Here is a 230686-nt window from a genome sequence, read left to right on the forward strand (position 1 = left end):
GAAAACTGTCGCCGTGGCGGCCGATGCGGACCGCTCCAATCGGCCCCTTGAACGGCAACCCCGACAAGCGCAGCGCGGCGGAGGCGCCGACCATGGCTGGAATATCGGGATCGATCAACGGATCGACGGACAGCACGGTCGCAATGACCTGGACCTCGTGGCGGAACTGATCGGGAAACAGTGGTCTTACCGGCCGGTCGATCAGGCGCGAGGTCAGGATTTCCTTTTCGGTCGGGCGACCCTCGCGCTTGAAGAAACCACCGGGGATACGACCGCCTGCGTAGAAGCGCTCCCGGTACTCGACGGTGAGCGGGAAGAAGTCGAGTCCATCTTTCGCGCGCTTGCTGCCGACCGCGGTTACCAGCACCACCGTATCGCCCATGCGGACTATGACCGCGCCGGACGCCTGCTTGGCGATCTCGCCGGTTTCGAGGGTGAGTTCATGCGCCCCGAAGGCGCAGCGCTTCACGACCGGTAATTTAGCCGGTGCATTCGTCATCAGATTCATTATGTTTTCCTTTCATCAACAAGGATATGCCGACCACCGCAGAGGCGGCCCAATGGGTGCCGCGCGGACTCAGCGACCGGCGTTTCGGCGCATGTTGTGCTGTTTCGCCTCGGCCAGTTCCTCGGTGCACTCCAGGCAAAAAGGCGCGGCGGGATCGGCCATCAAACGGCCATGCCCGATTTCGAGTTCACATCGGCAGCAAATGCCGTAGCGCCCCGATTCGTAGCGATCCAGCGCCGCCTTGATCCGATCCAACTGGATCATCAGGCGACTGCTGCCCGCCTTGGCCATGTGCTGCTGGGAGATGGCGTCGATCCTGCTGACGCGGCCTTGCGTGGTCTGATCGAGGGCGACGGGTTGGCCCGCGTCTTCCAAACCGGCGAGGGTGATGCGAATGTCCCGCTGCTCCTCTACGAGCATGCTGAAGAATTCGTCCAGACTTTGAACGTGTACGGACATGGTGACTCCTCATCTTGGTAGGCGGTATGCCGGGAGCGGCATCCGGAAGCGGGCATTGCGCCCGCGGCCAAGAAGTGAGCGTTAGATTGGAGTGGTCATGAGAGAGCCTCGTCTTGACCCTCTGAACCGCACCCCATTGTGCGGAAACCACATCACCTAGTAGAGCTTGAGGCCATCCTCAAGATCGACGAGACAGGCGGAGGGGTGTTGTATCGTGAATTTCACTAAATCATAGCATGTCAAGTCCCCCGTCAAACGACGGGGGATTACCTCGGGCCTTCTGGGCGCTGATAGCCGCCACGAACCCCATCCTTGGACAGCACCCACTGCCACAGTTGCAGGTCGCGGGCGCGGAATGCACCGGCGCAGGACAACAGGTAGTAGCGCCACATCCGATGGAACCGTTGCCCCAGTTCGTCCTCGAAATGAGGCCATGCCTGCTCGAAGTTGGCATGCCACGCCATCAATGTGTTGTCGTAGTCGGCGCCGAAGTTGTGCAGATCCTCGACGACGAAGAGCTCGTCGCAAGCATCACCGATCTGGCCAATCGACGGCAACTCGCCGTTCGGGAAAATGTAGCGATCGATCCACGGGTCGGTAGTGGACTTGCGCCGGTTCTTGCCGATGGTGTGAAGCAGGAACAGGCCGTCATCGGCCAGGCAGCGATGAGCTACTTCCATGTAGCTGCGATGGTTCTTGCGACCCACATGCTCGAACATGCCGACGCTGGCGATGCGATCGAAGCGCTCGTTGATGGAGCGGTAGTCCTGCAGCCGGAACTCCAGTGGCAGGTCGGCATAACGCTCCGTCGCCCATGCGGTCTGCTCCTTCGAAACCGTCACCCCCACGCACTCAACGCCGTAGTGCTCGGCGGCGTACGCCATGAAGCTGCCCCAGCCACAACCGATGTCGAGCACCCGCATGCCGGGCTCCAGGCGCAACTTGTGGCAGATCATGTCGAGCTTGGCTTCCTGCGCCTCCGCCAGGTTCTTCGCATCGGCCCAGTAGCCGCAGGTGTAGGTCATGCGCGGGTCCAGCATTGCCGTGTAGAAATCATTCCCGAGGTCGTAATGGGCCTCGCCGACTTCCCAGGCCTGTCGCGATGTCTGCCGATTCAGCAGCTTGGCCCGTAGCGAATGAAACATGAGCCGCAACGGTTTGACGTGGCGATCGAGCCGCGCACGCAGGATGCGATCGAACAGTTCGTCCAGCCGATCGCACTCCCATGCGCCGTTCATGTAACTTTCCCCAAGGCCGAGATTGCCCTGTGCAAATACGCGCTCCGGGACGCCATCGACCAGCAACCGGATATCCCATGGGCGATCACCGCCCAGTCGAACATCAGCGATCTCCAGCAGTTCGTCCATCATTCGATGGAGGTGGTTTCGATTGATTGTTTCAGTGGATTTATGCTTGGTTGATGCTTCGGTCATTTGACTTACTGCCGGTGGTTGGCGTCAACGGAGAAGGAGCACCGGGACGCGGCAGGTGCGCAGCATCGTGGTGGTGGTGCTGCCGACAATCAGCTGGCGGATACGCGAGTGGCCATAGGCCCCCATGACCAGCAGATCCACATGCTCGTCACGGATGTAATGGCCGATCACCTCTTCCGCTTCGCCCGGTCGCACCGCGCCGGCCGCAGACAATCCGGCCGCGGCCAGCGTGTCCAGCGCCCAGCGCAATGCGGCTTCGTTTGTGGCATTGGTCGCTCCGACGGTGAGCACACGGATATCGAGTCCACTGAACAACGGGCTGGCCGCCACCATTTCCACGCCCTTGCGGGTCGTGGCGCTCCCATCGAACGCGATCAGCACGCGTTCGATTTCCGTGTAGCTGCGCGACGCCACCAGCAATGGGCGATGGACTGCACGTACCACGCGTTCCAGTTGGCTGCCCAGGTGTCCCTTGGCGAAATCCGCATGCTCGCCACGCTTGCCAAGGACAAACAGGCGTGCATCGCCTTCCAACTCGATGAGGGTGTCCACCAAGGACCCATGCCGCATCCGCGTCTCCGCCTCGATGCCATGGAAAGCGGCCGCAATCCCCTTGGCCTGTTGCAGCACTAGGCGGCCTCGTTCTTGGCCCAGCTTGCTGCGGGTCTCGTCCAGCAAGGCGAGCCCTTCCAGCAACCTGGGCTGGGCATCCGCTCCGAGGTTCCCACTGAAGTCCGCGGTACTGGCCGCTTCCGGATGGCGGTCAAGCACATGAAGGTATTCCAGCGGGGCTTCCAGTCTGTGCGCTGCCCAAGCGGCGTAATGCGCCACGCTCTCGCTGTAAGCGGATGCGTCGGTGGCGGCCAATACACTGCCGCTGTGATCTATATGGGAGTGTCCAATCTTGTCTGTCATGGTTGCTTCCTCAGTGGCCCATCAGCCGCTCGACGGCGTCGGGCTTGTCGTGGACGCCCAAGCGATCCACCAGCGTCGCACTGGCTTCGTTCATTCCTAGGATTTCGACCTCAGTACCTTCACGCCTGAACTTCACCACAACCGTGTCCAGTGCGCCCACCGCGCTGAGATCCCAGAAGTGGGCACGGCCCACGTCAATTTGAACGCGCTCCAAAGCCTCGCGGAAATCGAAGCTAGCAATGAACTGGTCAGCCGAGGCAAAGAAAACCTGCCCGGTCACGGTGTAGCACCGCAGACGCCCACCTTCTTCAGAAGTGGAGCCGATATGAAGCACCTGGCCTACCTTGCGAGCAAAGAACAGCCCCGAGAGCAGTACGCCGATCAAAACGCCCTTTGCCAGATCATGGGTGGACACCGTCACGATAACTGTGGCGATCATCACCACACTAGAAGTCTTGGGATTTGCCTTAAGTGCCGCCAGTGAACCCCAGTTGAAAGTGCCAATGGAGACCATGATCATTACAGCGACCAGCGCCGCCATGGGAATCAGCTTTACCCAAGGGCCTGCAAATACCACCATCAACAATAGGAATACGCCCGCGGCCAGTGATGAGAGGCGACCACGACCGCCGGACTTAACGTTGATGACAGACTGGCCAATCATGGCGCAACCGGCCATGCCGCCAACAAAGCCGGATGCGATGTTGGCTATGCCCTGACCGACCGCTTCGCGGTTTTTGTTGCTCGGCGTATCGGTCAGATCATCGACGATCTTTGCAGTCATCATCGATTCCAGCAGGCCCACGACCGCCAATGTGGCGGAAACCGGGAAAATGATCTTCAGTGTCTCTAGATTCAAGGGAACATCAGGCAACAAGAACACCGGCAAGCTGTCGGGTAGTTCGCCCATGTCCCCCACGGTGCGGATATCAAGCTTGAGCAGGAGCGCGACTATCGTCAGGACCACGATGGCCACCAGCGGCGAGGGAATGACCTTGGTCACGCGTGGCAACAGATAGATGATGGCCAACCCTGCGGCGACCATCGCATAAACGGTCCAAGGGACGTTGGTTAGCTCGGGGAGCTGCGCCAGGAAAATCAGGATCGCCAGCGCATTGACAAAACCGGTGATGACCGAGCGCGAGACGAAACGCATCAACGCCCCGAGCCTAAACGTGCCAGCCAAGATCTGCAGCATCCCGGTTAGGAGCGTCGCTGCCAACAAATACTGCAGTCCGTGCTCCTTCACCAAGCCAACCATCAGCAGCGCCATGGCCCCGGTAGCTGCCGAGATCATTCCCGGACGACCGCCGGTAAAGGCGATAACCACTGCAATGCAGAATGAGGCGTAGAGGCCCACCTGGGGATCAAGCCCGGCAATAATTGAGAACGCAATGGCCTCAGGAATTAGAGCGAGCGCAACAACTATGCCGGCAAGCAAGTCGCCACGAATATTGCCGAGCCAGTCCTGGCGCAGTCGAGTAAGCGTAGTCAAAACAGAATATCCCTAGTCCCGACTGGTCGTCGGGCCAACAGTGTGATTTACGAAATAACAACCCTAAGCCCGCTTGCGGGCTTGATCCGATGACAGGATTTAGGGCGGCGTAATCACTATGGGCACTGGCTCGGGAGTAGAGTTGGGTCCGCTGTTGTTTGCGGCCGCTGGCTGGAGAGCCTAGCACAATCTGCATAGTTGCGTCGAATGATGGACGATTGGCCGGCCACCTTTGAAACGTGCGTGTTCTGGGCCAGGTGACTATCCTCGATCAGTACATTGATGCCGCCACCCGCGAGAACACTGTGCGCAGCTACGCTTCGGCGTTACGGCACTTTGAGGTCGAGTGGCAAGGACACCTTCCGGCCACCCCAGACAGTGTGGCGCGGTACTTGGCCACCTACGCGCAGACCCTGGCCACCAGCACGCTGCGGCATCGCCTGGCGGCGATCGCTTTTTGGCATCGGGATCACGGATTTGTGGATCCCACCCGCTCGCCACTGGTGCGCAAGGTACTTAAAGGGATTCAGACCCTCCACCCGACCCGGGTCAAGCAGGCTGCGCCACTGCAGATCCGGCGGCTGGTCGAGCTCGATGACTGGCTGGCCGCAGCGATTGCTGCGGCCCATGCCCGGGGCGACGGGGCGGCGGCGCTTCGCCATCAGCGGGATCGCGCGTTGGTGCTGCTCGGATTCTGGCGTGGCTTCCGTGGCGATGAACTGCTGCGTCTGGAAGTGGCCCATCTCACGCTGGTGCCGGGACAGGGGATGACCTGCTTCCTGCCGCGCAGCAAGGGCGATCGCCAAGCGGCCGGCGTTACCCATAAGGTGCCGGCGTTGTCGCGGCTGTGTCCGGTAGAGGCGACCCAAGTGTGGCTGCAGGCGGCAAACGTGCAAGACGGGCCGGTGTTTCGGGCAATCAACCAGTGGGGCCACGTAAGTGCCGAAGGGCTCCATCCCAACAGTTTGGTGCGCCTGCTGCGCTAGTTGCTGGCCAGTGCCGGCTTTGCCGATGCGGGGCTCCACAGCAGCCATTCGCTGCGCCGCGGCTTTGCTAGTTGGGCCAACGATCAGGGCTGGGACATGAAGGCGTTGATGGAGTACGTGGGCTGGCGCGATGTTCAGTCGGCCATGCGTTACCTGGACGGGCGTGACCCGTTCGCCCGGGATCGCATTGAAGCGAGCCTGCCCAGCCCAACCGCGCCAGCTCCGGCGATGGCGCTGCCGGCGCCCGAGGTCAAATCTGCCCTGCAGCTGCTCCTACGCATGGTGCTGACCCCGTTTGCCCGCGCCGGCCGCGGCGCGGCCAAGGCCCGGGGCAGAATCGAAGAGATCTGCTTGGCCCCGTTCCAAGCGGTGCGGCTGAACACCGCCAGCAGCGAGTACCGGTTGACTGTTCCCACCGATCCCGACCGGGATCTGGATGAAATCCTGGCCACGTTGCTCGATGACATGCACCGCATGGCCGATACGCACCAGTGTTTCCTGGAAGCGTCTCTCAGTACAGACGACGGCCGCCACTGGGATTGACCCCCCTCATAACCTCCGGATCCAATGGCTACCCTTCACGAGACCGCCTACCCGCGACTGAAGCCTGATCCTACCGCCAAGGAACTGGAGGAGATCTACACCCCGAGCGCCGCTGAGATTGCATTTGCCAAGCAGCTGACCACCCAGCCGGGTCCGCAGCTGGCGGTACTGATCCATCTAAAGCTCTTCCAACGCTTAGGCTACTTCACGCTGTTGGCGGAGGTACCTGAGCGGATCCGGCAGCACATCGCCAAGGCCGCCCGTCTCGGGCGTGTGCTGGCCTCTGACCAGCTCGATCGCTATGACAGCTCTGGCAGCAAACGCCGGCACATGCCGCAGCTTCGGCAGTTCATTGGGGTACGCCCGTTGGACAAATCTGGGTTGTCTTGGCTGGACACAGTGGCCACCGCCGCAGCCCAGACCAAGCACACCATCCCGGACATCGTGAACGTCCTGCTCGAAGAGCTGGTGCACCATCGCTACGAGCTACCAGTCTTCCGGACCCTTGAGATGGCCGCTATCGGGGCGCGCGAACGGGTCAACCTGGGCTACTACCGCAGTATCAGCCACGCACTGACGCCTGCCACGCGCACGCTGATTGATGAGCTACTGCGCGCACCGGAAGGATCCAAATTTACCGGCTGGCATTCGCTCAAGCGCGAGCCTGGCCGGCCGACCAACAAAGAGGTCCGGTTCTATCTGCAGCACATCCGTATGCTGCAGCAGTTGGCGGAGCAACTGCCTCCAATCGATGTACCGGTCCCCAAGCTCAAGCAATTCCGTGCAATGGCCCGGGCGTATGACGCCAGCGAGTTGGCCGAATTGGGTGAGGACAAGCGCTATGCGCTGGCCACCATCTTCATCCGCGCCCAGCATGCCAAGACATTAGACGATGCGGCAGAGTTGTTCATCAAGCAGGTGCGCGGGCTGGAGAACACCGCGCAGCAGAAGCTGCTGGCCTATCAGCTCGAACATGCCAAACGCGCCGACTTCCTCATCGGCCAGCTCAAGGAGATCCTGCAGGCCTACCAGCTCGACGGCAGCGATAGCCAGCGCGTGGACGCGATCGACAATAGTCTGGAAGCGGAAGTGTCCACCTTGCTGGCCGAATGCGAAGAACATATGGCCTACGCAGGGAAAAACTACCTGCCTTTCATGCTGCAACCTTACGGCGCGGTCAGGCCGCTGCTGTTCAATGGGCTGGAGCTCATGAACTTGCGGGCGACCAGCCACGATGCCGGCATGGAGCCCTTGATCGCAGCCGTGCTCTCGCTGCGTAACCAACGCCGTGAGCTGATCGAGGTCGCTTTCCTCGGTTTGGACCCGGAAAAGGACTTCGACTGGATGTCCAAGCTCTGGCGTCAGCACGTGTTCGGCAAACGGGCCAGCGCGGCAGGAGCTGGCTGGATGCACCGTAAGTACTTCGAGCTGGCCGTGCTGGTGCAGGTCAAGGACGAACTGAAGTCCGGCGATCTCTTCATTCCCAGCAGCGAGCGCTTTGACGATTACCGCGAGCAGCTGGTCGATGAGGCCACCTTGGCCCAGGAACTGGAAGCCTATGGCCAGGTGTCAGGCCTGCCCACCGACGCCGAGTCTTTCGTGGCGGGGTTGCGCGCACAATTGACGGCTTTGGCCGATGAGGTCGACGCGCGTTTCCCGGAGAACGTTCATGCGGACATCCTGGATGGGCGCCTGGTGCTGCGGAAGGGGCAACGGGCCGAAGTCTCCAGCGCGATTACCACCGTGGATCGCCTCATCGCCGAACGACTCCCAGAGTCCAGCATCGTAGATGTCCTGATCGATGCCAGCCAATGGCTGGACCTGCACCGTTTTTTCCGCCCGATCGCCGGGACCGAGAGCCAAGTCGAAGATCTGCCCCGACGCGTGATCACCACGCTATTTTGCTATGGCTGCAACCTGGGGCCGACGCAGACGGCGCGGTCGATCAAGGGCTTCAGCCGGCGCCAGGTCGCTTGGCTCAACCTGAAATACGTGACCGAGGATGTGCTTGAGAAGGCCATCGTAGAGGTCATCAATACCTACAACAAATTTGACCTGCCTGGCTATTGGGGCAGCGGTAAGAGCGCGTCAGCAGATGGCACCAAGTGGAGCGTCTACGAAGACAACCTGCTGTCGGAGTACCACATCCGGTACGGCGGCTATGGCGGCATCGGCTACTACCATGTGTCCGACAAATACGTGGCGCTGTTCAGCCACTTCATTCCCTGTGGCGTGCACGAGGGCATCTACATCCTGGACGGCCTGTTGGCCAACACTTCCGACATCCAGCCTGAGATCGTCCATGGCGACACGCAGGCCCAAAGCTATCCGGTCTTCGGCTTGGCCCACATGCTGGGCATCCAGCTGATGCCCAGAATCCGAAACATCAAGGACCTGACATTCTTCCGGCCCGAACCGGGCAGGGCCTATAAAAACATCCAGGCACTGTTCGGGGACAGCATCGACTGGCAACTGATCGCCACCCATCTTCACGACATGCTGCGGGTGGTGATCTCAATCCGATTGGGCAAGATCACCGCGTCCTCGATCCTGCGCCGGCTGGGCACCTACAGCCGGAAGAACAAGCTGTACTTCGCATTCCGGGAACTTGGCAAGGCCGTCCGAACGCTGTTCTTGCTTCGCTACATTGATGACAACGAGATCCGCAAAACGATCAATGCCGCGACCAACAAGAGCGAGGAATACAACGGCTTCGTGAAGTGGGTCTTCTTTGGCAGCCAAGGGATCATCGCTGAGAACGTCCAACACGAGCAGCGCAAGATCATCAAGTACAGCCAGCTGGTGGCCAACATGATCATCCTCCACAACGTGGAGGGTATGAGCCGGACGTTGGCTGAGATGCGGAAGGAGGGGATCGAACTGACGCCCGAGATCCTGGCCGGTCTGTCGCCTTATCGGACCAGCCACATCAATCGCTTCGGCGATTACCACCTGGATCTTGAAAGGGAAGTGGCGCCGCTGAGCTACACAGCCAAGGTGCTTGAACAGACCCCATAGATGGGGAGAACCTGCCCGAGAGACGAGCAATCAACCTTGAAATTCAGTCGCTTAGGCAGCTTTTGGCCCTGTACGTAATGATTCCCTGCCGACCATCTACCGGCGCGGCCAGGCCCTTGGAGAGGCAGCACATCACGGTGTCCACATGCTGGGTGATCGCTTTTACGTCGCACCCCAGGTAGGTGGCGGCATTGAACACGCGTGCGCCGTCCAGATGGATGGGAACGCCGTGTTGCCGGGCGATGGCGGAGGTGGCCTCCATGGTTGCCAGCGGGATGACGCGGCCGTTGCCGTGCGCGTTCTCCAGGCAGATGAGTCCGGTGCGGGGGATGTGGATGTCCTCCCCCACCCGGATGCGGGCCGCGATCTCGCGGGGCTCCAACAGGCCCCGGTTGCTGGCGATGGTACGCAGCTGGACGCCACTGATCACCGCCGCAGCACCGTTTTCGTGCCAGACCAGATGCGAGTCGTCGCCCGCGATGACTTCGTCGCCACGGCGGCAATGGGTGAACACCGCGAGCTGGTTGCCGAATACTCCCGTCGGAACGAACAGGGCGTCGTCCTTGCCCAGCATGTCGGCGGCGAGGCGCTCAAGCTGGGTGACGGTGGGGTCGTCCTGGTAGACGTCATCCCCCACTTCCGCGGTGGCCATGGCCTGGCGCATCGCGGGGGTGGGTTGGGTGACGGTGTCGCTGCGCAGATCAATCCACTGCATTTCCGAACTCGCTGAACGGGGTGGCAAGCCCGCGAGTCAGGGTGACGCGGGGATCTTGATGGACTTTATGTTAACGAATTCCTTGAGGCCTTCCGGGCCGTTCTCGCGGCCAATACAGTGAGCCGAGGTGGCTTCGCGTCTACTGGGTGTAATACAGGCACCCTGCCACGGCGGACGGTCCATGATCGGCGCCGATCCGCGAGGTTATCAATGCCTTCACCTCGATGCCATCCCCTTCGGCTTCCGGCGTTGACTCCACAATGCGCATCCCTGCAGGACCGCCCTGCCCCGTCTCCGGTTCAATGCCCATGGACTTGGCAAGGTCTGCGCCGATGGCTGGGTCATCGAAGGTGGCGACTACGGAACTGCGCGACAGTATCAAGCGCCTGGTCGGATGGCCGAAAATGAGCACGGGTTCGCTGAGCTGCATTTCCGCCAGGACACCGGCAATGTTGCCCAGCGCCATGCCGTATTCCCCCGCTTCGCGGGCGACCGGTTGCCAGCCTGCCGAGGGCTCGCGGCTGGATGCGACGTCGCGTAGCTCATAGGCCAATGTGCGGAACGCTGGGCGGTCGGCCTTGCAGGTCGCGAGGGCTATGGCGCGGTCGATTTGTTCCTGATTGGGGGCGGGGTTCCGGGCTGGTTCTGCCGCTGACGCCATGGGTGCCAAGGCTAGTGCCATTCCAATGAGACCGAGGGACTTACACCATTCGCTTGCGATCAATTTGTACTGCTCTCTTTCTTTATGAACGCCCTTGCGTGACGTCTCCTGGGGCAGCCACGCATAGCGTGGCACTACGCTTCTTCGTGGACCGGTCAATGCGCGCGGTGCACGCGATTGTAAGCGCTTCTGGCACCGTGCCGAATGCGTTACTTCAAGTGAGGGCAAGACTCACCCCGCATCCCGCCCGCGCTCGCTGCGGGGTAGCGCTACCGCCACCCCGCGCTCGAGCGGTCAACTGTCAAGCGGCAGCCGGAATCTTGATCGACTTGACGTTGACGAACTCCTTCAACCCTTCCGGGCCATGCTCGCGGCCGTAGCCGGACGCCTTCACCCCACCGAAGGGGAGCGCCGGGGAGGCAACGTCAAAGGTGTTGATGAAAATCATCCCGGTATCGAAGTACTTGGTGGCCAGCTCGCGGGCGCGCTTCACGTCGCGACTGAAAATGCCGCCGCCCAGGCCATAGCGGCTGTCATTGGCAATGCGCAGCGCATCTTCATCGTCCTTGGCGCGGATGATGGCCGCCGCAGGGCCGAACAGCTCATCGTCATAGGCCACCTGCCCCGGTGCCACGTCGGCCAGTACGGTGGCCGGATAGAACCACCCGGTGCGGTCTGGCACTTCACCGCCCACCAGCAGGCGGGCGCCTTGCGAGACACTCTTTGTGACCTGCTCGTGCAGCTTGTCGCGCTGCGCCTCGGAGACCAGCGGACCCAGCTGCGTGTCGGCGGCGTTCGGGTCGCCCATCTTGATCGCCTCGAACTTGCTGGCGTAGGCACTGACGAAGGCATCGTAGTTCTTCTGCGTCACGATGAAGCGCTTGGCATTGACGCAAGTCTGCCCGTTGTTGAACAGGCGTCCTTTGACGCAGGTGTCGACCGCCAGCTCAAGGTCGGCATCGTCAAGGACGAGGTAGGCGTCGTTGGAGCCCAGCTCCAGCACGGTCTTCTTGAGTGCTGCGCCCGCCTTGGCTGCCACGGTGCGTCCAGCAGCCTCGCTGCCGGTCAAGGTCACAGCGCGAACCAGATCGTTCTCGACGATGGCGTTTGATTGGTCATGGCTGATCAACAGTACGCCGAACAGGCCCTTGGGGAGGCCGGCACTTTCGTAGATATCACGGAGCAGCAGTCCGCTGCCGGTGCAGCTTTCGGCGTGCTTGAGCAGGACGCCATTGCCGGCCATCAGGCTGGCGATGGAGTAACGGATGGCCTGGTAGGCCGGGAAATTCCAGGGCTGGATGCCGTACACCACACCGATTGGCGAATGGGTCACGATGCCGGTGGCGCCTTCGACATCGCGCTCTTCGTCCGCCAACGCTTCCGGGCCCTGCTTGGCGGTGTAGTCACAGATGGCGGCACATAGTTCCACTTCCGTGCGGCTGTCTTCAATGAGCTTGCCCACCTCGCGGGTCATGAGCTGGGCGAATTCTTCCTTGCGATCGCGAAGTGCTTTGGCGATGGCGGCTACCACTCCCGCGCGGTCTTCCAGAGAGCGCAGGCGCCATTCCAGATAGGCGGTGTGGCTGGATTGGACTACGGCGGCAGCTTCGTCGTCTGACATGTACCAATAGGTGGCAATCACCTCTTCGGTCAGTGGATTGATCGTGGTGAGCTGCTTCTGGGTCATGGAGAGCCTGCACTTCATGGGGGAAGAAAGGGACGGAAGAGCGTTGCACCGTCACGGTTTCCATGTAGTGAAGTCTTGAGCGGCGTGCATCACGTGGGATTCACTGCATCAGCCACCAGCCCGCCTGCCGGCACGGGGTCTCGCCGTACGCTGGCACTGGCTAGTGGGTTGTCTAGAGCAACTTGATGGATTCCACGTAGATCACATCTTCAGAACAGCCAAAGCCTTCGATCTTTCTATCCTTGATGTCGAACCACATCATTTCGTCGATTCGGGGCCGGAACTGAAGTGAGCCGGTGATGACAACCCGCTTCGTATCCCAGCGCCTGCTGTTCTTCAATACGCTGGCAGGAAGTGCCAAGTCATAGCACTTGCCATCATCCGATGTGACGTAGCCCAGGCCATGTCCGCCGGAATGGATTTCAATCACGCCCTTGACCTCCATCAACGCTTCCGTTGGGGCATCGGCTTGCTTTACAGCGGCGCTCTGGCAACCTGCGGCTGCACTGGCCATCAATGTTGCCATCAGCAACTTTCGGAAGAGCATGGAACCCCCTTTACGGCTGTAGAACCGCAGCTACGGTTTCAGCTGTCAATTTGCTTGATCATGCTCTGTTCCACCATCGGCTCAGTCCGGCAAAGGTAAGGTAGAGCAGCCAGGCAATTGGAAGTGGTACCACCAGCATCAACAGTGCATCCGCCCAGTCCGGACCTAACGCCAACATGTGTTTCACCGGGTCATCCAGCAGGGTTTCGAGCAGCACTACCGTGGCGAACAAGGAAAACATGTTGCACATGAGGAACAGCATGGTGCGGTAGAAGACACGCCAGCCTCTGCCGGGATCGTCGATGCAAGCCTCAGGCGACCTGACTCTGCTGTTTTCCACGCACACCATGCATCCGAGCAGGCCAGCTCCGAGCTGGAGGATTGCTACGCAGCCCAGAGGGGAGATTGTTGGCATGCTTTATCCAGATATGGGTGGGCGAGTTAATGCAGTCTCCAGAAAGCACGGCGGGAGAGCTTCCCGCCGTGCCAGAAGCCTCACATCAAGTGCGGGCGCTCGGTGCCAAACAGCAGCTTCTTGGCCCCGTCCCGCCACGCCTGCGGGCACGATTCGCCTCGCACCACGGCGGCCACGGTGTAGGCGTAGCCACGATTGGCAGGGCTGACGCGGCCCAATGCGTTCTCTGCCTGCTGCACGCTGGCATTGGCGCGCACGGCGTCGACAAACGCCACCACCCTGGCGGCCTCGTTGGGATCGGTGGCCAGCACCTTCTCGCGCCAGGCCGCTTCATTGCCGCCATGCCGCAGTGCCAGTGCCCACATGCTCCACACCGAATCCGGATCGATACCCTGCGCTTCCGGCAGCGCCATCGCCTGCTTCACCCAGTCGACCTGGGCGCCGTCAGAGGCTGCCACCAGGCGCACGATGCGCGGCAGCAGGTTGGCATTGGCCTCGGCCAAGCTCAGTGCGCGCTGGTACTCGCCCTGATCGAGCTGGTAGTAGGCCTCGTATGGCGTGCCGTCGGCTTCATTGCTTTCCAGGGCCAGCATGTTGGCCAGGACAGCCGACTCCCGCGCCAGCTTTGCAAGCGCACCATTGCTGGCGCCCAGCATGCGCCTCACCCGTGCCAGCTCCAGAGCAGTGAACTCCGCCGTCTGCGGCACCGATGCTGCCTGCGTCCAGACCTCGTTGGCGCCCGCCCAGTCGGTGCGTTGGGCAAGCACATAGCCCGAGGCAAGCGTGAACCACGGGTTCTCTGGCCAGCGGCGATGCCCGGCCAGGAAGGCCTCGTCCTGCTCGGGGCTGTCGTCCATGCACCGAATGGCCAGATAGGCAAAGGACGCAGAGGCAGGATCGCCAGAGGCCAGCTGCTTATGCCGTTCGCATGCAGCGCTGGAGCCTTGGCTGAGGCTGACCTGCTGCTCCATGCGCAGGGTCGCAACGTCTTCGGGGTGGCGCTTGAGTCGCTCTTCGATGATGGCCTGCAGGGTTTGCGGGTTCTCCGAGACCATGGCCAGCCACGTAGTCAGATGGCGCGACTCCGGCGCATCCCAGCGCGCATGCGCCAGAATCATCGCCTGGCGCTCGCCTTCATCGCTCACCATGCCTACCTGCCGCTGTGGCGAGGCGTCGCCCACCGCCGTCACCACCGAACGCTTGCCGCCGCTCGAATGCTTCTGGGTCTGGATGGATTCTGGCGGCTCTTTCAGCACGACGTCGGCACTGGTGGCCGCCCAGCGCTGCGCGCCCAGCGGGCGCTCGGGGTTTGCAGTTGCGCCGCCATACACGGCCGACCACTGGACCATCGGCGTCGCCCCGGCCACGTTGTAGGTGAAGTGCGAACGGCCGGTCATGCGCTCACTGTCGAAGGATTCGATCAGCTGCCCGTCTGCGGTCTGGGTGACCACCCTGTGCGCGATGCCGGGCTCCACGTCCATGCTGGTGCTCTGCAGCGGCTCCAGCGCGACGCTCTTGCCGTCGATGGTGACCTGCACCGGAATGGCCAGGCCGTTGTACAGCGACACGGTGGCGGTACCGGTCAGCATGCCGAACACCAGCACGCCCACGACGATCGCCGCCGCTGCGGTGGCGCGGGCGGCGCCGGCGGCCCAGCCATCTGCGGTCTGGAACCTGTCCCACCAGCCCAGCTTGGTCTGCAGCTTGCGCTCCTGGCCGGGGAGCAGCAGCGGGTAGCCCTTGGGGGGCTGGGACGGGGCCGGTGCAGCGGGCGCCAGCTCGGTGGAATCCAGGCGCTCCACCACGGCGTCTTCGTTGGCCAGCAGGGCTTCCAGCGTCGCCGCGCGCAGCTGTGACAGCGCGCCGCAGGTGTGGTTGACCCAGTCGCCTGCATTGCGGACCCAGTTGTCCATGTTGCCCTGCACCGGCGCGCTCAGGCCCAGCTTGCCCAGCGCCTCCACCAGCGGCTTGCCGCCGTGGGCGATCACGGTCTCATCGATCACGCAACTGCCGGCGGTGTCGTAGATGTAGACAAGGGCCTGCTGCACGCGCCCGGCGGCCACGATCAGGCGGCGCAGTTCGTTTTCGGAGACGCGCTTGTCGGCGGTCACGACTTGCAGCACGTTGACGAACAGCCCGTACCCGTCGCGCAGGTCGGCCTCGGTGTGCTCACAGAAGTGCAGCAGGGCCACCTGCCCTTCCAGCAGCGCCTCCCACCCTGCCCCGCTGCGGCTCGCGGCCAGCCGGTGCAGGGTGCGGCATTCCTGGTCGTGCTGGGTGACGGCTTGTCGCAGTGGCGCGATCTCCGCATCCAGCGTGATGATGACCGGGCCGAGGCGCGAGGTGTCCAGCACCTGGTCACGCCAATGCACGCGGTTGCCCGATGCGCGCAGATGCCCCGCGCGGGCGGCCTCCATCGTGGCGCGCTCATCCTCCAGCAGCTGCAGCTGCTGCAGTGCCTTGCCATGCGCCGGCGCGTAGAGAGTGGCGATGCGGTCGCGCAGCTGGTCGTTGTTCAGCGGCTCGGCGGGGCCGAGGAACAGCTCGGCCGGCGTGGCCACGCCACGCACGAAGGAGCGCCGCAGGTAGGTGCCCTGGTAGCGTTGCTGCAGGGCGCGGATATCGAATTCGGCATCGAGCCGGCGCAGCGATTCTTCGCCATCGGCGAATGCCGGCGGGGTTTCGCGCAGCAGGCCGTTGGAGAGCTGGTGCTTGAGCGCGTCGGCGTCGCGGAACAGCAGCATGGCCGGACGTTCGTCGATGACCGCTTCCACGTAGCGCCGCTTCAGGTTGTTCTCGCGGTCGACGTTGGCCGGGTGAGTGGACCACATTTCTGGCGCGCGTACCATTGCCTGGCGGAACACGCGGTGCTGCTCGCGCTCACGCTCGGGAAGCTGCGGCGGTTCGGCATACAGGGGGTCGGGCGACACCCGGCGCAGGTTGGCCAGCATGCGTGTCTGCACGGCGAACAGGTCGGCCACGGCATGGCCGGCGGCGAACTCGCGCGAGGCGAAGCTGAGCGTGCGGCCCCAGGCATCGTCGGCAGCGCCCAAGCGGTGCAAGGCATGCACCAGGGCATCGCTGCCGGCCAGCGAAGCGGCCACCAGGTCGGCCTGGTATTCCATCTCGCGCGACAGGGCGCGCTCGGACAGCGCGACCACGCTGAAGGCGGTATCCACCAGCGAACGGATGGCCCAGACGATCAGCGACAAGGTCCAGCCGATCCACGCGATGCGGAAGTCCAGGCGCGAAACCGTCGCCAGAATCGTGTCGAGCGCGTCGCGTCGGGCCACCAGCTGGCTGGCGATCTGGTGGGCCACGTAGACCCACCGCCCCACCGCCATCGTGCGCTGGGCGAAGTGGCCGAATTCGTGGGCCAGCACGGCCTTGAATTCGCCCAGGTTCAGCGCGTTCACCAGCGGCAGGCCGATGTCCAGGTTCTTGCGCGAGGGCAGCAGCAGGTTGACCAGTGAGAGGTCGTAGAACACGCCGGCGTTGACCCGCGGCGACAGGTACACCCGCTTCGGGCGCGGCGCGCCGGCCTCATCGGCCAGGCGGTGCAGGAAGGCGAACAGCTCGGGCTGGTCGGCCGGCTTGAGCTCCATGTCCTTGGAGGTCTGACCGCGCTTCAGGAAGACCAGCCCCTTGGCCATGAACGCGACCAGGAATACGGAGAACCCGCCGACGACGACGTTTGCAAACGTGTTGCCGCCCTCCCCGGCCAGCAGGGTGCGGAACACGCGGTAGGCGGTCCAGCCGAACCAACCCATCAGGGCGAAGTAGGCAATGGCGAACGCAAGCAGGCCGGCCACGGCCAACCATGCATGGCGGCGATAGGCGGAGCTGGGTGCGGTGAGTTGCGCAGGCACGGCCGAAGGCCCCGCCGGATAGAGCGAATCCATTATGTACATCCCCCTGTTGTCCTGCTCCGTGCTGACCCCCGGACATTACACGGAGTTTACCCGGCGTCATGCCCGGTCCCGGGGCGATTGTGCACGTTGTTGAGGCGTCGCGCATCTGCCGGCAGCCCGCCGATAGGCGCCGGAACATTCGATGGTTGGGTTGCATCCCAATCAACTGCCGGGGTGGTGATTACCCCTTTATGGCATGACCTCAAACGCAGGCGGCGCGTTTCGATTTGAGGTAACGCGTCACCGTGCCGATTGCCATTATCGGCGGCGGTGCTCCTCCGCGTCCTGCGGCCGCACCACTTGTGCATCCATGCACGTCGTCGTTCGGGAAGCGACCCTACCCTGCCGTTTGCCCGTCGCGTCGGTGTCAGTCGGCAGGCGTCGCGGCCATTGCGGCTCGGATGTCATCCGTGATCCTGCAATCGCTGCCCTGGCGTCGCGCGGGCCCTGTAAGCGGTTCGATCACAGCGCCTTCGGTCTCTCTAGAACCGCGTTCGCAATGAAGCGCCAGGAACAGCGTTCGCCCGTTGCGATCTACCCATTGCTGGCCAAGGTACTCCCCGTCTGCCCGCTCGAAGGTGGGACCGATCAGCTCCGTCAGCGATCCTTGATTGGGGAGGCTTCGCAGCGCGTGGCTGTCGTTCATGGAGGCGTTGAGCCAGCTGGCGATGACCGAACCATCCATGCGATGCAGGGCTGCAACCCTGCCCGGCGCGTCATCGGCGAGGTAGCGCGACGTCCACAGACGATCCTCTCCCCAAGGGGTGATCGCGGTGTAGCGAGCCGGCAGCCGTTCGATTCCATCTGCATCCATGAAACCGTAGTAGCCATCGCGCAGGAATACGACGCCACCAGGCAGCAACGCCTCTGCATATCTGATGGTCTCGCCCACGAAGCGCTGTCGCTCTACGTCATACAGGCGAACCCCCTCCTCGTCGCTGCGCACGAGGAGCAACGCGCCATCGGCGCTGACCTGGTCGATCCAGGTGCCCTTTGGCAGCAGGTGCTGGCCGAGGCTGGCGTCGAGCCACAGCCGTGGCTGTGATTCATCGGCCAGCGTGCCGAAGAAACCGGTGGCCTCTGCGCTCAGGCGACTCAGCGGCGGCGTTTGAACCAGCAGCTTTCCTCTGCAGTCCACCAGGGTTTCCTGCCCGTCTTCCGCAATCGCCTGCCTCAGCTCGGGACGCCCGTCCACCTCTTTCCACGCGTACGCCGAGAATGGCCCGAGCACCTTGCCACCCGCATCAACCAGCTTGTCACCGGCGTCGCCCATGGTCGTGCGCCAGATACCTGGGCAGACCTCCTCGCCTTTGGTCGCGCCTGCGATTGCCAAGAAGCGCCCATCCGGGTACATGAGGCCGCCCACGGCGTCGGCTTCGCTTGCGAAGATGCCCTCGGCATCTTCACGGATGACACGATATTCCGTCGCCCAGCGTGGCCAGCTACCAAGGTCCTCAGAGGCGAGGCTGCGCGACCGCGGCGATGAGTAGCCCACCAGGTAGATAAGCGTGCGATCACCGGTCAGTTGCCCGCGCGCATCCAGTCTGCGCCACGCTCTGCCCTGCAGCCCAAGCCAACCGCCGTTGTCGAGCGGCAGAAGGTTGTCGATGCGCTCGGTCCACAGGGTGTTGCCTGTTTCATCGCGCAATGCGCAGGGTGTGCCCGGCTCGAGGTCGCAGACGAGATATTGCGCGAGGCCCGGGAACGGGCCCGCTGCCCGGAGTTCACCCATGGCGAGCTGCATGCGCAGCTGCCCGCGCGCATCGAAGATGCGTTCGCCGGCCTCCCGTGAGCGCCAGCTGTAACGTTGGGGGTGCGGCGTGATGGCCCACTCGCCGCTGCCGGGCTGCCAGTCGACGAAGGTGCTTCCATCAGCCCGCAACAGGCCGGTGCCCGCCTTGGACCAGGTGCTGAACAGTGGAGTTGGGTCCGGGTCGGCCGGGTGGCGCTCAAACGGCGCGTCGGATCGGAGCTCGACATACGGGCCCCGCAAGGAAACCCGGCCCTTGTCATCGAACCACACACTACTGCTTGTGTCGTAATCCACGGCGAGCCATCGGTCAGGCGCGATCTGTTGTGGTCGGCCAGGCCACGCCTGAATCAGCCGGCCTTGATCGTTGGCCACCACGGCGCTGTCGAATCCGCTGGCCTGCAGGATAAATGCCTGGGGTTCTTCCGCCCATGCCGGCGCGATACCGAGGGCGAGTGCCAGGAGCGCCGCCCGGGCGATGGGCGGGTGACATCTGGCGGTTCCGGCGCTGCTGGCGCCGAGCCGCTGCAGGGCGTCCTTGTCGTGCTTCGTCATCCGGTGATCTTGAGCGTCTGGTGGGCGGCCTATGGTAGCCGGCAACCTGTACTCCCCGATGGCTGACAGCTGTCACTTGTTCCGTTTCGGCGCAAAGAGAGAATTACCCCATTCCCGCACGGCGCTGTACGGCCGGCACCCACCACACGCCAAGGACGTTCCATGAACATGCTGCAGCTCTTCGTTTCGCACACCCCCCTCTGGGTCTGGGCGCTTCTGGTCTTCCTGATCACGCGCGGTGTGGCGGCCATGAAGCCGGGTGAAGTCTCGTTGGGGAGGCTGGCCGTCGTGCCTGCGCTGTTCACCGCGTGGGGCCTGTGGTCGATCAGTGCCCGCTACGGCGCTTCCTGGCAGGCGTGGGCGCTCTGGCTGGTCGGTATCGCGGTGGGGGCAGGCATCGGCTGGATGCTGCTGCGTCGTTCGACGCTCACTCCCAACCGTGCAACCGGGAAGCTGTGGCGCGGCGCGGACTACAGCCTGCTGCCACTGTTGCTGGTGACGTTCGCGGTGAAGTACGGGTTTGAATCCGCGCTTGCGATGTCGCCTACCCTTGCTGGGGATATTGGTTTCCGCGCTGCCTATCTGCTGCTGTCGGGCGGATTCACCGGCATCTTCATCGGCAAGTACCTGCGCTACCTGGCCGCGTGGCGCCGTGCGACGCCGGGCAATGATCTGCAGGTGTCAGGCTGAGGCGCATGGTTGGATCCGGTTGTGCCTGCCGCACTGCTGCATGCCGGCTGGGCTCCTGTATGCCGGCCAATCGCCGTTATCGGCGGTCGTTTGGGAAGCGACCCTACCCCATCCGAAACTGATGCGGTTGGGCAGCGCCCCGATAGGCCATGGCTACAAATGCAACGCCCGTGGCCAAGGATATGGCCAGTGGCAACCATGAGATGGCGTCGTCGCCTGCGCCCTCGCTGACTAAGATACACAGAGCCGGCAACATGGCGATTGCGAGCGCAATGGCCGGGCCAGCAAGGCGAAACCTCAGTGTGAGCCACAGTGCAGGAAACCCGTACAGCAGTAGCAGTGGCGCCATGACGACGTAACCTAGAAATGAGACAGGCAGAGCATCAGCGACAATCGTAAACGCCTGCGCGAGCGAGCTGGATTCGAACAGGGCGATGTACAGCGAAACCACCAGGCTTCCTGCGGGCACCCCACCCAGGGCGGCGACGAACAGATTCCGATAGGGGCGGCTGGGTGGATGGGTAAAGATGTTCATTGTTCCATCGCCCGCGCGGGCTGGTCGCCGCTGTGGTTGGCAGGACGCTCAGGATAGCCCATCCCCTACCCGCCCTTGGGGTGTTCCCCAGTGCCCGAAGAAACCCTATAGTTCGGTTCCCCAAAGGACGTGGTGGAATGAAATGCCTTTCATCGGAATCGGACTCCATGTGCTCGCCGCCATATTCTTTGCGGTGCATGCCATCCGCTCCGGGCAGAGCCTGTACTGGCTGATCCTTCTCTTCTCGTTCCCGCTGCTGGGGAGCGTTGTCTACTTCCTCGCAATCTACTTCCCTGAGATCCGCCATTCGCGCGGGGCGCGCCGCACCCTTCGCGCGGCAAATCAGCTGATCAACCCTGGGCAGGAACTGCGCAACGCGCGGGCCGAGCTGGAGCACACGCCCACCCTGCAGAACCGGGTGCGCCTGGCGACGGTGCTGCTGGAATCCGGCCATGTCCAGGAAGCGCGCCCGCTTTTTGAGAAGGCGGCCAGCTCGCCGCTGGGTGATGAGCCGCATATCCTGCTTGGGCTTGCGCAGGCCCGCCTTGAGTCGGGGGATGCTGCGCTTGCGGTGGAGGCGCTGGAGGGCATGTTTACACGCCATCCTGACACCCGCCGGAAGCCGCAGCCGACGCTGTTGTATGCGGAAGCGTTGGCGGCGGGCAATGCGCCGGGGACGCGTGCGGCATTCGAGCGCGCGGTTGAGTGTGGCAACGAGGCGGCTGCGCGGTGCCGGTTTGGGGAGTGGTTGCTGGCGCAACAGGATGCCGATGACCAACAGCGGGCCCGGGCGTTGTTTGCCAGCATTGTTGAGGATTCGAAGCGCTGGTCGCGGTTTGCGCGGGACCATAATGCGCGTTGGCTTGAGCGGGCAAAGTCGGTGGTCAAGGGTGGGCAGGTTGTAGGTTGATTCTTCGGCAGCCGTGCGCCTCATCGATGCTGGTCATGCGTTGCCGTGCCGATCACCGTTATCGGCGGTTGCTTGGGAACCAACCCTACCGGGCCGTGTTCCACTCGAGTTCGAAGGCCAGTTCCAGTCGTTCGCCTGCTTCCATCCTGTTTGGTGCCAGGGTGAAGCCGTCTGGCGGGCCGGTTTGGGGTTCTACGCAGGTGGCGTGTGGGGCAGCATCGTAGACCACCCAGTGGTTGGTGTTGGCTCGCAGCCGTAGGCGCTGTCCGGCGCACAGCAGGGTTATGTCTTTCTGGTTGATGAAGCAGTCGTCCCATGGACCGGCTGATGCGCTCACCAGTGGCAATTTGGCTATGCCCTCCTCGTCGCGCGGATACATGACTTCGGGCGCGAACAGCAACTCATCCGGCTTGCGGAACCACGGGTGCCAGCCGAGCACGGCCGGCATCGGCTGGGTGCCGGCCTGCACGGCGAGGCGTAGCACCAGGCCGTGCGGCGTTAGTTGGATGTGCTGCGTTGCCTTGCCACCGAAGGGCCAGTAGCCGTCCTCAGGGAGCTTCAATGACAGCGTGGCGCTGTCCGTATCGAGGCTGTCGATCTTCCAGGGAAGCGCGAAGCCCACGCCGTGGATGGCGTGTTCGCCGAAGTTCGTTGGCAATGCGTACGTCTTGCCATCGAAACTGAAACGTCCGTGCCGGATGCGCCCGGCCCACGGCACCATCGGGTAGCAGCCCCACGCGATGGTGGCCGCCCCACCCGCTTGTTCGTCCACCAGCCACTCCGCCCCGTCGTAGCGGATCTGGGCGATCCGTCCGCCCGCCTCGGGGGCAAGCGCGACCTCCAGCCTGCCCGCCCGCAACCAGTACAGGCGGCCAGCAGGCAGTGGCGCCTGCGCGTCGTCGATGGGCAACGCGCTGTCAGTTGCCATAGGGATCGATGGTCCGAATGCTGCCGTCCGCTTCGATGTGCAGCGGCGTGCACTTGACCGACCGCAGGTGGGTCACTCCGCCCGACAACAGGGAGTCGTGATAGAACAGATACCACTGCCCCTCGAACGCGCAGATGGAGTGGTGCGTGGTCCAGCCCACCACGGGCTTGAGGATGACGCCCGCATAGGTGAACGGCCCATACGGGCTGTCGCCGATGGCGTAGCACAGCAGGTGCGTGTTGCCGGTGGAGTACGAGAGGTAGTGCCGGCCGTTGTACTTGTGCAGCCAAGGCCCCTCGAAGAACCGGCGCTCATGGTCGTCGGCGCGCAGCGGCTGCCCGTGCTCGTCCAGGATGACCACCTCGCGGGTGGGCTCCGCCAACCGGGTCATGCCCGCCTCCAGCCGGCCGACGCGCGGCCCAAGCGCGGGTGCGGCTCCGGTGGGCTCCTCGTGTGCGGCGTCGTAGCGGTTCTCACGATACTTCTGCAGCTGACCGCCCCAGATGCCGCCGAAGTAGAGGTAATGCGCGCCGTCGTCGTCCTCGAAGACGGCCGGGTCGATCGAGTAGGTGCCCGCCATCGGCTCGGGGTCGGCGGTGAACGGACCCTCGGGGCGATCGGCTACGGCGACGCCGATGCGGAATATGCCCTGCGCGTCCTTGGCCGGGAAATACAGGTAGTAGCGGCCGTCGCGGTGGGCCGCGTCCGGTGCCCACATCTGCTTTGCCGCCCAGGGCACGTCACGCACATGCAACGCCATGCCGCAGTCGGTGGCCTCGCCGTCGGGGCGGTCCATGCGCAGTACGTGATAGTCCTCCATGCCAAAGTGCCCGCCCTCATCGTCGAACGGCGTGCCGGCGTCGATGTCGTGGGAGGGATAGATGTACAGCTTCCCCTCAAACACGTGGGCCGACGGATCTGCGGTGAAGATGTGGCTCACCAGCGGCTGGGAGATGGCGTGTGCGGCGAGGTGGCCAAGGTCATTTCCTTGCCGACGCTGCAGCAGGTCCTGCTCGATGCGATTTTCCATGCGTTTGTCGATCTTGTAGAGGAAGAGCATCGCCACCGCCACCAGGAACGGCAGGGAGCAGTAGACGCTCACGGTCAGGCGGATGCCGTTGACCACGCCCTCGGGCTGTTGGTCTGCGCCGGCTTGGTAGCCGTAGTACGCGAGAATGCCGGCGACCAGCGCACCCCCCACGCTGAGCCCGATCTTCAGCCCACAGAGCATCGCGGAGAAGATGATGGCGGTGGCGCGCCGGTTGTTCTTCCATTCGGAGTAGTCGGCGACGTCGGCGATCATCGCCCACAGCAAGGGGATGGTGATGCCGTAGAAGAAGCCGTGCAGCATGAAGGAAACGAATGCCACCGCCACGGCGGTGGGCGGGAAGAAGTAGAACACCAGCAGGAACACGGTGGAGACCAGCAGCGCGCCGCCAAACACATCGCGCTTGCCGAAGCGGTCGGCCAGCCGGCGTGACACGCCGATGCCGAGGATCATGCAGATGATGCCGCAGGCGTTGAACAGGCTGAAGGCCGATGTTGCAGGGTCCTCCGGCCACGCGAAGCCGGAAAGCCCCATCCCGTTGAGCGTGGCGTTCAGCCCCCCGATGAAGCGATTGAAGCCGGTACTGTCGAGGAAGCCGGCCAAGGCGGCCTCGCTCATGTAGTACTGAAAGTAGTAGATGTAGGTGCCGCCCTTCAGGGCCAGGTTGATGAAGACCAGGATCGTCAGGGCCAGCATCACCTTCCACGGCCGGTTGCGCACCAGGTCGGAAAGATCCTGCAGCACCCCACCGGTCTGCTCCTTGGCCGGCACGATGCGCTCGCGCGTGGTGGCGAAGGTGATCAGGAAGAACACCGTGCCCACTACGGCGAACACCGTCATCACCCGCTCGAAGCCCAGCACGCGGTCGCCGTCGCCCAGGATCAGCACCAGCGGCAACAGCAGGACCTGGATGATGAACTGCGCGATCATCACCGCCACGAAGCGGTAGGCCGAAAGGCTGTTTCGCTGGGCCATGCTGCCGGTAAGCACGCCGCTGAGCGCGGAGTACGGCAGGTTGTTGGCCGCGTACACCAGCATCAGCAGGCCGTAGGTGGTCAGGGCGTAGACGATCTTGCCGTGGTCGCCCAGGTCCGGGGTGCTGAAGGCAAGCAGCGACAGCACGCCGAACGGAATCGCCGTCCACAGGATCCACGGCCGGAACTTGCCCCAGCGGGTGGCGGTGCGGTCGGCGGCAATGCCGATCAGCGGGGTGAACACGAAGGCGCCCAGCAGGCCGACCACGAAGATGATCGTCGCTGCGGTGGCCGGCGGCAGCCGGTACACATCGGTGTAGAAGAACGCCAGGTAGGTGATCAACGTCTGGAAGATCAGGTTCGCGGCCAGGTCGCCCAGGCTGTAGCCCAGCTTCTCGCGGACCGACAAGGTGTGTTCCGTGCCTTCCATCCGGCGGGAATCAGTCACGGGCAGCCTCCACGGTGAACCCGGCGGTTGCGCGGACGTCCGCGCTGGAGCTCCCTACCCTGACCTCATACGCGCCCGACGGCACGGTATACGCCGCCTTCGCTTCGTCGTACTGGCGCAGCGCCTGCTTCGCATCCAGATCGAAGGCCACGGTGCGCCGCTCGCCCGGTGCCAGGTGTACACGCTGGAAACCGTGCAGTGCCTGCAGTGCATCGCCCGGCGCCGCGTCCAGCCGGCGCACGTACAGCTGCACCACTTCGTCGCCTGCGCGTTTGCCGGTGTTGGCCACGTCCACCGTTGCCTTGAGGCGCCCGTCTGCGGCGATGCGCGGCGCATCGAGGCGGAGCTTGCCATAGTCGAATGTGGTGTACGACAGCCCATGCCCGAACGGATACAACGGCTTGTCCCGGAAGTAGCGGTAGGTGCGGCCTTCCATCGTGTAATCGTCGAATGCCGGCATTGTCTGATCCGCTTTGTAGAACGTGACCGGCAACCGCCCGCCGGGATTAGTGTCGCCGAACAGCGCCTCGCCCACGGCGGTGCCGCCGCGCTGGCCGGGGTACCAGCTCATGAGAATCGCAGGCAGCGTGTCCTCGGCCCACTCCACCGCCAGCGCCGAGCCGCCGGTGAGCACCATCACCACCGGCTTGCCGGTGGCGTGCAGCGCCTCCAGCAGGGCACGCTGCGGGGCCGGCAGGCGCAGGTCGGTGCGGTCGCCGCCGGCGAAGCCGGGATAATTGACCTTCATTTCCTCGCCTTCGACATCGCCGGTGAGCCCGCCGACGAACACCACCACATCCGCGCTGCGGGCGGCGTCGAGGGCCTCCTCGAACGGCGGCTTGGCACCGGGCATGCGCCAGCCCAGCCGCACGCCTGCGTCGCGCTCGGCATCGTAGTACTCGAGCTTGATGTCGTAGGCCCGGCCTGCCTGCAGGTCCAGCTCTACGCCATCGCCGTGCAGGCGGTCGGCGTTGGCCCACTGGTCCAGCACGCGCTTGCCGTCCACGTAAAGGCGGAAGCCATCATCTGCGGCGGCTTCGATGCGGTAGCGGCCCGATACCGGCGGCAGCAACTGGCCACTCCAGCGGATGCTGAACCCATCGGCCGGAATGCCCTGCCCCGGTGCCGCCTCGCCACGGGCCAGCAGGTTGTCGGTGGGGGAGCCCCGGTCCCAGCGGAACCCGATCTGGGCATCGGTGCGCACCAGCGCCGGCGTGCCGGATAGATCGGCCGTGCGGAAGTATTCGCCGCGCAGGCCGCGTTCCGGGGAATCGGCCGAAGGACGCAGGTAGGTCGGTTCGATCAGCGGCGTCGCACTGGGGTCGTCGCGCCCTTCCACCAAGTCCACACCGCGCGCATAACGCACCTCCACACCCTTGGCCGCGTCGCGGATGCCCTGCAGGATGGTGACCGGTGCGGCCGGCGTGCCGAAGTAGTTGCCGAGTAGCGCCATGGTGTCGTCGGCGGTCGGGCCGACCACGGCAATGCGCTTGAGCGTGCGTGGCAGCGGCAGCACGCCATCGTTCTTCAGCAGCACCAGCGATTCCTGCGCGGCCTTCTGGGCCAGCGCGTCATGCGCCGGCGCCTGGTTCACCGACGCCGGTATCCGCGCCCACTTCACGCGCTCGGGCGGGTCGAACATGCCCAGCCGCATGCGGGCGGTAAACAGGCGGGTGACCGCATCGTCGATCTCCGCTTCGCTGATCAGCCCCTGCTTCACGGCGGCCGGCAGCGTGGCGTATTCCTGGCCGCACTCCAGTTCGGTGCCGTTCTTGACCGCCAGGGCGGCGGCGGCTTCGCGGGTGGGCACGATTTTGTGATGCTTCCAGATATCGACGATGGCCCAGCAGTCGGACACGACGTAGCCCTTGAAGCCCCAGTCACGTCGCAGCACGTCGCGCAGCAGGAAGTGGCTGGCGCTGGCGGACTCGCCATATACCCGGTTGTAGGCGCCCATGACCGCGTCCACCTGGCCCTCCTTCACCAGCGCCTCGAAGGCCGGCAGGTAGGTGTCATACAGGTCGCGCTTGCTGGGCCGTGCATCGAAGTGGTGGCGGTCGGCCTCCGGGCCGCTGTGCACGGCCAGGTGTTTGGCGGTGGCGTCCAGCTTGCGGTACATCGGGTCATCGCCCTGCAGGCCGTGCACGAAGGCCACGCCCATGCGCGCGGTGAGGTACGGGTCCTCGCCGTAGGTTTCCTGGCCCCGGCCCCAACGCGGGTCACGGAAGATGTTGATGTTGGGCGACCAGAAGGTGAGTCCCTGATAGCGCTCGTGCGAGCCCTCGCGCAGGAACTGGTGGTGCTTGGCACGCGCCTCGTCGCTGATGGTGGTGGCCACCTGCCCCATCAACGGCACGTCGAAGGTGGCGGCCAGGCCAATGGCCTGCGGGAACACGGTGGCCTGCCCTGCCCGCGCGACGCCGTGCAGGCCCTCGTTCCACCAGTCGTAGGCCGGAACGCCCAGCCGCTCGATGGCGGGCGCGGCGTTCTGCATCTGCGCGGCCTTCTCCTCCAGCGTCATCTGCGCGACCAGCGCCGCCGCCCGCGTTTCGAAGCTGGCCGAGGTGTCCAGCCACGGCTGCGGTTCGGCGGCGTTGCCGACGGTGGCCAGGGTGATCGCGGCGCACAGCGCCAGCGTGCGGAACATCGGGCTGGAGAGCCGGGGCCTGCGCGTCATCAGTTGCTCCTCAAGGCACGCTCATCGCGCGCGAATGGTCCCAGCAGAGCGCCGACAAAGCCGCCTGCACGATCCGTACTCAATACCGTTCCGTCCACGTCATCGGCGAGGGTCTGCCAGCCTTGCCCGTCGCCGCTGTCGAACGCGAACGCATACTTGCCCTCGTCGCCGGTGATTTTCAGGCGCAAGGACTCGGATGCGTCCAGCTCCTTGGTGGCCAGCACCTTGGTCACTCCGCTGCCGTCGCGCCCTTCGAGGAACACTGCCACACGATTCTTCCCCGCGCTGCGTACGCCAACGAAGTACCAATAGGCCTCGTTCTGGAACGCCGCCAACCCTGCCGCCACGCCCGACGCCGGGCGCGTCATCTGCGTGCTGGCCTCGAAACGCAGGTGCTGCTGGCGCCGGCCGAGGAAGGCGGGATTGCGCAGCGTGTCCAGGTGCTCCGGCAGCGGATGCACCGCCAGGGAGCCCGGACGCGCGCGCAGATCCGCCCATGCCTGTTTCGGAACGCGCACACGCAGCCATTCGTTGCCGAGCGCCAGTGCATCGAAGTTGTCGCGTACGACGAAGTTGCCGGTGGACGGCGCCTGCGCCGCGTCGCCTTGCATCCACGCAGGCGCCTTGGCCCTATACGGAATGGGTTGGCCGGCTGGCAGGATCACCGGCCAGCCATCGCGCCATTGCACCGGCAGCAGGTAGGTTTCCCGCCCGGTGTTGTAGTGGCGCGTGTCGTAGTTGCGGCTGGCCAGGAATACCGCCCACCAGGAACCGTCCGGGCCTTCCACCAGGTCGGCGTGGCCGGCATTGGTGACCGGCAACGGCCTGTCATTGGGCAGGTCGCGCTGGGTGAGAATCGGATTTCCCGCATAGGGGATATACGGCCCCCATACGTCGCGGCTACGCAGGACCACCTGGGAGTGTTGCGGCCCGGTGCCGCCCTCGGCATCGGAAAGGTAATACCAGCCACCGCGCTGGTAGAGGTGCGGCCCCTCGATCCAGATCGGGTTCTTGGCCGGCTCCACGCCGCCATCGATCAGTACCTTGCGCGGACCTACCGGCTTGAACGCGGCCAGATCGATCTGCTGCATCCAGATCGCACGGTGCCCTTCGTAGCGTGGTGCCCCCGGCGGCACATCGTTGTTGAGCAGGTAGACGCGGCCATCGGTGTCGAAGAACAGCGACGGATCGATGCCGTCGATGCTGGGCAGCCAGTGCGGGTCCGACCACGGTCCCGCCGGATCACGCGCGGTGGCGATGAAGTTGCCGCCGCTGTCGACCGCCGTGGTGACCACATAGAACATGCCGTCGTGGAACGAGATGGCGGGTGCGAAGATGCCGCGTGACACGCTCAGGCCATCGAAATTCAACTGCGACGGGCGGTCAATCACGTTGCCGATCTGCTTCCAGTGCACCAGGTCCACGCTCTCGAACACCGGGATGCCCGGGAAGTAGGTGAAGCTGGAGTTGACCAGGTAGAACTTGCCGTTGGCGGCGACGATGCTCGGGTCTGCATGGAACCCGGCCAATACGGGGTTGCGGTAGTGCCCTGCAGGCAGCGCAGTGTCAAAGGCCGCATCGTTTCCGGCGTATTCGAACCAGTCGAAGTAAACCGGTGGCGCGGGTGTGGCCGCCTGCACCGGCCATGCGGCGGAAAACAGAAGTAACGTGGCAAGCAGCAGTCGCATCACGGGGCCCCTGCTTCGGTGAGGGAGAGTTCGAACGGTCCGGCAGGTGCCCCACTGCTGTCGCGCAGGGTGCAGACCGGGCCGTCGGCCCAGCAGTAGCGGACACGTGCGGCCGTTGCGGCCCGCAGGCTGTTCAGCACTACCGCGTGGCCCTCCAGGGTGGCGTCGGCGTAGGCGCAGTGCTTCGCCTCGGCATCGCACAGCTCAAAGCCGATAGGACCGTTCGCACCCGTGGCGACCAGTGCTTCCGTGACGCCGTCGAACGCGATTCGCACCTCGACCGACGTGCGGGATACGCGACCTGGGGTCGGGCCGGAGGCTGCGACTGCCTGTTCGCCATACACCACCTGCCGCGCCACGCGCGCCAGACGCCGGCCGAGTTCCTGTTTGTTCGGCGGATGGATGTCGTAGGCATCGCCGATGTCGATGGCCAGCGCCAGACCGGTATGCGGGTCTTCCGCCGCGACGCGACGCTGCGCCTCGCGCACGTGTGCCCAACCACTTTCCGCCGGCGCCACGGGTGGCTGGCCGTAGCCAGCCAGCTGCACGACCAGCAGCGGCATCTGCGTGCCAAACCGGCTGCGCCAGTCGTCGCGCAGGCTGCGCAGCTTCGCCGCGTACGCCGGACCGTCCCCGGTGTTGGATTCGCCCTGGTACCAGAGCATGCCGCGCAGGCCATAGTTTCCGAGCCGCGCGATCATGCCGTTGTACAGCGTCGACAGGCCCGTGGCCGACTGCCACGGTGCCAGCGGCGGCGCCTGGTCACCGGGTGCTGGCCGGTACTGCCAGTGGGCGTCCAGAACGATCCGCGTGCCATCGTCCAATTGCACCGCGTGTGCGCTTGCGGGGCCGGCCAGTCCGCCGTCGCCCCAGGTGTCCAGCACGTTGACGACCACGGTGTTGGTGCCGGCCTTCAGCAGTCCGGGCGGCAGCCGGTACGACCGCGCATCGCCCGGCGCGTTCTGGCTGCCCACGGCCACGCCATTGACCCAGGTCACGTCGGTTTCATCGGCGGGCCCCAGCTCGAGTCGCGCCCCCTGCCCGGCCTGTGCAGCGGTCAGCGTCACCTGCGTGCGGTACCAGACCATGCCGTTGTACGCGGACAGCGCCGGGATGCCCCAGTGCTCCCACGCCCCCAGCTGGGCCGGTGCGACGCTCCATCCCGTGGGGGCTGCGCCGGGCTGCCAGGGTTCATCGCCGGCGGTGGCCCCCTCGCGCTGCATCCACCACTGCTCCCAGTGCGTCCCCCATTGCGCGTTCGCCGCCGCAGGATCGCTGGAATAAAGCGCCAACACGTCCAGTGCCTCGTCCATGCCGCCCTGCGCACGCAGGCCATCGGCGCTGGTCCATGCCTCGATCCGCGAGCCGCCCCATGCCGACTGGATGAGCCCCATCGGCACGTTGACGGTCTTCTGCAGCTCGCGCGCGAAGTAGTAGCAGGCGGCGGAGAAGTCGCGCACGGTGTCCGGTGACGCAGGGTTCCATGACACGGAGCTGGAGAAGCCGTTCTGCGGCGCGACGGCTGCGGCCTTCGGCACGGTGAACAGGCGGATGTCCGGATGCGTAGCCGATGCGATTTCACTGTCTGCGTCGAGCGCGCGGCGTACCGGCAACTCCATGTTCGATTGGCCGGAACACAGCCACACGTCGCCCACCTGCACGTCCTGTACGGTCTGGGTGGACTGCCCTGCCCGCACGTTAAGGACGTAGGGGCCACCTGCCGCGATGGGTTGCAGGGTCGTGCGCCAGCGGCCGTCTGCATCCGCCTCGGTGCTGACGGCTTGGCGTGCGAAGGCTACGGAGACTGTAGCGCCGGGCTCGGCACGGCCCCAGATCGCGATCGGTTGGTCGCGCTGCAGGACGGCGTGGTCCTGGAACAGCGGGTGCAACAGGGGCGTCACGGATTGTTGGGCCAGTGACGGCGAGACCCAGCCCAGTAGAACCGCTGCCAATAGCCAGCCTGACCTGCTCATCGCCCGTCTCCTGGTGCGGAAGGGAATTGCAGTGCTTCGTAGTACGACAAGGGATGCGCGGGTGCGGCTTCGCCCGGCGGTAACGGCCGGCCGCTGATGGACTGGAAGTACGCGACGCTGGCGTCGCGCCACCATTGCGCTTCGCGGAGTTGGATGTTGAGGAAGGCCGCGATCTGTTCGTGGCGTTGGGCGTCCACAGTGTGCGGCAGCGGGGCAGAGCCCCGCTCTACGGCGGTGGGTGCCACGGGCGCGGCGGGATTGCGCAGCGGGGCAGAGCCCCGCTCTACCGCGGGGGGAGCCGTTGGGGCCAGGGTTGCCCAGGTGGCTTGCATGGCTTGTACATCGCGCACGCCCTGCGAATACCGACCTATCAGTTCGTCCCATAACGGACGCCCTGAGGCCATGCGGTGATCCCATGGCACGTGGTGGAACCAGAGCAGCAGCGGCTCTGGCACTTTGGACAGGTCGCCGTACACTGCAGCTACTTCGGGAGCGTATTGGGCCACGGCGTTGCTGCCCTGCGCCGTTCGGTCGAAGCCGATGCCGTTGCGGTCGGCGCGGTGGTAGTACACGGAGGTCCAGTCCGCGCGGGGGCCGCCGTCGACCCAAGGGCCTGGCCCGTAGTGGTGCCCGCGTGCCATCAAGTGATGCAGTCCCAGCGGGGTCATGTAATTCACGGCCGCCTCGCGCGAGGCCATCATCATGCCGACGATGGGCTGCACGACCTTCGGGTCCGGCGAGAACGTCATCGCCGCCCAGTCCGCCGCGATGTCGCGGGCGGACTGCGATGGATTCCAGGCGAGGCGCCCGAAGGCGTACCAGTTGGCCTGGTCGAAATGCGAGCCACTCCAGGTGCGGTCGGTGCCGATGTTGGCGACGCCGGCCATGCCGGTCAGCGACTGCGCCACGGTGGCGCCGTGTGGGCGCTGCGTATTGGCCTTCAGTACTTCCTCGTACAGCGGCCCCAGGTAGACCAGGTGCGAGGCGAAGCCGAGATACTCCTTGGTGATCTGCACTTCCATCATCAGCGGCGTGCGCGGCATGGCTCCGAACAACGGATGGAACGGCTCACGGGGCTGGAAGTCGATGGGCCCGTTCTTCACCTGCAGCACCACGTTGGAGCGGAATTCGCCATCCAGGCCGACGAATTCGGTGTACGCCTGCGTGGCGCGGTCGGCGGGTACGTCGTGCGCGTAGACGAACGCGCGCCACATCACCACGCCGCCGTGCGGTGCCAGCGCGTCGGCCAGCAGGTTGGCGCCGTCGGCATGGGTGCGGCCGTAGTCCTGTGGGCCGGGCTGGCCTTCCGAATTGGCCTTGACCAGGAAGCCGCCGAAATCCGGAATGCGCGCGTAGATCTCATCGGCCTTGTCGCGCCACCAGCGCTGAACGTTCGGGTCGAGTGGATCGGCGGTCTTCAGTCCACCCAGTTCGATGGGGGCGCTGAAGCGTGCGCTCAGGTACACGCGGATGCCGAAGGGCCGGAATATATCCGCCAGTGCCGCCGCCTTGTCCAGGTACGCCGGCGCCAAGCTCTGCGCGCTGGCATTCACGTTGTTCAGCACGGTGCCGTTGATACCCAGCGAGGCGCTGGCGCGGGCGTAGTCCGTGTAGCGTGGGTCGCGCCATTCCGGCAGCGTCTGCCAATCCCACAGTGAGCGCCCGGCATAGCCGCGCTCGACATAGCCGTCCAGGTTGTCCCAGTGATCGAGCACGCGCAGGCGCAGCGTTGGCGATTCGCGCACGGCAAGGCCGTTCAGTGAGGCGCCCGTCTGCAGCAGGCGCAGCAGATGGAACACGCCGTACAGCACGCCGATGTCGTGGCGCGCGGCCACCAGCAGTACGTCGCGCCCCTTTATCCGCGTCGCCTTGAGCAGGTAGCCCTCGTCACCGAGCGATTCGATCTCCTCACGGAACGGTGCGATCAACGCTGACGACTGCGGGGTGCCCAGGACCACGGCGTGATTGCCGGCCGGCGTGGCGTGCAGCCCGGGGGCGCGTCCCAACAGCCCGGTCAGGCCACGCGAAAGCTCTTCGCGTGCAACGTGCTGCATGGGCGTCTTGTCTGGGGCGACCACCCCGCCCAGTGGCGTGAGGTACTGCGCCGCGAGTGCGGGTTCGAGCGGGACGTAGCGCATCCACAGAGCATACCCATCCTCCGCGCGCACGCTGGGGGTACAGGCCATCAACGCCAGCGCGGCGGCCAACATCCAATGACACCGCTCGACACGCGGACGCATCCGCAGCGTCGGCCGCAAACCTTGTAAGCTCGGGCGGTGCGCTGGATGCAGCAGCGTCACGACGAAGAACGGGAGCGCGTATTGAACAAACCGAAGAAATCGGTCCGCCGCAAAACCAGTGGCGTGACGATCGACGAGGTGGCGGCGCTGGCTGGCGTATCGCCGATGACCGTGTCGCGGGCGATCAACCAGGGCAAGGTGCGCGATGACACCCGCGAGCGCGTGATGCGCGCGGTGAAGGCGCTGGGCTATACGCCCAACCTGGCCGCGAGCACGCTGGCCGCCGCGCAGCACACGCGCATTGCACTGATCTACACCAATCCCAGCGGCGCGTACCTGCGCGAGCTGCTGGTCGGCCTGCTGCGTGGCGCGTCCAATGCGGCCATCCAGCTGGTCATCCACTACTGGGACAACCTGGATGCCGCCGCCGAGCGCAAGGCCGCACGTGCGTTGAACGGTCGCGTGGACGGCGTCATTCTGCCGCCGCCACTGTGCGAATCGCCGGTGGCCGTGACCGAGCTGGTCAAGGCCGGCATCCCGGTGGTTGCCATCGCGTCGGGTCACCTGCGCGACGACGTCTCCTGCGTGCGCATCGACGACTTCCATGCCGGCAAGGAGATGACTGAACATCTGATCCAGCAGGGCCATACCCGCATCGGCTTCATCCGCGGGCGCAACGACCTCAGTGCGAGCGCGCGCCGCTACGATGGCTTTGTCACCGCCCTGCACGACGCCGGCCTGGAGGTCGAACCCGGCCTGGTCCAGCAGGGCGACTACACCTACCGCTCGGGGCTGGCGGCGGCCGAGCTGCTGCTCGCTCACCCCCGGCCGCCCACCGCGATCTTCGCCAGCAACGACGACATGGCCGCCGCGGCGATCTCGGTCGCCCACCGACGCGGCCTCGACGTTCCCCGCGACCTGTCGGTGGTGGGCTTCGATGACACCTCCGCCGCTACCACCGTGTGGCCCGAGCTCACCACGCTGCATCAACCCATCGCCGAGATGGCCGACGCGGCCATCGATATCCTGCTGCGTACCATCCGCCATAGAGGCGACGACACGCGCGTCCTGACGGACCACGTGTTGCCGCATGGGCTGGTGATGCGCGACTCGGTCGCGCACCCGCCCAGGCGGTGATGGCGCAGCAGGCAGCGTCACTTGCCGGGGCACGCGACGGTGGCTTCCGCTTCGTTCAAGGCGCCCAGCGCGACGCGTGACACCGAAACCGTCATCGCGCCTGCGCTACCCAGCGACCAGGGGCGGTCCAGCTTGCCGACATCGGCGCCTGCCGCTGCCAGGCACTTCAACGGCACGCCCACGCGCTTCCACTGCCCCACCGGCAGCTTGGCCAGTGCAGGCCCCACCGGAACCCGGGCGGTGCAGCCGGCACCACAACCCACCGCAAGCCACGCCTCGCCCTTGGGCGCAGCGTCCACCCGCAGCGTGGTCAGCAGCATCAGGTCGCCATTGCTCTCGCGCTGCAGGTCCAGCGGCACGTGCGACTGCACCGCGACGGTGGCCTCGCCCTTGCCCGACCACGCCAGGCGGCGCGCGTCTTCCTGCACCAGGTGGTCCACGCCGGTGACCTTCAGCAGGTCGCCGTTGAGCGCCTCCGGCACTTTGGTGACGGTCACGCCCTGCCCCGTGGCGTCTTCCAGGCGCAGGGCCATGCCGGAACCGGCATCGCCGCGGGCGAAGAACACACCGGCGGCGCCTTCGTTGCCGGTCACGCCCGAGACTTCCGGCAGTGCGGCCAGGTCGCCGTTGTCGGCGTAGGTCAGGCCGAAGCCGAACGCGAACTGCGGGTCGTAGTCTTTCTGACCCACGTTGTTGGCGTACTGCACCGCCGTGCGCGGCCAGCTGAAGCTCAGTTTCCCCTTGAAGTCGTGCTGCACGCTGCCGTCGGGGGTGCGCAGCAGCACGTCAGCAATACCACCACCTTCCGAACCCGGCAGCCACGCGGCCACGAACGCATCGGCGGCGTTGATCTCGCGGTTCACCCACAGCGGCCGGCCGCTCAGGAACACGGCAACCACGGGAATGCCATCGGCCTTCAGCCGCTTGATCAAGGCAAGATCGGACTCGTCGCCCGGCTTGTATGCCAACGTCGCCAGGTCGCCCTGGAATTCGGCATACGGGTTCTCGCCGAACACCACCACGGCCACATCCGGCTTGGTCGTGTACTTGCCGTCCACGGCCAGCACTGCTTCACCGCCTGCCGCCTTGGCCTGCTGCGCGAAGCCTTCGAAGATGGTGTCCGCGTTCGGGAAGTCCTTGCGGGTGGTGCCGGTGCCCTGCCAGTTCAGCGTCCAGCCGCCGGCCTGCTTGCCGACATCGTTGGCCCCGTCACCGGCCACCAGGATGCGTTGCTTCGGCGCCAGCGGCAGCACGCCGCCCTGGTTCTTCAGCAGCACCAGCGATTCGCGCACGGCCTGGCGGGCAACGGCCCGGTGCTCCGGTGCGCCGATGAGCGCGAACTGGCCACCGACCGCGCGCGACGACGGCTTGCCCGCCTCGAACAGGTTCAGGCGCATCTTGACCCGCAGGATCCGGCGCACCGCATCGTCCAGGCGTTCCTGGGAGATGGTGCCGGCCTTCGCGGCGGCCAGCGTGGTTTCGTAGAAGCCCTTCCAGCTGTCCGAGGCCATGGCCATGTCCAGGCCGGCGTTGATGGTGGCCGGGCAGTCGGTGGTGGTGCAGCCCTTGACCTGGCCGTGGCCGTTCCAGTCGCCCACCACGAAGCCGCCGAAGTTCATGCGGCCCTTCAACGCGTCGGTCAGGTACGCCTTGTGGCCGTGCATCTTCTCGCCGTTGACGCTGTTGAACGAGGCCATGACGGTCTGCGCGCCCGCCGCGATCGCAGTCGGATAGCCGGCCGCATGGATGCGCACCAGCTCGGCTTCGCTGATCCGCGTATCGCCCTGGTCCTTGCCATCATGGGTGCCGCCATCGCCCAGGAAGTGCTTCACCGAGGCGATCACATGGCGGCCGTCGAGGAAGGTGGGCGAGCCGACTTTGCCCTGCAGGCCCTCCACCACCGCGCCGGCGTAGCTGGCCACCACCTCGGGCGATTCGGAATAGCCCTCGTAGGTGCGCCCCCAGCGGTCATCCTGCGGTACCGCCACTGTGGGCGCGAACGCCCACTCCATGCCGGTGGCGCGGGTTTCCAGCGCGGTGATCTCCCCGATCCGCCGCACCAGGTCCGGGTTGCGCGCCGCGCCCAGCCCGATGTTGTGCGGGAACAGCGTGGCGCCGACGATGTTGCTCTGCCCGTGCACCGCGTCGATGCCGAACAGCACGGGGATTGCCTTGCCACCCTGCGAAGTGTCCATGGACGCTTCGTAGAATGCATCGGCCAGCGCCAGCCATTTCGCCGGCGCGGCATCATAGTGGCCACCGGGGTCGGAATTGCCGCCGGCAAGGATGGAGCCCAGCCGATACTTGCGCACGTCGTCCGGCGTGATGCTGGCGATGTCGCCCTGCACCAGCTGGCCGACCTTTTCCTCCACCGTCATGGTGGCCATCAGGTCGGTGATGCGCTTTTCCAGCACCGGGTCGTCGGGCAACGGCCAGGTCACCTGGGGCCAGGGGTTGGCGTCGGCCTTGGACTCGGCTGGGGTCGGGGCGGCCGGCGTGTCGTCGCCCTTGCAGGCGGCGAGCGCAAGCAGCAGCGTGGCCAGCAGGAACCCGGTGCGGCGCGTGGCGTGGTAGTTCGTCATGGTGCTCATCCTTGGCGGTGGGCTCAGCGCAGCAGGTACTGGTTGAGCAGGTTTTCGTAACGCTCCTGCTTGCCGCTGATCTGCTTCGGCTCGCCGCCCTTCGCGCCGAGTGCGGCCAGCTCGCTCAGGCTCAGTGCGCCCTGTTCGAAGTCCCTGCCCGCGCCGCTGTCGAAGCTGGCGTAACGCTCCTTGCGCCACTGTTCCCAGGGCGATTCGTTGAGCAGGCCGTGGGCCACTTCCAGGCCGCGCGCAAAGGCGTCCATGCCACCGATATGGGCAATGAACAGGTCTTCCAGGTCGGTGGATTCGCGGCGCACCTTGGCGTCGAAGTTCAGGCCGCCTTCCAGGCCGCCCTGGCGCAGCACCACCAGCATGGCGCCCACGGTGTCGTACAGGTCGGTCGGGAACTGGTCGGTATCCCAGCCGTTCTCGCCATTGCCGCGGTTGGCGTCGATGCTGCCCAGCAGGCCGTGGTCCGAGGCGACCTGCAGGTCGTGCTCGAAGGTGTGGCCCGCGAGCGTGGCGTGGTTCGCCTCGATGTTGAGCTTGAAGTCCTTGTGCAGGCCATGCTCTTTCAGGAAGCCGGCCACCGTGGCGCTGTCGAAGTCGTACTGGTGCTTCATCGGCTCCATCGGCTTGGGCTCGATCAGGAAGTTGCCCTTCAGGCCGATGCTGCGGCCGTAGTCGCGCGCCATGGTGAGGAAGCGGGCGAAGTGGTCGACCTCGCGCTTCATCTGGGTGTTCACCAGCGAGGCGTAGCCTTCGCGGCCGCCCCAGAACACGTAATGTTCGCCGCCCAGTTCCACCGTGGCTTCCAGTGCGGCCTTCACCTGCACGGCGGCACGCGCCACCACGGCGAAATCGGGATTGGTGGACGCACCGTTCATGTAGCGCGGGTGCGAGAACAGGTTGGCGGTGCCCCACAACAGCTTCATGCCGGTGGCGTCCTGCCGTTCCTTGGCCAGGCCGACCATGTGCTTGAGGTTCTTTTCGTACACGCCGACATCGTCGGCATCCGGCGAAAGGTCGATGTCGTGGAAGCACCAGTACGGCACGCCCAGCTTGGTGAAGAACTCGAACGCGGCGTCCACCTTGGCTTCGGCCGTGGCTATCGGCGAACCGGCTTCCCACGGGAAGTGGCGGGTGCCCGGGCCGAACGGGTCGTGCCCGGCGTTGCAGAAGGTGTGCCAGTAACAGACCGCGAAGCGCATGTGCTCCTGCATGGTCTTGCCGCCGATGACCTTGTTCGCGTCATAGACCTTGAACGCGAGCGGGTTGTCCGAGCCCCGTCCTTCGAAGGGGATGCGGCCGATGCCGGGGAAGAATTCCTTGGCGCCGATGAAGGGCTGTGTGCTCATGGTGCAGGGTCCTTTCGTTGTGCGGGGTGTTGCGTAGCGGGAAATCAGCCGCGCTGCAGCGGCGTGATGGCGTCGAGAAAGCGCAGGTAGCGGGCGTAGGCTTCGGCATAGGCCGCAGTGCGCGTCGGTTCTGGGCGCGCCGCCAGCTGCGGATCGAGCGCCACGTGGCGGTTGGCGATGTCGGCGATGCTGTCGGCATCACCGCGTGCATGGCCCAGCGCCCACAGTGCCTGCAGGGCCGCACCGAATGCCGCGCCTTCGGACTGGGTGGGCACGTCCACCGGCAGCCCGAACACATCGGCGACCAGTTGGCGCCATGCGGCGCTGTTGCTGCCGCCGCCGGTGAGCACGATGCGGTCGAACTGCATGCCGGCGCGCACGAAGGCGTCGTAGCCGTACTTCAGGCTGTAGGTGGCCCCTTCCATGGCCGCGCGGTACAAGTGCGCCGGTGTCATGTTGGTGGTGTCCAACCCGGCGAGGACGCCTTTCCCGTGCGGCAGGTCCGGCGTGCGCTCGCCGTTGAGGAACGGCAGCATCACCAGGCCGTCCGCACCGGGCGGCGTGGTGCGCAGGTGCCCATCGCCGAAGCGGGTGCTGAAGTCGAAGGCGTCGGCCACCTGTTCGGTCACCACGGTGCAGTTCATGGTGCAGATCAACGGCAGCCAGCCGCCGGTGGACGAGCAGAACGCGGCCCATGCGCCGTCCGGGTCCACCACGGGCGTATCGGAATAGGCGAACAGCGTGCCCGAGGTGCCCAGGCTCATCGCCAGGCGCCCCGGTGCCACGCAGCCGGTGCCGATGGCCGCCATCATGTTGTCGCCGCCACCGACGGCCACCTTGACGCTCGCCGGCAGGCCGAACGCCTTCGCTGCGGCAGGGGCGATGTCGAACAAGGCGTCGGGCGCTGCGATGGGCGGCAGGCAGGCGGCAAGGTCGCGGTCCGGGTCGGTGGCGCGCAGCAGCTCGGGCGACCAGGTGCGGGTGCGCACGTCCAGCCAGCCGGTGCCGGAGGCATCCCCGTACTCGCAGAAACGTTCGCCGGTCAGCACGAAGTTGAGGTAGTCGTGCGGCAGCAGGATGGTGGCAAGCCGTGCATACGCGTCCGGCCGGTGCGTTTTCGTCCACGGCAGCTTGGAGGCGGTGTAGCCGCTCAGGATCGGGTTGCCGCCCAGTGCGATGGTCTGCGCCGTGCCACCTGCCGCGTCCATGATCTGCACGCATTCGGCCGAGGTGCTGGTGTCGCACCACAGCTTGGCCGGTGCCAGAACCTCCCCTGCCGCATCCACGGGCACGAAGCCGTGCTGCTGGCCCGAGACGGCCAGCGACGCGATCCGTGATCGCACGTTGGCCGGAATCGCCGCAAAGCAGGCGTGCAGCGCGGCCACCCAATCCGCCGGGCGTTGCTCGCGGCTGCCATCGGCACCGCTGTCCAGTTCGAGCGGCGCGCTGGTGCTGGCCACCACGCTGCGCTTGGCCGGGTCGTAGACCAGCACTTTCAGGCTCTGCGTACCTGCATCGATTCCGGCAACCAGCTCCATCCCTTGCACCCCGTAGTTTCTGAAAGGTAGCGCTACCAATTTCATGCGACAAAGCGGTTTCCCGCTAAGCGACGGCCATGCCCCGTTGCCACACTTCCGGTGCAGCCTTGCAGTAGCGCGCGATGAAGTCCGCCTGCGACGGCATGGTCGCCACCGCCTGCTGCACCGGCTGCTGGATCCGCGCCAGCAGCGTGCGCAGGTCGGCATCGCTGATGGCGCGTGCCAACGGGTGCGGCGGCCCCGGCTGGATGCCCTGCCCCATCAGCACGCTGGTCCAGGAATCCACCCGGAACAGCTCGCCCGGGTCCTGCCAGGCATGGGCGCGTTCGCGCCAGGCGCGCAGACGCACCGCCAGCGATTCGGGCAGTTCCATCTCGCGGCAGGCCTTCCACATCGGCTCGTCGCGCTGGGTGGCGTGGTAATGCAGGATGATGAAGTCGCGCACGTGCTCCATTTCCTGGCGGCTGACATCGTTGTACAGGTCCACCAGCGTCGGGCTGATGCCATCGAACGGGAACAGCTGGATCAGGCGCACCACGGCGCTGATCGTGAGGTGGATGCTGGTCGATTCCAGCGGCTCGATGAAGCCACTGGCCAGCCCCAGCGCCACCACGTTCTTGTTCCAGGCCTTCAACCGGCGCCCGCTGCGGAACGGCACCAGCCAGGGATCGCGCAGCGGCTCGCCTTCGACGTCGCGCAGCAGCTTGGCCTGCGCCTCGTCGTCGGACATGTGCCGGCTGGAGAACACCAGCCCGCAGCCGACCCGGTGCTGCAGGGCGATATGCCAACGCCAGCCCGCCTCGTGCGCGATGGCGCGGGTGTACGGCACCGGTGGCTTGACCGATTCGGTCTGCACGGCAACCGCGCGGTCACTGGGCAGCCATTCGTTCCAGCCTTCGTAGCCGGTGTTCAGGGTCTGCTCGGTCAACAGGCCGCGGAAGCCGGTGCAGTCGATGAACAGGTCGCCCTCGAGCACCTGGCCGTCTTCCAGCACCAGCGCCGCAACGGAGCCGTCGTGGGCATGCTGCCGTACTTCGCGGATCTTGCCTTCCACCCGGCGCAGGCCCTGCGCCTCCGCGCGGCGGCGCAGGAATTTCGCGTAGAGACTGGCGTCGAAGTGGTAGGCGTAGTTGACCTGCGGCTGGGTGTGCAGCGAGAACTGGTCGCCGCGTGAGGCCACGCTTTCCAGGCAGAAGTCGCCCAGGTCCGAGGGCATGCCACGGCGCAGGCTGTCCAGCCAGAAATGATGGAACGGCGTGGCCCAGGTGTTCTGCCCGATGGTGCCGAAGGGATGGATGAAGCGCTCGCCCGGGCGACGCCAGTTCTCGAACGAGATCGAGAGCTTGAACGTGCCGGCCACGGCCTGCATGAACTCCTGCTCATCGATCTGCAGGTAGCGGTGAAAGGTGCGGATGGGCGGCACGGTGGACTCGCCCACGCCGACGGTGCCGATCTGTTCGGACTCTACCAGGGTGATGTCCAGCTGGTCGCGGAACTGGTGCGACAACGCGCAGCCAGCCAGCCAGCCTGCGGTGCCACCGCCGGCGATGACCACTTTGCGGATGCGCCCTTCTGTCGTGTTCGCAGCGTTCAATGCGATGCTCCCATCAGCGGTTGAGTCGACTGAGCAGCTGCGCGCGCGTGCGGCGCGCCTGCGTCTCGTCGAACGGTGCAAGCTCACCCCGGGCGGCGTCGGGCAGGTGCTGCCCTGCGCGCTCGCCGGGACCGAACACGTAGTACTCGAAGATCTTTGCCCAGGCCTGCTTCTCGCGCGCAGGCAGGTCGCGCAGCGCCCACATCGCATGCTGCAGTGCCGGCAGCGGTGAGGACAGGAAGCTGGGCACACTGCGCCACCAGTAGTTCACCAGCACGTTGAACGGTTCCAGGCTGCGTACGTGGTGCCACCACATGCTGGGAATGAAAATGGCGTCGCCGGGCTCCAGCACGGCGGTCTGTGCGCTGGCCAGCGCGTCACGGAAGCGCGGATGGCGGTCGAAATCCGGCTGATCGAAATCCACCACGCTGACCACCTGACCGCCCGGGGTGGGTTCCAGCGGGCCCGGGTAGAGGTTGTCGATCTGCTCCGGCGGAAACAGGGTGAACTTCCGCCGGCCCACGGCGCAGCACGCCAGGTTGTCCGGCGTGTCGTAATGGCAGGAGGCGGTGACGCGGTTGCCGATCCAGATGCTGGCCGAGGCATCGATGCCCTGCCCCGCCAGCCCGGCGTCGTTGGCCTGGGCGAAGCCGGGCAACGCACGCTCGATCAGCAGCGAGGCGACATAGTAGGTGGGCGGCCGGGCGGCCTCGAGGGTGTCGCCAATCTCGTCCAGCACCTGGCTCAGCAGCCCGCGCCGCACTTCAAAGTTCAACTGGGTGAAGTCATCGTTGTAGAACGGACGCCCGGCGATCTCCGGGCCGCCGAAGGAATACTGCACCGGCACGCCGGCGTCGAATCCGCGCAGGTAACCCAGCGCCTCCTGCGTGGAGCGCAGGCTGGCCTGCACCAGCGCCCAGTCCCGTGCAATGCCACGCAGCACCACCGGCTCACCGGCGGCGACCAGCGCCTCCAGCGGCAGCGCATCGGGCTGCAGGCCTTCGAGTGTGCGCATGGCAACGCCGTCGAGCATCGCTCAGTTCCTGCCCGCGGCCATGGCGGCATCCTGCGTGCGCAGCCGACGCTGTTTCTCGGCGATCAGCCGCCGCATGTTGTGCAGCGAGGCCAGCATCAGGTACGCGCCTTCCAGGTAGCCGGCGCGGTTGAGTTCGGCCAGCGCCGTACCGTCCAGCTGGGCCAGGCGGTCGCGGTCGATGGCGTGCAGGCCGTTGACGTTGACCCGATTCTGCGGGTCGAGCTGCACGTCGAGCGTGACCGGTTGAATCAGTCCTTTCGTGTCGAGCATGGCAAACATCTCGGCGCCAAAGGCATGGCCGTCGTGGATGCCACGCAACACGGTTGCGATATGGTCCAGGTACGCGCTGTTGCCGCCCTGCGGCAGGAACACCGGCTCACCCTGCGAGGTATTTACGCGCGGGTGGTCGAGGTCCACGTGCAGCACCGCTTCCTGTGTGAGCGCGCCATCGATGCGATGTTCCTGGAACCCGATCAGGAACGGCCCCTTGGCCGCTGCCCCGGGCAGATAGGACGCATTCCAGCGGCCGTCCTGCAGGTACAGGTTCTCGTGCTGCTCGAACCCCAGCAGCACCACCGACTGCCACTCGCCCGAGGCGGTGTCCTTGCGCAGGAAGATCGGGTATTCCCGCTGCAGCTCGGCGTACTCGCTCGGGTAGGCCGGCACCATGCCGACCGCGTCGCCAAATTCGGGCCCGAAACCGGTCGCTACACGCAGCTCCCGGTGGGCAATGTTGTTGAGCATTTCGTAACGCGGCATGTGTAGTCCAATCCCTGCAGGAGCCTGCACGGGTGCCGCTGCCGAGACAGCGGCACCCGTGGCCTGTTCAGAACCTGTAACGAACGCCAAACATGTAACGCGGATCCTGGTCGGCCAGTTTCACCATCATCTGCGAGGTGCGGGAGCGCCAACGCACGTCCTCACCGGTGAGATTGATCGCTTCCAGGCTGAACGACCAGTTGTCATTGAGCGTGTATCCCACGCTGAGGTCCCACTGGTCGTACGCTTCCACATAGTACGGGTTTCGGCTGGAGCCCTGGTTGGCCAGGATCAGGTACTTGTCGCGCCAGTTCCAGGCCAGGCGGACCGACCAGCCATACTTTTCGTACATCAGCATGGCGTTGGCGGTGTCGCTGAGGCCGGTGAGCGAGAACTGGTCGACGTTGGGATCCCCGCCGTCGTTGAAGCCCACGTCGCCATTGACGATGGTGTAGTTGGCCAGCACGCCGAACCCGGTGTCGCCGAAGAAGTACTGCCCGCCCAGCTCCCAGCCATGCAGCGTGGACTGGTTCTGGTTGATGGGGCGGTTCACGTCGAACTGGTACAGCGGGTCGGCCGCCGTGCCATACAGGTCGTACGCCGCCTCGGTGGCCAGCACCTGTGCGTCGGTGCCGTTGTAGGCGCCCAGCCCGGCCGGGTTGTTGCGCAGCAGCGCCAGCGCGGTGAACAGCGAGGTGTCATTGGCCGAGCAGGCCGCCGCGTTGGCCGGGCCCACCTGGGCGAGGCAGGCTCCACTGGTCAGGAAGCCCAGCGCCGTCTGTGCGTCCGGCCCGGAGGTCGGGTCGCGCAGCCCGTACAGGTTTTCCCGCACGACGGTGTTGCCGACGAAGTTGTCGACCCGCTTGTTCCAGTAGGTCACCGACAGGTAGCTGGCATCGGCGAAGTACCATTCCAGTGCCAGATCGAGGTTATCCGACTCCAGCGGCTTCAGGGCCGGGTTCTGCGCCGTGCCGCTGGCCCGCGAAGACGGGTCGATCAGCACCGAGCCGAACGGCTGTTGTGCGGTCGGGCCGGCATACAGGTTGCCGATCGGCGCACGGGCGATGCTCTTGCCGAACGAGATTCGCCCCTTCAGGTCGTCCAACAGGTCGATGCTGAAGTCCAGGTTGGGCAGGATGTAGCTGTAACTGGTCTTCTCGGTGAAGGGTTGCTTGTCATCGGACAGCAGCACGCGGAAGTCGTTGTTGGCCTGCCACTGGATGGATTCCGGCGTGGCGATGATCGAGGTCGACACGACATCGGTGGTTTCGTAGCGGACGCCCAGGCGCGTATTGGTGCGGTGGCCGCCCAGATCGCCGTCCAGCTCGATCTGGACATAGGCCGAGTTGGTCTTCTCTTCGACCCGGTTGTCGGCGGCATTCTGTGGGCTCACGCCCAGGTTGGCGCCGTAGTACTGCCCTGCCCACTGCGCCAGCCGGCCCGCGTCACCGCGCCAGGCGCTGAAGCTGTTGACGTTGAAGTCGTTGAACAGGCCGACGATATTCACCGGCTGCAGCAGGTCCATCAGGCCGTTGGCCACATCGCCGTTGACATTGGCTACGCCCCAATCGCCCAGCGTGTTGTAGTTCTCCGCGGCCTGGATGCGGTGGGTGGTCTGCTTGCTGGAATCCACGCCGAACTGGAAGCGGCCCTTGTCGAAGGCCCACTCGCCGTCAACGCGACCCTGCTTGATCTCGCTGATCTGGGTCTGCGAATTGATGCGCAGCACCTGCGAGCCGATCTCGCCCGACGTGAAGCCGCCGTTGACGATGCCATTTGTCTTGGCGATGGCATCGGCAGCGGTCGGGTACCAGACCTGGGTGCCCACCGGCAGGCCGTTGTTCCAGACCATTTCCTGCACATAGGTGCCACCGCACTGCGGCCCGGTGGTGCAGTTGTTGGTGCCGGCGATACTGGAGAAGATGGAGCCACCGCCGGTGAGCGGATCGTTCGGCCGGCTCTCGTTCTTGGAGTCGTGGCCGTCGAAGCTCAGCTTGAAGCGGTCGGTGACGTTCCAGGTGGCATTGAAGCCAAGCGAACCCAGCTTGTACTTCTGCATGCTGCGCTGCTGTTCGAGCCCGAAGTCCTTGGTGCCGGCGATTTCGCGGATGTAGATCGGCGTGGCTACCGCACCGCTGGTATCGAAGGTCACGTCGGTGTAGTTGCTGTTCTGCAGCCACATGCCCTGCTCGCCACGATTCTCTTCGATCTCGTTGGTCGAATAGGTGTAGTCCAGGGTCAGGGTCACCGCGTCGGTCGGTGCAAACTGCAGCACCGCCTGGCCATTGATGCGCTCGCGTTCGAATTCGGCGAACGCATAGCGCAGGTCGTTCGGGCGCCCGTACAGCGCGCCGATCGCCGGTGCATTGGTCACCGTCGGGTTGCCGGGCAGGGTCCCCGTCCACGGCTGGATGTTCCAGTAATTGTTGGTGGCCTGCACCGACCCACCCTTGCGCTTCTGGTAGCTCGCGCTTACGCCAACGCCCCAGGTCTTGTCGGGGTTGGTGTAGCTGAATATGCCGGAGAGTTCAGGGGTCAGGTCGTTGTCGAACGGCTGGCTCTGGTCGGAGACGATCTTGGCCCCGGCGCTGGCAACAGTGCCCTCATGGTCGAACGGACGCGCGGTGAGGATGTTGATGGTTGCGCCGATGCCGCCGCTGGGCACGTTGGCCTGGCTGGTCTTGTAGACCTCGATGCCATTGACCGCTTCGGCCGCCAACTGCGCGAAGTTGAAGGCGCGCGTACCGCCGTCCACACCGCCGATGGCGACCTGCCCCGCCGCACCGAACGCGTCGGCACCGGGCATCTGGCGGCCGTTGAGGGTCACCATGTTGAACTGCGGGCCAAAACCACGCGCGGTAACCTGCGCGCCTTCGCCATCACGACGCTCGATCGAGATGCCGGTGATGCGCTGCAGGGATTCTGCCAGATTGGTGTCCGGGAACTTGCCGATGTCTTCGGCACTGATCGCGTCCACCACGCCGGCCGAGTCGCGCTTGATGTCCATCGCCTGGCTGAGGCTGTTGCGGATGCCGGTCACCTGCACGGTGTCCAGCTGCGTCGGGCTGGCCTGGGCCTGCTGCGTGGCAGCGGGTGGCGTCGCCGGCGCGTCCTGCGCGAATGCGGGATTGATGACCAGGACGCCGCCCACGAAGGTGAACATGGCCCTGGAAGTGAACTTCGCCAGCTTCCTGCTCATGAATGAGCCCTCAGATCTGGGATACGACGGAAAGTACAAGCGCTCATGACTCTCCCCTCTGACATACGATCGAATGGATGTATCGCCCCTTCTGGGGCACGTACGGGCGACGCCCGTCTTCCACACCGAACATCGCAGTGCGCGTTGCGTGCACTGCGAGTCAACCTTCTTTACAGGCTTGCCAGAACAACCGCGCGGTAAAGGGGGGGTACTCGCTGAGCCTTACCCCGGCTCAGTGGTAGCGCTACCATCGCGTCAGGGCGCAGACTAATCACTCGATGACAGCCCTGTCATCATGCAGCGCAGCAAAGGAATTGATTCCTTGAAAAACAGCCAGAAAGTGGTGCGTCGGAAGGGCAGCGCAGTCACCATCGATGCCGTCGCGGCGCACGCCGGCGTTTCGGCCATGACGGTTTCGCGTGTAATCAATGGCCATTCAAGCGTGCGCGACGACAACCGCGAACGGGTCATGCGCAGCGTGCTCGAACTGGACTATCGGCCCAACCTGGCGGCAAGCGCGTTGGCGGCGGCACAACACACCTGCATCGCGTTGATCTATACCAACCCCAGTTCCAGCTACCTGCGCGAACTGCTGGTCGGTGCGATGCGTGGCTCTACGCGGGCGGCCGCGCAGATGGTGATCGCCACCTGGGATGGGCTGGGCCCCAAGGCGCGCCGCGAGGCGGCGCGGCAGCTGTGCAGCAGCGTTGCGGGCGTGATTCTGCCGCCGCCGCTGTGCGAATCGAAGGAGATCGTGGACGCATTCGTCAACGCCGGCATTCCCGTCGTCTCGATCGCCTCCAGCCATTTCAGCGATCGGATTTCCTGCGTGCGCATCGACGACCGCATGGCGAGCCAGGAGATGGTGGCGCATTTGATTGCGCACGGGCACACCCGCATCGGCTACATCACCGGCGACCCGAACCAGACCGCCAGCGCACACCGTTGGCAGGGCTATCGCGATGCACTGGCTGCTGCGGGCATCGGCTACGACGCTGCGCTCGTCCAGCCGGGCTATTTCACCTATCGCTCTGGGCTGGAGGCGGCCGAAACACTGTTGACACTGCCCCAGCCGCCGAGTGCGATCTTCGCCAGCAACGACGACATGGCGTCTGCCGTGGTTTCGGTGGCACACCGTCGCGGCCTGGAGGTACCAGGCGATCTTTCGGTGGTGGGTTTCGATGACACCTCGGCCTCAACGATGGTGTGGCCGGAACTGACCACCGTCCATCAGCCGGTGGCGGAGATGGCGGATGCCGCCATCGATATCCTGCTGCGCGAGGTGCGTCGCTCCCCTGCCTCGCCGCGCGTTACCGTGAACCAGGTGCTCGCGCACGCGTTGATCTTGCGCGATTCGGTGTCACGCCCTTAGCGCATCGAAAAGAAGCCGTCTCAGTTTGGGCGGTCGCGGATTACTTGCCCGCGCCCGCGCTGTTGCCGCCGTCATTCTGCGCCGTCGCGCGACTCTTCGCGAAGTCCGGGAAGGTTTCCGCAAGCGACTGGGTGTCCGGCAGGATGTAGAACACGCCGCCCTTCTCGAACGTCGGCTGGATGACACGCGCGTAGAAGTCCGGGTTGACGTTGATGCAGCCGTGCGTGACACGGTTGTCGTCCGGCGAGGGTGACTCGAGGCGTTCGACACGCCGCTCGGCCGGAACGCCCATCGCGGTGGGGTGCATGGAAATCGCACTGTCGTAGTCCACCCACAGCACGCGCCCGGCGTCGAGTGAGGGGCCGTAACCGCCGATGAAGCGGCCCGCCGGGGTAGTACGGTCCTGGCCCGGGATTTCCTTGAGCGCGTAACCGGTCACGCCCGGCGCCGTATGATCGCCAACTGCGGAGCCGAACAGGCCCGGCGTGGCACCCAGCAGCTTGCCGTTACCGTCGAAGACGAAGATCTGGGCGGCGCCCTTGTCCATCACCGCGAACGGATAGCCTTCGGTGTCCCGGCTTGCCTTGATCCAGCCAGCGAGCTGGATGACCGTGTCGGACACGGGCTGGTCGGGCGGCAGCTGGTCGTTGGAGGGCGCTGCGGTGGATGCCGCCTGTTCGGTCGGCTCCTGGGTACGGGCCACGGCGGGGCCGGCCAACGCCAGTGCCAAGGCCAGCGCCAGAGCGCCACAGGTAGCTCGGAGTGCGGGGTAATGGGACATGTTGATGGGGGAATTCCTTGGAGCCACTACAGGGTAAAACAAAGATGCCGGTGGCCAGTAAAGGCCACCGGGTCTCCGGTTTCATACTTCGCTACATCACACGCAGAAAGCGATCAGCCGCGCGGCTGGCGCTTCGGCGGGACCTGTTCGAGACGCTGCACGCGGCTCTCGATCTGGTCCAGACGCTGGTTGGCCTGCTGTGCCGACTGGTTCGCCGATTCGGCACTCTGGGCTGCGCCCTGCACCTTCGTATCCAGGGAATCGAGGCGCGAGTTGATCGTCGCGAACTCTTCCTTGTAGGTGGCGCAGCCGCCAAGGCCCAAGGTGGCAACAAGGGCCACGCCCAGCACCACATTCTTCTTGGTCATCATCATTCCAGTACTCCTTCTCGGGTTCATGTAAAGTGCGCCCCCCATGCAGCGAGATGATGGCGCTGCAATGCGTACATGGACTGTGAAGACCCTGAAGGCCGATTCAGCCGGCTGTTGGCGCCTTGCCTACCCTGTCCACACGACCGGAATACCACCAATTCACCTGCACTGTTCGGCAATATCGATGCCATCCCGATGCTTCAGGATGAAGGCCTCCAGCCCCGTCGGCTCGCCATGGATCAGCCCCGATGCCCCAGGTCGACCCTCGGGGGTAAGTTGGGCGTACAGATGCTCTCGAAACGCCCGAAGAGCGGGCGCACGTTGATCGGTGTTCCCAAACGTGTTTGCAGTCAGCAATATCGGGCCATTGTCGATCAACAGCAGAGGCACACCCTTGCAGGTGAATTCGAAAGACGTACCTCGATCTGGCCCGAGATGCACCCTGATCCCCTTCGATTCAACCGTTCTTGCAAAGGCTGACGCGTCGTCGCGAATCATTTTGTACTCTTCCACGGTCAAGGTCCTGAACGTGGACAGTTTGGACTCAAGACCGGTGGGAAAGAGCACCCAGACAAGTGCAGCTGCGAGGGCAGCCGCCAGGGCAGCAATCAGGATCAACGGAAAGACTGTTCTCATTTTTGCGCCTTGATCTGGCCCGCGGCTCCCGACTGTTTCAGCCACTGGGGCAGCGAGCGATACGCCATGGTTTCCTCAAGCACAATCACTGCAGGCAGGTGCTGGTTTGAACCCGCGCGGAGGCGCGCTCAACAACCACCTCTGCTCCCCCGCCCCGTTTCCCCCGTGCGACGAACGTGATCCTGTACGCCTCGTCCTGCAGGGCGGAGTTCACATCCACGTTGTCAACGTCAACGCCGCATCGCTTCGCCTCGCGAATGGCGGAAAGCAGCACTGATTCAAGTTGGGTTTTCGCTTCGCCACGTGACGCGCCAGTCGCGATGGCCGGAATCATCACGCCCACCAGGACCGCTGCCACGAGGTGCGTTCTCATGCTCACAAAAGGACTCCACTTTAGAGGTCAAGCAGTGAGGCGAGCACGGATGATATATCGGCATGGCGGTGTCCACGCCAACCAACAGACCGGATGCGGCGTCAATAATATGGCGCACCATTGAAATTGACGACCTCCAGCGGATTCTTCAAAATTTGGAGTCCACTACAGGGAGTTCAAACATGCAGCTGATTGCAGTTCTCGCACTTTCGCTTTCCGGCCTTGTCAGCGACGCGAAGCCCACCACCACCGCAGACACCGCCGCCCCGGCCAAGGCCGAAAGCTGCGACGACGTGCGCGCGCGGATGACGCCGCCGAACATGACGCCGGCGCAGCAGAACAAGATGCTGGATGCCGTGTCCGCGTGCTACGCCAAGGAAGAAGAGGACCGCAAGAAGGCCGACGCGGCCAACCCGAAGCCGAAGGGCGTGAACCTTTGGGACTGAGCTGCATTCCGCAGAGCCCATGATCCAGAACCCCGCCCCATGGCGGGGTTTTTCGTTGCTGCCCGGGAGATAGGAAGCGGGCATACTCCGATTTACCAAACGGGGTCACCAGGCCAGCATGCCAGCGTCTTACCTGCTCTTCTTCTTCGCCGGGCTGGGCGCCTTCAACGGCGTGGCGCTCGCCCTTTATCTGCTCTGCCGGCAACCGGTCCGGCCGGCGCAGTGCTGGCTGGCCGCGCTGGTACTGATGCTGAGCCTGCGCACGGGAAAGTCCGTGCTGTTCTATTTCTGGCCCGACGTCTCCAAGCTGGTGCTGCAAGTGGGGCTGACCGCCTGCTTCTTCATCGGCATCTGCTTGATCGGTTTCGTGCGCGCCTGGCTCGACCCCGATCGCAGGCGCACCCGGCATGATCCGACGGTCGCGCTGGGCCTGCTGGCGCTCGCCATCGTCTTCGGCCTGGCCTACCCCTATACCGAGCATGTGCGCCTGTGGGCGGGTCCGGTCTGGGCGTCCATACAGGTGATCTGGCTGGCGTGTCTGCTGGCGTCCGCCGGGCTGTTCCTGCGCGCCTCACGGCAGGTCAGCGCCGCCGGCGCGTCCGGTGCACCTGGTCGCGCCCATGTGGCCTCGGTCATCGCGGGCGTGGCGGTGATCTGGCTCGCGTATGCCACCGCCGGATTGACGTCATACATCGTCGGCGCCTTGTCCTTCTCGCTGGTGCTCTACCTGAGCATCACCGTGGCGGTGGCCCAGCGCAGACCTCCCGCCGTCACCGCGCCGTCCCTCGCCGCCGAGCCCTATCGGGACCGCAAGATCGCGCCGGCCGATGCCGAGGCGACCCTGCGCGCCCTGCATTCGCTGATGGCCGAGGAGGGCTTGTATAAGGACGCCCGCCTGACCCTGCCCAAACTCGCCCGGCGCCTGAACATACCCCCGGCCCGTCTGTCGCAGCTGCTCAACGACAACCACGGCACCGCGTTCAAGCCGTACCTGGCGCAGATCCGGGTGGAGGCGGCCAAGCAACTGCTGCGCACGCAGGCGGCCGTGCCGATGGATCAGGTGGCGGAGGCGTCTGGCTTCCTTTCTCTCTCCAGCTTCTACAGCAGCTTCAACAAGGTGGAGGGAACCCCGCCCGGCGCCTGGCGGCAGGCCCAGCTGCGCGCGGAAGCGGCTTCCTGAAACGCGTTTCAGGATTCCCCAAATACGCTTCAGGAGATTGATTCATAAGGGATTCCGCCAGACTTCCAGACACCTTTCCAGCGGAGTCTGCTGCATGTCTGCGTCCCCTTCCCTGCCGGCAGCCGCCGGCGTCATCTCTGTGCCGGCACGCGTCGCTGCCTGGCTCGCCATCGGCATCGCTTCGGTCGCACTGCTGTTCTCCCCCCGCGCGTACGCCGATCCGGACACGGACGGCCGCGAGGTCGCCGCGGTCATCCAGGACTACCTGCACGGCAGCTCCTACAACCAGCCCGATCAGCTCCGGCGCGCCTTCTACCCCGATGCGCGGCTCTACCTGAGCCAGGGCGTGGACGGCATGCGCGAGGTAAGCATCGCCGACTACGCCAACGGGTTCGCCCGGAACCCGGGGCAGTTCAACGGCCGCGTCGGACGCCTGCTGGGCGTCCAGATCGAGGGCAACATCGCCACCGCCAAGGCCGAAATCCTGATCGCCACGGCTCAGGCGCGCTTCGTCGACCTGTTCCTGTTGAAGAAGCTGGAGGGCCGCTGGCAGATCATCAGCAAGACCGCCACGCGCGAATCGGCGCCCGCCCATGGCCGCCAGGTGGTGCTGGTGGTGTCCAACGTGGACACCATGCCCGGGACCCGCCTCTCGGCCGGCAACAGCTTTTCGGAACTGATCCACGCCTATGCCGGGTTCCGCGCGGCCGGTTATGGCGTGCAGTTCGTCAGCCCCGCAGGCGGCGCGGTGCCGCTGGCCTATATCGATACCCGCAACCCGGAGCACAAGGCCGGCATCTACGACGCCGACATGATGTGGGCGCTAGCCAACACGCAGCGGCCGGACGAGGTGAACCCGGGTGAGTACGCCGCGCTGATGTACATCGGCGGCAGTGCGGCCATGTACGGCGTTGCCGAGCACCCGGGGCTGCAGGCGCTGGCGGTGCGCATCTACGAGCAGCAGGGTGGCATCGTGGCGGCCGTGTGCCACGGCAGCGCAGGGCTGGTGAACCTGACCCTTTCGGACGGCTCCGCACTGGTGGCGGGCAAGCGGGTTACCGGCTATCCCGATGCGTTCGAGGACATGGGCGCCCCCTACTACAAGACCTTCCCCTTCTCGATCGAGCAGCGGCTGCGGCAAGGCAAGGGCCGCTTCGCCCATGGCGCCCGTGGCACGGCGCATGTGGAGGCCGATGGCCGGCTGGTTACCGGGATGAACTGGGAATCCACCCCCGGCGTGGTGGCGGCGATCGTCAAGCAACTGGACGCCGAGTAGCCCGCGCGGGTTACTCCCCTTCCCGCCCGGCAAGGGTCATCACCCAACCGGGCACCATCGGCTCGTCCGCATAGAACACCTTGGGCACCTTCTCGGCCATGGCCCAGCGCTGGATCCAGCCCATGCCGGCGCCCCCGTTGTACCCGTCTTCATGCTGGTACGCCGGGTCCTGCATCGCGGTTTCAAGCGTTATGAAGTGGTAGCCGCGCCGGCGGGTGGCGGCCACCAGTTCTTCAATGCAATCGGCGTTGAGCGCGTTGGCATGCATCAGCCAGACCTGCGCCGGCAGCCGGCCCAGCAGCTGCTGCGAACGCTGTTCGTAGTAGTCCAGCTTGGTGAGCATGTACGGCACGTAGCCACGGCGCAGCCGCTGCAGCAGTGCGTCCCGATTGGCGGGGTCGGTCTCGGTATCGCGCACATGGTCATAGGCGAAGGCCCAGATCCACTCGCTGTTGTCGATAGTGACCGGGGCGATCTGATACCCGTGCTGCTGCAGGAACGTGGCCAGCGCGGCGCGAATCTGCGGCAATTGCCCGGCATGCAGGTACGGGTGCCGAAACCAGCGCGGCTCATGCCCGGTTTCGGCCAGCAGCGGCCGGAGCGTGGCTTCGCCGCGCAGGATGTCCTGCTCGTAAGCCTCCAGTGTCACCGCGTGCAGGTCCACGTGGCCGAAGGTGTGGTTGCCCAGCTCGAACCCGGCATCGCGCCAGTCACGCAGCATCTGCACCCGCGCAGGCTGCACCTGGCCGTCGACCTCGAGCTTGGCCTCGTTGACGAAGCCCACCACCGGCACGTCGGCGCGCTTAAGGGCGGCGATCAACTGCGCATGCTGGGCGGCCAGTTCGGGCTCGGCACGCTCGCCCAGCCGCTGCCAGGGAAGATCGTCGATGGTGAGCGCGATGCGCCGGTCTGGTTCGGCCGCATGGGCGATTCCCGCAATGCACAGCAACGCCAGCATGCCCCACCCCACAACGCCACTACGCACATGCTGCTCCCGTCATGATTCCTGCGGCAGCATAGCGTCGCGGGGTGTGGCCCACAAATCAGCGCTGGCGCACCACGTCTGGCAGTGCGTAGCTGCTGTCGAGTATCGACGCCTCCGGAACGTATGCGCGCACGATCAGCGCGAAGGTATCGCGCGGTGCAGGCAGCCAGTTGGACTTCTCCGCCGCGCTCGTCGGCTCGTCACTGGAGAGCACGAGCGTTAGTGAGCCGTCATCAGCGAACTGAAGTTCATTGGCGTCGAGGTTGACGGTGCCGATGTTGTGCCGGCCGTTGGGGCTCTCCGGCATCATGTAATAGTCCTTGTCGTACATGGTGAGCGACCAGAAGCCACCGCGTGCGCGGTCCACCGGCGGCAGTGCATCTTTTTCGAAACGCATCGTGTAGCGATAGCGGCCATTGAGCATCGCGCCCTGCGCGTCGGTGCCACGGATGAGGTAGGCGGCTTCGGTGAAGTCGTTGACGTAGATGTAGATCACCGCCGCCTGCGCCCGGCTCAGCCAGTCGCTGCCCCAGCGCCCGCCGTTGGTCTGCCGCTGCCAGCCATTGCCTACCGGCGTGCCGACCTGTTCGTAGCGTGCACCGGTGTACAGCTCGTTGTCGGCCACCAGCACGGCGCGGTCCAGCAGCGCCTTCCAGGCGGGTGTGCTGTCGCGCAGGGCCAGCAGCGTGCGCGCCTGCTCGGCCATGGGCGCATCGCCCGGGCTCACCTGCGGGTTGGCATCAAGCGCCCGCTTCAGGTCGTCCCAGAAGGTGTCGCCGTGGACGGGGCGCGTGCGCAGGATGTCCGGGTCGGCCGCTAGGATCTCCGCGTTGAGCTCCGGCGGGTACACCTTGTTGCGCGCACTCGCCTCGCAGTCGAACTGGCGCAGGCCCGGGCGATCCTCACTCAGCGGGGTGGCACCCAACTGGTTCAAGACGGCGCGGGCCTGCGCTTTGCCTTCCGAGGTCCGGGCGGCGAAGCTGCGTGCCATTACGACGGCGACGTCGGTGGGTGAGCGCAGCACGCCGGCGAACCCCACCGGTGCCTCACCCTGCCAGCCGGGTCCAACCAGCAGGTATTTTCCGGCAGGCGTCGCCGACGCGGAACCCAGCTGATGGGTGACTGTCGTAAAGGCATCGACGATCTGGATGGTCCAGTAATGCCCCGGCGGCACGTTGTGGGGCGTCTGCACCACGACGGGCTCCTCGCCCAAGTCAGCGAAACAGGCGCCGTAGATGGTGTCGTTGTTCGGCGTGACGACCTTGCGCTGCGCGGCCGGCAGGTAGTCGTCCACATAGCCCATGTGGTTCTTGGGCGAGCCCGGGAACAGGCCCATCGCCATGCCCGGCCCATGGCCCTTCATCAGTTCCCAGGTGCTGGTGCGGCGGAACGTGTTGACCAGTGGGTGTCCCCAAATATAGACCACCCTCGCCAACGCTTCGGCGTAGTGCTGGCTGGCCACGAGCGCCGGCACCGCAGCGCCATTGGTGAGGTCCGGGTGCGCGGGTGAGAACGCGCCAACCTGGGCGGGGTTGGGTGCCGAAGGGCTGCCGGAATTCCGGGGGCTGGCCATGGTGGTGCTCCGAAGGTTGCGTGTCGCGCAGGAAAAGACGTCGGACCAAGCATCGCGGGCACGGTGTGGAGCAACAAGCGAAAGGCCACCTATGGAGGCCCAGTAAAAGTACTGCTGCGGGCGCATTCACCCGGTTGGAGCGCTACTGCCGGTCAAGTGCCACGCGCGTTCCTGCGGATCTGCGGTATGCGACGGCAGCGACATCGGCCTCGCCGCGCAGGATGCCCTGATCGCAGGCTCCCAGTGTCATCGAAAGCTCAGTGCGCATTGAGCCAGACTTGAGCCAATCCGAGAAAATCGGCATAGCTCAAACCTTCGTACTCCAGCCCCTGCGATGCACACATTGACGGAAGTTCTGCCGCAAACGCTTCATATGCCGTAAATACCCGTCGGTCTCCCGGAAGGTCATTCCGCCTAGACTCCTGAGCCAGCCACGTCCGTATGATTCGCGAAACCCGCTTGGGAACGCCGTTGTGCGCAGTGAGATCTTGACCGGCGATGTCAGACAGGCACTTCTGAGAAGTGAAGCGGGTATGCTCCATGATCAGCGCAGATCGGTTGGCGAAGCGCGCACCGCCAAATCGCTTGGAGCCAATCACCATTCCCAGTTCAAAAGGCATGTTAAAGCGAGGCAGCTCATTGATTCCGTCCAATTGAACGGCGGATAAGTCATGAATGCTGTACTGACATTCCTTGATGAGCCGCGTAATCTTATCGATACGTACCTCGCAGCCGTCTGCGGCTTCCAGCGCCGATCGCGGAAGAAAGCCGCATGCGAGTACGGTGAAAATGGCGCAGTGGAAAAGCGGACGGAAGTCATCCGAAAACGGACAATTGATGAAAACGTAGTCCGCAGTGCTCGCGTCGATCCGTGACGTGATCATTGTAATGACTACTTCTTCTTCATGACCGAGAAGACTGCGCTGATGCGCTGGGCCTTGGTAAGGGTGCAACCGTAGACGCGAAACTGCTTGATGGGGAAGGTGCTGGTGTGCCCCCGCAAACTTCCAGCCAACGGTCGTGATTTTTCTGCGGGACTTTTTTTTCGGCCGCTCGATGGCGGATTATGCGTGGTTGTCGCAGGCGTCGCGGATGCACTGGCTAGCGTCCTGCGCGTTGGCGCTGCGTGATCCTTGCGAACACATTGGCTTGTGGCAACCGTAGCCGATGCTGAAATGCGCGATGTCTTGGTCATTTTTCGTCCTACGTAAGGCTGACAGCTGCGGGCCGCTGTAGATCGGATTGTATGTCCGGTTCGCCCGGCACGGACCGCGAGATGCTTGATCTGTGCGGGCAGTCTCAGCGGGGCGCCGTTTGAGAAGGCGCCAGCCTCACCGCGATACGGAGCGCCTACCGGGTTTGGATAAGTGGCACTCCATTGCCAACCGATCACCAGCAAGCTCACACGTTCTTTTCCGCCTCATCGCTACTGCGTGTCCAGTGCAACGTAGCCGCGGCCCAGCCTGCGATATGCAACTGTGGGCCGATCGGCTGTGCAGGGAGCAGCCACCGATAGCGTGATGACGCCAGGGTTCGTCTCCACATACAAGCGGGTACCTGGTTCGATGCCGAGCGCATGAATCCACAGCCCCCGCAGCTTGAGGCAGGGAATCGGTGGGCAGCCCGGGTACGTTTCCAATCCGTCGTGGTGAAGTGCGTTCGTCATGACGCTCTTGGGCTTGCGCCACCAGAGCTTTTGGCGGGCAGCGGGAGTTGCATCGGTGAAATGATTGGACATGGTGACCTCCAATGGGGAGCTTCCCTCGCCGGGATGGCGAGGGAGTCGGGAGGTTAAGAACCGTAACGAGACCGGCGCGACGTATTTCCACGGGGGTGTTCTATTTCGCCACCCTCCCGACGCGGGGAGTTCAACTTCGTACATCTCGTTGGAGTTCTTAAGCTCCGAAGTGCAACCGTGTCGCGGTCGTGAGGATAGCGGAAGTTGGCGGGATCATCTGATCGCCGCCTTCCGATGGAAGGCGTCTATGCGGCATTCCGATTGCGTCATTTGCACAGAAATACGTGTGGCGCCGCGCATTTTTGGCGGTCTGGGATCACGCTTGTGATGGTGGCCTCGTCTCAGTCGGCGAATCGCGAGCTTGGGATGGCGTGACGCATTCGGCGTTGGGTGCGCGAGCGTCAGCGAAGGCAGCGGACTAACAGTCCGCTCTACCCCGTCGAGGGGTGAGGCAGTCGGTGGGTGAGGCAGTCGGGGTGTCGGGCAGTCGACGCGGCGGGGTTGTGTTTCCCGCCGGGGTTTTGCTTTTCTACGCGCGCGTCAGCGCGATCCAGCGGTAGCCGATGTAGACAATGACGGCGGCCAACGGCGCCAGGCTCAGCCAGAGCGGCAGCTTGAACATGAACATCATGGCCGCGCCTACGGCCAGCGCCAGCATCGACAGCCCGATTACCCAGGCGTCGAATACCGCCGTGTCCGCCGCGTCCCGCCCCCACGAGTTTGCCGGGCGGCCGTTCGCCGCGCGCTTCCGGCGTACCACCCAGATATCGGTCACGAAATCGACGATGCCTTCCAACAGGTCACCAATGAGGCCAGACATGGTCAATCCTTGAGCGGCAAGCTGAATACGCCGATCTTCTAGGCAATGCTTTGGGCCGTCAAGCGCTCCACCGGGGCAGGGATGAACCCTCCCTGCCCCGGGCCTCCCCCGTCGTTGTTTCAGGGACTATCGCGGCGGATGCCCAGCGCCACGGCCTCGGTGTAGGAAATCTTCAGCAGATCGCCCCGCTTCACGCTGGGCAGCTTGGCGCGCAGGTCGGGGCGTTCAACGGCGATGATCTGCGTATTGCCGCGCGGTCCCCGCAGCGCGATGGTGTTGGCCACCGGGTCCACGGCCGCCACCTCGGTGACGATTTCGATGGTGCTGGAGCGCGCCCCGCCCGGGGTGGCGCCCCGGATCGGCACCGTGCCCGCCTGCCACTTGGTCACGCCCACGGCCGCACTGCCGGCCGGCTGCAGGTCCAGGGCAACGGCCGCGGTGTATTCGAGGGTTACGCTGTCACCTACCTTCAGCTGGCTGAAGTTGCGCACGTCGGGGCCCGCCTGGACATCCACGCTGCTGCCGTCGGCTCCAGCGACCGTCACCACGCGGGAGCGGGCATCAATGGCGGTGATCCGCCCCTGCAGGGTGATTCCGGCAGAAGCGGCCGTCATCGGGCCGGGCATGGACCGGGGCGAAGGGGGCGCGGCCTCCGCCGCCGGGGGCGTGCTCTGGCACCCACCGGTGGCGAGCGCGACAACAACGAGCGTGACGGATGACGACAAGGCAAGAAGGCGCATGGAAATCTCCAGAACGGGGCAGCGGCAGATGCGTTCATTGCATCAGCTGCCCCGCCCCGGCGCCCCCGTACTACTACTGTGCCGCGCCCAGAAAAGTTACCAGCCCTACCCTCTCCTACGGGCCTCAGCTCCTGCGCATCAGGATCATTTTTTCCTGCGACATGTCCCGCATGGTGTACGGAATGCCGCCGGTGCCGTAGCCGGATTCGCGGCGGCCCGCGAACGGCATCCAGTCCGTGCGGAACGCGGTGGGGTCGTTGATCATCACGGCGGAGGCATCGAGACGGTTGGCCGCGCACATGGCGATGTCGATGTCCTGGGCGAAGACGCTGGCCTGGAACGCGGTGGGCAGTGCGTTGGCGCGCGCGATAGCCTCGTCCAAGTCGCCATAGCGATACACCGCCACCACCGGGCCAAAGACCTCCTGCGTGGTCACCCGTGCATCATTCGCCGGGTTGAGCAGGACCGTGGGCTGCAGCGTCGTTTCGGAAAGGCGCTTGCCACCCGTCGCGAGCTGGGCACCGCCGCGCACCGCCTCGTCGATCCATTCAGCCACCCGGTCGGCCTCGCGCGGCTGGATCAGCGGGCCGACTTCGGTGTCTTTGAATGTGGGATCGCCGGTACGCAGTTTCTCGACCCGGGCGATCAGTGCCTGGGTGAAGTCGTCGGCGATGGCGTTGTGCACGAAGATGCGCTGGGTGGAGACGCACACCTGCCCTGCGTGGTAGTAGCCGCCCTTGACGATGGGCTCGATGATCTTGCCCAGGTCGGCGCTGCGGTCGACGATGGCCGGCGCCACGCCGCCATGCTCCAGTGCCGAACGCGCGCCGTGGGCCAGCTTGGCGTGCAGCGACCAGCCCACCTTGGCCGAGCCGATGAAGCTGAGGAAGCCGACGCGCTTGTCGGTCACCAGCGCCTCGGCCAGTTCGTTGCCGTCCGGCACGAAGGTCTGGCACCACGGCTCCGGCAGGCCAGCCTCGTGGACCATCGCCACCAGCTCCAGGCAGGACAGCGGCGTGGTGGACGCCGGCTTGATGATGACCGGGCAGCCCACGGCGATGGCCGGTGCGACCTGGTGCACGATCAGGTTGAGCGGGTGATTGAAGGCCGAAATCGCCGCGACAATGCCGATGGGTTCGCGGGTGGTGAACGCCCAGCGGTTCTCGGCCGCCGCCGACAGGCCCATCGGAATCTCGCGACCGGCAAAGTTGCGCAGCTCGTCGGCCGCGTTGTGCACGCCGTCGATGGCGCGGGTGGTCTCGACAATGGCATCGGGCAGCGGCTTGCCGCCTTCGCGCGCGATCTGCAGGGCCAGGTGGTCGCGCTTGGCGTCCATCAATGCGGCCAGACTGCGCAGTATCGTGATGCGCTGGTGCGGGGCAAGCCAACCATCGCGGTCCTTGAATACCCGTTCGGCGGCGCTGAGCTTGCGCTCCAATGCAGCGGCATCGTCGAACGGAATCTCTGCGATGGGCGCGCGGTCGAAGGCTTGTACAACAGTCAACATCATGAATTCCTTGTGTGAGGCAATGAGGCGGCCGCTTACGCGCAGCCTACGTCAGGCGTGCGGTTGCGCAGTTCGTTCACCAGCACCCGCGTGTTCTCGGAATAGTCGATGGGCACATCCAACAGGTGCACGCCGCCGCCGGCGAAGGCCGCTTCGATCATCGGCACCAGTTCCTCTACGGCGGTGACCCGGCTGCCCTTCGCGCCATAAGCTTCGGCGTAGCGGACGAAATCGGGATTGCCGAAGCGCATACCGAAATCCTCGAAGCCATCCACCGCCTGCTTCCAGCGGATCATGCCGTAGGCGCTGTCGTTGAGGATGATCACCACCAGGTTGAGCCCCAGCCGCACCGCGGTTTCCATTTCCTGCGAGTTCATCATGAAGCCGCCGTCGCCGCAGACGGCCAGTACGCGCCGCGTGGGATACAGCATGGACGCCATCATGGCCGACGGCAGGCCGGCGCCCATGGTGGCCAGCGCGTTGTCCAGCAGCAGCGTGTTGGCCACGTGCGTGCGGTAATTGCGGGCGAACCAGATCTTGTACATGCCGTTGTCGAGGCAGACGATGCCGTCTTCCGGCATGGCCTGGCGCACGTCATGCACCAGCCGTTGCGGGGTGACCGGGAAGCGGTCTTCCTCGGAACGGTCGTTGAGACGGGCCAGGATCTTCTGGCGCAGCTCGACCATGCCCGGGTCTTCCGACAGCTTGCCTTCCAGCCGCGCGGCCAGGGCATCGACCGTGGCGCCGATGTCGCCGATCACTTCGATATCCGGGTGGTAGACCTGTTCAACCGTGGCGGACTGGAAGCCGATATGCACGACCTTGGGGCCGCCGCTGCCCTTCATCAGGAAGGGCGGCTTCTCGACGGTGTCGTGGCCGATGGCGATGATCAGGTCGGCACGCGCAACGGCCTCATGGACATAATCGCCTTCAGAGAGCGCAGCGGTGCCCATGTACAGGTTGGAGCCACCGGTAACGGCACCCTTGCCCATCTGGGTGTTGAAGAACGGCAGGCGGGTGCGGCCGACGAACGCGGAGAGCGCCTCGGTCAACCACGGCCGGCTGCCGGCGGCCCCGATCATCACCAGCGGGCGCTTGGCGGCGAGGATCGCCGCTTCCGCCCGGTCAAGCGCGGCAGCATGGGCGACCGGTCGCTCCAGCGGGTGAACCGGAATCACCGGCACATCCTCCACTTCCTCGCCGGCAATGTCTTCGGGCAGTTCGAGGTGCACCGGGCCCGGTCGCTCCTCCATGGCAACGCGGAAGGCATCACGCACGGTGGAGGGAATGGCGGCGGCGCTGACAATTTGCCGGGTCATCTTCGTGAGCGGCTTCATCGACGCCACGATATCCACGATCTGGAAGCGCGCCTGCTTGGCGCTCATCACGGCCTTCTGGCCGGTGATCAGGATCATCGGCCACGCCCCCAGGTGGGCATAGGCGGCGCCGGTGGAGAAGTTCAGCGCGCCAGGACCGAGGGTGGCCAGGCAGACGCCGGGCCTGCCGGTGAGCCGGCCGTGGGTGGCGGCCATGAACGCGGCCGCTTGTTCGTGCCGGGTCAGGACGAGTTCGATGCTGGAGTTGCGAAGCGATTCCAGGAAGTCGAGGTTTTCCTCGCCCGGTACGCCGAAGATGCGGTCTACGCCTTCATTTTCCAGCGCGGCGACCAGTAGATCCGAGCCCTTGCGCATAGCGTCGATCCTTGGGGACGATCGCCCGACTATACCCCGGTGCGCCTGCATCCCCGGTGAGTGCAATCACGCACTAGGCGGTGCGGCGCAGAAGATGTCATGCATGGCGATGAGCAGTGCTTCAATGCGGGCGTCATCGATCCGGTAGAAGATCGAGCGCGATTCCCTGCGTGTCGCGACAAGATGACGTTGGCGGAGTTCGGCCAACTGCTGCGAAAGAGCGGGCTGTCGTATGCCCGTGGCCGCCTCGAGCGCTCCCACGGTGGATTCGCCCTGCGAGAGTTGGCAGAGCAACAGGAGCCGTTGCGGCGTGGCGACGAAGCGCAGCAGCTCGGCCACTACCGGAACACGCTCCTTCATCTCCATGAGATGGGCGGTGGACAGCGTGGAACGGGGAGTCGAGGCCGTTTTGGAGGGGTTGGACATCGGCGTGGGGTGACTCATCCTGAATGCTATGGAAGCTAGAGTTACATAGATGCCGTATCTATGTAATAGAATCCCGCCAAGCGCCGCGTACAGCGCTGACGCATCCTTCCGGCGCACCGACCTTCTGATGGACCCTGTGCATGTTTCTCCCACTTCCTCGACTACCGGCAGGCCGATCATGAGCGCAGACGATCTTGCGTGGTACTGGCCGCTGCTCGGCGGCGTGATGATCGGCGCTGCGGCTGGCGCGTATCTCCTGCTGCTCGGACGCATCGCCGGCATTTCCGGGCTGCTGGCCAGTGCGTGCGGTGGTGCCGGAGGCGGCAACAAGGGGGTCGCCAGGTGGTTCGTCATCGGGCTCTTTGCGGGAGGGGCGGTAGCCCTGGCGTTCAAGCCCGTGGCACTTCCGCCCCTGAGCAGTGCCACCTGGCACCTGGTCGTACTTGCCGGCGTTCTGGTCGGCTACGGAGCCCGGCTTGGCTCGGGGTGCACCAGTGGGCATGGCGTCTGCGGGATGGCCCGCCTCTCGCCGCGCTCGGTTCTGGCAACGGCGGTGTTCATGATGGCAGGCATGCTCACCGTGTTTGCCGCCCGCCAGGTACTGGGAGGCGGGCCATGAGCCGCCTCGTTGCGTTGCTGTGCGGCGCACTGTTCGGCGTCGGGCTGGTGGTGGCCGACATGGCCAACCCGGCGCGGGTGCTCGCATTCCTCGACGTGACCGGCAACTGGGACGTCTCGCTCGGCCTGGTCATGGTCGGCGCATTGGTGCCGTCCGGGCTGGCCTACGCCTGGGTACGCCGCCGCCAGCGCCCCCTGCTTCCCGGCGCGCTCCACCTGCCCACCCAGCGGGGCATCGACAGACGCCTTCTGAGTGGAGCTGCGGTCTTTGGTGTCGGCTGGGGATTGATGGGCATCTGCCCGGGACCTGCGGTGGTGCTGCTCGGCACGGGCGAGCCCCTCGCGTTGGTGTTCTTTGCCGCCATGATGACGGGGATGGCGTTCCATGCCCTGCTCCATCGAACGCGCTTGCGGCGCGGCGCGATGCCATCGTCTCGCGCCGGCAGAGAACCGTAGATTTACTGGCAGTTGCTCCGCATTGACACGCATGCGCGAACCCTGCGCCGGGCAAGACAATGGGGCCGATGGCAGCGTGGCTGCTCAACCGCCCGGGAGCATGGCAATGAAACACTGGCCGTTCCATATCGCACTTACGCTGGCGACCGCCACGGCAGGTCTGGCGATCCCCCAGGCCGTCCTCGCGCAGGCCCCTGTCGCGGCACCGGGTACTGTGGCCGCAGAGGGCGAGCGACCGCGCCATTCCAACAAGTGGCGCATCGTGTTCGACGAGCGCGCCAAGTCCGACGGCACCATCAGCTTCCGGATCTGGCCCAAGGACGGTGCACCCCAACAGGTTGACGTGGCGGTGATCGACGGCCAGTCGGAGAACCGCATCGCCTCATCCGCCCGTGACGCGCTGCGGGTCGCACTGGGCAAAGGCTTCCATGTGGAAGTCGACGACGGCGAGGATGTGCTGGTGAAGGCCCGGCGCGGAACGGGAGATTTCGGGCTGCAGCTGATCGGCAACACGGCGCGCGACGTGGATATCAAGCTACGACGCGAGTGAGGGAGCGCGATGCGCTACCCATCCGATTCCGGGGTCTTGCCGAGCAGGTACTTCAGCCCATGCGTCAGCCCGCGCGGCGCCACGCTCAGGTGGTCTTCGTCATTGAGTACGTCGAGTTTCAGGCGCAGCGACGGGTATTGGCGCTCCCGCAAGGCGGCATGCATCTGCTTCGCATCGGCCACCATGTCCGCGTCGTTGCCGAAGGCCGGCGTCTCATACTCCCCAACATACATGTAGACCGACGCGGCCAGGTCGCCATGCCCGCGCGCATAGTCCTTCTCGAATCGCGTCATGACATTGCGGTCGTACCAGAAGGACGGGCTGCCCACGATGTAGCCGGAGAACATGCCCGGGTCGGTGAACAGTATCTGGGTGCCCAGCAAGGCGCCATACGAATGGCCCAGCAGCAGGCGCCGTGATTCATCGGTGCGGTAGTGGCTGGCCACGAACGGCAGCGCCTGCTTCTGCAGATAGGTGATGTAGGTAGCGGCGCCGCCATGAACGGCATCTGCCGGTGCACTGCGTGGGCCATTGGGCGTGGGTGTGTAGTCGCGGCGCCGGCTGGGCATGCCCTCGTCGCCTACCGCGTATGACAGCCCCACCAGGATGAACTCCTCCAGCTTCGGCCCTTCAACGTTCAAGCGCCGCCCGATCTGCCGCGCCAACGGAAACGCATAGTCCGCGTCGGTGACATACAGCACGGGGTACCTGCGTTGCGGCGAGGTCGCGTACGAGGGTGGCAACGCGACAAACACCTGGTAGGTGCGCCCGGAGACCGGGTCCGGAACGTTCCATACCTCGCTGCCGACCACTTCGTAGGGCATCCCAGCGCCTCGTTGCCCACCAAGGGCGGAAGCCTGTGCGGGGGCGTGATCGACGGCAGGCGCGCCATCACGCGCGGGTGCGGCTGGATTCGCTTCGGTAGTCCTTGAACAACCGCAAAGCAACAGGAGAAGAGCAGTGCCCCACAACAGATGTTTCAACGCGCGCTCCCTGAAAATCGGATCCGTCTGATTCAGTGCCGACACCCGCTGATGCATCATTGCTGCGGGCGTTGCGACCGGCTTCATTACCGCGATGATATCGAAACGTACTGCCCAGATCGAACAAGCACGGATTGCTGGTTGAGTGTGCTGGCTTCGGCCAGCACACTTTTTCGTGCGCGCTCCATCGTACGTTCGATCTCATCGGCCTCGCCGACGACCGCCCCATGCCGTCATTCTCGGACGTGCCTGATATCGACGGTGGAGCATCACGGTCAGAATTCCGCGCCTTGATCCATCACAAAGGAGCGGTACACCGTGGAAACCCCGTCTTACAGCAACTACCCCCAGAAGTGGCGCGACCGATTCCAGTTCTTCGACGCCCACGGCGCACCTGGCTCGCTGTCCTACAAGGCGGCCTTCAAGGCACTGCCCTTCCTGCGCCGGATCAGGATCCAGAGCAGCATTCTCGCCTTCCTGTTCGGCCCCATCTACTTCTTTATTCTGGGTCTTTGGCGCAAAGCGTTGGTTGGACTGGCGCTTTCGCTGGGTACCATCATCGTCGCCGTTCTGCTCTACGCCATCTTTGGTGCCAACAGCGCCTTTGCGGATATTGTGTCCCGTGTGCTCGGCCTGGCAATGACGTTGATCTACGCGACCACCGCCAACTACGCCTACTACCTGAAGGAAGTGAAGGGCGCGGATAGCTGGAACATCTTTGAAGGGCTCCGGCTCTAACAATCTGGCATGAAGTAAATCGCCATTGGCCTCCTGGGGGCCAATGGCCGTTTCAGGTCCCTGGTGGCGCGGATAGCACGCCTTGACCTCCTCCACGCACGCCCTCCCCGATACTGGGTGCCACACCGGCGCACCCTGCCACGTCGGGACCACATGAGGGAGTCGCCAATGCCAACCAACACCTCGCCGCTGGACGCTCCTGCGGGCACCCGTCCCTTCGACGCCATCATCATCGGCACAGGCCAGGCCGGTCCGTCATTGGCAGGCCGGCTCGACGCGGCCGGCATGCGCGTGGCCATCATCGAACGCCACCTGGTGGGCGGCACCTGCGTGAATACCGGCTGCAAGCCGACCAAGACCCTGGTGGCCAGCGCCTATGCCGCACAGATGGCCCGGCGCGGTGCCGACTACGGCTTCTCTGCCGGCCCGGTCAGCGTTGACATGCGGGTGGTGGAAGCGCGCGCCCGCAAGGTGATTCTGGATTCGCGCAAGGGCAACGAGGACTGGTTGGCCGGCATGGCCGGCGTGGAGCTGATCCGCGGCCACGCCCGCTTCGAGGGGCCTGGCGTGGTCGCCGTCAACGGCGCGCGGCTCGCGGCGCCGCGCATCTTCATCAACGTGGGCGGCCGGGCAGCGGTGCCGGACATGCCCGGCCTTGCAGGTGTGCCGTACCTGACCAACAGCAGCATCGTCGAGCTCACTACCCTGCCCCGCCATCTGGTGGTCGTCGGTGGGAGCTACATCGGGCTGGAATTCGCGCAGATGTACCGGCGCTTCGGCGCAGAGGTGACGATCCTGGAGCGGTCGGACCGGCTGATCTCCCGCGAGGACCCCGACATCTCCGACGCGGTACGCGGCATTCTGGAAGATGAGGGCATTCAAGTGCACACGGGCGCGGACCAGATGGCGTTCAAGCGCGTGGAGGGTGGCGTCGGCGTGACCTTCAAGAGCCGCGACGGTGAAACCGAGGTGGTCGGAAGCCATGTCCTCATCGCGATCGGGCGCCGCCCCAATACCGACGACCTGGGCCTGGACAGCGCAGGGATCGCGCGCGACGCCCGGGGCTACATCACGGTGGACGACCGCCTGCAGACCTCCGTGCCGGGCATCTGGGCGCTGGGCGACTGCAACGGACGGGGTGCCTTCACCCATACCGCCTACAACGACTTCGAGATCGTGGCGGCCAACCTGCTGGATGGTGAGGACCGCCGGGTCAGCAGCCGGGTACCAGGCTACGCGCTGTACATCGATCCACCGCTGGGCCGGGCCGGCATGTCGGAAACCGAGGCCGCCAAGGCCGGTCGCCCCCTGCTCTTCGCCAAGCGCGAGATGACCCGGGTCGGCCGTGCGGTGGAGAAAGGCGAATCCAAGGGCTTCATGAAGGTGGTTGCCGACGCCGAAACACGGCGGATACTGGGCGCGGCGATTCTGGGCACGGGCGGCGACGAGGCCATCCACGGCATCCTCGACATGATCAGCGCCGACCGGCCGCTGGACGAGCTGCGCTGGGCCGTACCGATCCACCCCACGGTTTCCGAGCTGATTCCCACGCTACTTGTGGATCTTGCACCACCCACTGACTGAGCCACAACGACCGTTCCGTGACGCCGCGCTTCGAGCCTGTCTATCCGGCAGTGGCAGCCAAGGCGGGCGCAATCGCCGCGGAAGCAGGTGCGGCCGCCGGCCGCCATTGCCGCAGCATCGGCCCCTTCAGTGCCTGTTCGCCACAGCCTGACGGGCACCGCAGCACACGTGCCGCCGAGGTACTGACAAAGCCCTCGCCCTCGTGCGCCTTGAAGATCACCTCGCACGACAGGCAGCGGGCCACCATGGAGTAAAGGTGCACGATGCGACCGGTCCCCGGATCCTGCAGGGCGTTTACATCCAGCAGTTCGAAGCGGCAACTGTCCGGCAAGGCACGCCGGGGAAGCGGATGGACGAGGGTGGTCTGCAGGTTCACGCGCGGGCGCCGTTGATGGAATGCGCCCCACTGTAGGCAGCCGGATGTGGAGCGCGCGTGCAGCTGGCATGCAGGCGGTGTCGGAACTTGTCAGCGCGGGTAGAGCAACGTGACGGTAAAGCGCACGCCCCAGTCGGGCCCACCGCGGGGACCGTCCAGGTAGGCGCGCACCCCACCCTGATAGCTGATCATCTGGCTGCCCAGCTTGCTGACCTTGGAATACTGGACATTGAGCGGCACGGTCCACTGGCTGGCCTTCCAGTCGTAGGTCGACTCGATGTTGAAGGCAAGGGTGCGGCCGCCGGTGAATGCCTTGGCCAGGAATGGCTGGACGAAGGTGTTGCTGATGTCGCGACGCTTCGATCCGCTGCCCCCGATGTCCGAGATGTGGTTCACCAGCGCACCCACGGTCCAGCTCTTGTCCTGCTTGAGCACCACGAACGTGGGGCCGGCACCCCAGGTATCGGCGCCCAGGTCGTCGGTGCCGCTCGGCAGCAGCAGTGCGGGGCCGATGCCCCAGACAATGCCGGACGGGCCGGTTTCCTTCGGCGAGAAGAAGAAGCTCTGGGTGATGTCGCCGATGCCGGCCTGGTCGGTCCCGGGGATGACGTCCTTCTGGTAGGCGACCGGAAGAATCGTGCGGGAGATGACGTTCCATTCCTGGGAAATGGAGAAGGGCGCGACCGGTTGGATGTTGAGCGTGTGGCGATAGCCGCCGTTGGCGTAGCCGTCGTCGTAGTTGTACTGCAGTGGCACGCTGATCAGGGCCGCGACCGGATTGGACAGTTTCTTCGCCAAAGCGTCGGCATCCTGCGCCCAGACCGGCTGGGACAGCCCGGCCAGCAACGGCACCATGACCAGTGAAGGGAGGCGCGATCGACGGCGCGTGGGGCGAGCAGCGTTGGATGAGCAGTGCATGGTTCATCACCATCGGAGGCGCGAGGGTCATTTCGAGGATGGCCGATGGCCGCCGGGTCTGCTTCGGTAGTTCTACCGACCGGGGTCCAGTGAATGACGCACGCCGGCACTGGCACCGGCTCGCCGCCGCCACTATCGTAGGCGCCTTCGCTGCCCCCGGTTCCGGACGCCGATGCATTCAGCCCATGCCCACCCCGCCGCCTGCGAGAACTGCAGCACTGCCTTGCAGGGCGACTTCTGCCACCAGTGCGGGCAGTCGGCGCACAGCCCGGTGCGCAGCTTCGCGCATGCGGTGGAAGAGGTATTCGAATCGTTCTGGCACCTGGATGGGCGCATCTTCCGCACCCTGCACCAGCTGCTGCTGCCCGGTCGACTGGCGGCGGCCTATCTGGCCGGCCATCGCACCCGCTATATCCCGCCGATTCGGCTGTTCGTGATCCTGAGCGTGCTTACCTTCTTCGTGGCGCGTCTGGCGGTCCACGTGGACGCTGGCACGTTCGTGAGCCAATCGCCCACGCCGCCGGAGGTGCCGGGCGCGTTCCGTGATGCCACCACGCCCGCTGAGGTCGACAAGGTTCGCCGCGCGTTGCTGGCACCCTTGGAGCAGTCACGCCAGACCATGCCCGAAGCCCTTCGCGCACCGATCGACAGTGCCATCGCCAAGGTGGACAGGCAGGCCGCCAAGCGCGAGCGCGAACTGAAGGAACATCCGCCGGTCGCGTCTGCCGACAAGCCCGCCGTCGCCAAGCCGTTCACTGTGCGGGATATGGCGACGAAAAAGTCAGACCCGGTAGACATCGGGTTCCTGCCCGGCTTCGCCAACCGCTGGCTGACCGGCCAGGCGGAGACCATCCGCCTCAACCTGCCGCGCATCAGCGAACGGCCGCAGCTGCTGGTGAACGCGTTCTTCGGCTCGGTGCCCTCTGCGCTGTTCGTGCTGGTGCCGTTGTTCGCGGTGCTGCTGAAGGTGTTTTATCTTGGCAGTGGCCGGTTGTATCTGGAGCACCTGGTGGTGGCGCTGTACAGCCATGCCTTCCTGTGTGCGGCCCTGCTGGGCATCCTGCTGTTGTCGATGCTGGGCGGGCAGATGACCACCGTGGCCGGGGCCGGCATCATCATCGGCATTCTGGTCACGCTGCTGGTGCTGTGGATGCCGTGCTACCTGCTCATCATGCAGCGGCGGGTGTATGGCCAGTCCTGGCTGGTGACCACCCTGAAGTTCACGGCGCTGGGGTGGCTGTACTTCACGGTGGTGACCGCCGCCACCGTTGTCCTTGCCATTGCCAGCCTTGCCCGTATCTAGGCCATTAAGTAGTTTTACCCAGGTGGCCTGCACGAATTGCGGTGGAACGTGGATGAGCGCGCCATCATGCTCTTTCGCACCCCTTCCCTCGCAAACGTGCCCCCATGGCTACTCCTCCGATCGTCCGCCTCGGTGCAGTGCTGCTTGGCCTGTGCGCATTGGTGGCATGTGGCAGGCGTGATTCCGACGCAGCGGCCCCGACACCTGCTGCGCCCACCGCACCGCAGGTGGCGACACCCGCGCCTGCCGATGCCGCGCATACCCGCGAACTGCGTGCGACGGCCAAGGATGCCTACATTTGGGGCTTCCCGATCGTGGAGGGGTACAAATCGATGTACCAGCAGGCGGTGGATCGCGGCGGCGCGAACTTCCATGCCGGGTTCAATGAGATCGGCAACGTCTCCCAGGTGGCAACGCCCAAGGACACCTCGATCATCACCCCCAATTCGGACACGCCCTATTCGTTCCTGTGGATGGACCTGCGCGCCGAACCGGTGGTGATCAGCGTTCCCGCCATCGACGCCAAGCGCTATTTCTCGGTACAGCTGATCGATCTATACACCTACAATTTCGCCTACATCAACCGTTCGGTAACCGACGGCAAGGCCGGCGCCTTCATGATCGCCGGCCCGGACTGGAAGGGAGAAACGCCCAAGGGCGTGCGCCAGGTGTTCCGCGCCGAAACCCAGCTCGCCTACGCGCTGTTCCGTACACAGCTGTTCTCCCCCGCCGATCTGGCCAACGTCAAACGCCTGCAGGCGCAGTACAAGGTGCAACCGCTCAGCGCGTTCCTCGGCACCCCTGCGCCACCACCGGCGCCAGCGGTCGCCTTCCCGCCGTATGACGCCGAGAAGGCCAACGGGCCCGGCTTCTTCTCCTACTTGAACTTCCTGCTGCAGTTTGCGCCGGCGGACCCCAGCGAGACCGAACTCCGTCAGCGGTTCGCCGCCATCGGGATAGCGCCCGGCAAGCCGTTCGATGAGGCCTCGCTCCCGCCCGCCGACCGCGACGCGCTGGCCGGCGGAATCGCCGATGCCAACCAGGCGCTGGAGCAATTCGTCGCCACCGAAGTCAATACCGCCAAGGTTGCCAGTGCCGATTTGTTCGGCACCCGCGCGGCGTTGAAGAACAATTACCTGTACCGCTTCGCCGGGGCAAAGCTGGGCATCTACGGCAACTCGGCCTCCGAGGCGGACTACCAGACCTACTTCGTCGATGCGCAGGGCGCGCCGGCCGATGCCAGCCAACACGATTATGTGCTGCGCTTTGCCAAGGACCAGTTGCCGCCCACCCATGCGTTCTGGTCGGTCACGCTGTACGACGGCAAGAGCAAGCTGCTGGTCGACAATCCGCTGAACCGCTACCTGATCAATGCGGCCATGCTGCCCAAGCTCAAGCGCGACCCCGATGGAGGCCTCACGCTGTACATCCAGCATGCCTCGCCCGGCGCGGACAAAGAGGCCAACTGGCTCCCCGCTCCAGCCGGACCGTTCTATCTGGTGCTGCGCAACTACAGCCCCGGGCAGGCGGTCGTGGACCGCACCTGGCAGAAGCCGGCGCTGACCCCGGTGCCTCGCGCTTCCAGCGACTGAGGGCGTGGTTCAGACGGGGCGGATTCCGCCCCGTCTCACGCATGCATGATCAGAACTGCGCCCTGACCGTCAGCTGCGCGCCCTGGTCGCGGACGCTTGAGCCGAAGCGGCCCTGGTAGTCCGCCCTGAACTCCACGCGCGGCGTGAGCTGGGTGGTAAAGCCCAGCTCGGCTACGCCGGCCTTCTCCTCCACCGGAAGACCGTTGACCACGAACGCCGCGCCGCCGGCGGCGAATTGCTGGGAAAGCGCGCTGGTGGTGTCGCCCCAGGCGCGCTGGTAGCCCAGGTTCAGCACCACCGCCGTGCTGAAGCGCGACTCCAGGTGCCACTGCGTGCGCAGGCCGGCGGTACCGATGTCCAGCGTGCGCGTCTGCGCATCGCCGACCAGCGAAGCGTCGCCGCCCCATTCCTGGAAGCCATCCTGTTCCAGCCGCACATGCGCATAGTTCAGGTAGGGCTCCAGGTGCAGGCGGCCTACGGTGCTGCCATGGGCGACATCCACGAAGCCCTGCCACAGACGTGCATCGTCGGTGGAATGCAGCTGCTGGTCAGCGGCCCGCCGTTGGATGCGGCTGTCGGTGCGGCCGCCGGTCAGGCCGCCACGCAGCGCCCAGGCGCCAAACCCGACGCCGCCATAGAGGCCGGCGTATTTGCTGTTGGTGCGTGCGTCCGATGTGCGCGCGTCCACCTCCAGCGTGCTGCGTGCCTGGCCAACGGCTACGCCCAGCACGGCCTCATTTTCGAAACCGAGATCCGCGCCGGCCATCCAGCCGGTGCCCTGCTGACGGCCACGTGCCGCATTGCCGTCGGCGTCGTTGCGGCCGCGATGCCCCCACACGGTGGCCCACCCACTGGCAGGGCCACCTTCGCTGACGGCGGCATCGGCACCCACCAGCCGGTTGGCCAGGCTGCGGCGTACCCGGGCGGCATCGTCCAGCACTGTTACCTGCGTGCTGGCATGCACCTCGCCGGAATAGGCATCGAACGCCTGCCGCGCACTGCCTTCGTCCATCACCACCACGCGGTCGTACAGCGCGCCGCTGCCCAGGTTTTCCAGCGCGGTGGCCGTGCTGCGCTGGTTGTAGGTGGTGCCTACCGCCGGGAACGCCACCTGGTTGCGGGCCAGTGCAAGCGTCACGGAGGTGGGCGCGTACTCCAGCGTGGGCGTCAGGAAGGCCAGGTTGTTGCTCACGGTGTTGAACCTGCCGGTTACCCCGCCCTGCGAGGTGATCAGGGTGTAGCGCGTGAGCGGGTTCCACGCCGCGCCGTCGGCCAGGCTGACCACCGACCCACCGAGGATGGTGGTCGTGCCGTCCACCGCCAGCTGGTCGTGGCGACCATCTGCGTCGACCTCCACTTCGTAACGCGCCGACGCCTGCAGCACGGCGTCGCCGCTGACGTGCAAGGTGCCGATGGAGTTGCCCGGAGCCAAGGTACCCAGCAGGTCCAGGCTGCCCACCCGGCCAACCCCCTGCAGACGCGCGCCTTGGCCGATGGTGACACGGCCACCCAGCGTCGCGTTGGCGGTGCTGGCATCGCCCACCACCAAGGTGCCCTGCTCCACCTGCGTGCTGCCGGTGTATGCCTGCGCCTGCTGCACCACCAGGATGCCGGTGCCGGTCTTGAGCAGACGCCCACTACCGGTGAACGCGTCGGCCAGCACGCTGTCTTCGTTGCGGTCGAGCACCAGCGTGCCGTCGTTCTGGATCGGACCGCGCAGTGCACTGGCGCTGCCCTGCAGTGTGCCGGCCTCGATGAAGGTGCCGCCGGTGTACGTATTGGTACCGGCCAACAGCACCGTGCCGGCGCCGCGCTTAGTGAGCGCGCCAGTGCCGGAGACATTGGCGGCCAGCGTGCCGTTGCTGTCCTGCTCCACCACCAGTGCTGCGTTGTTGACGATGCTGCCCTGCAGGCTTTCCGTGTCGCCCTGCAGCGTGCCCGCTTCCACCGCCGTGCCGCCGGAGTAGTGCTGCGCGCCCTGCAGCAGCAGCGTGCCATCACCGCGCTTGAGTAGTGCACCGCTGCCGGTCAGCGCGTGATCGAGCACGAAGGTGTGATCGGCATCGGCAATATCGAATCCGCCACCGGCGGCGCCCAGCGTCACGTTTCGCTGCAACTGGTCCAACGCGGTGCCGGTGACCTGCAGGACGCCGCCGTCGAGCAACAGTGTGCTGCTGGCATCGCCCAGCGCGCTTTCGCTGGCCACCGACAACACGCCGCCGGCGATGCGGGTAGTGCCGGTCCAGGTGTTGGCGGCGGTCAGCACCAGCGTGCCGAGGTCGGTCTTCTGCAGGCCGGCGGTGCCGGTGAGCACGTTGTTGATGGTGGTGGTGTAGCCGGCCCCCAGTGCGCTGCCATCACCCACTCGAATGACCGGGGTGGCACCCTGGGAGTCAGCCACCAAGGTAAGCGCATCGCCGCTCAGCACATAGCCGTCGTTGGCGAACTGCAGGCTCTGGGTGGACACCGCGCCATTGCTGCTGCTGACCGTTACGGTGCCCGCGTCACCCGCAAAAATGGCATTGCCGGGGTTCGGCGACATGATCGCGGTGAGGGTGCCCTGCGCGTCGGTCCACACCGGCGCGGTGTTGCTCCACACGCCGCTGCCACCGCCCGCGCTGTTGGCCGATGCCTGGCCGTTGGCGTTCCAGAACTGCAGCGGGGTATTGCCCGGCACAATCAGGTTGATCTGCCGGCTGGCGCCCAGAATCTGCAGGATGTTGCCCTGTGGAATGCTGGCGAACCCGCCATTGGTCAGGATGAGGGTATTGCCCCAGGTGAACAGACGATACAAGCCTGCGCCGAATCCGCCGCCGTCACTGACGTTGAGTACCGCGTCGTTGATGCTCAGGTTCCCGCCCACCACGACGCTGTCGCCCTGCCCGGCGGCGGCGAACGGCGTAGCGGCATTGGGCGCACCCAGCTCGAAATCGAGAATGGCGCCCTGCTGAAGCTGCAGATCGCCCGTGACGGTCAAGGTGCCGATGCTGTTGCCGGGCGCGAGCCGGGCGCCGCTCTGCACCACCACAGTGGTATCGAGCGTGCCGTGGCCGCCCAGTGTGGCCCCCGTGTTCACCGTGATGCCCGCGCCACCGAGGGTGGCACTGCTTCCGGCACTGCTGCCGACCACCAGGCGGCCCGCTTCCACGGTAGTCGCACCAGTAAAGCCTGCGGAGCTGCCATCGAAGGACAAGGTCCCGGCGCCCTGCTTGCGCACCGCACCGCCGCCGGAAAGCGCGTACGCATAAGCGCTGGCATCGGAGCGGTTGAAGATCAGCGTGCCGTTGTTGTCGACGTTGCCGTTCAATGCGCCGGCGGTTGCGCCTGTTCCCACCCGCAGTTCGCCGCCGGTGGGCAGCACGACATTGCCGGTCGACTGCAGCGTGCCGGTCAGCGTGGTCGGCGCGAACGGGGAAAGATTGATGGACCGCACGTTGACGTCGCCGCTGATGGTCAGTGGGCTGACGCCTCCCAGCGTGACGTCCCGCGCCGACAGCGTGCCCAGCGTACTGATGACGTTGCCTGCGCCGCTCAGCGACAGGTCGCCGCTGAGCGTACCCGCCACGGTACTGGCCGTGACCCCACCCGCGACCTGCCTGACGCTGCCGCCGTTGAACGTCAGCGTACCCTGCGTCTGCACGTCGCCGAACAGCAGGGTGTTCGGGCTGGCCAACAAGGTATTGCCGGTCGAATCGATTCCCGAAATCAGCAGGGCACTGGCCGCCGCGAACGTGATGTTGCGGCCGGTCGCGTTTATCTGGCCGATCAGCTGGTTGCCGGCATTGCTCAGCGAGATGTCCTTGCCCGTGGCCAGGAAGTCGCCCGAGCCGCTGAGAATCACCCCGCCACTGGCCGTGATGTTGCCGCCGGCGGTGACGCTGATGTTGCTCATGCCGGAGAAGCCACCCACAAAGTCGATCGTGGCGCCGCTGTTGAATACCCGCGAGGCGTTCAACGCGAGCGTTCCTGTGTAGGACTGCGCACCGGTTGTGGAGACGTTGCCCCCGATGACGGTGCCGCCGATGTGATCGAGCGCCAGCGCACCGACGAGGTTGACATCGCGCAGCACCAGGTTGCCTGTACCGCTGCTGGTGGCGTTGCCGGTGCCCGACAGCGGACCGTTGACGGTGAGGGTGTTGCCGATGCTGCCCGTGTTCAGACGCACTGCGGCGGTTCCACCGTTGAGCTTCACCCCGTCCAGCGTGGCCGTCGTGCTGCTTGCAAGGGTCGCGGTTGCGTTGGCGTTCAATTCCACCAGGCCGTGGATGACCGAGCCGGGCATCAGGTTCAGCGTACTGCCCGTGCCGTTGAATACCACCGCCGAGGCGTAGCCGGCACCGCTGGCGCCGCCTGCCAGGGTGCCGCTGTTGTTGATCGTCGCGCCGCCCTGGGTGATGACACCGGCGCCGGCCGCGCCATTGCCGGTCAGTGCGCCGCCACGGACGGTGCCGGTGTTGATGAGGGTCAGGCCAGTGTTCAAGGCGCGGATGCCGGCACCCGAAGCACCGGCACCGGCGGTACCCACCGGGCCGGTTGCGCTGCCGGCGGCACCGCCTGCTCCGCCGGTGATGGTGCCTGCGTTGCTGACGTACGGTGCCGCGCCAAACAGCAGCACGCCATCACCGCCGCCACCCCCGCCGCCACTGAACGCCGCGCCCGGCTGCATATTGTCGCCCCCGCGGCCACCTGCACCGCCGGTAATCGAGATGTCAGCCTGGATCAGGCCCAGGGTGAAGTTCGACGCGACGCTGACGATGCCGGCACCGCCGCCGCCGCCGCCGCCCGCACCAAATCCATTGCCCGCCAGCATCGAGCCACCGTTGCCGCCTGCACCGCCAAGGAGGTTTGTGCCGCTGGCCAAGCTCAGGCCGGGATAGGTTGCATACTCGCCGGCACCACCGCCGCCGCCGCCGCTGGGACTGTCACCGTGGTTGGTACCATCGCCGCCATTGACCCCCTGGCCGAGAGTTCCCGCGAAGAAATCACCGGGCGCGCCGCCGGCACCGCCGAGCACGGTCACGCCGGAACTGGTTTGTACGCCGCTGGCGCCCGCGCCGCCCGCGCCGTTGAGCGATTGGCCGCCTGCGGCCTGGTTGGCCGGTGCGAGCGTAACGCCGTAGTGCAGCGCCGCGCCGCCCATGCCATTGCCGGCGCCACCGCTGCCGGCCCCGTCACCGGTGGCAAAGACCGGAACACCACCGCCTGGCGCGCTGCACCCGCTGCTGGCGCTGGGCACGCAGGTCTGCGCCACTACCGGGCCGGCAGCGGCAAAACCGCCTGAAGCAAGCAACGCCAACCAGAGCAGATTGAGGCGCAGGGGTGCATCGCTGGCCCCGGTGGCGGCACCTCCGTGGGCGGATGCATGCTCGGAAGCGACCTGCAGCACGCGCAGGGCCTTGTTCCATACCAACCGGTAAGTGCGATTCATTCCTTTCCCCCAATAAGGCACCGCCCGCGCTGGACGGCGGATGCTGTTCCATGATGTGGATCGTACGGCGGGCCGCCGCGCTCCCAACCCCTCGGGAGCCCCGCCTCTGACGCCGAAGTGTGACACAGCCCTCAGAACGCCGTCAGGCCTGCCAGAACACCCCCAGAAGCGCCGCTGTTCAGGCCCGGCCAGCATCCACGCGCCAGATCAGGGAGAATAGCGGCCCGCTGCAGCTGCCGTTACCTCCGGATCCAACGTGAACGCCATCGCCTCTACTCCCGCCGACGCCCTGCCCCAGGACGACCTGCCCCTGACCGACCGCCTGCGCGCCGCGCTGGACCTGCTGGAGGCGATCGAGGCCGACCGGGCCGTGCTCGACACGCTGCCGGAGGATGACCGGGTGCGCTTCCACCAGGTGGTGGCCAAGGTCTATCACCCCGAGCCGAAGGCGCGGCGGGCCATGCTCAAGCAGCAGGCCAAGGTCCGCCACCAGGAAAAGGTGCGCAAGGCCGAGGCGCTGCTGGAGCAGACCGGCATCCGCGCCCTGCGCCGCAAGCCGGTGTTCAGCACGCCGAATTATTTCCCGCCGCACGCGGCAGGCCTGCATGACGCGCACAACGGCGAGAACGCCCAGGCCGCGCCCGAGCCGGTGCACTCGCCCGAGTTGCGCCATTGCTATGTGTGCAAGCAGAAGTTCACCCAGCTGCACCACTTCTACGACCAGATGTGCCCGGCCTGTGCCGAGCTCAACTTCTTCAAGCGCACCGAGACCGCCGACCTGCGCGGCCGCGTCGCGCTGCTGACCGGTGGCCGGGTCAAGATCGGCTACCAGGCGGGCCTGAAGCTGCTGCGTGCGGGTGCCGAGTTGATCGTGACCACGCGCTTCCCGCGCGATTCAGCGGCACGCTATGCCGAAGAGCCGGACTTCGCCGAGTGGGGCCACCGCTTGCAGGTGTTCGGCCTGGACCTGCGCCACACGCCCAGCGTGGAAGCGTTCTGCAATGAGCTGCTGGCCACCCGCACGCGGCTGGACTTCATCATCAACAACGCCTGCCAGACGGTGCGTCGCCCGCCGCAGTTCTACGCGCACATGATGGCCGGCGAGACCGCGGCGCTGCACGACCTGCCCGAGACCATCCGCAAGCTGGTGGGCGAGTACGAGGGCCTGCGCAGCGCTGAGATGTTGAGCCTGGGTTCGGACGACGCACTGCCGACCCTGCAGGACCGCAGCGCGACCGGCGCCGACGGCCTGACCCGCGCCGCCGAGCTCTCGCAGGTGCCGTTGCTGGCCGATGAACTGCTGGGCCAGCAGCATCTGTTCCCCGAAGGCCGGCTGGACCAGGACCTGCAGCAGGTGGATCTGCGCGGGCGCAATTCGTGGCGCCTGCTGATGGCTGAAGTACCCTCGGTGGAGCTGCTGGAGACCCAGCTGGTCAACGCCATTGCGCCCTTCATCATCAACGCGCGACTGAAGCCGCTGATGCTGCGCACGCCCGAGCGCGACAAGCACATCGTCAACGTGTCGGCCATGGAGGGGCAGTTCTACCGCAACTTCAAGACCACCCGCCACCCGCACACCAACATGGCCAAGGCCGCGTTGAACATGATGACGCGCACGTCGGCCGCCGACTACCAGAACGACGGCATCCACATGAACAGCGTGGATACCGGCTGGGTGACCGATGAGGATCCGGCGGAGATCGCCGCACGCAAGGTGGAAGAAGAACGCTTCCACCCGCCGCTGGACATCGTCGATGGCGCCGCGCGCATCGTCGACCCGATCATCCACGGCGTGAACACCGGCGAGCACGTGTGGGGCCAGTTCCTGAAGGACTACGCGCCTACCGACTGGTAAGCCGCGAGCGCTGCGCCTGCCGTCACGCAGGCGCAGCCGGACCAGGTTGCCTCAGCTGCGCGGCAACGGATTGCAGATCTGGAAGGCGGCCGTCTTGAACGCCACCTTCTGTTCGATCAGGTCCTTGAGCTTCTTTACATGGGCCACGCGTTCGTCGCCCGGCGGATGGTGGCCGCTGACGTGCGGGTCGAAGATGCCCGTGGTGCGCCAGTTGCCGATCGAGGCGAGCACCTCGGTCCAGGTGTGGCCGAGCTCGACCAGGATGTAGGCGGCGCTCAGGTCGGCGATCACCTCGGTGGCCTGGCCGCTGATGCCGGCCAGCCCGACTTCGCCCAGGATATGCAGGCTGGTGCCGTGGCCCAGCTCATGACCGATCGCGAACTTGATGGTGATGTTGTCCTTCAAGGCCAGCAGGCCTTCGCTGACCACCAGCCCCATGCCATCGTCGACCGGCGTCAGGTTGCCGTTCGGCACCGCGCCCTTTTCGGAGATCACTTTGCCCACCATCGGCATGTCGCAGGTGGTGGGGGTGGCACCGGCGTAGAACAGCTTGGATATTTTGGCGAGCGCAGTCGTCGCGAACTCGCTGGCCTGCGTGGTGTTCATGGTCATGGAAGCACTCCCTGGGGTTGAGCACCCCTGCCGGTTGCAGGAATGCGGAGCCTTCTTTTTACGAGTGCGGGCAGGCGCACGTTTGGCGGGATGTTGCAGCGTGTGTGCCCGCTGATGCGGCGTGCGACGCGGCAATATGTCGCACTGTGTCAAATGCGAATGCGTCGTGATAGCATTGTGAACGTTGTTTGAAACACGCCACATGGACGTCCCAGCCATCGCCAGCGGACCCTCTTACTCAGGAGTTTGCTCGATGCACGTTTCCTCCCCCCGTTCCGTCCACGCTGCTGCCGTTCTGGCCGGCGCCATCGCAATCGCCCTCTCCGCCCAGGCGCACGCCGCCGGTGACGCCACTGCCGACACCAAGGACATGAACACGGTGGTGGTCACCGCCACCGGTGCCCAGCAGTGGATCCGCGACGCCCCCGCCAGCATCAGCGTGATCACCCGCGAAGACATCGAGCGCAAGCCGGTCTCCAGCATCGGCCAGCTGCTCAGCACCGTGCCGGGCGTGACCGGTGGTTATGCGCTGTCCGGTGCGCAATCCAAGATCCGCCTGCGCGGCCTGCCCGAGCAGTACACGCTGATCCTCATCGACGGCCGCCGCCAGGGCAATTCGTCGGGCGTGAACTATCGCGACGACCTGGGCCCACAGGATCTGAACTGGCTCTCGCCGGACATGATCGAACGTATCGAGGTGGTGCGCGGCCCGATGTCGTCGCTGTATGGCTCCGATGCGATGGGCGGTGTGATCAATATCATCACCCGCAAAATCGCGCCGGAATGGGGCGGCTCGGTGACCTTCAACTACAGCAAGCCCGACAGCGACACGCGCGGCAACACCACGCAGATGGGCGCATTGTTCAGCGGTCCACTGACCGACACCCTGGGCCTGCGCGTGGGCGCCAACGTGACCGACCGCGAGTCGGACCGTGGTCGCGGCCAGACGCCTGGCAACAAAGCGGAAAATGCAAATGCGCTGCTCAACTGGGCAGTCACGGACGACCACACCGTGGGCTTCGAGGCCACGCATGGCGTGCAGCGCAACCGCGGTGGCGGCGACGTCGGCGCCTGGGGCCTGTCCAAGCTGGTGCATACCGGTTATGTGGTGACCCATGACGGACGCTACGGCGACGCCAGTACCTCCAAAACGACGCTGACCCAGAACGATTACGAAGACAAGGACAGCCAGGTAGGCAACCACTCCAAGGAAACCGTGTTCGACACCGCGTTCGCCACCGGTTTCCACCTGGGCGTCGAACACCGCTTGAATGTTGGCGGACAGTGGAAGCGCGAGCAGCTGCAGAACGCCGACACCATCGGCACCGTACCGGTGACCTGGAGCGGCAGCGGCCGGATCAGCCCGACCAACGAGGCCGATTCGTGGGCCTTGTTCGCCGAAGACCACATCGCGTTGCACGAGCGCTTCACCCTGACCGCAGGCCTGCGCTGGGACAACACGGAAAACTACGACGACAACCTGAGCCCGCGCATCTACGGCGTATGGCACCCGGCCGATGACTGGACGGTGCGCGGCGGCGTGTCGCAGGGCTTCCGAGCGCCGAACCTGAAACAGGGCAGCGCCGGTGCCGCCACGCAGTCGGGCGGCAACGGCTGCCGCAGCCTCACCGTGGAGGGCTGGACCAACCGCTCGGTCAGTGCCGATGGCACCACCGGCTGCTACATGGCCGGCAACCCGAACCTGGAACCGGAGACCAGCACCAACTACGAGCTGGGCGTCGGCTTCGATCGGGGCGAGTGGTCGGCCTCGGCGACCTACTTCCTCACCAATTTCGACGACAAGATCGAACAGGTGCCGCTGCGCGACATTCCCGGCTACGACTCCAGCTTCGTCAACGGCTTCTGGTGGACGGTGGCGCAGAACATCCAGAAGGCACGCACGCGCGGCGTGGAGGCCAGCGTCACGATTCCGCTGCATGCTCGCCTGAACTGGACCACCAACGCCACGCGCATGCTGGAGTCGAAGAACCGCACCACCGGCGCCAGCCTGCTGGTGGTGCCCAAGATCACGGCCAACACGTCGCTGGAGTGGCAGGTCACCGATGCGTGGTCGTTGAACCTGAGCGCCCAGCACATCGGCAAGCAGCTGGTGTCGAGCACCAGTTCCACCTTTGCGAAGGCCTACACCACGTGGGACGTGGTCACCGGGTATGACGTCAACGAACACCTGATCCTTCGCGCCGGCGTGCTCAACGCGGGCGATGTGTCCACCATCGATGAAGGCAACACCTACGACGGCGGCGCACGCACCTTCTTCGTGGGCGCTACCGCGCGGTTCTGATTGCGCGTGGCGGCGTGCGCTCCGTGGTTGCCCGCCATGGGCGGGCACTACGGCGCGCGGTGCCGCGCCGCCCGGCCCCGGTAGTGCCTGCCCATGGCGGGCATTACGGCACGCGCGGTGCCGCGCCGCCCGGCACCGGTAGTGCCTGCCCATGGCGGGCAACACCGGCGTCGGCGTCAAATACAGCGTTGCCGTTAGTCATGCTGCCGCATGTCACATTGCCAGACGGCGCTCCCGGCCGCTATGGTGCCTGGGCACCTGCCTCCTACCATCACACAAGGATTGCTGATGGCTCAGCACAAGCTTCGCTGGCTGCTACCGTGCGCTGTCCTGCTGGCCATGACCGTGGTCCTGGTACACCTGGGCTGGGAACACACCCATGGCGGCATCAAGCGGCACCATCTGCTCAACGATGCAACGCTGCCGGCCCTCTCCAATGCCTGGGGCATCTTGGTGCTTCCCTTGCTCGGCTGGGCAGCGGGCGGGGTCGTCACCCGCCGGAACACGAACCGGCCAGGCGCATTGGCGCCTGCGCTGGCGGGCTTCGTCGGCGCGCTCGCAGCAGGCGTCGCCCTGTCGGTGGCGTTCGCCGCAGGCGACGAAAACGCGGCATTCGCCGTGCTGCTGGCCATCTTCGCCAGCAGCGTGTTCCTGCCGGCCTACCGCGCCGAATATGGCTTCGGTTTCGTGCTGGGCATGACGTTCGTCTTCGGCTCGGTGCTGCCGGCCATCATCTTCCTCGTGCCCATGCTCATCTCCGCGCTGGTGCGTTTCCTCGGCGTGCCCGCCTTCGGGTGGGTGGCACGCCGCGTGCGCGCGTGACCGTGACGGTCAGAGCTTCATGTTGAGGGCGACAAACAGCGACCGGCCGGCGGCAGGCGAGAACATCGGCTGCGGCTGTTCCCAGAAGAAGCTGTCGTACCACGCATAGGCGTACTGGCGGTCGGTGGCGTTCTTCATCTGAACATCCACGCTCCAGCGCGGGTTGATCTGGTAGCGGGCGCTGAGGTCCAGTACCGCGAACCCGCCGTACTTGCCGGCCACGTTGCGTTCCTCCAGGTAGTAGTCGCCCTGCGCCCTGCCCTGCAACCCCAGCTGCAGCGCCTCGGTGGCCTGGTAGTCCAGCCCGATGTTGCTGATGTAGCGCGGCGTGGCCGCCACTTCGCGCCCTTCCAACGACAGACTCGCAACGCGCCCGTCCCGCTCGATCTTCGCTTCCTGGTAGGCATGCGACGCCCACACCGTCCACTTGTCGGCCAGCTGCGCGTTGATCTGCGCATCCACGCCACGGCGCCGGGTCTTGCCCAACGTCACGGTGGTGCCGGTAGCGGGCATGTTGGAGATCTCATTGGCGGCGTCCTGCTGCCACACCGCGATGCGTGCCTGGCTGCCCGCGAACGGGCTGAACTTCATGCCCAGCTCCATGCCGGTGTTGGTCGACGGGCTCATGGGGCCCTGGCCCGGGGTGAGGTAGGCCGGCGCGGTCGAGCCGGTCAGAACCTGGAAGGTGCGGCCCCAGTTGGCGTAGATGTTGGTGGTGGCGGTGAACGCATAGACCACGCTCAGCTTCGGCTGCTCGATGGTGCCGTAGCGCTGCAGCGGGCCGGTGATGCCGCCGGGCAGGCGGGTGTCGCCGTCGAAGCGGTCCACGCGGTAGGCCGGCACGATCTTCAGCGCCTCGATGGGCTGGTAGATCGCCTGCACGTATGCGCCCCAGTTGTCGAAGGTGTGGCGGTCGTTGTTCTGCACGCGCGCGGGCGTGGCGGAGAAATCGGTAGGCACCGCGTAACTGAAGCGCTCGCGGATGTAGCCGTTGTCCTGGTGTTCGACATTGAGCCCACCCTCCACTGTGAGGTTGCTGGCCGGCTGCCAGGTGAGCGTGGTGAGCATGCCGACCTGCTTCTCGTCCCACACCCGGCGCTGGCGTGGCGCGTTGCCGGTGGCCAGGTCGCTGAAGGTCACCCGGCGGTCGTCCTCGTAGCGGTTGTAGTAGAGCTTGCTGCCCAGGAACAGGCTGTCGGCCAGCTTCAGGTCCAGGTGCACGCCGATCTGGCGCATGTCGCGGTCGTCGCGGTCGTTGGCATTGCGCAGCTGTGAATCGCGGCGGTCGGTGCGCAGCTCCTCGGCGGTCATGAAGCCAGGTTCGTCGGCCTCATGGTGGTAGGCCCGTGCGGTGAGCCCGATGCGCATGCCGTCATCAAGGTTGCCGTAGAACCACTTGCCGCCCACGGCATACTTTCGCGACGTGTCATGGTCGCGATAGCCGTCCGACGACTGCGTGCCCAGGAAGTAGTTCTGCGCGAAGCCGTTGCTTTCGCGGCCGATGGCCAGCTGCGCATCACGGGTGTTGTAGCTGCCGTAGCCCAGCCGTGCATCCGTGTAGTTGCCGCCCTGACGGGTGCCGAAGTTCACGTTGCCGCCGATGTTATGCAGCCCGTAGCGCGGATCGTTGGTGCCGCGCACCACCTCGATGTAGCTGATTTCCAGCGGGAACAGCATGTCGATGAAGCGCTGGTTGCCGCTGTTGACGTTGCTGGGAACGCCGTCGATCAACGTCTTGATCGCGTTGAGATAGCCCTCGCCGTTGAAGGCGCGGAAGCTGACCTTGCCGGACTCGGCACCCTGCCGGGTCTCGGTCAGCTGGATGCCGGGCATCTGCCCAAGCAGTTCCCAGCTGTGCGAAACATTCTTGTCCTCGATCTGGTCGGCCCCCAACACGTCCACCGAGGTCAGCACCTGATGGGCAGTGAGCTGGCCTTCGGTGTGTTGGTGCACGTCGACCTTGCCGAGCGTGAGCGCGGCGTCGGACGACTGGGCGCGGGATTCCGGGGCGAACAGGACGGCAGCGACGGCCGTCACGAGGGCGTGGATCTTCATGTCAGGGCAGTGGGCAGGAGGCGGGGGCGACAGGCCGACATGGCCCGCGCTTCAATGTGACACTATAACATTACATTACCAATGCGCACTTGGGGTGCCACAGAGCCTTCACCCGACTGCCCTATTCTGGCGGCACGCCGCCGCCACCGCGCCCGGCGTTTGAATCGTTCCGCTCGACGTGATCGACGGGCATTACCGAACACTGCAAAGGAGTCGCAATGAAGAAGCTGCACGCTGCCGTTCTCGCCGGATGCCTGCTGGGCATGAGCCCCCTCGCCTTCGCTGAGGTCGCCAACCTGACCAACAGCGCCGATGGCGCGAGCCGTGACGCGGGCATCGCCGCGGTCAAGAAGAAACTGCAGGATGCCTGCACCGACCGCAAGGGCACGCCGGATGCGGCGTCATTCGAAGTGGTGTTCGAGAAGACGAGCGACAACCCGAATGTGCCGAAGCCGTACTACGTCGACGGCAAGATGAAGTGCGATCTGCCCTGACCCTGTTCAACGCCGCGACAATGCGGCGTTCAACCCATCGAGTGCGGCCCGGTGCAGCTGGGAGATGCGCCCCTTGCTCACCCCCCATTCTTCGGCCAGTGCGTTGAACGGGGCAAACTCGAAGTAGTGCCTCACCACAATGGCCTTGTGACGCGGCGGAAGCTGCTCGAGTGCGGCTGCCAGGCGGGTGGCGATCTCCCTGTCCTCGGCGTAGCGCAGACCGTCCTGCGTTTCACCGGCGAACGCACCTGCGGCATCGTCGAGCAGGAAGCCAATGCCGAGCCCGACAATCGAGCCCACCATGGCGTCGAAGGGGTCTTCATCCTGATCCTGGAGTGTCTCGAGTCGCTCCTGGTAGCGCTCCTGGGCCTGCCCGCCGAGGATCGCGCGCAGACCGTTGAACACCGATCCCCGCACCCGGGCCATGGCGTAGGCCTGGAACGCGATGCCGCGGGCGGGATCGTACCGGTCGATGGCCTCCAGCAGCCCGATGTTGGCATTCTGGATGAAGTCATCGCGATCCGCGGCCAGTCGGGGAAATCGACGGTGGAGCCTCCGTGCGACCGCCGAGGCCCATGGCGTGTAACGCATATACAGCGCATCGCGCGCGGCCGTTGCACGGTCATGTCGGAGTTGCTGCCAGAGCGAATCCTCACCGTCCCTGGTGTCGGCTTCCATGTCAGTTCCAGTAGCTCCCCAACAGGGCCTTGGAGAGCAGCACCCATCCGTCGATCAGGATGAACAGCAGTATTTTCAGGGGCAGGCTTATGGTTGTAGGTGGAAGCATGATCATGCCGAGCGCCATCAATGCGGCGGCCACCACCAGGTCGATCAGCACGAAGGGCAGGAAGATCACAAAGCCGATCTGGAAGGCGGTCTTCAGTTCACTCAGCAGGAATGCGGTGACCAGATGACCGAAACGGATCTCCTCCATCGTTTTCGGCTGAGGTGCCTTGGCCATCTCGATCACCGCCCGCAGGTCCGATTCGCGGGTCTGCGAGACCATGAACTCGCGCAGCGGCTTGCTGCCAAGTTCAATGGCCTGCTGCGCGGTGATCTGCTCGCTCATATACGGCGCGATCGCATCATGGTTCATGCGGTCCAGCACGGGCGACATCGTGAAGTAGGTCATGCAGATGGCCAGCGTGATGATCACGCTGTTGGGCGGCGTCTGCGGAATGCCGAGCGCATGACGAAGCAGCGCCAGCACGATGATGATGCGGGTGAACGCGGTCATCCCGATCATCATCACCGGAATCAGCGACAGCATCGTCAGGATGACGAAGTTGCGCAGCGCAGGGGAATAGTCCTGCTTCAGCGCCTCGGCCACGGCGTCTTCGGTGGGCCCGGCCAGCGCGGGCAGCGCCAGCAGCAGGAGCCCCACCCCCAGCAGCAGCCGCAGCGCGGCTCGTTCAGCGCGCATCGGTGCTGTCTCCCTGCAGGTCGACGGACGGCAGCGCGACGATGCTGGCGTGCGCGGTGGATTCGAGCACCGCAAAACGGTGTTCGCCATCGCGCAGCCGGTATAGACGGGTGCGTGGACTCAAGCGCAGTACCTGCTCGACCTGCAGGCCATCGGCACGCTCACCCGCCACCGGCGGTGCCGCCGACCAGCGGCGCAGCCAGCCTTTCTGCCGCGCCAGCCAGAGCAGCCCGACGGCCAGTGCGAGCAGCAGCACGGCCAGCAGCAACGGAAGGGCCAGCGAGGCCGTGGCGCCGCCATTTTCAGCCTTGAACGGAATCGGCCGCGCGGCGGCCAGCAGGCTCCACCACACTGCGGTCATGCGATCTCCAGGATCCGCACGCCGAAGTGGTCGTCGATGGCCACCAGCTCCGCCCGCGCCACCGGCTGGCCGTTGAGCAGCAGCGTCACCGGCGCTTCGAGGGCTTCGTTGAGCAGCACCTCATCGCCCGGCTTCAAGCCGAACAGACGGTCAACGGACATGTCGACCGTGCCGATCTGTGCACTCAGCGCAACCTGCACGTGCCGGATCATGGCAATGCTGCGCTCGGTAGAACCGGCGCGGTCGATCTGCGCCGGTTCCGGGCGCACTGCTTCCAATACCGAAGTACGTTCCATCATTCTTTTCCTGGCTGGTGTTCAACATGGGTGCAGCGGAGCGCCTTGCGGCCGTTGGACGACTGCAGGTGGGCGGTGAATACGGTATTGCCGGCGGCGTCCTGCACACGTACCACAGCGTCGGCGATGCGGCTGCCGCCGAGGATCTCGCCGGGCTGCAGGTTCGAGGCGGCATCCAGTGGCGCATCGCCCAGGTCCAGCGTGGCTACCAGACGCGTGGTGGACGCCAGCAGCGCGCTGCGTCGAGGTGCCAACGCGAGCGGTGCGGCCTCGATTGTCGGCGGTGCCATGGCGTCGCAGATGCCGATCGGCAGGTACAACGCGGCGACGGTGCCCGGCAGTTCGAGTGTGAAGGCGAGCACCCCGTGCCGGCGGTCAAGCTGGGCAGCATTCGGCAGCGTCCCCGCTTCACCGTTGGCCGCGCCCAGTTCTGCCATCAGATCGAGCACGGCGCGGCGCCCTATCGCGGCGGCCAGCGCGTTGTCCTGCCCCTGCGTCACGACCGCCAGTGCGCTGCCGAGCGCGGCGATGCCCTGCTCGGGCAGGCACAGATGGATGTGGCTGGTGCGGCACGCCCACCAGCGGCCGTCCATGTCCGGTACCCGTTCGGCAAGTGGCTGCACATGGCAGCTCCCAGGCTCGGCAGCCCATTGCGCGCGCCAGTGGTCAACACGCTGCTGCAGCACGGTAGTGATGCGATCGACGCGCTGGCGGCCATGGCGGCGGAAAGCAAGCACCGTCATCAGCCGCCCCGCGTGCTGTTGTACAGCTGTTCGATCATTTCATTGCTCACCGTCATGACCCGGGAGCTGGCTTGGTAACCGCGCTGGATCACGATCATGTCGGCAAATTCGCGGGTCAGGTCCACGTTGGACATTTCCAGGCTGAAGCCGGTGATGCGGCCGAAGCCGGTGTCGCCAGGGCGGCCGATGTCGCGCTGCTGCACGGTGGCGCCGGAGATCAACCGCCCACCTTCCAGGTGCAGGGCGCTTTCGTTGGGGAACGTGGCCAGTGCTACCTGCGGCCCGGAGCGCTTCTCGGTTTCCGAATACGTGAGCTGCATGACGCCCTTCTCATCGAACTGGATGCCGTTCACCGCCAGGATGCCGTGGCCATCCGTCACCTTCGCTGTCACGCTGCTGGTGGTGCCGCTCAGGGATGTCATGCCGGTGAGCGTCCCGGGCGTGCCGAATTCCACCTGGATGGTCTGCGCCCCACCCGGGCCCTGCAGCACGACACTGAGGTTGGAGTAACCCGCCAGCGGCGTGCCATCGGTACGGAAGCGCACTTCACCGGTGCCCACGGCCTTGCCGTCCGAATCGCTGACAGTCACCAGGAAGCTGCCGGGCGTGACGGATGTGTTGTTGGTGAACTTCACCGACAGCACCCGCGACGCGCCGGCCGCGTCGTACACCGTCACCGCATTGATGTTGGTGGTGGTGGACGAAGGCGCGATATTGCCAGTGATCCGTACCAGGCTGGTGCCCACCGCGGGGATGTTGCGGTAGGTATCGAGGTCGATCTCGACCATGTTGCCCGAACCATCCAGGGCCATCACCGAGAAGCCGTTGACGCTGTCCACCAGCAGGCTGTCGGCGTTGAAGCGGAACTGACCGGCGCGCGTGTAGTGCAGGTTGCCGTCCGGATCGCGCAGCACGAAGTAGCCATTGCCGTTGACGGCCAGATCCGTGGGATTCTCCGTCTCGCGCAGGTCGCCGGGATTGGTGCGCATGTCTTCGCCGGCGATGCGCGAGCCATAGCCACCGTCGAGATTGGTGAAGAACGCGTCGCTGCCGCGGAAACCGGGCGTGTTCATGTTGGAGACGTTGTTGGACACCGTATCCAGGCTGCGCGAGAAGCTGAACATGCCGGACAGACTGTTGAAGAGTGCTTGGAACATGGTCGGCCGCCTGGGTCAGGGCTTGACGAGGGAAATCTGGGAGAGACGCACACCGGTGCTTACCGAACCGGCTGCATCGCGCACGCTCAGTTCCGGTCCGGAACTGGTGAACTGCACCGCCACCACCGTGCCCGAGCGGGTTACCCCCAACGAGGTCATGTCCACCTGGCGGTTCAACAGGCCCACGGCCTGGTCGGAGGCGCTCATGGCCAGCATCGAGGCCGTGTTCTCCGACAACTGCCGCGACTGTTCCAGTGCGGAGAACTGGGCCAACTGGGCCAGGAACTCGCGGTTGTCGACCGGTTCCAGCGGATCCTGGAACTGCAGCTGTGCCAGGAACAGGCGAATGAAGTCTTCCTGGTCGATGCTGCTGCTCTGGGCCATGGCAGCGCTGTCCTGCGTGCCCAACGAGCTTCCGATTGCTTCAACGGCCATGTGGCTCTCCGGTGTACGGGGGGATGGGGGTGCCGGCGTGCCAGAGCTCGCGGGCGTTGATCACGATGCGTTGCAGGGGCAGCCCGTTGCGCTGGGCGAATTCCACCAGCCGGTTCGCCAGCGCTTGCTGGCCGTCGGCGTCCAGCCGGTAGTCGCGCACGCGTACGCTCAGGCCCTGCAGCCCGTTGGCCGACCAGCGCAGCAGCCGTTCCTGCCAGCGGTCGGCCAGGCCGGCAAGGACCGCGCTGGTTTCGCTGCGCTCTGCAGTGCTTGCCACGCTGGCGGTGGACAACGCCTGTACTGGCGTCGCAGCCCCACCCTGCGGCAGTCGTGCGCCTGCAGGGGTGCTGCCCAGGGCAGCAGACGCGAGACCCGCGGCGGCGCTCGCGGCGACCGCAGTGGGTCCCGCACCCGCGGCGAATGCGGCCAGGCCAACGCTTCCCTCCAGGCTTGACCTGCCCTGCATGAACAGATGCGACAGCGCGTTGTTGGCCACCAGTTGCCACGGCAGCAACAGCGACTGACCGCTGGTGTCGCCACGCTGTGCCGCCGCCTGCTCGATGCCGGCGGCGGCGCTGCCCTGCGGCTGCTGGTCTCGACCGACACCGTTGTCCTGCATGGAGTCACGGAAATCACGCGCGGGTTTGTCCGGTGCGCGTTCCACCCGTCGCGGCGGCAGGGGCACGGCATCCTGCGCGGGAATCAAACCCTCAATCATGCGGACCTCCAGATACGGGGCGGCGTAGTTCGGCCAAGCTGTCGAACAGGTGTTTCTCGGCGGCATCGCGTTCCTGCGCGCGCACGCGCTGCAACCGCTGGGCGACGGCCTGGGTCATGCGATGCGCGGTTTCGTGGTGCTCCCGCGCGGTTTCGGCGGCGGCGTCCGCCTGCTGCTGGCGCTGCTGGCTGTGCTCCACGGCCCGCCACGCCGCCTGCTCCATCGCTGCGCAGACGTTCACCCGGCCCAGGTCCAGCAGCGGCTGCTGCTGCAGCGCCAGCCGCTGCGCCGCTTCGCCACGGGCGTGGGCAAGGTCACGCTGCGCGGCTGCGCCGGCAGCGGCGGCGGCCTGTACGGCAAGCAGGCGCGCGCTCGCTGCACGGTCTTCCCCGAAGCCACGCCAGCGCTCCAATGCGCGCAGGCCCTTGCTGCGCTCGCTCATGCCTCGCCCCCCTGCACCGCGGCAGCCAACCTGCGCCACGCTTCCGGCGCGGCCGTGGTTTCGTTCGCCCCCTGGCGAAGCACGTCTTCAAGCGCCGGACGGCGGTCGATGACCCGGTCCAGTACGGGGTTGGCGCCACGCTGGTGCGCGCCCAGTTCGATCAGGTCGCGCGAGCCTTCGTACAACGCCAGCTGCCGCCGGGCTTCGCGGGCTACCGCGAGCTGTTCGGCGCTGACCACCGCATCCATCACGCGGCTGGCGCTGTGCAGCACGTCGATGGCCGGGTGGTGGCCACGCGCGGCCAGCTCACGCGACAGCACGATGTGACCGTCCAGGATCGCGCGCATGTGGTCGGTGACCGGCTCGTTCATGTCGTCGCCCTCCACCAGCACGCTGTAGACCCCGGTGATGGAGCCGCCGGTGCGCAGCTTGCCGCAGCGCTCCAGCATGCGTGGCAGCTGCGCGAACACCGAGGGCGTATAGCCACGGAAGGTCGGCGGCTCGCCGGTAGCCAGCCCGATTTCGCGCTGAGCCATGGCAAAACGGGTCATCGAGTCAATCACCAGCAGCACCGTGCGGCCGCTGTCACGGAAGTATTCGGCCACCGCATGCGCGGCATGCGCGGCGTGCACGCGGGTAACCGCCGGCTCGTCGGCGGTGGCCACCATGACCACGGACCGGCGCAGCCCGGCCTCGCCGAGGGAGTTGCGCAGGAAATCGCCCACTTCACGGCCACGTTCGCCGATCAACGCGAGCACGGTCACGTCCGCCTTGACCTCACGGGCCAACGCGCCCAGCAGGGTGCTCTTGCCCACGCCGCTGCCGGCAAACACCCCGATGCGCTGGCCTTCCCCTACGGTGAGCAGGGTATCGATGGCGCGCACCCCGGTGGCCACCGCGGCGGTGATCGGCGCGCGATCCAGCGGGTTGATCGGGGTGCGGCGCAGGGCATAGCGCCGTTCGCAGTGGAGCGCGCGCCCGTCCACCGGTTCGCAGAAGGCGTTGACCACCCGCCCCAGCAGCGCATCGCCCACCGGTACCGCGAGGCGTCGCTCACAGGTGCGGATGCGCTGGCCCGGGGAAAGCCCTTCGATATCGCTGAAGGGCATCAGCTGGGTGCGGCCATTACGGAACCCCACTACTTCCGCCAGGATCGGCGCGGCGCTGCCGCGTTCGATCTCACACAATTCGCCCACGCCCACTTCCGGCCCCTGTGCTTCGATCACGAGGCCGTTGTAGGAACACACCTGTCCCAGCCGGCGCACCATGGGTGCGGCGGCGATGGCATCCAGCAGCGGCGCGCAGGCGTGCGTCATGCCGGCTTGCCCGCCGCGGCCAGGCCATCCAGGAAGGCGGTGCGCAGCATGTCCAGGCGCACATCCAGGCCGGCGTCGTCGGTGCCCAGCGGGGTTTCGATACGGCATTGCCCCGGCTGCAGCCGGGCATCGGCTTCCACCTGCACGCCTCCCAGCTCCAGCGCGGCGGCCAGCGGCGCCTCGTCCGGCGCGCAGCGCAGGGTGAGCGGTCGCTGCGCCTGCCCGGCCACGGCGAGCTGGCACATCTGTGCCACGCGCTCGGCAGCAGGCAACTCCAGCAACAGCCGGGTCAGTGCGGTGTAGGCGATCAGCGCGGCATTCTCCAGCGTCTGCGCCTGCTGCGCGGCCCACTGCTGCGGCAGCTGCTGCGCCAGCTTCGCGAGCTGGTCGCGCTGCTGTACCAACGTGTCCAGCGCCTGTGCGTGGCGCTGCAGGCACGCCTGCTCGGCAGCGGCGACGGCGTCGCGGATCTTCGCCTCGGCCTGCTGCATGCCTTGTTGCATGCCTTGTTGCATGCCTTGTTGCATGCCCTGCGCATGGCCGGCCGCGCTGGCGTCCTGCATCAGTTGCTGGCGCAGTTGTTCGGGATCCACCGGGGCCGGCGCGCGGTCTGCCGCGCTCACCGAAGACAACGGTGCAGGCTGGAAGAAGCTGCCCAGTCGGGTGACCCGCTCATCATCGGCCGCAATGCGCTGGATCATGGGCGCGGCCCCGTTGCCGCAAGCAGCACGGCCTCGGCCTTCAGCGCCTGGGTCAGGCGCGGTGGCAGGGTGGCAACGAGACTGAGTTCGCGCCCGACGCTGGTGGCGCGCGAGCGCTCCAGCAGCGAAATGCAGAACGAACGATCCACTTCACCCCACGCCGCCAGCACGCGCGCATACCACGCGTCAGGCAGCACGGCCGCCAGGCCCATCAACTGGTTTACATCCAGCGAGGTCTCGCTGGTCAGCCCGGCCACTTCATCGGCCAACAGCGCCTGGGCCAGATCGGCCATGGGCAGCCGCAGCGCACGCAGGTCGCCGAGCAGCGTGCGCAGGCGCGCGGCGGTGCCCGCGGGCAGGCCAGCCAGCAGCTGGCGCTGGTCGGCGGGCGCCAGCGTGGACAGCATCAGGGCGCATTTGCGCTCACCGCGGGAGCTGTTCACGGGGTGCCGCCCTCGGCCAGCCAACCGCGCATGCGTGCCAGCACGGCATCACGTTCGCGTGCACTGAGGCGCTTCGGACGGCGCTGGGTGGCCAGGATCACCAGTGCGCCGAACAGCGCGCCTCCCCCCGCCAGCAGGGCCCAGCGCAACCAGGATGCGTGGCCGGCATGGGTAGCGGTGGCGGCTCGGGCGGGCTCGGCGGCAGCACCGCCGGACACGGCGGGCAGGTCATGGATCGCATTGCGTGATTCGTCCCAGCGCTGGTCGCGGCCCAGCCGCGACACGGCCAGGCGGTCGCCACGCAGTTCATTGATGCCGGCCACCGCCGCCACCAGGGTGCGGATGCGCTCTACTTCGCTCTCATCCAGTTGCGGGGGCAGGATCACCGCCACCGACAGATTTTCGATACGCCCCGGCGCACGTGCGATTTCCTGCCGCGCCGTGCCATGCACATAGCTGGATTCTTCCTGGTTCTGGTTCTGCGCCCCGTCGGTACCGGCCGTGTGGCTGACCCGCCGGTTGGCCAGCAGGCCATTGCCATCGCCACCCTGCGGCAGCGGACGCTCATTGACTTCGCGCACGGCGTCGAAGTTGAGGGTGGCTTCCACTGAGACGCGGAACTCCTCGTTGTGCAGCACCTGGCCCAGCAGGTCCACAATGCGTGCCTTGAGCCGGTTCTCCATGCGCAGGTCTTCCTCGGCCTGCGCCTGCAGGTCGGTGTCGGCCATGGCATCGGCCGTGGCGCCGGCCAGCAGCGCGCCATCGGAGTTGAGGACCGACACCTGGTGCGGGGCCAGGCCCTCCACCGAGGCGGCCACCAGGCTGCGTACGCCGTTGATCTGGTTGCGGGTGAGGTTCTGGCCTGGCTCCAGGGCCAGCGCGACCGACGCCTTGGAATCATCGCGCTGGTCGGCGAACAGTCCTGGTCGGCGGATGGTGAGGTGCACGCGCGCACTGATCACCCCCGGTAGCGCCGCAATGGTGCGCTCGATCTCGCCCTGCAGGGCGCGCTGGTAGTTGACCCGCTGGGCGAACTCGGTGACGCCGAAGTCCGAGTCATCGAACAGCTCGAAGCCCACGTGGCCGCCACGCGGGATGCCGGCCGACACCAGCCGCATGCGGGTTTCATACACCGCGTCCGCCGGCACCGTGATCGCCGTGCCACCCTCGGTAATGCTGTGCGGCACCTTCCATTCGGTCAGCGAGGCCACCACTTCTGCGGCGTCGCGTTCTTTCATGTTGCCGAACAGCAGTTGCTCGCGCGGGCTCATCACCCACCACAGCACGGCGGCGGTAACGGCAAGCAGGGCCACGACGCCCACGATCAACCCGATACGGGCCGGTCGTTGCAGGGACTGGTAGAGGGAGCTGGGGTTCATGGCAGGCACTTGAGAAAGAAGATTGGATCAGCGGTTCAGAGCTGGATACGCGAGAGTTCCTGGTACGCCTCGACCAGCCGGTTGCGCACTTCTGCGGCCAGGCTCAGGTCCAGGCGCGCCTGCTCGAGTGAAATCATCACTTCGTGCACGGGCACATCGCGGCCGGCGGCCAAGGCGCGCACGCCCGCCTCGGCCGTATCCAGGCTGTTCTCGACCTTGCCCAACCCGGCGCCCAGCCAGCCGGCGAAATCCGCCGCCGGGGTGGCGGTGGTGGGAACTGCCTGCGACAGGCCTGCGTCCATGCCGATCGGTGCGATGGCTTCCATGCTCATTACTTGGCTCCAATTTCAAGCGAGCGCAGCAGCATGCTGCGCAGCAGGTTGAACGAACGGACGTTGGCTTCGTAGCCACGGCTGGCGGTCATCAGCGTGGTCATTTCCTGCACCAGGTCGACCTGCGGGAAGCGCACCTGGCCGTTGGCGTCGGCCAGTGGGTTGCCTGGGTCATGCACCACACGGGTAGCGACCGGTGCCTGTTCGAGGCCACCGCCCTGCCCCAGCCACTGGCTGAAGGCCGCGCCGTTGCCCACGCGCCACAGCATGGCGTCCTGCCCGGCGGGTACGGCGACATTGGCGGCGGCGATATTGCGGCTGGCCGCGTCCAGCCGAAGCCGTTCGTAGCTGAGCCCGTCGCGAGCCACATCCAGGACCGAATCGATGGGCATGCTCAGTTCCTCCCGACCACGGCCAGGCGCATCAAGCCGAACTGGCGGCTGAGCGCTTCGGTAAGCGACTGGAAACCGGCGCCGGCGCCGACCATTTCGCTGACCTGCTCATCCAGGTTGAGCGGCGTTTCCAGCGGGCGGATGCTGGGTTCGCGCACCGACTGGATGGCTTGCGCCAGCCCGTCGCCCTGCCCGTTGGCGGCCGCTTCGAGCATGGCCTGGTACTGCGAGAAATCCGCGCGCAGCGCCAGGCTGCCGGGTACCGAGGCATTGGCTATGTTGGAATTGGCGATTTCCGAACGGGTCTGGTACATGCCCAGGGCCAGCCGGATCGCATCGATGGTGGTATCGCCGTGTGACATCAGCCTGCGTTCTCCATGAGGGTCATTGAATGACCAGTTCGCCATCCAGCGAACCGGCGGCCTTGATCGACTGCAGCACCGCGATGACATCGCGCGTGCTCAGGTGCACCGCACGCAGTGCGGAAATCAGCTCGGCAACGGTGGCGCCCTCCGGCACCTGCACCAGCGGTGCTTCCGGGTCGTCGGCGCGGATGGTGGTACTGGGCACCACGGTGGAGGCGATGCCCTGGCCGGGGCGGTAGTAGATGCCGTTCGGCTGCGACACCTGGTACTCGGTGCGAATTTCAACGCGTAGGCCGGCGTGGGAAATGCCCACCTTGCCCAGGCGCACATCGCCACCGGCAACCACCGTGCCGGTGCGTTCGTTGACCACCACGCGCGCCGGGCGGTCCTGCACCACGGTGAGGTTTTCCAGGCGCGAGATGCGCTCGACCAGGTCCGAAGGAGCCGCGGCGAAATCCACCGTGACCTTGCCGGCGTGGTCGGCGCGCACCGCCAGCGAGGGTTCGGCGCTGCGGATGGCGTTGGCGATGCGGGTGGCGTTTGTGAAGTCCGGCTCGTTGAGCAGGATGCTCAGCTGCCGGCCCTGCCCGGCCACCTGCAGCGGGGACGCCTGTTCGACACTGCCGCCGGAGGGAATCCAGCCCACGGTGGGATGGTTCTTCTGCAGCGAGGCGGTGACGCCCTGGAACTGGTAGCCACCGACCGAGATGGCCCCCTGCGCCATGGCATACAGCCGGCCATCCGCGCCCATCAGCGGGGTAAGCATCAAGGTGCCGCCCGTGAGGCTGCGCGCATCGCCGGACGATGACACCTGCACGTCCAGCATCTGGCCCGGTTCGGCGAAGGCCGGCAGCTTGGCGGTCACGATCACCGCCGCCACGTTGCGGCTGGCGATGTCGGCATCATCGACATTCACGCCGAAGTTGCGCAGCGTATTGGCTACCGACTGCACGGTGGCACGGTTGCGCTGCGAATCGCCCGAGCCGGACAGGCCGAACACCAGCCCGTAGCCGGTGAGCGCGTTCTCCCGCACACCCGCCACCCGGGCAATGTCCTTGACCTTCACGGTGCCCGCCTCAGCCGACGCAATGCCGCCCAGCGCCACCAACAACACAATCAGGGGTGCGATCCTCACATCAACCTCAGCCACTTGAACAGACGGTAGATCACGCTCTGGCGCTGGGATTCGCTGACGATGCCCACCCCGTCCAGCTCCAGTTCGGCATTGGCGATGCGGTTGGACCACACCGTGTTCTGCGCCGATACATCCTGCGGGCGCACCAGCCCCTTCAGGCGGATGCGCTGGTTCTCACCGTTCACGGTAAGGTTCTGCCAGCCTTCGATGCGAAGGCCGCCATCGGGATCCACCGCGACGACCTGTACCGACACCTGCGTACGCAACTCGCCGACGCGGGTGGTCTGTGCACCACCGGAGTTGCTGCCGCCGATGCCCAGGTCGGCGTTGTAGTCGGTGGTCGGCGTGCGCAGCCCGGCGTTGAGCTCCAGCCGACTGGAGGCATCGGTGGCGGCCTGTGAACGGGCGCGGGTGGCTTCGGCCACGAACACGGTGATGACATCGCCCACCCGGTAGGCGCGATGATCGGCCGCCAGTGCGCGGTAGCGCTCGGGTTCGATCAGGCTCTGGGCCTGTACCAACGGGCTGGCCAGCATCAACCCGGCCAACAACACTTTTGCCTTGTTACTCATCGATCATGGCCTCCGCCGGTGCCACCACACGCGCCTGCACGGCCACACGCGAGCCCTGCGGCCGCACGCTGATCCGTTCGCCTACCACGCCATCGTTCAATGCGGTGCCCGACACCACGATCCGCACCGCGCCACGTTCAACGGCCAGCTGCACCGGCTGCTGTGCCAGTACGTCCGGCACGCCGGCCAGGTCGCCCTGCAGCACGGGTTCGCCTGCGCGCACTGCGCGGCGCAACCGCTGCGGTTGCTGGGCGTCCAACGCGGCCACCGGGGTGCCATCGCAGCACACCATGTCCACGGTTGCCGGTGCCAAACGCACCTGGACCACGGGCGTGTTTGCCGGGTAATCGGACTGGTACGCCAGCACGCTGCGCGGCTCGCTCGCTTCAAGCCAGACCGCAAGCGTGCGCCGCGCACCGTCTTCGCCGTTGACCTGCACCGGTACCGACGCGCGGGCGCGCGGCCAGCGTCCGGCCACCTGGCCGATCTCGACACGAGGGTTGGGTCCCATGCCGGGCATGTCGGCAACGCGGCCGACCAGCGCCACCGTAGCGGCGCTGCCCTGCGCGCGCAGACGGGCCTGGACATCGGCAACCACGCGCTCGGCAAGCACCGCACCGGAAAACCCGGTCTCGGTGCCCGACGATTCTGCGGCAGGGGCAAGGGCGAACATGAGCAGCAAGGCGTGCATGTTCAGCGGCGCAGGTTGTTGATGGTTTCAAGCACCTGGTCGGCGGCCTGCAGCACACGTGCGTTGAGCTGGTAGGCCCGCTGCGCCATGACCAGACTGGACATCTCTTCGATCATCTGCACGTTGGCCATTTCCACATAGCCCTGCTGCAGCTTGCCGCTGCCGGCTTCGCCCGGCACCGCGTAGGTGGGCGCGCCGGCCGCCATCGTGGCGGTATAGCGGTTGTCGCCTACCGACTGCAGGGCATCGGCCGCGCCGAACACCGCCAGCTCCACCGAACCCAGCACGGTGCGTTCCGTGTCGCCGGGCATCAGCACCGAAATTTCACCGGCGCTGGACACGCGCACGTCGGTCGCCTCCAGCGGAATCTGCGGCGCGTTGGCCAGGCGGGCACCCTGCATGGTGCGCAGCGTGCCTTCGCCATCCAGACGGAACTGGCCGTCGCGGGTGTAGGCCATGGTGCCGTTGTCGAGCTCCAGCTCGAACAGCCCGGCACCGTTGATGGCCAGGTCCAGCGGGTTGCCGCTGGGCTTGAGCTCGCCGGTATCGAATTCGGCCACGGTGGAGCCGATGCGGGTACCGCCCGGCATCGGCTCGGCCGCACGCGCCGGCGTGTCCGTGGCGATCGCCGCGGGCAAGGCGGTGCCGGCCACGTCGGCGAAGTTGACCCGGCTGCGCTTGAAACCGGGCGTCTGCATATTGGCGACGTTGTTGGAAATCACGTCGATCTGCTTCTGCTCGCTGCGCAGGCCGCTGGCGGCAATGTAAAGGGCATCAATCATGGGTGGCGCTCCGTGCTCAGTTGTTGCCGAGGTTGTTGATGCCACGATCCAGCATCTGGTCGTAGGTACTGATGGCACGCCGAACCGAATCGATGTGCCGGGTGGTTTCCATCAGGCGCAGCATTTCGTCGGCGGCATCGACGTTGGCGCGTTCCAGTGCGCCCTGCACCACCGAACCCTGCCACGGCTGCAGTTCGCCGCTGTAGGTATAGGTACCGGCACCCAGTGGGGTGACGCCATCCGGCGAGGTGGCGCTGACCAGACGGAGCTGGTCCACTTCGCGGTCGTCGGCCCAGATGCGCCCGTCCGCATCGACGCGCACCTTGGCCGCCGCGCCGTTGGGAATGACGATGGGACCGCCCATGCCCAGCACCGCTTCGCCCTGCGCAGTGCTGAGCTGCCCGGCCTCATCCAGGCGCAGCGCGCCCGAGCGCGCCAGCAACGCCTGGCCGTCGCGCTCCACCACCAGGAAGCCCTGCCCGCGCAGCGCGATATCCAGCGGCCGGCCGGTCTGGGTCAGCCCGCCGTCGCGCTGGTCGCCCACGGTGCGCAGCCCGGCGACGTCGGCGAAATCCGGCCCGGTACGCAGGGCCCGGTAGCCCGGCGTGTGCGCGTTGGCGACGTTCTGGCTGATGGTGCCCAGCGTGCGCACCTCGTTGGCCAGGCTGCGGCTGATCGCTTCGAGGGTGTCGGTCATGCGTGCCTCATTGGGAATGGATCGCGGCGAAGGAGCGCACCGGCAGCGTGGCCGGCACTTCATTCAGGCCCAGCACCGCCAGGTAGGGCATCGAACGGCCCAGCAACGCGCGCAGCGAGCGGCGCGCCGGCGACGGGCACAGCAGCACCGGCACCAGGCTGCGGCCCATCATCGATTCGGCCTGCGCGGCAAGGTTCTTCATGAAGCCATCCAGCTGGGCCATGTCACCGAACAGCGAGCCACTGCGGCCGTCGGCCGGGCGCAGATTGGCCAGCAGCGTGCGCTCCAGTTCCGGGGTCAGCGTCATCACGTGCAGGTCGCCCTGCGCGTCGCGCAGGCCCTGGCAGATGGCGGCGCCCAACCGCTCGCGCACGCGTTCGGCCAACTCTTCGGGTGCCTTCGTGGTGCGGCCGGCATCGACCAGCACTTCCAGGATGGCTTCCAGGTGGCGGATGCTCACCTGCTCACGCAGCAGGTGCTGGAACACCTTCTGGATCTCCGACCAGGTCAGCACGCCAGGCACCAGTTCCTCGACCAGCGAACCGTGCTGCTCACGCAGGCGGTTGACCATGCGCTCGGCTTCGGCGCGGGTCAGCAGCTCTGCGCCATGGCGCTTGATCAGCTCGCTCAGGTGGGTGATCACCACCGTGTCCGCATCGACCAGGGTGTATCCCGCGCCGCGCGCATGCTGGCGGTGCTCCTTGCTGATCCACTGCGCCGGCAGGCCGTAGGCCGGATCCTTGGTTTCCGGACCCTCCAGCCGTGGCCGGTTGCCGCCGGGGTTGATCGCCAGCACGCGGTCGATGGTAAGTTCGCCCTGCCCTGCACGCGTGCCCTGGAACAGGATCTCGTACGCGTTGCCGCGCAGGTCGGCACGCTGTGCGGTGTGCACGCGCGGCACAAGGAAGCCCATGTCCTGCGCGAACTGCCTGCGCACATGTGCGATGCGGTCGGCCAGGTCGCCATCCGGGCCCAGGAAGGCATCGGCCAGCTCGGCACCCAGGCGGATCTCCAGCGGTTCGATCCGCATCCAGTCCTGCGGTTCCTCACTCTGCGTGGCGGCGGCCGTGGCAGCTTCCTGCGCCAGTTCCTCCACCTGTTCCACGCCCTTGCGCATCGCCGCCCACGCCAGCCCGCCCAGCACCAGCAGCACCGCGAACACCGGCAGCTTCGGGAAGCCCGGCAGCATCAGCACCATCAGCAGCACGGCGGCCACGATCGCCAGCGCCTTGGGGTTGGCCATCACCTGGCGCGGAATCTCGGTGCCCAGCTGCGCATCGGACGCCGCACGGGTAATGATGATGCCGGTGGCGACGGCGATCACCAGCGAAGGAATCTGGGTGACGATGCCATCGCCGATCGTCATCAGGGTGAAGTGCTGTACCGCCTCGCCCCACGGCAGGCCAAGCTGGGCGATGCCGATGGCCAGGCCACCTACGATGTTGGTGAGGATGATGATGATGCCGGCAATGGCATCGCCCTTCACGAACTTGGTGGCACCGTCCATCGCGCCGTAGAAATTGGCTTCCTTTTCGACCTGGGCGCGGCGGTGGCGCGCCTCCTTCTCGTCGATCAGGCCCATGTTCATGTCCGCATCGATGCTCATCTGCTTGCCGGGCATCGAATCCAGCGTGAAGCGCGCCGCCACTTCGGCCACGCGCTGCGCACCGGAGGTGACCACCACGTACTGCACCACCACCAGGATCAGGAACACCACGATGCCGACGATGTAGTTGCCGCCGATCACGAACTCGCCAATGGCGTTGATGACCCGGCCGGCATCGCCGCCTTCCAGGATCAGGCGGGTGGCAGACACGTTCAGCGACAGCCGGAACAACGTGGACAGCAGCAGGATGGTCGGGAACGTGGAGAACTTCAGCGGCGTGTCGGTGAAAAAGGTCACCAGCAGGATCAGCATCGCCATGCTGATGTTCACCACCAGCAGGAAGTCCAGCAGCATCGGGGGAATGGGCACGAACAGCACCACCAGCACGCCGATCACCAGCGCCACCAGCGCCAGGTCCCGGCGGCCGCCCCACATCTGGCTCAAGAGCATCTTCATGCCACGGCTCCCTTGCGCTTCCACAGCGTGCGGTACACCGGCGCCAGGTCGCCGTACAGCGCTTCGGGCACGGTGTGGTCGATGTCGCAGTCACGGTAGAGCGCGCGGGCCAGCGCCGGAATGCGCATCACCGGCACCTGGTGGCGGCCTGCCAGCCGGCGGATCATCGCCGCCAGCGTGCCGGCGCCCTTGGCAATCACCACCGGACCCACCATCTTGCCCGGGCGGTAACGCAGTGCCACCGCGTAATGGGTGGGATTGGTCAGCACGACGTCGGCCTCATGCACGCGGGCGAGCGAACGGGCCTTGCGCAGCAGCTCGCGCGACTGTTGGCGGCGCTTGGATTTGATGGCCGGGTCGCCATCGCGGCGGCGCATTTCATCGCGCACTTCGCGGCGGCTCATCCGCATCTTCTTTCCGTATTCGCGACGGGTGAACAGCAGGTCCACCACCGCCGCCAGGCCCAGCACCAGCAGCACGTACAGCGAGGTCTGCACGAACATGTCACGGAACAGATCGGCCAGGCGGTTGGGCAGCACATGCACCACGGCCTCGGCCAGGCCGCGCGCCTTCCAGGCAAACACCGCGCAGACGGCGCCGAGCAGCAGGAACTTGCCGGCCATCTTGCCCAGTTCCCACAGGGTGCGCATCGAGAAGATCCGGCGGAACGCATTGGCCGGGTTCATCCGCTTGAAGTCAGGCTTGAGCGGCTGGGTGGTGAACATCGGCCCGGTCTGCAGCACGTTGCCCAGTACGCCGGCGACCACCAACGCGAGCATCAGCGGCAGCAATGCCTGCCCCAGCGGTGCATAGACCTTCGTGGTCCAGTGCGCGAACGCGCCGTTCAAGGCAGGGGCAGAGCCGGCCAGGATGATCATGCGACGGGTGGCGTCGGCGAGCGCCAGGGCGATGCCGCCGACGGTCATGGCCAGCGCCACCGCGAACACCACCAGCACCAGGCTGCCGGACACATCGGCACTCTTGGCCACTTCGCCACGCTGGCGCGCCTGCTCCAGGTGGTGCGGGGTGGGCTGCTCGGTCTTGTCCTGGTCGGGCTGGCTCATGCGCCCCCCAACAGCGTGGGAATGCGCTGGAACGCATCGCGATACATGCGCTCGAACAACGCCGGCACGAACGGCAGCGTGGCCATCATCATCAGCAGTGCCACGATCATCTTCAACGGCAGCGCGAGGAAGTACACATTGGCTTGCGGCATGGAGCGGGTGGCATACGCCGCGCCGAGATCCACCGCCAACAGCGCCAGCACCACCGGTGCCACGACGACCAGACCGAGCAGGAAGCTGCTGCCCAGCATGCCGAACAGTCCGTCCGGCTGCAGGCGCCCGCCCTGCCCCAACGGAAGCAGGTGCGCGCTGGCTACCAGCATGCGGTACAGGTCCAGGTGCAGGTCGAGGGTGAAGAACAGCACCGTCCCCACCAGCATGAGCAGGGTGCCGAGCAGCGATTGGGTTTCACCCTGCGCGGCCGGGTTGAACAGCACCGCCGCACTCGCGCCGGCCTGGATATCGATCAGCCAGCCGCCCATGTGCAATGCCGCCTGCGGCAGCATCACTGCGAGGCCGAAGGCCAGGCCCAGCATGAGTTCGCCGGCCAGCGCGCCCACCCAGCCGATGGCGCCGCCCTGTGGGAAAGTGACTTGAGCGGGTTGGGCCTGCACGGTCAGCCAGGCCAGCACCATTGCCAGCACGATGCGCACCATCGGCGGTGCCCAGCGCAGCGGCGTGAGCGATGTCAGTGCCGTGGCCGGCAGGTAGCGGACCATGGCCAGCAGGAAGCTGCCGGCAAACGAATGCAGGGCGTCCATGGCTTACATTCCCGCCGCGGCCGCGAACATGCGCTTGGCAAGTTCTACTGCGATGGAGAGCATCCAGCCACCCATGGCCACGCAGACCACGCCGACCACGATGATCTTGGGCACGAAGGTCAGGGTCATTTCCTGCACCTGGGTGACTACCTGCACGATCGAGATCAGCAGGCCGACCACCAGCGTCGACAACAGCACCGGTGCCGACATTTTCAGTGCGGCAATCAGGGTGTCGATCAACAGGCGCATGGCGAAATCAGAATCCATCTGAATGCTCGCCTGCGCTACCGGGGTGACAGCGTGAGCTGCAGCCGCTGCGCGAACTCGGCCACCGGCACGCCTGGCATGCCGCCGTCTGCCAACAGTTGCGAGAGCAGCGCTTCAGCGCCGGCGGTGTCGCCCTGCTTCTGCAGCAGCAGGCTGCAGGCGTAACGCCCGGTGATGCTGTTGCGGTCCAGGCGGAGCGCGCGCTCGATCGAGGCGGCGGCTTCGTCCAGGTGGTCATTCAGTACCGCGACCAACGCCAGGCCACCATGGGTGTCGGCGAAGTTGCGGTCCAGTGCGTAGGCCTTCTCGTAGCTGGCCTTGGCTGCAGTGGATTCGCCCTGCAGCAGCTGGGTCCAGGCCAGCGCGTGCCAGGTGCCGATATGTTCGGGCATCGCCTTTACAGCGCGCTCCAGTACGTCGCGGGCGGCCGGCAGATCATTGCGCAGCATCAGGCATTGACCCAGGCCAGACAGTGCGCGACCGGAGTTGGCGTGGTGCGCAACGGCTCGTTCGAGCATGGCCTGTGCGTCATCCCACGCCTTGTTCCACAGCGCGAGCGTACCGGCCACTAGCAGGGCTTCATGCTGGTCAGGATCGCGTTGCAGCGCTGCTTTGGCCGCCAGCAGTGCGGGCTCAAGACGGTTGCTGTCGAACAGCGCCAAGGCATAAACGCCGTGCGCCTGTGCGTCGCCGGAATCCAATGCGATGGCGGCCTGCAGGTGAGCAAGTGCAGGGTCGAACTGCTGTTGCTGGAGCTCGATACGTGCGGCAAGCACATGCAGTGGAGCAGTCGCGCCATGGCGCGTCGTCGCATCAGCGACAGTCTGGCGTGCGCGTTCTGTTTGCCTCAGACACAGCTGGCTGAAAGCAAGATCATGTGCGACGGCTGGCGCGTCAACGCCCTGTTCAACCAGCGCTGACAGTTGCCGCGACGCATCAGCGTAGCGGCCCGTTGCCAGCGCCAGGCGAGCCCGGCGAAAGCCAACAGCCACAAGGGATTGGGAGGATTCAGGCAGCCCGGCCAGGACCTGTTCCGCATCCTCCGGCGCGCCTTGGGCGGCCAATAGATCGGCAAGTTCGCATGCCAGTTCTGCATTTCCTGAATCAGCCGCGAGGTACTCCCGCAGCCGTACCACACGCACAGCGTTGCCATCCATCTCTGGAGCGATCCTTGCCATGACTCGTAACGTCCCGATGCACGAATGTGCGCCGGCCCCCTGTACGACTTCCTTGCTTCGAACGGTCGGCGAAGCGCCCGTCGGTGCGTAGTGAAAGTACAGGTGCCGCTTCGGCAGTGTCAAGAGCGCGTCAAGGCAAGTTCAAAATATCGTTATGCCGTCACAGATTTGATCAACGAGCTGAATGAGTCACGGTGAACCTCATTGGCCTCGAGACTTTCTACAAGGCTGTCGAGCATGGGTTGCCACTGGCTGTACTCGCGTAGTTCGGCGCCGAGTTCGGCCAGCAGCACGGCGCGGATCACCCGCCGGCGGGCCGAGCGCATCGCCACGGGGTCGTCGACATCCACCCCGCGCAGTATGGCCGCGACCACGGTACGCAGGTTGCCGGTCGGCCGCGCTGGTGCCTGGGTGGCCGGCCTGCTGCCGGCGTTCACCTGGGTGCGCACGCCGCGCTGCGCGAGCTCGGCCCGCGCGGCGGCGATCAGGGGTGATGCGAGGTGGGTGCGATCGATCGGCACAGGAAACTCAATGTCGAGGGCTAGTTGGTTCGACCATAGCCGGTCAGGAACATTGCTGCCGGCGCTTCGTTGATCGCAACAACTTCACTGACGACGTGCGACGTAACACCGCAGAGCTGTTCCCTGAGCCGGCGCATGTCAATGGTAAGCGCAGGAATAGACTGGGGCAGTTCCAGCCCCCTATCCAGTTCACGAAGGCTGTCCTGGATCCGATCCTGGCTCGCAGCATTCAGTGCGCGGGCGAAGGCGCCCAAATCATCTGCCTGCGACAGAATCGGCGAAAGCATGCTAGCCGCCTCTTCATTTCTCCCTTGTCCCATCAACAGCTGGCCGTACTGGAAACGGGCAATTGGCAAACTTGATGCTACCTCAACGACCTGCTTGAACCCATGTTCTGCACTGTCGACCATGCCTAGCTGGGCATGCTGCGCGGCCAAGAGATATGTGGCGCTCGTGTTCCCCGGATCCCGCTCAAGTATGGTCTTCAACAAAGCCATGGCATCCGCATGCCTGTTGGCTCCGCCCGCATCGATAGCCAGTGCGAAGAGCTCCTCCATGTCAAGACAATCATACTTCATGTCACCAATCTCCCTGATCGTTAGCTCACACCCAAACGCAACCCGCTACTTCCGACACCTTGGATCCCGCACCATTCCACCGAGTATTTCTTCCCACAATCCGTGGAGGTCGTAACGCAGGTACCGCGCCGGCACATCAGCGTCCAGAGCTGTTCATGGACACACTACTTCTAAGGGACCATCGGTAGGCCGCCCACAGGCCCGCCCCGTTTGCCAGGACTGCGAAGGCGGATCCGAGCGCAAAGTACATGGAGAGCGCAACTAATACCATTGGGCCGACCATGAACGTCGCAATCTTCCAGAAGTCGCGATACCTTCCTCTCTTTCGCCCAACAGAGTCCGGAACCCCTATGGACGCGCGGATAGCTATAAACATCGCCATGCACATTGGAACAATGGAAATTGCAAACCCGCGACCGCGCGAACTCCTTGAAGGCACTGCTTCTGCTACCCCAAGTGACGACAGCCAACCCACCAAAGGATAAACCCAGTGATCTATGAAGAAGATCACCCCTATCCCGACACAGGTTAGCCAGAAGAACATCAGTACGAACGCGAAACGCGTCCGTTGCGCCTGACTGTCGTGAGTCATCCACGTTGCAAACATTGCGTAGATCGAGCTGAACACAGATGACGTATCCACTACTGCTTACCAAGCTCCATTCTACGCGCAAAATCTCTCGCTTCCGCTAGGGCGCGAGCGTCGGCCTCCGGCATATTGGGGAACTCCTTCATCACAAGATTGCCCCTTATGATCCTATTGTCGTTCGCCCTGGCAATTCCAGACTTCCATCCATTGATTTCCTTGAGACCGTAGCCGGTTTCGTACCGGGGCGTATAGTGATCGAATTGAGCCGCCGTGTCGGCGACAAACCACAGAAGCGCCGGGACTGTTCCGACCCCAGTCATTCCAACGAGTGCCATGGTCGTGTTAACTCCCAAGTGACCCCAATCACCAGCAGTCGCCTTGTCATCCGTGCCTACCTGCGCCAGTTCGATTACCGGACCAGCCCAAGTCAAAGTAGTCGAGACGCTACCAGCGACCCTTCCGATCGTGGGAGTGAACTTGACGCCAACAGAGTTGAGGTTGTCAGGGGTAGCGAACCGTTCCGCATAGAACTCAAATCCGGGTTGCATCGGATAGGTCTGACCGCCGGAAGCAATCAGGTATTGGCCCCAACCCGGGGGCGAATTGAACTTTAGACCAACAGCGTACTCGCCCGCACCGAGCGCTTCGACGCCATCGGCGGCCAATCCGCCCAGCCCCATCGCAACGCCGAGTTGATCCATGGGTTCAAGCCTGTTTCCGCTCGGAGTACTTGTGATCTTCTTGGACGAAAGGTTCATCGATCCTTGAGCAGCGGACGTCGGCTCGGCTGGAGCATGAATCAACACGTGCCGTGGGAGTTGGTAGGGCGAGTCCCCTGCGCCTGGCATCCGCCACCCACTGGGGCTTCGCGCGGTTCCATATCCATTCCAAAGCGATGGACGCTCACCCCGGAGTATCGGCGCAGCCTGCCTGTCTGGCTTCTGCAGATCCACCCAGTTTCTCCCCGCGTCGTCCCAACGATAGAAGTACCAGCCGTTTCCGTAGGGACGCGCCGTGACATTGATCGTTTCCAACGTCTTTACATTCGCGTCGTAGGACGTACGGGATACAACGTTCGCCTGCTGGTCCACGGAGAATTTCGGCGATGCAAACGGAGGCATGCTTTCACCGCCCTCTTCGACTGAGATCGCCCCAGGTGGCTGGCCAACCGTTTCGGGGATGGGAGGCGCATACCCGCCGTTCTGGATCCACTGCGACAGGCCGTTGCCAAACGCGTTCCCAAAGGCATCTGCCGCGATGGCGCCATAGTTGATGTCACCGCCGAGACCAAACGCTCGGCGCACATGCTGACTCACGACGCCACCAACCATGCCATTGACGGTGTTGTTCACCACTGCGTTGGAGCTGAAGCCCTGCAATGCCGAGTCCATCTTCTCACCGAGCTTGGCGCCGACCACCGAAGTGACCGCGCTGGACGCGATGGAGCGCCAGCTGAAGTGCGTATCGGCGATTCCCGCGATCTTGCCTGCTGCGTAGCTGCCCGCCGCATTGGCCGCGCCCATGGCCGCAATCGTTCCGTAGCTGTTGTCCGCCAGCAACTTGCCGATCTCGGCACCGCCGCCGATGTAAGCACCAACGCCCGCCCCGACCATGGAGCCGATTCCGCCCGCCACCGCGCTCCGGAGGCTGAAGCTGTCCACGACGCCCATCGCCTTGCCTACTGCCTGACTGGCGATGCTGCCGGCCATACCGCCCGCAAACGCGGCGCCTGCGATCGCTGCGGTGGCAGCGAACGTCGTCGCCCCCGCCAGTGCGGTGCCACCCAGGACCGCCGCGCCAGCGGCAAAGAAGCCGGTGCCGGATGCCACTGCGCCGAGCGCCAGCGCCGCGGCACCTGCGGTGAAGACGGTCGCCACCACCGCCACGATGACCATCAACACCATGGCGATGCCGTTGCAGTGCTCCTTCGGCGGCGGCTCGATGTAGGGCAGCGACGGCGAGGTGCTGCCGATGGCTTCCTGCGGACTGAACGGCTTGAAGGTAGTTGCGTCGTTGGCGGTGACCTTCACTTCCGGCACCACCAGGGTGGTACCGGCGGTCAGGCCGCTGTCATCGGCGATCGCGTTCGCTTCGGCAAGCACGTACCACAGGTTGGCGTTGCCGTAGACCCGCTGGGCGATGCCGCGCAGGGTTTCGCCTGCCAGCACGGTGGTGCGGCTGCTGCCTGCGGCGTTGTTGCTCTGGTAGGCGGTGAGGCGGCCGACGACGTCCACTTCGCCGGTGCGCTTGCCCGAGGCCACCAGCTGGCCACCCACGTAGGCGTATAGCTGGGTCTGGGTCTTCTGCGCCGCGTCCTGGGTGAAGACACCATTCTCCAGCGTGCCTTCGCGGCGGCGCAGGATGTTGCCGGTGCCGTCGTAGCTGAAGTAGCGGATGCGGTCTTCCAGCGTGCCCAGGTTGCTGGCCAGCGGGGTGTTCTCGCGTACGGCAACCCGGCGGCCCCAGGCGTCGTAGGTGCTGTAGGTGCTGGAGGCGCGGAAGTTCTGGTTGCTGCTTGCGCCACTGACACGGGCTTCCAGGTAGCTGTCACGCGCCTCATAGGTGTAGCTGTAGCGGTGCGTGTAGCCCTTCGGGTCGCTCGCGGCCGCGCCACTGCCCTCTTCGTGCTGCGCATACTGGTAGGTGTAGCCACGCAGCAGACCTGCGGCGTCGTAGCCCATGCCGTAGTTGACGCTGGCCAGGTTCTGCAGCGCGCCCAGGTTGGTGACCTGGAATGCCCCGCCATCGGTAGGTGCACCGGCAGTCCAGCCCAGCTGCCGGCCCAGGATCAACTGCTGCAGGATGCGCCCATCAGCGTCGTAGTTGAAGGTCTCGGCGTGCTTCAGCCACCCGGACACGTTCACCCCATTACGGGTGGAACCGTTGTCGAAGTAGGTGCGCTGCTCGATCACCCGGCCGACCGCGTCGTAGCGGTAGCTGTCCTTCAGCACCAGGCCGGACGAGCCGTCCATCGGCACGGCCTGGAACACGTTCAGGCGCTGGCCGCGCTCGTCGTACTGGGTCGTTTCGGCCACTTCGGCGTGGCCGCTCAGATAGCGGCGACGCACCGCGTTGCCCGCCTCGTCATAGTCCAGCGCGTAGCTGACCTCGGCGTTGCCCAGCACGATCTGCCCGTTCTTCATCGTACCGTTGGCGACGGTGACCCGGTTCTGGGCGTCGTACTCGTACCAGTACTGCTTGAACGGCTCGGCCATGTTGTACGGGTTGGCCGGATCGGGATCGACGAAGTCGCCGATGTCGCCCAACTCACCGCCGCGCTCGTAGTTCCAGCTGAAATCGTCTATCCACAGCGCTTTGCCGCCGCTTCGGCCCGATACGCCACCCACGGACATGCTGACCGCGCCCGCGGGCACCTGCGTATAGACGAACGCGGAGTGCCATTCGCCCCCTGAGCCACTGGTCACAGGGGTGCCCTGCACGTCGGAAATGACGTTGCCCTGGGCGTCATAGAAGCGCAGGAACACCGCGCCCCACGCTTCGCCAGCGCTGGAGGCGCCCTGCTGTACGTTCGCACGCGCATTGACGACGCTGCCCTCACGTACGGCAATGCGTTCGTTGTTGACGGCCTTCGTATCCGCATCGCGGTTGAAGCGGATGGAGCCACCAGACTCGGAGGTCCAGGACGCGCCCTGCTCGAAGGTCCAGCCGGCCGCGTTCGCCAGGTCACCATTGTTCGGCGCCGCACCCCAGGTGAAGTTGTCGACGAACACCGGATCGCCGCCGCCACTGCGGAACGCAGTCGCGCCGATCGACATGAACACCGCGCCCGGCGGCACCTTCTCGGTCACCCGCGAGTCGTAGATGTTGCCGTTGGACGCCGAGTCCACCATGTTGCCCTGCGAGGTGGAGATCAGCGCGCCGGCGTAGTCGTACCATTCGATGATGACCGCGGCGCCGGCCTCGCCCGCGCTGGACGCACCCTGGTCCACCCGCACCGAGGCGGTGATGGTCTCGCCCGGTTTGACCTCCACGCGCTGCTTGTTGAGGATCTTGCTGGTGCCGGTGAAGCTGAACTGGGCGCGCTGCGTGCTGGGCCGCTCACCCCCGGTGACCACGCTCCAGCCTTCGCCACGGGTCCAGCCGAAATCGCCGCTCTCGAAGTCCGGGTTGGTGATGCCGTTGATGTCGATGCCGGGCATGTTGGCGTCGTACGCGGTACGCGCCAGCACGCGACGGCGATTGCCCACCGCGTCGTAGTCGTAATTGAGCTCGAGCTGTGTGCGGTTCTCCGTCATGTCCTTCTGGGTCACCTTGGTGATCCGGCCATGCGCGTCGTAGCTGACGCGCGTGAGGACATGCAGGAGCTGGCCATCCGCATCGAAGGTATACGCCTCTTCGGAGGTGCGGTTGCCCGCCGCGTCGTAGGTGTAGCGGAACCAGTTGTTGCCTTCGCGCAGTTCCTTCAGTGCGCCCGAGCGGTAGTAGCTGTAGTTGCGCTCGGGATCGTTGAGCAGCAGCGGCTCGGGCAGGTCCAGGTTGGTCTGGTCGGCGTCCAGCCCGTACTGCGACCAGTCGCGGTCGTACCAGTAGTCGTCGATGGGCGTGGAGTACTGCCGCGCCTGCTCGGTCCACTGGCTGTTCTCACGCAGCAGCTGGCCGGTTTCGCCGTCGTATTCGTAGTCGTAGTCGGCACCGCTGAGATCGTTGTGGTCGATCAGGCGGCCGAAGTAGTCGTACACCCAGGTCAGCTCGTCGAGGTTCATGACCTCGCCTTCATCGTCACGCTCGTAGTCGATGACGGTGCGGCGCCCGGTTTCCGTGCGGCTCTGGACCTCCATGGTCAGCGACGTGGTGCGACCATTCGCTCCGGTGGCGGTGATCTGCACTTCGCGGCGCTGCACGCCGCTCAAGGTCCCCGACAGCACGCCGGTGGACGGATCGAAGCTCAGGCCGGAGGTATCACCGGCCGAGCCAATGGTCACCCACTCGTCATGGGTCTCGGTGCGGCGGGTCTCCGGGTCGTACTCACTGAAGGTGACCAGGACCGCGGCGGAGAGCGACATCCCCTGGCCCTGCGTATCCACGAAGGTGCCCGGCGCGACCTGGTAGCTGAAGGGCTGGCCGGCCGTCACCTTCTGGTTGTACAGGCCCTGCGCGGGCGCCGGTGCGCCGGCGTAGAAGTTGGTGTAGGCCGTCTGGCTGACCACGTGCAGCATCGAGCTGGCCGTGGCCGTTCTGCCGCTTGCACTGGTGGCGGTGTAGGTGATGCGGTACTGACCGTTCTGGCCACCAGCGCCGCTGAGCGTGCGGGTCTGTGGGTCGTAGCTGAATCCGTCCGCCGGCCGGTAGGCACGGGCCGCGTCGTCCCAGATCTCAATACGTACCGAAACAGCCGGCGTCTCGCCCTCGGCCGTGGTGAATGCGGTGACGGGGATGGTGTAGCTGACCGTCTGACCGATCACCGCATACTGGCTGTCGACCACGCCACCGTTGAACACCGGCACGCCATCGGCGGCCAGGCTCGGATCGGACAGCGCATTGGTCTCGCGGATCTTGTTGCCCTGGGCATCGTAGCCATAGGACATGGCCACACCCGCGGCGGTCAGGCTGCGGATCACCAGGCCGCGGCTGTCGTAGTCGTAGGTGTTGACGTAGCCCAGCGCGTCGGTAACGCGCAGGCGGCTGCCATTCTGGTCAAGTGCGTAGCGTTCGCGGGTGGCCTTGCTGCGGCTCTGGCCATCGGCCTCGCGCAGAAAGTCGCCCTGTGCCACGACCCTGCCGGCCTGGTCGTATTCCAGGAAAGTCAGGTATCCCAACGGATTCTGGGTGTAGCGCTTCTGCCCGAAGGCATCGTAGGCCGCGTAGGTTTTGTCGCCGGTGGCGGTCTGGCTGTACGTCTGCCGGCCGCTGGCGTCGTATACCGAACGCTGCCAGTTGCCGTTGGCATCGCGGGTACCCACCAACCGGCCCAGCGCATCGTATTCCCACACCGTCTCCGGCTCGATGTTGCTCACCGAGCCGTCGTTGTTCAGCACACGCACGGTCGGCTTGACCTCGCGCACCGTCTGGTTCAGCTGGTTGTACTCGTAGTAGGTGATGCCGCCGCGCTGGTCGACCATGGACAGCACGTTGCCCCACGCATCGTAGCTGCGCTCGATGGTGCTGACGTCGTTGGCGAGGTCGTTGTTGCCCGGCAGATACTGCTTGGTCAGGTTGCCACGCAGGTCGTATTCCATGCGCGTTTCGACGGAGACCAGCTCGCCGTTCGAGTCCCTGACGTAATGCGACTCCTTGATGACCCTGCCGGCCCGGTCGTACACGTACTCCCGCTTGACGCCACCTTCGGCGTTGCTGGAAATCACGTTGCCCTGCTGGTCGTAGCGGTATTGGACGGCGAAGTCGGAGGTGCCCAGGTCACGCTCGACATTGCTGTCCTTGGCGATGATTTCGCCGAACGCGTTGTAACGCACCTGCGAAGCGGTATCGACCACCACCTGCAGGACCGGGCCGCCTTCGCCCTGATGCAGCTCGCGCGAGACCTTGCTGATGATCTGGCGGCCCGCCTTGTCAAAGACCGCCTCATTGACGGTCAACGACCAGCGCCCGGAATTGCCCTCCAGCCGCGACCGTGTCGCCAGCAGCTGGTCTGCCGCGTCGTAGGTGCGCGCATGCAGGGTGCCCACCGCGTCGCGCTCGAGCACGCTGCGGCCCTGCCAGTCGTAGAGGGTGCTGATGACGTGGTCGCGAGCGGAGGCCACGCCGCCCTGCCCGGCTTCGGCGCCATCGGCATAGCGACGGACCTGGACCAGGTTGCCGAAGGCGTCGTAGGCCATGCTGCTGAACGGCGAGGCGCGACGGTACAGCGCCGCCGATTGCAGGGTGACGCCGGTGGAGCCGAGCTGGATGTCCGCGTTTCCGTTGATGACATCGCGCTCGCTCTCGCGAACGGAGGTCACCCGGCCCAACGCATCGTAATAGGTGCGGGTCTGCTCGCCCTGCACCGTCACCGCCGTGGCGCGACCGGAGGCATCGTACTCGGTCAGGCTCTCAACGAACGCGCCGTCGTCCGGGTTGCCCAGGCTGCGGCGTTCGGCGATCTTGCGCCCGAGCGCGTCATAGTCCCATTCGGTGACGCGGTTGTGGCCGGCGAACAGCGGGTCGAACAGCGACTGGGCCCGGGATTGCGGCCATTCCTCACCGGGGTTCTCCTCCTGCGGCGCGCCATCGCCCGGCTGGGCGTACTGGACTTCGCGGATGCGCTCGCCGTTGGCGTTGTACTCCCAGGCGGTGACATATCCGTCGGCGTCAATCCGGTGAGTCTGGCGGCCAGCGCTGTCATAGAAGTAGCGGGTCTGCGCCGCGCCGTTCTGCGGCTGCACGTACTCGTACTCGCCCTCCCAGATCTGCGGGGAGTATTCGTCGGTGGAGGTCTGTTCGGAGATCAGCTCCCCATAGATGTTGTAAGCGTAGTCGGTGCTGCGGCCGTAGGCCGGCATGATCTGGCCGTCCCAGTCGCGGACATAGGTCACCACCTCGACCACCTGCCACTTGCGGCCGGCGATGTCGTACTCGGTGCGGATCTGGCGATCCTGATCCGCCGACGGCTCGATCAGCGCCGCGATCTGCGCCGAGGTGGGGGCCGACGTGCCGTCGACCACAATGGGCGTCGCGTAGCGCGTCAGGCGGTTCTGCTGCCCGTAACCGTTGTAACCGTACTCCGTGACATAGCCTTCGGCATCAATGTCGTACTGCACACGGCCGGCGGCATCGTAGGCCTTGAAGCTGTAGTAGCCGAGCACATCCTTCTGCGCAATGGCGCGGCCGAAGGCGTCGTAGGTGACCTCGACGGTGGGCCGGAAGCCCGTGGCGTGGATCTGGCCGTCGGCCCCCATCATCCCGGCGTCCGGGAAGCGCGTCAGCACCTGCAGCCCGCGATTGTCGTACACATACTCGGTGGCGCGCGCGGTCGCCGTGCCCACATCTTCAATGCGCCGGGTGACATTGCCGAACGCGTCGTACTCGATCAGCGTCGTGACCGAACGGGTCACGCCGGTCAGGTTGCCTGCCGTATCGGCCACGGAGACCACCACCTGCGGGCTGACTTCGAGCGTGCGGTTGCCGGCGGCGTCGTACTGGTAGGTCCAGGTGGCCTGGTTCTTGTCGGTGTAGCTGGTGAGCTGCCCGATGCCGTCGTAGGTGAAGCGTTCAACGGCCTGCAGGGCGTCGTACCGCGTGACCACGTTTCCGGCCGGGTCGTACTCCTGCCGGGTGACGCGCACGTCGCCCATGCCGGCCAGATGGGAGGCCAGCTCTGCCTCGTCCCAGTCACGCACATCCACCCGCTCGCCGTACGCGCGGGTCTCGATCAGCTGGCCCAGGGCGTTGTAACGGAATTCCTGTGCGAGGCCATCGGGCCCGATGCTGAAATGCTGGCGGCCCGCGGAATCCATCACATAGCGCGTGCGCCGCTGGGGAACCTCATCGATGGACGTACCGCCGACATCCTCGAGCAGTGCAATGATCGACTCGACCGTGCGCGCGTCTTCGCCGGAGCGGCTGGCAAGCGCCATCCGCGCGGGGTAGTAGACCTGCGGCGAGATGCCGTAGGCGACCTCACCGGAAACGCGGCCGGCGGCGTCGTACACGATGCGCGAGATCTGGATCGAGTTGGCACCCTGGGTGCCCCACTCGTACGCGTTGCTCTGTACGTAGGTCAGTTTGAAGGCGAGTCGCCCGCCGTCGTCATAGACATAGTCGGTCCGCGCGTCCCGGCGGAAGACTTCGTCGAAGTAATACTCGGGCATCCTGGCGCCAGTGAACACGCCGGCAGCAATGTCGGTGTGAACCGACACGTCCAGCGGCAGGCCGCCGCGCCGCTCGGAAACAACGCGCCCGGACGCGTCGTACTCCGTGACGCTGTAGTAGCCCTTGCCATCGACATGGCCCACCACGCGCCCAACCGAGTCGTACAGGTAGGAATCGACGCGGTCGTTCGCATCGTCGGTGCTGAGCAGCGCGCGCAGTTGCGCTTCAGACACTTCGCCGGAGGCCAGCTGCTGACGGAGCGCCGCGTCCAGGGCCAGCGGTGCCGCATGCGTGCGCACCTGGATGGCATTGCCGCTGGCGTCGAGCAGCTTCACCGTGACGGCGCCGGCACCGTCGACGGACAGGGTCTGCCGGCCATCACGGTCGTAGAGCACGTAGCTCAGGCGGTCCCGTGCATCATCGGCCACCAGCTGCGCCCTGACCTGGGCGTCTGTCACCTGCACCGGCAGCGCGCTGAGCGCGATCGGCGTCGCATACACGCGCGTGGATACCCGCTGGCCTGCGGCATCGTACCGATACTCGGTCACCCCGCCACGTGCATCCACACTGAGCGTCAGGCGGTTGGCCTGGTCGTAGACGAAGCGGGTGGTCTGCTGCAGCGCGTCCACGGTAGCCACGACATTGTCGTTGCCGTCGTAGACATACTGGGTGGTCAGATTGAGCGTGCCGGCAGCGGCGGTCTGGCTGGTCCGGCGGCCGAGTCCGTCATAGGAGTAGGCGGTGGTGGTTGCCTGCGCGGTGCCCGCGCCGGCGGTCACGGTCAGCTGCTGGCCGATACCGTCCCAGGTGTAGGCGGTGCGCAGTGCCACGCCCTGCGGATCCACCACCGACTCGAGCAGCCGCCCGTCCAGATCGTAGCTCAGCGCCGTCTGGACGCCGGTGGCGTCGGTGATCAGCAGCTGTCGGCCCTGGCCGTCGTACTGGTAGGTGGTGCCCGGATGGACGTTGCGCACATAGTCGGTCGAGTCCTCGTAGCCGTCACCGTCGGTGTCGACCCATATCTGACTCCAGCCGGCCTCGGCCTTTTCCAGGATGCGGCCCCGCGCGTCGTAGGTATAGACCGTCTCGTAGCCGCCCTCGCCCTTGGCGACCAGCAGCCCGCGGTGGTCGTATTCGTAGACCACGGCGTAGTCGACGAAGTTGTCCCACTCCCCCTGGCCCACGCTGCGCTCGGCGATCAGCCGGCCCTCGGCGTCGTACTCAAAGACTCTGGCTGTGCCATCCTGCCGCCGGATCTCGACCTGCTGCCCATGCGCGTTGTACTGGGTCACCACCACCAGCCCTTCCGGCGTGGTCATGGTCAGGGTGCGGGCCTGGTCGTCGTGCGCGAAGACGGTGGTGCGCCCCAACGCATCGGTCTGGCTGACCACCCGGCCCCAGGCGTCATAGGAAAGGTCGGTACGCTCCTGCCGGCCTGCAACGGTCCGCTCCACCGCAATCTGCCGGCCCATGCGGTCCAGGCTGTAGTACGTGGCGGTGCCGCGGCCGTCGGTGCTCTGCACCACGCGCCCGAATGCGTCGTACTGGGCAGTGGTGATCCGCGCCAGGCCCTGTGCGTCTTCGGTCAGCGACAGGCGTTGGCCACGCTGGTCGTAGGTGCTTTCGGTCACGCGCCAGTTGTTGCCGGTGATCTGGTCATCCTGGCGGACCAGTTCACCGAAGGCGTTGTAGCCCATCAGCGTCCGGTAGCCTTCGGCGCTGGTGCGTTCGGTGAGCAGGCCACGACGGTCGTACTTGAACTGCTGCCGGCTGTCGAAGGTGGCGATGTACTGCAGCACCTGGATGGCCGCGGCAGCTTCGTCACGCCCGAACGGCGGGCTCAGCATCACCCGGCCGGTGTAGCGGATGGTGTCGCGTGCCTGGCCGAAAGCATCGTAACGCGTCTCTTCCACTTCGCCTTCGGCGTTGATCAGCCCGTTGGCGTCCTGCATGCCGTACACGGTATGCGTCAGGCGGCCGACCGCATCATGGAAATACCAGGTGCGGTTGCCTTGCGCGTCGATGCTTTCAGTGCGACGGCCAAGCGCGTCGTAACTGTGGCGGATACCATATTCGGCGTACAGCGCCTGCAGCTCCGCCGCGCTCATCGCGTCGCTGTAGAGTGCCGATCCTTCGCCGTTGAGCTCGGCCACCAGGTTGCCGAATGCATCGTAGCGGACCACGGCGTGGCGCCCATCGGGACTGTCCACGGCCGAGTAGGTGTGGATCAGGCGGCCCTGGCTGTCATAGCTGAACTGCGTGACCAGGCCGAAGGAGCTGACCTCCACGGCCAGCTGGCCCAGCGTATTGTAGCTGCGCAGGGTGCTGCGCATCGCAGCGTCGTCCTGCACCAAGCCACGCAGGGTGGAGAAGCTGGCGTCAGGAGCAGCGGCGTCAAGCTTGATGCTGTAGGACAGCACGCCGCGCTGGTTGCGCGCCTGGTCATACACGTACTCGGTGAGGTACCCCTCCGCATCGAGCTGGCCGATCAGGTTGCCGCGCCCGTCATGGAAACTGCGGGTGACGGCATCGCCACTGGTGCTCTGAGGGCGCAGGTCATCCAGCGAGCCCGAGGCACGGTCGCCCGGCGCCGTCGGGGTTGCATAGCCGATCGTCCGCACCAGCCGGCCGCCGGCATCGTACTGGAACTCGGTCAGGAAACCGCCCGCATCCAGGCGGCCGATCTCACGACCGTCGGCATCGTAGAAGTAGCGCAGCACCCGCGCACTGGCTGCAGTGCCTGCCGCATCGGTGGCGCGCGCCTCGATCAGGCGACCCGCGCCGTCGTATACGTAACGGGTGATGCCACCTTCGCCATCGATCTCGCCCAGCTTGCGGCCCAAGGCGTCGTACTGCACCTGCGAGGAGCGGTCCTGATTGGTGGCGTCCGGCAACACGTCGGCCAGTGCCACGGGCACCACGGCGCCATCGACCAGCCAGCCGCCGGTCGGCACCTGGGTAGCGTAGGTGGTCGTGGTGATGACCCGACCCAGCGCGTCGCGCACGAAAGCGGTGACGGTGCCGGTGGCGTCCACCTGCCCGGCCAGCTGCCCTTCCCTGTCATAGAAGAAGTAGGTGCGGGCGCCGTTGGCGTCTTCGCTGGCGCGCAGCTGCCCGGTGCTGTCATAGAAATGCCGGGTGGTACGCGCCGGGGCACTGCCATCCAGCACCGATTCGGTCACTGCGATCAGCTGGCCCGCCGCATTGCGGATCTCGGTGCGCAACAGGTCATTGCCGGCGCCGTCGCCGACCACGCCGGCCTCGATGATGGTGCGCAGGGTGCTGCCGGAATCCTGGTAGCTCCAGGTGGTAGTGCGAAGGGTCGCTTCGCTGACGAGGCTGCCACCGCTGTACCGGCGTTCCTGCACCGTCTCGGCGAGCAGGCGGCCCATGCCATCGTAAGCGTAGCTGGCCACTTCGTTGAGGGTCTCGTCGGCCACGTCGCGGCCGGACGGATAGCGCACGATGACCTTTTCACGCAGCAGCCCCTGCGCGTCGTAGACATAGTTGACCGTCTCGGTGCCATTGGTCTGCACGCCCGCGCCGCTGGCATCGACCTGGTCGAAACCGCGGGTCTGGTTGAGCCGGCCGCGAAGGTCGTAGCCATACTCGGTGAGCCCGCTCTGCGCACGGCGCTCGGCCGTGGCCCAGGCTTCCAGGTCACTGGTGGTGAACGCACCGCTGTAGGTATCGCCCAGGTAGCGGCGCACGGAAGCCACCTGGCCGACGCCGGTGCCGGCGGTGGCATAGGTGGTTTCGGTGACGTCGCCGGCGGCGGTGATGGTGAAGCGCACGCGGCCCTGCGCATCGCGCAGGAAGTGGGTGGTCGCGCCGCCCTGCGGAGCCGAGGCGCTGCCGGCGCCGTCGGCATCCAGGCCGGTGAACACCGTCTCCGATTCCAGCTGGTTGGTGGCCGTGTAGGTACGCTGCACCGCCGTGGCGCTGCCGTTGTTGGCCGGATCCACCAGGTTCCACTGCCACAACAGGTTGCCGTTGGCGTCGTACTGGTAATTGCTCTGGCTCAGCACCACGCCGCCGCGCAGGGTGCGCGCCTGCACGAGGTTGCCGTCGGCGTCGTAGCTGTACTGGCTGGTGTCACGCTGGCCGTCCACGGCCGGCGCCTGCACATCGGTCAGGCGCCCCGCGGCGTCATAGCCATACGACCAGGTGCGGCCGCTGGAGTCGCTGACGTCGGTACGGCGGTTGGCGGTGTCGTAGCTGTAGGTGAGGGTCTGGCCGACACCGTCGGCGTCGTTGGCATTGTCGTCGCCCTGGGTGACCGAAATGATCCGCCCTTCGGCGTCGTAGCCGTAGCTGACCAGCGTGCCATCACCCTGGCGGACCTGGCTGATGCGCAGGCTGGTGGCATCGGCATAGGAATAGACGGTGCGGTACAGGAAGCCGTCATTGGCGGCGGCGTCGGACGCATTCCAGGTGTCCTGGTCGCCCGCCCCGTCGCGGGGAGTGAGATCCACCAGCACCGAGGACAACCGGCCGATGCTGTCGTAGCCATAGGCCACCTGGCCGATCAGCACGCCGTTCTCGCGCGTGGACAGGGTGGCAAGCCGGCCGGCGGCATCGTACGTAAACACCAGCGCGTCGGGCGTGGCACCGGCGCCGGTGTCCTTGCTGCGGATCTGGGTGATGCGGCCGGCACCGTCGTAGAGCACGTCCCAGCTGGTGGGTGAGGTGGCATCGCCGAGCAGGTCGCGGATGCGGGTCAGGCGTCCCTTGAGGGTCGCGTTGGCATGGTCGGCGTAGGTTTCCTCGCGCCGCGAACTGCCTTCGATGTAGGTCCAGGTCTTGCTGCCGGCCGTGTAGGTCAGCGTATCGTGCGCACCATCGCCGTCGGTGGACTGGTAGGTGTTGCCGCCGGTATGGGTGAAGTCCTGGAAGGCACCGTCACCGGTGTGCAGCCGCATGACGCTGCCGGCGGCACCGACGGTACCGGAGAGCAGCTCGATGCGGCGCTCGAATCCGGTGATCCAGCCGTCGCTGCCGACCTGGCTGGAGAGCCCCTGGCTGTTGTAAGTGCGGAACTGGCCCAGGGTCATGCCGCGGAACAGCAGCTGCTCGTCCTGGCTGTGCAGGATCAGGTTGCCGTTGCTGATGTTGACGTACTGGCGGTCGCCGCCCTGTACCCCCAGCCGTGCACCACTCCCCAACCCCAGGCCCGCCTGGAGCGAAGAATTGAACAGACCCAGACCATTCCCTGCAATTACTGCGGCCATTACGCGCCCCTTGGTGTGAGAAAGGCCGCGACATTCCTGCGGCTCCTTCCCCTTTATCCCGTGGGGCGCGTAATAGTTTAGGGCCGCTTAGAGCGCTACATGGGCCACGTGCAGAAGCGCGCCACTTCTGTCGGCCATCGGCATCAACGGCACTGCGCCAAACGCCGACGACGAGGCCGATGGCAATGCCATTGCCGCCACCAGCGACTGCAGTTCCGCCCCGCCTGCCGCGCCTGCGGCCGGAAGCGAACCGATGATGCTGTAGGCATCCCAGACGGTGCCGTCGGCGAACCAGACCTCGTCGATGGCGGTCGGCCAGTCACCCTCGATCTCCGGCAGGAAGTCGACCAGGGTCAGGCTGTCGTCGGTGCCGGTGACGCTCAGCACCACGTCGCGGCCGTTGCGGCTGAGCGCGACCTGGTCGGCGCTGATGCCATCGCCCAGCTGGACCACGTCCCAGTAGATCCCATCCGGGTCCTGGCTGATCACCCGGTCCTGGCCGTAGCCCGCGTTGAACACGAAGATGTCGTTGCCATCGCCGCCGGTCAGCACGTCGTTGCCGGCACCACCATCGAGCACGTCGTCGCCGTCACCGCCGTCGAGCACATCATCCCCGCCGCGACCATACAGCAGGTCGTTGCCCCCCAGGCCCTGGATGATGTCGGCCTGCGCGGTGCCGTGCTGGTACTGGTCGGTGTCGTTGCCCACCAGCTGCTGCGCATACAGGTCGGCAATGGACCAGGTTGTGCCACCGTCGAAACGCACCTGCTGGATCGGACTGGGATCGGTGAAGAAGCCTTCCAGCGTGATCCAGTCACCATTGGCGTGCTGCAGCCGAAGGTCGGTGGCACTGCTCACCAGGTGGAAGTCACCGGCGACGATGCCGGCACCGAACTCGACCACGTCAACGTCGCCCTCGTCGGCCTGCGTGCCACTACCGACCACGGCGTCCTTGCCCCAGCCCTGCTGGAAGCGGTACGTGTCACTTCCCCTGCCTCCCTCCAGCCGGTCGTTGCCGGCACCCCCGATCAGGATGTCGTCGCCGTCGTAGCCGAACACCACGTCGTTGCCGGCGCCGGCGTCGATGATATCGGCCACGTCGCGCCCGTGGATGTACTGCGCGGCGCTGGTGCCGCCCTGTTGGGCAAGGATCAGGTCATCGACCGACCACACCGTACCGTCAACGAAACGGACTTCGTCAACGACGCGGTCACCGCCCGCCAGGATCTGCGAGAAGAATCCACCGATCAGGATGCGCGCGCCCGACGCATGGGTGAGGATCAGGTCCTGCGCGGTACTGCTTGCGGTGAAGTCCGCTGCGGAGATGTCCTCGGCGAAATAGATGCGGTCCACCCCCTGGCCATCCATAAGCGGATTCTGGCTGCGGATGACATCCCTGCCCCAGCCGCTGGCGAAGTAGTACGTGTCGTCACCCTGGCCGCCATTGAGCTGGTCATCGCCCGCCCCGCCCTCGAGCAGATCGTCCCCGCCACCGCCGGACAGGGTATCGGCGCCACCGAGCCCGCGCAGGTGGTCGCCGGCCGATGTGCCCAGCAGGGTATTGGCCGCGTTGGTTCCTTCCCGGGTCTCCATGATGGCGGCCTGCAGTTGCGCCGCGTCCAGCACGGTGCCGTCCGAGAAGCGCAGCGACAGGCTCGGCTGATTCCAGGCAAACCCACCGAAGACGATTCCGCCGTTGTCTCCCAGCGTCTTGATGGTGAGGTCGCTGCCATTGCTGATCAACACGACATCCGCCCGGGTCAGGCCCGGACCCATCAGCACTTCGTCATTGCCATACATCTGGCTCGCGTTGACGTAGTCCATGCCGTTGCCGCGAACGTAGTAGTACGTATCGTTGCCGCCACCGCCCTGCAGCTGGTCGTCGCCCTTGCCGCCATCCAGCAGGTCGTCGCCCTCGTCGCCGTAAAGGTGATCGTCACCATCGCCGCCGCGCAGGATGTCGTTGCCTTCGCCGCCATGGAGCTGGTCGTCGCCCGTCCCACCGAGCAGCAGATCCTCGCCGGCAAGCCCATAGATCGAATCATTGCCACCACCGCCATCGAGCGTATCGGCCAGGTGGGTGCCGTAGATGACCTGGTCGTCGTCGGTGGGCAGATTGCCGCGCCGATTCAGCTCGGCATAGTCGATGAAGGTGCCATCGGCGAAGCGGACACCATCGATGTAGTAGCTGTTGCTGTCCCACTGACTGTAGAAATTGGCAATCGTGATGACATCGTCGGGATGGCCATCCAGGCGCAGCTCCAGGGTATCGCCGACCCGGTTGACCAGCAGACTGGTGGCGGAGATGCCGGCAGCGAACTCGATGATGTCCGTGCTGGCCACGCCATAGCGGTAGCGCACGTTCTGGATGACGTCCTGCCCGAACCCCACATCGAAACGGTAGACATCGTCGCCCGCGCCGCCGTCGAGGAGATCGTTGCCGGTACCGCCGGTGAGGATGTCGTTGCCGTCGCCACCCCACAATGTGTCGTCGCCGGCATCCCCATTGAGGACATCGTCGCCGCCGTTGCCGTAAAGAGTGTCGTTGCCGCCGCCACCACTGATCGTGTCAGCACCTTCGGTACCCCGCAGCTGCTGGTCGCCGTCATTGGGCTGCATGGCCAGCTGCATGAGGTCGCTGGTGGTCCAGATGACACCGTCCGCAAAGCGGACCTCATCGATGGCAAGGCTCTGGTAGTCCTCGAAGTACTTGATCGTCAACCTCTGATCGCCTGCCTCGAGGACAAGATCACCGTTGACCAGGGAGACACCGAACATCGTGGACACCAGGTCGCCGGTGAATTCAACGACGTCAATGCTGTTGGGGTCCCAATCGTCATTGGTGATCGTGTCCTGGCCGAAGCCCGGGCCTAAACGATAGATGTCGTTGCCGTTGCCGCCGTACAGCGCGTCGTTGCCGGCCCCTCCGATCAGGATGTCATCGCCATACCCGCCCGCGATGTAATCGTCACCGTCGCCACCCTCAAGAATGTCATCCCCATCATCACCGTACACGTAGTCATTGCCTGCACCTCCGTCTATCGTGTCATTGCCGGCCTGTCCGCTCAGGCTGTCATTGCCCGTTCCACCGAAGACGATGTCATCCCCTCCGCCGGCGCTGATGTAGTCATCACCGCCTCCGCCGTCCAGCAAATCGGCCCCGTCACTGCCGACGATCCGCTGGTCCGCGTCGGACGGCATGTTGACACGTCGGTTGATTTCTTCGCGATCCCAGATGACGCCGTCCGGGAAGCGGATGCCGTCCACCCCGAATGCGTCCCCGTATTCGAAATGGTACTGCACCTCAATGCTGTCGCCGGGACTGCCTTCCACGGTGATGAAGAGCCCGTCCCCCCTTCGCACAAGACGCAGGTTCTCTCTGTCGATGGTGTTGTCGAGCGCGATGATGTCGACATCGCCCGGACTCCGCCTGGTGAAGAGGGTGTCCTGGCCGAATCCTGCGCTGAACAGGTACGTGTCGGAGCCGCCGAAACCGCCGAGTAGCGTGTCATTGCCCGCGCCGCCCACGAGGAGGTCATCGCCAGCGCCACCGTCCAGGGAGTCATTCCCCTGCCCACCGTAGAGCTGGTCGTTTCCAAGGCCGCCGTCGAGGACGTCGTCGCCCTCGCCACCATGGATCGTGTCGTCGCCGCCCTCCCCGTACAGCTGGTCGTTGCCTGTGCCGCCGAAAACAAGGTCATCACCCGAATCGGCACGGATGATGTCATTGCCGCCCCCACCATCGATGGTTTCAGCAAACTCCGAGCCGTACATGACCTGATCGGCATCCGTCGTCAGGTTGAGCATCCGCGCGATCTCAATCCTGTCCCAGACAACGCCGTCGGCGAAGCGGATGCCGTCAACGCCACCGAACGTCTGGTAGGACTCGACGCGGATCTGGTCGCCGGGCATGCCTTCCACGCTGATGATCAGGTCATTGCCATCCCGCTCGATCCGCACATTGCTGCGGTCGATCGTGGCATCGAACTCGATGATGTCGACGGTCGCATCATCCCCCCAGTTTCGGATCAGGTCCTGGCCGAAGCCCGCGCCGAACCGATAGATGTCGGACCCGGCATCGCCGTACAACACGTCGTCACCGGCGCCCCCGACCAGAATGTCGTCGCCTCCGAAGCCCGATATTTCGTCGTTTCCGCCCAAGCCATACAGGATGTCCGCATCTTGAGTGCCATACAGGCTTTCCTGCTCTTCAGTGCCGATGATGGGGTTCGGGTCGGGCATGATGCGGTTCCTTGAGGTGCGGCAGTCGATATCGCTGCCGGCGTCCGGGGCGGGTGGGTGGCGGGTATCCGGCAGCGGTCCGGCTGCGGTCAGTCCCCTAAGGGGACATCCCACGCTGCAGCAAAAGGTTTAGCCCCACTGCCAGCCCTGCCGACCTCCGCCTGCCGGAAACGTCCATCGTCACGACCTCCCTCGCTGGTATAGTTCGTGCATCGTGACGGGCAACCCGCCCGTCCTTGGATCACAGGGAGCGGGTCATGGGTCTTGTTCAGGCGGTGAAGGGTGCAGTCGGCGGCGTGCTGGCCGACCAGTGGAAGGACTTCTACACGGTGCCGGCCGGGCTGCCGTCCACCGCGGCGCTGTTCGCGGCCGTGCCGCAGGGCACCAATGCCGGGCGTGGGTCCAACACCAGCGGCTCGTCCAACATCATCACCAACGGCTCGAAGATCGTCGTGCCGGAAGGCTACGGCCTGTTGCTGTTCCAGGACGGCGCAATCACCGGCTTCGTGGCCGAACCGGGCGGCTATGAGTGGCGCTCGGATGACCTGAACTCGCAGTCCATCTTTGCCGGCGACGGCATCGTCACCCCGCTGATCAAGCAGAGCTGGGAGCGCTTCAAGTTCGGCGGCCAGCCGGGCGGCCAGCAGGCGGCGTTCTTCGTGTCGCTGAAGGAACTGCCGGACAACCGCTTCGGCACGCAGTCCGAGATCTATTGGGACGACGGCTTCCTCAATACGCAGGTCGGCGCGATCACGCGCGGCTCGTACACGCTGAAGATCGTCGACCCGATCCTGTTCGTGAAGAACTTCGTGCCGGCCGCGTACCTGCAGCCGGGCAAGGTGTTTGACTTCACCGATCTGGACAACGCGGCCGCCAGCCAGCTGTTCAATGAAGTGGTGGGCTCGCTTGCCCCGGCCTTCAGCCTGTACACGAACGATCCGGGCAAGGGCAACCGCATCACCAAGCTGCAGCAGGATTCGCTGGGCTTCGCGCAGAGTCTCTCTGCCGCCGTCGAGCAGGGCTACCAGTGGAAGTCCGACCGTGGCCTGGCCATCGTCAAGACCGCCATCGTCTCCATCGAGTACGACGCCAACACCCGCGAACTGCTCAAGACCGTGCAGCGCGCCGACGCGCTGTCCGGCGGGCGTGGCAATTCCAACCTGCAGGCCAGCGTGGCCCAGGGCATCCAGTCCGCCGGTGAGAACGGCGGCGCGGCGGGCCTGGTGGGTGTGGGCATGGCCAGCGGCATGTTCGGTGCCGGCAGCCTGCAGCAGCCGGTGGCCCCGGCCGCGCCGGCGGCTGAAGATCCGGTGGCCAAGCTGACCAAAGCCAAGGAGATGCTGGACCTCGGCCTGATCACCCAGGACGACTACAACGCATTGAAGGCCAAGGCGTTGGGTCTGTAAGGCGGACGCATAACGATCATGTCCGACCCCAGAACCCCGCCCCCGCTGCCCGGGGGTCCGCCACCGTTGCCGGGCGCCGTCACCGGCCCCGGTTCGCCGCGCGATGTCCCGCCCCTGCCGGGCAGCTTCCCGCTCGACCCGGCCACCCTGCCCGACCCGATCCGCGCCGAGATCGAGGCGCCCGACCCGGTCGCCCTCGACACCAGCGCCGAGGAACTCAAGGACGGCCTGAACCGCTGCCCGAAATGCGGCTCCAGCGACGTGCGCCTGAAGCTGGGCACCGACGTGCTCGTCTGCCAGTTCTGCCGCCACGAATGGCACGGCGCGCTGGTGGAGCAGGAATTCGGCCTGGGCGAAGGCCTGGACCAGCTGCGCGGCACGATCATCGCCTCGGGCGCACGCGACATCGAGGCCGGCACCGCCAGCCTGATGAGCTTCAAGTGCACCGGCTGCGGCGCCGAAGTAACGATCAACACCGAAACCACGATGACCGCACGCTGCCATTGGTGCCGTCACGTATTCGGAGTCAATGAGCAGGTGGCCAACGGCGCCGTGCCGGATGCGGTGCTGCCGTTCCGGATCACGAAAGACGATGCGGTCGCGCGTATCCGCCAGTTCGTGGACAAGCGCAGGCTGTTCGCGTTGAAGGCCTTCAAGGACCAGTTCACGCCCGAGAACGTGGTGGGCGTCTACATGCCCTACATGATCGTGGACAGCAATGTCAGCGCCAGCGTGTCCGGCCGGGGCGAGATCAAGACCCGCGAGTACACCCGTGGCGAGGGCGACAAGAAGAAGACCTACTACGACGCCGACATCTACCAGGTGGATCGTCAGGTCGACTTCACCGTGGACGACCTGCCGCTGGAATCGTCCGCGGAGCGTGGCAATCTCGATACCAACACCAACACCAACAACATCATCAACACCATTCTGCCGTTCGATACGAAGAATGCGTTGAAGTGGAATGCGTCGTACCTGCTGGGCTTCACCTCGGAGAAGCGCACGCTGGACGTGGAAAAGATGCGGCCACGGCTCGAAGACCAGCTGCTGTCCATCGCCCGCGCACAGGTGGAAGGTTCGGTGCGCCGCTACGACCGTGGCGTGCGCTGGGAACAGGAACAGCTGGACGTACATGGCTCGCGCTGGGTCTCCATGTACCTGCCGGTGTGGCTGTATTCGTACCACCAGCCCGGCCGCAACGGCGGCATGCTGCATTACATCGCGGTCAACGGGCGCACCGGTGAAACCATGGGCAGCGTGCCAGTGCAGCAGTGGAAACTGCTGTTGGCCGCGCTCACCACCGGCACGATCGTTGAAGCCATCACCCTCTGGTTCCTGGTAGCTGCCTCATGAGCGACGATAGTGGACTCTGGTTGCTGTTGGCTGGCCCCGCCAGCGCAACGGCCTTGTACTGGGCGCTGTACCGGTACTACCGCAACACCGACAAATCGCACGCGTTCGAGCGCGAGACCACCATCGAGGCCAAGCCGGTCACCGGCGCGGACCGGCAGGTCGATACCATCTCGGGCACGCAGGAGACGCGGATTCGCGGCGACAACGTGCGCGAGTATCGAAAACGCGTGGTACGCCAGCCCCCCAATCCCCCCACTACCCTGGTTGATGATTCATGAAGAAGCTTGTTTATTTCGCCCTGTTGCTCTGCTCCCTGTCCCTGCTGACCGCCTGCACCGGTGGTGTGGGTGGCGCGGGGAGCGCTGGCGGCGCTGCCAACGATGAAACCTCGCAGCTGAAGGACCCGAAGGTCGGTGACCTGTACGCGGCGGAGCTCTCGGAGCTTGCCGAATTCGAGGTTCCGGGCGGCAAGGCCTTCGGCCTGCTGAAGGTCATCAACGTCGCCCCGGACACCGTTACGGTCGTCACCGACAGCAGCGCGTGGGACGACACGATTTCCGCGAAGCGCGAGCTGCACGGCGACCTGAAGCAGGTCGTGTGGGATGGCGAGGACGAGATCGTGCTGGCACGCTCGCAGCTGCTGGAGATGCACCGCAAGGAGGTCATCTTCGGGGTGCGTCGCGGCGGCGCCAACAACTGATCGGAAGGCGCGCGTATCGCGGATTCATCCGCGATACGCGCAACGCCTGCGTAGTTTTACCGACCCGAATTGACGCACCAAGAGGCGTTGCGCGGGTACATTGGTCATGCGGGCGGCTGCCCGAACGTTCCCCGCAACGGCACAGGTGAACAGTCACATGACCCATACCCCCTCGCCCGCCACCGAGGCCGAGCCCCCGCTGAGCGCCGGGCTGGCGGCAAAGATCCGCACCCACCTGGCCAATGAGCGCACGCATCTGGCCTATCTACGCACGACCGTGTCGTTGATCGGCTTCGGCATCACGATCAACCGCTTCAGCCTGTACCTGATCCAGAACGACGACGCGCCGCAGGGCGGCCGCCTGTTTCTGAAGGACGTGGGCAACGCCGGGCTGGGCATGGTGGGGCTCGGACTGGCGCTGCTGGTCTGGTCGCTGTACCGCTACTGGCGCGTCAGCCTGGACATTGAACACGGCCGTCATGTGTCGCGTCACAAGGGCATGATCGTGGCCAGCATCGGCCTGCTGCTGATGGGCGGCCTGACCGCGCTGTGGCTGTTCCTCGATCCGCGCTGATCCTGCGGAGACGGCGACGCCCCCGCTGGCAGCGGCTGCTGCGGGCGGGGGCGTTGGCTTGGCGCAAGTCCGGTCAGGACCCGGAGGAACTTTCCATCATCTTCTCCAGCACCTGGTCGAGGCTGAAGCTGGCCGACTTCTGCCGCGGCGGGAATTCCTTGAAGGTGGCCAGGAACTCCGCGATGACCGCCTGTGCCGGCACCAGCAGGTAGATGTGCCGGAACATCCAGTCGTAGAAGGTGTTGGAGGTGATCTGCGCGCGCTCATAGGGGTCCATGCGCATGTTGAAGATGTACGGCGTGCGCAGCACCACGAACGGCTCCTGCCAGATCTTGAGCGTGCCGGGCACGCGCTGCTCCATGAACAGCATCTTCCAGTTGTCATAGCGGAGTGCCGCAACGTCGCCATCGTCGGTGAAGTAGATGAAGCCCGGACGGGGACTCTTTTCTTCCTTGCCGGTCAGGTAGGGCACCAGGTTGTAGCCGTCCAGGTGCACTTTGTAGGTGGTCTTGCCGATCTTGTAGCCCTTCTTCAGTTTGTCCTTGATATCCGGCTCGCCGGCGGCGGCGAGGATGGTGGGGAACCAGTCGAGATGGCTGACGATCTCGTTGGACTCGCTGCCTGCCTCGATGCGTCCCGGGAAGCGGACCATGCACGGCACGCGGTACGCGCCTTCCCAGCTGGAGTTCTTCTCGTTGCGGAATGGCGTGGTGCCCGCATCCGGCCAGGTGTTCATGTGCGGGCCGTTGTCGGTGCTGTACTGCACGAACGTATCGTCGGCAATGCCGAGCTCATCGAGGAAGTCCAGCATCTCGCCGATGCACTTGTCATGGTCGATCATCACGTCGTGGTACTCGGACTGCCAGCGCCCGGATTGCCCGCGGCTCTCCGGCTTGACGTGGGTCCAGGCGTGCATGTGCGAGGTGTTGAACCAGACGAAGAACGGCTCGCCCGCATCGTGCGCGGCCTGGATGAATTTCTTGGCGCCGGCCAGGAACTCGTCATCGCAGGTTTCCATGCGCTTGCGGGTGAGCGGGCCGGTGTTCTCGATCTTCTGCCCGCCCTTGCCGTCGGCCCAGCAGTGCAGCACGCCGCGCGGCCCATACTTCTTCTTGAAGTCCGGGAAGTCCTTCTTGTTCGGGTAGTCGATCTCCTCGGGCTCCTCTTCGGCGTTGAGGTGGTACAGATTGCCGAAGAACTCGTCGAACCCATGCATCGTGGGAAGATGCTCGTCGCGGTCGCCGAGGTGATTCTTGCCGAATTGACCCGTGCGGTAGCCCAGCGGCTTGAGCGCTTCGGCAATCGTGATGTCCTCGGCCTTCAGGCCCAGCTCCGCACCGGGCAGCCCGACCTTGGTCAGGCCGGTGCGCAGTCCGCATTGGCCGGTGATGAATGAGGCGCGGCCCGCGGTACAGCTCTGCTCGGCGTAGCTGTCGGTGAAGATCATGCCCTCCTTGGCGATGCGGTCGATGTTCGGGGTGCGGTAGCCCATCAAGCCCTTGGTGTAGCAGCTCAGGTTGGCTTGACCGATGTCATCGCCCCACATCACCAGGATATTCGGTTTCTTGGCCTTGGTTGCCATGCGTGCCTCTCCGGTTGGGTTGGATCGTTGTGACTGGGCCCTTGGGGCCCGCGAGGTTGAGGGCGACCCTCATCCCGGGTTCGCCACGCCCGATGGCGCCCTGCGTCTGCGCCATTGGATGTAGGGAATGGCCAGTACCGTCGCCACGAGCAGGTACAGCACGATCGTGGCCGCCAGATGTGGCTCGTCCGGGAAATTGCTTTTGGCGATGGCCAGCGCGATGGCCGGATGCCGGCTTGCGGTCGACAGCGCCAGCACGGTGCGGCGTTCCGGCACGGGTCCACCCAGCAGGTGCCCGACCAGCAGACCGATGATCACGAACGCCGCAATGGCCAGTACCGTGCCGTTGCCCAGCAGGTGGGTCACCGCCGGCATCACGGCATAAAGCACAAGGGCGGCGCACCCGAGCAGCAGGATCAGCGACAGCAGTGCAATGGGACCCACCAGCCTTGCTGCCAGCGCCGGCCATGCCGCGCGGACGGTCATGCCGGCGAGCAGCGGAATCACGATCATGACCACCACGACCTTGGCGATCGCCAGCGGCGACATGCCGAACTCGCGGTGGAAGTAGGTGCCCAGCGCCATCAGGATCAGGGGTATCAGGGCCACCGACAGCAGGCCCATCATCACCATCAGGCCCAGTGCGTAGGCCCCCTCGCCGCCGGCCTTGGTTCCTTTTTTGGGCAGCAGCGGCGGTATCGGCGCCAGCGCCAGCACCACCAGGGCGATTTCGGTCGCCCGCGGCAGCGCGAACACCTCCACGATCAGCAGGGCCACCAGTGGCATCGCCACGAACACGGCCACCACCGAGCGCAGCAGCAGCCCCGGGTGGCGCAGCAGGAAGCCCGCGTCCGCTACCGTGGCACGCAGACCGAACGAGAAGACGGTGCCGATGATGCTGGCCTGCAGCCCATGCAGGATGAGCGCCTGCGTGTTCATGGCGAGGCGTCCACCGCCATGTCCGGGGTGTACACGCTAGTCCTCCCTCGCCGCGGCGGTACGCTCGGGCGGGCGCTTCCACGGCCAGAAGCCTTCCACCTCCAGCACCACCGACCAGCTCAGGAAGGTGCGGATGATCACCAGCAGGCCCAGCGAGAGAATCGCGTTCATCGTGCTGTCCAGCGCCACGGTGCGCACGATGTCGGCCGCGACCAGGATTTCAAGGCCGAGCAGCAATGCACGGCCCAGCCGACGCCGGTAGCGCTCGTAGCTGTCCGCGCGGTCCTTGTGCTGTACCGCCAATGCCAATACGTACACCACCGTCGAGACGACGATGGTGGCGACGATCAACCCGATCGCGAGCAACTCGATGCCGAGTGCGGACCACTCGACCCACTGGATGGCGGCTTCTTCGCTGGGCATGGGCGTATTCCGATGGGACGAGCCGGGTGGCATGACGAGGGAGCGCGCGGATGCGATGGCACGTCGGCCAGGCATCCAGATTGAACGCCGTGGACGGTTGCGACCAGCGTTTAACTACCGAGCTCCGCTCAGTAAATTTACGTGTCTCCAGGTGCTGCCGGAGTAGCGATAATGCAGGCGTCTGAATGGGTGGACGCACACTGCTTGCCTTACCAAGGAGTCGTCATGACGCGGTCCTGGAACATGTGGTTGTGCGTGATGATGATGACCAGCGCTGCGCTTGCGGTCTGCCCCCCGCTGCATGCGCAGGACGCGACGGTGCAGGCAGCGGAAACGGTGCGGTATGCCAACCGTGACATCGCCGTCTTTCATGAAACCCTGAGCGGTGCGCCGCCATCGGTGCGCATCCAGCGCGCCACGGCGACCCTCCAGGGGCTGACCGACACCGACAAGCTGCAGCCGGTGAACACGCGAATGTTCGAGTACGGGGGCAAACCCGCCGCAGCCATTCAGGTGGGTAGCCACGTGGCATTCGCACTGCTGCCGGGAGACACCCTGGTGGAGGCCCGGCCGCTCGAGCAGGAAGCGGCTCGTGTCCAGGCTAATCTGCAGCAGGCGCTGGATGCGGAACATCAGCAACGTCGTCCCGAGATACTGCTGCACGGAGCGATTGTCGTCCTGGTCGCCACTGCGCTGGCCGTGCTGCTGGGCTGGTTGATCCGCCGCGGCACCCGCCTGCTCGAGTCCTGGCTCGAGCGGCGCCTGCAGCGTGCCGGCGCCAGAATGCAGTGGCGTGACTATGTGCGGCCGCTGCTGACGCGGTTGTTCATCGTGCTCACATGGCTGGCCCAATTGCTGGTGCTCTATGTCTGGGTTGCGGTCCTGCTGGCGGCGTTCCCCCTGACCCGCCCGCTGGGCGCGGGGCTGCGCGGCTTCTTCCTCGACAAGCTGCGTGACCTGGGCCGCGCGGTGGTGGACGCCGCGCCCGGGCTCGTCACCGTCCTCTTGATCCTGTTCCTGACCCGCGCGGTTGCAGAGGGCGTGCGGCTGTTCTTCGACAACGTGCAGCGCCGCAGCATCCGCGCGCCACTGATCCACCCCGAGACGGCCTCGGCGACCAAGCGGCTGGTGACGATCGCGGTCTGGGCGATGGGGGTGGCGATCGCCTATCCCTACATACCCGGGTCCAGCAGCGACGCGTTCAAGGGCGTGTCGGTGATGCTCGGCATCGTGTTCACGCTCGGCTCGGCGGGCGTGGTCAATCAGCTGATGAGCGGCATGGTGGTGGTGTACTCGCGTGCACTGCGGCGCGGCGACCTGGTGGAGGTCGATGGCATCGAGGCGCGGGTGGTGGAGGTCGGTAGCCTGGCGACCAAGCTGGTCAACCTCAACCGCCAGGAGATCACGATTCCCAATTCGGTGCTGGTGGGCAATGCGGTGCGCAATTATTCCAAGCTCGCCGACGAAGGCCCCGTGTTCCTGTCCGTGAAGGTCACCATCGGGTATGACGCCCCCTGGCGGGAGGTCCATGAAATCCTGCTGGAGGCGGTGGCGGCGACCGATGACCTCGCGACCCTGCCCCCGCCTTACGTGCTGCAGCGGGGGCTGAATGACTTCTATGTGGAGTACGAGGTCTTCGCCGCGCTGGAGCATGCGCTGGAACGACTGCCGCGCAAGCCGATGATCCTGTCCGCGCTGCATGCCAACATCCAGGACGCGTTCAACCAGCACGGCATCCAGATCATGTCGCCGCATTTCATGGCGCAACCCGAGGAGGCCATTGTCATTCCGCCGGGTCGCTGGTTCCCCGGCACGCCCTCGCCCCCCGCAGCAGCGCCTGGAGACCGGCAGCCATGAGCCTTCACACACGCCTGTCGCGCTGCCTCGTGGTGGCCGCTTCGCTGTTATTGGTGCAGGGCTGCACCAGCATTGGCCCGAAGAGCATTCCGCGCGATCGCATCGAGTACTCGACGGTGATGGGCGACTCGTGGAAGGAGCAGACGCTGCTGAACATCGTGCGCCTGCGCTACGTCGATGCACCGGTGTTCCTGGATGTTTCGTCGGTGATCAGTTCCTACACCGTCGAGGGTCAGGTCGACCTGCGTGGCAACTTCTTCGGGGGCAGCACGCCGAACAACCAGTCGCTGGGCGGCTATGGCCGCTATACCGACAAGCCCACCATCTCCTACACCCCGCTCACGGGCGAGAAGTTCAGCCGCAGCCTGCTGCAGCCGATTCCACCGGTCGCCGTGTTCTCGATGATCCAGGCCGGCTACCCGGCGGACTTCATCCTGCGCGCGACGGTGCGCGGCATGAACGGGCGCTACAACCGCGCCACCGGGGTCAATCACCGCCCGGCCGAACCCGAGTTCGAGGCGCTGGCCGAGGCAATGCGGCGCATCCAGCTCTCCCAGGGGTTGGGCATGCGGATTGAACGGCGCGACGGCCAGGATGTGACGCTGCTGTTCTTCCATGGCGCGTCCGATCCGGCGCTGCAGGCCGACATCGCCACCGTGGTCCGGCTGCTCGGTGTCACCCCGCCACTGGACGAGATCACGCTGACCTACGGGGCCATTCCGCGCAACAGCAAGGAAATTGCGGTGCAGACCCGCTCCATGCTGGAGATCCTCATTGAGTTCGCCGACGGCATCGACGTTCCGGCCGACCACATCGCCCGTGGGCGCACGTACCCCGGCACGCTGCAATCTGCGGCCGCCGCCGAGAACCCGCCGCTGGCGCTGATCCATTCGGGGACGGAGCGCCCGGCGCAGGCGTACGCGCAGGTGCGCTACCGCGATGCCTGGTACTGGATCGACGACACCGACCTCCGCTCCAAGCGCGCCTTCACCTTCATGATGATGTTCTTCTCGCTGGCCGAGACCGGCGTGTCGCCGCAGACGCCGGTCATTACGGTCGGGGCGAACTGAGGGCCGGGCTCAGTTGCCGGACGCGGTCACCGTACAGGCGACGCTGACGGCCACGCTGCCGCCAACCGGCAGCGCCGGTACCGTGACGCCGCCGCCGAACAGGGCGGCCGCCGGGATGCTGGCCGGGCAAGTTGCCCCGCCGCTGGCGGTGCAGCTGCCGGCGGCGGTGCAGCTCAACCCGGTGCCCGGCGCATCGGCCAGTACGGCATTGGTCACGTCCACCGCGCCGACGTTGCTGGCCGTCAGGGTGAAGGTCACGGTGCCGCCGCTGGCCACGACGGTGGGGCTGGCCTGTTTGCTGATCGCAATATCCGGCGCGACCTGGGTGTTGACGAAGGTACAGACCAGCGTCGCGGCCGGCGGCAGACTCGCCGCCGGGATCGTGAGCGTGGCACCGGCCAGCACGCCGATGCTGCCCGGCACCGTGCCGCTGGTATCCACGCAGCTGGCGGTGTCCAGCGTGAACTGCGCGTTCGCGGCCTCGGTGAGCGTGACGGCAGCCGAGGGATCGGTCACGGTGAATACCGTCGCCGAGGGCGTCGGCGTGCCCGCCGTCGTGGTGGTGATCGCATCGCTTGCGCCATCCAGGTTGGTCAGCGTGTAGTTGAACGTGCCCACGCCGCCCTGGCTGGTCTTGGCCAGCTGCACGCTCTGCGCGTGCACCGCCGGCGCCAGGCCCACGCACAGCAGCAGCACCCACAGCACACCCGGGCGACGGCGTGGAGGCGTGCGCAAGGCGGTGTGGCTGACAGGAAGTCTCATTGCGCGCCCTCAGTAAGTGCCGACCATGTTGAGGAACCAGCCTTCGTGGTCGTAGTCGAAGTCGGTCAGGTCGTCGCTGAAGCGGGTGAAGTTGTAGCCCACGCCCAACCGGAAGTTTTCGCCGATATCACGGTCCACACCCACCAGCGCGCCGGACTGCGTGCCGCCATTGTCGACGTCCAGCCAGCGGTACTCGCCCAGTGCATACCATTTGCCGTGCACCTGGTAGCGCGCCTGCAGCGCGCTGAAGGTGGTGGCCGAGTCGAACCACGGCCCGCTGCCACGGCCAAGCCGCACTTCGCCTTCGCGCCGGGCCAGCTTGGCGCCGAGTTCCCAGTGCGTGTCGCGCTTGTAGACGCCCTCGAAGGACAGGATACGGGTCTTCTGGTCCTGGTCGGCACCGCCCAGTTGTGCCTCGGTGGCCAGGTCGTACAGGTAGGTGTAGCGGCCAAACAGCGCCCACCGCTGGCTGTTCCAGGGCCGGTAGGCGAAGCCGACGTTGGCCTCCCAGAAGCGCGCGCCGGCCAGTGCGTTGAGGGCGTCGTCGGTGCGCGAATAGTTCAACCGCGCGGCGATGCGCCAGCTGTCGTTGAAGCGATGGGTGAGCCGGTTGGTGGTGACCCATTGCTCGCGCCGTTCGCTGCCGGTGTCCTTGCGCCACTCCACCTTGCTGCGCCAGTCGGTGTCGGCCGAGGTACGCCCGCCGCTGACACTCACCGCGCGCCGGTCCACGTGCCCGCCCTCCACTGTGTCCAGGTCGCCCGATTGCAGGGTGAAACCGAGGTTCCAGCCCTGCGCCGGATAGAAGTCCATGCCCACGGTATGTGCCAGCCCGGACTGGTCGGGTTCCTTCAGGAACTGGCTTTCATTGAACAGGTTCGCCCGGCTCGACAGCCGCCAGCGCTGCCCCAGCGTCCAGCCGTTCTGGCGGGTGGGATTGAACAGGGATTCGTAGTCGGTGGTGTCGGTGGAATAGGTATACGCGCCGTACAGCGAGTGATCCGCGTCCAGCTTGTACTCGGCATCGACCGTGGCCGAATCGCCGCGATCGCCGCTGCTCACCTCGGCGCCCACGCTGGCCCGGTCGTCCAGCAGATAGTTGCCACCCACCGCCACCGCGTTGTTGTCCTCATAGCGGCCGCCGTCGTCATCCAGCGTGCCCTGCAGCAGTCCATACAGTTCCAGTGCGGTGCTGAAGCGGTGGCTGTACTTCACCGCCCCCAGCAAGCCGGCGGCCGGGTCGCGGATACTGCCCTCCTCCACCCGGCGCAGCTCGCCGCTGAGCGTGTTCCAGTCGTCCGGCCGCCATTCCAGCGTCGCCTGGGCCTGGGTGAGCTGTTCGTCGCCACTCTCGGCCTTGCTGTAGCGGGCATACAGACCCAGCTCGCGGGTAATGCGCCCGAGTACCTCGGCACCGTATTCGGTCACCGGCAGTCCGGTGTCATGCCGGGCAATGGAGTAGCCCGGGTCGGTCTCCCGCCACCAGCCGCCGGCGCTCCAGTCCAGCGTGCTCCAGCCCAGCTCGCGGAAGTTGACCCGGCCTTCCACCGCCTTGGCATCGCCTTCGCGGTGCGGGTCGGTGCTGTTGCTGCGGATGAAGGTGAAGCCGCCGTTGTCGGAGAAGAACGACGGCACGCCGAACGATTCGGTGTGCGCGTACTCCAGCTTGAGGTAGGTGCCCTTGCCTGCCTGCAGGGTGAGGTCGCCGGCCGCCAGCGTGTAGTCCTGGCCGTCACGATTCTCGTCCACATAGGTCGCACCCACGCCCACGTGGTCGCCGATCCACTGGCGGCCGCGCAGGCCAGCGGTCAGTTCGCCGTCGTCGAAGCCGGACGGCAGCCATTCGTAATCCACCAGCAGGTGCTGCTGGTAGCCGTCCAGCGGGCTGTCGCGGGTCAGCGTGGGCATGTTCTCGCGCGTGACCTGGCTCAGCGGCCGGGTCAGCAGTAGACGGCCCTGCAGTTCATCGATCTCGTAGTCGGCGCCGCGCTGCAGGGTGATGCGCTTCTCGACGCGGCCGGTGGTGCGGTCGCGGATCTCCAGTACCACCTGGTCCGAACCGGGCAGGATGTCGGTGTTGCGCAGGTAGTACAGGCTGCCGCCGGTACCGATGAATTCGTTGTGGCCCGGCGCGGTCTGCTCCTGCGCGCCGAACACGCGCAGCGCGCTGCGCGGATCGCCCCACGGATTGATCGCCTGCGAGCGCCAGCTCACCGCACCGCCGTACAGCGAACGCACGTACTGGGCGTATTCGGTGCCGGTCAGCCCGGTGGCGAAGTTGCCCCACAGCGCCTGGTTCTTGTCCCAGTCCACGCGCACGTAGAAGCGGCCCATGCTGTCCACGTCGCGGTAGGTGGTGGAATCGTCGCCGTAGGTCGGGTAGTACAGGTCCGGGTCCAGCCGGCGGAAGATATCCTGCGGCCACGCCTCGGTGAAGCCGTCGAACAGGTGCTCGATGTCCTGTTCGGTGGTGTCGGCCTGTGCGGTGATCAGGTACTTGCCGCGCGCCTTGCCCTTGGCATAGAACGCCAGCCGGCCGTCGCTGATTACATCGTCGCTGTAGCGTTCGTCCACGGCGAACGGCGCGGTGGCGCTGCTCACGTTGTTCTGGGCGATGGTCACATCGGCCAGGCCGATGCCATAGAAGTACTTGCCGGTCACATCCACTTCCAGGGTGTGATGCTGCTCCAGCGCCTCCCGGCCGCCGCGCACGGCGATGTCGAAGCGGTGCAGGCCGACCGGCACCAGGTATTCGGCAACGAACTTCCGCTCCAGATCCACCGGATACGAGGCGCCGTTGATGGTGAGCGAGGTGGACTCGGGGATGTCGCGCCCGGTAATGCGGATGCGCGAGCCGTAGATGGGAATGTTCTGCAGGCGCAGGCCATTGGCGGCGAAGGCGGTGTCGATCAGGCTCTGCTGCAGGGCCTGGTCGATGCCCAGCGCGGTGCCCTGGCTGCGCTCGACCTGGCTGCGCAGCCCACGCAGCTGGCTGTCGGCCTCGATCGGACGCACCAGCTGCAGCCGCTGCGCGACGGTCTCGTCGAAGATGCCGTTGCGGCCATAGGCGCGCACCACATACAGCAGTTCATCGCCGGCACGGAAGGGTTCGTCGGCGGGCAACGTGCCGTCCCATTCCACCTGGGCGACCGCCGACACCTCGACCGGAATGCGCGCCAGCGGTGCGATCAGGTCCACGTCGGTGGCGCGGTAGACCAGGATCTCCATGCGCTCGATGAAGTCGCCGTAGTTGCCCCGCACGTAGAACGGCACCGGCTTCTGGATCCGCCCGTTCTCGAAGGCGACCAGCGACGGCGCCGACGCCGACAGCTCCGGCTGTCCCAGGTTGGGATCCTCGGTGGCCCAGAGCACGCCGCCGCTGGGCAGCCGCACATTGAACCGGCCCGTCGCCACGGCATGGCCCGGCGGCGGCGCCGAAATCGTGACGCGGCGGTCGGGCTGCAATGCGTCCGAACCGGACTGCGCGTCTGTGCCTTGAGTGACCGGCTCGGTCTTGCCACGGGTGCGGATGCGCAGGAGCAGGCCATCGCCTTCGTGGCAGTCCTGTTCACCGCAGCTGACCGGCGGGGTCTGCGCCGGCGCAGCCGGCAGCGGCTCCTGCGCCTGCTGCGCGTGTGCACCGGCTGCCATGCCGGCCAGCAGGGTCGCGAGGGCGCCACTGAGCAGGTGCGGCTTCATCGTGCCGCTCCCGCGCCCGGGCGGGCATCCAGCGGCGCGGCAGGGTCGTCACTGCTGTCCACCTGGACCTTGTCGCGCACGGCTGGACTCAGGTGCTCACGCAGCGCCGCGTAGACCGCTTCGGCGCGGCGCAGGCCGAGCTGCGCGTTGTAGGCTGCGGCACCTCGCACATCGGCGTGGCCGACGATCAGCACGCGCCCGCCGCCACGCCGCTCCAGCTGCTGGGCGATGCGCGCCAGCAGCGGCTGCATGGCCGGTCGAATGTTCGCGCTGTCGGTATCGAACAGCACCGTGCCTACCAATGCACCGCCCTGGTCAACGCCGACCAGCAGCGTGGCCGGGTCGTCGACATCGGCACGCACGACCACGCGCAGCGCCGCGCTGTCGTTGCCGAGCGCCTTGAGCAGCGCCTGGTTCACGGCGTTGGCCCGATCCAGCGCAAGCGCCTCGCTGCCACCGTTGGCAGCGATCACGATCTCACCCTCGCCCTGCCCGCGTGCCTGTTCGGCCATCTTCGCGATCACCGGCTGGTAGCGTTCCGCGATCTGGGCACTGTCCGGCGCGAAGAACACTTCACCCAGCACCATCTCCACCTCGCGCTGCTGTTCCAGCGCCGTGGTCGGCAGGGTCACCGCGAAATCGAAGCGCGTCGGTACCCCGGAGGTGATCCGGCGCAGCAGCGGGTTGCGCGTGACGAACGTGGTACCGGCCGGCAACGTGGCCGCGTCGACCTTGAGGATGAAGTTGCGCCCACGCGCCAGGCCGCCCCCGGAGACGCCGACCAGGTGGTAGCGCCCGAATTGGTCGGTCTCCATCAGCAGGCCTTCCACCGAACCGATCCGCACACCGGGGATGCCGATCTCGTCGATGCCCGTGTTGGTGATCACGTAGTCCACCAGGTAGCCGCCCTCGCCCCGCATCACCTTGCGGGTCACGCGCGGCTCGGCGGCGGTGAGCCCCTTGGCGGCATCGCCCTCGCGTTGCTCGCGGGCAGTGCCGTCGGCGGCCAGGTGCACGCTGACGCCTTGCCGGTTGGTCAGCACGAAGTTGTCGGTGAAGCGCGGTTCGCGCAGGCGCTGGCGCACCACGATGGTGCCTGCAGGCGCCGCCTCGCTGCTGCGCCCCGCCAGCTCGCCCAGCGCCAGCCCATGCAGCAGCGGCGCGCTGGCATCGGCCACCGGCTGCGGCCCGCTGCCCCGATCAACCGTGGTGCTGCCAGCGATATAGGCGTCGGCGGCAAAACCGCCCTGCGCCTTCAGCCCGGTCAACGCAGCGCTGTCCTGCCAACCATCGCCATCGCGGTCGTCGAACACGCTGCCGATGATCAGGCTGTCATCCAGCAGCGGATCGCTGCCGGTCACCACTTCGGCGGTGGCCACGTTGGAGGCGGCCTTGTCGGTAGGTGCGAAGGCCTGCGCGCGGTTGATCAGCGTGCCCGGCCGCACGCCGGCGCCGACCCGCATCAGGTACGTGATGCGCGCGGTGTTGCCGGCGGCAATGTCCAGGTCGTTGATGCGCAGCGGCGCGCGGCCACTGGCGGTCACCGAATGATCGTCATCGTCGCCCTGCAGCGAGCCCTCCACGTAGGTGAAGCCCGGTGCGGGCGTGTCGATCAGATAGCCGTCCACCAGGTCGATGTCGCCCACGTTCTGCGCGGTCAGCGTGTAGCGCACCAGGTCACCCACCTTCACCTCGCGCACGTTGGCGACCTTGGTCAGGCGGATGTCGGCTGGCGCGTTCTCCACCGCGATGACGGCGGCGGCGGTCGCCGTCGCGGTGGCCAGCCCGGCACCGGTGGGCTGGCCCGTGGCGAGCACGGTGTTGGTCAACTGGCCACCGTCCACGCCGGCATCGGCCTCCGTGATGGTGTGGTCATAGCTGGCGCAGGTGGCGCTCTGGCCCGGGGCGAGCTGGGTGGGCGCGCAGCTGAGCACGGTGGGCGCGGCGCCCTGCAGGGTGTCCTGGATCACCAGCTGGTCCAGGGTCACGTTGCCGGTGTTGGTGGCGGTGACTGCATAGGTCACCACGTCATCGGCGTTGCCTTTGCCGGGCGTGCCGCGGTCGACGCTGAGCGTGGCGGTCTTGGTGGTGGCCAGCGCCGGGCGACGATTGATCGGCAGGTTGAGTACCGGCCGGCAGCGGGCGTCGGCCGAACCCGGTGGGCACACCGCCGGCGGCAACGCGCTGCCGCCGGGACCGGGCTGCGCGGTGATGGTGGCGGTGTTGTCCACCGTGCCCGCATCGGTGTCGGCCTGGGTCACCACGTAGGTGCCGGTCAGCGTGCACCCTGCCCCCGGCGCCACGCTGGAGCAGACGACACGGCTGGGCGTGATCAGGGGATCGTCGATGGTGACATCGCTCAGCACCACGTTGCCGGTGTTGGTGGCGGTCACGCTGTAGGTCAGCGTGTCGCCCGTGGCGACCGCGCCATTCGGATCGGTGTTGCCGGTCAGCCGCTTGGCGGTCTCCAGGGCCGGCTGTTCGACGATGTGCTCGGTACTGCACTGCACGCAGGTGGGATCCGGATCGCCGCCCGGCAGGTTGATCGCCGTGACCACGTTGCGCAGCGTGCCGCTGGCATCGGCCGCCACGGTGGCGGTGTACACCAGCGGATAGCTGCCCGGCAGCGTGCCGACCGGCAGGATGCAGGCCAGGTTGCCGCTGCAGCTGTAGGCGCCTGCGGCCACCCCGCTGACCTGGCCCAGACCGGCATCGAGCTGGTCGTTGAGGATGAGCGGCTGGGTGGTGGCCGAACCGGCCACCACCGTCGTGACGGTGTACGTGATGGATTGGCCGGGCTGCACGAAACTGCCGCTGGCCGGAACGGCACTCTTGCTCACCGTCGCGGTCGACGGCACCACCGGGTGTTCGGTGCTGCAGCTCTGGCAGACCGGCGGCGGGTCCACCCCGGCCGGCTTGGTCGGGACCACGGCATTGCGCAGCGTGCCGGTGGCATCGGCATCGACCCGCGCGGTGTAGACCACCGCATAGGTCCCGGCAGCGGTGCCGGCCGGCAACGTGCACACCAGCGGGTTGGCCGCGTTGCAGGCGTATGCACCGGGGCTGGTGACGGCCACGAACGTGAAGCCGTCGCCCAGCGTATCGGTGAGGGTCAGCGCTTCGTGCAGTTCGTTGTTGGCGACGGTGCTGGTGAGCGTGAATTGCACCACGTCGCCCGGTGCGACCTGCGTTGCCGACGCGGGCGCAGCGCTCTTGCTGACCGTGATCGCGGCCGGGGTGATGGCGGTGGGCGTGGTTTCGGTGTCGGTCGCGGTCGCGTCGGGCGCACTGCCCGGCGCATCGCCGGTGGCGGTGGCGGTGTTGACCACGGACGTGGCGGTCTCGTCGGAGAAGGTGATGGTGTACGTGTTGTTGCTGGCCGTGCACGTGGTGGTGGTGCCCGGCGGCAGCGCCAGCACGGTGCAGCCCAGCCCCGGCAGGCGCGGATCGACCACGGTCACGGGCGAGAGCAGTACATTGCCGGTGTTGGTCACGCTGAAGGTGTAGGTGATCACGTCGCCCGCGTCGCCGGTGATGCCGTCGCCATTGCTGTCGGCCACGCTGGCGCGCTTGTCCAGGGTGATCGACGGCAGCTGCGTGGCCGTGATCGTCACGCTGTCGGGCGCCGAGGTGCTGGTGCCATCGGTCGCGGTCGCGGTATTGGTCACGCTGCCCTGGTTGAGGTCGACCTGGGTGACGGGGTAACTGGCGGTGCAGGTCAGGCTGGCGCCCGGGGCCAGGCCGCCCGCCGGCAACGCCGGGCAGCTCACGGTGGCCGGTGCCACGATACGGTCGTCGCTGACCGTGATCGGGCTGGTGATGGTGACCGTGCCGCTGTTGGTCACCCGATAGGTGTAGCTGAGCACCTCGCCCACCGCCGCATACGTCGCGGTGGTGCTGGCCTTGTCCAACGTAAGCCCGCGCACCTGCTGCACCGGCGTGATGGTCGGCGGCGACGGTGTCTGCGGCGTGGTATCGGAGATGCCGCTGCCGATGTTCAGCACCTGGCCGGCATCCACGTCGGCCTGGGTCACGGTATAGGTGCCTACCAGCACGCAGGTGCCGGCCGGTGCCACGCTGGCACAGGTCGTGCTGGCCGGGGTGATCTTGTTGTCGCTGATCACCATGTTGGTCAGCGTGGTGTTGCCGGTGTTGGTGCCGGTGACGGTGTATTCGATCACGCTGTTGAGCACCACCGGCGTGGGCGCGTTGCTGACCACCTTGGCCATGCCCAGCGCCGGATTCTGCACGCCGGTGACCGTCACCGAATCCGGCCCGGAGGTGGTGCCGCCGGAGCTGGCGGTAGCGGTGTTGGTCACGCTGCCGGCATCCAGATCGGCCTGGGTCACGCTGTAGGTGGCGGTGCAGACCAGCTCGACGCCGGGTGCAAGGCCGCCGGCGGGCAGCGCCGGGCACGCCACAGTGTTGGGCGCGACGATGCGGTTGTCGGTGATCGTGATCGGCGCCGTCAGGGTCACGTTGCCGGTGTTGGTGACCCGGTAGCTGTACGCCAGCGTGTCGCCCACGCTGTCGAAGCGGGTCGTGGTGGTGGTCTTGTCCAGGCCCAACGCAGGCTGCTGGCTGCCGGTGATGGTGACGGTAGACGGCCCCGAACTCACTGGGCCGGACTGCGCGGTGGCGATGTTGGTCACACTGCCGGCATCCAGGTCGGCCTGGGTCACGGTGTAGCTGCCCGTGCAGGTCACGCTGGCACCCGGGGCCAGGCCGCCGGCGGGGAGCGCCGGGCAGCTCACGGCCGCGATGCGGTCGTCGGTGATCGTCACCGGATCGGTCAGGGTGATGTTGCCGGTGTTGGTGACCCGATAGCTGTACGGCAGCACCGCGCCGGCTGTAGTAAAGCTGGTGGCGGTGCTGCTCTTGACCAGTGCCAGGGTACGGGTCTGCACCGCAGTGATGGTGGCCTGCGCGGTAGCCGGGCCCACGCTGCCCTGCGCCGGCACCACGCTGGCCGTGGCGGTGTTGGTCACGCTGCCGGCGTCCAGGTCGGCCTGGGTGATCAGGTAGGTGCCGGTGCAGGTGGTGTTCGCGCCCGGTGCGAGCGTGGTCACCGGGCAGCTCACGCTGGCGATGCGGTCGTCGCTCAACGCCAGCGTGTTGAGGGTGACATTGCCGGTATTGGTCACCCCATAGCTGTAGCTGATGGACTGGCCGACGCTGCTGTAAGTGGTCGGGTTGGCGGTCTTGACCAGGGTGAACGTCGGGCCGGCAGTCAACGGCGTGGTCGTGGTGTCCTCCCCGGTGGCATTCGGCCCCGACGGTGGCGTGCCCTGCCCGGTCGCCGTATTGGTGACCACCCCGGCGTCCAGGTTCGCCTGGGTGATCGTGTACACCACCGTCGAACAGGTGGTGCTGGCCCCCGGCGCAAGCTGCCCCGGCGGGCAGGTGATCGGCGGCATGCCCGGCAGTGGGTCGGCCACGGTGATGTTGTTGAGGGTGACGTTGCCGTTGTTGGTGACCACGAAGCTGTAGCTGATGGTATCGCCGGCATCGGTCACCGCCGGCAGCGCGCCGCCGGCAATGGTGGGCGCGCTGGCCGTCTTGTCGAGCACCAGCACCGGCTGCGGCGCCAGGGTGACCACGGCCGAATCGGGCGAGGAGCTCACGCGTGCGCTTCCGGGCGGCGTGCCTTCGGCGGTGGCGGTGTTGGTGACGGTGCCATTGTCCATCTCCGCCTGGGTGATGGTATGCACGCCGGTGCAGGTAGCCACCGCGTCGGGGCCGCTGGCGGTCAGCGTGGTCTTGTCGCAGGTCGCGGCGGCGTTGAGGTTGGTGTCGATCACCGCCAGCGCGGACAGGCTCTGGTTGCCCGTGTTGGTCACCACGAAGGTGTAGGTGATGGTGTCGCCGGCGTCGGTCACCGCCCCATCCCGCCCGAGGTTGACGGTAGGCGTGCCGGCGGTCTTGTCGATCGCGAGCGATTGCTGCGGCAGCGGAAGCGCGACCTGCGCGCTGGCCGTGGTGCTGGTCACATCGCTGCTGGCCGTTGCCGTGTTGTCGATCGCCTGGTCACCGCCGCCATTGCTGTCGAAGTCGGCCTGGGTGCTGATGTACGTGCCCTGGCAGGTGATGGTGGCGGCCGGCGCCAACGCCGCCACCGGAATCGCCGGCGAGCAGGACAGCGATGGCAGCATCGGGTCGCTGACACTCACGTTGGTCAGCGTGCTGTTGCCGTTGTTGGTGGCCGTCAGTGTGTAGACGATAGGGTCGCCCGGACGGGCCACCTGGCTGACGTTGGCGACCTTGGTCAGGCCCAACGCCGGGCTGCGTACCACCGGGATGTCCAGTGCGCCGGTGCGGCTGATCGCCCCGCCGGCCTGCGAGGTGCCATCGGCCGTGGCCACGTTGCTGATCACGTTGAACGTGTCCACTTCCGTCTGCGTCACTACGCGGGTGGTACCGGTGCACACCACGTCCGCACCGGTGCCGCCGAACACCACGGTCTGCCCCGGTGCGAGGTCGACAGTGGGACAGGACAGACTCAACGCCGGGTCGTTCACGGTGACGTCCTCGATCGTCACGTTGCCGGTGTTGCTCACGGTGAAGCGGTAGTTGATCGTGCCCGGCGCCGTCACCGAGGCGACATCGGCACTCTTGACGAGGGTCATCTGCGGGCCGCGCACCGGCAGGTTCACCTGGTGCTCGCCGGTATCGGTGACGGTGCCGCCCGCGACCGGCGTATCGGCCACCACCGTCGCCACGTTGTCGATCTGGCCGTTGCCCGGCAGGCTGTCGGTACTGCCGCTGTCGATGTCGGCCTGGGTGACCGTATAGACCTGGCCGGTGCAGCCGCTGAACACCACCAGCGCACCCGGCGCAAGGCTGGACAGCGGCGGGCACGACAGCGATGGCAGCATGGGGTCGGTGACAACCACGTTGAACAGTGTGACGTTGCCGGTGTTCTGCACCGAGAACGTATAGGTGATCGGCTGGTTGGGCCCACTCACCGAGGCCACGTCCGCGCCCTTGGTCAGGAAGATGCCGGTCGTGCGCTGCGGCAGCGCGACATCGGCGCTGGCCACGTCGGTGACCGTGACTACCGGGTTGGTGCCGATCTGGTACTGCGCTGTACCGGTGACGTCGTTGTGGATCACCTGCGTGTCGTTGACCGGGTTGCCCTGGTTGTCGATGTCCGACTGCTGCACGGTGTAGGTGTTGCCGGTGCAGGTGAAGTCCGCACTGGTCCCCGGCGCCAGGCTGGCGATGGGCGTGCACGACAGCCCGTTGCCGAGCAGCGTGTCGTCGGTGATCTGCAGGTTGATCAGGGTGACACTGGACGGGTTGTTGACGCGGAAGGTGTAGCTGATCTGGTCACCCACCGCACTGACCGAGGTACGGCTGGCGATCTTGATGAGTTGCGGTCCGACCGTGCCGTGGTCCACATTGATCGCCACGCTGTCGCTGTCACCCACTGGAGTGCCGTCGAAGTCGCCAGCGGCGGTAGCGGTGTTGCTGATGCTGTTGTTGCCGTCGATGTCGCTCTGGGTCACGGTGTACGTCGCCGTGCAGGTGGCGGTTGCGGAAGGGGCCAACGTGAACGGCGCCGCGGGTACGCAGACGATGGCGCTGAGCCCGCTCTTGGGGTCGGTCACGCTGATGTTGTCGATGCTGACGTTGCCTGGGTTGCTGACCGTAAACGTGTAGGTAACGACCTGTCCGGCGGCAGTGACCCGGGTGGGACTGGCGGTCTTGTCCAACACCAGCTGCGGCGCAGGCGGATCCAGCGGCACGCTGGAGGTGGCATCGCCGGTCGTGCTTCCTCCCCCCGGCGCCACGGCGGTACCGGTGGCGGTGTTGTCGATGTCGCCGTCGCCACCGCCGCGGTCATCGATATCGGCTTGCGTGATGGTATGGGTGTTGCCGGTGCAGGCGATGTCCGCCGGCGGCGCGGTGCCGAACGTGACCGATTGTCCGGGCGCCAACGGGCCGCCCGGCGGGCAGTTGAGCCCCGGCAGGCCAGGATCGGCGATGGTCACGCTCTGGATGGTGGTGTTGCCGGCGTTGGTGACCGTGAAGTTGTAGCTGATGACTTCGCCGACGCTGCCCGTGCCGTTGCTGTTGGCATCGGCCAGGTTCGGCGTCTTGGTGAACTCGGCTACGAAGCGCTGCGATGGCAGCGTGGTGTCGACGCTGGTGTTGTCGCCCACGGTGTTGCCATCCGGATCGGTGCCCTCCACATCGGCGGTGTTGGTAATGACATCGTCGTTGATCCCGTCGCCACTGCCGACCCGGTCGATGTCGCCCTGGGTGACCGTGTAGTTGCCCGTGCAGGTGATGGTGGCGCCAGGTGCCAACGACGCCACCGGGATGGCCGGCGTGCAGACCAGGTTGCCGGCGATCAACGGGTCCACCACCGTGGCGTTGCTGATCGGTACGTTGCCGGTGTTGGTCGCGGTGATCGTGTACGGCACCACCTGCCCCACCGCGGTGACGCTGGTGACGGTCGTGGTCTTCTGCAGGTCCAGCGTCGCACGCGGCACGAAGGTGTTGCTGTAGGTGCAGGTGATGGTGCTGCCCGCATCGGCGATGGCGATGAGCAGGCCGTTGGCGGGGTTGGTGTCGGTGCCGTCGCAGGTCACCGTGCTGGTGTAGTCGCCGCCGTTGCCACCCGGGAAACTCTCCGCGCCCAGGCTGCCATTCTCGAGCGCGTACACCGTCACCGGGCCCACCTGGTCCGGCCCCGGCGAGGTCGAGGTGAAGCCCGGGGTGTTGTTGGTGAAGCCGCTGCTGCCCGGGATGGTGACGGTGGTGGGCGGGCCGCCGCTCCACACCTTGCGCACGACCAGCTCGGCGCTGCGGCGGTCGTTGACGTAGGTGCAGGTCATCGGGCCATCGTTGGGGCCCACCGTGAGCGTTCCGGTGGTGGGGTCGTTCACCACCAGGCCGCTGGTGTTGGTGCACGACAGCGTGGTGGTGTAGAGGTTGGAGGTCACCGAGCTGAAGGATTCGGTGAGGCTGATGACATCGCCGGCGTGGACCGTCTGTGCCGGGCCCGTGTCGGTCTCGGTGGCGCCCCCCGTGGCGGTGGACGACAACGGAGCAAGCCCGGTGGCGACGATGGTCACTTCGTCATTGGGCAGGCCGTTGAGCCAGGTCTTCTGAAGGGTCAACGTGGTGGCGGTGCGCGTGTTGGTGTACGTGCAGACGATCGGCGTGCCGGCATCGGCCGGGACGATGTCCAGCGTGTTGGCGACCTTGCCGTCGGCGCCGCCCAAGGTGCCGCCGGTGCAGCTCACGGCCACCGTGTAGTTGGCCAGCACCGCCCCGCTCATCGTTTCGGCCGGCAACGTGGCCTGTTCGCCGACGAACACGGGCACTGTCGTGCTGTTGGCGCCCACCGACGCAGTGGACGTAAACGCATTGGTGTTGTTCTGCAGGCCGGTGGTTGCCCCGAGTTGGGCCACATCGCCATTGCGGCTGTCCGCTGCCCAGACCTTGACCAGCTGCAGCGTGGTCTGCGGGCGGGTGTTGGTGAAGGTGCAGACGATGTTGCTGTCGCCCTGCCCCACTACCAGCGTGTTGCCGCTCAGCCCGCCGCTGCCGGTACACGCCAATGCACTGGTGTAGTTGGCGGCGTTGCCGGGCACCGCGAAGGCCTCGGTCAGGGTGAGGGTCTCGCCCACGAACACCGGCACGGCAGTGCCGGTGTCGGTCTCGGTGGCGCTGTCGGCCACCGAGTTCAGCGTGATCGGCGAGGTGGTGCTGCCGGTCGCACTCACGTCCACCGTTTCGCCCACGGCCGCGTCCACCCAGCTCTTGCGAAGGGTCAGGTTCACCTCGCGGCGCGTATTGGTCTGGGTGCAGGCGATGGCCGTGTCGGCCGGGTCTATCGTCAGCGTGGTGCCGCTGAGCGGCACGCTGTTGCCGGTACAGGCCAGCGTGCTGTCGTAGTTCGCCGCGTTGCTCAACACTTCGGTGATGCTGCCGGACTCGCCCGCGTACACGACCACTCCGGCACCGATCGTGGTGTTGTTGCCGGTCGAGGTGGAGAGGCCGCTGGTCGCGGGGTTCTCAAAGCCGCTGCTGGTTACCGTGGCGGTGTCGCCCGGTAGCCCGTTCACCCAGGTCTTGCTGAGCACCAGCGTGGCCTGGCGCCGGGTATTGGTCTGCGTGCAGGTGATGGCCGTGTCGGTCGGCGCGATGGTGAGCGTGACGCCGGCAAGCGGGTTGGCATTGCCCGTACAGGCCAGGGTGGCATCGTAGTTGGCGGCGTTGCTCAGGGTTTCGCCGAGGTTGCCGCTGTCGCCCGCGAACGCGATGACCGGCGCACCCGTCGTGGTGTTGTTGCCGGTGGAGGTGGAAAGCCCGCTGCTGGCATCGTTGGTGAAGCCGGCGGACAACACTGTGGCCGTCTCGCCCACGCGTGCATTTGCCCACTGCTTGACCAGGGTCAGACTGGCCTGGGTCCGGCTGTTGACGAACTCGCAGGTCACCCCGGTATCGGTGGGCATGACGATGCTGCGGTTGAGGCCGGCCCCGTTGACGGGAATCGCAGCGCCGTTGTCGTTGCGCGCGCAGTTGATCGCGGTGCTGTAATCGGCGGCATCGCCGGCCACGAATCGCTCGATGAGGGTCGCCACTACGCCTGGCGCCACCGCCGCCCGCGCCTGGGTGGTGGTTCCGCCCGGCGTGGAGCTGCCGCCGGCGAGGACGATGACCTCATCGGCGCTGCCGGCGATCTCAAGGTCGACGCTGTCGCCCGCCCGACCGTTTTCCCAAGACTTGCCCAACACCAGGCTGAAGTAGACCGGATGGGTGACCGTGCAGGTGCCGCCCGCCGTGCAGCCCTGCCCACCCGTCACGGTATTGCTCACGGTGCCGCTGGCGTCGGCATTCACCGTGGCCTGGTAGGACCAGTTGTAGATGCCTGGCGCGCTTCCCGCCGGCAAGGTGCACAACGCCGCCTGGCCGCTGCCGCTGCAGCCCGCAGGCAGCGAACCGGCCACCAGGGTCAGGCCCGTGCTCAGCGTGTCGGTGAATACGGCGTCGGTGGCCGTGGCGTTGCCGGTCACCGTCGCGGTCACCGTGAAGCCGATGGTGTCGCCCGGCGCGACCGGCACGTCGTCCGCCGGGCTTCCGGACTTGGCCACGGTGGCTGCGTACACCTGGACGTTGATCGTGGCCGTGTTGTCGCCGGGATTCGCGTCTGCCTGGCCGCTGGGGGGTTGAATGCTGGCCGCGTTCTGCACCACGGTCTGGGCGAGGCCCGGCGTATGCCACGACAGCAACGCCAGCACCAGCAACCACGCCGGAAGCCAGCACCAGAATTCCGCGCGTGCTCCCAGCGTTTCGCCCGCCTTGTGGTCGCGGTCGCGGCTCCTCACTCGGTCTCCCCGTGGCAACACGTCTCCAGCCGGGTTCCCGAGCGAATCGCCTCAAGGAACCGCCTGGATGAAGTGTCTATCGGGGCGGAACGGTTGCCCTCCGCTGAAACACTGCACGTTGCCCAGTAAATCTACTGGGTCATGTCAGCCGCTCCAGTCGAGACCTTTCGGCGCGCGGGAGAACCCCGCCGCACGCAGTGCCTCGCTCAGCGCGTCGCGCTTCACCGGCGCGTCGTCGATCAGTTCCAACGTGAACGGGCTACGCCGGCTACGGCGCAGCGCGATGCCCAGTGCCTGCGCCGCCGCGACCATCGCGGCCTCCGCCTCAGGCGCGGCAGGATCGAGCCAGGTCAACAACTGGCGGCCGCCCTGCGCCAGGTACAGCCGCAACCGCCCACCGCCGATCACCACGAGCGCGCCTGCGCGGCGCACCGGCCGCAACGTGGCGCGGTGCGCCGGCCATGGCAGCACCGGCCCGAACGGATTGGCCGGGTCCACCGCCGACAGGCCCACGCTCATGCCAGGAGCATCGGCACGCTGTGCGTCCGCCACGGTGCGCAGCGCATCGACCAGCCCGCGTTCGGCGAACTGCGCGCCGCCCATGCCGTCCACGAAGCGCCCGCGCAGCACGCGGCCCGCGTCCTCCATGCCCCGATACACCTGCACCAGCGCGGGGAAGCCGCCGGCAATGCCTTCGGCGATCGCCGCGCCACGGGTCACGATGCCGTGCCGCTCCAGCAGCCCCTCGGCCAGCGCCACCGCGCGTACCGTGTCGCTGACCGGTGCGCGCTGCAGCAGCGACCAGCGCCCCGCCAGTGTTGCCGCGCTCAACGTGCCCGTCACCGGCGCCATTCCGTCGCCGGCAAGCGGATCCATCATCATCGCCCTGCCCCGCGCGAAGCGACTCTGCCGCGCCGAGGTACTCACCCGCGGGCGTACCGCCCGGGGACCGGACAGATGGCGCAGCGGCGTCCACAGGTCGGTGGTGACCCACCCTGCCCACGCCAGCTCCCACAGCGCGGCCTGCAGCGCGTCCGCATCCACGTTCTCAGCCGCACCCGACGTCCGCTGCCGCGCCTGCACCGCCACCGCCAGCTGGCGTGCGAAGTAGGCACCGCCGTCGGCCAACACCGCCAAGAGGGTTGCCTGCAGCGCCGGCGGCGCCTCCGCCGGTAGTGCCGGCAACGTCTCGGCGGCAAGTTCCTGCACGTGCAGCGACACCAGCCCGTCGTCGTCGCCCAGTCGCCCGTGCCCAGCCCACACCACCGCACCGGTGGCCAGCACTTCGTCGAGCATCGCGGGCGCGTAGTCCGCCACGCGCGCCGGCAGGATCTGCTGCTCCCACGCCGAGGCCGGCAGCGGCACGCCGGCCAGCAGTTCGACGACGCGCAGTACACCGTCGCTGCCGTGCAGCGCGCCGTGCGTCGGTACCGCATTGGCACGGTTCGCGACGGTCGCGTCGGCGACCAGCCCCTGCCGCTCGAGCAGCAGCGTGGCATAGGCCTCGCGACTCGCCGGCCGGGTCGCCTCGCGCGCAACCTGCAGCGAGCGCAGACGCAGGCGTTGGAATACCGTCTCGCCGACCCACTCGCGCCGGGCCAGTGGATGCGAATCCGCCGTGGTGGCGCCAAAATGACCATTGAGCACCTTGCCCTGCTCAACCAGGCGCTCCAATGCCGCATCGGCCACCGCCACGCCCAGGCCCCAATACCCGGCGACAGCGGCCGTGGTGAAAGGCGGATGGGTGCGTGCATAGCGGGCCAACAGCTCGCCGAGCGGGTCGCTTGCCGGCTGCAGGAACACATCGGGCAACCCCGGCGGCAACACCACGGCGAGCGCGTCGCGAAGCCGTGCGGCGTCTTCCACGGCCGCCCAGCAGTCACGGCCAGCAAGCAGCAGCGGGAAAGCGCGGTGCTCGCGCTGCAGCGCCTGCAGGTGCGCGGCGGCGCTACCGGTGTCGTGCAGGCGCGCGTCCACGTCCGCCGTGCTCAGCGGCCCCAGCTCGCGCAGCAGATCGGCCACGCCTTCCTTGCCCGTCGCGTGGCGGTCGGCCGCGAGCCGCTGCAGTTCGCGTCCCACCTGCTCCACCACCTGCGGATCGAGCAGCTCACCCAGCTCAACCTGGCCGAGCAGATCGCCGAGCAGCGCCGCATCCAGCGACAGCACCGACGCGCGGCGTTCGGCCAGCGGCACGTCGGTTCCGTACATGAATTCCGCGACGTAGCCGAACAGCAGGTTCGCCGCGAACGGCGACGGCACCTCGGTGGTGACCTCGGCGATGTCGATACCGCCTTGGGTGAGGCGCTGCATCACGGCATCGAGCGCATCCAGATCGTAGGCATCCTGCAACACCTCGCGCGCGGCCTCGACCAGGATCGGGAAGTCCGGGTAGCGCTGCGCGATCGCCAGCAGTTCGGCGGCACGTAGCCGCTGCTGCCACAGCGGCGAGCGGCGCCCCGGCGTGCGCCGTGGCAACAGCAGGGCGCGCGCGGCACACTCACGGAATCGCGCGGCGAACAGTGCCGAACCGCCTACGGCCTGGGTCACGTCGCGGCGCAGCCGCTCGGGATCGAACAGGAACAACTCGGCACCCGGCAGGCGGCCAGCGGAATCCGGGATACGCACGATGATGCCGTCGTCGCTGGCCACCACCGCCGGGTCGATGCCCCAGCGCTCCTGGATGCGCCCGGCCAGCGCCAGCGCCCACGGATCGTGTACGCGGCGCCCGTACGGCGAATGCAGCATCACCCGCCAATCGCCCGATTCGTCGCGGCAGCGCTCCACCACCAGGCGTCGGTCGGTAGGCAGCACGCCGGTGGCCTCGCGCTGTTCGTTCAACAGGCCGACGATGTTGGCGATGGCATTGGGCTGCAGCCCGCACGCCAGCAACCGCTCCCGCTGTGCGGGCGCGATCTGCCCGTCCGCCGCCTCGCCGTCCATCGTGGCCAGGAACGCACCCACCGCCTCGCCCAGTTCCGCCGGCCTGCCCACGCCCTCGCCGCGCCAGAACGGCAGCCGGGCCGAGCGACCCGGGGCCGGCGTCACCACCACCTGGTCGTGGGTGATCTGTTCGATGCGCCACGACGTGGCCCCCAGCGTGATGATGTCGTTGACCCGCGATTCGTGGACCATCTCCTCGTCCAGCTCGCCCACCCGCCGCGAACCGGCGCGCTCCTCGCCCTCGGGCAGCATCACGCTGTACATGCCGCGGTCGGGGATGGTGCCGGCACTGGTCACCGCCAACTGTTTCGCGCCCGGCCGCGCGCTCAGCTCGCCGGTCTGCCGGTTCCAGACCAGGCGGGGTCGGAAGCCGGCGAAATCGTCGGAGGGATAGCGCCCGGCCAGCATGTCCAGGGTCGCGTCGAAGGCGCTGCGCGGCAGGCCGTGGTACGGCGCGGCGCGGCGCACGCAGGCGTACCACGCCTCCACGTCCAGCGTTTCCACCGACACCGCCGCCACCGTCTGCTGGGCCAGCACGTCCAGCGGGTTGCGCGGCGGCTGCACCGCCTCGATGTGCCCCGCCAGCATGCGCTCGATGGCCACGGTGGCGTCGATCAGGTCGCGGCGGGTACGCGGGTAGACCAGCCCGGTGGAGGTTCCGCCGACCTGGTGGCTGGCGCGACCGATGCGCTGCAGCGCGCTGGCCACCGACGGCGGCGCGGCCACCTGGATCACCAGGTCCACCATGCCCATGTCGATGCCCAGCTCCAGGCTGGATGTTGCCACCACGCAGCGCAGCGTGCCGTCCTTGAGCGACTGTTCGATCTCGCGCCGCTGCTCCTTCGAGACCGAGCCGTGATGCGAGCGCGCGATCAGCGGCGGGCCACCGGCGGTACGCGACGACGTACCCCCGTTGTACGAGCCGTACTGTTCCGGCGCGGGTGTGGTCATCGCCTCGTCGGTGTCGCGCGCCATACGTTCCGCGTACAGCTCGTTGAGGCGGGCGGTCAGCTTCTCGGCGACCCCGCGCGAGTTGGCGAAGACGATCGTGGAGCGCCGCGCCAGCACCTGGTCGAGGATGCTGGCTTCCACATGTGGCCAGATCGAGCCGATCCGCCCGGGCAGTTCCTTGTCGCCCACCGGTCCCGCCGTGGGTGGCAAATCGGCCATGTCCTCCACGGGCACCACGATGCGCACGTCCAGCTGGCGAGGACTGGCAGGATCGACCACGCTGACCGGCCGGTCGCCACCCAAGAACGCCGCCACCGCGTCTACCGGCCGCACAGTGGCCGACAGGCCGATGCGCTGCGCCGGCGCGGCAAGCAACGCGTCCAGCCGCTCCAGGCTGAGCGCCAGATGCGTGCCGCGCTTGCTGCCGGCCACCGCATGGATTTCGTCGACGATCACGGTATCCACGTCGCGCAGCGTCTCGCGCGCCTGCGAGGTCAGCATCAGGAACAGGGATTCGGGCGTGGTGATCAGGATGTCCGGCGGGCGGCGGACCATGCGCGCGCGCTCGGCGGGCGGCGTGTCGCCGGTCCGCACCGCCACGGTCAGCGTGATCGGCGGATCGCCACGGCGGGCGCGCTCGGCATCCACGCCCTGCAGCGGCACCTGCAGGTTGCGCTGCACATCCGCGCCCAGCGCCTTGATCGGCGAGATGTAAAGGACGCGTGTGCGCCGCGTCAGCGCCGCGCTACCATCGCCCTGGGCTCCGGCCTCCGCCTCGCGGACGCGGTACAGCTGGTCGATGGCATGCAGAAACGCGGCCAGGGTCTTGCCCGACCCGGTCGGCGCGATCACCAGCGTGTGCTGGCGGGCGGCAATGGACGCCCAGGCCGCCGTCTGTACCGGCGTCGGCGCGGGAAACGCGGCGGCGAACCAGGCGCGGGTGGCGGGTTCGAACGGGGCCAGGGCGTGGGGGGCGGAGAACGGCGGCGTCATCGGCAACCAGATTACCCGTCACTGCGTAAAAATACCGGTCAGATCCGCCTGAAGGTCCTGTTTCACGCCGGCGTACGCGCTGCCGCGTTACGAATGTGGCGTTGCCTTCCCGCCGAGGTGTCCAGCATGAACCGCCTCCCCAAACGCCTGGTATCGGCACTCGCGGTGACCGCGCTGTGCGTCCTGCCTGCAGTGAGTTCATGGGCGCAGGCCCAGTCCCTGTTGCCGCTGGTCCAAAGCAGTAGCGATGCAGCGCGACCGAAACCCGCGAACAGCTGGCGCGTGGCGTTCGACGAGGGTGCCGCGTCGAACGGAACGATCAGCTTCCGGATCTGGCCGAGCGACGACTCGCCGATGCATGTCGACATTCCCGTGCTCGACGGTGAAACCGATGCACAGGTGGCCGACGTCACGCGCGATGTCCTGGCCGCGCGGCTCGGCTCGCGTTATCGGGTCGTCGTCGTCGATGGCGTGGATGTGGTGGTCAGCGCGCAGCGCGGCACGCCAGACTTCACCGTGGAACTGCTGCGCGATACCGCCCGCGATGTGATGGTGGTGGTGCAGCGGGACTGATCGAAGCGCTGGGCTATGCTTGTGGGGTACTCCGCACAAGGCATCTCCATGCGAACGCTCTACCCGCCCATTACCCCTTTCCGCGAACATCGGTTGTCGGTCGATGCGCTGCACACGCTGCTCGTGGAGGAATGCGGCAATCCCGACGGCATTCCGGTGGTGTTCCTGCATGGCGGCCCCGGCGCAGGCGTGTCACCCACGCATCGGCGCTTCTTCGATCCGGCACGCTACCGCATCGTGCTCATTGACCAGCGCGGCAGCGGCCGGTCCACGCCGTTCGGCGAGCTGCGCGACAACACCACCGCGCACCTGGTGGACGATATCGAGCGGGTTCGTGAACGGTTGGGCATCGCCCGCTGGCTGGTGTTCGGCGGATCGTGGGGCTCCACGCTCGCCTTGGCCTACGCGCAGGCGTATCCCGAACGTGCCACCGGCCTGATCGTGCGCGGCGTGTACCTGGGCCGTGCAGAAGAAAACCGCTGGTTCAACGAAGCCGATGGCGGTGCACGCTGGATCTTCCCCGAGCGCTGGGCGCGTTACGCCGCGCATCTGCCGGAAGAAGAACACGGCAACATGATCGAGGCTTACTGGCAGCGCATGGACAGCGACGACCGTGCCACCCGGATCGCCGCCGCGCAGGCCTTGCTGGGCTGGGAAGACTTCGCGGCCACGCTGGTCCACGAGGTCAACGCCGTCTCCGACGCCGACCCGCTGGATACGCTGGCCAAGGCCCGGATCGAGGCGCACTACTTCCGCCACAACGCCTTCCTGGAGCACGGCCAGCTGCTGCGCGACATCGGCCGTATCCGCCACCTGCCCGGCGTGATCGTGCAGGGGCGCTACGACATCATCTGCCCGCCGCGCAGCGCCTGGGACCTGGCCCAGGCATGGCCGGAAGCGACGCTGGAGATGGTGCTGTCCGGGCACGGCGCGACCGAGCCGGCCACGGTGGATGCGCTGGTGCGCGCCACCGATGCGTTTGCCGATCAGGCCGCTGCGTAAGCCGGGTAATCGGTGTAACCCTTCGCGCCACCGCCGTAGAAGGTGGTGCGGTCCGGGGAGTTCAGCGGCCAGCCGTTCTGCAGACGCGCCACCAGGTCCGGGTTTGCGATGAACGGCGTGCCGAACGCGGCGAGGTCGATCAAGCCTGCGTCGATCAGCTGTTCGGCGCGTGCACGGTCCAGGCCGCCGGCCAGGATCAGTGCCGTGTTCGGCAGGTTGCCCTTGATGGTGCGCAGCAGCGCCTGGAACCCACTCTCGGCACCGGGTTCCACGACGACGTCGCCTACCTTGAAGCCGGACTGGTCCATCAGGTGCACGAAGGCCAGCCCGCGTTCGCCGATCGCCTGGCTCAGCGCGCTGTAGGTCTCGTCGATGGCCGGATGCAGCGGCATGTCGAACAGCTGGCCATACGGCGACAGGCGGATGCCGGTGCGTGCCGCGCCAATGCGGGCCACCACGGCATCGATCACCTCCAGCGTGAAGCGCAGGCGGTTTTCCAGGGTGTCGGCCGAGTACTGGTCGGTGCGGTCGTTGACCAGCGGATTCAGGAACTGCTCGTGCAGGTAACCGTTCGCGCCGTGGATCTCCACGCCGTCGAAGCCGGCCTCGATCGCATTTTCAGCGGCCTGGGCAAACTCGCCGACGATGCGCGCGATCTCGTCGGTGGCCAGCTGGCGGGGTGCCGGCGGCGCGACCAGCGCCGCGGTGCCGGTCTCGTCGTAGCCGAAGGCCTGCGCGCCCATCGGTTGCTTCGAGCTGGCGCTGACCGGCAGCCTGCCGTCGGCCTGGATGGTCGGGTGCGAGACACGCCCCACGTGCCAAAGCTGGGCCACGATCCGCCCGCCGACGGCGTGCACCGAGTTGGTGGTCAGGCGCCAGCCCTCGATCTGCTCCGGGCGGAAGATGCCCGGGTTGAACAGGTAACCCTGCCCCTCCTGCGAGATCGGGGTGCCTTCGCTGACGATCAGGCCGGCGGTGGCACGCTGGGTGTAATAGAGCGCGATGCGCTCGTCGGCGATGTCGTTGGGCGCGCGGGCGCGGGTCAGCGGCGCCATCACGACGCGGTTGCGCAGCGGCGTGCCGGCGAGGTCGAACGGGGTGAACAAGGGGGTCATTGCAGGTGTCCTGGGGAGAGGCCCGTGCTTGCGGGCAGGCGTCCATGCTAGGCAGATGCCGATAGAGCTACAATCCGGCTGCCAGGCAAATCACAATTGCCGAAATCGCATTACTGGAGGCCACCCATGCAGCTCAAGGCCCTGCGTTACTTCCTGATGGTGGCCAGCACCCGCAGCTTCCTCGCCACCGCCCGGCATTTCCGGGTGCCGGCCTCGTCCGTCTCGCGCTTCATCGCCGCGCTGGAGAAGGATCTGGGGCGGCAACTGTTCTACCGCAGCACCCGTGCGGTACGGCTGACCGAAGACGGCGAGCGTTTCCACCAGCAGGCCCGCGAAGCCATCGACCTGCTGGATGCCGCGGCGGATGATCTGGGCCGTGATGACGGCTCACTCAGCGGCCGGCTGCGGATCAATGCGCCCGAGGCCTTCGGGCGGCTGCATGTGGCGCCGGCGATCAATGCGCTGCAGGCGGAGCACCCGGCGCTGGACGTCGAACTGCAGCTCACCGATGCCTACATCGACCCGGTGCAGGAAGGCGCGGACATCACGGTACGGATTGGCCCGCAGGTCGATTCCGGGCTCATCGGGCGCACCGTTGCGGTCCAGCGCCAGATCCTGGCGGCCAGCCCGGCGTATCTGGCCAGCCACGGAACCCCGCAGCGTCCCGCCGATCTGCTTGCCCATCGCTGCCTGCTGTACAAGGGCCAGCTCGGCACCCAGCGCTGGTACTTCCGGGATGCGCCTGCGCAGGCGTTCGAAGGCATCAACGTGAGTGGCCCGTTGTGCAGCAACAACGCCGAGGTGCTACTCGCCGCCGCGCTCGAAGGCCATGGCGTGGTGCTGTTTCCCAGCTGGCTGTTCAACCACGACAGCTTCGCGCAGCACGCACTGGTGCCCTTGCTTGGCACGTGGGAAGCCTCGGTCGCCACCGAGGCCTCGTACATCCAGCTGCTCTCCCCGGAGAACAAGCTGCGCTCGCGCAAGGTGCGCGAAGTGACAGCGTTCCTGCTCAACGCCTTCGGCTCACCGCCGCACTGGGACGCCGCCGCGCAATGAGCACACCGCTACAGACGTCCTGCGCACGTAACAACTCACCGCGCGTGGCTTGCCTTCGTGACCAATCGATTCCGTTCGAGGCTGCAGCAGCCACCCATGGGGTGGCTCTACCGTGTCCGGGGCGGTGGAGGTTGCGGGTTTTACTGTAGACCCGGCGCTGCGGGGGTGCCACGCTCGCGGCGTTCGTTCGCTCCGAGGCCTCTGGTGGATGCGATCACCGCCCGCTGCCGCGCCGTTGACGCCCATTCGGGCGTGTCGGCCCTTGCGCGCGGCTGGGCGATGCTGGCCTGCCTGTTGCTGGGTGGCTGCGCTACCCTGCCCCGCAATCCGGTGCCCGCCGACCAGGTGGCCTGGGCCAACGTACCCGGCATGCCGGATGTGCGCGGCTGGGCCGGCCGGCCCAACCGGGACATGGAACTCGACTTCGAGCAGTCGATGCACGACGAGCGGCCGGAGGACTTTCCGGTGGGCAGCGACGGGCGTATCCACTACCCGCACCTGGCGCTGTCCGGTGGCGGCGCCAACGGTGCCTTCGGCGCCGGGTTCCTCAACGGCTGGACGGCGACCGGTACGCGCCCGACCTTCAAGATCGTCACCGGGGTCTCCACGGGTGCGCTGATGGCGCCCTATGCATTCCTGGGCGCCGACTACGACCAGGCGCTGAAGCATTTCTACACCACCACCTCCGATGCCGATGTCTTCACTGCCGGCAATCCGCTGATGGCGTTGCTGCGGCGGGAGTCCCTCGCCCACACGGCGCCGCTGGAGGCGCTGATCGGCCGCGCCATCGACGCGCCGCTGCTGGCGAAGATCGCCGCCGAGCACCGCGCCGGGCGGCGCCTGTACATCGGCACGGCCGATCTGGATGCACGGCATTTCGTGGTCTGGAACATGGGCCTGATCGCCACCCGCGAATCGCCCGAGGCGCTGGCGTTGTTCCGCCGCGTGATGCTCGCCTCGGCCTCGATTCCCATCGCCTTCCCGCCGGTGTTGATCGAGGTGGAGGCGCATGGCAAGCGCTACGACGAGATGCACGTGGACGGGTTTGTTGCCGCCAACATCTTCCTGCACGCCGGTATCATCGACCCACAGCGGATCTATACCCGCATGGCGCGCGCGCCGGCGACCTACGACACCTTCCTGATCCACAACGGCCAGCTCAATGCCGCCTCCGCACCCGCCGAGCGCTCGCTGCGCGGCATCGCGTTCCGCACCATCGACGTTGCCGGTCGGGCCGGCATGATCGGCGACCTGTTCCGCGAGTATGCCTACGCGCGCCGCGACAATGCGCGGTTCGCCTGGGTCACCATCGACTCCACGCTCGCGTTGCCCGAGGCCACCACGTTCGATCCGGTGCGCATGAAGGTGCTCTACGACGTGGGCTACGCGCGCGCCCGCGCCGGCCCGCAATGGCTGTCGCGACCGCCCGGGATGACCCCCGCCGACGATCCCTGAGTGCGGGTGGCACGTGGCCTATGCCGGGAGAACGTCGCGCGCGCCTTCGCCTCGACCTCACGCGTTGCTCGCGTGGACCCTCACGCGAATCGTCCGGCAAATAACACCACGACGCCCATGCTGGCCTCTCACTCACAGCGGGAGCGGCACCCATGGCGATCAAAACGATGGAAGACCTGTTCATCCACGAGCTTTCCGATATCTACAGCGCGGAGAAGCAGCTGACCAAGGCGCTCCCCCGCCTTGCGCGCGCCGCGACCAACCCGGAACTGGTGGCGGCGTTCGAGACCCACCTGGAGGAAACGCTCGGCCAGGTGGAGCGCATCGACAAGGTCGTGGAGGTGCTAGGCATCAAGCTCAAGCGCATCAAGTGCGCGGCGATGGAGGGCCTGGTCGAGGAAGGCAAGGAGGTGATTGAAGAGGTCCAGGAAGGCCCGGTGCGTGACGCCGCGCTGATCGGCGGTGCGCAGAAGGTCGAGCACTACGAGATCGCTTCCTACGGCACCATTGCGGCCCTTGCCAAGCAGCTCGGCTACAAGGACGCGCTGCCGCTGTTGCTGGAAACGCTGGCGGAGGAAAAGGCCACGGACGAAAAGCTGACCCTGATTGCCAAGGCGAGTGCGCCTTCCGGGGCCGCCAAGGCCGCCTGATCCATCTGAGTGGAAGCCACGGCCTTGACGACGCCGGCGGCCGGAGCCGCAGGCGTTTCCATGAGCGATTTACTGCGCTGGCGCTGGCGCTGGCGTTGGCGTTGGAGTTGACGTCGGCGTTGAGGCCGCGGCAGGCACCACGGCCGCAGTGCCAGCCTCCGGCGTGATGCGCCAGATCGTGTTGGCCAGATCGTCGGCCACGATCACCGCGCCCCGCGGATCCACGGTCACCCCCACCGGACGGCCGCGGGTCTTGCCGTCGTCGGTGCGGAAACCGGTCGCGAAGTCGATGGCCTCGCCGGCCGGCTTGCCATCACGGAACGGAACGAACACCACCTTGTAGCCGACCGGCGGATTGCGGTTCCAGCTACCGTGCTGCCCGACGAACACGCCGTCACTGAACTTCCCACCCACGGCCGGGTTGGCAAACGACACGCCGAGTGCGGCAACGTGCGACCCCAGCGCGTAGTCCGGCGCGAGCGCCGAAGCCACCTTCTCCGGGTTCTGCGGCATCACGCGGCGGTCCACGTTCTTGCCCCAGTAGCTGTAAGGCCAGCCGTAGAAGCCGCCCTCCTTCACCGAGGTCAGGTAATCGGGTACCAAGTTGGGACCGATCTCGTCGCGTTCGTTGACCACCGCCCACAGCACGCCGGTGCCGGGCTGCACCGCCAGCGCGGTGGGATTGCGGATGCCACTGGCATAGGTGCGGTGCGCGCCGGTCTGGGCGTCGATCTCCCAGATCTGGGCGCGGTCGATCTCAACCGCCATGCCGCGTTCGGTGATGTTGCTGTTGGAGCCGATGCCCACGTACAGATGGCTACCGTCGGCGCTGGCGGCCAGCGACTTGGTCCAATGGTGATTGATCGCCGCCGGCAGGTCGGTGACCTTGACCGGCGCACCGCTGGCCTTGGTCTGGCCCTCGGCATAGTCGAAGCGCACCAGCGCGTCCTGGTTGGCCACGTACAGCGCGTTGCCAACCAGCGCCAACCCGTACGGCGCGTTGAGCTTGTCGGCGAACACCGTTTTCAGTTCGTAGACACCGTCGCCGTCGGCATCGCGCAGCAGGGTCAGGCGGTTGCCGCTCTTCACCTGGGTATTGCCCTTGGCCTTGATCTTGCCCGCGATCACGTCCTTCGGCTTTAGGTTGGGCGCGCTGCCGCCGCGGCCTTCGGCCACCAGGATGTCGCCGTTGGGCAGCACCAGGGTCTGCCGCGGAATGGCCAGGTCGGTGGCGATGGCCGAGACCTTGTAGCCGGCCGGCACGGTCGGCACCTGGTCGCCCCACGCGGTCGGCTGGGCGATGGTCATGTCGGGCATCACCCCGCGATGGGGCTTGGGCAGCTCCGGGTTGGCACCCAGCTGGTTCATGTCCGGTGCCTTGCTGCTGCACGCGGTCAACGCGATGGCGAGGGCGGAGACCGCCAGGATCTTCGGGGTTGCGATTGCGCGGTTCACAGGACACCTCCCACGCGAACGCGGACACTGGCAAAGCCCAACCAGGTGGCCAGCAGCGCCAGCACCGTGACGATCACCGACCACAGCAGCGCGGCAGGCATGATCGCCCACGCGTCGCGTGCATGGTGCAGCGAGTTGATGAAGCCCACGATCCAGGTCACCGCCAGCACGATCACGTAGAAGCCGTTGCGGCTGCCGCGAACGCGTCCGATCAACCCGCACAGCAGCGCAAGGGTGGTCATGACCATCGCACCGACCAGCAGCCAGGAGGCGAAGTTGCTCCACTGGATCTCATAGGTGTTCCAGTAGGCGTAGTCGGCCAGCAGCGCGCCGAGGAACAGCGGCAGCACCCCGCCGAGCACGGCGGCATGGAAGGGATGTATGACCCAATTACGGGTCACGACGGTGGTTGAGGACACGGCTGTCTCCTGGAGGGGAATTCAGCCGTTATCCTGCCACCGCCGGTGTGACGGGGCCTTGATGCACTCAGCGCCACTCGGCAGGCAGCTTCCGTGTGCGCGTGCGATACACCATCCTGCCCTCTCGCAGGGTGCCCACCGTGGTCTGCAGATGCTCGCCATCGGCCGACAACGATTCCTCCCAGCTGCCCACCTGCAGGAGCTGCCCGTCCACATAACGATAGGTCTCGCTTGCGTGCGAACAGCAGCTGCCGCGCGAGGAGGACGTGAGGGTGCGCGTGGCCGGGTCGATGTCCAGCTGCGGCAGGCCCGACAGCGCCGGATCGAACCCGAACGCCTGGGACGCCGGATCGAACAGAAACAGGTTGCGGGTGGCATTGGGGCCTGCCCCGCCGGAATAGCCCGGAACACTAAGGTCGGGCCAGCCGTCGAAGTTCGCATCCACCAGTTGCAGCACATCGGCGCCGGGGGTCAGCGGCTCGGCATCGATGTCGCGCAGGATCTGCTGGCGTCGGCCGGTCGCGGCATCCAGGATGTCGATGGACTGCAGCTGCGATTGATCGTCATCGGTGGGCGAGAAGGCCAGGACGAAGCGCAGGCTGTCGGTGGCTGCCTGTTGCGGAACACGCACCTCGCCGACGGCAAGGTCATCCCGGCGGATCCAGCCCGGTGTCGGCGAACCCTCCGCGGACACTTCCTCGATGCTTATCCATTCCGGACCCCAGCTGAGCACCCCTGCATACCGTCCTGCGGCAAGCGTGCCCCGCGCCTGGCCCGCTTCGGCGTGTGGGTAGATCGGCGTATCCACGGTCGCCGCGAACACATCGATGTAGGGCCGTGGCGCCTGCAGCATGAACCCGTCGCGGGCGTGGGTGACCTGATAGTGGTGCAGCGTGCTGCCGTACGATTCGGGCGCACACACGCCGCCGACCGCGCAGGCGCCGATCTCATCCGGCGTCGGCTTGCGGGTGGCGGGACCCTGTTCGGTACGAATCAGCGTCTTCTGGTCGGCCCAGCGCACCGTGAAGCCGCGGTCGGTCCAGGCCAGCGCGGCCTCCCTGTCGGCGCTGCCGATGTTGGTTCGGCAGAACGGCTGCACATTGGAGCGTTCATTCCAGTCCGGAAACGCATAGGCCGGGCACAGCCGGTTGGGGCTGTTGATGTCGTAGCGGTACGCCGGATCGGTGACGAACACCAGCTTGTTCAGGGCGCCGACTTGATCGCGCGACACGAAGGCGTAACGCACCTTCGCCGCGTCTGGAATCGCGGCGGAAATCGTGTCGTGATTGACCTCGCCTGCGGCCGGCGGCGCCGATGCATCCACCTCGGCTGCCTGGGGCATGCGCTGGTAGATGCCCGGCTGCAGCAGCGGCCCCGCCTCGGCGTGGGTGGTAAGGGTGGCAAGCAGCAAGACAGCGTAGCGGGCTTTCATGCAGCAATCACGTGGCAGGCAGGCACGCCACGGTACAGCAGGAGCAGCAAAGCGCAATGTCCGTATCGCGACGATAGTGGTCCCTATCGCGCGAGACGGCGCCCTGCGACCGGCCTACTCTCTTGCTCCGCTTGTCCCCCACCCGGTCCGGGCCGGAGCCTGCGCCGGACACCCGGCGGCATGGCCGGCCAGCGCCACTGCTGTTGTTGAATGGTCCCATGAGCACAGAAACCGCGTCGCCTGCTTCGCCCGCCGTCCCCGCTTCGCCCGTACTGCCCGCCGCCACCGACCCTGCCCATCAGGGTTTTGCGATCCGCATCGTCGGTGCCGCCGCGTTCGCGCATCTGCTCAACGACATGATCCAGGCGCTGCTGCCGGCGGTGTACCCGATGTTCAGGAGCCAGTTCGCGCTGAGCTTTACCCAGATCGGCATCATCACGCTGGTGTACCAGATCACGGCGTCGCTGCTGCAGCCGTGGGTGGGCATGTACACCGACAAGCGCCCGCTGCCCTACCTGCTGCCCTCGGGCATGGTCGCCACCTTCATCGGCATCGCGTTGATGGCCATCGCCAGCAGTTACGAAATGCTGCTGGTCGCCGCGGCCATCGTGGGAATCGGATCGGCCACATTCCATCCGGAAGCATCGCGTGTCGCGCGCATGGCCTCGGGCGGGCGCTTCGGCACGGCACAGTCCACGTTCCAGGTGGGTGGCAATACCGGTTCGGCGATCGGTCCGCTGCTGGCGTCGGCCGTGGTCATCCCGCATGGCCAGCGCGCCATCGGCTGGTTCCTGCTGATCGCCGCGGTAGCGATTGGCGTGCTGTTCCGCCTGACCGGTTGGACCGTGCGCCACGGGCAGGCCAAGATGAAGAACCTGGCCCGCTCGCACGGCATCGGGCTCAGTCGCGGCAAGGTGGTACAGGCGGTGGCGGTGATCGCCGTGCTGATGTTCGCGAAGTTCGTGTACATCGCCTCGTTCACCAACTACTTCACCTTCTACCTGATCGAACGCTTTCACCTGAGCGTGCAGCAGAGCCAGATGTATCTCTTCATCTTCCTGGGCTCGATCGCACTGGGCACCTTCGTCGGCGGCCCGGTGGGCGACCGGATCGGGCGCAAGGCGGTGATCTGGATTTCATTCCTCGGCGTGGCCCCGTTCGCGCTTGCCCTGCCCTACGCCAATCTGATGGGAACCGCCGCGTTGGCCGTTGCGATCGGGCTGGTGATGTCGTCGGCGTTCGCTGCCCTGGTGGTGTATGCGCAGGAGGCCGTGCCCGGGCGCGTGGGCATGGTGTCGGGGCTGATGTTCGGCTTGATGTTCGGCATCGGCGGCATCGGTGCGGCCGGGCTGGGCAAGCTGGCCGACATCCACGGCATCGTGTGGGTGTACCACTTCACCTCGTTCCTGCCGTTGCTGGGGTTGGCTACGGCGTTTTTGCCGAAGACGTCGCGGTGATTCGTCCCGTCGGCATTACAGGAAGAACTGGCTGGGAAGCTGCCCAAACCGCTTCTTGAACATCGCGGTGAAGGCGCTCGGGCTGGCGTAGCCCTGGGAGAGCGCCACGTCGATGACCTTGTCCCCGTGGGCCAGGCGTTCGAGCGCGCGGACCAGGCGGACCTGCTGGCGCCATTGCCCGAACGTCATACCCAGTTCGCGTGCGCACAGGCGCTGGATGGTCTTGGCGTCCACGCCCAGGCGCGTTGCCCAGTCCTGCAGGGTGGACGCATCATCGGGTGCGGCTTCCCAGTGGTCGCTGATCTGCTGCAGGCGCGGGTCGGCCGGTTGCGGCACGTGCAGCGGCAGCACCGGCAGCGCCTGCAGTTCGTCCAGGATCAGCTGCATCAGGCGTCCATCGCGCGAGTCCGGCACGTACGGGTGCACCACCTTGGCGGCGGCGTCGATCAGCTCGGCAAGCAACGGGGTGATGGACACAGTCGCCGCGTGGGTGGCGACATCCTTGATGACGCCGGGCTGGATGTAGAGGCTGCGCATGCGCACCACACCGATGCAGCTCACCTTGTGGCCGACGCCGGCCGGCATCCAGATCGCCCGCGTGCTCGGCACCACCCAGCGGCCCGCACCCGCCTGCACGACCAGCACGCCGGACGCCGCATACACCAGCTGATGGCGGTCCGGGTGGTGGTGCAGCGGGATCACCGTGCCGGCCGCATAGTCGTTCGCCCGGCACAGCACGGCGGATTCGGGCCCCAGTGGCCGGCGCTGGCCGGCGGCCTGCACCGGCGGGATGTCTTTCTTTCGATGAGGCATGGGGGGAATACCGCGCAACAACCACCGGTTGACTCTAGCGCCGCACGCGCCGCCGCTCAACCGCATGCTCACGCCTCCCATTCTACGCTGCCGGCATGCGTCGCTTTGCCCAAGCCATTGCCGAACCGGAGTCGGTCCCTGAAGGACTGCCGCGCGAGCTCGCCAGCGCCGTGGCCGCAGCCCCGGACCGCTACAACATCGGCAAGGGCGCCACGGCATCGGTGCTGGCCCGCAATGCCGATGGCGAGCTGATCGTGACCGACATGGTCTGGGGCCTGGTGCCGCGCTGGTCGAAGACGCCTGATACGCCGTACACCACGGTCACCGCCCGACTGGATCGGGCGCCCGGCAGCCGCATCTTCGCCAAGGCATGGGCCGAGCGCCCCTGCGTGATCCCGATGACCGGGTACTACAAGCTGGACCGGCAGCGCCGGCCGCCGTGGCCGCTGTTCGTGCAGCGACGCGATGGTCTCGCCCTGCTGGCGGCCGGCCTCTGGGAGCACTGGGAGGACGGCGAAGGCCACGCGATGGACTCCTTCAGCGTGCTCACCGCGCCCAACCGCGCCATTCCCAAACCGCTGACACCAGATGGGCCGGTATTCCTGCCCGCCGAGCTGGCATTGGCATGGCTTTCCGGTGCCGCCAACACGCCTGCCTCGCTGAGGGTGCGCTCGCCCGCACTGGAGGCTTACCCGGTCGGGCGTGCCTTCCGCGATCTCAAGCGCGATGACTACACGCTGCTGGAGCCCGTCGATCCCGATCTGGACACCGTGCCGCCATCGCCGGAACACGGCGACGGCGATGGCTGGGACCAGGACGACGACAACGACCGTTGAGGTGCTCCAGCACGCTTACCAGTTCCAGCGCAGGCCGACGGAAGCGCCCAGTGCCTGCACACCCTCTCCGAACGCCTTCTGGTACCCGGCAGTGGCGTACGCACTGGTGCGCGCGCCCAACTGCGCGCTGACACCCACGCCGAGCTCCCACCACGTGCCGGACAGATCCGAGTGGAACGGCACCGGGCCGTCAGCCGAATCGAACGAGATCCTGGCATCGGAACGGAACTCATGCCAGAGGTTGGCGACCAGCCAGCTGGTCAGCATCCGCGGTTGCGTGCCCCCAGACAAAGCATGGTCGCGGCTCAGGCGCGCGCCCGCCCGCGCGGTCAGCGCGTCGGCATCATCGAAGTGCACGCTGGAGACCGCGTCGCCGGCGTCGTCCATGCGCAGGGATTGATAGATCATCTGCGCCTGCGGCGTGAGCGACCAGCCGGAATCGAGCTGGAACGGATAGCCCCCTTCAAGCGACAACGCGATGCCGAAGCCATCGGTGTCCAACACCGCGCCATGGTCCGAGCGCGCCTTCGCGTCGTACCACGTTGCCTGCAGAACCGCGTCCAGGTAGGCATTGTTGGCCGCGTACGTCGTCCAGAACGCGCCCAGCGACACCGCGTCGAAACGGTCCGTGCCAGCGTGGGTATCGTCGAAGTTGCGCACACTGGCATGCCCGCGCCCGGTGGACGCCGTCACGCCCGCGAAGTCGCGTCGCCCCGCGTCGGTGCCGCCGCGATACAGATCGGTACCCGCCTGCACGGCGAACATGTCGTCGTCGAATGTTGGGCCATCGGCGTAGATGCCGCCCCGGCCTGCGTTCCACTCGCCGTCCTGGCCCAGCACCCGAACCCAGGCGCCGTGCCCGCCCCAGCCGGTCGTGGGCGCCGGCTCACGCAGCTGCTCCTGCTCGCCCACACGTTCGTGCAGCGTGCCGATCAGCGACGTGCCGTAGTTCAATGCTACCGACGGCAGCGCGGTATACAGCGATACCTCTGGGCGGTAGTCCGGCACGACCGGGTCGATCGCCGGACCGGTCGGCGGCACGACGGGGGGCGGCGTGGTGGTGGTCGGCGGGTTGGTGTTCTGCGAGCGCAGGTACCACGACTGTGGCGCGGACCCATCGCGAGCGCCCTGGTACAGCGTGTACAGATACGGGCCGGCTTCTGCTCGGTTGCCCAGTGCGAAGGCCTGCGCGGCGCTGCTGGCACCGTTGAGCGCCTCCACCACCAGGATGCCGTTGCCGGGCGTGGTTGCACCGCGCCCGCCCATATTGGCGATCAGCAGCGCGGACTGCCCACCGGCCGTGCCGCCGTCGATCACCAGCCGGTCCGAGGCGGAACCATCGCCATTGAGCACCGTGTTCAAGGCCACTCGTCCACTCTGGCCGATGTAGCTGCCCGCCACCAAGCGGTTGCCCACCGCTGCCCCACTCACCTGTGCCAAGCCGCTATTGACCAGCGTGCCGCCGACGACGAACTGCCCGCCACCGCCTCCGTTGAACGAGGTGACCGCATCGGCCACCGCCAGCGTGCCGCGGTTATCCACATCGCCCGCCGTGCCGCCGTAGCCGCCGAACGTCGCCGCCGCAGCCACGCTGACCGGCCCGCCCCCGGCCAGACGTGCACCCCGGTGCGCTGCATCGCCCACGGCGAGGGTGCCCGCGCCGACGATGGTTGCACCGGTATAGGGGTTGAGTGCGTTCAGAACGGTGGTCCCGCTGCCGACCTGTGCCACCGTGCCGCTGCCGCTGATCACGCCGTCGATGGCGAACAGGTTGTTGCGGTTGAAGACCAGGTTGCCGTTGTCGGCAATGTCGCCCACCACGCTGCCGGTGCTGCCGCCATTGCCCAGCTGCAGGGTGCCGGCGCTGATGGTGGTGCCGCCGGTGTACGTATTGGTACCGGTCAGCGCGGTGGTGCCGCTGCCCATCTGCGTCACCGTACCGGAGCCGCTGATGACGCCCGCCACCGTAAGCAGGTTGTTGCGGTTGAACACCAGGCTGCCGTCATCCTCGATGTCGCCCAGCACGCTGCCGGTGCTGCCGCCGTCACCGAGCTGCAGCGTGCCGTCGTTGATGGTGGTGCCGCCGGTGTAGGTATTGGTGCCGGTCAACACGGTGGTGCCGGCGCCCTCCTGGATGACGTCGCCGCTGCCGCTGATCACGCCGCCTACAGCGAACGTACTGCTGCGGTTGAACACCAGTGTGCCGTTGTCGGTGATGTCGCCGACGATGCTGCCGGTGGTGCCGCCATCGCCCAACTGCAGCGTGCCGGCACTGATGGTGGTGCCGCCGACGTAGGTGTTGTCCGCCGTCAGCACCGTGGTGCCGTCGCCGATCTGGCTGACGCTTCCGCTGCCGCTGATCAGGCCATCCACCGTCAGCACGTCGCTGCGGTCGAAGACCAGCATGCCGTTGTCGACGATGTCCCCGACGATGCTGCCCGTAGTGCCCCCATCGCCGAGCTGCAGGGTGCCGGCACTGACGGTGGTTCCGCCCTGGTAGTCGTTGTCGCCGGTCAATACCAGCGTGCCGCTGCCCAGCTTGGTCAACGCGCCGTCGCCGGTGAGGGTGTTGCCCCAGGTGCTGGTGAACGCCTGCGTGTCGATGCTGCCACCGCCACTGTCCAGGACCACGTCGCGGCTTGCATCCGGATCGAAAGCTGCATCCAGGCGCAGCGTGCCGCCATCAAAGGTGAGGGCGCCGGCCGGATCGCCCAGTGCGGCCTCGGCATCGATGGCGAGCACGCCGTCGTAGAGCGTCCATGGCGTCACGCCATTGGCGGCACCACTCAAGGTCCAGGTGCTGGAGCCGGTCTTGTGGAAGGCCGCAAAGCCGCGGTACTGGGCGGTATCTCCAATGGACCCCGCATCGAACGCACTGTCCGCCGCGCCGCCAAGAATGAGGGTGCTGTCGCCTGCGCTGCCATCCACGATCCCCGAAATCGCGGACCCGGCCTGCAACTCCAGCGAGTTGACGCCGCCGATGAACAGAATCGCATCGGCACGGGTACCACCATCGCCGCTCAGGCCGCCGGTGATGCTGCCGCTGTTGACCAGCTGCATGTTCTCGCCGATCACGCCCACACCGCCGCCACCGCCGGCACCGGCCCCACCCCCGCTGCCTGCCGTGCCACCCTCGCCACCGTTGCCGCCGACGACGGTGCCGGTGTTGACCAGCACGCCGCCGTTGTCGACTTCGACGCCCGCGCCGCCTTCGCCGCCTACACCCCCGCCGCCGCCACCGCCACGGTTGCCGTTGCCGCCGGTGACCGCGCCGTCGTTGCGCATGTTGCCGCCGCCGGTGACCAGCACGCCACTGCCACCGCCGCCGCCCGCACCGCCGATGCCGGTGCCACTGCTGCCGCCGCCGGTGTTGCCGTCGCCGCCGGTGATCGAGGCCCCGGCCGCATTGGTGACGTCGCCGCTGCCGGTGATCAGCACACCGTTGCCGCCATCGCTGCCGCCACCGCCGTCGCCGTCGGTGGTCGTCGCGTTGGCGCCGGCGCCGCCGCCGCCGCCCCGCACCTGCCCGGCGTTGCCGACATCGCCGCCATTGTTCAACGAAATGCCATTGCCGCCGACGCCGCCCACCCCGCCACCACCGACGCTGTTGTTGCCGCCGTTGCCGCCCTGCACTACCCCGCTGACCGTGTTGGTGACGCTGCCGCCGCCGTTGAGCGCGATACCATCGCCGCCGACACCGGCGTCGCCCGCGGTGCCGCCACCGGTGGCGTTGCTGCCGCCGCCGCTGCGGTTGCCATTGCCACCGGTGATGCTGCCGGCATTGCTGACCGTACCGCCGCCGACCAGCACCACGCCGACGCCGCCGGCACCGCCGGCCGCACCTTCGCCACCGGTGATGGTGTTGGTGCCGCTGCTGTTGAGCGTGCTGCCGCCGCCACCGGTGCCGCCATCGCCGCCACGGATGCTTCCGCCGAACGCGTTGTCGAGGCTGCCGGAACCGTCGATCCACGCGCCCTCGCCACCATTGCCGCCGACCCCGCCGCCGCCACTTTCCACAGCGCCTGCGCCGTTGCCGAAGCCGCCGTTCTCGCCGTTGCCGCCATTGCCGCCCACGATCTCGCCCAGGTTCTGCACGATGCTGCCACCGCTGAGGAACACGCCGCGCCCGCCGACGCCGGCATCGCCGCCCCAGCCGCCCACGGTGATGACCCCGGCCGGTGCGGTACTGGTGGCCGAGCCGGCACCGCCGCCATTGGCGCCATTGCCGCCCACGATCCGCGCGCCGCCAGCGTTGATCACGGTGCCGCCGCTGGTGCTGAGCACACCGGCGCCGCCGGCACCGCCTTGTCCACCTTCGCCCGCCACCACGGCACTGCCATCGCCGGTGCCGTTGGGACTGCCGGCGCCGCCGCCATTGCCGCCGTTGCCGCCGATGACCTGTCCGGTGTTTTCAAACGTGGCCGGCGCGGTCAGCAATACGCCACCACCGCCCTCGCCACCGCCGCCGCCCGAGCCACCGTTGCCGGTTCCGTTGCCACCGTTGCCACCGGCCCCGCCGCCATTGCCGCCCGCGCCGCCGGTGATGATGCCGGTATTGGTCGCGCCGCCAGAGAGCAGCGTGCCTACCCCACCGCCGCCGCCGCCACCGCCGCCGGCACCGGATTCCACGGTGCCGCCCGTGTTCTGCCCGCCATTGCCGCCGTTACCGCCGACGGAACCGCCCTGGCCTGCGCCGCCGGAACCGGCCTGGCCCGCGGCGCCGTTGCCGCCACCACCGCCATTGGCCGCGCCATCGCCACCGGTGCCGCCGTTGCCACCGGCGCCCGTGGTTGCATCGACGCTGCCGCCACCGGCGCCATTGCCGCCCGAGCCGTTGCTGGAGTCCGCGCCGTCGTCACCGTCGGACGCGTCCGGCGTGCCGCCCGGCGAACCGGTGCAGCCCGTGGTCGGCACACAGCCGCCCTTGCCGCCGTCGGCATGTGCAACCGGCAGCAGCACGGCGCCGAACAACAGCGCCGCGACGGCCGAAGACAGGAGGTGCCGCGCGGGCGGCGTGGAAAAACGGGAGGCTGCGGAACTGCGGTCGGTGATGCGGCGCATGCTCGAACTCCTTTCGGGGGGCGCATGGAACAAGCGTCCATGCCTGTGCCCCTATCTGGCAGGTTCGAGGTCTACGCGGCGTAAAGGTTGTTCAGCCGCATGCCACAGTTCGCGGCGCGCATTGCACGCGCCGCGTGTTCTTCATCGCATTCAGTGCGACATGGAATACGGCTGTTCCGCGCCCTGCCCCGGCCAGGCCTTGTTGGGCTCGGCCTGCAGCGTGAAGTGCAGCTCGCCGCCCGCCAGGATCTCGGCGTGGCGCAGGAAGGTGCGGTTGAGCGGTTTACCGTTGAGCGTCACCGAACCCACGTATTCGTGGCCCTTGCCCATGCCGTCGGTGGTAACGCTGAAGGTCTTGCCGTTGGGCAGATTCAGCACCGCCTTGGGCAGGAACGGACGGCCGATGATGTACTCGGCGCTGCCCGGTGCCACCGGGTAGAAGCCCAGCGCGGTGAACACGTACCACGCCGACATCTGGCCCAGGTCGTCGTTGCCCGCCAGGCCGTCGGGACGGTCGGCGTACTGGGTGTCCATGATCTGCTTCAGCCGCGCCTGGGTACGCCACGGCTGACCGGCGTACGAATACAGGTAGGCCACATGGTGGCTGGGCTCGTTGCCGTGCGCATACCAGCCGATCAGGCCGGTGATGTCTTCCATGTGCTCGAAGATGGACGGGTCCACCTTGGCCTCGAACACCGCGTCCAGGCGGGCCAGCAGCTTGTCGGCGCCCCCGTGCGCGTTGGCCAGGCCGGCCACGTCCTGCGGCACGTACCAGGAGTACTGCCACGCGTTGCCTTCGGTGTAGTCGGTGCCGTAACCGCTGGCGCTGGGATCGAACGGCGTGCGGAAGCTGCCGTCACGCTTGCGCGCGCGCATGAAGCCGGTCTCGGCATCGAAGGCGTGGCGCCAGTTGCCGGCACGCTTGTCAAACGTGGTCGCGATGTCGGTCTTGCCCATGGCCGTGGCCATGCGCGCGATGGTCCAGTCGTCGAAGGCATATTCCAGCGTCTTGCTGGCCGCTTCGCCCTCTTCGTCGATCGGCACCCAGCCCAGCTCGCGGTACTGCGCGATGCCGTCGTACGGGCCGTAGTTGGCGGTGGCGACCATGGCCTGCAGCGCCTTGTCGGCGTCGAAGCCGCGGATGCCCTTGACGTAGGCGTCGGCGATCACCGGCACGGCGTGGTAGCCGATCATGCACCAGGTTTCCTGGCCATGGAACGCCCACACCGGCAGCATGCCGTAGGCGCTGTTGTGCTGGTGGGCCAGCAGCGAATTGACCATGTCGCTGGTGCGCTTTTCCGGCTGCACCAGGGTCAGCAGCGGATGCAGCGCCCGGTAGGTGTCCCACAGCGAGAACGTGGAGTAGTTGGTGTAGCCCTCGGCGCGGTGCACGGCGTTGTCGGAGCCTCGGTACTGGCCGTCGCTGTCCATGAACAGCGTCGGGCCGAGCAGGCTGTGGTACAGCGCAGTGTACGCGCTGCGACGGTCATGCGCGGGGGCGTCGATGTCCAGCACAGACAGCGCCTGCTGCCACTGCGTGCGCGCATCGGCGCGCACGCGGTCGAAATTCTGATCCTTCGCCTCGGCATCGAGGTTGGCGATGGCGCCAGCCTCGCTCACCGGGGAGATCGCCACGCTCACCACCAGCGGCGCATCGAGCTTGCCGAATTCGAACGTACCGACCAACTGGCGCCCTTCGATCTGCGGGCGCTGTTCCGGGTTGTTCTGCCCCGGCGGCGGGAAGCCCTTGTAGGCGATGTCGGTTTCGGTATTGTGCAGCGCGTGGCCGGTGAGCGGACGCGAGAAGCGCATGGCGAAATACAGCTGCCGCCCCGGCGCCCAGCCGCGGGTTTCGCGGAAGCCGGTGACGGTGCCGTCCTCGCGCAGGCGCAGGCGCGACCACAGGATCTTGCCCGGGTAGTCATACAGGCTGGTGCGCAGGTCGAGCAGCAGCTTGGCCGACTCGCCCTTCGGGTAGGTATAGCGGTGCACGCCGGTGCGGGCGCTGGCGGTCAGTTCGGCGCGGACCTTGTAGTCCTGCAGCGTGACGGCGTAGTAGCCGGGTTCCGCCTTTTCGTCCTTGTGGTCGAAGCGCGACGCATAGCCGCTGCGCGGCTTCTCCGGATCGCCGCGCTCCAGCCCCGGGTCGCCGGTGAACGGCATCACCAGCACGTCGCCCAGGTCGGAATGACCGCTGCCCGAGAAGTGGGTGTGCGAGAAACCGACGATGCTGGTGTCGTCGTAGCGGTAGCCCGCCGCCCAGCCGTAGGCCTTTTCGCGCGGCTGGATGCGGGTGTCGGGACTGAGCTGGACCATGCCGAACGGCACCGTGGCGCCGGGATAGGTGTGGCCTTCGCCGCCGGTGCCGATGAACGGGTCCACTGCCGCGTAGGCCCGTTCGCCTGCGCTTTGTGGGGCGCCTGAGGCGCCTCCTGCTACCAGCATTGCACCCATGGCCAGTGCCGCCCAGCCCGACTTCCCCGCTCTGCTCATATGGATTTAGATCGATTCAAGGTGAACCGATCCTAGCATTGGTTGTCCCCGCGCCGCATGTTGCGGCGCGGGGGTCGCCGACGCGGGGTCCGAACGTTCTCAGGTTGGCTGCGGTTGCCACGCATACATCCGTGCCCCGTGGCGACGCGGCCAGATCCGGGCGCGTGGCGACGCGCGACACCGACCGGCGCCCGTCGGTCACAAGGCGCGGCGTGGCACTACGCGGGTTTGGGTTCGCTTGGTGCCGCCGTTTCGGGCAGCGTGGGTTGGGTGGCGTCTACGGTGACCGGTTCGTCGCTGCGCAGCAGGGCGTGGGCTTCGGCTTCGCTGGCCACGGCCGGCGGGGAGCCGCGCAGCGGCAGGTTGGCGGTCTCGTTGACGAACAGCATGGTGATGATGCCGATGACCGCGGCGCCCATCAGGTAGTACGCCGGCACCAGCGGGTCGCCGGTGCGCTGCACCAGCCACGCGGTGACCAGCGGCGTGGTGCCGCCGAACAGCGAGACCGACACGTTGAACGCGATGGACAGCGCGCTGTAGCGCACCGGCGTGTAGAACAGCGCCGGCAACGTGGATGGCATCGAACTGGTGAAGCACACCAGCGCCAGCCCCAACAGCATGAGGCCAAGGAAGATCAGCCAGTCGTTGCCGCTGCCCACCAGCAGCAGGCACGGAATGGCCAGCGCGAACAGCGCGATGCACGCACCGATGATCATCGGCCGGCGGCCGAGGCGGTCACTGAACAACCCGCCCACCACGTTGAGCGGCATCATCACCAGCATCACGATGATGATCAGCAGCAGCCCCTTGCTCTCGGCATAGCCCATGGTCACGCTGAGGTAGCTGGGCATGTAGGTGAGCAGCATGTAGTCGGTGACGTTGAACACCAGCACCAGGCCCACGCACTTGAGCAGCTGCGGCCAATGCACGCGCAGCAGTGCGCCCAGACCGGGGCGCTCGTGATCGCGCTTCTCCGCTTCCTCAGCATAGGCACGGAATGCCGGGGTCTCCTCCAGCTTCATGCGCATGTACAGGCCGAGCAGGCCCAACGGGCCGGCGACCAGGAACGGAATGCGCCAGCCCCACTCCAGCATCTGGGTGCTGCTCAGCAACATGTGCAGTGCGGTCACCGTGGCCGCACCGGCGATGTAACCGCCCAGCGTGCCGAATTCCAGCCAGCTGCCCATCAGGCCGCGGTTGCGGTCGGTGGAGTACTCGGCGATGAAGGTGGCCGCACCGCCGTACTCGCCGCCGGTGGAGAAGCCCTGTACCAGCCGCGCCAGCAACAGCAGCGCAGGTGCCCACATGCCGATGCTCGCGTAGGACGGAATCAGGCCGATGCTGAAGGTGCCCAGCGCCATCAGGATCATGGTGAAGGCCAGCACCTTCTGCCGCCCGTAACGGTCGCCGAGCGGGCCGAACACGAGGCCGCCAAGCGGGCGCACCAGGAAGGCAACGGTAAACGTGGCGAACGTGGCGATCAGCTGCGCGGTGGGGCTGCTGGCGGGAAAGAACACCTGCCCCAGCGTCACGGCGAGGTAGCCGTACACACCGAAGTCGAACCACTCCATCGCGTTGCCGAGCGCTGCGGCACCCACTGCTTTCTTGAGCATGGGGCGGTCGACGACGGTGACTTCATCCACCTTCATCTGGCGGCGGCGTTTGAACCAGCCGAAATGGGCGTGTGCGGCATGCAGGTCCTGCATCTGCTTCTCCTGGGAGCGTGGTCACCGCAACGCCCGAGGCCCCGCGCAAGGCACGGGAAAGCAACCGCCTCCGTAAGAACGCGGCACGATGCGCGAAGAAGGGGCATCAACAGACGATCCCGGACGGCCGCGTGGACACAGCGACGCTGCAGGATGGATGACCGTGAGGCGGGCGATGGCCCGAGGCAACGATCAAGCGATGCATGTTAGCACATGCGCGCTTTTCGAGCCTTTTTCAGACCAGGATCACGTGGAAACGCTGCGTTTCATGCGGGTTTTTGCCTGTTTTCAAGGCGCCGTTTTTCATGGCGTCTCAGCGTTCGCGCAACGCCGTCAACGCGAGCAGATCGTCCGCTTCACGCGGCCGCACCACGCGCGCGACTTCTTCTCCGTTGTGCAACAGAATCAGTGTGGGCCACAACGTGACGCGGAAGGAGCGCCCCAGCGGGCGCCCCTTGCCGTCCTCGATCTTGATGTGGTCGGTCGCATGTTCGGCCTGCCACTGCTCCACCACCGGTTGCGCACCGACACAGTGCGGGCACCACGGCGCGCCGAACTCCAGCAGCAGCCAACCGGCGTGCGCGTCGATCGCCGGGCGTGCCGGTTCCTGTGCGGCGTAGTCGCGGGTGTAGGCCATGGCGGCTCAGCTCAAGGCGCGCTGGATGTCTTCCAGCGGTGCGTTGGTCAGGTCCTTGGCGACGTCGCGCAGCAGGCGCGATTCCACTTCCTTGTGCAGCTGCGGGCGGATGTGGCCCAGCGTCTTGGGGTCGGCGATGAGGATGAGGTGGCTATAAGCATTCTTGAGCGCATCTTCGTTCAACTGCTGCGCGAGCTGCTTGGCGAAGGTGGCCTCGTTGAGCTGGGAGATGCTCATGTCCTTGGGCACCGCGCCGGACGGGCCCTGGCCGGACACGCCCTGCGCGCTGATGTCCTGAATCTGCAGTTCCTCGTGCTGCTTGAGCTGCAGCGTGCGTCCATCGCCTACGTTGGTGAAGACGCGGGCCGAGCCGCCGTCTGCCACGACGACCAGGGTACCTGCGGGGATCTGCTGCATGATTGACTCCTTGTGGAAAAAACGGGCGATGTCTTGGCCCGCCCCCACCGTAGGCAAACGGATGTAAGCGCGATGCATACGGGCGTGTTCACACCGTGTGGATGCGGCGGGACAAGCGCGGCGGGCCGGCTCGCCAGGACGTTCAGGCAGGTCGGCTGTCATTCCGGTGTAAAATTCGCTGTTTTGACCGGAACCATGGCGAAAAAGCCGCACCGCACGCCTGTCCCCGGCCCGCCGTTCATACGGTTGCTGGCGGCGCTGGCCGACCGCGCTGCCCCGCGCACCGGCCCCGACCTGTCCGATCGGCTCAGTCAGTGGATCGACTGGACCCGGGCGGTGGCGTTGTCGCGCGCGCTCGACGGCCGCCTGCCGGCACCGGCGGACGACGCGCCGTCGGCCGTGGATGGGCTCGCACTGGAGTGTGAACGGGTGCGCGCCGCGCTGGTCGAGACCATCCATCAGCCAACGCCGGCCGGCAAGCCGGTTCCGGTGGATGCGATGGCCTACCGGCAGCGTTGCCTGAACGTGCAGCGCGCCATGCTGACCGCCACCGGCCGCCTGCGCGGCCTGCTGCGCGACCAGCTGGCCGCCGGACCGGGCGAGCTGCCGCGGCTGGCCGAGGTGGATGCGGTGATGGAACAGGCGCTGAGCCCGCGCGAGCAGCAGTTGCTGGCAAGCGTGCCGGCGCTGCTGGGCGCGCATTTCGAGCGCCTGCGCGAGGACAGTGGCAGCAGCGATGTCGATCCCGACAGCGCCTGGCTGCAGATATTCAGGAAGGACATGCAGGCCGTGCTGCTGGCGGAGCTGGATGTTCGTTTTCACCCCATCGAAGGCCTGCTTGCAGCGCTTCGCCCCCACTAACCGGGCTGTCATGTTCAGAACTCCTCTCTACGTTGTTGTCTTCCTCGCCGGCCTGCTGGCGGCGTGCTGGATCGGCGCCGGCTACCTGGGCTCCAATCCGGTGGGCCTGTCCATGGCGCTGCTGATCGCGGTGGGCTACTGCGCCGGCGCACTGGAACTGCATCGCTACCGCCAGGCCACGGCCGGGCTGCAGGCGGCGGTGGCCGACGCGGCGACCGCGCCAGAGCGGCTGGCCGACTGGCTGGAGGGAGTCCCCGCCGGTCTGCGCAACGCGGTGCGGCTGCGCGTGGACGGCGAGCGCGTGGCCCTGCCCGCCCCCGTCCTGACCCCGTACCTGGTCGGCCTGCTGGTGCTGCTCGGCATGCTCGGCACCCTGCTGGGCATGATGGCCACCCTGCGCGGCACCGGCCTGGCGCTGGGCAGCGCCACCGACCTGCAGGCCATCCGCGGTTCGCTCGGCGCGCCCGTGGAAGGGCTGGCCGTGGCCTTCGGCACCTCCATCGCCGGCGTAGCCACCTCGGCCATGCTCGGTCTGCTCTCCGCACTGTGCCGGCGCGAGCGCCTGCAGGTGGTGCAGCAGCTGGACAGCCGCATCGCCACCACCCTGCACGTGCATTCGCAGGGCTGGCAGCGGGCCGAGGCATTCCGCCTGCTGCAGGCCCAGGCCGGGCTGATGCCGGCCCTGGTGGACCGGCTGGAGGCCATGAGCGCGGCCATCGAGCGGCAGAGCGGCGCGGCGGGCGAACGCCTGTCGGCCAGCCAGGACACCTTCCATGCCCGTGCCGAGGCCGCCCATGAGCGCCTGGCCGGTTCGGTGCAGCAGGCCCTGCAGGACAGCGTCGCGCAGAGCGCACGCGCCGTGGGCGACGCACTGCAGCCGATCATGGCCGAGACCATGGCCGGCATCGCGCGCCAGACGGCCGCCTTGCAGGACACCGTCGGCATCGCCGTGAACGCGCAGCTCGCCGGCCTGTCCAGCGGCTTCGAGGCCAGCCGCGCCGCCACCGCCGAGACCTGGAACGCCGCGCTGGCCGCCCAGCGCCAGGCGCATGACACCCTTGCCGGCGAGCTGCGTTCGACCCTGGCCACCCTCAGCGACCAGCACGACCAGCGTGCGGTGCAGCTGCTGGAGACACTGGCCGCGCGCCTGGACACCAGCGTGGACGCCTGGACGCACGCGCAGGCCGCGCAGGAGCAGCGCCACGCCGCACTCAGCGCCGATCTGCGGGCCACCCTGGACGGCTTCAGCCAGGCCCAGGGCGAGCACAGCACCGGCCTGCTGGATGCCGTTGCCGCGCGCCTCGATGCGACCGCCGGCCAGTGGCAGGACGCGCAGGCGATGCAGCAGCAGACCCACGCCGCGCTCATCGCCCAGCTGGATGGCGCCCTGGAGCGCTTCAGCGCCGCACACGGCCAGCGCGCCGACGCCCTGGTCGATACGCTTGCCGCGCGCATGGACAGCAGCGCCAGCAGCAGCGCGCAGGCATGGCACGACGCCCTGCACGGGCAGCAGGCGATCAATGCCGAACTGGCCGAGCGCAACCAGCAGGCGCTGATGGCCGCCACCGCCAGCTTCGACGGCCACGCGCGCTCACTGGTGGAAGGCCTGCAGGCCTCGCACAGCGGCCTGCAGGACCGGTTGGAAGCGCGCGACGCGCAGCGCCTGGCCACCTGGAGCGATGCCTTCACCCAGTTGTCCGCGCAGCTCGGCCAGCAATGGGCGGACCATGGCGCGCAGGTCGCGACCAGCCAGCAGGCCGTTTGCGACACCTTGTCGCGCACCGCCAACGACATCGGCACGCAGGCGCAGGCGCATGCCGCCGACACCATTGCCGAGATCTCGCGGCTGGTTACCCTGGCCTCGGAGGCGCCCAAGGCGGCCGCCGAAGTGGTGGCCGAACTGCGCCAGAAGCTGTCCGACAGCATGGTGCGCGACACCGCAATGCTGGAAGAGCGCAGCCACCTGCTGGCGACCCTGGAAACGCTGCTGGATGCGGTCAACCACGCGTCCACCGAGCAGCGTACCGCCGTGGACGCGCTGGTCAGCACCTCGGCCGATCTGCTGGAACGAGTCGGCACACAGTTCACCGACCATATCGCCGCCGAGACCGGCAAGCTGGAAGGCGTGGCCGCACAGCTCAGCGGCAGCGCGGTGGAAGTGGCCAGTCTGGCCGATGCCTTCGGCACCGCGATGCAGAGCTTCGGCACGGCCAGCACCGGGCTGGGCGAGCAGCTGCAGCAGGTGGCCGGCGCGCTGGACGCGTCGATGACCCGCAGTGACGAACAGCTGGCCTACTACGTCGCGCAGGCACGCGAAGTGGTGGACCTGAGCGTGCTCTCGCAGCAGCAGATCATCGAAGAACTGCAGCAGCTGGCCGGCCGCCGGCGCACGACCGCAGCCGCCAGCGCATGAGCGACGAGATCGAACTCGACGGCGAAGGTGAATCCGGCGCGCCGATCTGGGCCGCCTTCGGCGACCTGATGTCGGTGCTGCTGGGTGCGTTCGTGCTGATCCTGGTGGGCGTGGTGGCGTTGCAGCTGGAGCTGTCGCACCGGCTGGACCAGGAAGTGGCGCAGCGCCAGGCCGAGGCCAAGCGCCGGCAGACGCTGGAACAGGCGCTGGCCGGCCCGCTCGCCGCCGGCCGGGTGACGCTGGTGGATGGCCGCATCGGCATCCGTGGCAGCGTGCTGTTCGCGCTCAACTCGGATCAGCTGCAACCTGAAGGCCGCGAGCTGCTCAAGAGCCTGGCCGCGCCGCTGGCCGGTTACCTGTCCTCGCGCGAGGAAATCCTGATGGTCAGCGGCTTCACCGACGACCGCCCGGTGCGCGACAGCAACCGCCAGTTCGCCGACAACTGGGAACTGTCGGCCGAGCGCGCGTTGACCGTGACCCGCACGCTGATCGCCGAAGGCGTCCCGGCCGGCTCGGTGTTCGCCGCCGCCTTCGGTGCCGAACAACCGGTGGGTTCCAATGCCGACGAGGAAGGCCGCGCACGCAACCGGCGCGTGGAGATGGCCCCCATCCCGCGCCCCAAACCCACCGTGACCGGTGATGGACGGTAACCGCAGCAGCGGCGACCGGCTCGCCCAGTGGCGCGCGCAGCACGGCGACCGCCACGACCCGGTACGTTTCGCCTTCCTGGAGGCGCTGCAGCGGCGCGCGCATACGGCCAGCGGTGCGCTGCGGGGTGTGCTCGACGCGCGTCTTGCCGTGCTGCTGGACGACTACGCGCGGCAGCTGACTGAAGCACCCGCAGCGGCGATATCGGACGCGACGGGCACCCGCAATGGATTGGCCGCGCTCGGGCAGGTACGTGTCGATGCCAATCCCGACTACCCCGCGCTGCCCGCGCTGATGGCCTTCCGCGGCCTGTGGGCGCAGCTGCGCACGGCCGGCCAGGTCCGCCAGACGCTGGCGCAGACGCCCAGCGACGGCGGCCCGTTGAATTCCAGCGTGCTGGTGCACCGTGCCGTGGGCTGGCTGGGCGAGGTCTCGCCGGCGTACCTGCAGCACTTCCTGGCCTACGTGGACAACCTGGCCTGGCTGGAACAGATGCAGCAGCGGGGCACCCTGCCCAGCCGCGACACCGTACCCGGCCGCCCACCGGCCAAGCCGCGCCGCGCACGCACGCCGCGCTAGCCGCGCAGCGTGGCGCCGCCGTCCACGTACAAATCGCTCATCGTGATATGCCCGGCCTGGTCGGAGAGCAGGAACATTACCGCCTGGGCGATGTCGTCCGGCGTGGCCAGTTTGCGCAGCGGAATGCCAGGCTTGTAGGTCGGCAGGCTGCCGTCGATGACGCGCTGCGCACCGTCGGCGTCGGCCCACATGCCGGTCTGCATCGGGGTCAGGGTCGAGCCCGGCGCTACGATGTTGCAGCGAATTCCGTGCGGCGCCAGCTCCAGGCCGAGGCAGCGGGTGAACATGGTCGCGGCCGCCTTCGACGCGGCGTACGCCGCCATGCCGTGGCGGGGCACGCCGGCCGCGTTGGAGCTGACCGTCACGACTACGCCCGTGCCGCGCGGCGTCATCACCCGGGCCAAGGCACGGCCGAGATGGAACACGCCGTCGGTGTTGACCGCGAACACGCGGCGCCACTGTGCGTCGTCGATGCCAACCACCTCGCCTACCTGCAGCACGCCGGCCACGCTGATGCCGAATCCGATCGGCCCGATGCCGGCCTCGGTCGCGGCGACCAGCGCGTCGACGGCCGCCGCGTCGCTCACGTCCACGGCGCGCGTGTGCAGGCGCGGATGCGCAGGCAACGCCGGGGCAACCACGTCGGTGGCGACCACCACGCAGCCACTGTCGAGCAGCTGCCGGACCAGCGCCGTGCCGATGCCGCCGCCCGCGCCGGTGACCAGCGCCACCGTGTCAGTGAATCCACTGAGCTTCATGCCGTGTGCTCCATAGAGTGAGCGTCCCAGCGCCGCAGCCGCGCCGACAGCCAGGGCGCCAGCTGCGCCACCGCATCGCGGCCGGTCAGTTCCGCATGCAGGAACGGCAGCGGCAGTGCCTCCACGTGGCGCGCATGCGCCTGCCACAGCGCGGACTGCAGGTGCGGCCGCCCGGCATGGTCGTCGCCGGCGCGCACGTGCACCAGTTCGCCGTCGTAGTGGCGATGGTGATGCGCGCGGATCAGCCGATTCGTGCCGGTCACTGCGCGCACCACGCCGTCCAGCACCGCCTCGGGCAGGCTGCCCAGCGCGCTGTCGCCACGGCGCAGGAACGCCACGATGCGCGCGCGGCTGTCCAGTTCGGGATGCGCGTCGGGGTCGTGCCCTGCAATCGCCAGCAACGCACGCAGCGCCGCCACCGGATCGGGCTCGGGCTCCGCCCGCCAGCACTCGCTGGGGTACGCATCCAGCAGCACCAGCGCACCGACCTCGCGCTGCAGCGCCTGCAGCTGCACGGCGATGGCCTGGGCGATGATGCCGCCCACCGACCAACCGAGCAGGTGCACCGGTCCACTCGGCTGCCGCGCGATGATGCGTGCCACGTAATCTGCGGCCAGCGCATCGATGCTGTCCGGCAGCGGCTGCGCGGGGTCGAGCACCGGTGACTGCAGGCCATGCACATCGCGCGCCGGCTGCAGCGCCCGCGCCAGCTCGCGGTAATTCCAGGCGATGCCGCCGGCGGGATGGATCACGAACAGTGGCGCCCTGCCCGGCTCACCGTTGGCCAGCGTGATCAATGGCGCCAGGCCGTGGTCGGTCACCTGCGCCGGCGCTTGCAGGCGCACGGCCAGCCCGGCCACGGTGGGCGTGGCGAAGACCGCGCCCAGGCCCGGATCGCACTGCCACTGCTGCTGGATGGCCAGCAGCAGATGCACGGCGGTGAGCGAGTCGCCGCCGAGCCGGAAGAAGTCGGCGTCAGCCGAAACGGGTGCGGACAGGCCCAGCACCTGCTGGAACAGCGCTGCCAGCGCCTGTTCGGTCGGCGTTGCTGGCGGGCGACCGTCATCCGCCATGGCGTCCGGTATCGGCAGCGCGGCCCGGTCGAGCTTGCCATTGGCCGTGACCGGCCAAGCCTGCATCACCACCACCGCGGCAGGCACCATGTACTCGGGCAGCTGCTCAGCCACCCCGCGCCGCAGCGCCTGTGGCTCCAGCGCGGCGCCCGCCACGTAGGCCACCAGGTGCGCGGGAACACCGGCATGCCCGCCACGCAGCAGCACTTCGGCGCGCGCCACGCCCGGCAGGCTGCGCAGCGCCGCCTCGATGTCGCCGAGCTCGATGCGCAGCCCGCGCAGCTTCACCTGGTCGTCGCTGCGGCCCATATAGTCCAGGGCGCCATCCTCGCGCCAGCGCGCCACGTCGCCGGTGCGGTACAGCCGCCCGCGGGGCACGTGCGGGTCGTCGATGAAGCGCTCGGCGGTCAGGTCGTCGCGGCCCAGATAGCCGCGCGCCAGCTGCACGCCGCCCAGGTACAGCGCGCCCGGCACCCCGGCCGGCAGCGCACGCAGCTGCGCGTCGAGCACGTACAGCCGCGTGTTCCAGACCGGGCGCCCGATCGGCACCGGCACCGAGCGGTCGTTGCGCAGCGCCGGCCAGGCACTCACATCCACCGCCGCTTCGGTCGGGCCATACAGGTTGTGCAGCTCGGCGTGCACCTGTGCGTGGAAGCGGTCGCGCAGCGACGCATCCAGCGCCTCGCCGCTGGTGAACACCCGGCGCAGCACCAGCCCGCGCACGTCCGGCACCTGCAACCATGCGTCCAGCATGGACGGCACGAAGTGCAGCGTGGTGATGCGCTCGGCGATGATCAGCGCGGTCAGCGCCTGCGGGTCACGGTGCACGCCCGGGGCGGCGATCACCAGGGTGGCGCCGCTGATCAGCGGCAGGAAGAACTCCCAGACCGACACATCGAACGTGGCCGGGGTCTTCTGCAGGATGCGCTCGTCGGCACCGATGCCGTAGTGGCTGCGCATCCACAGCAGCCGGTTGACGATGGCGCGGTGCTCGGTCAGCACCCCCTTGGGCTCGCCGGTGGAACCGGAGGTGTAGATCACATACGCCGCGTCCTGCGGCTGTACCGCGTCCACCAGCACGCCCTCGCCCTGCTCCGCCCACTGCGCAGGCGACAGCACCATGACCCCGGCGAAGCGCGCGGCGTCCGCCACCTCGGCCAGCACGCAGGCCGGTCGCGCCGAGGCGAGGATGCGCGCCAGCCGCGCGTCCGGCTGCGCAAGGTCCACCGGCAGATACGCGCCCCCTGCGCGCAGCACGGCAACCAGCGCCACCAGCAGCGACAGCGAGCGCGGCAGCGCCACCACCACGATCGATTCCCGGCCTACTCCCTGCGCCTGCAACTGCAGCGCCAGTGCCCGGCTGCGCTGCTCCAGTGCGGCATAACTCAGCGTCTGCCCCTCGAACACCAGCGCGGTAGCCTGCGGCGTGGCGGTCATGCGTTCCATCAGCAGCGCCACCAGCGACACGTCCGGCACGGCATGCGCGGTGGCGTTGACGTTGTGCAGCCAGCGCCGCGACTCCGCCGGGGTGGCCAGGGGAATGTCGCCCATCGTGCCGCCGCACGCATGCACCTTCAACGCCGACGACACGAACTGCAGCAGCCGCGTGGCGTGTGCATGCAATGCGGGCAACGCATGCAGCGCCGGGTTGGCTTCGATCTCCAGTTCCAGCCGCACGATCCCATCGCCGCGGAACCCAACGCTGATGTCATCCACCGGGCCGGTGCACAGCACTTCCAACTGCGCGGCCAGCTCCTGCCACGGCAGCGGCCGGTAGAACGGCTGCACGTTGAGCAATGGACCATGCAGGCGCTGCTGCAGGCCGGTCAGGCCCAGGTCGCGGCGCAGCTGTTCGCCGCGGTAGCGGCCGTGGCGGCGGCCGCGCACCAGATCGCGCGCCACATTACCCACGAAGGTCTCAACGCTGTCGTCGTCGCTGCCACGCACCCGCAGCGGCAGCACATTCATCACCATCGCCGGCACGCGCGCCGAGGCACTGCCCAGCCGCCCCATGAACGGCACGCCCAGCACCACTTCCTCCTGCGCGGTGAACCGCTGGCAGTACGCTGCGGCCAGCGCCACCAGCAGGTCCGGCCAGGGCTGGCCGATGGCGGTTGCGGCGGACTGCAGGCCCTCGATCAACACCGGTTCCACCGCGCGCACCAGCCGCAGCGCATCTGCCGATGCGGTCGCATTGCCGCCACCCAGCGCTTCGCCCGGGGCAGCGCCCTGCAGGTAGTCGCGCCAGTAGGCGGCATCGGCCTCGCGGCGCTCGCCGCTGCGGTACTGCGCATCTTCCTGCAAGGTGGGCAGCAGCGGCTGCAACGCCCCCGGCGTCGCGTCGCCCGCGTACAGCGCGCATACCCGGGCGCTGAACAGCGCCATGCCGTAGCCATCGGTGGCCAGGTGGTGCACACGCAGGTACCAGGCGAACCGCCGCGGCCCGAGCACGAACAGGCGTTGCTGGGCCACCCGGTCGCGGCACGGGTCCACGGCGCTGAGCCGGTCCTGGCGCATCGCGTGGCGAGCCGCACTGTCGGGGTCCGCCATTGCGGACAGATCCACCACCTGCAGCAACGGGCAATGTGTTGGATCCAGCCACTGCCTTGGCTGGCCATCGGCATCCTCGCCGAAGCGCAGCGAGAATGCCTCTGCTTCAAGCGCAGCGCCGTCGGCAGCCAACACGAAACGCGCGATATCCAGCGCGCCCTCGAACCAGACCACGTGCGCGGTGTTGAAGGCGGCCGGCGCGGCCGACAGCCGCTGCGCATACCACAGCCCCGTCTGCGCCTCGCTCAACGCACGCCGTTCGACGGTCTCCACCTCGGCCACCGCTACCCGCGCGCTCATGCGGTGGACGCGCCGCGTGCCTGCAGCTGCTGCACCACGCCCCACCAGCCGGCCAGCGTGGTGTGCTCGGCGAGATGGCCGAATTCCAGCGCGATGCCGGTGTTGCCCCAGGCCAGTACCAGCCCCAGCACCCGCATCGAATCCAGCCCCAGGTCCATCAGGTGGTCATCGTCGCCCACCGCGTCCGGTGCTTCACCCAGCATGCCGGCCACATCGGCACGCATGCGCTCCAGGGTCAACGGCGCGGTCGTCGTCGTGTCGTTCATGCCAGGCGCTCCAGCAGTTGATCGGTGGTCATCGGCACGCCACAGGTCCGCGCGATCCAGCGCAAGGCGTGGTCGTGGTCGTCACGCGAGAAGTCGGCCACCGCATCGGCGGCGATGAAGGCCTCGATGTCGCGCTGGAAGGCCTCGGCGACCGTGGCGGTGCAGCCGATGTGCGCGTACACGCCGGTGACCAGCAGCTGGTCGCGGCCACGTGCGCGCATCATCGTCTCCAGAGTGGAGCGCTGAAATGCGCTGTAGCGGTGCTTGACCAGCACATGATCGCCCGCGGCAGGCGCCAGCGCCTCCAGGATGGTTTCGTGATCGGCGCTCGCCTGCATCCCCGGTCCCCACAGATCGGCCTGCAGGCCACGGTCGCGCCGGTCCTGGTTGCCGCGCTGTGCGGTGTAGAACACCGGAATGCCCTGCGCGCGGCAGTGCGCGACCAACCGCGCGATGTTGGCCACCGCCGGCGCCAGTGGCGCGGCATCGGTGCCGTAGGCCGCCAGGAAGTAGCGCTGCATGTCGTGCACCAGCAAGGCGATGCGCGCCGGCTGCGGTTGCCACGGGCCACGTGGCGCCGGCAGTTCGTCCGCGGTGGGCAGTGCGTAAGGGGCAATGCTGGGCAGTGCCATCAGCGGGGTTCTCCTGTCTGTTCGATGAAACGCTCGCGCAGCTGGGCGCGCAGTTCGCGGCGGCTGATCTTGCCCACCGCCGTGGTGCCGAAGGCCGCGACGAACACCACCTGGTCGGGCACCTTGAACGCGGCCAGCCCGCGTGCGCGCACCCAGCCCTTCAGGCTGGCCGCCGTTGGCGCTTCACCGCGTGCAATCACGAACGCGCAGCTGCGTTCGCCCAGGTACGGGTCCGGGATGGACACCACCGCCGCGTCGAATACGCTGGCGTGGGCCAGCAGATGGTCCTCGATCTCCTCGGCGGAGATCTTCTCGCCGGCCCGGTTGATATGGTCCCCGGCACGCCCCTGCACCACCAGGTAGCCGCCGGGCAGCTGCTGCACCCGGTCGCCGGTGCGGTAGAAGCCATCCTCGGTGAACGCGCGCGCGTTGGCGCCGGGATCGTTGTGGTAACCGCGGATCGTGTACGGACCGCGCGTCAGTAGATGCCCCACCTCGCCCGCTGCCACAGGGTTGCCGAGGTCGTCCAGCACCAGCACTTCATCGTCCGGCGAAATGGGGCGGCCCTGGGTATGGATGACGCAGTCCAGCGGGTCGTGCAGGCGGGTGTAGTTGACCAGTCCTTCGGCCATGCCGAACACCTGCTGGAGGCGGCAACCCAGCCCGTCGATGAGGCGGCGCGCGGCCTCCGGCACCAGCTTGGCCCCGCCCACCTGGACCACGTCCAGGCTGGACAGGTCGTGCGCGGTGGTCGCCGCCGCCTGCGCCCACAGCAACGCCAGCGGCGGCACCAGGCCCACGCAGGTGACGCGTTCGCGGGCGATCAGCGGGAACGCCACATCCGGCCCGGCACCGGCGCTGAGCACCACCCGCGCGCCGGCGTACAGCGCGCCGAAGAAACCGGGCGAGCTCATCGGAAAGTTGTGCGCGGCCGGCAGCGCGACCAGATACACGCTGTCGCGGGTGATCGCACAGATCTCGTTGCTGGCGCGGAAGGAATACAGGTAGTCGTCGTGGGTGCGCGGGATCAGCTTGGGCAGGCCGGTGCTGCCGCCGGACAACTGCAGGAATGCCACCGATTGCGGGTCGGGATCCGGCGGCAGCCGGTCTTCGTCGCCCGCGAGGGCGGACAGCGCCACGAATTCGTCCGCCTCGCCGACCACCAGCACATGGCGCAGCGCGGGGATGTCGGCCTGCAGCTGGCGCGCCAGCGTGCGGTAGTCGAACCCCTCGTACGCGTCACTCGCGATGTAGGCGCTGGCCTCGGCCGTACGCAGCACGTGCGCCACTTCGGTATAGCGGTGCGCAGGCAAGGCATACACCGGCACCAGGCCGGCGCGGAACAGGCCGCAGACCACGCTGACGAAGTCGGCGGTGTTGCCCAGCTGCACCACCACCCGGTCGCCAGGCACCAGGCCCTGCGCCAGCAGGCCGGCACCGATGCGGCCGGCCTCCGCCCACAGCTGCGCATAGCTCAGCCGCACCGCGCCGCCGACCACCGCGATGTCGTCGGCGTACTGCACCGCGCGCTCGCGAAGGAAGCCGGGGAAGGTCTCGCCACGCCAGTACCCGGCGGCGCGATAGCGCGCCACCAGCGCAGGGGGCCAGGTCTGGCGCAGCGGCATGCGTGGCTGTGCGGTTGAAGCGTGCATCAGGATCTCCGGGTTTCGATGACGGGCGCGGCATCGGCGCCGAGCGCGGTCAACAGCGCCGCGAACTTGGCGGCCGTTTCGGCCACCTCCAGCGCCGGCTCCGAGCCGGCCACGATGCCGGCCCCGGCGAAGATGCGTGCCTCGCTTCCCTGCACACGCGCGCAGCGGATCGCCACGTACCAGTCACCGTCGCCGTGCGCATCCATCCAGCCCACCGCGCCGGCATAGAAGCCACGCGGAACCGGCTCCAGCGACCGGATCATGTCCAGCGCAGCATCGCGCGGCGTGCCGCATACGGCCGGGGTGGGATGCAGCGCCGCCAGCAGCGTTGCGACCGGCGTGGCGGGGTCGCGCAGCGTCGCCTCGATCCGCGTGCCGAGGTGCCACATGCTGTGCGTGGCGTGCAGGGCGGGCTGTGACGGCGCGTCGATCTGCGAGCACCACGGCGCCAGGGCATCGACGATGGCCTCCACCACATGGCGGTGCTCGTCGTGATCCTTGCCCGAGGCCAGCAGCGCCTGTGCGGCCCGTGCATCGTCGGCCGAATCGGCACAGCGCCGCGCGGAGCCGGCCAAGGGATGCGAGAGCACCTGCCGGCCACGGCGCGACACCAGCAGCTCCGGGCTTGCGCCCACCAGCCATGCGGGTGCTTCGCTGCCCGCCACCGGCAGCGGCATCAGGTAGGTGGTCACGCTGGGATCGCGGCCGAGCCGTGCCGCCAGGTCGCGCGGGTCCAGCGCCGCGGTCACCTGCACGCGCAGGGTCCGCGCCAGCACGACCTTGGCCAGCGCGGCCGGCTCACCGCGCAGGGCCTGCAATGCCTGTTCAACCGCATCGGCATAGACCGCCGCGCTCGGCTCGGCACGCACCTCGCCACGGAACAGCGGCGGTGCCACGGAACCGGCTGCGGCGGTGGCCAGCCACTGCGGCTGGTGCAGCGCGTCGTCCGCGGCCGGATCGAACGGCAACATGCCCACCAGCAGCGCCGGGCCCTGCTGTGGTGACGCGAAGAAGGCGTGTACACGGGCAGCCAGCGTGCCGGTGCCACCCCGCGGCAGGCGTGCACGGCAGCCGCGCGCGTCCAGCGTGTGGCCGGGCATGCGCAACAGGAACTGCGGCGCGGCGACGGGCTCGTTCACGTCGAAGGCGGCATCATCAGCGGAGCTCGCCTGGCGCAGCGTGTCGTTCATCGCACGCCCCGTCCGTGCAGGCCGGCCACCACGGCCAGCACCCCCAGCACTCCCCCCACCACCAGATACGGCGCACTCGGCGTCACCCGGTACAGCAGCGTGCCCAGCATCGGGCCGATGACCATGCCCAGCCCCTGCACCGAGGCCACCGCACCGGCGGCGGCGCCCTGTTCGTGTGCGTCAACCGAATCGGCGGCCAGCGCCTGGAACGAAGGGAACACGAAGCCCATGCCGAACGCTGCCACGGCGTAGCTGGCCAGCAGCTGCCACGGCAACTGCACCAGCGCCACAGTGGCGAAGCCCACGGCGGAGACCAGCGCACCCAGCGCAATCCAGCGTCGCGGCGGTACGCTGGTGAGCTTCATCACCGCTACCTGCGCGACGATCAGCCCGACCCCCACCGCAGTCAACGCCAGGCCCGCCATGCGCGCGCCCTCGGCCGGCGGCAGCCGCAACCGGTCGATCGCGAAGAAGCCCACGGTCACCTGCGCAACCGTTACCGAGGTCATCGCCGCGAACACCGCGAGTACCGGCAGCCGCAGACGCCGATCGCGCCAGGACAGGCGTGGCCGCGGGCCGGTCGCCGTCGTCGCAGCAGGTGCCGTCGCAGGCAGCCGCCACGCGATCACCAGCAATGCCAGCACCGGCAACAGCGCGGCGACGTACAGCGTCAGCGAAAGATTCTGGAAGGCGATCCAGCCGGCCGCCGCCGGGCCGACCACCATGCCCACCGCGTTGGCGGTACCCAGCTTGGCCATGGCGCCGGCGCGTCGCCCGGGCGGGGCTTCATCGGCCACCAGTGCCGCTGCCGTGGGCGGCACCGCCGCATAGAACAGTCCGACCAGGGCACGCAGTCCCACCAGCGCGAGCACCGACAGCCACACCGCCGGAGGCGACTGCAGCGCGGTGTCCACATACACCGCCAGCGCGATGTAAATCAGCGCGTAGGCCGCCAGCGCGGTCAGCAGCACGCGGCGCCGCCCGATGCGGTCGCTCAGCGCGCCCCAGCGCCGCGCCGACAGCATCCACAGTACGCCGGCCGCGGTGACCGACAATCCGGCGTGCCATTCAGACAAACCCAGCAGCCGCACCACCGGGCCGATGACCGCCACAAAGGCCATCATGGCCATGGTGCCGACCAGGGCGGCGAAGACCAGCGCCGGCAAGCCGGATACCGCAGAAATAGAGCGCATGAACCACCACGACCGATCAGAAAGGAGCGTGCACCGCGCAGGCGCGGGCGTTCGTTTGATTCGGCTTCGTCGATGCAGGACCGGCGTGGCTATCGGGCCAAATGATAACAGCTCGCATTTGGATTTGCGCAGCCGATCGTTGACGGAGATCAACCACGCGCACACATCCACCTCGCTAAGCTGCATGCACGCCTCTGCAAGGATCCCCCCATGGCGTCACCCGCCCTGCCCGCGCTGCTTGACGACGCGCGCGCGTTTTCGCTGCAGATCATCAGCCTGTCTGCTGAGCTGTGGAGTGGCGATGTGCGCGAGGTCAGCCTGCCCGGCAGCGAGGGACGCTTCGGTGTGATGGCCCAGCACGCGCCCCTGCTGAGCACGCTGCGCGAAGGCATGGTGTCGGTCTACCCGATCCCGCCCGAGCCGCCGCTGCACGTGTACGTGTCGGGCGGTTACGTGGAGGTGCAACCCGGCAAGGTGATCGTGCTGGCCGACCTGGCGCTGCGCAGCGACGACCTCGACCAGGCGCGTGCGCAGGCCGCGCGCGACGCCGCCGGCTCGCCCATGGCGCAGCAATTCACCGACGCCGACTACGCCCGGCTGCATGCCGAACTGATGCACCAGCGCAACCTGCAACTGCGCGGCCTGCCCTGGAAATAGGACGCGCCTGACTGCGGCATTTGGTCATCTCTTGCGCCTCGCCGACACAACATATGATGTTGACGATGAGGCATACCCACACTATGTTGTGTTTATCGGCTCCCCGCTTCCGCCAGGCCCGGTTCTGCGTCACGCCCCTGTCGGCCCTCCCGGCCTCCCGGCGTGACACCCCGAACGGACCTTGGAAGTAGATGGAATGACGATGCGCACCGAAGACACCGCTGCCGCGATGGGCACCCTCGTGTCCCTCGATCCGGCCACCCCCGCCAACGATGGCGAACTGTGGATCACCAAGGAAGCCGGCAACCGCCGCATGCTGTTCGACCCGGCGCGGCTGGAGCGCGGATTGCGCGGCGTGCATGCCGAGTTCCCCGCGCTCGACCTGGCCGACTACCTGCGCGCGGTGCTGGCGCTGGTGCATCGCCGCAGCCAGATCAGCGCCGATGAGCTGGTGGACCTGCTGGTGCGCGAAGCCGAATCGCGCATCGACGTGGTGGCGCCGGACTGGGAACACTTCGCCGCGCGCCTGTACCTGCGCCGCCTGTACAAGCGCGCCAGCCGGAACCGTTTCTACGATGCCGCGCTGAAGTACGGCTCCTATGTGGGCCTGCAGGAAAGCCTGGCCGACCGCAACGTGTACTCGATCGACATCCTCAAGGCCTATTCCAAGGAAGAACTGGAGGAGGCCGGCAGCATGATCGACCCGGACCGCGACCGCCTCTTCGCCTACAACGGCCTGTACCTGCTGGCCACGCGCTACCTGGCCACCGACCAGTCGCGCGGCGTGTTCGAGCTGCCGCAGGAACGCTGGCTGACTATCGCGCTGTACCTCATGCAGAACGAACACCTGCACGGCGACCGCTCGCGCAAGAGGCGCATGCTGCTGGTGCGCGAGGCCTACTGGGCGCTCTCCCATCTGTACATGACCGTGGCCACGCCCACCCTGGCCAATGCCGGCAAAATCGGCGGGCAGTTGTCCTCGTGCTTCATCGATACCGTGGACGACAGCCTGCAGGGCATCTACGACTCCAACACCGACGTGGCCCGCGTGTCCAAGCACGGCGGCGGCGTGGGCGCCTACCTGGGCTACGTGCGCTCGGCCGGTGCACCGATCCGCGGCGTGGCCAATTCCTCCGGCGGCGTGGTGCCGTGGATCAAGCAGCTCAACAACACCGCCGTCAGCGTCGACCAGCTTGGCCAGCGCAAGGGCGCCATCGCGGTGTACCTGGACGTGTGGCACCGCGACATCGAAAACTTCCTGGACCTGCGCCTGAACAACGGCGACCAGCGCCTGCGCGCGCACGACGTGTTCACCTCCGTGTGCCTGCCGGACCTGTTCATGGAGGCGGTGGAGCGTCGCGGCGACTGGTATCTGTTCGACCCGCACGAGGTGCACCGCATCAAGGGCTGGTACCTGCAGGACTTCCATGACGAGCAGCGCGGCCAGGGCAGCTTCCGCACGCGCTATGCCGAGGTCGTGGCCGACGAGCGGATCAGCCGCCGCACGCTCAAGGCCATCGACCTGTTCAAGCGGATCATGGTGAGCCAGCTGGAAACCGGCAACCCCTTCATGTTCTACCGCGATGAAGTGAACCGGAAGAACCCCAACAAGCATGCCGGCACGGTGTACTCCAGCAACCTGTGCACCGAGATCCTGCAGAACATGAGCCCCACCCGCATGATCCAGGAGATGATCAGCGGCGACCAGATCGTGACGACCCGGCAGGCCGGTGACTTCGTGGTCTGCAACCTGTCTTCGATCAACCTGGGGCGTGCGGTCACCGCCGCGCCGGACCTGCTGCAGACCGACGTGCTGGAGCGGCTGGTGCCGATCCAGGTACGCATGCTCGACAACGTGATCGACCTCAACCAGTTGCCGGTGCCGCAGGCGACCATCACCAACCGCAAGTACCGCGCCATCGGGCTGGGTACCTTCGGCTGGCACCACCTGCTCGCCCTGCAGCAGATCGCATGGAACGACGCGCAGGCCGAGGACTACGCCGATACGCTGTACGAGCGGATCAATTACCTGGCCATCCAGGCCAGCATGCAGTTGGCGCAGGAGAAGGGCCGCTACAGCGCCTTCCTCGGCAGCGACTGGCACAACGGCGAGTACTTCCGCGCCCGCGGCTACGACAGCCCCGCGTGGCAGGAGCTGGCCGCGCAGGTCGGCGTGCACGGTCTGCGCAACGGCTGGCTGCTGGCGGTGGCGCCGAACATGAGCACCGCGCAGATTGCCGGTTCCAGCGCCTCCATCGACCCGGTGTACGGCGCGTTCTACTACGAAGAGAAGAAGGACTTCCGCCGGCCGGTGGCGGCGCCGGGGCTGTCGCTGGAAACCTACCCCTACTACGAGAAGGGCGCGTACCGGCTGGACCAGTTCGCCAGCATCCGCCAGAACGCGCGCCGCCAGCGGCATGTGGACCAGTCGATCAGCTTCAACCTGTATGTGCCGAGCACGATCCGGGCGAGCACGTTGTTGGCCCTGCACATGAGTGCGTGGAAGGAAGGGTTGAAGACCACGTATTACGTGCGGTCGAACGATATCGATATCCAGGAATGTGAGTGGTGTGCGTCCTGACCAGGCACTGCAGCCACGCATGGCGTGGCTCTACGCCGGTTGCAATGGACGATGGCGCACCCCGTAGCCCAACCAAGGAACATCATGGCAACGCCGCTTGAACGCATCAAGATTCTCGAGCCCCGCTACCCCAACCGCTCCACCGGCATCATCAACGGCCGCACCAGCGGCATCCTGAACTGGAACGACATTCCCTACCCGTCCTTCTACCGGGCGTACAAGGAGCTGTCGACCAACTTCTGGATCCCCGACGAGGTCGACATGAAGGGCGACGCGCGCCAGTACGGTGAGCTGTCGGCGCGCGAGAAGAATGCCTACGATTCCATCATCGGTCTGCTGGCCACGCTGGATTCGCCGCAGACCCGCTTCATCTACAACGTGGCCGAATACATCACCGACCCGGCCGCGCACGCCAATGCGGCGATCATCGGCCAGCAGGAAGTGATCCACAACGAGAGCTACAGCTACGTGCTGGCCTCGATTGCCGGGCTGGCCGACCAGAACCGCGTGTTCGAACTGGCCCGCACCCACCCCACCATCCTGGCCCGCAACGCGCCGATCATGCAGTCCTACGATGACTTCATGCGCGAGAAGACCGCCGAGACCCTGATCCGCGCCCTGATCCAGTCGTCGATCCTGGAAGGCATCAACTTCTATTCCGGCTTCGCCTTCTTCTACAACCTGGTGCGGCAGAACCGCATGACCGGCACCGGCAAGATCATCAGCTTCATCAACCGCGACGAGCTGGCCCACACCAAGTTCATCAGCGAACTTATCCGCGCCATCGTCGGCGAGAACCAGCAGCTGCAGGGCGATCAGCTCACCGCCTACGTGCACGACGCGTTCGAGCATGCCATCGCGCTGGAGACCCGCTGGACCGGCGAAGTACTGGACGGTATCGACGGCATCGACGTGGACGAGATGATCCGCTACGTGAAGTACCGCGCCAACAAGATGGCCGGCATGCTGGGCATCGAGAAGCTGTACGGCGACGCCAACGCCAACGTCATGCCATGGATCAAGGCCTACGCCGACAACTTCACCGAGACCAAGACCGACTTCTTCGAGATGCGCAATGCCAGCTACAAGAAGACCAACTCGGACAACGGCTTCGACGACCTGTGAACGGGAGTGGCCCATGCACATCCTGCTGCCCTACGCGTCGCTGAGCGGCAATACCCGCGAAGTGGCGCGCATGATCGCGGCGCGCTGCCAGGCCGGCGGCCACACCACCCGGTTGCTGGATGTCGAAGATCCGCAGGCGGCCGAGGCGGTACTGCAACCGCATGGCCGGCTGCTGCTCGGCAGCTGGACCGACAACGCCGGGCGCACCCCGGCCGAGATGAAGCGGTTCGTGGCGCTGCTGCGCAACCGCGCCGGCCTGCCGCCGCCGGACCAGGTCGCGGTGTTCGGCACCGGCGAAACCCAGTGGGGGCTGGAGTACTACTGCGGCGCCGCGCATCGGCTGGCGCGTTTCTTCGGCTCGCCCTACCCGGTGCTGGAGATCGAGCAGATGCCGCATGGCAGCGCCCATGCCCTGGCCATCCAGCAGTGGACCGACACCGTACTGCTTCCCCTCGAGACACCTTGCCCATGCTGACCCTGTACGCCGAATCGCCCGAGCACTACTACGCCCTGCTCGGTACCCACCCGGACCTGCTGGTGGACTTCCACAAAGACAACTGCCCTGGCTGCAGGATGCTGGAGATGTCGCTGGCCGCATTCGCCGCTACGCCCCAGGCCGAGGGACGGGTGCTGCTCAAGGTGAAGCTGGAGGACGTGGGCGAGGCCTTCTTCCGCACGCTGGGCCTGCGGCAGACCCCAACGCTCAGCGTCGTTCGCGGGGGTCACGAAATCGCGCGCCTGCCCGGATTCCAGTCGCCCGAACACATCGCCGCCGCCGTTACGAGGCGCTGAGGGGGTCAAATGCGTCATTCACGCCGGCTCTACATAGGCGTGCTCATGCTGAACAGGCAACGCTGATAGTGACGTATGCAACATGTTGCATGGTTCAGGGCAGGTCGCAATCGGACTATTCCGATCCTGCCCGGGACCTTGGTACTACGTTGTGGTGCTACGGGGGTCTACCGGTCCATTAGTTTCGTTTCGGAGTCCAGCCATGAACCTCACGTACTCGTGCGGCCGTCGCCGCATGCTGTCTGCTGCCATCGCGCTCACCCTGGCCTCGCTGCCCCTCGCCGCCACTGCCGGCACCCTCACCGGCCCCGGCAGCACCCACACGGTCAACCCCGGCGACGCCCGTGAACTGTGGACCGTGGAAGACGGCGCGGAGCTCACCATCGCCCCCGGCGGTGCCACCGGCGGCATCCAGGTCGACAACGCCAGCGTCATCGGCACCGGCGTGGACATGACCGGCCTGTTCGGCATCCGCGTCGCCAACAGCGGCACCGCCACCCTCAGCGGCGGCCAGATGACCTTCACCTCCACCACCAGCGATGCCGGCAGTGTCTCGGCAGGCGCCAGCATGCGCATCGACGCGATGACCGTCAGCTCGGCCGGCCGTGGGTTTGCCGCCACCGGCGCAGGCAGCGAACTGGTGCTGGGCAACACCACCCTCACCACCGGCGGCGAAGCGCTGCAGGTCAGCGATGGCGCGCGGCTGGTGCTCGACACGGTCACGGCCAGCTCCAACGGCAGCGCCGGCGGCGCGCTCGGCTATGCGCTGGACATCGACGGTGGCAGCGCCGAGGTGCGCAACAGCACGCTGTCGGGCACCACCGCCGGGATCCGCATGGATGACGGCAGCCTGCTGATGACCGGCTCGGACGTCTCGTCCATCCGCACCGGCCTGGTCCTCAGCGCCACGCCGAACGGCAGCCCGTCCGCACCCGTTGCCGACGTGCGCGACTCCCGCATCGTGGCCGCCAACGGCGCCAGCGTCGGCCGCAATGCCACGCTGACCGCCACCGGCACCCGCATCCGCGGTGACGCCAGCCTGGGCGGCGGCACCGCCAGCGGCATTGGCGTGGCGCTCACCGATGGCAGCTTCACCGCCCTGCAGGGCAGCAGCATCGAAGGCAGCACCAGTGCCATCAGCCTGACCGGCAGCGCGGCCGGCAGCAACACGGTCGATATCAGCGCCTCCCGCGTGCTGTCCGATACCGGCCCGGCCATCAGCATGCAGCTGGGCGGCAATGCCACCATCACCCTGCGCGACGGCGCGCGCGTGGAAGGGGGCAACGGCGTTGCGCTGGACGTGGGGGCGCTGGCCACCGCGAACCTGGACGTGGCCGGCTCCCAGATCATCGGCGACATCGTCGGGCGGACCCAGGGCACCAACAACCGTGCGACGGTCAATGTGAGCCTCACCGACGGCGCCACGCTGCAGGGCGCCATCGTCAACGGCACCGGCGTGCGGCTGGACGGCGCCGGCTGGCTGCTGACCGGCGACAGTTCGATGCAGCAGCTCAGCGTGGGCGGCGGCGCGGTCATCGAATTCGGCGACGGCAGCGCCTTCCACACGTTGCAGGTCACCGGTGACTACACCGGCGCAGGCGGCACCCTGGTGTTCAATACGGTGCTGGCCGGCGATGACGCCGCGTCGGACAAGCTGGTCATCGGGGGCGACAGCAGCGGCCAGACCAATGTCCGGGTCAACAACGTGGGCGGCGTCGGCGCACTGACCAGCCTGGGCATCGAGCTGATCGACATCGCCGGTGCGTCCAACGGCACCTTCGACCTGAGCGGGCGCGCGGTCGGTGGCATCTACGAGTACTTCCTGTTCAAGGACGCCGGCAATGGCAACTGGTACCTGCGCTCCGCGCTGGAGCAGGTGCCCAGCCTGCCCGACCAGTGCGTGATCGACCCGCAGCTGCCGCAGTGCGTGGACCCGCCGACGCCGGAACCCGAACCCGAGCCGGTCCCGGTGCTGCGCCCCGAACCCGGCGCGTACCTGGCCAACCTGCAGGCGGCCGAGGGCATGTTCCGGCTCGGTTACCACGAGCGTGAGGCAGGTCAAAACGGCGGCCGCGCGTGGGCCCGCGTGGACGGCTCACGCAATCGTTTCGACGCCGACAGCCGCCAGCTGGACGTGCACGGCAGCAGCCAGGCGCTGAGCGTGGGCACCGCGCTGCTGCGCACGCCGCAGGGCAGCGGCGTGGGGGTGATGCTGTCCAGCGGCAACGCCAGCAGCACCTCGACCAGCGAGCTCACCGGGTACTCGGCACGCGGCAAGGTCCGCGGCACCGCATTGGGCGTCTACGGCACCTGGCGTGCCGGTGGCAACGGCGATCCCTACGGCGGCTTCTACCTGGACGGTTCGCTGCAGCACGCCCGCTTCAGCAACCGGGTGGAAGGCACCGCACTGGCCACCGAGCGCTATGACAGCCGCGCGTGGCAAGGCGCGCTGGAGGTGGGCCATGCCTTCCGCATCGGCCGTTCGGGCGGCGCCAGCATGCTGTTCGTGGAGCCGCAGCTGCAGGTCGGGTACACCCGTTGGAATGACGTGCAGCACACCGAACAGAACGGCACCGTGGTGACCAACGACGACGCCAACGGCGTGTTCGGGCGGGTCGGTGTGCGTGTGTCCGGTGTCACGCGCTGGGAGGGCTCGGCCGCAACCGTACAGCCGTACATCGCCGCGCATTGGCTGCGCACCGGTGCGGATGCGCGCGTGCTCATGGACGACGAACGCGTCGATGCGCGCATCCCGCGCGACCGCGCCGAAGTCAGCGCGGGCGCATCGATCACCTTCGCCGGCGGCCTGGGCGCCTGGGCCGGCCTGGCGTTGCAGCAGGGAAACGGCTACCGCCAGCGCACCGCGCAGCTTGGGATGAGTTACAGATGGTGAGACCGCGCAGCCACGCAGGGCGTGGCTCTACGCGATCGCTCCGCAAATCGTCCTGCCGCGCTCGTCTCAACGCGCCGACAACAACCCGCGCCGTTTGAACCACCATTCCAGCGGCAGCGTCACCAGCGGCGGCACGGCGGCGAGCAATGCCAGCCCGGCGGCCCACCACGGCCAGCGCAGCTTCACCGCAGCCAGTACGGTGACCACCACGTAGACCATGAAGGCCACGCCATGCACCGGTCCGAACAGCGCCACACCCGCGCTGGTCGGCTCGGCCGCGTGGTACTTGAAGTACATGCCGACCAGCAGGCCGGCCCAGGTGAACGCTTCGAACAGGGCCACAACGGCGAACACACGACCCATCGGGTGCATCGGAACAGTAGCGCGCAAGACGATCTCGGCAACGGCGGCAAGGCCGGCCATCATACCGGCTTGCCGCGAATGCAACGCGTTCGCAGTCAGACGAACATGCCACCCGACGCTTCGACACGCTGCGCGTTGATCCAGCCGGTCTGCGGCGACAGCAGCGCAACGACGACCGGGCCGATGTCATCCGGCTTCCCGGCACGCCCCAGCGCCGTATTGCCCGCCACCATCGCGTTGATCTTCTCGTCGTCGCGAACGTGCCCGCCGCCGAAATCGGTTTCGATCGCGCCCGGTGCCAGCGTGTTGGCGCTGATACCGCGCGCACCCAGTTCCTTGGCCAGGTAGCGGCTGAACACCTCGATGCCGCCCTTCATCATCGCGTAGGCCGAACTGCCCGGCAGCGCGAAACGTGCGAGACCGCTGGAGACGTTGAGAATGCGGCCGCCATCGACGATCAGAGGCAGCAGCGCCTGGGTGAGGAAGTACGGGCCCTTCAGGTGTACCGCGACCAGGTGGTCGAAGGCGGCCGGCGTGGTGTCGGCGATCGGGGCGTAGTGGCCCTCGCCTGCGTTGTTGAACAACCCCTGCAGTCCGGAAGCACCCCAGGCCTGCAGCTGCGCCTGCACGGCCGAAGCGAACGCCGCGAAGCCGTTGCTGTCGGCCATGTCCAGCGGCAGTGCCGCCGCCCGCCGACCCAGTGCCTCGATCGCGGCGACAACCGCGTTGGCGGCGTCGGCCTGGTTGCGGTACGTCAGGATGATGTCCGCGCCATCGGCGGCCAGCGCCAGTGCCGCGTTGCGGCCCAGCCCACGGCTGCCGCCGGTGATCAGTACGGTACGTTGCGAAGCGGTCATGTCGGTGTCCTCGTTGGGGTGGAACCAGACTATTGATATTGCAGGAGCACATAAATCGCGCGATCCTGATTTGACTGTCCAAACCACGCGAACAATCCATGGATCGTCTCGACCAGTTGCGCAGCTTCCTGCGGGTTGCCGAACTCGGCTCCTTCACCGCCGCCGCCGACCAGCTCGGCCTGCCCAAGGCCAGCGTCTCGCTGGCCGTGCAGCGGTTGGAGGCCGAGGTGGGCGTGCAGCTCCTGCACCGCACCACCCGCCGGGTGCAGCTCAGCGCCGATGGCGCCCAGTTCCAGCAGCGCGCCCGCGACCTGCTCGACGACATGGAAGAACTGCAGGGCATGTTCCGCCGCGACACCGGCCAGCTCAAGGGCCGGCTGCGCGTGGACATGTCCAGCGGCCTGGCGCGGCAACTGGTGGTGCCGCACCTGCCGGCGTTCCTGGACCGCCACCCGGGGTTGGAGATCGAACTGAGCGGTACCGATCGCCGCGTCGATCTGGTGCGCGAGGGCTTCGACTGCGTGCTGCGGGTCGGCCCGCTGGACGACAACACCCTGGTGGCGCGGCCGCTGGGCGTAATGCACATCGTCAACTGCGCCAGTCCCGGCTACCTGGCCTCGCACGGCATGCCGCAGACGCTGGACGACCTGGCCGCGCACGCGCTGATCCACTACGTGGGCACGCTGGGCCAGCGCTCGCCGGGCTTCGAGTACCACGACGGCCAGGAATACCGCAGCCTGCCCATGCGCGGCGCGGTGACCGTCAACAGCGGCGAGGCCTACAGTGCCGCCGCGCTGGCCGGGCTGGGCATCATCCAGGTGCCGCGGCTCGGCGCCCGTCAGGCGTTGGCGGCCGGCACCCTGGTCGAGATCCTGCCGCAGTGCGTCGCCGAACCGATGCCCGTCACCCTGCTCTACGCCCAGCGGCGGCACCTGCCGCGGCGGGCGGCGGCGTTCATGGACTGGGTGGCGGAACTGCTGGTGCCGGAACTGCAGCGGCGGGATTGAGCATTCCCGCTCATTCACGCAATATCGTGCACATACATGCAGCCAACATGTACACTCCGGCACACGAAACCGCACTTTCCTGCACGTCTGTGCACGATTGGCGGCCCTGCGCTGACTGCCGAGACCTGCCCATGACTCCCGATACCCTGCCCGGCGAACGCCAACAGACCATCCTGCGCCTGCTGCGCGAACAGGGCCGCGTGTTCTCGGCGCAACTGGCCGTGCAGATGGCGGTCTCCGAAGACTCCATCCGCCGCGACCTGCGTGACCTGGCCAGCCAGGGCCTGTGCCGCAAGGTGCACGGCGGCGCATTGCCCGCCGCACCGTCCTTCCCACCGTTGCCCGCACGCCATGCCCAGCAGGCCGCACAGAAGCACGCCCTGGCCGTCGCGGCGGCGGCGCAGGTGCGCCCGGGCGAGTGCCTCCTGCTCGACGCCGGTTCCACCAATAGCGCCATCGCGGCCTGCCTGCCCGTGCAGCAGGGCCTGCATGTGATCACCAACGCGCCGGACATCGCGCTGGCACTGCTGGCGCGGGGCGGCATCGAGGTGAGCCTGATCGGCGGGCGGCTGGATGCCCGTGCGGGTGCGTGCATCGGCGCGCAGGCACTGGAGGCGGTCGGCGGGTTGCGTGCCGATCTGTGCTTCATCGGCACCTGCGCGGTGGACGCAGACGCCGGCCTGTGGGCCATCGATGGCGAAGAGGCCCCGTTCAAGCGTGCGCTGCTGGCGGCCAGCAACCGCTGCGTCGCGGTGGCCACCAACGACAAACTCGGCACGCAGGCGGCCTACCGCGTGGGCGGGCTCGAGCAGATCGACCTGCTGGTGATCGAACACGATGCGCCGGACGCGCAGGTACAGGCGTTCCAGCAGCGCGGCGTGGACATCCTGCGCGCCGCGCAGCACTGAGGCCGCACCGATGACGATCACTACCCTGCCCGCCCGCGCCGCGCGTGCCGAACAACACGCTACCCGTGCCGCGTTCTTCCTGCCCGGCTTCGCCACGGCGGCCTGGGCGCCGCTGGTGCCCTTCGCCAAGACACGCACCGGCCTGGACGAGGGCACGCTGGGGCTGGTGCTGCTGTGCCTGGGCGCAGGCTCACTGTTGGCCATGCCACTGGCGGGCGTGCTCGCCGCGCGCTACGGATGCCGCGCCGTGATGATCGGTACCCTGTTGATGGTGATGGCCAGCCTGCCGCTGCTGGCCATTGCACCCACGCCGTGGACGCTGGGGCTGGCGCTGTTCGTGTTCGGCGCGGGCGTGGGCGCCTGCGACTGCACGATGAACATCCAGGCGGTGATGGTGGAGCGCGACAGTGGCCGGCCGATGATGTCCGGCTTCCACGCCTTCTACAGCATCGGCGGTGCGGTCGGCGCGGCGGCGATGACCGCGCTGCTGGCGCTGCGCCTGGCACCGCTGTGGGTATGCGTGCTGGCGTCGGCCACCATGGTGGCGGTGCTGGGGTTGTCGGTGCGCCACTGGCGGCGCGACCGTGCGCCAAGCGGCGCGCCGGTATTCGCCATGCCGCATGGCGTGGTGCTGGCCATCGGCGTGCTGTGCTTCGTCGCCTTCCTGGCCGAAGGCGCCATGCTCGACTGGAGCGCGGTGTTCCTGCACGAAGTGCAGCAGCTGCCGCCGGACCGTGCGGGGTTGGGCTTCATGACCTTCGCCATTGCCATGACCGTGACCCGCCTGGTCGGCGACGGCGTGGTGGCCCGGCTGGGTCGCCTGCGCGCGATCCTGCTTGGCAGCATCGTGGCCGCCGTGGGCTTCGGCGTTGCCACCTTCGCGGGTGCGCTGCTGCCGGCGCTGCTGGGCTACGCGCTGATCGGGCTGGGCTGCGCCAACATCGTGCCGGCGCTGTTCTCCATGGCGGGCAACCAGAAGGCGATGCCCGAGAGCTTGGCGATCCCGGCGATCACTACCTTGGGGTATGCCGGGGTGCTGGCCGGGCCGGCGTTGATCGGGTTTGTGGCGCAGGGGAGCAGCCTGGTGGTCGCGTTCTGCGCCGTTGCCGTCGCGTTGCTGCTGGTGGGCGTGAGCGCGAGGTGGGTGCGCGCGTAGGTCCACGCCATGCGTGGCTGCTCTCCGTTCCGGCATCATGAACACTGACGGATGTCTTCGGCCGGATCTAAACGCCGGAGGGATGTCGAGCGCCGCGTTTGCGCGATGTCGGACGCTTGTGCCGCGCTGCGCGCGGTTGCCACGCATGGCGTGGCACTACGAATTTTTACGTGCGCAGGACGATCGCGCTGTAAGAGCGTATTGCCACGCCATGCGTGGCTGCCCGGAACCGCCTACCATCTCATCATGATTCTGATGGCAGGCCACCCGATGACCCAAACCTTCAATCACAGCCGCGCCGCCTTCCGCGCCCTGCACGCCGATGGCTGTTTCGTGCTGCCCAATCCCTGGGACATCGGCAGCGCCCGCTACCTGCACAATCTGGGCTTCAAGGCCCTCGCCAGCACCAGTTCGGGCGTGGCCTGGAGCCTCGGCCGCGCCGATGGCCAGCTGTCGCTGGACGACACCCTGGCCCACCTGCGCGACCTGGTCGCGGCCACGCCGCTGCCGGTGAACGCCGACTTCGGCGATGGCTTTGGCGGTGACCCTGCGCGGATCGATGCCGCCGTCGTCCGCGCCATCGCCACCGGCGTTGCCGGCATTTCCATCGAAGATGCCTCCGCCGATCCCGATCATCCGCTGCGTTCGCTGGACGACGCCGTGGCGCGCATGCGCGCCGCCCGCGCGGCGATCGACCGCGCCGGCGAAGACGTGCTGCTGATCGGCCGTGCCGAGAACTTCTTCGTCGGCCGCCCCGACCTGGACGACACGATCACGCGCCTGCGTGCCTACGCCCAGGCCGGCGCAGACTGCCTGTATGCGCCGGGCATCAGCACGCGCGAACAGATCGAAACTGTGGTCGCCGCCGTCGCGCCGAAACCGGTGAACCTGCTGGTCGGCAGCGCCGTGCCATTCACGCTGCAGGACATCGCCGCGATGGGGGTGCGCCGTGTCAGCGTCGGCGGCGCCATGGCGCGCACCGCCTGGGGCGGACTGATGCGCGCCGCGCAGCAGATCCACGACGAAGGCCGCTTCGACGGCTTCGCCGATGCGGCCAGCGGCGCTGCGCTGAACCAGCTGTTCCGCTGACGGCGCGTGGCGCCTGGATCAGTGCGCCAGGGCGTAATCGATCGCCGCGCACACCGCGGCCACCTGGGCATCGTTGCACTGCTGCGGGGTCGCGCGCGGGCTGTCCGGGTAGACCTCGGTGGTGGTGGTATAGGTCGCACCGGTGATGCTGGCGCACAGGCCAAGCTTCTTCAGCGGGTACTCGATCACCCCCGGCGCCACCACCGGCGAGCCGATGATCTCGTTCTTCTCGTCGGCCGGCGCGATATGCGTCACCTGCTCCACCGCCGCGTTGACCGCCTGCTGGAATGCCGGCTGCGGGTTTTCGCTGTCGTCCACCAGATAGAAGCCATCGGGAATCCCGCCCGGCTCGAACGGCTTGCCATCGCGTGCGGCCAGCGCCGGGCGGAACTCGCTCTCGTCGCTGTCGGTGGTTTCATGCAGGTCGATATGCAGGCGCATGCCGTCGCGCAGCGGTGCCACCAGTGCCATCAGCGCCGCCGATTCCTGCGCCGGGCTGTCGGCCACGAACGAGCGGTTCGGATCGATCGCATCGGCATTCCAGCGCTGGATGCGCTCATAGCCCCACGGGCTCACGCACGGCGCCACCAGCACGTTGGCGCGGCCGGCATAGTCGGCGGCACGCGTGGCCAGGAACTGCAGCGCACCTTCCACGCCGCTGGTTTCATAGCCATGCACACCGCCGGTGACCAGCACCGACGGCAGCGCCGGGTTCCAGTCGCGGCTGCGCACGGCGAACAGCGGGTAGCGGTGCGGCGCATAGTCGAGCGTGCCGTACTGCACCACATCGAACCGCTCGCGCAGCGTCTCCAGCACCGGCAGCACGTCGTCGGCATAGCGCCGCACCGGCACCTGACGCGCCCGCCACTGCGCCTTTTCGTCGTCGCCCCAGGCCTGGCCAGGGGTGCCGATGGGATAGAAGCGGGTGTCGTTCATGGCAGAGCTCGCGAGTGGTCACGGAAGAGCGCCATTTTAGCCTGCGTCCGGGTGTCGTTGCCCTGCGCTACGGGGTGGAGCGGTATTGCGCCTCCGTTACCTGCTCCAGCCAGGTGACCGGCGAACCGTCCACGGATTCGGCGATGGCGATGTGGGTCATCGCCACGTCGGGCTTGGCGCCGTGCCAATGCTTCACGCCCGGCGGAATCCAGACGATGTCGCCCGGGCGGATCTCCTGCGCGGGCTTGCCCCACTCCTGCACGCTGCCCACGCCGGCCGTGACGATCAGGGTCTGGCCCAGCGGATGGGTGTGCCACGCGGTGCGCGCGCCGGGTTCGAAGGTGACTGTCGCACCGCCGGTTCGGGCCGGTGCGTCGGTGCTGAACGGCGCATCGATGCGCACGGTGCCGGTGAAGTAGTCCGTTGCGCCAGCCGCAGAGGCGGTGGTGCCGGCGGGTGTGATGCGGATAGGGGCGGCATCAGCTGGGGTAGACGAGGACATGGGATTGCTCCTGGGCCTGGGGTACCGGTAGGGTCGCATCCCGATCGACTGCAGGTGATGATGATCGCGCCGGTAACGGCATGACAATCAACGGAGTCCTGCGTGTCTTCGTGCAGAACGCCTATCCCGATCATGGGTCATGCCGCCATCGGTTGTTGAGCCCCCATCACACCGCTTGAGTTCATCAATGGTGCGCGCCCATGATGTGGGCGCATGACTGCCATGCGCCCCCTGCCCCACCCCATGGCCCGTGAGAACTTCAACGACCTGCAGGTCTTCGTCATCGTGGCGCGCGAGCGCAGCTTCACCCGTGCCGCCGCGCAGCTCGGCGTCTCGCAGTCCGCGCTGAGCCACACCGTGCGCGGGCTGGAGGAGCGGCTGGGGGTGCGGCTGCTGACCCGCACCACGCGCAGCGTGTCGATGACCGAAGCCGGCGAGCGGCTGTACGAAAGTGTCGGGCCGCGTCTTGAAGAGATCGAGGCGGAACTCGCGGCCGTGGCCGAGTACCGCGACCACCCGGCCGGCACGATCCGCATCACCACCTCGGAACACGTGGCCAACCGGATCGTCTGGCCACGGCTGGCGAAGGTGCTGCCGCGCTACCCCGACCTGAAGGTTGAGCTGACGGTGGACTACGGCCTGGCCGACATCGTGGCCCAGCGCTACGACATCGGCATCCGGCTCGGCGACCGCGTTGCCCAGGACATGATCGCGGTGCCGATCAGCGGGCCGCAGCGCATGGCCATCGTCGCCAGCCCCGGCTACTTCCAGCACCACACCGCGCCGCAGGTGCCGGCCGATCTGGCCGCGCACGACTGCATCGGCCTGCGCCTGCCCACCCACGGCGGCCTGATGGTCTGGGACCTGCACAAGGACGGCCAGAACGTGAACGTGCGCGTGGACGGGCAATGGACCTTCAACAGCAGCGTGGCGATTCATCGCGCCGCGCTGGCCGGCGCCGGGCTGGCGTATCTGCTGGAAGAGATGGTGCTGGAGGATGTCGCCGCCGGTCGCCTGCAGCGGGTGATGCTCGACTGGTGCGATGTCTTCGCCGGGTTTCATGCCTACTACCCGAGCCGCCGGCAGTCCTCCAGCGCGTTGCGTGTGGTGATCGAAGCGCTGCGGGCGTAGCGGCGCATTCTGATCGACGACGTGCGCGTCTACCGGTACAGCGCCTGTTTCGATTGTGGGTCATGCCGTCATCGCACGTGGACGGGCTACGTGCAGTCGATTGGGATGCGACCCTACCAGTGCGCATTCCCTCAGCGTCCCGCCGCAGCAGGCGGCGGAATCCCCTTACGGACGCAGCAGCACCTTGCCGTTGCGGCCGGGTTGCAGGCTGGCCTTGGCGGCCTCGGCGATCTGATCAAGACCGTACACCCCGTCCACCGGCAGGTTCAGGCCACCGGCCGCCGCCAGTTTCAACAGCTCGCCGACCAGCCGGCGCTTGTCTTCCGGCGCCATGGCCTGGCTGACCTTGCTGCCCCAGAAGCCCTTCACCGTGGCCTGCTTGAAGATCACGTCGCCCGAGCCGATCTGCATCGGCTCACCGGTCATCGAGCCGAACGACACCAGCGTGCCGCCTTCGGCCAGCAGCGTCATCAACTCGCCGCTGGCGCGGCCGCCGACCGAATCCACCGCCGCCACGATCGCACCCTTGCCCACCCGTGCCTGCACCTGCTCGATCCAGTCCGCCTGCGCGGTGGAGATCGTGTGGTCGATGCCCAGCGCCTCCATCTCCGCAACACCCGCATCGCGGCGAACCAGGTTGAGGCAATGCACGCCACGCGCCTTGGCCAGCATCGCCAGCGCCTTGCCGACCGCGCCATTGGCCGCGTTCTGCAGGATCCACTGGCCAGGCTCCACCTGCAGGAACTCCAGCAGCATCAGCGCGCTCAACGGCATGGCGATCAGCTGCGCGGCGGTGTTGTCATCGATGCTGTCCGGCATCGGAATCACCATCCGCGCCGGCGCGATGAACTGCTCGGCCCAACTGCCGTGCACCGAGGCGGCGCTCACCCGCTGACCGACCTGCAGGCCGGTGACGCCTTCGCCCAGCGCGTCGATCACGCCGGTCCCTTCGCTGCCGCCGATGGCCGGCAGCGTCGGCTTGTAACCGTACTGGCCGCGCACGGTCCACAGATCATGGTTGTGGATGGGGGCCAGCACGGTGCGGATCCGCACCTCGCCTGCAGCGGGTTCCGGGGTAGGCATTTCGCCGCCGTGAAGCACCACGGTCGGGTCGCCAAACTGGTCATGCAGTGCAACGCGCATGGGGGTCTCCTTCTACGAATCCAGGGGCGCCGGTCGCGGCCGGCGACGATCAACGGCGGTGACGGTGTGCCGCCACCACGCCCGCGCGCGGCGTGCGCCAGGCACGCGCGCGCAGCAACAGGGTCTGCAGCACCAGCAGTACCGCCACCGCCAGCGCCAGCACGGCGACCGTGTCGGCACCCGGCAGGCGCCACTCAGACTGCTTCACGTATACGCCCACCAGCGCCCACACCACCGCGACCGGATAGGCGAAGTGGCCGCGTAGCCGGTGGTTCATGGTCCAGGCCAGCAGCGTGGCGATGGCCAGCAGCACCAGGCTCCACGACAGCATGTTGCCGGTGGGCAGCCACTGGTAGGCCACGATGACCTGCGCGGTATTGAGGAAGGCAGCCATCGTCAGCCAGCCCGCGTGCAGGGCCAGCGGATAGGCAGCGAATGCGCGCTGGCCGGCACTGGCGGTGGCCGGTGCCGCCCGCACGGCGGCGACCAGCAGGCACAGCAGCGCCGCCCAGATGATGGCCAGCGCGGGCAGGAACCACTGGTTGGAGAACACCGGCATCCACGCCGCGGTGAGGACGAAGCCCACGGTGGCCCAGCCACGTACCCGGGCGTTGTCATCGGGCTTGCGGCGGCGCAGCTGCCACAGCCCGAACAGCACGTTCCACAGGAAGATCACGCCCCAGATCGAGAACGCGTAGCCCGCCGCGACCAGCAGCGTGGGGTAACGGTCGGAAATCGCACCGTTGGTCGGGCCGAACTGACCGGTCTGGGACAACCACGCCACCGCTGGCATGGCCAATGCGGCCAACAACACGATCCAACGCATGCACCCGCTCCTGCTCAAAGAGCGCTGACGATACGCGCATTCTGGTTAAGAAGGTGCCATGGCAAGCGCACCTTTCAACCCCGCTCAGGGTGCTCGTGGCTGTGCTTGAGGCCCTTCAACGCGCCGCTGCCCCCTACGAAATGCCGCAAGATCGGCGCGTGTTCGTTGCGGTGCAACGCCCTCACCTGCTCCTGCAGCGCCCGGTCTTCGGCCGTCACGCGCTCATGCTGGCGCAGGTGCTCGATCCACGAGCTGGTCACGAAATACTCCAGGTGCACGCCCGGGGTGGCCACGTCCTCGGCCACGCTCCAGATCACCGCACCGTCGCGGCGCCGGGTGCGCCCCAACTCACCCATCAGCGCATGGAATGCCGCGCGGTCGGCCTCGTCGATGCGGTATTCCACGGTGACCAGCACCGGACCGCGATCATGCGTGACCGGCACCGCCAGCTCCGGCGCAGGCCAGTGACCGGCCGGGCGCAGGTCCAGTTCTTCGCTGCCGGCGATGCGCACGCGCCACACCAGCAGCCCAGCGATCACCGCGCCGATCGCGGCGGCGGTCAAGGCCAACGGAATCGAGGTGCGCTGCGCGATGCTGCCCCAGCTCAGGCCGCCCGCCGCCATGCCCAGCGAGAACACCATGATGTACAGCGACAGTGCACGCGCGCGCACCCAGGCCGGTACCGCGGTCTGCGCGGCGATCTGCAACGAGGACAGCACGGTGATCCAGGCGAAACCGTTGACCAGCATGGCCACCGGCAGCACTGCCATGTGCCGCAGCCAGGCCAGCCCCAACAGACTCAGCGCACACGCCAGCGTGGCCAGCAACACCAGCAGGTCACGATCCATCCGCGCGCGCAGGCGCGGCAGCAGCAGCGCGCCACTGACCGCGCCGATGCCGATGCAGCCGAGCAGCAGGCCATACGTGCCCGCCCCGCCGTGCAGCTCGCCACGCACCACCAGCGGCAGCAAGGCGGTGAGCGCACTGGCAAAGAAGAAGAAACCCGCCGATTTGATCAGCACCGCCTGCAACCGCCCGGCCCGCATCGCATAGCGCAGCCCCGCGCGCAGGCCCGCACCGAAGCCCTCCGGCGGCAGGCTCGACGCCTGCGGATCGGTCTTCCAGTTGAACAGCACCCACAGCATGGCTGCAAAGCTCAGCGCGTTCAGGCCGAACGCCCAGCCGGCGCCGAGCTGCGACACGATCAGGCCGCCGATGGCCGGGCCGAGCGAGCGCGCGATGTTGATGCCGATCGAATTCAGCGCCACGGCCGAGGCCAGCATCGGCCGCGGCACCAGTTCGGACACGATGGCCGCCTGTGCGGGCACGGCCATGGCGGCGCCGCAGCCCATGGCGAAGGTCAGCGCCACCAGCAGCGGTGGGGTCAGCATCGACAGCGCGGTGAGCGTGGCCAGGGTCGCGGCCACCAGCAGCATCCAGCCCTGGGTGAACAGCAGGTAGCGGCGGCGGTCGACGATGTCGGCCAAGGTGCCGGCCACCAGGGCCAGCAGCACCACCGGCACCGTGGTGGCCGACTGCACCAGCGCCACCATCAGCGGCGAGCCGGTCCGCTCGGCCATCACCCATGCCGCGGCCACATCGTTGACCCAGGTGCCGACGTTGCTGCCCAGAATGGCCAGCCACATCGTACGGAACAGCCGGATCTTCAGCGGTGACCACGCGCCGGCGGCTGCGTTGGGGACGGTATCTACCATTGCCATGCTCCTACTACCGATGCAAACAGAGAGTCGCGGCCACCGGCCGCGCGCAAACCGGGGCCGGCCTCGAACCAGGCCAGCTGGCCTTTCCAGGTCCAGTGGTTGCTGGCCTGCCAGCTGGTTTCCCACTTGTACTGCTGGCCGATCCGCCGCGGCGTTCCGGCGGTGCCGGGTACCGCCGCCAGCGGCGCCGGGGTGGTGTAGATGGCGTCGCTGCGCTGGTGCTTCCAGGCCAGCTGCACGCCAAGTTCGGTGCTCACGTTCGCGTGCGGCGCCAGCGTCAGCGTCGGCTGCACATCCATCAGGTTGGCCGGTGCGAGCAGGCTGGCCTCGCTGAAATACGCCGACTTCGGGTACATCGCGTTGAAGGTCCCCAGCCGCTCGTCGCTGGCGTTGCGGTCGCCGCTGGCGATGTCCAGCTTCACGCCGATCCGCGGCTGCCACGGCGCATCGGGCCAGCGCACGCCGCTGTCGCTGGCCAGCGTCCACGCGCGGATGGCCAGGTCGCCCTGCCCGCCCTGCCTGCGCGCCAGCGTGCCGCGTTGCGCGACCGCTTCGATATTGGCGTCCCAGCGCGGGTGCCGCGCGAACCAGCGCGTGCCCAGCGAGGTGCGGCGCTCGTCGCCGGACGCACTGGCGAAGCGTGCGCCATCGCGGCCGTAGTCCAGCAGGTACAGGTCCAGCCCGTTGCCGGCGCGCGCGCCCTGCCAGGTCGCATAGCCGCCGAGCAGATACTGGCCGCGATCGCTGCGGTCGTCGAAGGCGCCCATGCGGTTGTCGACCGGCCGCAAGGCCATCGCATCCAGCGTCAAGCCACCCTGCTGCCACCGCGCGCGGACGCCATCGAAGGCGAGCCGGATGTTGGGGCCATCGCGCACCGACAGCAGCCGCGAGCTGCCGTACGCCGCTTCCTGCCGCCCCAGCTGCCAGCTCAGATGGTCGCCGTGCCAGCGCACGTAGCCCTGCTGCAGGTCGAGCGCGCCGCGGTCGGTGCCGCCCGGTCCGCCGTCGCGCCCCTGCTCGGCGTGCACGCCCAGCTGCACCATGCCTTCCCAGCGGTCACGCCGGATCGCTACCGAGCTCAGCGCGCGCAGGAGGCCATAGCCATCCTCGCGCCCCTGTATGCCGAAGCGGGTCGGGTCGTAGTACATGCCGCGCAGCCGCAGCGAGGCGTCCAGCTGCGCCTCGCCACCGCCGTCCAGTGCAATGCAGCGGCCCGTTGCATCGGGCGCACACGCGACCGCCAGCGACGGCAGCGCCGCCGCCACCGCCAGGCTCAGAACGCGAAGCACGAACATCCCAGCGCGCCCCAGAAGGCGTTCGGCGCATCGGTCGGCACCGCGTGTGCTGCTGCGTGGCCGTGGCCATGGGTGCGGCACGCGCCACCCTGGCCATGCGCATGCGCGTGCGCCACCAGGCCGGTGGCCGCACCGCCCACGTGGTAGCCGCCGAAGCGGTTCACCGGCGACCAGTCCGGCATCGCCGGCGGCAGTGTCGGCGCCAGCGGGCCGAATTCGCCGTCGCCGTGCACCACCCGCCCACCGACCACGGTCAGCACGCTGGTGATATCGGCAATGGCGGCATCGTCGACCGCGAAGAAGTCCGACGACAGCACGCAGAAGTCGGCCAGCTGGCCAACGGCCAGCGTGCCCTTGCGGCCGTCGTCGCCGGAGAACCACGCACTGCCCTGCGTCCACAGGCGCAGCGCTTCTTCGCGTTCGAGCAGGTTCTCTTCGCCATACAACGCCAGGCCGCCCACGGTGCGACCGGTGACCAGCCATGACAGTGCCACCCACGGGTTGTAGCTGGCCACGCGGGTGGCGTCGGTGCCGGCGCCAACCGGCACGCCGGCCTGCAGCATGCGCCGCACCGGCGGCGTGTGTCGGGCCGCCTCGGCACCGTAGCGCTGCACGAAGGCCTCGCCCTGGTAGGCCATGCGGTGCTGGATGGCCAGGCCGCCGCCGAGCGCGCGGATGCGCTCGATGTTGCGCGGGGTGATGGTCTCGGCGTGGTCGATGAACCAGTGCAGGCCGTCGAACGGGATCTCGCGGTTGACCTGCTCGTACACGTCCAAGATGCGGTCGATGCTCTCGTCGTAGGTGGCGTGGATGCGGAACGGCCAGCGCTTCTCCACCAGCAGCTTGACCACCTGTTCCAGCTCCGGCTCCATGCCCGGCGGCAGTTCGGGGCGCGGTTCGTTGAACAGTTCGAAATCGGCCGCCGAGAACACCAGCATTTCACCGGCACCGTTATGCCGCAGCAGGTCGTCGCCCTGGCGCGGCGCCAGGATTTTGCTCCAGTGCTGGAAGTCCTGGACCTCCTTGCCCTTGCTCTGGGTGAACAGGTTGTAGGCGATGCGCACGGTCAATTCGCCGTCGCGGTGCAGCTGCTCGATGACCTGGTAGTCCTCGGGGTAATTCTGGAAGCCGCCGCCGGCGTCGATCACCGAGGTGATGCCCAGCCGGTTCAGCTCGCGCATGAAGTGTCGGGTGGAATTGGCCTGGTAGTCGATCGGCAGCCGCGGCCCCTTGGCCAGGGTGGCGTACAGGATCAGCGCGTTGGGCTTGGCGAGCAGCAGGCCGGTGGGGTTGCCGAGGCTGTCGCGCGCGATCTGCCCACCCGGTGGGTCCGGGGTGTTCTTGTCGTATCCGCAGGCGCGCAGCGCGGCGCGGTTGAGCAGCGCGCGGTCATACAGGTGCAGCAGGAACACCGGGGTGTCGGGCGCGATGGCGTTGAGTTCGGCCAGCGTCGGCAGGCGTTTCTCGATGAACTGCTCGGCGGTGAAGCCGCCCACCACCCGCACCCACTGCGGTGCCGGCGTGTTGTCGACCTGGGCCTTCAGCATCGCCATGGCATCGGACAGCGAACGCAGCCCGTCCCAGCGCAGTTCCAGGTTGTAGTTGAGCCCGCCCCGGATCAGATGCGTGTGGCTGTCGTTGAGCCCAGGCACCAGCCGGCGGCCGCCGGCATCGATCACGGTGGCGCCGGTCAGCCCGGCACGCACGTCGGCCTCGGCACCGATCGCGGCGATGCGGCCGTCCACCACCGCCAGCGCATCAGCCTGTGGCAGGCGGGGATCGAGTGTGGTGATGCGGGCGTGGCGGATGAGCAGGGTGGACATCGGTTTCTCCAACGAATCAGCAAAGGCGCGCCCGGCTACCCCGCACGCAGCGCGAAGCTGCCGGGCCCGGCCAGGGCGATGGCGCACAGCGCCAGGGTCCAGAACAACGGGTATTCGATACCGCCGCGCATCCAGAACCAGCCTTTCGGCAGCGCCAGCAGCGCGGTGAAGGCGAGGAACAGCGCGGCGATCACGGCGGCGATGCGGGTCTGCCAGCCCAGCAGCACGGCCAGCCCGCACAGCACCTGCACGCTGGCCAGCAGCAGCGGCACCGGTGCAGGCGCCGGCAACCGGTAGCCACGCAGCTCGTCGGCAAACCCGGCCAGGCCGGGGCCGCCGAACCAGCCGAACAGCTTGCCCAGCGCGTGCGGCAGCAGGAACCCTCCCGCCGCCACCCGCAGCACCAGCAGCCCCACGTCCAGGCCGGTGGCGCCCCCCACCTCAGTGGCCGCCTTCCTGCGCGCCGAACATGGCCTTGGCGTACTGGATGCCGAGGCCATAGCCGCCGGCATGCTCGCGGGCGATGCCGGTGGTGAGGCCATAGGTCTCGCCGCGTGCCCAGTCACGCTGCAGTTCCAGCAGGTACTGCACGGAAGTGATCGGTACCGCGCCGGCCTGCACCATGCGCATGACGGCGCGCTCGTGCGCCTCGTCGCTGACATCGCCGCAGGCGTCGGTGATCACGTACACCTCGAAGCCCTGTTCAATCGCCGACAGCGCCGGGCCGACGATGCATACGCTGGTCCACAGGCCGGCAAGCACCAGGCGCTGCTGGCCGATACGGTTGATCTCCGCGATCACCGGCGCGTCCTCCCAGGTGTTCATCGAGGTCCGGTCGAACACCTGCTGGCCCGGGAAGACCGCCGGCAGTTCCGGGAACAGCGGGCCGGAGAACGAGGTCTCGGCCACGGTGGTCAGTACCACAGGCACCTTGAAGCCCGCCGCACCCTTGGCGATCAGCGCCACGTTGTTGCGCAGCGCGGCGATGTCGATCGAACGGGTGGCGAAGGCCATCTGCGACTGGAAGTCGATCAGGACCAGGGCGTGGTTGGTGGGCGACAGCAGCGAGGTGCCGGGCACGGCAGTGGCGGTGGTCATCGGGCGTCCTTGGGAAGGCAACTCAGGGGATGCGCCATGGTCACCCCGCGCGCGTGCGCGCCCTACCCTCATATGGGTGGTGGCCGCGGCTACCCTTTCGGGGGATCCGCCACGCGGCGCCGGTGCGGCGCCTCCCCTGAAAGAGTGGCCCCGGACTGCCCCCAGCCTGCGACAATCCGGGGACCTCCAGCGGTGCTGGCGACGCAACCCGGACATTCTGCATGACCCTCACGCCCTCACCGATCGGCATCCTGGTGGTCGACGACCATCCGCTGCTGCGCGATGGCCTTGCCGCGCTGCTGGACATGCAGCCGGACATGCGCCTGCTCGGCGAAGCCGGCGATGGCGAGGAAGCGGTGGCCCAGTACCTCGCCCTGCGCCCGGACGTGGTGCTGATGGACCTGCAGCTGCCAAAGGTGGACGGCGAAGAGGCCATCGCGCGCATCCGCCAGCATGACCCGCGTGCGCGCATCATCGTGCTCACCACCTATCGCGGCGACGTCCGCGCGGTGCGGGCGCTGCAGGCCGGCGCCAGCGGCTACCTGCTCAAGGACATGCTGCGCCACGAACTGGTGGACACCATCCGCACCGTGCACAGCGGCCGCCGCGCCGGCATTCCAGCGACACTGGCGGCCAGCATCGCCGCGCATGTGGTGGAAGACAGCCTGTCGCCGCGCGAAACCGAGGTGCTTGGCCACGTCGCCAGCGGCTGCTCGAACAAGGGCATCGGCGAGCGGATGGGCATCTCCGAGCAGACCGTCAAGGCCCACATGAAGAACATCATGGAGAAGCTCGGCGCCCGCGACCGCACCCATGCCGTCACGCTCGCCCTCAAGCGCGGCATCATCAGCCTCGACACCGACCCGTAGTGACGGCCCATGGCCGTCAACCACGCACCACCGGAACGAAGCCGATCAGCGCAACCGCACCACCAGACTGGCGCCTGCGGCGACCGTCGCCAGCGTCGCCACGCCTGTCCACCCGAAGTGCGCCAGTACCACCGCACCCAGCGCCCCGCCCGCCGCCATGCCCAGGAACACCCCGGTGAACAGCAGCGCGTTGAGCCGGCTGCGCGCCTCCGGGGCGAGTCCGTAGACCAGCGTCTGGTGCGATACCAGCGCGGCCTGGAAGCCGAAGTCGAACACCACCGCACTGATGGCCAGCAACGGCAGGATCGCCGCGCGCGGCAGCCACGCGTCCAGCAGCAGCATCGCGAACCCGAGCAACGCGATCCCGATGGCGATCCGCGCCACCGCGTGGCTGCCCAGCCGGTCGGCCCAGCGCCCGGCCAGCGGCGCGGCCAGCGCGCCCGCCGCACCGGCAATGCCGAACGCACCGGCCACCGCACTGCCCAGCTGGAAGCGGCTGTGCAGCATCACGGCCAGGGTTGACCAGAACGCACTGAACCCCACCGCCAACAGCCCCTGCGCCAACACCGCACGGCGCAGCTGCGGCTGCGCGCGCCACAGGTGAACCAACGAGCGCAGCAGCGCCGGGTAACGCAATGACGTGGTGGGCGCCAGGTGCGGCAGCTCGCGCGCCAGTGTCAGTGCCATCAGCACCACGGAGACGGCGGCGATGCCGAACATCGCCCGCCAACCCAGTGCCTGCGCGACCAGCCCGCTGGCCACGCGCGAGAGCAGGATGCCCAGCAGCAGCCCGGTCATCACCTTGCCCACTACTGCACCACGCTCGGCCTCGGGGGCCAGCATCGCCGCAGTGGGCACCACATCCTGCGCCACGGTGGCCATCAGGCCGATCAGCAGGCTGGTGAGCAGCAGCGTCGGCAGGCTGCCGGCGAGCGCGGCAGTCGCCAGCGCCGCGGCCAGCACCAGTGACTTGAGCAGGATCAGCCGCCGCCGGTCGACCCGGTCGCCCAGTGGCGCCAGCAGCAGGATGCCCAGCGCGTAGCCCAGCTGGGTCAGCGTGGGCACCATGCCGGTGGCCTGCGGTTCGCTGCCCAGCCCACTGGCGATGACGCCCAGCATCGGCTGGCTGTAGTAGATCGAAGCCACCGAAAAGCCGGCCCCTGCCGCCATCGCCACGATCAGCCGGGACGGCACGGTGGCCTGCACCGGGGCCAGGGGCGCTATATGCACGCTGGACATGAGCCACTCCACACATGAGAAAGTGGCGCCAGCATCGCGCGTGTGGGTAAGGGTGTGTAGTAGGCTTGGGTACATATCCATCATACGGGAGGCGTATGACCACCACCACCTCGGCCGTCGGCGCGGACCGGATCGACCTGCTGCACACCTTCGTCCGCATCGTCGACAGCGGCAGCCTCTCGGCCGCTGCCCTGCAGCTGGGCACCACCCAGCCCACCGTCAGCCGCCGGCTGCAGGCACTGGAGCGCTTGTTCGGTCTTCACCTGCTCAAGCGCTCCACCCACCAGATGACCCTCACCGAAGATGGTGAGCGCTGTTACGCCCACGCCCGTGCGCTGGTGGACGAGTGGGAGGCGATCCAGGCCGACCTGCGCGGCGAAGTCGATGTGCCACGCGGACGCTTGCGCGTGGTGGTGCCGCACGCCTTCGGCCAGGCCCAGCTGCTCGATCCCATGCTGCAGTTCATGGCCCGCCACCCGCAGGTCACCCTGGAATGGATGCTGGAAGACCAGCCGCCGGACTTCATCGCCGACGGCATCGACTGCGCCATCCGGGTCGGCGGCGTACATGAGCCACATCTGGTCGCGGTGCCGCTGGCCGAAGTACCGCGCATCGTGATCGCCGCGCCGGCGCTGCTGGGCGCGGCCGACCCGCATGACCCCGCCCTGCTGCCGCGGCTGCCATGGATCGCCCTGACCACCTTCTACCGCGAGCGTTTCAGCCTGCTGCCTGCCGACGATGGCCCCGCGCTGCGGGTGGACATCCAGCCGCGCCTGCTCACCGACAACCTGTTCGTGGTGCGGCGTGCCGCACTGTCCGGGCTGGGCGCGGCGGTGGTGTCGGCCTGGCTGGTGGCCGACGACCTGCGTAACGGGCACCTGCTGCAGTTGGTACCCGGTTGGGAGGCGCCGCCGCTGCCGGTGCACCTGGTGTATCCCGCTTCCCGGCAGATCCCCTCACGCCTGCGCGCCTTCATCGACGCGATGAAGGCCAGCCTGCCGCACACCCATGGGATGCGCGCGCTGCCCCTGCCACCGCGCCCGGCGGCCCGGTGAGTTTGCACTGACTGGATAACATAGCCTCTGCTATATTGAGGGCATGAGCGCGGACCCCCTCTCCCCGTCGACCAGCGCCTGGCCGCAGCCCACCGGCGACGGTCCCAGCCTGGGCGACATGCACGCCAGCGTTGCCGTGCCCAGTGGCGGCCATTGGTGGTTCCGGCTGCTGGCGTTCCTGGGCCCGGGCTACATGGTCTCGGTCGGCTACATGGACCCGGGCAACTGGGCCACCGACATCGCCGGTGGCGCCCGCTTCGGCTATCTGCTGCTGTCGGTGATCCTGCTCTCGAACCTGATGGCGATCGTGCTGCAGGGCCTGTCTGCGCGGCTGGGCATCGCCACCGGCCGCGACCTCGCCCAGGCCTGCCGCGACCACTTTTCAAAACCGGTAAACCTGTGCCTGTGGGTGCTGTGCGAGATCGCGATCATCGCCTGCGACCTGGCCGAGGTGATCGGCACCGCCATCGCGCTGAAACTGCTGTTCGGCCTGCCGCTGGTGATGGGCGCGATCATCACCGCCGTGGACGTGGTGCTGGTGCTGTGGCTCATGCACCGCGGCTTCCGCGCGCTGGAAGCCTTCGTGATTGCGCTGTTGCTGGTGATCTTCGCCTGCTTCGCCGTGCAGATCGCGCTGGCCGCACCGCCGCTGCACGCGGTGCTGGGCGGCTTCATTCCGCGCGCGGAGGTGGTGACCAACCCGCATGCGCTGTATCTGGCGATCGGCATCATCGGCGCCACGGTGATGCCGCACAACCTCTACCTGCATTCGTCCATCGTGCAGACCCGCGCCTACCCGCGTACCGACAGCGGGCGGCGCAGCGCGTTGCGCTGGGCGGTCACCGACAGCACCATCGCGCTGATGCTGGCGCTGTTCATCAATGCCTCCATCCTGATCCTCGCCGCCGCCGTGTTCCATGCGCAGGGCCGCACCGACGTGCAGGAGATCGAGCAGGCCTACGAGCTGCTCTCGCCGATGCTGGGCGTGGGGCTGGCCTCGACCCTGTTCGCGGTGGCGCTGCTCGCCTCGGGCATCAATTCCACCGTGACCGCCACCCTGGCCGGGCAGATCGTCATGGAGGGCTTCCTGCGCCTGCGCATCGCGCCGTGGGCGCGGCGCCTGATCACGCGCGGCATCGCGATCGTGCCGGTGGTGATCGTAACGGCCATCTATGGCGAACAAGGCACCGCGCGGCTGCTGGTGCTCAGCCAGGTGCTGTTGTCCATGCAGCTGCCGTTCGCAGTGATTCCGCTGGTGCTGTTCGTCGGCAACAAGGCACGCATGGGCGCGCTGGTGGCGCCGAAGTGGTTGTTGACGCTGGCGTGGGCGATTGCCGCGGTGATCGTGGTGTTGAATGTGAAGTTGTTGGTTGAGACGGTGGGGTGACGTTGCCCGGCCCTTGACCTCAAGCATGGTTGAGGTGGCATTGTCTGCGCATTCCCTGCCGGAACCCATGATGACCACAAACCTGCCCCCCTCCCAACACGATCTCTGGAATGGCCCCGCCGGCGATGCCTGGGTTCAGGCGCAGACGTTGCTCGACGGCATGTTCGCGCCCTTCGAGCCCTTGTTGGCCGATCCCCTTGATGCCCACCCCGACGCGCAGGTGCTGGACGTCGGCTGCGGCACCGGCGCGGTCTGCCTGGCCATCGCCGACCGGCTCGGCCCATCAGGCCACTGCACGGGCGTGGACATCTCCGCGCCGATGATCGCGGTCGCGCGCGAGCGCGCCGCCGCAGCCGGCAAGGACATCGACTTCATCGTGGCCGACGCCCAGCAGCACGCCTTCGCACCGGCCAGCCTCGACCACATCGTGTCGCGGTTCGGGGTGATGTTCTTCAACGATCCCGTGCAGGCCTTCCGCCGCCTGCGCGGCGCCCTGCGCTCCGGAGGCAACCTGCACGCCATCGCCTGGCGCAGCCCGGCCGAGAATGCGTTCATGACCACCGCCGAACGTGCCGCCGCGCCGCTGCTCGCACTGCCGCCGCGCGCGGCCGACGGCCCCGGGCAGTTCGCGTTCGCCGACGCGGGCAAGGTGCAGGCCCTGCTGCGCGACAGCGGCTGGACCAGGATCGAGATCACCCCGCTGGATGTCCGCTGCAGCATCGCCCGTGAGGACCTGCCCACCTACGTCTCGCTGCTGGGCCCGGTAGGCCAGGCGCTGCGGGCAGAAGGATTGGACCCGTCGACCCGGGCGTCGGTACTGGCAGCGGTCGTCGATGCCTTCGCCCCCTTCGTGCAAGGCGACCGGGTGGTGTTCACCGCCGCGTGCTGGTCGGTGCGGGCGCAATAGCCGGCAGCACCTGCCGTCACCTACCCGCCACCATTCGTCCCAGCGCGCCTGTCATTCGCCCCAACGCCAATGACAGCAAGGCATCGCAGGCACATGCTGCGGCCACCGCCCCTCGCTGTGGACCCCCATGAAACGTCGCGACTGCCTCAAAGCCGGCCTCACCCTGCCCCTGCTCCCCCTTGTCCAGAAGGCGGCCGCGGCCACCGGCCCGCGCCCCGCCGCCGGCCTGACCCGGGTCCGCCCGGGTGCCGCCGGTTGGCCCGGTACGAGCGACTGGGACCAGCTGTCCCGCGCCGTCGGCGGCCGCCTCTCGGTGCCGGTCTCGCCCTTCCTCGGCGACGCCGCAACCCGCAGCGAGGCACTGGCGCAGCTCCGCAATCCGTTCTTCATCGGCGACCAGCCCGCGCTTACCCAGACCAGCGGCTACCACGGCGCGTGGCTGTCCCGGCCCAGCGCGCGGGTGGTCAGCGCCGCCAACAGCGCCGATGTCGCCGCGGCGGTCAACTTCGCCCGCCGCCATCGGCTGCGGCTGGTGGTCAAGGGCGGCGGGCACAGCTACCACGGCACCTCGTGCGCACCGGACTCGCTGCTGGTCTGGACCCGCGCCATGAACCAGGTCGAGTTGCACGATGCCTTCGTCGCGCAGGGCGCCGCGGCAGGCACCGCCGCACAGCCGGCGGTCAGCGTGGGCGCCGGCGCCATGTGGATCGACGCCTATAACGCGGTCACCACGCACGGCGGACGTTACGTGCAGGGTGGCGGCTGCACCTCGGTCGGGGTCACCGGCCTGGTCACCGGCGGCGGCTTCGGCAGCTTCTCAAAGGCCTTCGGCACGGCGGCGGCCAGCCTGATCGAAGCCGAAGTCGTCACCGCCGACGGTCGGGTGCGCGTGGTCAACGCCGACCAGGAGCCGGACCTGTTCTGGGCGCTGAAGGGCGGGTGCGCCGGCAGCTTCGGCGTGGTCACCCGCATGACCCTGCGTACCCATGCCCTGCCGGACACGTTTGGCGGCGTGTCGCTGAAGGTGCGGGCCGACAGCGACGAGAGCTGGCACGCGCTGGTGGTCGAGACGCTGCGCTTCTGCCGCGACACCCTGTGCAACCCGCACTGGGGCGAACAGCTGCGCTTCGGCGACGAACGCACACTGGGCGTATCGATGGTGTTCCAGGGGCTGAGCCAGGACGCCGCCGCGGCCGCGTGGGGCCCGTTCGTCGCGTGGCTCGCCGCGCGGCCGCAGTACACCCTGCTTGATCCGCTGCAGGCATTGGCCTTGCCTGCGCGGCACATGTGGGACGCGGACTTCTTCCGCAGGCACGCGCCGCACCTGATTGCCGAGGACACCCGCCCTGATGCGCCGCGCATGCGCATGCTGTGGAAAGGCGACCAGAGCCAGGTGGGCTGGTACCTGCACGGGTATGCCTCGGCCTGGATGCCGTCGGGCCTGCTCGATGATGCGCAGCGCGAGGCCGCCGCGACGGCGATCTGCGCGGCGGCGGCGCACATGCCGGTCGAACTGCACTGCAACAAGGGCCTGTTCGGCGCGCCGGCCGATGCGCTCGCGGCGAGCCGTGCGACGGCGACGCATCCTGCCGTGCTCGACGCGTTCGCCCTGGCCCTGATCGGCAACGCCGGCGGCCCCGCCTATGCCGGCAGTGGCGGCACGGTCGATGAAGCCGACGCCCGCGAGGGTGCGGCTCGGGTGCAGCGCGCCTACCAGCAACTGCGCACGCTGCTGCCGGCCGCGCCCACCTACGTATCCGAGTGCGACTATTTCCAGCGCGACTGGCAGCAGTCGTTCTGGGGTCCGAACTACCCGCGCCTGCTGGCCGCAAAACGCCGCTACGACCCCGAAGGGCTGTTCGTGATCCATCACGGCGTGGGCAGCGAGGACTGGAGCGCGGACGGCTTCGAACGACGGCGCTGAGAACGGCGGCGCTGACGGCTATGCGGCAGGTGCACCCGGTTCCACTCTGCCGTAGCCTGCGTGGCACCCGTCCGTCCCCGGAGATCGCCCCGTGCCTGCGTCCAACCCCGTCGTTGCCGTTCCCGTCGCGCTCTGTCTCGCCATCGCCTGCGCACTGCTGCCCGCCAGCGCCCACGCACAGTCCGCGCCGACGGCGGTACAGGCACCGGCAGCCGCCAGCAGCTTCAATACGCTGCTCGACGCGCAGACCATGGGCGCGATCAACGCCGACCCCGAGCTGCGCACGGTGTTGGGCATCAGCGGCGATGGCGTCGGCGATCTTTCCGACCGGCTCACCGATGTCTCGCTGGCGCAGCGCGAGGTGAACCGGCGCATGCTCGCCGACAACCTGGCGGCCATCAAGGCCTGGAAAGGCGCACCACTGGATGCGCAGCAGCAGCTCAGTGACGGCCTGGCGCGCTGGTTCTACCAGGCCCAGATCGACCTGATGGCGGTGCCGTGGTCGGCGGCGTGGTTGCCGGTGGGCGGCAGCACCTACGCGGTGGACCAGTTGTTCAGCCTGCCAGTGAACCTGCCGCAGTTCTTCGACAACCAGCATGCCGTCACCGATGCGACCAGTGCGCGCCACTACATCGCGCGCTTGAACGCGATGGGCACCAAGCTCGACCAGGTCCGCGCCAACGTCGACCTGCAGGCCGACCAGGGCGTGGTGCCGCCCGAAGTGGCGCTGAGCGGTGCGGCCACCCAGTTCCGCACGCTGCTGCAGCCGGCGCCGAAAGACAGCCTGTGGGTGCAGTCGCTGCGCCGCAAGCTGGACAAGCTGCCCGCCATTCCCGCCGCCGAACGCGCCGCCCTGCTCGAGCAGGCCACCGTTGCGGTGCGCGATTCGGTCAACCCCGGCTACCAGCGGCTGCTCGACCGCGTGCAGGCGCTGCTGGCCACGCACCCGGGCAACAAGGGCATGTGGGCGCTGCCACACGGCGATGCGTACTACGACGCGGCGCTGCGCTGGTACACCAGCACCGGGCTGGGCGCCGACGCCATCCACCAGATCGGGCTGGACGAAGTGGCGCGCCTGGAAAAAGCCATGGACGCGCGCCTGCGCCAGCTGGGCCTGCGCGATGGCAGCGTGGCGTCACGTATTGCACGCCTGCGCGACGACCCGCGTTATCGGTATGCGGACAGCGACGCCGGGCGCAAGGAACTGATCGGCGACATCGAGCAGCGCCTGCGCGATCTGGACCCGATCCTGCCCACCTGGTTCGGCCACCTGCCGCCGCAGAAGCTGGTGGTGCTGCCGGTGCCCGCGCACATGCAGGCGACGTCGCCCGGCGGCTACTACTACCCGCCGGCGATGGACGGCTCGCGACCGGGCACGTTCTTCATCAACCTGGGCGACATCGACGCCAATACGCGCTGGAGCATCCCTACCCTCACCTACCACGAGGGTTCCCCGGGCCATCACTTCCAGATCTCGATCGGGCAGACCCTGACCGACCTGCCGATGCTGCGCCGCAGCCTCAATCCCAGCGCCTTCAGTGAGGGCTGGGCGCTGTATGCCGAACAGCTGATGGCCGAGGCCGGCGTGTACAAGGACGACCCGGCCGGCGACCTGGGCCGCCTGCAGGCCGAAATGTTCCGCTCGGTGCGGCTGGTGCTCGACACCGGGCTGCACCGCAAGCGCTGGACTCCCGAGCAGGCCATTGCCTACATGCAGGAGAAGACCGGCATGAAGGAATCGGAAGTGCGCACCGAGGTCAACCGCTACCTGGTCCAGCCCGGCCAGGCGTCGTCGTACAAGATGGGCCAACTGCGGTTGCTGGCGCTGCGCGAGAAAGCGCGCCGCGAGTTGGGCGACCGCTTCGACATCCGCGCCTTCCATGACCTGATCCTCGGCAACGGTGCATTGCCGATGACGGTGGTGGAACAGGCGGTGGATGCGTGGGTAGCGGCGGGCGGCGGCGAACCACGCCGCGCGCCCTGACCCGTAGAAATACCTAGGAAGCGTCGGTGTAACTCCGGTTGTCCGCCCCGCATCGGGTGCGCACAGTGAGGGCATGGCCTGGCAGACAGGCCCGGCCCACAGGAGAGCACCATGCGCCCGTCCAGAACCTGCCTGCTGCTGGTGATGTTGCTGACCGCGCCACAGGCATGGTCAACCGCGCGCGCCGCGCCGCCGCCCACTGTCGATGCCACGTCAGCGGCCAGCATGGACCCCGAGGCGATCAACGCGCTCACCCGCATGGGCAAGGCGCTGCGCGCACTGCCGCAGTTCACGATGGCGGCCACCACCCGCACCGACTACGTGCTCGATGATGGGCAGAAGCTCGCCTTGGCCGGCACGGTCGACTACAAGGTGCTGGGCCCGGACCACTTCTTCGTAGAGATCCGCAGCGAGCACCAGCACCGTCAGTTGTTCTACGACGGGCATACGCTGACGATCTACTCCCCCCGGCAGAAGTACTACGCCGCCATCGAGCACCTGGACCGCAGCAGCCAGGCCCTGCTCAGCGATTCGGCCACCCGGCTGGGCGTGGAATTCCCGCTGGCCGACCTGTTCCTGTGGGGCACGCCGGGCTTTCCCACCGACCGCCTGGAATCCGCGCTGCTGGTCGGCACTGAGCGCATCGATGACGAGCAGACCCGGCATTACGCGTTCCGCCAACCCGGCGTGGACTGGCAGGTGTGGATCTCGGACGCCACCGGACTGCCGCGCCAGTTGCTGATCACCAGCCACACCGATCCCGCACTCCCCAGCTACCAGGCCACGCTGCGATGGGACACCAAGCGGCCCGTTGCGGCGAAGGATCTGGTGTTCCGGCCGGACGGCGCCACCCGGATCGCATTCGTGCCGGCTGCCCCCACCGGCGACGACGCTGGCAACGGAGACCGCTGACATGCACACCACGACTGCACTCCGTACTGCCCTTCTCACTGCCTTGCTGTGCTCGATGGCCGGGACGCTGCTCGTGCCCGTCGACGTCCAGGCCCGGCCGGGACTGCGCGGCTTCGCCCATCCCTCGATTGCCAGCCACGGCGGATTTGGGGGCGGTGGTTTCAGCCCGCATCCGGGCATCCGGCCGGGGCCCGAACCGGGGCCCCACCCGGGACCGGGACCTGGTCCTGGTCCAGGACCCCACCCGGGACCGGGTCCAGGACCCCATCCGGGACCCGGCCCTGGGCCAGGTCCCGGTCCCGGCCCGCATCCCCCCGGCCCGCCGCCGGGCCCCGGGCCGCACCCGTATCCGCCGCCGCCGCCCTATTGGGACCATCCGTTCTGGGGCGCCGCCGCGGTCACCGCAGGCGTCGCGCTCACCGCCGCCGCGATCGGTTCGGTGGTGTACACGCTGCCGGTCGACTGCAGCACGATCGTCGTCGATGGCATCGGCTACCAGCAGTGCAGCGACGGCTGGTACCAGCCGCGCTATGTGGGCACGACCGTGCAGTACATCGTGGTGGATGCGCCACGATGAGGCTGGTCGGTGGGCGTGACCTCGGCGACCCGCTGCAACTGGAAGGCCGCCAGCGGCGACGCCTGGACGGTTGCGCCGCACTGGAGCGTGCCCCGCCATGCCGATGCGCCAGCCGTTGAGCGCCCTGATCGGCACTGTTTCACTGCTGGCGCTGCTGGCCGGCTGCCGACCCGACGCCGCTCCCCAGGCAACCACGCCTGCGCCCTCGGGCACGGATCGTCAGCACGACGCGCTGCCGGCGCTGCGCGCCGTGGCACGCGAGGCCTATGTCTACGGCGTGCCGATGCTCGCCCGCTACCGGCAGGTGCATGCGCTCAGCATCGACACTGACGGCGACCACTACCGGGGCCCGTTCAACCAGCTCAGCCACGGTAGTGCAACCGTGCCCGGCGATGACGACGCACAGGACGCCGACGCCGGCCTGCCATCCACCTCGGCCACGCTCGACCTGCGCGCCGAGCCGGTCGTCATCGGCGTGCCGCCGATGGAGCCCGAACGTTACTTCGTGCTGCAGTTGGTAGATCTGTACGGCTACCACTTCGCCTACATCGGCAGCCGCAGCACCGGCAATCTGGGGGGCCACTACCTGATCGCCGGTCCGGACTGGCACGGTCGCGTGCCCGCCGGCATCACCCAGGTCATGCGCGCCGAGACCCAGCTGGTGAGCCTGTCGGGCGGCATCCAGCTGCTCGATGCCCAGGATCGCGGGCGGGTCGAGCAGCTGCAGGCGCGCTACCGGTTGCAGCCGCTGTCGGCGTTCCTCGGCCGGCGCGCGCCGCATCCGCCTGCGGCGGTTACCTGGCCGGCCCCGCTGGCGCCGGATGCGCTGCGCGGCTCCCCGGCCTTCTTCAATCAGCTCGCCTTCGTGCTGCAGTTCGCCCCCATCCACCCCAGCGAGCGCGCGCTGCGTGCGCGGCTGGCCGGCATCGGCATCCAGCCCGGGCATGCGCTTGCGCTGCACGCACTACCGCCGGACACGCTGGCGGCGCTGCGCGAGGGCATGGCCGATGGGCAGCGCGAGATCGACCAGCGTCGCGCCGCGCTGGCCGGGCGCACCGATACGCTGTACGGCAGCCGCGATCTGCTCAAGGGTGACCTGGTCGCCCGCGCCACCGGCAGCCAGGCTGACGCTGCGGCAACCTCGCGCGACGAAGCACTGCGCCCGCTGTTCGATACCGACGCCGACGGCGTTCTGTTGGACGGCAGCCGCCACCGCTACACCGTGCGTTTCGCCCGCGACCGATGGCCGCCGGTGAATGCGTTCTGGTCATTGAGCCTGTACGCGTTGCCAGGAGAACGGCGTGTGGCCAATGCGATCGACCGCCACCAGATCGACTCCCGCATGCTGCCGCACCTGCGGCGCGATGCCGACGGCGGGCTGACGCTATACCTGCAGCACGACCCACCCCCTGGCGGGCAACGCCACAACTGGTTGCCCGCTCCGGACGGCCCGTTCGCCGCGCGCATGCGCTACTACTGGCCGAAACCGGAACTGCTGGATGGCGGGTGGACCTCGCCACAGATCGAACGCGTGCACTGACCCCTTTCCCTCCCCCCACAGGTGCCACCATGCCCAACCATCCCTGGTTCTGGATTCTCGCGCTGTTCCTGGTGCCACTGCTGGCGGCCCTGGTGGTCAGCCTGCTGACCCGCCGTCGCGGCATCGGCGCCAATGCGGTACTGGCCTGGTTCGTGATCGTCTGCTGGATCGGCGCACTCGGCGTGGTCCTGGCGCAGGTACGGTGATTCCCACCTGCGTCCACATAAAAAGCGCGGCGTCGCACCGGATGGGAGGGAGGTCCCGGCACGCCGCCGCGCGGCACAACACGAAAAGGTCGCGCTACTGCATCATTTGGCGGGTGCGCTGCCAGGCGGGAAGCTCGCGAACAGCTTGTCCAGGCCGGCTTCGACGGCCGCATTGACGCGATCGGGCGAGGTGGGCACCGTGCTGCTGGCCGTACCGCGCCAGACCGCCTGCTTGCTCCGCGCATCGAACATGTCCACCACCAGGGTGCCCACGTCATAGGTGCGCACCGTGGTGGTCGCCGTACCCATGCCCATGCCGCCGCCCCAGCCGCCACCGCGCCAGCCCCAACCACCCATGTTGCTGCCGCTGTAGAACGTATCCAGCGTCTGCCGCTGGGTGCTCACGATATGCGCGGCCAGCGCCACGTCGCCACCATTGGGCGCCAGGGTCCAGCCGCGGGCCTGCAGGCGGGCATCGATGCCATCCACGATGCGCTGCTGCACCAGCGGCGAGCCGCCCTGCGGCTTCATCGCCCAGCTGTAGGTCTTGAACGAGGCGAAGTTGGCGCCCGGATCGAAGTCGGTGTGGACGGTCGGCGTGGAGGCGCAGGCCACCAGCGAGGTGGCAAGGACCGCAATCGCAAAGGCTTTCATGGCGCAGGCTCCAGTTCCGGGATGATGGGTCTTCCACACAGCCTACTGCGGCTGCCACGGCCCGTAATCCGCATAACTACGCAGGACGGACAGAAAAAATACCGGTCGGGCACCGTCATGGGGCTACAGGGTCTGCCCCAGCTCGATGAACACCACCCGCTCCCCACCTTCGCGCAGCCCCACGCCGAAGATCAGCGGGCCGATCCAGGAATCGAAGCCGAGGAACAGGCTGCCGTTCCATATGCCATCGGAGAGGGACATGTCGCTGCGGCGCTGCCATGCATTGCCATACTCCACCGTTCCCCCCACCTGCGCGGAACGCCCCAGCACCTTGCCCAGCTCGTAGGTGTAGCCGACAAAGCCCAGCGCGTAGTCCTGACCGGTCAGCTGGTTCTGCTGGAACCCGGCCAACCGCCAGCGCCCGCCCAGCCGGTACAGGTTCTGCACGGGCGCGGTGCCGGTTGCGGTCACGTGGTAGCGCAGGCCCAGCTGCACCGCATGCTGGCCGAAGGGAAATGCGCCTACCGCGTCCAGGTCGACCTGGCCGAACCGGCTGTCCGCCCCAAGCCCCTCGTGGGACTGGTACGTGCCCAGGTTGACCAGGAAACCGTCACGCGGGAAATACAGGCTGTCGATGTTGTCGTAGGTGGCACTGGCGGTGAGCGCGCCTTCCTGGAAATCGGTGCGCGGCAGGGTCGGGTCACCAATCTCCACCGAGGCGCTGCCGGTGTAGCGTTCCAGTCCCGCACGCAGAGAAAGCACGTTGGAGACGTTGCGCACCAGGTTCACCTCTGCACCGGTGCGACGCACCCGGAATCGCGCCGTCTTGTTGCCCTCGTCGTCGTACACATTGAAGGCGCGGGTCTGGAAGCCACCGAGGGCCTCGAAGGCATAACGGTTGCGCAGGTCGAAGGGGTGGTAGTAGCTCCCGGTCAGGGCGGGCTCGCTGCCTACCTGCAGCGTGACCCGGGCTTCGGCGCCGTAGGGCGACAGCGGTGCGAACAGCAGCCCGGCACGCAGGTTGCTTTCGTGATTGCCCTGCAGGTCGTTGCTGAGCGTCCAGCCCGCTTCCAGGTAGGCCGGGCCATTCGGCT

Annotated in this window: 171 protein-coding genes and 3 pseudogenes (2 of these 174 cut by a window edge); 59 read left to right on the top strand and 115 right to left on the bottom strand. The window is 67.2% G+C overall.

Going from position 1 to position 230686, the window contains the following annotated elements; all coding sequences use genetic code 11:
• The 5 genes from pnp to ACOZHM_RS00975 all read right to left on the bottom strand — a co-directional run.
• Positions 1 to 508 carry the start of a polyribonucleotide nucleotidyltransferase gene (gene pnp / locus ACOZHM_RS00955; protein WP_005413428.1) on the bottom strand. 1697 nt of this gene lie to the left of the window's left edge, so 508 of the gene's 2205 nt are visible here — the first part of the coding sequence; it begins with the start codon at positions 506 to 508; its stop codon lies beyond the left edge, outside the window.
• Between the two features lie 69 nt (positions 509 to 577).
• Positions 578 to 967 carry a TraR/DksA family transcriptional regulator gene (locus tag ACOZHM_RS00960; protein ID WP_046272806.1) on the bottom strand — a complete coding sequence of 130 codons (390 nt, stop codon included), beginning with the start codon at positions 965 to 967 and terminating at the stop codon, positions 578 to 580.
• Between the two features lie 266 nt (positions 968 to 1233).
• Positions 1234 to 2400 (bottom strand): cyclopropane fatty acyl phospholipid synthase, encoded by a 1167-nt coding sequence (gene cfa, locus ACOZHM_RS00965; protein ID WP_005413430.1) that lies wholly within the window; start codon positions 2398 to 2400, stop codon positions 1234 to 1236.
• Positions 2401 to 2424: 24 nt separating this feature from the next.
• Positions 2425 to 3315 carry a universal stress protein gene (locus ACOZHM_RS00970; protein WP_046272807.1) on the bottom strand — a complete coding sequence of 297 codons (891 nt, stop codon included), beginning with the start codon at positions 3313 to 3315 and terminating at the stop codon, positions 2425 to 2427.
• 10 nt (positions 3316 to 3325) lie between these two features.
• Positions 3326 to 4810, bottom strand: coding sequence for a SulP family inorganic anion transporter (locus ACOZHM_RS00975; protein WP_086016262.1), 1485 nt, complete (start codon positions 4808 to 4810; stop codon positions 3326 to 3328).
• Positions 4811 to 5067: 257 nt separating this feature from the next.
• Between ACOZHM_RS00975 and ACOZHM_RS00980 the strand changes: the two are divergent.
• A pseudogene (locus ACOZHM_RS00980) lies at positions 5068 to 6339 on the top strand (site-specific integrase).
• 24 nt (positions 6340 to 6363) lie between these two features.
• On the top strand, positions 6364 to 9357 hold the full coding sequence (locus tag ACOZHM_RS00985; protein WP_421567041.1) for a Tn3 family transposase: 2994 nt from the start codon (positions 6364 to 6366) through the stop codon (positions 9355 to 9357).
• 43 nt (positions 9358 to 9400) lie between these two features.
• On the opposite strand, the gene ACOZHM_RS00990 is transcribed toward ACOZHM_RS00985, so the two are convergent.
• From ACOZHM_RS00990 to ACOZHM_RS01020, 7 genes are all read right to left on the bottom strand, one after another.
• Positions 9401 to 10072 carry a threonine aldolase family protein gene (locus ACOZHM_RS00990; RefSeq protein WP_421567043.1) on the bottom strand — a complete coding sequence of 224 codons (672 nt, stop codon included), beginning with the start codon at positions 10070 to 10072 and terminating at the stop codon, positions 9401 to 9403.
• A gap of 139 nt (positions 10073 to 10211) precedes the next feature.
• Positions 10212 to 10754 carry a hypothetical protein gene (locus ACOZHM_RS00995; RefSeq protein ID WP_421567045.1) on the bottom strand — a complete coding sequence of 181 codons (543 nt, stop codon included), beginning with the start codon at positions 10752 to 10754 and terminating at the stop codon, positions 10212 to 10214.
• A gap of 280 nt (positions 10755 to 11034) precedes the next feature.
• Entirely contained in the window at positions 11035 to 12420 is a 1386-nt protein-coding gene (locus ACOZHM_RS01000) for an NAD-dependent succinate-semialdehyde dehydrogenase (protein ID WP_421567047.1), read from the bottom strand.
• A gap of 172 nt (positions 12421 to 12592) precedes the next feature.
• Entirely contained in the window at positions 12593 to 12967 is a 375-nt protein-coding gene (locus ACOZHM_RS01005; RefSeq protein WP_421567049.1) for a hypothetical protein, read from the bottom strand.
• Between the two features lie 58 nt (positions 12968 to 13025).
• A complete protein-coding gene (locus tag ACOZHM_RS01010) occupies positions 13026 to 13382 on the bottom strand; it encodes a hypothetical protein (RefSeq protein WP_421567051.1) in 357 nt (118 codons plus the stop codon).
• An 80-nt stretch (positions 13383 to 13462) separates the two neighbouring features.
• Positions 13463 to 17284, bottom strand: a complete 3822-nt coding sequence (locus ACOZHM_RS01015; RefSeq protein WP_421567053.1) for a M48 family metalloprotease — start codon at positions 17282 to 17284, stop codon at positions 13463 to 13465.
• A 376-nt stretch (positions 17285 to 17660) separates the two neighbouring features.
• Complete coding sequence (locus ACOZHM_RS01020; RefSeq protein WP_421567055.1) at positions 17661 to 19598, bottom strand: hypothetical protein; 1938 nt, start codon at positions 19596 to 19598, stop codon at positions 17661 to 17663.
• 162 nt (positions 19599 to 19760) lie between these two features.
• On the opposite strand from ACOZHM_RS01020, the gene ACOZHM_RS01025 reads away from it, so the two are divergent.
• On the top strand, positions 19761 to 20288 hold the full coding sequence (locus ACOZHM_RS01025; RefSeq protein WP_421567057.1) for a DUF6622 family protein: 528 nt from the start codon (positions 19761 to 19763) through the stop codon (positions 20286 to 20288).
• 103 nt (positions 20289 to 20391) lie between these two features.
• On the opposite strand, the gene ACOZHM_RS01030 is transcribed toward ACOZHM_RS01025, so the two are convergent.
• On the bottom strand, positions 20392 to 20823 hold the full coding sequence (locus ACOZHM_RS01030; RefSeq protein ID WP_421567059.1) for a hypothetical protein: 432 nt from the start codon (positions 20821 to 20823) through the stop codon (positions 20392 to 20394).
• A gap of 142 nt (positions 20824 to 20965) precedes the next feature.
• On the opposite strand from ACOZHM_RS01030, the gene ACOZHM_RS01035 reads away from it, so the two are divergent.
• Complete coding sequence (locus ACOZHM_RS01035; protein ID WP_421567061.1) at positions 20966 to 21733, top strand: hypothetical protein; 768 nt, start codon at positions 20966 to 20968, stop codon at positions 21731 to 21733.
• Between the two features lie 85 nt (positions 21734 to 21818).
• Here ACOZHM_RS01035 and ACOZHM_RS01040 read toward each other — a convergent pair whose 3' ends face one another.
• From ACOZHM_RS01040 to ACOZHM_RS01070, 7 genes and pseudogenes are all read right to left on the bottom strand, one after another.
• Positions 21819 to 22661 (bottom strand): aldose 1-epimerase, encoded by an 843-nt coding sequence (locus tag ACOZHM_RS01040; protein WP_421567063.1) that lies wholly within the window; start codon positions 22659 to 22661, stop codon positions 21819 to 21821.
• Positions 22651 to 23667 carry a glycoside hydrolase family 43 protein gene (locus ACOZHM_RS01045; protein WP_421567465.1) on the bottom strand — a complete coding sequence of 339 codons (1017 nt, stop codon included), beginning with the start codon at positions 23665 to 23667 and terminating at the stop codon, positions 22651 to 22653. The genes ACOZHM_RS01040 and ACOZHM_RS01045 overlap by 11 nt, the downstream gene beginning before the upstream one ends.
• Positions 23641 to 25113: pseudogene (locus ACOZHM_RS01050) on the bottom strand (MFS transporter); the annotation flags it as partial. The pseudogene ACOZHM_RS01050 and the gene ACOZHM_RS01045, both read right to left, overlap by 27 nt.
• A 10-nt stretch (positions 25114 to 25123) precedes the next feature.
• Entirely contained in the window at positions 25124 to 27778 is a 2655-nt protein-coding gene (locus ACOZHM_RS01055; protein WP_421567466.1) for a glycoside hydrolase family 3 C-terminal domain-containing protein, read from the bottom strand.
• A gap of 29 nt (positions 27779 to 27807) precedes the next feature.
• Positions 27808 to 29496 carry a glycoside hydrolase family 43 protein gene (locus tag ACOZHM_RS01060; protein ID WP_421567065.1) on the bottom strand — a complete coding sequence of 563 codons (1689 nt, stop codon included), beginning with the start codon at positions 29494 to 29496 and terminating at the stop codon, positions 27808 to 27810.
• The gene (locus ACOZHM_RS01065) at positions 29496 to 31469 is read right to left on the bottom strand and encodes a sialate O-acetylesterase (RefSeq protein WP_421567067.1); all 1974 of its coding nucleotides are present in this window, start codon (positions 31467 to 31469) and stop codon (positions 29496 to 29498) included. Before ACOZHM_RS01065 ends, ACOZHM_RS01060 begins: the two co-directional genes overlap by 1 nt.
• Complete coding sequence (locus ACOZHM_RS01070) at positions 31466 to 33679, bottom strand: alpha-glucuronidase family glycosyl hydrolase (protein ID WP_421567069.1); 2214 nt, start codon at positions 33677 to 33679, stop codon at positions 31466 to 31468. The genes ACOZHM_RS01065 and ACOZHM_RS01070 overlap by 4 nt, the downstream gene beginning before the upstream one ends.
• 111 nt (positions 33680 to 33790) lie before the next feature.
• Between ACOZHM_RS01070 and ACOZHM_RS01075 the strand changes: the two genes are divergently transcribed.
• Positions 33791 to 34846 carry a LacI family DNA-binding transcriptional regulator gene (locus tag ACOZHM_RS01075; RefSeq protein ID WP_421567071.1) on the top strand — a complete coding sequence of 352 codons (1056 nt, stop codon included), beginning with the start codon at positions 33791 to 33793 and terminating at the stop codon, positions 34844 to 34846.
• Between the two features lie 17 nt (positions 34847 to 34863).
• Here the strand turns inward: ACOZHM_RS01075 and ACOZHM_RS01080 are convergent, their stop codons facing one another.
• The 7 genes from ACOZHM_RS01080 to ACOZHM_RS01110 all read right to left on the bottom strand — a co-directional run bounded on the left by ACOZHM_RS01080 (position 34864) and on the right by ACOZHM_RS01110 (position 46912).
• The gene (locus ACOZHM_RS01080; RefSeq protein ID WP_421567073.1) at positions 34864 to 37437 is read right to left on the bottom strand and encodes a glycoside hydrolase family 3 protein; all 2574 of its coding nucleotides are present in this window, start codon (positions 37435 to 37437) and stop codon (positions 34864 to 34866) included.
• A 14-nt stretch (positions 37438 to 37451) separates the two neighbouring features.
• Complete coding sequence (xylA, locus tag ACOZHM_RS01085) at positions 37452 to 38786, bottom strand: xylose isomerase (protein WP_421567074.1); 1335 nt, start codon at positions 38784 to 38786, stop codon at positions 37452 to 37454.
• A 44-nt stretch (positions 38787 to 38830) separates the two neighbouring features.
• Positions 38831 to 40324, bottom strand: a complete 1494-nt coding sequence (gene xylB / locus ACOZHM_RS01090; RefSeq protein WP_421567075.1) for a xylulokinase — start codon at positions 40322 to 40324, stop codon at positions 38831 to 38833.
• A gap of 64 nt (positions 40325 to 40388) precedes the next feature.
• Entirely contained in the window at positions 40389 to 41918 is a 1530-nt protein-coding gene (locus ACOZHM_RS01095; RefSeq protein ID WP_421567077.1) for a tryptophan halogenase family protein, read from the bottom strand.
• A gap of 13 nt (positions 41919 to 41931) precedes the next feature.
• Positions 41932 to 42951, bottom strand: coding sequence for a cupin-like domain-containing protein (locus tag ACOZHM_RS01100; RefSeq protein ID WP_421567078.1), 1020 nt, complete (start codon positions 42949 to 42951; stop codon positions 41932 to 41934).
• Positions 42952 to 42954: 3 nt separating this feature from the next.
• On the bottom strand, positions 42955 to 43713 hold the full coding sequence (locus tag ACOZHM_RS01105; RefSeq protein WP_421567080.1) for a SapC family protein: 759 nt from the start codon (positions 43711 to 43713) through the stop codon (positions 42955 to 42957).
• A 67-nt stretch (positions 43714 to 43780) separates the two neighbouring features.
• The gene (locus ACOZHM_RS01110) at positions 43781 to 46912 is read right to left on the bottom strand and encodes a TonB-dependent receptor (RefSeq protein WP_421567082.1); all 3132 of its coding nucleotides are present in this window, start codon (positions 46910 to 46912) and stop codon (positions 43781 to 43783) included.
• Positions 46913 to 47207: 295 nt separating this feature from the next.
• Between ACOZHM_RS01110 and ACOZHM_RS01115 the strand changes: the two genes are divergently transcribed.
• Positions 47208 to 48284: a LacI family DNA-binding transcriptional regulator gene (locus tag ACOZHM_RS01115; protein WP_421567084.1), complete on the top strand. Its 1077-nt coding sequence runs from the start codon at positions 47208 to 47210 to the stop codon at positions 48282 to 48284.
• Between the two features lie 40 nt (positions 48285 to 48324).
• Here the strand turns inward: ACOZHM_RS01115 and ACOZHM_RS01120 are convergent, their stop codons facing one another.
• The 4 genes from ACOZHM_RS01120 to ACOZHM_RS01135 all read right to left on the bottom strand — a co-directional run bounded on the left by ACOZHM_RS01120 (position 48325) and on the right by ACOZHM_RS01135 (position 50445).
• On the bottom strand, positions 48325 to 49065 hold the full coding sequence (locus tag ACOZHM_RS01120) for a hypothetical protein (RefSeq protein ID WP_421567086.1): 741 nt from the start codon (positions 49063 to 49065) through the stop codon (positions 48325 to 48327).
• A 113-nt stretch (positions 49066 to 49178) separates the two neighbouring features.
• Positions 49179 to 49439 carry a hypothetical protein gene (locus tag ACOZHM_RS01125; protein WP_421567088.1) on the bottom strand — a complete coding sequence of 87 codons (261 nt, stop codon included), beginning with the start codon at positions 49437 to 49439 and terminating at the stop codon, positions 49179 to 49181.
• Positions 49440 to 49595: 156 nt separating this feature from the next.
• Complete coding sequence (locus ACOZHM_RS01130; protein WP_421567090.1) at positions 49596 to 50054, bottom strand: hypothetical protein; 459 nt, start codon at positions 50052 to 50054, stop codon at positions 49596 to 49598.
• Positions 50055 to 50157: 103 nt separating this feature from the next.
• Positions 50158 to 50445, bottom strand: coding sequence for a hypothetical protein (locus tag ACOZHM_RS01135; protein ID WP_421567091.1), 288 nt, complete (start codon positions 50443 to 50445; stop codon positions 50158 to 50160).
• Positions 50446 to 50627: 182 nt separating this feature from the next.
• Here ACOZHM_RS01135 and ACOZHM_RS01140 point away from each other — a divergent pair, with 182 nt between their 5' ends.
• The 3 genes from ACOZHM_RS01140 to ACOZHM_RS01150 all read left to right on the top strand — a co-directional run bounded on the left by ACOZHM_RS01140 (position 50628) and on the right by ACOZHM_RS01150 (position 53347).
• Positions 50628 to 50891, top strand: a complete 264-nt coding sequence (locus ACOZHM_RS01140; RefSeq protein ID WP_421567093.1) for a hypothetical protein — start codon at positions 50628 to 50630, stop codon at positions 50889 to 50891.
• A gap of 118 nt (positions 50892 to 51009) precedes the next feature.
• The gene (locus tag ACOZHM_RS01145) at positions 51010 to 52071 is read left to right on the top strand and encodes a helix-turn-helix domain-containing protein (RefSeq protein ID WP_421567095.1); all 1062 of its coding nucleotides are present in this window, start codon (positions 51010 to 51012) and stop codon (positions 52069 to 52071) included.
• A gap of 94 nt (positions 52072 to 52165) precedes the next feature.
• On the top strand, positions 52166 to 53347 hold the full coding sequence (locus tag ACOZHM_RS01150) for a nuclear transport factor 2 family protein (protein ID WP_421567096.1): 1182 nt from the start codon (positions 52166 to 52168) through the stop codon (positions 53345 to 53347).
• 10 nt (positions 53348 to 53357) lie between these two features.
• On the opposite strand, the gene ACOZHM_RS01155 is transcribed toward ACOZHM_RS01150, so the two are convergent.
• The 9 genes from ACOZHM_RS01155 to ACOZHM_RS01195 all read right to left on the bottom strand — a co-directional run bounded on the left by ACOZHM_RS01155 (position 53358) and on the right by ACOZHM_RS01195 (position 62761).
• A complete protein-coding gene (locus tag ACOZHM_RS01155) occupies positions 53358 to 54305 on the bottom strand; it encodes a polysaccharide deacetylase family protein (protein WP_421567097.1) in 948 nt (315 codons plus the stop codon).
• Positions 54306 to 54390: 85 nt separating this feature from the next.
• Complete coding sequence (locus ACOZHM_RS01160) at positions 54391 to 55905, bottom strand: DUF1254 domain-containing protein (RefSeq protein ID WP_421567099.1); 1515 nt, start codon at positions 55903 to 55905, stop codon at positions 54391 to 54393.
• A 257-nt stretch (positions 55906 to 56162) separates the two neighbouring features.
• Positions 56163 to 56789 carry a hypothetical protein gene (locus ACOZHM_RS01165; protein ID WP_421567101.1) on the bottom strand — a complete coding sequence of 209 codons (627 nt, stop codon included), beginning with the start codon at positions 56787 to 56789 and terminating at the stop codon, positions 56163 to 56165.
• Between the two features lie 542 nt (positions 56790 to 57331).
• On the bottom strand, positions 57332 to 57643 hold the full coding sequence (locus ACOZHM_RS01170; RefSeq protein WP_421567103.1) for a hypothetical protein: 312 nt from the start codon (positions 57641 to 57643) through the stop codon (positions 57332 to 57334).
• A gap of 529 nt (positions 57644 to 58172) precedes the next feature.
• On the bottom strand, positions 58173 to 58463 hold the full coding sequence (locus tag ACOZHM_RS01175; RefSeq protein WP_421567105.1) for a hypothetical protein: 291 nt from the start codon (positions 58461 to 58463) through the stop codon (positions 58173 to 58175).
• 119 nt (positions 58464 to 58582) lie between these two features.
• On the bottom strand, positions 58583 to 59203 hold the full coding sequence (locus tag ACOZHM_RS01180; protein ID WP_421567107.1) for a hypothetical protein: 621 nt from the start codon (positions 59201 to 59203) through the stop codon (positions 58583 to 58585).
• A 124-nt stretch (positions 59204 to 59327) separates the two neighbouring features.
• Positions 59328 to 60710: an aldehyde dehydrogenase family protein gene (locus ACOZHM_RS01185; protein WP_421567109.1), complete on the bottom strand. Its 1383-nt coding sequence runs from the start codon at positions 60708 to 60710 to the stop codon at positions 59328 to 59330.
• Positions 60711 to 60745: 35 nt separating this feature from the next.
• Entirely contained in the window at positions 60746 to 62401 is a 1656-nt protein-coding gene (locus tag ACOZHM_RS01190) for an acetolactate synthase large subunit (RefSeq protein WP_421567111.1), read from the bottom strand.
• Positions 62402 to 62467: 66 nt separating this feature from the next.
• Positions 62468 to 62761 carry a metalloregulator ArsR/SmtB family transcription factor gene (locus tag ACOZHM_RS01195; protein ID WP_421567467.1) on the bottom strand — a complete coding sequence of 98 codons (294 nt, stop codon included), beginning with the start codon at positions 62759 to 62761 and terminating at the stop codon, positions 62468 to 62470.
• Positions 62762 to 63005: 244 nt separating this feature from the next.
• On the opposite strand from ACOZHM_RS01195, the gene ACOZHM_RS01200 reads away from it, so the two are divergent.
• From ACOZHM_RS01200 to ACOZHM_RS01210, 3 genes are all read left to right on the top strand, one after another.
• Entirely contained in the window at positions 63006 to 63446 is a 441-nt protein-coding gene (locus ACOZHM_RS01200) for a YeeE/YedE family protein (protein WP_421567113.1), read from the top strand.
• On the top strand, positions 63443 to 63901 hold the full coding sequence (locus ACOZHM_RS01205; protein ID WP_421567114.1) for a DUF6691 family protein: 459 nt from the start codon (positions 63443 to 63445) through the stop codon (positions 63899 to 63901). Before ACOZHM_RS01200 ends, ACOZHM_RS01205 begins: the two co-directional genes overlap by 4 nt.
• Before the next feature lie 106 nt (positions 63902 to 64007).
• Positions 64008 to 64451 (top strand): hypothetical protein, encoded by a 444-nt coding sequence (locus tag ACOZHM_RS01210; RefSeq protein WP_421567116.1) that lies wholly within the window; start codon positions 64008 to 64010, stop codon positions 64449 to 64451.
• A gap of 14 nt (positions 64452 to 64465) precedes the next feature.
• Here ACOZHM_RS01210 and ACOZHM_RS01215 read toward each other — a convergent pair whose 3' ends face one another.
• The gene (locus ACOZHM_RS01215; protein WP_421567118.1) at positions 64466 to 65275 is read right to left on the bottom strand and encodes an alpha/beta hydrolase; all 810 of its coding nucleotides are present in this window, start codon (positions 65273 to 65275) and stop codon (positions 64466 to 64468) included.
• A 477-nt stretch (positions 65276 to 65752) separates the two neighbouring features.
• On the opposite strand from ACOZHM_RS01215, the gene ACOZHM_RS01220 reads away from it, so the two are divergent.
• Positions 65753 to 66172, top strand: a complete 420-nt coding sequence (locus ACOZHM_RS01220) for a DUF2628 domain-containing protein (protein ID WP_421567120.1) — start codon at positions 65753 to 65755, stop codon at positions 66170 to 66172.
• Positions 66173 to 66340: 168 nt separating this feature from the next.
• Entirely contained in the window at positions 66341 to 67756 is a 1416-nt protein-coding gene (locus ACOZHM_RS01225; protein WP_421567122.1) for an FAD-containing oxidoreductase, read from the top strand.
• A gap of 40 nt (positions 67757 to 67796) precedes the next feature.
• Here ACOZHM_RS01225 and ACOZHM_RS01230 read toward each other — a convergent pair whose 3' ends face one another.
• Entirely contained in the window at positions 67797 to 68132 is a 336-nt protein-coding gene (locus ACOZHM_RS01230) for a hypothetical protein (RefSeq protein WP_421567124.1), read from the bottom strand.
• A 90-nt stretch (positions 68133 to 68222) separates the two neighbouring features.
• A complete protein-coding gene (locus ACOZHM_RS01235; RefSeq protein ID WP_421567126.1) occupies positions 68223 to 68987 on the bottom strand; it encodes a transporter in 765 nt (254 codons plus the stop codon).
• A 235-nt stretch (positions 68988 to 69222) separates the two neighbouring features.
• Here ACOZHM_RS01235 and ACOZHM_RS01240 point away from each other — a divergent pair, with 235 nt between their 5' ends.
• A complete protein-coding gene (locus tag ACOZHM_RS01240) occupies positions 69223 to 70353 on the top strand; it encodes a DUF3667 domain-containing protein (protein ID WP_421567128.1) in 1131 nt (376 codons plus the stop codon).
• Between the two features lie 104 nt (positions 70354 to 70457).
• Complete coding sequence (locus tag ACOZHM_RS01245) at positions 70458 to 71945, top strand: DUF1254 domain-containing protein (RefSeq protein ID WP_421567130.1); 1488 nt, start codon at positions 70458 to 70460, stop codon at positions 71943 to 71945.
• 49 nt (positions 71946 to 71994) lie between these two features.
• On the opposite strand, the gene ACOZHM_RS01250 is transcribed toward ACOZHM_RS01245, so the two are convergent.
• Complete coding sequence (locus tag ACOZHM_RS01250; protein WP_421567132.1) at positions 71995 to 77373, bottom strand: autotransporter domain-containing protein; 5379 nt, start codon at positions 77371 to 77373, stop codon at positions 71995 to 71997.
• 289 nt (positions 77374 to 77662) lie between these two features.
• Between ACOZHM_RS01250 and ACOZHM_RS01255 the strand changes: the two genes are divergently transcribed.
• Positions 77663 to 79228, top strand: a complete 1566-nt coding sequence (locus ACOZHM_RS01255) for an SDR family NAD(P)-dependent oxidoreductase (RefSeq protein WP_421567468.1) — start codon at positions 77663 to 77665, stop codon at positions 79226 to 79228.
• 51 nt (positions 79229 to 79279) lie between these two features.
• On the opposite strand, the gene ACOZHM_RS01260 is transcribed toward ACOZHM_RS01255, so the two are convergent.
• A complete protein-coding gene (locus ACOZHM_RS01260; protein ID WP_421567134.1) occupies positions 79280 to 79840 on the bottom strand; it encodes a hypothetical protein in 561 nt (186 codons plus the stop codon).
• Positions 79841 to 80093: 253 nt separating this feature from the next.
• Here ACOZHM_RS01260 and ACOZHM_RS01265 point away from each other — a divergent pair, with 253 nt between their 5' ends.
• Together ACOZHM_RS01265 and ACOZHM_RS01270 are read left to right on the top strand one after the other, a co-directional pair.
• Positions 80094 to 82142, top strand: coding sequence for a TonB-dependent receptor domain-containing protein (locus ACOZHM_RS01265; protein ID WP_421567136.1), 2049 nt, complete (start codon positions 80094 to 80096; stop codon positions 82140 to 82142).
• Positions 82143 to 82430: 288 nt separating this feature from the next.
• Positions 82431 to 82964: a hypothetical protein gene (locus tag ACOZHM_RS01270; protein WP_421567137.1), complete on the top strand. Its 534-nt coding sequence runs from the start codon at positions 82431 to 82433 to the stop codon at positions 82962 to 82964.
• A gap of 9 nt (positions 82965 to 82973) precedes the next feature.
• Here the strand turns inward: ACOZHM_RS01270 and ACOZHM_RS01275 are convergent, their stop codons facing one another.
• Entirely contained in the window at positions 82974 to 85019 is a 2046-nt protein-coding gene (locus tag ACOZHM_RS01275) for a TonB-dependent receptor (protein WP_421567138.1), read from the bottom strand.
• Between the two features lie 218 nt (positions 85020 to 85237).
• On the opposite strand from ACOZHM_RS01275, the gene ACOZHM_RS01280 reads away from it, so the two are divergent.
• Complete coding sequence (locus tag ACOZHM_RS01280) at positions 85238 to 85513, top strand: hypothetical protein (protein ID WP_421567139.1); 276 nt, start codon at positions 85238 to 85240, stop codon at positions 85511 to 85513.
• A gap of 6 nt (positions 85514 to 85519) precedes the next feature.
• Here the strand turns inward: ACOZHM_RS01280 and ACOZHM_RS01285 are convergent, their stop codons facing one another.
• The 31 genes and pseudogenes from ACOZHM_RS01285 to ACOZHM_RS01435 form a co-directional block, all read right to left on the bottom strand.
• Positions 85520 to 86191, bottom strand: a complete 672-nt coding sequence (locus tag ACOZHM_RS01285) for a sigma-70 family RNA polymerase sigma factor (RefSeq protein ID WP_421567140.1) — start codon at positions 86189 to 86191, stop codon at positions 85520 to 85522.
• 1 nt (position 86192) lies between these two features.
• A complete protein-coding gene (fliP, locus tag ACOZHM_RS01290) occupies positions 86193 to 86936 on the bottom strand; it encodes a flagellar type III secretion system pore protein FliP (RefSeq protein WP_421567141.1) in 744 nt (247 codons plus the stop codon).
• Positions 86926 to 87297 carry a hypothetical protein gene (locus ACOZHM_RS01295; RefSeq protein WP_421567142.1) on the bottom strand — a complete coding sequence of 124 codons (372 nt, stop codon included), beginning with the start codon at positions 87295 to 87297 and terminating at the stop codon, positions 86926 to 86928. The genes fliP and ACOZHM_RS01295 overlap by 11 nt, the downstream gene beginning before the upstream one ends.
• Positions 87294 to 87593 (bottom strand): FliM/FliN family flagellar motor switch protein, encoded by a 300-nt coding sequence (locus ACOZHM_RS01300; RefSeq protein ID WP_421567143.1) that lies wholly within the window; start codon positions 87591 to 87593, stop codon positions 87294 to 87296. The genes ACOZHM_RS01295 and ACOZHM_RS01300 overlap by 4 nt, the downstream gene beginning before the upstream one ends.
• A complete protein-coding gene (locus ACOZHM_RS01305) occupies positions 87593 to 88336 on the bottom strand; it encodes a hypothetical protein (RefSeq protein ID WP_421567144.1) in 744 nt (247 codons plus the stop codon). The genes ACOZHM_RS01300 and ACOZHM_RS01305 overlap by 1 nt, the downstream gene beginning before the upstream one ends.
• Positions 88336 to 89493, bottom strand: coding sequence for a flagellar basal-body rod protein FlgF (gene flgF, locus ACOZHM_RS01310; protein ID WP_421567145.1), 1158 nt, complete (start codon positions 89491 to 89493; stop codon positions 88336 to 88338). The genes ACOZHM_RS01305 and flgF overlap by 1 nt, the downstream gene beginning before the upstream one ends.
• Positions 89494 to 89508: 15 nt before the next feature.
• Positions 89509 to 89928, bottom strand: a complete 420-nt coding sequence (locus ACOZHM_RS01315) for a flagellar hook assembly protein FlgD (RefSeq protein ID WP_093536429.1) — start codon at positions 89926 to 89928, stop codon at positions 89509 to 89511.
• Positions 89918 to 90646: a hypothetical protein gene (locus ACOZHM_RS01320; protein ID WP_421567146.1), complete on the bottom strand. Its 729-nt coding sequence runs from the start codon at positions 90644 to 90646 to the stop codon at positions 89918 to 89920. The genes ACOZHM_RS01315 and ACOZHM_RS01320 overlap by 11 nt, the downstream gene beginning before the upstream one ends.
• Positions 90639 to 91088 carry a hypothetical protein gene (locus ACOZHM_RS01325; protein WP_421567147.1) on the bottom strand — a complete coding sequence of 150 codons (450 nt, stop codon included), beginning with the start codon at positions 91086 to 91088 and terminating at the stop codon, positions 90639 to 90641. The genes ACOZHM_RS01320 and ACOZHM_RS01325 overlap by 8 nt, the downstream gene beginning before the upstream one ends.
• Positions 91085 to 92404, bottom strand: coding sequence for a FliI/YscN family ATPase (locus tag ACOZHM_RS01330; protein WP_421567148.1), 1320 nt, complete (start codon positions 92402 to 92404; stop codon positions 91085 to 91087). Before ACOZHM_RS01330 ends, ACOZHM_RS01325 begins: the two co-directional genes overlap by 4 nt.
• Positions 92401 to 93105 carry a hypothetical protein gene (locus ACOZHM_RS01335; RefSeq protein ID WP_421567149.1) on the bottom strand — a complete coding sequence of 235 codons (705 nt, stop codon included), beginning with the start codon at positions 93103 to 93105 and terminating at the stop codon, positions 92401 to 92403. Before ACOZHM_RS01335 ends, ACOZHM_RS01330 begins: the two co-directional genes overlap by 4 nt.
• Entirely contained in the window at positions 93102 to 93548 is a 447-nt protein-coding gene (locus tag ACOZHM_RS01340) for a hypothetical protein (RefSeq protein WP_421567150.1), read from the bottom strand. Before ACOZHM_RS01340 ends, ACOZHM_RS01335 begins: the two co-directional genes overlap by 4 nt.
• On the bottom strand, positions 93545 to 94927 hold the full coding sequence (fliF, locus tag ACOZHM_RS01345; RefSeq protein ID WP_421567151.1) for a flagellar basal-body MS-ring/collar protein FliF: 1383 nt from the start codon (positions 94925 to 94927) through the stop codon (positions 93545 to 93547). Before fliF ends, ACOZHM_RS01340 begins: the two co-directional genes overlap by 4 nt.
• 35 nt (positions 94928 to 94962) lie before the next feature.
• Entirely contained in the window at positions 94963 to 95259 is a 297-nt protein-coding gene (gene fliE / locus ACOZHM_RS01350) for a flagellar hook-basal body complex protein FliE (RefSeq protein WP_421567152.1), read from the bottom strand.
• On the bottom strand, positions 95259 to 95651 hold the full coding sequence (locus ACOZHM_RS01355; RefSeq protein WP_421567153.1) for a flagellar basal body rod protein FlgC: 393 nt from the start codon (positions 95649 to 95651) through the stop codon (positions 95259 to 95261). Before ACOZHM_RS01355 ends, fliE begins: the two co-directional genes overlap by 1 nt.
• A gap of 2 nt (positions 95652 to 95653) precedes the next feature.
• Entirely contained in the window at positions 95654 to 96013 is a 360-nt protein-coding gene (locus ACOZHM_RS01360; protein ID WP_421567154.1) for a hypothetical protein, read from the bottom strand.
• 22 nt (positions 96014 to 96035) lie between these two features.
• Positions 96036 to 97151, bottom strand: a complete 1116-nt coding sequence (locus tag ACOZHM_RS01365; protein ID WP_421567155.1) for a flagellar basal body P-ring protein FlgI — start codon at positions 97149 to 97151, stop codon at positions 96036 to 96038.
• Positions 97148 to 97723 (bottom strand): flagellar basal body L-ring protein FlgH, encoded by a 576-nt coding sequence (locus ACOZHM_RS01370; RefSeq protein WP_421567156.1) that lies wholly within the window; start codon positions 97721 to 97723, stop codon positions 97148 to 97150. Before ACOZHM_RS01370 ends, ACOZHM_RS01365 begins: the two co-directional genes overlap by 4 nt.
• On the bottom strand, positions 97716 to 98414 hold the full coding sequence (gene flgA / locus ACOZHM_RS01375; protein ID WP_421567157.1) for a flagellar basal body P-ring formation chaperone FlgA: 699 nt from the start codon (positions 98412 to 98414) through the stop codon (positions 97716 to 97718). Before flgA ends, ACOZHM_RS01370 begins: the two co-directional genes overlap by 8 nt.
• Positions 98415 to 98416: 2 nt before the next feature.
• Entirely contained in the window at positions 98417 to 99196 is a 780-nt protein-coding gene (locus ACOZHM_RS01380) for a flagellar hook-basal body protein (protein WP_421567158.1), read from the bottom strand.
• Positions 99197 to 99212: 16 nt separating this feature from the next.
• Complete coding sequence (locus ACOZHM_RS01385; RefSeq protein WP_421567159.1) at positions 99213 to 99893, bottom strand: flagellar hook-basal body protein; 681 nt, start codon at positions 99891 to 99893, stop codon at positions 99213 to 99215.
• A gap of 7 nt (positions 99894 to 99900) precedes the next feature.
• On the bottom strand, positions 99901 to 101955 hold the full coding sequence (gene flhA, locus ACOZHM_RS01390) for a flagellar biosynthesis protein FlhA (protein WP_421567160.1): 2055 nt from the start codon (positions 101953 to 101955) through the stop codon (positions 99901 to 99903).
• Positions 101952 to 103019, bottom strand: coding sequence for an EscU/YscU/HrcU family type III secretion system export apparatus switch protein (locus ACOZHM_RS01395; protein ID WP_421567161.1), 1068 nt, complete (start codon positions 103017 to 103019; stop codon positions 101952 to 101954). Before ACOZHM_RS01395 ends, flhA begins: the two co-directional genes overlap by 4 nt.
• Positions 103016 to 103780: a flagellar biosynthetic protein FliR gene (locus ACOZHM_RS01400; protein WP_421567162.1), complete on the bottom strand. Its 765-nt coding sequence runs from the start codon at positions 103778 to 103780 to the stop codon at positions 103016 to 103018. Before ACOZHM_RS01400 ends, ACOZHM_RS01395 begins: the two co-directional genes overlap by 4 nt.
• A gap of 3 nt (positions 103781 to 103783) precedes the next feature.
• Positions 103784 to 104047, bottom strand: coding sequence for a flagellar biosynthetic protein FliQ (locus tag ACOZHM_RS01405; protein ID WP_093536399.1), 264 nt, complete (start codon positions 104045 to 104047; stop codon positions 103784 to 103786).
• A gap of 17 nt (positions 104048 to 104064) precedes the next feature.
• Positions 104065 to 104616 (bottom strand): tetratricopeptide repeat protein, encoded by a 552-nt coding sequence (locus ACOZHM_RS01410; RefSeq protein ID WP_421567469.1) that lies wholly within the window; start codon positions 104614 to 104616, stop codon positions 104065 to 104067.
• Between the two features lie 75 nt (positions 104617 to 104691).
• Positions 104692 to 105225, bottom strand: a pseudogene (locus ACOZHM_RS01415) (tetratricopeptide repeat protein); the annotation flags it as partial.
• Between the two features lie 152 nt (positions 105226 to 105377).
• Positions 105378 to 105746 (bottom strand): hypothetical protein, encoded by a 369-nt coding sequence (locus tag ACOZHM_RS01420; protein ID WP_421567163.1) that lies wholly within the window; start codon positions 105744 to 105746, stop codon positions 105378 to 105380.
• Positions 105747 to 105766: 20 nt separating this feature from the next.
• Complete coding sequence (locus tag ACOZHM_RS01425) at positions 105767 to 106303, bottom strand: tetratricopeptide repeat protein (protein ID WP_421567164.1); 537 nt, start codon at positions 106301 to 106303, stop codon at positions 105767 to 105769.
• A gap of 663 nt (positions 106304 to 106966) precedes the next feature.
• The gene (locus tag ACOZHM_RS01430; RefSeq protein ID WP_421567165.1) at positions 106967 to 120910 is read right to left on the bottom strand and encodes a hypothetical protein; all 13944 of its coding nucleotides are present in this window, start codon (positions 120908 to 120910) and stop codon (positions 106967 to 106969) included.
• Positions 120911 to 120997: 87 nt separating this feature from the next.
• Positions 120998 to 125152: a calcium-binding protein gene (locus ACOZHM_RS01435; RefSeq protein WP_421567166.1), complete on the bottom strand. Its 4155-nt coding sequence runs from the start codon at positions 125150 to 125152 to the stop codon at positions 120998 to 121000.
• 257 nt (positions 125153 to 125409) lie between these two features.
• On the opposite strand from ACOZHM_RS01435, the gene ACOZHM_RS01440 reads away from it, so the two are divergent.
• The 5 genes from ACOZHM_RS01440 (at position 125410) to ACOZHM_RS01460 (ending at position 129185) form a co-directional block, all read left to right on the top strand.
• Positions 125410 to 126558, top strand: a complete 1149-nt coding sequence (locus ACOZHM_RS01440; protein ID WP_421567167.1) for an SPFH domain-containing protein — start codon at positions 125410 to 125412, stop codon at positions 126556 to 126558.
• Positions 126559 to 126576: 18 nt separating this feature from the next.
• A complete protein-coding gene (locus tag ACOZHM_RS01445; RefSeq protein ID WP_421567168.1) occupies positions 126577 to 127911 on the top strand; it encodes a TFIIB-type zinc ribbon-containing protein in 1335 nt (444 codons plus the stop codon).
• Positions 127908 to 128189 carry a hypothetical protein gene (locus tag ACOZHM_RS01450; protein ID WP_421567169.1) on the top strand — a complete coding sequence of 94 codons (282 nt, stop codon included), beginning with the start codon at positions 127908 to 127910 and terminating at the stop codon, positions 128187 to 128189. The genes ACOZHM_RS01445 and ACOZHM_RS01450 overlap by 4 nt, the downstream gene beginning before the upstream one ends.
• Positions 128186 to 128611, top strand: coding sequence for a hypothetical protein (locus ACOZHM_RS01455; RefSeq protein WP_421567170.1), 426 nt, complete (start codon positions 128186 to 128188; stop codon positions 128609 to 128611). The genes ACOZHM_RS01450 and ACOZHM_RS01455 overlap by 4 nt, the downstream gene beginning before the upstream one ends.
• A gap of 157 nt (positions 128612 to 128768) precedes the next feature.
• Positions 128769 to 129185, top strand: a complete 417-nt coding sequence (locus ACOZHM_RS01460; protein WP_421567171.1) for a YidH family protein — start codon at positions 128769 to 128771, stop codon at positions 129183 to 129185.
• Positions 129186 to 129258: 73 nt separating this feature from the next.
• Here ACOZHM_RS01460 and ACOZHM_RS01465 read toward each other — a convergent pair whose 3' ends face one another.
• The 3 genes from ACOZHM_RS01465 to ACOZHM_RS01475 form a co-directional block, all read right to left on the bottom strand.
• A complete protein-coding gene (locus tag ACOZHM_RS01465; RefSeq protein WP_421567172.1) occupies positions 129259 to 130767 on the bottom strand; it encodes an arylsulfatase in 1509 nt (502 codons plus the stop codon).
• Positions 130768 to 130836: 69 nt separating this feature from the next.
• Entirely contained in the window at positions 130837 to 131706 is an 870-nt protein-coding gene (locus tag ACOZHM_RS01470; protein ID WP_421567173.1) for a bile acid:sodium symporter family protein, read from the bottom strand.
• A 36-nt stretch (positions 131707 to 131742) separates the two neighbouring features.
• Positions 131743 to 132129, bottom strand: coding sequence for a DUF1622 domain-containing protein (locus tag ACOZHM_RS01475; protein ID WP_421567174.1), 387 nt, complete (start codon positions 132127 to 132129; stop codon positions 131743 to 131745).
• 225 nt (positions 132130 to 132354) lie between these two features.
• Between ACOZHM_RS01475 and ACOZHM_RS01480 the strand changes: the two genes are divergently transcribed.
• Together ACOZHM_RS01480 and ACOZHM_RS01485 are read left to right on the top strand one after the other, a co-directional pair.
• Positions 132355 to 133986 carry a mechanosensitive ion channel family protein gene (locus tag ACOZHM_RS01480; protein ID WP_421567175.1) on the top strand — a complete coding sequence of 544 codons (1632 nt, stop codon included), beginning with the start codon at positions 132355 to 132357 and terminating at the stop codon, positions 133984 to 133986.
• The gene (locus ACOZHM_RS01485; RefSeq protein ID WP_421567176.1) at positions 133983 to 135056 is read left to right on the top strand and encodes a hypothetical protein; all 1074 of its coding nucleotides are present in this window, start codon (positions 133983 to 133985) and stop codon (positions 135054 to 135056) included. Before ACOZHM_RS01480 ends, ACOZHM_RS01485 begins: the two co-directional genes overlap by 4 nt.
• 9 nt (positions 135057 to 135065) lie before the next feature.
• Here the strand turns inward: ACOZHM_RS01485 and ACOZHM_RS01490 are convergent, their stop codons facing one another.
• The 4 genes from ACOZHM_RS01490 to ACOZHM_RS01505 form a co-directional block, all read right to left on the bottom strand.
• Positions 135066 to 135818: a prealbumin-like fold domain-containing protein gene (locus ACOZHM_RS01490; protein WP_421567177.1), complete on the bottom strand. Its 753-nt coding sequence runs from the start codon at positions 135816 to 135818 to the stop codon at positions 135066 to 135068.
• Between the two features lie 9 nt (positions 135819 to 135827).
• Positions 135828 to 139517, bottom strand: a complete 3690-nt coding sequence (locus ACOZHM_RS01495) for a hypothetical protein (protein ID WP_421567178.1) — start codon at positions 139515 to 139517, stop codon at positions 135828 to 135830.
• A complete protein-coding gene (locus tag ACOZHM_RS01500; RefSeq protein WP_421567179.1) occupies positions 139514 to 150859 on the bottom strand; it encodes a DUF7507 domain-containing protein in 11346 nt (3781 codons plus the stop codon). The genes ACOZHM_RS01495 and ACOZHM_RS01500 overlap by 4 nt, the downstream gene beginning before the upstream one ends.
• Positions 150860 to 151003: 144 nt before the next feature.
• Entirely contained in the window at positions 151004 to 155743 is a 4740-nt protein-coding gene (locus tag ACOZHM_RS01505) for an ATP-dependent helicase (RefSeq protein ID WP_421567180.1), read from the bottom strand.
• A 126-nt stretch (positions 155744 to 155869) separates the two neighbouring features.
• On the opposite strand from ACOZHM_RS01505, the gene ACOZHM_RS01510 reads away from it, so the two are divergent.
• Positions 155870 to 156316 (top strand): hypothetical protein, encoded by a 447-nt coding sequence (locus ACOZHM_RS01510; protein WP_421567181.1) that lies wholly within the window; start codon positions 155870 to 155872, stop codon positions 156314 to 156316.
• A gap of 48 nt (positions 156317 to 156364) precedes the next feature.
• Positions 156365 to 157318, top strand: a complete 954-nt coding sequence (pip, locus tag ACOZHM_RS01515) for a prolyl aminopeptidase (RefSeq protein ID WP_421567182.1) — start codon at positions 156365 to 156367, stop codon at positions 157316 to 157318.
• Here pip and ACOZHM_RS01520 read toward each other — a convergent pair.
• The gene (locus tag ACOZHM_RS01520; protein WP_421567183.1) at positions 157303 to 158433 is read right to left on the bottom strand and encodes an alkene reductase; all 1131 of its coding nucleotides are present in this window, start codon (positions 158431 to 158433) and stop codon (positions 157303 to 157305) included. The two genes, pip and ACOZHM_RS01520, sit on opposite strands and share 16 nt — an antisense overlap.
• 126 nt (positions 158434 to 158559) lie before the next feature.
• Between ACOZHM_RS01520 and ACOZHM_RS01525 the strand changes: the two genes are divergently transcribed.
• The 3 genes from ACOZHM_RS01525 (at position 158560) to ACOZHM_RS01535 (ending at position 161594) form a co-directional block, all read left to right on the top strand.
• Positions 158560 to 159489 carry a LysR family transcriptional regulator gene (locus tag ACOZHM_RS01525; RefSeq protein ID WP_421567184.1) on the top strand — a complete coding sequence of 310 codons (930 nt, stop codon included), beginning with the start codon at positions 158560 to 158562 and terminating at the stop codon, positions 159487 to 159489.
• Positions 159490 to 159693: 204 nt separating this feature from the next.
• A complete protein-coding gene (locus ACOZHM_RS01530; RefSeq protein ID WP_421567185.1) occupies positions 159694 to 160944 on the top strand; it encodes a patatin-like phospholipase family protein in 1251 nt (416 codons plus the stop codon).
• 152 nt (positions 160945 to 161096) lie between these two features.
• Positions 161097 to 161594 carry a ferritin-like domain-containing protein gene (locus tag ACOZHM_RS01535; protein WP_421567186.1) on the top strand — a complete coding sequence of 166 codons (498 nt, stop codon included), beginning with the start codon at positions 161097 to 161099 and terminating at the stop codon, positions 161592 to 161594.
• Positions 161595 to 161663: 69 nt separating this feature from the next.
• On the opposite strand, the gene ACOZHM_RS01540 is transcribed toward ACOZHM_RS01535, so the two are convergent.
• The 3 genes from ACOZHM_RS01540 to ACOZHM_RS01550 form a co-directional block, all read right to left on the bottom strand.
• Positions 161664 to 163037, bottom strand: a complete 1374-nt coding sequence (locus tag ACOZHM_RS01540; protein ID WP_421567470.1) for a PQQ-dependent sugar dehydrogenase — start codon at positions 163035 to 163037, stop codon at positions 161664 to 161666.
• Between the two features lie 8 nt (positions 163038 to 163045).
• Positions 163046 to 163468, bottom strand: a complete 423-nt coding sequence (locus ACOZHM_RS01545; protein WP_421567187.1) for a DUF2231 domain-containing protein — start codon at positions 163466 to 163468, stop codon at positions 163046 to 163048.
• A 67-nt stretch (positions 163469 to 163535) separates the two neighbouring features.
• On the bottom strand, positions 163536 to 164900 hold the full coding sequence (locus ACOZHM_RS01550) for an XAC2610-related protein (protein WP_421567188.1): 1365 nt from the start codon (positions 164898 to 164900) through the stop codon (positions 163536 to 163538).
• Between the two features lie 218 nt (positions 164901 to 165118).
• On the opposite strand from ACOZHM_RS01550, the gene ACOZHM_RS01555 reads away from it, so the two are divergent.
• Positions 165119 to 166357, top strand: a complete 1239-nt coding sequence (locus ACOZHM_RS01555) for an MFS transporter (RefSeq protein ID WP_421567189.1) — start codon at positions 165119 to 165121, stop codon at positions 166355 to 166357.
• Positions 166358 to 166372: 15 nt separating this feature from the next.
• Here ACOZHM_RS01555 and ACOZHM_RS01560 read toward each other — a convergent pair whose 3' ends face one another.
• Positions 166373 to 167170 (bottom strand): AraC family transcriptional regulator, encoded by a 798-nt coding sequence (locus ACOZHM_RS01560; protein WP_421567190.1) that lies wholly within the window; start codon positions 167168 to 167170, stop codon positions 166373 to 166375.
• Positions 167171 to 167265: 95 nt separating this feature from the next.
• Here ACOZHM_RS01560 and ACOZHM_RS01565 point away from each other — a divergent pair, with 95 nt between their 5' ends.
• The gene (locus ACOZHM_RS01565) at positions 167266 to 168006 is read left to right on the top strand and encodes an SOS response-associated peptidase (RefSeq protein WP_421567191.1); all 741 of its coding nucleotides are present in this window, start codon (positions 167266 to 167268) and stop codon (positions 168004 to 168006) included.
• Positions 168007 to 168021: 15 nt separating this feature from the next.
• Here the strand turns inward: ACOZHM_RS01565 and ACOZHM_RS01570 are convergent, their stop codons facing one another.
• The 5 genes from ACOZHM_RS01570 to ACOZHM_RS01590 form a co-directional block, all read right to left on the bottom strand.
• Positions 168022 to 173067, bottom strand: a complete 5046-nt coding sequence (locus ACOZHM_RS01570) for an autotransporter outer membrane beta-barrel domain-containing protein (protein WP_421567192.1) — start codon at positions 173065 to 173067, stop codon at positions 168022 to 168024.
• A gap of 150 nt (positions 173068 to 173217) precedes the next feature.
• A complete protein-coding gene (locus ACOZHM_RS01575; RefSeq protein WP_421567193.1) occupies positions 173218 to 175560 on the bottom strand; it encodes a GH92 family glycosyl hydrolase in 2343 nt (780 codons plus the stop codon).
• A gap of 218 nt (positions 175561 to 175778) precedes the next feature.
• Positions 175779 to 177266, bottom strand: a complete 1488-nt coding sequence (gene proP, locus ACOZHM_RS01580) for a glycine betaine/L-proline transporter ProP (RefSeq protein WP_421567194.1) — start codon at positions 177264 to 177266, stop codon at positions 175779 to 175781.
• Between the two features lie 313 nt (positions 177267 to 177579).
• Positions 177580 to 177903, bottom strand: a complete 324-nt coding sequence (locus ACOZHM_RS01585; protein ID WP_421567195.1) for a thioredoxin family protein — start codon at positions 177901 to 177903, stop codon at positions 177580 to 177582.
• A gap of 6 nt (positions 177904 to 177909) precedes the next feature.
• Entirely contained in the window at positions 177910 to 178320 is a 411-nt protein-coding gene (locus ACOZHM_RS01590; protein WP_421567196.1) for a host attachment protein, read from the bottom strand.
• A gap of 195 nt (positions 178321 to 178515) precedes the next feature.
• Between ACOZHM_RS01590 and ACOZHM_RS01595 the strand changes: the two genes are divergently transcribed.
• Genes ACOZHM_RS01595 through ACOZHM_RS01610 form a run of 4 tightly spaced genes read left to right on the top strand, consistent with a single transcriptional unit; the run spans position 178516 to position 182821 of the window.
• Positions 178516 to 179181 (top strand): DUF3348 domain-containing protein, encoded by a 666-nt coding sequence (locus tag ACOZHM_RS01595; RefSeq protein WP_421567197.1) that lies wholly within the window; start codon positions 178516 to 178518, stop codon positions 179179 to 179181.
• A 10-nt stretch (positions 179182 to 179191) separates the two neighbouring features.
• Positions 179192 to 181594, top strand: coding sequence for a DUF802 domain-containing protein (locus ACOZHM_RS01600; RefSeq protein WP_421567198.1), 2403 nt, complete (start codon positions 179192 to 179194; stop codon positions 181592 to 181594).
• Complete coding sequence (locus ACOZHM_RS01605; RefSeq protein WP_421567199.1) at positions 181591 to 182244, top strand: OmpA family protein; 654 nt, start codon at positions 181591 to 181593, stop codon at positions 182242 to 182244. Before ACOZHM_RS01600 ends, ACOZHM_RS01605 begins: the two co-directional genes overlap by 4 nt.
• On the top strand, positions 182234 to 182821 hold the full coding sequence (locus tag ACOZHM_RS01610) for a DUF2894 domain-containing protein (protein ID WP_421567200.1): 588 nt from the start codon (positions 182234 to 182236) through the stop codon (positions 182819 to 182821). The genes ACOZHM_RS01605 and ACOZHM_RS01610 overlap by 11 nt, the downstream gene beginning before the upstream one ends.
• Here ACOZHM_RS01610 and ACOZHM_RS01615 read toward each other — a convergent pair.
• Genes ACOZHM_RS01615 through ACOZHM_RS01645 form a run of 7 tightly spaced genes read right to left on the bottom strand, consistent with a single transcriptional unit; the run spans position 182818 to position 192435 of the window.
• Positions 182818 to 183579 carry a 2,3-dihydro-2,3-dihydroxybenzoate dehydrogenase gene (locus ACOZHM_RS01615; protein WP_421567201.1) on the bottom strand — a complete coding sequence of 254 codons (762 nt, stop codon included), beginning with the start codon at positions 183577 to 183579 and terminating at the stop codon, positions 182818 to 182820. The genes ACOZHM_RS01610 and ACOZHM_RS01615 overlap by 4 nt on opposite strands.
• Positions 183576 to 187502: an amino acid adenylation domain-containing protein gene (locus ACOZHM_RS01620; protein ID WP_421567202.1), complete on the bottom strand. Its 3927-nt coding sequence runs from the start codon at positions 187500 to 187502 to the stop codon at positions 183576 to 183578. The genes ACOZHM_RS01615 and ACOZHM_RS01620 overlap by 4 nt, the downstream gene beginning before the upstream one ends.
• A complete protein-coding gene (locus ACOZHM_RS01625; RefSeq protein ID WP_421567203.1) occupies positions 187499 to 187768 on the bottom strand; it encodes a phosphopantetheine-binding protein in 270 nt (89 codons plus the stop codon). Before ACOZHM_RS01625 ends, ACOZHM_RS01620 begins: the two co-directional genes overlap by 4 nt.
• The gene (locus ACOZHM_RS01630; protein ID WP_421567204.1) at positions 187765 to 188400 is read right to left on the bottom strand and encodes an isochorismatase family protein; all 636 of its coding nucleotides are present in this window, start codon (positions 188398 to 188400) and stop codon (positions 187765 to 187767) included. Before ACOZHM_RS01630 ends, ACOZHM_RS01625 begins: the two co-directional genes overlap by 4 nt.
• Positions 188400 to 190052 (bottom strand): (2,3-dihydroxybenzoyl)adenylate synthase, encoded by a 1653-nt coding sequence (locus tag ACOZHM_RS01635; RefSeq protein WP_421567205.1) that lies wholly within the window; start codon positions 190050 to 190052, stop codon positions 188400 to 188402. Before ACOZHM_RS01635 ends, ACOZHM_RS01630 begins: the two co-directional genes overlap by 1 nt.
• Positions 190052 to 191242, bottom strand: a complete 1191-nt coding sequence (locus tag ACOZHM_RS01640; RefSeq protein WP_421567206.1) for an isochorismate synthase — start codon at positions 191240 to 191242, stop codon at positions 190052 to 190054. Before ACOZHM_RS01640 ends, ACOZHM_RS01635 begins: the two co-directional genes overlap by 1 nt.
• The gene (locus tag ACOZHM_RS01645; RefSeq protein ID WP_421567207.1) at positions 191239 to 192435 is read right to left on the bottom strand and encodes an MFS transporter; all 1197 of its coding nucleotides are present in this window, start codon (positions 192433 to 192435) and stop codon (positions 191239 to 191241) included. The genes ACOZHM_RS01640 and ACOZHM_RS01645 overlap by 4 nt, the downstream gene beginning before the upstream one ends.
• A 210-nt stretch (positions 192436 to 192645) precedes the next feature.
• Here ACOZHM_RS01645 and atpC point away from each other — a divergent pair, with 210 nt between their 5' ends.
• The 6 genes from atpC to ACOZHM_RS01675 all read left to right on the top strand — a co-directional run bounded on the left by atpC (position 192646) and on the right by ACOZHM_RS01675 (position 200483).
• On the top strand, positions 192646 to 193092 hold the full coding sequence (gene atpC / locus ACOZHM_RS01650; protein WP_421567208.1) for an ATP synthase F1 subunit epsilon: 447 nt from the start codon (positions 192646 to 192648) through the stop codon (positions 193090 to 193092).
• Between the two features lie 229 nt (positions 193093 to 193321).
• On the top strand, positions 193322 to 195673 hold the full coding sequence (locus ACOZHM_RS01655; RefSeq protein ID WP_421567471.1) for a ribonucleoside-diphosphate reductase subunit alpha: 2352 nt from the start codon (positions 193322 to 193324) through the stop codon (positions 195671 to 195673).
• Between the two features lie 81 nt (positions 195674 to 195754).
• Positions 195755 to 196798 (top strand): ribonucleotide-diphosphate reductase subunit beta, encoded by a 1044-nt coding sequence (locus ACOZHM_RS01660; protein WP_421567472.1) that lies wholly within the window; start codon positions 195755 to 195757, stop codon positions 196796 to 196798.
• A 13-nt stretch (positions 196799 to 196811) separates the two neighbouring features.
• Positions 196812 to 197273 carry a flavodoxin gene (locus ACOZHM_RS01665; protein ID WP_421567209.1) on the top strand — a complete coding sequence of 154 codons (462 nt, stop codon included), beginning with the start codon at positions 196812 to 196814 and terminating at the stop codon, positions 197271 to 197273.
• Positions 197267 to 197590, top strand: coding sequence for a thioredoxin family protein (locus tag ACOZHM_RS01670; RefSeq protein ID WP_421567210.1), 324 nt, complete (start codon positions 197267 to 197269; stop codon positions 197588 to 197590). Before ACOZHM_RS01665 ends, ACOZHM_RS01670 begins: the two co-directional genes overlap by 7 nt.
• A gap of 202 nt (positions 197591 to 197792) precedes the next feature.
• Complete coding sequence (locus ACOZHM_RS01675; protein WP_421567211.1) at positions 197793 to 200483, top strand: autotransporter outer membrane beta-barrel domain-containing protein; 2691 nt, start codon at positions 197793 to 197795, stop codon at positions 200481 to 200483.
• Positions 200484 to 200549: 66 nt separating this feature from the next.
• Here ACOZHM_RS01675 and ACOZHM_RS01680 read toward each other — a convergent pair whose 3' ends face one another.
• A complete protein-coding gene (locus tag ACOZHM_RS01680; RefSeq protein WP_421567473.1) occupies positions 200550 to 200855 on the bottom strand; it encodes a DUF3817 domain-containing protein in 306 nt (101 codons plus the stop codon).
• Between the two features lie 86 nt (positions 200856 to 200941).
• Positions 200942 to 201703: an SDR family NAD(P)-dependent oxidoreductase gene (locus ACOZHM_RS01685; RefSeq protein ID WP_421567212.1), complete on the bottom strand. Its 762-nt coding sequence runs from the start codon at positions 201701 to 201703 to the stop codon at positions 200942 to 200944.
• Between the two features lie 98 nt (positions 201704 to 201801).
• Between ACOZHM_RS01685 and ACOZHM_RS01690 the strand changes: the two genes are divergently transcribed.
• The 4 genes from ACOZHM_RS01690 (at position 201802) to ACOZHM_RS01705 (ending at position 205863) form a co-directional block, all read left to right on the top strand.
• Complete coding sequence (locus tag ACOZHM_RS01690; RefSeq protein WP_421567213.1) at positions 201802 to 202710, top strand: LysR family transcriptional regulator; 909 nt, start codon at positions 201802 to 201804, stop codon at positions 202708 to 202710.
• Between the two features lie 131 nt (positions 202711 to 202841).
• Positions 202842 to 203618, top strand: a complete 777-nt coding sequence (locus ACOZHM_RS01695; protein ID WP_421567214.1) for a DeoR/GlpR family DNA-binding transcription regulator — start codon at positions 202842 to 202844, stop codon at positions 203616 to 203618.
• A gap of 10 nt (positions 203619 to 203628) precedes the next feature.
• Positions 203629 to 204774: an MFS transporter gene (locus ACOZHM_RS01700; protein ID WP_421567215.1), complete on the top strand. Its 1146-nt coding sequence runs from the start codon at positions 203629 to 203631 to the stop codon at positions 204772 to 204774.
• A 270-nt stretch (positions 204775 to 205044) separates the two neighbouring features.
• The gene (locus tag ACOZHM_RS01705; RefSeq protein WP_421567216.1) at positions 205045 to 205863 is read left to right on the top strand and encodes an isocitrate lyase/PEP mutase family protein; all 819 of its coding nucleotides are present in this window, start codon (positions 205045 to 205047) and stop codon (positions 205861 to 205863) included.
• A gap of 18 nt (positions 205864 to 205881) precedes the next feature.
• On the opposite strand, the gene ACOZHM_RS01710 is transcribed toward ACOZHM_RS01705, so the two are convergent.
• Both ACOZHM_RS01710 and ACOZHM_RS01715 read right to left on the bottom strand, forming a co-directional pair.
• On the bottom strand, positions 205882 to 206799 hold the full coding sequence (locus ACOZHM_RS01710) for a M14 family metallopeptidase (protein ID WP_421567217.1): 918 nt from the start codon (positions 206797 to 206799) through the stop codon (positions 205882 to 205884).
• Positions 206800 to 206866: 67 nt separating this feature from the next.
• Positions 206867 to 207301 (bottom strand): (R)-mandelonitrile lyase, encoded by a 435-nt coding sequence (locus ACOZHM_RS01715; RefSeq protein WP_421567218.1) that lies wholly within the window; start codon positions 207299 to 207301, stop codon positions 206867 to 206869.
• A 243-nt stretch (positions 207302 to 207544) separates the two neighbouring features.
• On the opposite strand from ACOZHM_RS01715, the gene ACOZHM_RS01720 reads away from it, so the two are divergent.
• A complete protein-coding gene (locus ACOZHM_RS01720; protein WP_421567474.1) occupies positions 207545 to 208432 on the top strand; it encodes a LysR family transcriptional regulator in 888 nt (295 codons plus the stop codon).
• A 165-nt stretch (positions 208433 to 208597) separates the two neighbouring features.
• Here the strand turns inward: ACOZHM_RS01720 and ACOZHM_RS01725 are convergent, their stop codons facing one another.
• From ACOZHM_RS01725 to ACOZHM_RS01755, 7 genes are all read right to left on the bottom strand, one after another.
• Positions 208598 to 209575, bottom strand: a complete 978-nt coding sequence (locus tag ACOZHM_RS01725) for a zinc-binding dehydrogenase (RefSeq protein ID WP_421567219.1) — start codon at positions 209573 to 209575, stop codon at positions 208598 to 208600.
• Between the two features lie 49 nt (positions 209576 to 209624).
• The gene (locus ACOZHM_RS01730; protein WP_421567220.1) at positions 209625 to 210401 is read right to left on the bottom strand and encodes a hypothetical protein; all 777 of its coding nucleotides are present in this window, start codon (positions 210399 to 210401) and stop codon (positions 209625 to 209627) included.
• A 74-nt stretch (positions 210402 to 210475) separates the two neighbouring features.
• Positions 210476 to 212116 (bottom strand): MFS transporter, encoded by a 1641-nt coding sequence (locus tag ACOZHM_RS01735; protein WP_421567221.1) that lies wholly within the window; start codon positions 212114 to 212116, stop codon positions 210476 to 210478.
• Positions 212110 to 213417, bottom strand: a complete 1308-nt coding sequence (locus ACOZHM_RS01740) for an alginate export family protein (RefSeq protein ID WP_421567222.1) — start codon at positions 213415 to 213417, stop codon at positions 212110 to 212112. The genes ACOZHM_RS01735 and ACOZHM_RS01740 overlap by 7 nt, the downstream gene beginning before the upstream one ends.
• The gene (locus tag ACOZHM_RS01745) at positions 213396 to 215240 is read right to left on the bottom strand and encodes an amidohydrolase (RefSeq protein ID WP_421567223.1); all 1845 of its coding nucleotides are present in this window, start codon (positions 215238 to 215240) and stop codon (positions 213396 to 213398) included. The genes ACOZHM_RS01740 and ACOZHM_RS01745 overlap by 22 nt, the downstream gene beginning before the upstream one ends.
• Positions 215241 to 215275: 35 nt before the next feature.
• The gene (locus ACOZHM_RS01750; RefSeq protein ID WP_421567224.1) at positions 215276 to 215680 is read right to left on the bottom strand and encodes a DoxX family protein; all 405 of its coding nucleotides are present in this window, start codon (positions 215678 to 215680) and stop codon (positions 215276 to 215278) included.
• Position 215681: 1 nt separating this feature from the next.
• The gene (locus ACOZHM_RS01755; protein ID WP_421567225.1) at positions 215682 to 216338 is read right to left on the bottom strand and encodes a hydrolase; all 657 of its coding nucleotides are present in this window, start codon (positions 216336 to 216338) and stop codon (positions 215682 to 215684) included.
• 221 nt (positions 216339 to 216559) lie between these two features.
• Here ACOZHM_RS01755 and ACOZHM_RS01760 point away from each other — a divergent pair, with 221 nt between their 5' ends.
• Positions 216560 to 217207 (top strand): response regulator, encoded by a 648-nt coding sequence (locus ACOZHM_RS01760; RefSeq protein WP_421567226.1) that lies wholly within the window; start codon positions 216560 to 216562, stop codon positions 217205 to 217207.
• A 45-nt stretch (positions 217208 to 217252) separates the two neighbouring features.
• Here ACOZHM_RS01760 and ACOZHM_RS01765 read toward each other — a convergent pair whose 3' ends face one another.
• Positions 217253 to 218377 carry an MFS transporter gene (locus ACOZHM_RS01765; RefSeq protein WP_421567475.1) on the bottom strand — a complete coding sequence of 375 codons (1125 nt, stop codon included), beginning with the start codon at positions 218375 to 218377 and terminating at the stop codon, positions 217253 to 217255.
• 164 nt (positions 218378 to 218541) lie between these two features.
• Between ACOZHM_RS01765 and ACOZHM_RS01770 the strand changes: the two genes are divergently transcribed.
• The 9 genes from ACOZHM_RS01770 to ACOZHM_RS01810 all read left to right on the top strand — a co-directional run bounded on the left by ACOZHM_RS01770 (position 218542) and on the right by ACOZHM_RS01810 (position 228938).
• On the top strand, positions 218542 to 219501 hold the full coding sequence (locus tag ACOZHM_RS01770) for a LysR family transcriptional regulator (RefSeq protein WP_421567227.1): 960 nt from the start codon (positions 218542 to 218544) through the stop codon (positions 219499 to 219501).
• Positions 219502 to 219544: 43 nt separating this feature from the next.
• The gene (locus tag ACOZHM_RS01775) at positions 219545 to 220888 is read left to right on the top strand and encodes an Nramp family divalent metal transporter (RefSeq protein WP_421567228.1); all 1344 of its coding nucleotides are present in this window, start codon (positions 219545 to 219547) and stop codon (positions 220886 to 220888) included.
• 70 nt (positions 220889 to 220958) lie between these two features.
• Positions 220959 to 221795, top strand: coding sequence for a class I SAM-dependent methyltransferase (locus ACOZHM_RS01780; RefSeq protein WP_421567229.1), 837 nt, complete (start codon positions 220959 to 220961; stop codon positions 221793 to 221795).
• Positions 221796 to 221922: 127 nt separating this feature from the next.
• A complete protein-coding gene (locus ACOZHM_RS01785) occupies positions 221923 to 223719 on the top strand; it encodes an FAD-binding protein (RefSeq protein WP_421567230.1) in 1797 nt (598 codons plus the stop codon).
• Positions 223720 to 223810: 91 nt separating this feature from the next.
• The gene (locus ACOZHM_RS01790) at positions 223811 to 225703 is read left to right on the top strand and encodes a DUF885 domain-containing protein (protein WP_421567231.1); all 1893 of its coding nucleotides are present in this window, start codon (positions 223811 to 223813) and stop codon (positions 225701 to 225703) included.
• A 111-nt stretch (positions 225704 to 225814) separates the two neighbouring features.
• Entirely contained in the window at positions 225815 to 226615 is an 801-nt protein-coding gene (locus ACOZHM_RS01795; protein WP_421567232.1) for a DUF2092 domain-containing protein, read from the top strand.
• Positions 226616 to 227057: 442 nt separating this feature from the next.
• The gene (locus ACOZHM_RS01800) at positions 227058 to 227192 is read left to right on the top strand and encodes a hypothetical protein (protein ID WP_421567233.1); all 135 of its coding nucleotides are present in this window, start codon (positions 227058 to 227060) and stop codon (positions 227190 to 227192) included.
• Between the two features lie 97 nt (positions 227193 to 227289).
• Entirely contained in the window at positions 227290 to 228732 is a 1443-nt protein-coding gene (locus tag ACOZHM_RS01805) for a DUF1254 domain-containing protein (RefSeq protein ID WP_421567234.1), read from the top strand.
• A gap of 29 nt (positions 228733 to 228761) precedes the next feature.
• Positions 228762 to 228938 carry a hypothetical protein gene (locus tag ACOZHM_RS01810; RefSeq protein ID WP_421567235.1) on the top strand — a complete coding sequence of 59 codons (177 nt, stop codon included), beginning with the start codon at positions 228762 to 228764 and terminating at the stop codon, positions 228936 to 228938.
• A 102-nt stretch (positions 228939 to 229040) separates the two neighbouring features.
• On the opposite strand, the gene ACOZHM_RS01815 is transcribed toward ACOZHM_RS01810, so the two are convergent.
• Positions 229041 to 229592 (bottom strand): DUF4136 domain-containing protein, encoded by a 552-nt coding sequence (locus ACOZHM_RS01815; protein WP_421567236.1) that lies wholly within the window; start codon positions 229590 to 229592, stop codon positions 229041 to 229043.
• Positions 229593 to 229715: 123 nt separating this feature from the next.
• On the bottom strand, positions 229716 to 230686 hold the end of the coding sequence (locus ACOZHM_RS01820) for a patatin-like phospholipase family protein (protein ID WP_421567237.1). The gene runs 1288 nt beyond the window's last position; 971 of the gene's 2259 nt are visible here — the last part of the coding sequence; its start codon lies beyond the right edge, outside the window — the gene reads right to left on this strand; the stop codon is at positions 229716 to 229718.

The organism is Stenotrophomonas sp. PD6 (genome assembly GCF_049199305.1).
Taxonomy (GTDB): Bacteria; Pseudomonadota; Gammaproteobacteria; order Xanthomonadales; family Xanthomonadaceae; genus Stenotrophomonas.

What these genes read in the sequence shown, in the direction of transcription:
- ACOZHM_RS00960 (WP_046272806.1), bottom strand. Translation starts at nt 967, where the DNA reads ATGTCCGTACACGTTCAAAGTCTGGACGAATTCTTCAGCATGCTCGTA.
- cfa (WP_005413430.1), bottom strand. Translation starts at nt 2,400, where the DNA reads ATGACCGAAGCATCAACCAAGCATAAATCCACTGAAACAATCAATCGA.
- ACOZHM_RS00970 (WP_046272807.1), bottom strand. Translation starts at nt 3,315, where the DNA reads ATGACAGACAAGATTGGACACTCCCATATAGATCACAGCGGCAGTGTA.
- ACOZHM_RS00985 (WP_421567041.1), top strand. Translation starts at nt 6,364, where the DNA reads ATGGCTACCCTTCACGAGACCGCCTACCCGCGACTGAAGCCTGATCCT.
- ACOZHM_RS00990 (WP_421567043.1), bottom strand. Translation starts at nt 10,072, where the DNA reads ATGCAGTGGATTGATCTGCGCAGCGACACCGTCACCCAACCCACCCCC.
- ACOZHM_RS00995 (WP_421567045.1), bottom strand. Translation starts at nt 10,754, where the DNA reads ATGGCACTAGCCTTGGCACCCATGGCGTCAGCGGCAGAACCAGCCCGG.
- ACOZHM_RS01000 (WP_421567047.1), bottom strand. Translation starts at nt 12,420, where the DNA reads ATGACCCAGAAGCAGCTCACCACGATCAATCCACTGACCGAAGAGGTG.
- ACOZHM_RS01005 (WP_421567049.1), bottom strand. Translation starts at nt 12,967, where the DNA reads ATGCTCTTCCGAAAGTTGCTGATGGCAACATTGATGGCCAGTGCAGCC.
- ACOZHM_RS01010 (WP_421567051.1), bottom strand. Translation starts at nt 13,382, where the DNA reads ATGCCAACAATCTCCCCTCTGGGCTGCGTAGCAATCCTCCAGCTCGGA.
- ACOZHM_RS01015 (WP_421567053.1), bottom strand. Translation starts at nt 17,284, where the DNA reads ATGGATTCGCTCTATCCGGCGGGGCCTTCGGCCGTGCCTGCGCAACTC.
- ACOZHM_RS01020 (WP_421567055.1), bottom strand. Translation starts at nt 19,598, where the DNA reads ATGACGAAGCACGACAAGGACGCCCTGCAGCGGCTCGGCGCCAGCAGC.
- ACOZHM_RS01025 (WP_421567057.1), top strand. Translation starts at nt 19,761, where the DNA reads ATGAACATGCTGCAGCTCTTCGTTTCGCACACCCCCCTCTGGGTCTGG.
- ACOZHM_RS01030 (WP_421567059.1), bottom strand. Translation starts at nt 20,823, where the DNA reads ATGAACATCTTTACCCATCCACCCAGCCGCCCCTATCGGAATCTGTTC.
- ACOZHM_RS01035 (WP_421567061.1), top strand. Translation starts at nt 20,966, where the DNA reads ATGCCTTTCATCGGAATCGGACTCCATGTGCTCGCCGCCATATTCTTT.
- ACOZHM_RS01040 (WP_421567063.1), bottom strand. Translation starts at nt 22,661, where the DNA reads ATGGCAACTGACAGCGCGTTGCCCATCGACGACGCGCAGGCGCCACTG.
- ACOZHM_RS01055 (WP_421567466.1), bottom strand. Translation starts at nt 27,778, where the DNA reads ATGTTCCGCACGCTGGCGCTGTGCGCCGCGATCACCCTGGCCACCGTC.
- ACOZHM_RS01060 (WP_421567065.1), bottom strand. Translation starts at nt 29,496, where the DNA reads ATGCGACTGCTGCTTGCCACGTTACTTCTGTTTTCCGCCGCATGGCCG.
- ACOZHM_RS01065 (WP_421567067.1), bottom strand. Translation starts at nt 31,469, where the DNA reads ATGAGCAGGTCAGGCTGGCTATTGGCAGCGGTTCTACTGGGCTGGGTC.
- ACOZHM_RS01070 (WP_421567069.1), bottom strand. Translation starts at nt 33,679, where the DNA reads ATGTTGGCCGCCGCGCTGGCGTTGATGGCCTGTACCCCCAGCGTGCGC.
- ACOZHM_RS01080 (WP_421567073.1), bottom strand. Translation starts at nt 37,437, where the DNA reads ATGAGCACCATGACGAACTACCACGCCACGCGCCGCACCGGGTTCCTG.
- xylA (WP_421567074.1), bottom strand. Translation starts at nt 38,786, where the DNA reads ATGAGCACACAGCCCTTCATCGGCGCCAAGGAATTCTTCCCCGGCATC.
- xylB (WP_421567075.1), bottom strand. Translation starts at nt 40,324, where the DNA reads ATGGAGCTGGTTGCCGGAATCGATGCAGGTACGCAGAGCCTGAAAGTG.
- ACOZHM_RS01100 (WP_421567078.1), bottom strand. Translation starts at nt 42,951, where the DNA reads ATGCTCGACGGCGTTGCCATGCGCACACTCGAAGGCCTGCAGCCCGAT.
- ACOZHM_RS01105 (WP_421567080.1), bottom strand. Translation starts at nt 43,713, where the DNA reads ATGCCGCGTTACGAAATGCTCAACAACATTGCCCACCGGGAGCTGCGT.
- ACOZHM_RS01110 (WP_421567082.1), bottom strand. Translation starts at nt 46,912, where the DNA reads ATGAGCAGGAAGCTGGCGAAGTTCACTTCCAGGGCCATGTTCACCTTC.
- ACOZHM_RS01115 (WP_421567084.1), top strand. Translation starts at nt 47,208, where the DNA reads ATGCAGCGCAGCAAAGGAATTGATTCCTTGAAAAACAGCCAGAAAGTG.
- ACOZHM_RS01120 (WP_421567086.1), bottom strand. Translation starts at nt 49,065, where the DNA reads ATGTCCCATTACCCCGCACTCCGAGCTACCTGTGGCGCTCTGGCGCTG.
- ACOZHM_RS01125 (WP_421567088.1), bottom strand. Translation starts at nt 49,439, where the DNA reads ATGATGATGACCAAGAAGAATGTGGTGCTGGGCGTGGCCCTTGTTGCC.
- ACOZHM_RS01135 (WP_421567091.1), bottom strand. Translation starts at nt 50,445, where the DNA reads ATGAGAACGCACCTCGTGGCAGCGGTCCTGGTGGGCGTGATGATTCCG.
- ACOZHM_RS01140 (WP_421567093.1), top strand. Translation starts at nt 50,628, where the DNA reads ATGCAGCTGATTGCAGTTCTCGCACTTTCGCTTTCCGGCCTTGTCAGC.
- ACOZHM_RS01145 (WP_421567095.1), top strand. Translation starts at nt 51,010, where the DNA reads ATGCCAGCGTCTTACCTGCTCTTCTTCTTCGCCGGGCTGGGCGCCTTC.
- ACOZHM_RS01150 (WP_421567096.1), top strand. Translation starts at nt 52,166, where the DNA reads ATGTCTGCGTCCCCTTCCCTGCCGGCAGCCGCCGGCGTCATCTCTGTG.
- ACOZHM_RS01155 (WP_421567097.1), bottom strand. Translation starts at nt 54,305, where the DNA reads ATGCTGGCGTTGCTGTGCATTGCGGGAATCGCCCATGCGGCCGAACCA.
- ACOZHM_RS01160 (WP_421567099.1), bottom strand. Translation starts at nt 55,905, where the DNA reads ATGGCCAGCCCCCGGAATTCCGGCAGCCCTTCGGCACCCAACCCCGCC.
- ACOZHM_RS01165 (WP_421567101.1), bottom strand. Translation starts at nt 56,789, where the DNA reads ATGATCACGTCACGGATCGACGCGAGCACTGCGGACTACGTTTTCATC.
- ACOZHM_RS01170 (WP_421567103.1), bottom strand. Translation starts at nt 57,643, where the DNA reads ATGTCCAATCATTTCACCGATGCAACTCCCGCTGCCCGCCAAAAGCTC.
- ACOZHM_RS01175 (WP_421567105.1), bottom strand. Translation starts at nt 58,463, where the DNA reads ATGTCTGGCCTCATTGGTGACCTGTTGGAAGGCATCGTCGATTTCGTG.
- ACOZHM_RS01180 (WP_421567107.1), bottom strand. Translation starts at nt 59,203, where the DNA reads ATGCGCCTTCTTGCCTTGTCGTCATCCGTCACGCTCGTTGTTGTCGCG.
- ACOZHM_RS01185 (WP_421567109.1), bottom strand. Translation starts at nt 60,710, where the DNA reads ATGTTGACTGTTGTACAAGCCTTCGACCGCGCGCCCATCGCAGAGATT.
- ACOZHM_RS01190 (WP_421567111.1), bottom strand. Translation starts at nt 62,401, where the DNA reads ATGCGCAAGGGCTCGGATCTACTGGTCGCCGCGCTGGAAAATGAAGGC.
- ACOZHM_RS01195 (WP_421567467.1), bottom strand. Translation starts at nt 62,761, where the DNA reads ATGAAGGAGCGTGTTCCGGTAGTGGCCGAGCTGCTGCGCTTCGTCGCC.
- ACOZHM_RS01200 (WP_421567113.1), top strand. Translation starts at nt 63,006, where the DNA reads ATGAGCGCAGACGATCTTGCGTGGTACTGGCCGCTGCTCGGCGGCGTG.
- ACOZHM_RS01205 (WP_421567114.1), top strand. Translation starts at nt 63,443, where the DNA reads ATGAGCCGCCTCGTTGCGTTGCTGTGCGGCGCACTGTTCGGCGTCGGG.
- ACOZHM_RS01210 (WP_421567116.1), top strand. Translation starts at nt 64,008, where the DNA reads ATGAAACACTGGCCGTTCCATATCGCACTTACGCTGGCGACCGCCACG.
- ACOZHM_RS01215 (WP_421567118.1), bottom strand. Translation starts at nt 65,275, where the DNA reads ATGCCCTACGAAGTGGTCGGCAGCGAGGTATGGAACGTTCCGGACCCG.
- ACOZHM_RS01225 (WP_421567122.1), top strand. Translation starts at nt 66,341, where the DNA reads ATGCCAACCAACACCTCGCCGCTGGACGCTCCTGCGGGCACCCGTCCC.
- ACOZHM_RS01235 (WP_421567126.1), bottom strand. Translation starts at nt 68,987, where the DNA reads ATGGTGCCGTTGCTGGCCGGGCTGTCCCAGCCGGTCTGGGCGCAGGAT.
- ACOZHM_RS01240 (WP_421567128.1), top strand. Translation starts at nt 69,223, where the DNA reads ATGCATTCAGCCCATGCCCACCCCGCCGCCTGCGAGAACTGCAGCACT.
- ACOZHM_RS01245 (WP_421567130.1), top strand. Translation starts at nt 70,458, where the DNA reads ATGGCTACTCCTCCGATCGTCCGCCTCGGTGCAGTGCTGCTTGGCCTG.
- ACOZHM_RS01250 (WP_421567132.1), bottom strand. Translation starts at nt 77,373, where the DNA reads ATGAATCGCACTTACCGGTTGGTATGGAACAAGGCCCTGCGCGTGCTG.
- ACOZHM_RS01260 (WP_421567134.1), bottom strand. Translation starts at nt 79,840, where the DNA reads ATGACCATGAACACCACGCAGGCCAGCGAGTTCGCGACGACTGCGCTC.
- ACOZHM_RS01265 (WP_421567136.1), top strand. Translation starts at nt 80,094, where the DNA reads ATGCACGTTTCCTCCCCCCGTTCCGTCCACGCTGCTGCCGTTCTGGCC.
- ACOZHM_RS01270 (WP_421567137.1), top strand. Translation starts at nt 82,431, where the DNA reads ATGGCTCAGCACAAGCTTCGCTGGCTGCTACCGTGCGCTGTCCTGCTG.
- ACOZHM_RS01275 (WP_421567138.1), bottom strand. Translation starts at nt 85,019, where the DNA reads ATGAAGATCCACGCCCTCGTGACGGCCGTCGCTGCCGTCCTGTTCGCC.
- ACOZHM_RS01280 (WP_421567139.1), top strand. Translation starts at nt 85,238, where the DNA reads ATGAAGAAGCTGCACGCTGCCGTTCTCGCCGGATGCCTGCTGGGCATG.
- ACOZHM_RS01285 (WP_421567140.1), bottom strand. Translation starts at nt 86,191, where the DNA reads ATGGAAGCCGACACCAGGGACGGTGAGGATTCGCTCTGGCAGCAACTC.
- fliP (WP_421567141.1), bottom strand. Translation starts at nt 86,936, where the DNA reads ATGCGCGCTGAACGAGCCGCGCTGCGGCTGCTGCTGGGGGTGGGGCTC.
- ACOZHM_RS01295 (WP_421567142.1), bottom strand. Translation starts at nt 87,297, where the DNA reads ATGACCGCAGTGTGGTGGAGCCTGCTGGCCGCCGCGCGGCCGATTCCG.
- ACOZHM_RS01300 (WP_421567143.1), bottom strand. Translation starts at nt 87,593, where the DNA reads ATGGAACGTACTTCGGTATTGGAAGCAGTGCGCCCGGAACCGGCGCAG.
- ACOZHM_RS01305 (WP_421567144.1), bottom strand. Translation starts at nt 88,336, where the DNA reads ATGACGGTGCTTGCTTTCCGCCGCCATGGCCGCCAGCGCGTCGATCGC.
- flgF (WP_421567145.1), bottom strand. Translation starts at nt 89,493, where the DNA reads ATGTTCCAAGCACTCTTCAACAGTCTGTCCGGCATGTTCAGCTTCTCG.
- ACOZHM_RS01315 (WP_093536429.1), bottom strand. Translation starts at nt 89,928, where the DNA reads ATGGCCGTTGAAGCAATCGGAAGCTCGTTGGGCACGCAGGACAGCGCT.
- ACOZHM_RS01320 (WP_421567146.1), bottom strand. Translation starts at nt 90,646, where the DNA reads ATGATTGAGGGTTTGATTCCCGCGCAGGATGCCGTGCCCCTGCCGCCG.
- ACOZHM_RS01325 (WP_421567147.1), bottom strand. Translation starts at nt 91,088, where the DNA reads ATGAGCGAGCGCAGCAAGGGCCTGCGCGCATTGGAGCGCTGGCGTGGC.
- ACOZHM_RS01330 (WP_421567148.1), bottom strand. Translation starts at nt 92,404, where the DNA reads ATGACGCACGCCTGCGCGCCGCTGCTGGATGCCATCGCCGCCGCACCC.
- ACOZHM_RS01335 (WP_421567149.1), bottom strand. Translation starts at nt 93,105, where the DNA reads ATGATCCAGCGCATTGCGGCCGATGATGAGCGGGTCACCCGACTGGGC.
- fliF (WP_421567151.1), bottom strand. Translation starts at nt 94,927, where the DNA reads ATGAACCCCAGCTCCCTCTACCAGTCCCTGCAACGACCGGCCCGTATC.
- fliE (WP_421567152.1), bottom strand. Translation starts at nt 95,259, where the DNA reads ATGAGCATGGAAGCCATCGCACCGATCGGCATGGACGCAGGCCTGTCG.
- ACOZHM_RS01355 (WP_421567153.1), bottom strand. Translation starts at nt 95,651, where the DNA reads ATGCCCATCGATTCGGTCCTGGATGTGGCTCGCGACGGGCTCAGCTAC.
- ACOZHM_RS01360 (WP_421567154.1), bottom strand. Translation starts at nt 96,013, where the DNA reads ATGTCACACGGCGATACCACCATCGATGCGATCCGGCTGGCCCTGGGC.
- ACOZHM_RS01370 (WP_421567156.1), bottom strand. Translation starts at nt 97,723, where the DNA reads ATGAGTAACAAGGCAAAAGTGTTGTTGGCCGGGTTGATGCTGGCCAGC.
- flgA (WP_421567157.1), bottom strand. Translation starts at nt 98,414, where the DNA reads ATGCACGCCTTGCTGCTCATGTTCGCCCTTGCCCCTGCCGCAGAATCG.
- ACOZHM_RS01380 (WP_421567158.1), bottom strand. Translation starts at nt 99,196, where the DNA reads ATGATTGATGCCCTTTACATTGCCGCCAGCGGCCTGCGCAGCGAGCAG.
- ACOZHM_RS01385 (WP_421567159.1), bottom strand. Translation starts at nt 99,893, where the DNA reads ATGACCGACACCCTCGAAGCGATCAGCCGCAGCCTGGCCAACGAGGTG.
- flhA (WP_421567160.1), bottom strand. Translation starts at nt 101,955, where the DNA reads ATGAAGATGCTCTTGAGCCAGATGTGGGGCGGCCGCCGGGACCTGGCG.
- ACOZHM_RS01395 (WP_421567161.1), bottom strand. Translation starts at nt 103,019, where the DNA reads ATGAGCCAGCCCGACCAGGACAAGACCGAGCAGCCCACCCCGCACCAC.
- ACOZHM_RS01400 (WP_421567162.1), bottom strand. Translation starts at nt 103,780, where the DNA reads ATGGACGCCCTGCATTCGTTTGCCGGCAGCTTCCTGCTGGCCATGGTC.
- ACOZHM_RS01405 (WP_093536399.1), bottom strand. Translation starts at nt 104,047, where the DNA reads ATGGATTCTGATTTCGCCATGCGCCTGTTGATCGACACCCTGATTGCC.
- ACOZHM_RS01425 (WP_421567164.1), bottom strand. Translation starts at nt 106,303, where the DNA reads ATGGAGGAGCTCTTCGCACTGGCTATCGATGCGGGCGGAGCCAACAGG.
- ACOZHM_RS01430 (WP_421567165.1), bottom strand. Translation starts at nt 120,910, where the DNA reads ATGGCCGCAGTAATTGCAGGGAATGGTCTGGGTCTGTTCAATTCTTCG.
- ACOZHM_RS01435 (WP_421567166.1), bottom strand. Translation starts at nt 125,152, where the DNA reads ATGCCCGACCCGAACCCCATCATCGGCACTGAAGAGCAGGAAAGCCTG.
- ACOZHM_RS01440 (WP_421567167.1), top strand. Translation starts at nt 125,410, where the DNA reads ATGGGTCTTGTTCAGGCGGTGAAGGGTGCAGTCGGCGGCGTGCTGGCC.
- ACOZHM_RS01445 (WP_421567168.1), top strand. Translation starts at nt 126,577, where the DNA reads ATGTCCGACCCCAGAACCCCGCCCCCGCTGCCCGGGGGTCCGCCACCG.
- ACOZHM_RS01450 (WP_421567169.1), top strand. Translation starts at nt 127,908, where the DNA reads ATGAGCGACGATAGTGGACTCTGGTTGCTGTTGGCTGGCCCCGCCAGC.
- ACOZHM_RS01455 (WP_421567170.1), top strand. Translation starts at nt 128,186, where the DNA reads ATGAAGAAGCTTGTTTATTTCGCCCTGTTGCTCTGCTCCCTGTCCCTG.
- ACOZHM_RS01460 (WP_421567171.1), top strand. Translation starts at nt 128,769, where the DNA reads ATGACCCATACCCCCTCGCCCGCCACCGAGGCCGAGCCCCCGCTGAGC.
- ACOZHM_RS01465 (WP_421567172.1), bottom strand. Translation starts at nt 130,767, where the DNA reads ATGGCAACCAAGGCCAAGAAACCGAATATCCTGGTGATGTGGGGCGAT.
- ACOZHM_RS01470 (WP_421567173.1), bottom strand. Translation starts at nt 131,706, where the DNA reads ATGAACACGCAGGCGCTCATCCTGCATGGGCTGCAGGCCAGCATCATC.
- ACOZHM_RS01475 (WP_421567174.1), bottom strand. Translation starts at nt 132,129, where the DNA reads ATGCCCAGCGAAGAAGCCGCCATCCAGTGGGTCGAGTGGTCCGCACTC.
- ACOZHM_RS01480 (WP_421567175.1), top strand. Translation starts at nt 132,355, where the DNA reads ATGACGCGGTCCTGGAACATGTGGTTGTGCGTGATGATGATGACCAGC.
- ACOZHM_RS01485 (WP_421567176.1), top strand. Translation starts at nt 133,983, where the DNA reads ATGAGCCTTCACACACGCCTGTCGCGCTGCCTCGTGGTGGCCGCTTCG.
- ACOZHM_RS01490 (WP_421567177.1), bottom strand. Translation starts at nt 135,818, where the DNA reads ATGAGACTTCCTGTCAGCCACACCGCCTTGCGCACGCCTCCACGCCGT.
- ACOZHM_RS01495 (WP_421567178.1), bottom strand. Translation starts at nt 139,517, where the DNA reads ATGAAGCCGCACCTGCTCAGTGGCGCCCTCGCGACCCTGCTGGCCGGC.
- ACOZHM_RS01505 (WP_421567180.1), bottom strand. Translation starts at nt 155,743, where the DNA reads ATGACGCCGCCGTTCTCCGCCCCCCACGCCCTGGCCCCGTTCGAACCC.
- ACOZHM_RS01510 (WP_421567181.1), top strand. Translation starts at nt 155,870, where the DNA reads ATGAACCGCCTCCCCAAACGCCTGGTATCGGCACTCGCGGTGACCGCG.
- pip (WP_421567182.1), top strand. Translation starts at nt 156,365, where the DNA reads ATGCGAACGCTCTACCCGCCCATTACCCCTTTCCGCGAACATCGGTTG.
- ACOZHM_RS01520 (WP_421567183.1), bottom strand. Translation starts at nt 158,433, where the DNA reads ATGACCCCCTTGTTCACCCCGTTCGACCTCGCCGGCACGCCGCTGCGC.
- ACOZHM_RS01525 (WP_421567184.1), top strand. Translation starts at nt 158,560, where the DNA reads ATGCAGCTCAAGGCCCTGCGTTACTTCCTGATGGTGGCCAGCACCCGC.
- ACOZHM_RS01535 (WP_421567186.1), top strand. Translation starts at nt 161,097, where the DNA reads ATGGCGATCAAAACGATGGAAGACCTGTTCATCCACGAGCTTTCCGAT.
- ACOZHM_RS01550 (WP_421567188.1), bottom strand. Translation starts at nt 164,900, where the DNA reads ATGAAAGCCCGCTACGCTGTCTTGCTGCTTGCCACCCTTACCACCCAC.
- ACOZHM_RS01555 (WP_421567189.1), top strand. Translation starts at nt 165,119, where the DNA reads ATGAGCACAGAAACCGCGTCGCCTGCTTCGCCCGCCGTCCCCGCTTCG.
- ACOZHM_RS01560 (WP_421567190.1), bottom strand. Translation starts at nt 167,170, where the DNA reads ATGCCTCATCGAAAGAAAGACATCCCGCCGGTGCAGGCCGCCGGCCAG.
- ACOZHM_RS01565 (WP_421567191.1), top strand. Translation starts at nt 167,266, where the DNA reads ATGCGTCGCTTTGCCCAAGCCATTGCCGAACCGGAGTCGGTCCCTGAA.
- ACOZHM_RS01570 (WP_421567192.1), bottom strand. Translation starts at nt 173,067, where the DNA reads ATGCGCCGCATCACCGACCGCAGTTCCGCAGCCTCCCGTTTTTCCACG.
- ACOZHM_RS01575 (WP_421567193.1), bottom strand. Translation starts at nt 175,560, where the DNA reads ATGAGCAGAGCGGGGAAGTCGGGCTGGGCGGCACTGGCCATGGGTGCA.
- proP (WP_421567194.1), bottom strand. Translation starts at nt 177,266, where the DNA reads ATGCAGGACCTGCATGCCGCACACGCCCATTTCGGCTGGTTCAAACGC.
- ACOZHM_RS01585 (WP_421567195.1), bottom strand. Translation starts at nt 177,903, where the DNA reads ATGGCCTACACCCGCGACTACGCCGCACAGGAACCGGCACGCCCGGCG.
- ACOZHM_RS01590 (WP_421567196.1), bottom strand. Translation starts at nt 178,320, where the DNA reads ATGCAGCAGATCCCCGCAGGTACCCTGGTCGTCGTGGCAGACGGCGGC.
- ACOZHM_RS01595 (WP_421567197.1), top strand. Translation starts at nt 178,516, where the DNA reads ATGGCGAAAAAGCCGCACCGCACGCCTGTCCCCGGCCCGCCGTTCATA.
- ACOZHM_RS01600 (WP_421567198.1), top strand. Translation starts at nt 179,192, where the DNA reads ATGTTCAGAACTCCTCTCTACGTTGTTGTCTTCCTCGCCGGCCTGCTG.
- ACOZHM_RS01605 (WP_421567199.1), top strand. Translation starts at nt 181,591, where the DNA reads ATGAGCGACGAGATCGAACTCGACGGCGAAGGTGAATCCGGCGCGCCG.
- ACOZHM_RS01610 (WP_421567200.1), top strand. Translation starts at nt 182,234, where the DNA reads ATGGACGGTAACCGCAGCAGCGGCGACCGGCTCGCCCAGTGGCGCGCG.
- ACOZHM_RS01615 (WP_421567201.1), bottom strand. Translation starts at nt 183,579, where the DNA reads ATGAAGCTCAGTGGATTCACTGACACGGTGGCGCTGGTCACCGGCGCG.
- ACOZHM_RS01620 (WP_421567202.1), bottom strand. Translation starts at nt 187,502, where the DNA reads ATGAGCGCGCGGGTAGCGGTGGCCGAGGTGGAGACCGTCGAACGGCGT.
- ACOZHM_RS01625 (WP_421567203.1), bottom strand. Translation starts at nt 187,768, where the DNA reads ATGAACGACACGACGACGACCGCGCCGTTGACCCTGGAGCGCATGCGT.
- ACOZHM_RS01630 (WP_421567204.1), bottom strand. Translation starts at nt 188,400, where the DNA reads ATGGCACTGCCCAGCATTGCCCCTTACGCACTGCCCACCGCGGACGAA.
- ACOZHM_RS01635 (WP_421567205.1), bottom strand. Translation starts at nt 190,052, where the DNA reads ATGCACGCTTCAACCGCACAGCCACGCATGCCGCTGCGCCAGACCTGG.
- ACOZHM_RS01640 (WP_421567206.1), bottom strand. Translation starts at nt 191,242, where the DNA reads ATGAACGACACGCTGCGCCAGGCGAGCTCCGCTGATGATGCCGCCTTC.
- ACOZHM_RS01645 (WP_421567207.1), bottom strand. Translation starts at nt 192,435, where the DNA reads ATGCGCTCTATTTCTGCGGTATCCGGCTTGCCGGCGCTGGTCTTCGCC.
- atpC (WP_421567208.1), top strand. Translation starts at nt 192,646, where the DNA reads ATGGCGTCACCCGCCCTGCCCGCGCTGCTTGACGACGCGCGCGCGTTT.
- ACOZHM_RS01655 (WP_421567471.1), top strand. Translation starts at nt 193,322, where the DNA reads ATGGGCACCCTCGTGTCCCTCGATCCGGCCACCCCCGCCAACGATGGC.
- ACOZHM_RS01665 (WP_421567209.1), top strand. Translation starts at nt 196,812, where the DNA reads ATGCACATCCTGCTGCCCTACGCGTCGCTGAGCGGCAATACCCGCGAA.
- ACOZHM_RS01670 (WP_421567210.1), top strand. Translation starts at nt 197,267, where the DNA reads ATGCTGACCCTGTACGCCGAATCGCCCGAGCACTACTACGCCCTGCTC.
- ACOZHM_RS01675 (WP_421567211.1), top strand. Translation starts at nt 197,793, where the DNA reads ATGAACCTCACGTACTCGTGCGGCCGTCGCCGCATGCTGTCTGCTGCC.
- ACOZHM_RS01680 (WP_421567473.1), bottom strand. Translation starts at nt 200,855, where the DNA reads ATGCACCCGATGGGTCGTGTGTTCGCCGTTGTGGCCCTGTTCGAAGCG.
- ACOZHM_RS01685 (WP_421567212.1), bottom strand. Translation starts at nt 201,703, where the DNA reads ATGACCGCTTCGCAACGTACCGTACTGATCACCGGCGGCAGCCGTGGG.
- ACOZHM_RS01690 (WP_421567213.1), top strand. Translation starts at nt 201,802, where the DNA reads ATGGATCGTCTCGACCAGTTGCGCAGCTTCCTGCGGGTTGCCGAACTC.
- ACOZHM_RS01695 (WP_421567214.1), top strand. Translation starts at nt 202,842, where the DNA reads ATGACTCCCGATACCCTGCCCGGCGAACGCCAACAGACCATCCTGCGC.
- ACOZHM_RS01700 (WP_421567215.1), top strand. Translation starts at nt 203,629, where the DNA reads ATGACGATCACTACCCTGCCCGCCCGCGCCGCGCGTGCCGAACAACAC.
- ACOZHM_RS01705 (WP_421567216.1), top strand. Translation starts at nt 205,045, where the DNA reads ATGACCCAAACCTTCAATCACAGCCGCGCCGCCTTCCGCGCCCTGCAC.
- ACOZHM_RS01710 (WP_421567217.1), bottom strand. Translation starts at nt 206,799, where the DNA reads ATGAACGACACCCGCTTCTATCCCATCGGCACCCCTGGCCAGGCCTGG.
- ACOZHM_RS01715 (WP_421567218.1), bottom strand. Translation starts at nt 207,301, where the DNA reads ATGTCCTCGTCTACCCCAGCTGATGCCGCCCCTATCCGCATCACACCC.
- ACOZHM_RS01720 (WP_421567474.1), top strand. Translation starts at nt 207,545, where the DNA reads ATGGCCCGTGAGAACTTCAACGACCTGCAGGTCTTCGTCATCGTGGCG.
- ACOZHM_RS01725 (WP_421567219.1), bottom strand. Translation starts at nt 209,575, where the DNA reads ATGCGCGTTGCACTGCATGACCAGTTTGGCGACCCGACCGTGGTGCTT.
- ACOZHM_RS01730 (WP_421567220.1), bottom strand. Translation starts at nt 210,401, where the DNA reads ATGCGTTGGATCGTGTTGTTGGCCGCATTGGCCATGCCAGCGGTGGCG.
- ACOZHM_RS01735 (WP_421567221.1), bottom strand. Translation starts at nt 212,116, where the DNA reads ATGGTAGATACCGTCCCCAACGCAGCCGCCGGCGCGTGGTCACCGCTG.
- ACOZHM_RS01740 (WP_421567222.1), bottom strand. Translation starts at nt 213,417, where the DNA reads ATGTTCGTGCTTCGCGTTCTGAGCCTGGCGGTGGCGGCGGCGCTGCCG.
- ACOZHM_RS01745 (WP_421567223.1), bottom strand. Translation starts at nt 215,240, where the DNA reads ATGTCCACCCTGCTCATCCGCCACGCCCGCATCACCACACTCGATCCC.
- ACOZHM_RS01755 (WP_421567225.1), bottom strand. Translation starts at nt 216,338, where the DNA reads ATGACCACCGCCACTGCCGTGCCCGGCACCTCGCTGCTGTCGCCCACC.
- ACOZHM_RS01760 (WP_421567226.1), top strand. Translation starts at nt 216,560, where the DNA reads ATGACCCTCACGCCCTCACCGATCGGCATCCTGGTGGTCGACGACCAT.
- ACOZHM_RS01765 (WP_421567475.1), bottom strand. Translation starts at nt 218,377, where the DNA reads ATGGCGGCAGGGGCCGGCTTTTCGGTGGCTTCGATCTACTACAGCCAG.
- ACOZHM_RS01770 (WP_421567227.1), top strand. Translation starts at nt 218,542, where the DNA reads ATGACCACCACCACCTCGGCCGTCGGCGCGGACCGGATCGACCTGCTG.
- ACOZHM_RS01775 (WP_421567228.1), top strand. Translation starts at nt 219,545, where the DNA reads ATGAGCGCGGACCCCCTCTCCCCGTCGACCAGCGCCTGGCCGCAGCCC.
- ACOZHM_RS01780 (WP_421567229.1), top strand. Translation starts at nt 220,959, where the DNA reads ATGACCACAAACCTGCCCCCCTCCCAACACGATCTCTGGAATGGCCCC.
- ACOZHM_RS01785 (WP_421567230.1), top strand. Translation starts at nt 221,923, where the DNA reads ATGAAACGTCGCGACTGCCTCAAAGCCGGCCTCACCCTGCCCCTGCTC.
- ACOZHM_RS01795 (WP_421567232.1), top strand. Translation starts at nt 225,815, where the DNA reads ATGCGCCCGTCCAGAACCTGCCTGCTGCTGGTGATGTTGCTGACCGCG.
- ACOZHM_RS01805 (WP_421567234.1), top strand. Translation starts at nt 227,290, where the DNA reads ATGCCGATGCGCCAGCCGTTGAGCGCCCTGATCGGCACTGTTTCACTG.
- ACOZHM_RS01810 (WP_421567235.1), top strand. Translation starts at nt 228,762, where the DNA reads ATGCCCAACCATCCCTGGTTCTGGATTCTCGCGCTGTTCCTGGTGCCA.
- ACOZHM_RS01815 (WP_421567236.1), bottom strand. Translation starts at nt 229,592, where the DNA reads ATGAAAGCCTTTGCGATTGCGGTCCTTGCCACCTCGCTGGTGGCCTGC.